The sequence below is a fragment of the Streptococcus gordonii genome (assembly GCF_001553855.1).
Taxonomy (GTDB): domain Bacteria; phylum Bacillota; class Bacilli; order Lactobacillales; family Streptococcaceae; genus Streptococcus; species Streptococcus gordonii.
Window position 1 is genome coordinate 1 of record NZ_LQWV01000039.1, and the last position, 174,322, is coordinate 174,322.

Sequence of the window (174,322 nt, forward strand, 5' to 3'; positions counted from 1 at the left end):
TAGGTTGTTCACCGTCTTCAGTTGGAACTAATGTATTCCCCTTAGTATCTACAAATGAAGTAATTGGACGGACAGTCGGAGTGTATTTTGCAGTTATTTCTGTTCCGTTCTTATCAACTCGTTTGACTGTAACTCCTGAAGCCTTCCCAACAAAGTCTTTTTCTGGTGTGAAAGTTACCACACCATTTTCATCAATGGTATAAGTTCCTTCTCCCGGAACAACTTTCTTAGTTGTCCCATCATCAAAGGTTGGTTTAACATTTTCATCAATTTCAACAGTCTTTTCTACACCGTTTACTTCAACTTTACCACCAGTAAAAGTTGGTGTACCGTTTTGTTTTTGCCCTTTAGGTCCTTCAGATTCATCATCTGTAGAAGTTGGTTTAACAGGTATTACAGTTGGAGTATACGTTGCTGTAGCAGTTGCTGTAATATCAGTATCATTTGCATCTTTTCCTAATTTGGCAGTAAGTGAAACTGTGACAGGTGTAGCTGTACCGGTAAATGTCTTCAATGGAACAAAAGTTACTTCACCTGTTTCATTATTAATTGAGTAGGTACCCTGACCATCAATTGTTAGAGTATCAACAAATCCACCTGTTTTTGGATCTACTAACTTAGCAGGCGAAGAAGCACTTGGTTTTACTGGTGATCCATCTCCAACAGATGTAAAGGTTGGAGTTTCTTTTTGAGTAGCACCTTGAATATCAGTCGAAGTCACATTATGTCCTTCAATCGTATCAGTTACTGTAATATGGTAGGTTGTTGTAGCGGTTGATGAATCAACTCCATGATCAACTCCCGACTCAGTTCCACCGATTGTTGCTTCAGTAATATAATTTCCATTACTATCAATAACATCAATCTTAACTGTATATACTCCTACTTCATTTAAGCTATATCCACTAGCAATATTATAGTTATTTGCATCTTGTTTGGTATCAAATGCTTTTTGAACTCCTGAAGGCGATGTTACTGTGATTCGAGTGATATAGGTAGTTTTTCCATATTTAGTATCTTCAGAGTCTGAGATGCTTACTGCAGCTTTTGCTTCATTACGAAGGTCAACAACTGTACCTTTTGTTGAAGTATAATCTTGTGAAGTTGCTGTTGGTTTTGTATTTACTACAGTTGCCACATCAGTATTTGTTGCAATCGTCCCTCTAATAATACCACCAAATCCTGACTTAGTATGAACTTCCCAAGAGTCATTTTCAAGCTTAGTAGCAGTCACTTCAGTTCCATCAGATGACGCCCAGGTATTTGAATGTTTATTGTAAGTGACAGTTACTGACATTCCATCTCCTACCTGATTAGTATTCCTAGAAACATAAATCGTTTCTGGACGAGTTGGCGTTTCTACACTTGTCACTTTCCCAGTGCTATCAAGCTGTCGAATGTACTCATAGATATAAAATTTCATACCACCGTCTTGCTGAGCTTCTGTGTACACTTGACGTTTAGTCCATCTTGTCGTACCATCACCATTCAGTGTTTTACTTTCAGCATAGTCGCCAGGTAACTCCCAGTGTCCGGTAGCCTTATTAAAAGTCGCAGTATGTTTTTGCCCATCCGTTCCATTTAATTCAACTTGTTCACGTAAGAAAGTTCCCTTAACATTTTCAACAGATGCTTCCACTTTAATATTGTTCACACCAACTTTGGCAGTTGCCTCTGATGTCACAGGAATATTAAATACTGTATCTGAATCAACAGTACCTAATTCTTGATTCTCAGAAACAGCTGTGTTGGTTGAACCACTGTCTACGAGCCATTTGCCGTTAACTGCTTTTAGATTGGTTACAGTACCATCCGGCATTGTTATCTTAGCACTTGATGCACCTTTAGAAATTTTAACTGGTACAACCTTTGAGTAAGTTTCGACGTTTTGAACCTCAACCTTTGGTTTCACAACTAATGTTACAGTAGCATGTGCTTCTTGTCCAGATTGGTTCCAGACATTATTATTAGCCAACTTATCATAATCTTTTGCAAATACGGAGACTGTGTAAATTCCTGCTTCAGTTAATTTTCCAGAAATGATTCCTCTCCCCATATTCGTTTGATCAGCAGCTTGCTCTTCAGAAGTACTATTCGCAACACTATATTTAGTTCCTGGAATTAATACTTTGGAATCATCTAATGCTTCACCAATAGTATTATATCCCGAAACTCCTGTTACTGATTTAGAGAATCTTTGAGGTACTCTTACAACTTTGCCTTCAACCGTCGTATAGTTATAAGTTCCTCGACTATTTGCTGGTGTTGCACTTGCACCTGACTCATCATAAAATTGAATATTTACATTAGCATCGTCACCAACATTACGATCATAACGCTTAGAATCTGATTTTATTTTAGGAGGCGTACTATCTTGCCACCCGACCCAACCAGCACGAAGATTCTGAATTTGGAAAGTTACCGTACGACCATCTGTATTGGTCGCAGTAATATTAAATCGTAAATCATAAACTCCATTTTCAATATCCGCTATAACTTTTCCTTGAATTGTGTCTGTTTCTGAATCGTATGTCAATCCCGGCACAAGGTTAGTTGGAGTTACAGAAGTTAAACTCCAACCAGCTTGCTTGGCATTTTCAGAAACAGCGATACGATCTTTCAAGCCTTTAATTAGTACACGATCAATTCCTTGTTCGTAACCCAATCCATAAATTTCTGTAGCTAGGTATTCATAACCACCATTAGCAGAGTAAATCGATGTTGCAGCGTTTAAAATTCTTGACCCATCCGCACGGAGTTTGTTTCTCCAAAGAGGGGCTTCTTCTGCTAATTTTTTAGCGGCATCAGGGGTTAATGGATAGTCTACACGTCCTTTGTTGTTATGACCAGTCTTTCCACCTTGTTCTGTATGCATCCCATTTCCAGCATTTGTATCATTACCAACCCGCTGATTAGAATAGACTTCAATCTCTAGCCCTGTAGCATCAGTACCCGTAATTAATTTAATTTCTTGTACTGGAATCGTATAGGTATCCTTACCTGTGTGATTTGAAGCATTTATTTCTGAGACACGAGAGACATTTGTTCCTTCTTCAGCATAGAAATCTTGAGCAGCCAAAGCTACTCCAAAATTCCCGTCTTTTCCAACTCCTGCTTTTTTAAGATCATTGTAGACAGCAAGAATGGAATCATTTAAGCGTGATAGTTGGGTGTTAATTTGCTGTGCGGTAACGTTATCAGCTGCTAAAACTTTCTTAGCTTCCGCAATAGCTGCTTTATTGTTGACTACTGCCGCTTCGATGGCTGCTTTGCTTGCGTCTTCAACCTTATTTCTACGAACTGCTTCATCTGCAAGAACATTTGTCACTTCCGCTTCTGACGTGACCTGTTCCAAAACCTTTTTAGATTCTTCTACAGCTTTTTCTGTAGCAGTGGTCGCTACTGGTTTGACTGCTGTAGTTGTTTCTGTTTCCTCAACTTGTTTCCCAGCTTCGTCTGACTCAACTACAACCGTGATCAAAGCTTCAACTTTAGCAAGTTCTGCATCGATATCAGCCTGTTTTGCAGTTTCGTTTGCAAGAACTGCCTTTGCAGCAGTCAATACTTCATTTGCTGTAACTATTGCTGTTGCATCAGCTTTCTTTGCAGACGCAACTTTTGCTTCTAACTCAACTACTTTTTTAGTCAGAGCAGTCTTATCAGCTTTTTTAGCTTCTACTATCTTATCTTCCTTCTCTGCAGTTGCTGGTGTTGCAACTTCAGGTTTCACCGCTGTTGAAGGCGACTCCGGTTTTTCTGCTAATACTGTTGTTGGTGGTGTCACAACTTCAGATCTCACTGTTGCTAAATCTGACTCCAACTTATCCGTCGGTGCTGGTGTTGCTGTTGATTTAGTTACTGTTACTGTAGTATCAGAACCTTGTACCTCCGTAGCAGATACTGCACCATTACCTAGGAACATCAAACCGGCTGCAATTGCCACCGATGCTGCCCCAAAGCTGTACTTCCGAATACTATAACGAAGGTACTTCTCCTTTCTAAAATCCTGTTGTTTTCTCTTCATAAGACACAACCTCCCCCTTTTTTTAAATGTCGATATGAAATACACAGGCAAACAGAGTCTCCTGCACTCACAGAAAATCGTTTTCAAGGAATTATTTATTTCCCGTGTTGTAAAATGAAGTGCAACAGAAAAGACATGTTCGTCATTCATCACATGAAAGAGGTTCAAATGAGAACTTCAACGGGCTCCTCAGAGAGTTTCTCCCTAAAGTCAAATCTCTCAATCCGCTGACTGACGAAGAACTCGCTCAATATCTCTCAGCTATTAAAGAACTAGGCGACTTCATCAGTACAAAACTTCACAATTTCTGTTTGGGCTAGTCCAAACAGCCTAAACAATGGAATCCTAGTCTATCCATGAACTTGTTGCACTTGACTTGACAATGTGCCAATTATTTATTTCAAAAAGTGATCTAACCACTCTCAACATATGTATTATAACATTTCTAAACTTTTATTCAAGTGCGGTTGTAAGATGAAGTATAACACAAAAGTCATATTCTTCTGATATATAAGAATTCTCCAATTCAGTATAAAAGTAGATGAACATACCCACTAATCATTCCAACGAAAAATCAAACTATTCTTAATTATCAGACTCTGAATGTGGTAAAATGAGCGCTATCTCAAGATGGGTGAGAAATCTACAGAGATTGCTCGTCTTATTAGGTAGACATCACTCACGATTACTCATGAAATCAACGGAAAAAAACAGTTTTTCTGCGTTTTTATGGCATACTCAAAATATAGGCTGTTGTATAGCTTACAGTTTTAACACATTTTTCTGACATACTATAAATTTCAAAGAAGTAAAAGAATGTCAATTAAAAATCATTTACAAAGAGAATTCAAAGGTTCAAATTTTGAAATTTGTGAAACACTAATAACAGATACCTACTTCACTAGCTTTTTAGATTACGTGAGTCTACCTGAATCAATCTCTAAATTAATTGAAGAAGGCTATACCGATAAAAGAAATCAATTAGATGAATACATTGATTTTGCACTTCATCATAATTTAATTACTATGCAAAATAATATTATTCAAGCTACTGATCTTGGTTTAGCTTGGGTGTGGTGGGCTTATGCACCAGTTGAAGGCGATGATTGGATTTAGGTTAAAATAGTACTATATTTTCTGCATAAGATAAAACTAACAAAGGAATTATATAGTCTATTTTGTTGTAGAAAAAAATCCCCGCCAAGATCTAACTTGGCGGGGATTTGGTGGGGAATAGCACCCCTATTTAAGATTTAAATCACCTTAAGCAATTCTTAACCTTAATATACTAGGCTTTTGCATTCAATTTGCGTTACTCTATTATTTAAGAGTAACTGAAGCGCCTGCTTCTTCCAATTTAGCTTTGATTTCTTCAGCTTCTGCAGTTGCAACGCCTTCTTTAACAAGTGCTGGTGCACCGTCAACAAGTTCTTTAGCTTCTTTAAGGCCAAGACCAGTGATTTCACGTACAACTTTGATAACGCCAACTTTTTTGTCACCAGCAGAAGTCAATTCTACGTCAAATGAGTCTTTTGCAGCACCTGCATCAGCAGCGCCAGCAGCAGCTACAGCTACAGGAGCAGCTGCAGTTACACCAAATTCTTCTTCGATAGCTTTTACAAGGTCGTTCAATTCAAGGATTGAAGCTTCTTTAATTTCAGCAATAATGTTTTCAATGTTCAATGCCATTGTTATTTCCTCCAAATAAGTTTTTTAATTTTAAATATTTTTTCGTAGCTAGGCTACACTGCGTAGCTTAAGATTAAGCTGCGTCTTCTTTGTTGTCTGCGACTGCTTTGACAGCAAGTGCAACGTTGCGAACTGGCGCTTGAAGTACAGAAAGGAGCATAGAAAGAAGTCCTTCGCGGTTTGGAAGAGTTGCAAGTGCAAGAATCTCTTCTTTAGATGCGACAGCGCCTTCAATAGCACCACCCTTAATCTCAAGTGCTTCCGCGTTTTTAGAAAAGTCGTTCAAGATTTTCGCTGGCGCGATAACATCTTCGTTAGAAAATGCTACTGCAGATGGTCCAACAAAAACTGATGCAAGATCTTCAAGACCAGCTTTTTCAGCTGCACGACGTAAAATTGAGTTTTTGATAACTTTATACTCAACTTCGCTTCCACGAAGCTCACGACGAAGAACTGTATCTTGCTCAACTGTCAAACCACGAGCGTCAACAACGACGATTGATGCAGCAGCTTTCATTTTTTCAGCTACTACGTCAACTAGTTCCGCTTTTTTAGCAATAATTGCTTCACTCATTAGTGTGTTCACCTCCGTAATTATTTTGCTTGGGGATTTTTCCAAAAGAAAAACGCGCCCAAACCTAGACACGAAAGTACAATACGCTTCTTTTTACATGATACGTTTTGTCCTCGGTAGGATTTTTATGAGTCGAGCTCCCCTACTGTCTTAGGCAGTTTTTTCAAACCATTGATAATCATATCATAGATAAAAAAAGATTGCAAGACTTTTATGCAATCTTTTTAAAATATTTTTTTAATCAAACCTCTTATTTATCAAGATAAGGTGCTAAGTCCTGCAAGGCTCGCTCAGCAATTTTATTCTGCTGCTTTTTGAGCCAATCGCAAGTAATCCGTCAAATGCTTGTTTTCTATATCTTCAAGCGTATGTAATTTCAAATGGCGACGGCCTTTACCCTTGCCTTCCAACAAACCGTATGGGTCTGCCATCTCGGCGCCACGACCAAATTCCACAGTTACATGCTGCTTATAAACAAAAATGCCGCAAAACGGTTCGGGGGCGGCAAACAAAATACCGCCATATTTCACTTCTTCGACTACCGTATCTGACAGTTGCCGTATTTTCGTGCGCACACTATTGGCGATTTCATACAAGGCAGGATTATTAATTAGCCAATCATCCAGCAGATTTTTTACTTTTTGGTTCATGGTCTCCTCCTAATTTGAGATTGTAGGTTGGTCATTGATGTCCGATTTCCAAATTTTTTATTTATTATAGCACAAAATCAAGAAAATCCTAACTTTTTTTTAAATTTCTTGATAAAATTGTAAGTCTTTTAATGCTCGCTCGGCGATTTTTTCGTAACGTTCTTTTTTATCACGAATGCGCGGACCTTCCAATTCTTTGATAATCCCAAAATTGACATTCATGGGTTGGAAATGCTTGCTGTCAGCATGAGTAACATAATGAGGCAGACTTCCAATAGCTGTTGTTTCTGGAAAGACAAGTGCTTCTTCTCCCTTGAAGAGTCGAGCAGCGTTAATACCAGCAACTAGACCTGAAGCTGCTGACTCTACGTACCCTTCAACTCCAGTCATTTGACCTGCAAAGAAAAGATTTGGATGTTTCTTAGAGCGGAAAGTCTGTTCCAGCAGATTTGGAGAGTCCATATAGGAGTTTCGATGCATGACACCATAGCGAACAAATTCTGCATTCTCAAGGCCAGGAATCATTTGAAAGACCCGCTTTTGTTCGCCCCATTTGAGATGAGTCTGGAAGCCGACGATATTGTAAAGACTGCCTGCTGCATTGTCCTGACGGAGCTGCACCACAGCATATGGCGTCTTAAAGTCTCCGTCGCGAGGTCCTTGGTAGTCATCTGGATATTCTAAACCAACCGGCTTCATCGGTCCATAAATCATGGTTTTTATACCTCGCTTGGCCATAACTTCAATAGGCATACAGCCTTCAAAGTATTTTTCTTTTTCAAAGGAATTGAGCGGTGCTTCCTCAGCATTGACCAAAGCATCATGGAAATCCATAAATTCTTGTTTGGTCATTGGCGCGTTGAGATAGGCTGCTTCGCCCTTATCATAGCGGGATTTGAGATAGACCTTGGTCATATCAATGGTATTGACATCAATGATTGGCGCTGCTGCGTCGTAGAAATAAAAACCGTCGCCTCCATTGAGCGCGTGGATTTTTTCAGCCAAAGCATCGCTGGTCAAGGGTCCTGTCGCAATGACTGTGATGGCATCCTCCGGAATTTCTGTGATTTCTTCACGAATAACCTCGATCAGTGGATGGTTGGTCACTAGCTCCGTCACCATCTGAGAAAAGCCTTCTCTATCAACTGCTAAAGCACCACCCGCTGGCACCCGAGTTGCTTCTGCTGACTTTAAGATGACCGAGTCCAACCGCCGCATTTCTTCCTTGAGCAGACCGACAGCATTGGTCAGCGAATCTCCTCTCAGAGAGTTAGAGCAGACCAGTTCTGCAAAGTCTGAAGTCTTGTGTTGAGGCGTTGACTTAACACCCCGCATTTCATAGAGTTTGACTGGGATTCCACGCTTAGCAATCTGATAAGCCGCTTCACTACCAGCCAGACCTGCACCGATAACATTGATATAAGATTGAGACACGACACTAATACCTCTTTGGGTGGAACCTGAGTCCATATCAAAACAATCCACTGAACTGTTTGACACCCACAAATCTTTCTAAATTAATACTTGGTCCATTATAACAAAAAGATAGTAAAAAAGACAGACAGGAGAACTCTAGTCTGTCCATCATTTTGTCATTTTTTCCAAATAAGCAATCTTAGCAAAATCCTTATGATTGTTATTATCATTTCGGTAAGAATCTTGGGAAGAAGCACGGTAGATAGCTAAAAATTGCTCTGCTGTCGGCAGTAGAAACTCAACACCTTCTACTTCTCTTCGAGACAGCTTCTCTAGCGGCACACCTGAAAATGCCTCCAAGGTTTCCATAACTCCAAATTCAATAGACAAGCCTTCTTTTTGAAATTCATGCTCGTGCAGATCGACTAAGCGATAGCCCAAGCGCTCCATCATAGGCTCAATCTTGTCCATATCATAAATACGTTCTTCATCTGGTGCTTCCCAGCCACGTTCATCACCATGAACATGAATATCAATATCCCGCGCCTGCCAGTCCTGACCAGTAACTTGCTCCAGACCTAGAGAACCCATCAGCAGTGGCACAATTCCCATCTTATTCAGTTGAGACGCGATTTTTAGAAATTCTGTAAATTTATTATTCATACTATTTCTTTCAAAACTTTACTTTATACCAATCCAGGCTGCAAGCAAGGCTGATAAAATGCTGACCAAGGACCCAATCAAGTAATACTCTGCAAATGCTGGACTTTCCGATATTTTGTTATAGCGGGCAATGGATTTAGCTGTAAACACTAAGCCAATCGAAGCAAACTGTCCATAAAGAAGACAAGCTCCGATAACCAGGCGCTCTAGGAAACCAATCATGGCTCCTGCTCCATCTATCGTATCCAACTCCTGACTCGTTTCTGGTTGAAATTTACCAAATAAAATTCTAAAAGCAATATTGGTTGGCTTTCCTACCAATAAGACAAACAAAACGGTTTTTAAGAAAGTTAATGGAAGGAAACTTGGCAAAAACTCAGTATTCATATTAGAGAGTCCATAGATAATAGCCAAATGAAGGAGTTGATCAAGCACAAAAATGATTGACACTTTTAACTTGAATATCCTTTGTAGGATTGGTTTGAAATAATCAATAAGAGCATGGCTTAAGAAAACAATGAAAGTCTTCCACCACAAACTTGGTATTATAATAGTTAAAACAAATAAAGGTAGTCCTACAAGTAAAATATGAAATGCAAGGACTCGAATGTTTTTGTCCTTTTTGTCAGCCATTTTTTGACTTTGAAAGTAATAATCTGATAACAAATGACAAATCAACAAAAGTACGAAAAGGTGATATGAATCCATACTAGAAAATCCGTTCATTCTGACCTCCTTCTGTAACATCAATGGCTTGGATAGCTGCAAGTGCAGCTGCTCTACTTCGAAGATAGACTCTGATGCTACTACTTTTTAGGCGTTTGGAAAGGGCACTGGGATTTAATGAAAGAGCCTGAGCCAGCTCTTGCTGACTAAAATCCTCACTATAGATGGATAGTTTGAGTAAGCCCCTTAAAAGTTCTTCCTGACTTTCTCGCCAGTCTGATTTGATTGCCTCTCCTGCAGCTAATAAAGCATTTATTTGAAAATCTTCTTCCTTTTTTCCACTAGAAAAATACAACTGAGTATTTCCATAATCATTCTTTTGATGAACGAGATTAATAGCAGCTCGTGCATTCCAATAGGCAGGTCCATCAGCACCGATACTCTGTAAAGGGTCAATGTCAGTCACTATTTTCCCCAAACCAATCCCAAAGCGTAGCTGAGCAGGCTTCAAATCTTGACGTAGGGAGTCAATAATTTGAAAAATTGGTGCATCTAAAGTAAACAAAGCCTGAAATTCATCTCCAAGAGTCAAAGTTAATCGCGAAGCTAAATAAGTTTCAAAGCGATTGTTCATATGAAAGAGAACTGCTTCCAACTTCTTTTGTAAGTCTGATCTCTCTTTAAATAGTTTTGAGTCAATGACGTCTGCAATTAAGGCTATATACACTTCACCACCTCCTTTTGTCTATTATAACAGACAAAACAAAAAATGTCCATTTTAACAGACATTTTTTTGTTTTTGCCGTTAAAATGGACTAAATTGATTGGTAAAAAGACTTATTTGACCTTTTCTTCTTCATAATCACCATTGCTACAAACTACCTGCTTACCGCCACCACGGACTTTCTTTTCAACCAGATAGTGGTCACATTTTGGACAGTTTCGTCCGACTGGCTTATCCCAAGATGTAAAGTCACAGTCTGGATAACGATCACAGCCGTAGAAAATACGATTCCGCTTAGTCTTACGTTCAATAACATGGCCTTTTTGGCACTGCGGGCAGGTCACGCCAATTTCCTTGACAATAGCCTGAGTATGACGACAATCTGGGAAATTACTGCAGGCATAAAATTTCCCAAATCTACCCAATTTGATGACCATCGGACTGCCACAAACCTCGCAGTCGAAACCAGCTGGCTCATCCTTGATTTGGATTTTCTCCATTTCAGACTCAGCTTTAGCTACTTCTTTTTCGAAAGGTCGGTAAAACTCGTCAATAACCTTCTGCCACTGCTCTTTCCCAACTTCTACATCATCCAGTTTTGCTTCCATCTCAGCGGTAAATTTCACATTCACGATACCTGGGAAAAACTCAACAATTAGAGAATTGACGATTTCACCAAGTTCTGTTGGCTCAAAACGCTTGGAAACCAGCTTAACATAATAGCGTTTCTGAATAGTCTCAATGGTCGGTGCATAAGTAGACGGACGGCCAACTCCATTTTCTTCGAGAGTCTTGATAAGAGTGGCTTCAGAATAGCGAGCAGGTGGCTGAGTAAAGTGCTGCTCTGGATTGCTATTGACACGTTTGACGCTATCACCCTTTTCCATATCTGGAAGCATTTTATTTTTATCAGAATCATTATAGATAGCTAGATAACCATCAAACTTGACCTGACTTCCGTTAGCTGTAAATTGAACACCATTTTGTTCAATTTTAACATTCATAGTATCAAAGACTGCAGCTGTCATTTGACTGGCTACAAAGCGGTTCCAGATCAGTGTATAGAGCTTCAGCTGATCTTTATCCAGATACTTTGCAATACTTTCTGGTGTATTAAAGACACTCGAAGGTCGAATAGCTTCGTGGGCATCTTGGGCTCCGGAAGCATTTTTAATCTTACTACCGTGTTTTGAATACTTAGCTCCAAAACGATCAGTAATGTAATTAGCAGCTTCATTTTGAGCAACTGGACTAATACGAGTTGAATCCGTACGCATATAAGTAATAAGACCTTGAACGCCAGAACCGATATTGATACCTTCATAGAGTTGCTGAGCTACCATCATAGTCTTACGAGTCCGGAAATTGATCTTATTAGCAGCATCCTGTTGCATAGAAGAAGTCGTATACGGCAAGGGAGCATTACGGCGACGTTCTTTTCTTTCGACACTTTCAACCTTAAAGTCATCTCCCTTAAGATGTGAAAGAACTTCTTTCACTTCATCGTTATTGGTCAGTTTCATTTTTTTGCCATTTAAGCCATAAAAACTAGCTTGAAATTGTCGACTGCCCTTTTTAAAGGTAGAGTCAATGGTCCAATACTCTTCAGGCTTGAAAGCATTTATTTCATTTTCTCGGTCAATAATTAACTTGAGAGCAACAGACTGAACCCGACCAGCTGACAGACCTTTCTTGACTTTTTTCCATAGAATAGGAGAAATAGAATAACCAACTAAACGGTCTAAAACACGACGAGCTTGTTGGGCATCGACCAAATCCATATTAATCTGACGAGGCTCTTTGAAAGCATTCTTGACTGCGTCTTTAGTAATTTCGTTAAAAACCACACGATTCTTTTCTTTTTCATCCAAGTTAAGAATATGCGCCAAATGCCATGAAATAGCCTCTCCTTCTCGGTCCGGGTCACTTGCCAGAAAGACTTGTTTAGCTTTTTTTGCTTCTTTCCTTAAATCATTGATGAGTGGTCCCTTGCCTCGGATATTGATATATTGTGGTTCATAATTATTTTCAAAATCAATAGACATTGTTGACTTTTTCAAATCACGAATATGCCCAACACTGGCTAAAACTTTATAGTTCCTTCCCAGGTATTTTTCTATTGTTTTTGCCTTGGCAGGCGACTCCACGATAACCAGATTTTTCTTGGTAGTGGACTTTTTACTTGTTTTTGTTACCAATTTTTACACCTTCTATCAGAATAAATCTCATAGAGTGTAAACTATTTTTCTAGGCTTGTCAACTGTTAAATTCTCCTATAGGAAAACTTGTTTTAAAAATCAAACTCAGACAGGACATCAGAGCCCGACATAATGCACTTAGCGCCTTCTTGAATCAAATGATGGCAGCCATCAGATTTTCCATCTAGAATTGATCCAGGTATAGCAAATACATCTCTTCCTTCTTCCATCGCTCGCTCACAAGTAATCAAGCTGCCAGATCTCATCTTAGCTTCAGCAACAATGACGCCTCTGCACAAACCTGCGATAATTCGATTACGTTCAGGAAAATGAAACTTCAAGGGTTGTTCACCAGGACCGTATTCTGATAAAACCAGATGATTTTTGCCAATATAAGCCTGAAGTTTCTTATTGGCCTTAGGATAAAAAACATCTAACCCAGTCCCAATAACAGCTATAGTTCGACCGCCGTTCTGTAAGGCTGCCATATGAGCAACTGTGTCAATCCCACGAGCTAATCCACTCACAATGATTAATTCATTATTCAATTCTTTAATAATTTTCTGAACGGACTGATTTCCAAGCTTACTACTATCACGACTTCCGACTACTGCTACTTTTGGCAATTCAAGTAGATCAATATTTCCCTGATAAAACAAAAGAGCAGGTGGGTTATATATCTCACTCAAATCCCAAGGATAAATTTCATCCAAGATAGAAAAAGAGGGAAATTCCTCAAAGGATTTCTTTAAGAAATCGTCGTCAACTTGCTTATAGCGTTCCATAAACAGGGCAGGATTACGGCACTCTGAAACCACCGCTATATCACGCAAAGAAAGCTCCTTTTCCTTGTTTTCAGCATATCTCAAGACATTGAGAACTTGTCCATTAGTCAGTCCAGCATGTTTCATTTTATAAATATCATAGTTTTTCATTTTTTCACCTCACTATTATATTCGTAAAATATACAAAAAAAGACTGTTTTACAGTCTTATTTTATATCCCGACTAATTTCTTTAAAAAATCATCTCTTCTCATCTAAAGTAAATAGGTGGATGTTAATTAGCTCAGGGCTTTATTTGACTTAGTTTTAGGGATTTCTTTGATAATCCGAGCTGGATTTCCAGCTAAAACAACATTGTCTCCAAAAGACTTGGTCACAACTGATCCTGCTCCTACTACCACATTATCTCCCAAGGATACACCTGGCAAAATGGTTACACCACCACCAGCCCAGAAATTATCGCCAATGGTAATGGGAGCTCCATACTCAATACCAGAATTTCTTTCCACAGGATCCAATGGATGTAATGGCGTTAGCAATTGACAATTGGGACCAAACATGGCATTATCTCCAATCCGAATCGGACAAACATCTAACATTGTCAAATTCCAGTTAGAGTAAAAGTTCTCTCCTATATGGATATTAACACCATAGTCACAGACAAAAATTGGATGAATTGAGAGATTCTCACCAGTAGAACCAAACCATTCTTTGACAATAGCTTTTCGTTTATGACCATCTTGTTCTTGATTAAAAGTATATTGATATTCCCTTGATTTAGTTGCTAATTGCCTTAATTCCTGATCTTGAGGACGGTAAGGTTCGCCAGCAATCATTTTTTCATATTCTGTCTTCATGATAATTCCCTTTTCATACGAGATAAGTGGATGATTAAATAGAGCTGTTCATCTTCTGATGTGGTGTAATTTCGAGTTTTTTCAAGATGGTCAACGATTTTTTGAGCTGTTTCAAAAGCACAAGGGTATTTAGACTTCATCAGTATAAACATCTCGTTGTCTTCTAAGTCTCTATATCCAGAGCCTGTCAAAACTCGCTCGCAAAAAAATTTCAGATGAGTCACAAAGCGTTGTACATAAATATCTTCCTTATCCAGAGAAATCTCTAAACTGTACTTGACAATGGTCATGATTTCTTCCATCAACATGGTCAAATCTCTTGCAGCTGCACCATTCTCTAATTCTGCATTCACAATTGTTAAGGCCATAAAACCGGCCTCATCATCTGGTAAGTCTTTACCAAAATATTGACTTAGAAGCTGATTTGCATATTTTCCAACTTCAAATTCCTCCGGAAAAAATCGCTTGATATCCCACATAAGAAAATTTTTCAAATAGATGTCATCCTTCTCTCGCAAAACGACTCCATGCATGTGGTCAGCCATTGCTATAAAAGCATGATAATTTAACTTTTTAGAAATCTTTTTATGGGCAAATGCAATAACTTCACCAGCCATTTCTATAATTTCAGGATCAATTTCGTTAATCAACTGCTTCCTGTCTGCTGACAAAATAATTTTTTTCTTAAATCAGATCAAGCGAGATCTCCTGACCCACTTTTCTACCAAAAGCCAGCCCTCTTCCCATGAGCACAATTTCTTCTTGGTTTTCTTCAGAAATAACGACATTATTGTTTAAAATTTTAATAATCTGCATTTCCAACCTCTTCATGACTAGTCAAGCATAGACTTAACAGGTTCAAATGTCTTTCGGTGAATCGGACTCACTCCATAGCGTTCCAAGCCATCCAAGTGGCTCTTTGTTCCATAGCCAGCATTTTGCGCAAAATCATAACCAGGAAATTCTTTGTCGTAGTCCGCCATCAGTCTATCCCTAGTAACCTTAGCAACAATGCTAGCCGCTGCGATAGACAGAGAATTGGCATCTCCTTTAATAATAGACTCTTGTGGAATTTCGACATCCAGTCTCATGGCATCAATCAGCAAATAATCTGGCTTGAGAGGAAGCTTTGACAAAGCCTCTTTCATAGCAAGCTTGGTCGCTTCATAGATATTGACTTTATCTATGATATCACTATCCATCAGACCAATACCTACTGCCAAGGCCTTATCCATAACTGCTTGATAGATTTCTTGGTGCTTTTTCTTGGGAATCTTCTTACTGTCGTTGAGTCCCTTGATTTTACATCCTGGAGGTAAGATGACAGCTGCAGCGACAACTGGTCCAGCTAGAGGACCGCGACCAACTTCATCAATTCCAGCAATAGCTTGGTAACCAGCTTGATAAAGTTCTTTTTCATACCGTAGCATCTGATCCAAACGCAAATCTTCATCTAACTCTGCTTGAATAACTTTTTTACGCTTTTCAACGGCCTTTTGAACTCCACTACGCTGATCCTTCGCCACCTCTTCTAAAAAAGAATCAGACAACTCAGTCACCAACTCCAAGCGCTGCTGAATTTCCTTAATCGTTGCCATCTAATTCTCCTACTGTATCCAGGCAGTAACGGCCCAGCTTACCATCACGAACATCTTTGACAAATAAGCTATAAAAACGATCGTAGTCATCACGGAAACCAAGTTTTTGGGTCATATCCATAATTATATCTGGCGCTTCTTGACTTAGATCTAACTGTTTATAGCGACCCACTAGCTCTTCAGGATAATGCTCCTTAAAATAATTGAGTCCAAAAATCGTCACTTCATCCATAGGCAGTAGATTATCCTTGATTGCACCAGTCAGAGCTAACTTGAGAGCAACCATCTCGTCTTCAAACTTAGGCCAAAGGATACCTGGTGTATCCAAGATTTCCAAATCTTTATTTGACTTGAGCCATTGCTGACCTTTTGTCACACCGGGCTTATTTCCTACAACAGCAATTTTCTTACCAGCCAAGCGGTTCATGAGAGTTGATTTTCCAGCATTGGGAATACCGATTATCATGGTACGCAGAGTTTCGATCCGAATTCCCCTCTCCTTCTGACGAGCTAATTTGTCAGCCATCAGTTTCTTAGCAGCGTCTGTCACCTTTTTAACGGCAGACTGTTCTTTAGAATTAAGAGCCAAAGTAAGAATTCCTTGACCTTCAAAATAAGTCTGCCACTCCTTGAGACGGACAGGATCAGCTAAATCCGCTTTATTTAAAATCAAAAGCTTGGGCTTTTCTCCTATAATTTTAGTTAGCATGGGATTTTGACTAGATAAAGGGAGACGGGCATCAACCAAGACAGTCACAAAATCAACAAATTTAATACTTTCTTGAACCTGTCTCCGAGCTTTGGACATATGCCCTGGAAACCATTGAATCGTTGCCATATTTTTTCCTTTCAGCGAATATCTTTTAGAATAATTTCATCTTTATCTATTTTAACATATTTCAAAATTTTAAGAGGCAAGATTAAAAATTCTCAGTGAAACAAAAAAGCCCCAATGGGCTTTATCATTTATCTAACTTGTTCAAAGTGAAGGTGCACTGCAATATGATCTCCATAACCACTACGCTCTAAGTCTCGTTGCAAGCGATAAGAAATATAATGCTCAGCAATGGTAATATAACCAGCACCCAACAAACGACTTTCAACCATAGACTGAATCATACTGATAGTTGCTCGTTCAACTTTAGCTTCTTGCAAATCCAAAACTACTTTTTTTGTAACTTGTGCTAAATTTTGCCGTAAATCATCAGTCAAAACATAGACTGTCTGAGCAGCCTTTAAGACAGCTTGATAGATTTTATCCGGATCAAAATCTACAACTTCACCACTGCGTTTAATTACTTGCATAATAAACTCCTTTATTTATCTATTTCTAATATAATGTGAGTCACTAACATGACTTCTGCCAATCTAGTTATTTACAGCCTACTCAAAAAGAAAACCCAAAGCTTGACTGCACCCTAATATTATATAATTTTTTCCAATATTTTTCAAAGGTAGCTTTCTTTTTTCTTTAGCCTAAAAAGTTCATATAAAAAAGGAATGCGCTAGGCAATCCTTTCTAGATATAATTTGTTTTAATTTCATCAATCAATAATCCGGTCTCAGGACACCTTTAACAGTCTCTTTGGTTGCTTGGTAGTCACCATCAACCACGACCTTAATAATGCGTTTGGCATCTTCTTCAGGTGCAGGCACAAGTGGTAAGCGAGTTGGGCCTGCCGCAAAGCCCAAGTAATTAAGAACAGCCTTGACTGGAGCTGGGCTCGGGTAAGAGAAAAGAGCATTGACTTTGGGAATGAATTTCCGTTGAATAGCTGCTGCTTTTTTGATGTCATTGTGCTCAATTGCGTCCAGCATTTCAAACATTTCATCACCGTTTGTGTGAGAAGCAACAGAGATAACTCCATCAGCCCCCAGATTCATAGCATGAAAGGCATCACCGTCCTCACCAGTATAAATCAGAAACTCCTCTGGACGATGCTCAATCAAATAAGCCATATTAGCAAGACTAGTACATTCTTTAACACCGATAATATTTGGATGTTCTGCCAACCTCAGCATGGTCTCAGGAGTCATCTCAACTACTACCCGTCCAGGTATATTGTAAATAATGATAGGCAAGTTTGAAGCGTCTGCAATTGCTTTAAAGTGCTGGTACATGCCTTCCTGTGAAGGTTTATTATAATAAGGAACAATAGCTAAACCAGCTGCAAAACCACCAAAAGCATCTACTTCTTTGACGAATTCGATAGAGTCACGTGTTTCATTGGTACCGACACCCGCTATTAAAGGGACACGGCCTTTAACAACCTTTTGAACAGCCGCAAATAATTCCAATTCTTCATCGTGAGTAAGAGTGGGACTTTCTGCTGTTGTACCCGCCAATAAAATACCATCCGTGTGGTGAGCCAGAAGATGCTCTATCAAGTCAGGAATAGCTTCAAAATTAATTGATCCATCTTCATGAAAGGGTGTAATGAAAGCAGTGATTATTTTACAATTAAGCAAATCTTTATAAGCCATATGAAAACCTTTCTATATAAGGAAAGGAGGCCTAAAGAATTTCTTCTTAGCCTCTTTTTGTTATAGCAAAACTTGTTTGAGGTTTAATTGACTTAATGAAACTAGTCATTTATCAGTTATCTCATCTAGAATCTGAAAAAACCAGAAACATTAAAATTCAAACTAGCTTTATCCTGTTTTGAAAACTATTAAGTCTTCTAATCAACCTTTTATTTTAGCTCGTAAACAAGCTCTTCAGTCGGACGAACTAAGCCACGCTCATGCAAGCTTTCAGCAATTTGTACTGAATTCCAAGCAGCTCCCTTAAGAAGATTATCAGATACGATCCACATATGAACGCCATTTTCAATATCAAGGTCTTTTCGAATCCGACCAACAAAAGTTTCTTTTCTACCAACTGCGTTGACAGCTTGCGGATAAATTTGATGAGCAACATCATCTTCTAAGACTGTACCCGGAAAGGCTGCAATGGCAGCCTTTATTTCTTCGATAGAGGCAGTTTCTTTAGTTTCAATATAGACAGATTCAGAATGCGCTGACAAGACTGGAATGCGGACGCAGGTAGCAGAAACTTTAACAGAGTCATCTTCTAAAATTTTCTTAGTCTCCTTGGTCATTTTCATTTCTTCATAAGTATAGTCATTGTCCGTGAAAACATCGATTTGTGGCAATGCATTAAACGCAATTGGATAATGCTCCTTGTCCCCACCAGAAGGCAAGATATTAGCAGTCAAATCCTTTGGATCAACACCATCATTTAATACCTGACGCAACTGATCCTGCGTTTCCAAAATTGCACCCATACCAGCACCAGATACAGCCTGATAGGTTGATACAATCACGCGCTCAATTCCCCATTTATCAGCGATTGCTTTCAATGGAAGCATCATTTGGATAGTAGAACAGTTTGGACAAGAAATAATTCCGTTGTGATGGTCCAATGCATGGGCATTAACCTCTGGTACTACTAATGGAGTTTTGCTGTCTTGGCGGAAGTAAGAAGTATTATCAACAACTACTGCCCCAGACTTAACTGCATAAGGAGCATACTTTGCTGAAGTCGAGCCACCAGCAGAAAAAAGAGCAATGTCAACGCCATCAAAAGCAGTTTCAGTAGTTTCTTCAATTACAATATCCTGCCCCTTAAACTGCAAAATCTTTCCAGCTGAACGTGCAGACGCTAAAAAGCGCACTTTATCAATAGGAAGACTTGATTCTTCCAACATTTTAATCATCTGAGCTCCAACGGCTCCAGTAGCACCCACTACAGCAACTGTATATCCCATACAATCTACCTCTGAATTTTCTAAAAATTTTGTATATTTGATAATTATACTATTTTTTTAAAAAAATGTAAATCTAATTTGAGACTATACAGGACTAGTATTGAATTATTTCTGATCTTAAATATGTTTTATTTTTTACATGAAATGTTTTATCCACATCAACAGATACAAAATCCCTTACCTTCTCAAGAAATTTTTATGAGGTTACTGCTTCTTCCCCTCACGAACAAAATTGTATCCATTGCTCTATGACTCAACTTCTTCCTGCGAATTCATTTCATCAAGATCAATAGAACTAACGACATGGTAGGCCGTTTCAGTATCAATGTCTCTAAGATTGGCTTCGACTAATGGTCTTGCCTATCTAAGAGAGGGATCAAAGTTTACAGCTTTTATTCTTACGAACAAAACTGCATCCACTGCTCTACGACTCAACCGCCTTCTTCGAAGTCATTTCATCAAGAGAAATAGCACTCTCAACGCCGACCGTATAAGCATCAATTTCTCTAAGTTCGGCTTCGACTAATCGTCTTGCCTCTCTAAGAGAGGGATCAAAGTTTACAGCTTTTGTTCTTACGAACCAAACTGCATCCATTGCTCTAAGGCTCAACTGCCTTCTTCGAAGACATTTCGTCAAGAGCAATAGAAAATCCCCAATCCGTAGACTGGGGATTCGAGGCATCTTTCGATGAGAACAGCTGGTTCACACAACTGCTCAAGGTCCGCTCCTGCGTTACAATTAAATGTAGACCTCCTCAGCGCAAAAGGCTCTTAAGAGCCAATCGACTCATCGCATGAAGTCTAGTTTACCCTATCTTTCACCACTTTGTCAAGGTATTTAATCTAAAATATAAACAAAGACTTGTCTATCCTTCCACTCTTGACCTTCTTTTTGGAATTTTTTTCGTACTCCTTCAAGATAGAAATCAGCTTGCTCTAGCAATTTTTGTGAAGGGATATTCTGGAGATCCACATGTGCTTCTAAACGATGAAAACCTAGTTTACGACAGACTTTCTTGAGTTCTTCTAGCATTGCTCTGGCGTAGCCCTGACGCCAAAATTGATTATGTATCGTATAACCTATTTCCGCCCATTGAAAATCGTCTCTAGCTAGCACAAATAAATTAACCATACCTACATGTTTTCCGCTTTTTGCATCATAAATTCCCCAAATATACTGCTGGTCTTTCTCTCGGAAATCGCGGTGCTTAGCCACCAAATCTGCAAACCAACTTTCTGTACAAATTGTCATATCTAAAAGCCCGTCATCAAATGACGATTGAGAGGGTAGTCTATTAGAAAAACCTTCCAGCCAAACCGAGTAATCCTTCTCTTCCAGATATTTTAAATAAACTTGTTTCATATATACTTACTTCCCTCTCGAATACTAAGTGCAGCCATTTCAGCTCGATGCCCCTCTATAAAATCCTTGACCCAGTTTGGATTGGTTTTTGAATAGTCTCTAAGCGCCCAGCCGATGGCCTTGTTAATAAAGAATTCTGTTTGGCCCAAATTATTTACTAAAATCTTCTCCAAGAGCTCCGTGTCTGTTTCTTCTTTTCGCAATAGCTGATGATCAATAGCCAAGCGACGCAACCAGATATCCTCATCACAACTCCAGGATAAAATAGTAGCTTTGGTTTCGGGAAATCGGGCAATAATGGATCCGACCAAGCGGTCTAGAAAGTCAACTGTATCCCACCAAGATTTTGTTTGGGCAAGTTTTTTTAAACGTGGAAAGTCAGATGGTGTCAATAGTTTCTTGCGAATCTCCAGATAGTCGAGCGCTACATACTGCAATTCTCGATAAGGATTATTCCAAGCTTCATTTATAAAATTCCAGTCAATAACAGAGTCAGTCTGTTGTTTGAAAAAAGCTTTTACGAGCTTCCGTCTAGCCGGAGTCTTAACTCCTAGAAACTCAAATTTATTTTTCATATAGGCTTTCATAGCCACTGCATCATTAGGGCTAGCTACTCTTTTTAGCTCTTCTAGTAATTCTTTTACATCCATAGCTTACTCCAGCAATTCACGGTCATAAATAGTGTAGTCACATCGGTAAATCACGAGACGTTTGCCATCAATCAACAACTCCGAAGTTTTAGGAGCATCAGATTTATCAAGAGAGACACGGTCGCCAGCATAGGCTGCCAGCGGGGTCCCATTTTGAGAACGAATCAAAATAACCTTTTTCTTTCCAGTAAAGTCATTTTTAAAGGCTGAAATCATGCGATTCAAAACGGGAACAGAATGACTATTCTCCTCAATATCTGCAGTCTTTTGATATTGAGCAAAGACATCTTTCAAGCCTTTTTCTTCTGCAATCAAGGAAGAGCCCACATGGTCAATCTCATACTTACCCAAGGTGATTTTGAGCACAGAAGAATCTTCCTTGGAATTTCCTTCCGCATCAACTGAATCAAACTCCTCGTTACGCGAGATGGATAGGGACTTGCCCGACATCTGGTCAATAAGCTGTGAATTTTCATCATAGGTGCGAACTGTCATCTCTAAACCAACCCATTCCTCTTTGGCATTTTTAAGCCAGTTTTCAATCATCTGACAACCAGATAAGGTAATTAAACCAATGGTTAACAACAAAATAATTAGATATTTCTTTTTCATACTTCCTACTCCTTTTCTTTTAAAAGCTTGATTGGTCTAGCTTCCTTGTCTAAAGACTTTTGTAGCCAAACAATATCGTTCCAACGGTTGAATTTATAGCCAATTTTAGGGAAATGCGCCACCTGCTGATAGCCTCTTTTTCTATGCAAAGCCAGACTAGCCTCGTTTGGCAGAGAAATACAGGCTAGAAAATGGATATAACCCATCTGCTCTAACAAGTCTTCTAGCGCATCATAAAGCTTAGTACCAACTCCCTTTCCTCGAGCTTCTTGACTCACATAGACGGATAATTCTACCGCCCAATCATAGGCTGCACGCGCATAATAAGTCGAAGCGTAAGCATAACCCAAGACTACACCGTCTTCTTCCGCCACCAGGTAAGGATATTTTTCCAATGTTTTCTCAATCCTAATTGCAAAATCCCCAATGGTCGGAACTTCATATTCAAAAGTAATGGCTGTATTCTCGACATAAGGCGCATAAATATCTAACAAGGATCTAGCATCTGATGGCTTAGCTAATCTAATCTCCATAATGACTCCATGTTCTCAGTATTTTCATTATTATACCAAAAAAGACTCGTAACGAGTCTTTTAAACCATGATCAAAATAGACCAATCGCTGTACCGTCTGCTGCCACATCCATATTGAGTGCAGCTGGGCGTTTCGGCAATCCTGGCATGGTCATGACATCTCCTGTCAAAGCCACGATAAAGCCTGCCCCAAGTTTTGGTACCAATTCACGAATGGTGATTTCAAAGTTTTCTGGCGCACCCAGAGCAGCTGGATTGTCTGAGAAGCTATACTGCGTTTTGGCCATACAGATTGGCAGCTTGTCCCAGCCGTTTTTGACAATTTCCCGAATCTGAGTCTGCGCTTTTTTCTCAAAGTTCACTTTGGAACCACGATAGATTTCTGTGACAATCTTCTCTATCTTTTCTTCAATAGAGAGTTCATTGTCATAAAGTCGAGTGTAACGAGCAGGCTCTTCGTCAATGGTTTTGACTACAGTCTCAGCCAAAGATACACCACCTTGAGCGCCGTCAGCCCAAACGCTAGCTAACTCAACCGGTACTCCGATTTCTGCACAAAGTTCCTTCAAGGTTACAATTTCAGCTTCTGTATCAGAAACAAATTCATTAATTGCAACAACTGCTGGAATACCGAACTTACGGATATTTTCAACGTGGCGTTTAAGGTTAGCAAAACCAGCTCGGACCGCCTCAACATTCTCCTCTGTAAGTGCATCCTTAGCCACGCCACCATTCATCTTGAGAGCGCGTAAAGTCGCAACAATTACGACCGCATCAGGAGAGGTTGGCAAGTTCGGAGTTTTAATATCCAAGAATTTCTCAGCACCAAGGTCCGCACCAAATCCTGCTTCTGTCACTGTATAATCAGCCAAGCGAAGCGCTGTGCTAGTCGCCAAAACAGAGTTACAGCCATGGGCGATATTGGCAAACGGTCCACCATGAACAAAGGCTGGTGTCCCGTAAATAGTCTGTACCAGATTTGGCTTAATCGCATCTTTCAAGACCAAAGCCAAGGCACCTTCGACTTCAAGATCACGAACATAAACTGGTGTACGATCATAGCGATAGCCAATAACAATGTTGGCCAAGCGCTTTTTCAAGTCTTCAATATCCGTAGCTAAGCAAAGAATCGCCATAATTTCAGAAGCAACCGTGATATCAAAACCATCTTCGCGCGGAATACCATTCACCGGACTTCCTAGACCAACAGTCACATGGCGAAGAGCTCGGTCATTCAGGTCCACAACACGTTTCCAGATAATACGACGCTGATCGATTCCCAGAGCATTTCCTTGATGTAAATGATTATCAATGAGTGCAGACAAGGCATTGTTAGCCGTTGTGATGGCATGCATGTCTCCAGTAAAATGCAAGTTAATATCTTCCATAGGCAAGACCTGCGCATAGCCACCGCCAGCTGCTCCTCCTTTGATCCCCATTACTGGACCCAAAGACGGTTCGCGGATGGCAATCATCGTTTTCTTGCCAATCTTATTCAAGGCATCTGCAAGACCAATGGTAATAGTTGATTTCCCTTCACCTGCTGGAGTTGGATTAATAGCCGTTACCAAAATCAACTTACCAACTGGATTTTTTCTTACCTCAGAAATCTTATCAAAGCTAAGCTTAGCCTTGTACTTACCATACAGTTCCAAGTCATCATAGTCAATGCCAATTTTTTTCACCACTTCCACTATAGGCTGTAATTCAATACTTTGAGCAATTTCGATATCTGTTTTCATCAAATTCTCCTTCATCCATTTAGTATATAGATTATAACAAAAAAAGAGTAGAATCTACACAATTTAACTCTTTTTAAAAAATATTGTTCGTGTTTTGTTTTACGAAAATTAGAATTCATGAGATAAAATTATGAAATTCACATGAATCTCTATAGTAATCTAAAAATTAAGTTGTAATAGCTTTAATCAAAAAATCCGCTCAAAAGAATCTCAGGATGGTATTTATTTAAAACATCGTAGATATCATACTGATCTTCATCTAATTTATCAATTGAAATTTCGTAATCAGGACCAGCTTGGGTATAGGGGCAAATATAATGCTTTACACTTCTATGTCCTTCAGAACTATATTCGGAACGTTTCTTATAAGAAATTCTTTGAATATCTTTCCATGGAATGCTAATTTGTTCATCATCAATGCGAAAGACGAACTCATCTTTTGTCCCGGCTAGAATTGGTACCTTGCTTTCTTTTTCTTTAAATATATTTTGTATCAGATAGAGTATGATTCCACCAAAGATCGATGCTAGGAATATAATCATTAAGGTAGAGTGCGACAAATCATGCTCTATGCCCTTATCAATATCCATATATATACTTATAAAAGCAACAATTCCAAATCCAAACATGACCAATATAAACATCAAATTTGTGAAATAAAAATTCGAACCAGCGTAATATTCAAACTGATATTTCTCTTTCTCCATACTCTCTCCTTTTTCAAAAAATTACAATCATTCCTATAGATTATTGATAAGAAACAAGTAACTTCAATCTGTTTTCAAAATTTTAATTCTCAGTAGCTTTCTGTAAATATAATTATTTTACTAAATTTACTTTTTTTTGTAAAATAAGGCTATGAATATATTGATTACTTCAGGTGGAACAAGTGAAAAAATCGATCGAGTCCGTTCTATTACCAATCATTCAACTGGACAGTTAGGAAAAATTATAGCTGAAACTTTCCTAAATAAGGGTGACCGAGTGACTTTAGTAACGACTTCCAAGGCTGTCCGTCCTCTACTATATCCCAATCTTACTACAGTAGAAATTGAAAATGTCGCAGAGCTTCATGAAAAGCTGGAGCAACTTGTACACACGCACGATGTACTAATTCATGCTATGGCAGTTTCTGACTACACTCCAGTTTATATGACAGGCTTTGATGAGGTTTTAGCTAGCTCTGACCTTACAGAATTACTGAATAAGTCTAACTCGGAAAGCAAGATTTCTTCTCAGGATGATGTCCAGGTACTTTTCCTTAAAAAAACACCAAAAATCATTTCCTTAGTAAAACAATGGAATCCCGACATTCGCTTGATTGGATTCAAACTCTTGGTTGATGTTTCTAAGGAAAAGTTACTTGAGACAGCGCGAGCCAGTCTCCAAAAAAACAAAGCAGATATTATTGTTGCCAATGATTTAAATAAAATTACTGAGAAAGGGCATGAAGCTTATCTAGTTGAAAAAGATAGGGTGACGCAAGCACATTCCAAGCTTGAGATTGCTCAACTCCTCTACCAACATATCCACAGGGAGGAAAAAACATGACTCAGATTATCTTAGCAGTTAGCGGCAGCATATCAGCCTACAAGGCAGCAGATATTACTAGTCGCCTAAAGAAAGAGAACTTTGATGTAGCTGTCCTCATGACAGAGGCAGCTACAAAATTTATCACTCCATTGACCTTACAAGTATTATCTCAAAAACCAGTAGGACTTGATATCATGCAGGAACCTGATCCTAGTAAGGTTAATCATATTGCCATTGCCAAAGAGTCTGACCTCTTCTTGCTGGCGCCAGCTACAGCCAATACCATCGCTAAATTAGCAAATGGTCTAGCTGATAATATGGTAACAGCCACTGCTCTGGCCTTACCTATTCAAACCAAGAAAATTTTGGCACCAGCTATGAACACAAAAATGTATGAAAACCCGCTAACTCAGCACAATTTGGAGCGTCTGCAACGTTTTGGATGGAAGATTATCCAACCACGCGAAGCTGTTTTAGCCTGTGGTGATCAGGGGACAGGTGCTCTAGCTGAGATTGACACAATTATTGATACAGTAAAGGAACTTATTTATGAAAAAACAGTCTAAAATTGCTCAAATTGCTATCTTCTTTGCCATTATGTTGGTACTGCATCTGCTTAGCTCAGTGATTTTCAACCTTCTGCCAGTACCAATTAAACCAACGATTATTCATATACCTGTTATTATTGCTAGTATTCTATACGGTCCAAAGGTTGGAATGGTCTTAGGTTTCTTAATGGGATGTATTAGTGTGATTACTAACACCATAGTACTTATTCCTAGTAGCTATCTTTTTAGCCCTTTTGTACCAAACGGAAATCTACATTCGCTTATGATCGCTATGGTGCCCCGCATTTTAATCGGTCTCACTCCTTATCTTGTCTACAAAGTCCTACATAACAAACTTGGTTTAGCTTTAGCTGGAGCAGTTGGTTCTGCTACTAATACCATTTTTGTCTTGGGAGGAATCTTCTTCCTATTTTCAAATGTCTATCAAGGTAATATCCAAGCTATGCTTGCTGTTGTTTTATCCGCAAATTCAATTGCAGAGTTACTTATTTCGGTAGTCTTGACAATAACTATCGTTCCTGCACTTGAAAAAGTTAAGCAATAATCTTCTAATCAATAATCTTGTAAGGGCAGTTATCTATCTGTCCTTTTTTGAATTTCTCTATATGATTTATTTGAAATTCTTGAAAAATTTTTTTCAAAAGTATTCCATCATTTTCTATATCTGACCTTTCAAAATAAGTGAAAATATGCTACAATGAAAGCGATTAGATATATTCAAGAGTGGGATGATTTATCATGATTTTCCTCTCTTCATTTTTTAAACAAAGGAGACTTCATCTATGACTTATCAAGATAACTTCCAAAAATGGCTTGATTTTGCTGATTTACCAGACTATCTTCGCCAAGACTTAAACAATATGGACGAAAAAACAAAGGAAGATGCCTTCTATACCAATCTTGAATTTGGTACTGCAGGTATGCGTGGATTGATCGGCGCTGGTACAAACCGTATCAATATCTATGTTGTTCGTCAAGCAACTGAAGGTTTGGCTCGTTTGATTGAGTCAAAAGGTGGAAACGAAAAAGAGCGCGGTGTGGCAATTGCCTACGATAGTCGTCACTTCTCTCCAGAATTTGCCTTTGAATCTGCTGCAGTTCTTGCAAAACATGGAATCAAATCTTACGTATTTGAAAGCCTTCGTCCAACTCCAGAACTGTCATTCGCTGTTCGTCACCTCAACTGTTTCGCAGGTATCATGATTACTGCTAGCCACAACCCTGCACCATTTAACGGTTACAAGGTTTACGGTGAAGACGGTGGGCAAATGCCTCCACACGATGCGGACGCTTTGACTACATACATTCGTGCTATCGAAAATCCATTCGCTGTAGAAGTTGCTGATGTCGAAGCTGAAAAAGCTTCTGGTTTGATTGAAGTCATTGGCGAAGCTGTTGATGCAGAATACCTTAAAGAAGTTAAGGACGTAAACATCAACCCAACCTTGATTGAAGAATTCGGTAAAGACATGAAGATTGTATACACACCACTTCATGGTACTGGTGAAATGTTGGCCCGTCGTGCCCTTGCCCAAGCAGGATTTGACTCTGTTCAAGTTGTTGAAGCGCAAGCAACTCCAGATCCAGACTTCTCAACTGTTAAATCTCCAAATCCCGAAAATCAAGCAGCCTTCGCTCTTGCCGAAGAACTTGGTCGTCAAGTTGGTGCAGATGTTCTTGTCGCAACTGACCCTGACGCTGACCGTGTTGGTGTTGAAGTGCTTCAAAAAGATGGTAGCTACCTTAACCTTTCAGGTAACCAAATCGGCGCTATCATGGCTAAATACATCTTGGAAGCTCATAAGAGCGCTGGAACTCTTCCTGATAATGCTGCTCTCTGCAAATCCATCGTATCAACTGACTTGGTAACGAAGATTGCTGAAAGCTACGGCGCAACAATGTTCAACGTTTTGACTGGTTTCAAATTCATCGCAGAGAAAATCCAAGAATTTGAAGAAAAACACAATCACACTTATATGATGGGATTTGAAGAAAGCTTCGGTTACTTGATTAAGCCATTTGTACGTGATAAAGATGCTATCCAAGCTGTTCTAGTCGTTGCTGAACTTGCTGCCTACTATCGTTCACGTGGTTTGACACTTGCTGACGGTATCGAAGAAATCTACAAAGAATACGGCTACTACGCTGAAAAGACCATCTCTGTGACTCTTTCAGGTGTAGACGGGGCTGAGCAAATCAAAGCGATTATGGCTAAGTTCCGTAACAATGCTCCAAAAGAATGGAACACAACAGCTATCACTGTCGTAGAAGATTTCAAGGCTCAAACTGCTACTGCTGCAGATGGCACTGTAACAACCTTGACAACACCTCCAAGTGATGTTTTGAAATACACACTTGCGGATGGTTCATGGATCGCTGTTCGCCCTTCTGGAACTGAACCAAAAATCAAGTTCTACATTGCAGTTGTAGGTGAAAGCAACGAAGATTCACAAGCTAAGATTGCAAATATCGAAGCGGAAATCAACGCTTTTGTAAAATAAGAAATTATAAAAGATGAGACCAACCAATCTCATCTTTTTTTCGTATCAAATCTAAGCAATTTTAGAAACTTTATGGCATACTAGTTCTATCAAAAGAAATGAGGATGATTTATGGAACAATTTGTTCAAAATATTAAAGACTTGGAAGTCACAACTGTTGACCGAGCTCGTCAAGCGATTGCTGACAAAGAGACTGCAACTTTCTTTGTAGGTCGCAAAACTTGCCCTTACTGCCGTAAATTTGCTGGAACATTGGCTGGTGTTGTGGCTGAAACTAAAGCCCACATCTACTTCATTAACAGTGAAGAAGCTAGCGAATTAGATAAACTGCAAGCCTTCCGCTCTGAATACAGTATTCCGACGGTTCCTGGTTTTGTTCATGTTCAAGACGGCCAAGTAGCAGTTCGTTGTGATTCTTCTATGACTGCAGATGACATTAAAGCTTTTGCAAACTTGTAAAATTGATTCAAAAAAATCTGAGACCAAATTAGTCTCAGATTTTTTATTTATTTCTAACATCTTGAAAAGCCTCCCACATCTTCTGCTGGGGCTTGGCAAAAGGGTACTTCTCAAATTCATCTGGATGTAGCCACATGACCTCCCCATCAGCTGTATAATGACTATCTTTAACTTGACCATAAACCAACTGGATATGCCACTTGCGATGGCTGAAGACATGTTGCACCTTTGGAAAAGACTCCTGCTGCCAATTGACAATCAAATCATAATCCTGCTCAAAGCTTTCTTGAGGAGACAGTTCCAGACTGGGCTGATTTTCAGCGACTTCAAACAGGGACATCTGATTTTCAGTTTGAAATTCCTCAACTTCAATCAAGGGAAAATGCCAAAAACCCGATAACAAGCCAGTAGCCTCATTCTTTTCAAGCAAGAATTGTCCCTGTTCGTTTTCGATAATCAAGCCTTGCAGATAGACTGGAACTGGCTTCTTTTTAGGTGCTTTGATTGGATATTTATCCATAGTTCCGTGCAAATAAGCTGCGCTGAACTCTTTTACTGGACTGTCTTCTGGATGGGGATTAATAGGAGCTTCAATATCTGACCCCAGATCCATCAGCGCTTGATTAAAATCTCCGGGTCTATCTGGATCAATCAGAATCTCCATCATAGCCTGAAAGATCTTACGATTGCTAGGTTGACCAATATCTAAATCAACTTCAAACAAGCGACTCAGCACCCGCATAACATTGCCATCTACCGCAGGCTCAGCTAGTCCAAAGGCAATACTAGCAATGGCACCAGCTGTATAAGGTCCAATCCCTTTGAGGCTAGCAATTCCTTCATAGCTATCAGGAAATTTTCCAGCGAAATCCGTCATTATCTGCTGGGCCGCTTTTTGCATATTTCTCACCCGCGAATAATATCCCAACCCTTCCCAAGCCTTGAGCAGTCTATCTTCTGGTGCCTGTGCTAAGTCAGATACTGTCGGGAACCAGTCAAGAAAACGCTCATAGTAAGGAATCACCGTATCCACCCGAGTCTGCTGCAGCATAATCTCAGAAACCCAGATATGATAAGGATTATTTGTTCTGCGCCAAGGCAGATCTCGTTTGTTTTTATCATACCAAGTTAATAATTTCTCTCTAAAAGAGGCGATTTTATCTGCCTCCCACATCTCAATCCCGTATTCTCTCAAATCTATCATAAATCTAGTATAGCATAAGGATAAAAAATAGGAGAGCCCAAGCTCTCCATATTTAAATATCGCTTAATAATGACCAACTGCCTGGCTTGCTGTAATCAAGGTTAGCTTATAGACATCATCTGCATTACATCCACGAGAAAGGTCATTAACTGGATGATTAAGCCCCTGTAGGATAGGGCCTACTGCAGAAAAGCCACCTAAACGTTCTGCCAGCTTGTAGCCGATATTACCAGCTTCAATGCTAGGGAAGACAAAGACAGTCGCTTGACCAGCCACAGGACTACCAGGTGCTTTTAGTTCTGCTGTTGCAGGTACAAAAGCCGCATCAAACTGCAACTCACCATCAATAGCCAAATCTGGACGCATTTCCTGAGCCAGCTTAGTTGCCTCTACGACCTTATCAACCTTCTCTCCAAAACCAGAACCTTTGGTAGAATAGCTGAGCATGGCAACTTTCGGATCAATATCAAAAATTTGTGCTGTCAAAGCTGAGTTAATAGCAATCTCTGCTAAAACATTGGCGTCTGGATCAATATTGATGGCACAGTCACTAAAAATGTAGCGCTCATCATCACGAACCATTAGAAAGGCACCAGAAGTGCGCGAAACCCATGGCAAAGTCTTGATGATTTGAAGAGCAGGTCTAACAGTCGCTGCTGTAGAGTGAATAGCGCCTGAAACCATTCCTTGAACCTTACCAAGATAGACTAGCATAACACCGAAATAATTGACATCTTCCTTCAACAATTGACGCGCTTCGTCTGCAGTAATTTTTCCTTTACGACGCTCAACAAAAGCTTCCACCATTTCCTCAAAGCAAGAACAGTTTGTAGGGTCAATGACCTGGTACCCTTCTGTTATTCCTTCTATTTCTAAATAAATACGAATTTTTTCAGGATTACCCAAAAGAACTGGAGTAATATTAGTTTCTTTGACAAGGCGCTTAGTTGCTTGAAGAATACGAGGTTCTTCGCCTTCAGGCAGGACAATTTTCACTTCTTTATCCTGCAAGGCCTCACGAATATCATCAAAAATTTTCATATTTAGTTCATCTCCTATTAATTAATTTTTAAATATCTGAATAACTTGTTCAAAATCTGTTGGAAGAGGACTGGCACGTCCAATTTCCTCTCCACTGAATGGATTATAAAATTTCAAAGTATGACAGTGAAGAGCTTGGCGGCTAATACCTTCAGACATGCATCCACCATATAAATCGTCCCCCAAAAGTGGAAAGCCGATATGTGAAAAATGAACTCGAATCTGATGTGTTCTTCCTGTGTGTAGGTGAATATCCACTAGGTAGATGTTGCCAAATTGCTCAATCACCTTGTAACTAGTATGAGCATATTTACCTCCCTTGGCAACTCTTCGTGTAATAATACTATCTTCATCACGCGCAATCGGTGCAATAATTTCCCCTTCTTTTTCTAAAAGGCCATCTCCCTTAACCAGGGCTAAATAACGCTTCTCGATAGCTCTTTTTTGTAATTGCTTATCCAATCGTGCATGGGCATAGCCGTGCTTGGCAAATAGCATAAGTCCGCTAGTATCCTTGTCTAGACGTGTCACGATATGGACTTGATGATTTTCATAACCGGAATCTATATAATAGGCTTTGACATAATTTGCCATGGTATTAGAGTGATTCACGCTAGGAATACTTGCAACACCAGCTGGTTTATCAAGTATTAAAAAATGATCATCCTCAAAAACCACTTCTAGTTTTCTCGAAATCGCGTCTAGACTTTCAAAACCTTCTTCCTTGGGGATATCGATCGTAACTTTATCACCAATGTCTAACAAGTAAATCGCATTTTGTGGTTCGTCATTTACTAAAATACCACCGCCTCTATACTTAATTTTAGCAAGAAGCCCCTTTGAGACATCATGTTTTTTGAGAAAAGTTTTGACTTTGACATGTTCGTCTGCAATAAACTCAAATCTCATCGTCTACTTCTCCAATAAAGGCATCCTTAACTCGGTTCCAAAAACTCGTATGGCTTGGACTGGCAACAAATTGTATTTTATGATTATCTATTTGAAATTCAACCTTGGCAATATGCTTGAAAGTATAAGTTCTATTATCCACCGAAATCGTATGCTGATCATTTCGAGTTGGAAAGATTTCGATCTTGTCTTTTTTAGGAACAATGATCGACGAACCTAAAGTACGATATACACGATTATTAAGGCTTGCCACTTCAGCAATTTGCAAGGCTTCTATTGTCGGATGAAGAACTGCTCCACCTAAGGACTTATTGTAAGCTGTACTGCCGGTCGGAGTAGAAACCGAAATCCCATCCCCACGGAAGCGTTCAAAAGCCACATGGTTAATCATGACATCAGCAACCATAGTCCGATCTGATCGCTTTATCGTAGCTTCATTCAAAGCTAGCTTACTCTTTACAGAACCATCCTCTAGGAAAATTCTAACATTTAAAATCGGATAGGAAACCTGAGCTCCGGTGTCCAATTTTAGATTTTCTATTAACTTGTCGATTTCGAAATCTCGGTAATCAGTATAAAATCCTAAGTGTCCAGTATGAACACCAACAAAACGAACTTTATCTAATTGGTTTTCATACTTGTGAAAAACAGACAGGAGCATACCATCTCCGCCTACAGAAATAACTATATCAGGATTTTTATCAGTTAAAATGAAACGATTCTGCCTTAGTTTCTTAATCAACAATTGGCAGACTTCTTTACTTTGAGGTTTATAATTGCTAAAAACAGCAATTTTTTTATCTGTATTCTTCATCTGTATCGTCACTATTTCCTACGCCATCATTTAACATCCGATAAGGTGGATCGAACAGAACCTGAGCCTCTTGAATATCGTGGCGAATTTCACCCATTGTTTTATCCAATTCATAGGCAATTCGAGCTGTTATTTCCAATCGTTCCTTAATTTCTTGAGGAAATTCTCCCTTATATTTATAATTAAGAGAATGCTCAATTGTTGCCCAAAAGTTCATGGCTAAGGTCCGAATTTGGATTTCAGCCAAGACAACCTTGTTACCGTCAATTGTATCAACAGGATATTCAACTATCACATGATAACTGCGGTAACCACTTGGCTTTTTATAAGTGATATAATCTCGTTCTAGAACAATCTTCATATCTTTTCGCTGATGCAAAACTTTTAGAACCTCAGTGATATCATCCTCAAATTGAACCATAATCCGAAGGCCAGCAATATCGTTCATATCACGGGCTAAGTTTTCTAAACTTATTCCATGCATAACCATCTTTTCTTGGATGCTTTCAATAGACTTGACCCTACCGGTTACAAATTCTATCGGTGAGTGTCGTTGTTGCTTGCGGTATTGTTTTCGAATTCCTCGCAGTTTGACTTTTAACTCACCGACAGCTTGGACATAAGGGTCTAAAAATTGTTCCCACTCCATAAATGCACTCACCTTGTTATTTTTATTATTTTTATATAAAATAAATACGTCTATTATTATAACATAAATCGTTTTCAAGCGAAAGAAAAGGATCAACAATGAATCATTTAGAAATTGAATATAAATCCGGATTAAACAAGGAACAGTTTGAAAGTCTGCTACCACTTTTTAAAGATATTACTCCAGTAAAACAAACAAATTATTATATAGATACCCCTGATTTTTTTATCAGAGACCATAAAATGGCTTTCCGAATCCGTCGTTTTGATGATTCAGCCGAGCTGACTCTAAAGATATCGCAAGAGGTAGGAACAATGGAATATAACCAAGCTTTATCAGCTGATGAAGTTCATTCTATAATTGAGAATATGACTCTACCAGAGGGACAGATTCTTGAAAACTTGAAAAAAACGAAGATTCAACTGAATCAATTAGATATCCTAGGCCACTTAACCACCATTCGCAGAGAAATGAAACATGAGTTTGGACTTCTAGCTCTGGATGAAAATTTTTATTTTGATATTCACGATTATGAAATCGAACTTGAAGTTCAAGATGCTGAAGATGGAAAAGTTAATTTCTTTGACTTTCTACAAGAAAACAATCTCCCATACACACCCCTAAAAAGCAAGATCGCTAGATTTGCTAAAAACTTGCCAAATAGCTGAAAAAATCTTATATTTTTGATAAAATAGTAATCAGAAAATTAAAGGAGTTATCTTTAGGTATGTTTGGTTCAATCAATGACAAAAAGAACATGAAATTATTCTCGCTCAACTCAAATCATGCTATCGCTGAGAAGATTGCAAAAGCTGCTGGAGTACCGCTTGGGAAACTTTCATCACGTCAGTTCTCTGATGGAGAAATCCAAGTCAACATCGAAGAAAGCGTACGTGGCTTTGATGTTTTCATCATTCAATCTACAAGTTTTCCAGTAAACAACCATTTGATGGAACTGCTCATCATGGTAGATGCTTGTAATCGTGCCAGTGCTAACTCAGTTAATGTTGTAATTCCTTACTTTGGTTACGCTCGTCAAGACCGTACAGCAGCGCCTAGGGAGCCAATTACAGCAAAACTAGTAGCAAATATGTTAGTAAAAGCAGGTGTGAATCGAGTACTGACTCTTGATCTACACGCTGTTCAAGTGCAGGGATTCTTCGACATTCCTGTTGACAATCTTTACACTGTTCCTCTTTTTGCAAAACACTATTGCGATAAAGGCTTAACAGGTGATGACGTTGTCGTTGTAAGTCCAAAAAACTCAGGTGTTAAGAGAGCTCGCAGTTTAGCAGAACATCTAGATGCTCCTATCGCTATTATTGACTATGCTCAAGACGATGCTCACCGCAATGAAGGATATATTATTGGTGAGGTAGCTGGTAAGAAAGCGATCTTAATTGATGACATCTTGAATACTGGACGTACCTTTACTGAAGCTGCTAAAATTGTCGATCGAGAAGGAGCAACCGACATCTATGCGGTTTCAAGCCACGGTCTCTTCGTTGACGGTGCCGCTGAAAAATTAGACGCTGTTCCGATCAAAGAAATTTTAGTAACCGATTCTGTAGACACCAAAGAAAAAACTCCAAAAAACATCCAGTATATCACAGCAAGTGAGTTGATTGCTGATGCTATTGTCCGCATCCAAGAGAGAAAACCAGTCAGTCCTCTCTTTGCATATAATAAAAAATAAGGACTGAAAATGATTTATTTTGACAATGCAGCCACGACCCCTCTATCGTCTGTAGCTATCCAAAAGATGACTGACTTAATGGTACAGGTCTATGGAAATCCATCTAGCACTCATCAACATGGACGCGAGGCTAGTAAGATTCTCAGACAAGCCAGGGAGACTATTGCTAAGATATTGCAAACTAATGCAAAAAATATTCTGTTTACTTCTGGTGCTACTGAAAGCAATAATACCATACTAAAAGGCTATTCTCTCAAGCATCAAGATCTAGGAAAACACATTATTACGACAGCAATTGAGCATCATTCTGTTTTAGAACCCTTGCACCATTTAGCTGAAAAATACGGATTTGAGATTTCTTTTATCCAACCAGTCGACGGAAAGATACGAGTAAAAGATATAAAGGATGCACTTCGTCCTGACACCATTCTCGTCTCTACCATGTTTGCTAATAATGAGACCGGATATCTACTACCTATTAAGGAAATTGGAGAAGTTTTAAAAGATCATCCAGCTAAATTTCATGTAGATGCGGTTCAAGCTATGGGAAAGATTCCAATCTATCCAGAAGAGTTAGGAATTGATTTTTTAAGCGCTTCTGCCCATAAATTTCACGGACCTAAAGGAACTGGCTTCTTATATGCAAAAGATTTCCACTTTGATAATCTACTTCACGGTGGAAGTCAGGAAGATAAAAAAAGAGCTGGTACGGAAAACATCATTTCCATTGCTGGAATGGCTACAGCACTAGAAAATAATATTGAACATATAGCCGAAAACTTCAGTCATATTCAAGAGCTTCGATACGAACTTTTGCAAGGACTTGGTACTATCGACTATTATCTCAATGAACAGGAGCCTCATTTACCTCATGTGGTTAACATGGGATTTCCAGGTCAGGCAAACGATATCCTGCTGATGAAGTTAGATATGGCAGGAATTTCTGTCTCCACTGGATCAGCATGTACTGCTGGAGCGATTGAGCCAAGCCACGTTTTGTCAGCTTTTTATGGTGAGACTTCCCCCCGATTAAAAGAATCCTTTAGAATCAGTTTTTCTGATCAAAATACAATTCAAGAAATACACATTTTAACAAAAAAAATAAAAGAAATTTTAGGAGAAACACATGGCCTTTGAAAAGTCAGTAGCATTAAAAGATTGTTTATACAGTTATGAAGTAAATCCAAATGTTAAAAAATTTACATTAAAAGATAATACCTTTGCCGAAACAAAAGTGGGAAACTTTGAACTAACTCGCCTCTTAGAGGAAATTCCAAATAGTGGTCAAGGATTTTTATTAAAAATTATTTTCAATAAAGACTTGTCTGGTTTTAAAATTAATATCACAGATAAATCAGGTCTTCGTCTAGTTAATATTTTTAAATCAGAAGATCAAAAGATTCTCCAGCAGAAATTCTACTTTTTGATGGATAGCTTAGTTGAAAGAGAGATTTTTACAAAGACGGAACAATAATCCAACATTTATTCAAGAATTACAGAGAATATCCATGATTGAACTTAAATACTTAGATTCTTATAAGGTCGAACGAATCGTTCGTTATCTTGATTTTGATGAATTCATGTTAGCTTTTTCAGGCTGTGTCACTATCCCAGATGACTTAACGGTCCTCTCATTGACATATAAGGGGATAGAAGTTCCCTATGTAGGAAAAATAGGCAATCTTTATCGAACCATGTTACAGTTTGATTTATCGGCTTACGAAAGTAAAAAAGAAAACTAAAATCCTTAGTTTTCTTTTTTTATTTTTAGTTCCTTGGATTCTTTTAAAATAGTTGATTTTTTCACAAACTTTCTATAAAATAGAAATGAAAGGACGTGATTTTGTGAAAACCGAAAAAAATTCAACTATTCCGCGTGCGACTGCAAAGCGTTTATCCCTCTACTACCGTATTTTTAAACGCTTTAATGCTGAAAAAATAGAAAAAGCCAGTTCCAAACAAATAGCTGAAGCAATTGGTATTGACTCTGCTACTGTTCGAAGAGATTTTTCTTATTTTGGTGAACTTGGACGCAGAGGTTTTGGCTACGATGTTAAGAAATTAATGAATTTTTTTGCCGATTTGCTTAATGATAACTCAATCACCAATGTCATGCTTGTAGGAGTTGGTAATATGGGGCACGCTCTTCTCCACTACCGCTTCCATGAAAGAAATAAGATGAAAATTGTCATGGCTTTTGATGTTGATAGTCACAAAGAAGTTGGAACAAAAACCCCTGATGGTATTCCAATTTATGGCATTTCTCAAATCAAAGAAAAAATCAAGGATGCAGACATCAAGACAGCAATTTTAACTGTTCCAAGTGTAAAAGCCCAGGAAGTAGCCAATATTCTTGTCGATGCTGGAATAAAAGGGATTATGAGTTTTTCACCTGTGCATCTTCACCTACCGAAAGAAATTGTTGTTCAGTACGTCGACTTGACAAGCGAACTTCAAACTCTCCTCTACTTTATGAAAAAAGAGCATGATTAAGCATTATAGCTAACCGTCCTTAAATGAGGTCTGTTTCCTCTCGATAACTATAATAGCTATCTCCTCCCACAATTAAATGATCCAATAAAACGAAGCCCATCATTTCGCAGGCTTCTTTTATTTTCTCAGTCACCTGATCATCATCCCTACTTGGCCTAGTAGCACCTGAAGGATGATTATGGACCAAGATAATTGATGTCGCCATATGCTTAATCGCATAATGAAGAATCTCCCTAGGTTCGGCTAAACTCCGAGTCAGACTTCCAATGAAAATAGTTTGTTGATGAATAATTTGATTTTGTGTGTTTAAATAAAGTGCAACCAAATGCTCTTGCTTTTTATGACTTAATTCCTGTTGCATTTTTTTTGCAAGTTTTTGACTACTCAGTATACGTTCTCCTTCAAAATTCTCCGCTTTTGAAATACGACTGCCCAACTCAATCATAGCCTGTAGTTCAATAGCCTTTACTTGTCCAATACCAGATATCCCCTGTAGTTCAGACAGAGTCATGTGACGGAGTTCAGTCAAACTTGATACGGATGATAAAATCTTACTAGCTATTTGGAATACATTCTCTTTTTTATTTCCTGTACGAATGAGAATAGACAGCAATTCCTGATTGCTTAACTGCTCTGCTCCTAGTCTTACTAATCGTTCCCGTGGTAATAATGATTCCTCTTGAAATGATATACTGTACATAAAAACCTCCTTACAATTTATTTATTCGCAAAAGAAAAAAGGAAAGCATTAAACTTATGCTTCCTTCCTTTTTATTATAAGATTTATAGTTGCATTTGATTGTATGATTTATTGAAGTAGTTCAAAATCTTCTTCGGTGTTTCTTTATATGGAGTTTCGCTTTCTAAAACACCCTTAACAATTGTACGAGAAGTTGCCGCAGCATCTTCACAGGTTACCAAAGTAACCTCTGCTGTACCATCAGCTGCATCGTCAACAACATCTACCCTTTCAGGCTCCACGTTTTCAACACTAGTAATTGAATATGTATAAACTTTTTCTTTATCAGTTAAATAGATTTTCATACCAGCTTTCGCTCGATCAAGAGGAGAAAAGAGCATTTCATTGGCTCCTGTAATCCCGAAAACATGGTGACTAGCTAAAGCGTAGTTGCCTTTTCCCATTTCCTGAGTCTCTTTCATAGTACCAGCACCATAATAAAGACCTGCATTCTCCAGTCCATTAAAAATTGGTAAATTAAGGGACAATTCAGGAATCGCAATCCCACCGATAACAGGAAGTTGCTGTGCTTTCCATTGGGCATTTAAGACAGCTTCAGTCGATAGAGGCTCAACCTTTTCAAAATTGAAACTACCTTTACTTGCTTTATTCTTCTCAATTTCTTTCTTAGATACTTTAGAAACTTGGTACTTGTTTGTATGCCAAACCATAATCATATTTCTAATTGAAGAATTAAAAATTAGGGCAAGTGCAACTAACAGTAAGATAACCGAAAGAATATTTAATATAATATTACGTCTACTACGTTTCTTCTTGGCTCTTCGTGATCCTCTAGCCATATTTTACTCCTTCTCGTCTTGCAACTCTTCTTTATCATCTGCTTCTACAGTTGTAAAAGTAACAATCTGAGCATTCTGATCAAGACGCATAACCTTAACACCCATTGTAGAGCGACCAGTTTGTGAAATATTTGCAACACTGGTCCGTATGATTACACCAGTATTAGTTATGATCATCAGATCTTCTTGACCATTGACTGTCATCAAACCAGCTAAAGGACCATTTTTTTCTGTGATATTAGCTGTTTTAATCCCTTTACCACCACGGCCTTTTGTCGGATATTCACTAGCAAGAGTTCTCTTACCATAACCTTTTTCAGTAATAACAAGAACTTCATCATTGTCAGACACAACACCTGCACCAACGACCTGGTCACCGTCTCTTAGGTTAACACCACGTACGCCAGTTGCAATACGGCTCATGTTTCTAACAGCTGTCTCATTGAAGCGAACAGAATAACCAAATTTTGTTCCGATAATAACATCAGCAGCTCCATCAGTTAGGAAAACATTAATCAGCTCGTCTTCATCCTTCAAATTCAAAGCCTTGAGTCCATTCTGACGAATATTAGCAAAATCAGCTACGCTAGTACGCTTGACTACCCCTAGACGAGTCGTAAAGAAGAGATAAGAGTCTTGGCTATGATTCTGTTCTACGTTGATAATAGTTTGAATTGTTTCTCCTTCATCCAATTTCAGGAGATTCACAATTGGTAAACCTTTTGCAGTCCGGCCATATTCAGGTATCTCATATCCTTTCAGGCGATAAACTCGTCCCTTATTAGTGAAGAAGAGTAAACGATCATGTGTACTAGTTGAAACAAGTTCCTTGACAAAGTCATCATCCTTGACGCCTGTCCCTTGAACACCACGACCTCCACGTTTTTGAGCTGTAAACTCATCTTGGTTTAAACGTTTGATGTAGCCTTTATTTGACAAGGTAATCAAAACATCCGCTTCTTCAATTAGATCTTCATCTTCTAGAGAGAGAACCTCTCCTACCATAAGCTCCGTTCGACGTTCATCAGCAAATTTCCGCTTCACTTCATCCAATTCTTCTCTAATAATTGTAAGAACTCTTTCAGGCTTAGCCAAGATATCTGCCAAATCAGCTATTAAGGCAATCAATTCATCATATTCTGACTGAATTTTATCGCGTTCCAAACCGGTCAAACGACGCAAACGCATATCGAGAATAGCCTGACTTTGACGCTCAGACAATTCAAACTTAGCCATTAATTCAGCCTGTGCTTCTGCATCCGTCTCACTGTTACGAATAATACGAATAACTTCATCGATGTGGTCAAGAGCAATTAGTAAACCTGCTAAAATATGAGCACGTGCCTCAGCCTTATCTTTATCAAAGGCAGTTCGACGGGTCACAACTTCTTTTTGGTGCTCAATATAAGCCAAAAGAATCTCACGAAGAGAGAGTATTTTAGGAACACCATTTTGGATAGCTAACATATTGAAGCTGAAATTGGTCTGCATTTGTGTCAATTTAAAGAGATTATTTAGAATGACATGAGCAGACGCATCCCGTCTCACCTCAATTACAAAACGAACACCCTCACGATTAGACTCATCACGGACAGCTGTTATACCTTCAATACGTTTTTCTTGTACTAAGCGAACAATGTGCTCATGAACCTTAGTCTTATTAACCATATAAGGAAACTCGGTTACAACAATCCGCTCGCGACCATTTTTCATTTCTTCAATTTCAGTACGAGAACGTAAAACAATCGAGCCTTTCCCCGTTTCATAAGCACGGTGAATACCTGATTTGCCCATAACTAGAGCGCCAGTTGGAAAATCAGGCCCAGGCAAAACTTCCATAATATCACGGGTTGTTGCTGCAGGATTATCCATGACTAGCTTAACTGCATCAATAGACTCCGCTAAATTATGTGGCGGAATATTAGTCGCCATACCAACAGCAATACCAGTTGCACCATTAACCAAAAGATTTGGAAAACGGGCAGGAAGGACTATTGGTTCTCGCTCATTAGCATCATAGTTATCGATAAAGTCAACAGTATTCTTGTTGATATCACGAAGCATCTCAAGAGCAATTTTGCTCATACGTGCTTCTGTATAACGCTGAGCAGCAGCTCCATCTCCATCCATGGAACCAAAGTTCCCATGGCCATCCACAAGCATGTAGCGATAACTCCACCATTGCGCCATCCGAACCATAGCTTCATAAATCGAAGAGTCACCATGCGGATGGTATTTACCCATAACATCACCTGTAATACGGGCTGATTTTTTATGTGGTTTATCAGGAGTAACTCCCAGCTCATTCATCCCATAAAGAATCCGACGATGAACTGGTTTTAATCCATCACGAACATCTGGAAGTGCACGCGAAACGATAACACTCATAGCATAGTCAATAAAACTAGTTTTCATTTCACTCGTTAGATTGACATTTACTAAATTCCTATCTTGCATTAAAAAATGCCTCTTTTCACTTTATATAACTGTACTATTATATCATATTTTAAACATTTTTTCAGTAAATAGCCTTGATCCTAAAAACGTTTACATCTTTTAAAGATGACCATCTGCCGTGACAAAGCATGTTAAAAGTGATAGAATAGACTTGTTTGGGACAAACCCGTAAAAAAATAAAAGGAGATTTTACAGATGACTCTTGAAAAACAACATAAAAAAGTAATCCTTATTGGTGATGGTGCCGTAGGTTCTTCATACGCATTTGCGCTTGTAACCCAAGGAATTGCACAAGAACTTGGTATTATTGAGATTCCACAATTATTTGAAAAAGCTGTTGGGGATGCAGAGGACCTTAGTCATGCGCTTGCATTTACTTCACCTAAGAAAATTTATGCAGCAAAATACGAAGACTGCGCGGATGCTGACCTTGTTGTTATCACAGCTGGTGCTCCACAAAAACCAGGCGAAACTCGTCTTGATCTTGTAGGTAAAAACCTTGCTATCAACAAATCTATCGTTGAGCAAGTTGTTGCTTCTGGTTTCGATGGTATCTTCCTCGTAGCTGCTAACCCAGTTGACGTCTTAACTTACTCTACTTGGAAGTTCTCTGGCTTTCCTAAAGAACGTGTCATTGGTTCTGGTACATCACTTGACTCAGCTCGCTTCCGTCAAGCTTTGGCAGCTAAAATCGGTGTTGATGCTCGTTCAGTCCATGCCTATATCATGGGTGAACATGGTGACTCAGAGTTCGCTGTTTGGTCACACGCTAACGTAGCTGGTGTAAAACTAGAACAATGGTTACAAGCTAACCGTGACTTGAACGAAGCAGATCTTGTAGACCTCTTCATTTCAGTCCGTGACGCCGCTTACTCAATCATCAACAAAAAAGGTGCTACATACTATGGTATCGCAGTTGCCCTTGCTCGTATTACTAGAGCTATCCTTGATGATGAAAATGCCGTTCTACCACTTTCTGTCTTCCAAGAAGGCCAATATGGAGTTGAAAACGTCTTTATCGGTCAACCAGCAATCGTTGGTGCTCACGGTATCGTACGTCCAGTAAATATCCCATTGAACGATGCTGAAACTCAAAAAATGCAAGCTTCTGCTAAAGAGTTACAAGCAATCATTGACGAAGCATGGAAGAATCCAGAATTTCAAGCAGCATCTAAAAACTAATTATAAAAACATCTCCTTATTAAAGGAGATGTTTTTTTGCTTTATATAAATATCAATCAAATAAGGTACGATAAGCTCGCTATCTATGTCTTCTAAAGAAGAAATACAGACAAAATCCGTATGCTCTTCTGGATCCAATATAATATCAGGATGATCCACAATCCTACCCACATAAACTAAGCGTAAAAAATTAGTATCTTTGCTAGCATCAAACTCACTATCTTCTAAGATGTCTAAATATTAGCAAGGCTTCGCTTTATTTTTGAGCGGTTGATAAGCAATACTTCTTATCTTTCTAAACTACAATAAAAGAATTAATTTCTGTATCATGATATTCTCTACAGCAATGAAAAAAGACTCCGAAGAGTCTAATTTAAAGTCATCCACCCTGAGAGAATCGAACTCCCATCTCAAGAACCGGAATCTTACGTGATATCCATTACACTAAGGGTGGCAACTAATTTATTATAACTAATTTTCACTAAAAATACAAGTCAAAAAATAAAAAGAAGTTGAGAAAACTCAACTTCAAAATTATTTTATAATTCGATATCACCGAACAAGTCAGCCATGGAGAATCCAGTTTGAGTTTCTGGAAGTTCAAAGTCACGTTTTTCTTGACGTTTAGGACGACGTGGACGTGATTGGCGTTTTTCTTCTTTCTCTTGTCCTTCTTCTTTTGCAGGACGTTCTTCAAGAGCCTTGATAGAAAGTGATACGCGCTCATTAGCTGGGTTAACTTCAAGAACTTTAACAGTTACTTCTTGGCCAACTGACAAGACATCTTTTGGATTCTCAACACGTTTGTGAGAAATTTGTGAGATGTGAACCAAGCCATCAATACCTGGCAATACTTCAACAAAAGCACCAAAGTCAGTTAAGCGTTTAACAGTACCTTCAATTACATCACCAGCAGCAAGTTTTTGTTCAACACCATCCCATGGTCCAGGTGTTGTAGCTTTAAGTGAAAGTGATACACGACCTTCTTCTTCGTTTAAGTCAAGGACTTTCACTTCAATTTCTTCACCAACTGTTACAACAGATTTAGGTGATACGTTACGCTCATGTGATAACTCAGTTAAGTGAACCAAACCATCAACACCACCAAGATCAATGAAAGCACCAAAGCTAGTGATACGAGCAACTTTACCAGTTACAACATCACCAACATTCAATTTTCCAAATACTTCAGCACGAGCTGCTGCAGCTTCAGCTTCAACTACTTCACGACGTGAAAGGATAAAGCGATTTTCTTTTGGATCAACTTCTTTAATCTTAGCATCAAATTCTTGACCTACGAAACGTTCTGTGTTACGTACAAAACGAGTGTCAAGCATTGAAGCTGGAATGAAACCACGAAGTCCTTCAAACTCAACAGAAAGTCCACCTTTAACTGCGCGAGTTCCTTTAACAGTAACAACTTCTTCTTCACGACCAACCAATTTGTCCCATGCTTTGCGAGCTTCTAAACGTTTTTTAGATACTAGGTAAGTAACTGTATCTGTATCTTTACCCACTACTTGACGAAGAACGAGCAATTCAAGTGTTTCGCCTGTTTTTACAAGGTCGTTAATGTCAGCATCACGATCATTAGTCAGCTCACGAAGAGTTAACACCCCTTCAACACCAGTGCCAGAAATTGCAACATTAGCTTGGTTTGCATCAACTGTCAATACTTCAGCAGTAACAACATCACCTGGCTCGACTTGGCTAACACTGTTTAGCAAATCTTCAAATTCATTCATCTAAAAAATCCTCCAACAATCAAGTTTTCACTTGACATCCATTTTATTTTCCTAAGCGCCCGCAACGACATGTTGATTTATCTTTACCGTTTTTATACCATTTATAAAGAAATAAAATACCCTAAGATATTTTATCGGCCTCGTCTGATATATCACCTAAGAACTGGGGTAGCTGGATTCGAACCAACGCATGAGGGAGTCAAAGTCCCTTGCCTTACCGCTTGGCTATACCCCAAAAAAGAGCGCTGACAATAGTCACTTTATCATCGTCAAAATGAACGCTAATGGAGAGAGAGGGATTCGAACCCCCGAACCCGAAGGAGCGGATTTACAGTCCGCCGCGTTTAGCCTCTTCGCTATCTCTCCGTATACAATCAACGTCATCTATTATAACACGAAAAAAATGGAAAATCAACACCTTATTTACCTAAATTATAGGTTTCTATTAAATTTTCAACAGCTTTTTCAAGTTTTTTATAGAAAGCATCTGCATTTCCGTTTTTGATTATAGCATACTGGCCGTCTAATTCTGCAATTTCACCAATAACTTTTTTACCAATAACGAGTGAATAGCCATCAAATAAATCTGCTCCTACTTTGACCTTACTATCATTAATTTGAATTTCAATCTTTTTATCTTTTTTACTCATTTCTTACCTCTTTCAAAATACTATTTTACACAAAAAGCAAAAGCCTGGCAAGTGATTTCCTACAATTAATAAGAAAAGAGCCTTTTAGGCTCTTCCTATTAATCAACTTTGTAGATCCAACCTTCTGGCGCTTCAACATCACCAAATTGGATACCAGTTAATTCATCATACAGCTTGCGGGTAACTGGACCGACTTCTGTCTCACTATAGAATACATGGAAATCATCACCATGTTGGATACCTCCGATTGGTGAGATAACTGCTGCTGTACCACAAGCTCCGGCTTCAACAAAGCGATCCAAATCATTAATCGGAACATCGCCTTCAACCGGAGTCAAGCCCAAGCGGTGCTCTGCCAAGTAAAGCAAGGAATATTTGGTAATGGACGGTAGAATGGATGGACTCAGCGGTGTTACAAATTCATTATTTGCTGTAATTCCAAAGAAGTTCGCTGATCCGACTTCTTCAATCTTGGTATGAGTTGATGGATCAAGGTAGATGACATCTGAAAAGTTACGAGACTTAGCCATCTTACCTGGTAGGAGACTAGCTGCATAGTTACCACCTACCTTAGCAGCACCTGTACCATGTGGAGCCGCTCGGTCATATTCGTCTTGGATCAAGAAGTTGGTTGGAACCAAACCACCCTTGAAGTAGTTTCCAACTGGCATAGCAAAGATTGTAAAAATATACTCCTCTGCTGGTTTTACCCCGATGATATCTCCGATACCAATCAAAAGTGGACGAAGGTAGAGAGTTCCTCCTGTTCCATATGGAGGTACATATTCTTCATTTGCACGGACAACAGCCTTACAAGCTTCCACAAACATTTCAGTTGAAACTTGTGGCATCAAGAGACGATCGCAAGTGCGTTGCAGGCGCTTAGCATTCTCATCTGGCCGGAAGAGCTGGACACTGCCATCCTTGGTTCGATAGGCCTTAAGTCCTTCAAAAGCCTGCTGACCATAGTGAAGGCTTGGTGAAGACTCAGAAATATGCAGGGTCGCATCTTCAGTCAGTTTGCCTTCCTCCCACTGACCGTTACGGTAATAAGCTAAAAAGCGATAAGGCAATTTCATATATGAGAATCCTAGATTTTCCCAGTCGATATTTACAATCATAATCTTACTCCTCTACTTCCAAACTTCATTTTTTAGATACTCCTTATTTTACACCTTTTTAAGAAATTTTCAAGCATTATTTTCAATTTTCAGAAAATTACGTTATTAAATTTTAGTTTGAAAAAACCAGTTCGTTTGAACTGGTTTGAAAATTACTTAATATAAGCTGAGAAGACTTCTTCGTCTGAAATGGTATCAGAGATAAAGCTGCCGTTACTGGTTCGCTCTGATAAGCCGAGCTCAGTTAGGTTTACATCATAGACAGTTCCTTTATTAGAAATCACCTGCAAAATTTGCTCCTCACTGGCTTCTGCTTCTGTTGTGAAGAGGTCAAAGTCAACTGCTTCGCCAAAGACTGGTCCAGCTGCAAAGACACGATGGGGCTTGGTCTTAAGCTCTCTCAGAACTTGGAGACCACGATTTGCACGACTAGTAACAGGAATATCTGCGACTGCCATACGCTTGAGCGAACCGCGCTGAGTTAGGATGTAAAGCGAGTCTGTGTTGGCGATAAAGGCTGCCGCTAGAACATCGTCCTTCTTAAGATTGATGGCTTTAACCCCAGCTGCCTTAGCACCAATAACAGGTACTTCCTCAATATTGAAACGAAGGGCATAGCCATTCTTGGTCACGAGCATAACATCATCCAGCTTAATCGGCGCCAGAGCAATAACCTGGTCATCTTCATTTTTCAGCTTGGCAAACTTGAGCGACTTAGACTTGTAGGTCCGCCAAGGACTGAACTCCTTGCGCTCCACTCGCTTGATTTGTCCCAGCTTGGTCGCTGCAAAGTAAGTCCCTTCCTCAAAGCTGTCCAGTAATTCTGTATAGATAACCTCTTCCTTGGTATCAAAGTTACTGATGGTCTGGCTGAGGTGTTCTCCAATTTCTTTCCAGCGGATATCTGACAGCTCATGAACAGGCCGGTAAATAACATTTCCAAGACTTGTGAAAATTAGCAAATGCTGGGTCGTCTTGGCCGGGCTGACGAAAATCAGTCGGTCATCATCACGTTTGCCCATTTCTTCTAGGGTCGATGCTGAGAAGGAACGTGGACTGGTCCGTTTGATATAACCAGAACGTGTCACGCTGACATAGGTTTCTTCCTCAACGATGAGACTAGCTGTATCAATCTCGATAGCGTTTGCCGTATCCTGCAGCTCACTGAGACGCGGATTGCCAAACTTCTTCTTGACGTCACGGAGTTCTCGCTTCATAAGATTATACATGGTGCGCTCATCACCGATAATGGCTGCCAGCATGGCAATCTTCTCGCGTAGCTCTGCTTCTTCCTCTTCCAAAACCACGACGTCTGTATTGGTCAAACGGTAGAGTTGGAGAGTGACGATAGCCTCAGCCTGCTCCTCAGTGAAATCATAGCTAACTTTCAGATTTTCCTTGGCGTCTGCTTTGTTTTCGGAAGCACGAATCAGAGCAATCACCTCGTCTAAGATTGAAATAACCCGAATCAGTCCTTCCACGATATGGAGCCGTTTCTCAGCCTTGGCCTTGTCAAATCGGCTGCGAGCCAGAATGATCTCCTTGCGGTGGGCAATATAACTGGTTAAGATTGGCACAATTCCCACCAAACGCGGCGTGAAATTGTCGATCGCCACCATGTTGAAGTTGTAATTAACTTGCAAATCAGTGTACTTGAAAAGATAGTTAAGAATCAGCTCAGTATTAGCATCTTTCTTGAGCTCAATGGCAATGCGAAGACCGTCCCGGTCTGATTCGTCCCGCACCTCAGCAATGCCAGCCACCTTATTATTGACCCTCACATCGTCAATCTTCTTGACCAAGACCGCTTTATTAATCTCGTAAGGAATCTCAGTGATGATGATTTGCTCTTTACCGCCCTTCAACTTTTCAATCTCAGTTCTGGAACGCACCACGACGCGACCTTTACCAGTCTCATAGGCTTTCTTAATCTCATCACGGCCTTGGACAATAGCTCCTGTCGGGAAGTCTGGACCAGGCAGAAACTCCATGAGTTTGTCCACCTTGGCAGATGGATGGTCAATCATATAGATGACCGCGTCAATGACTTCGGCTAGATTATGAGGTGGAATATCAGTCGCATAACCAGCGGAAATCCCAGTTGCTCCATTGACCAAAAGATTAGGAAAGGCTGCCGGCAGAACTGTCGGTTCCTTCTCGGTATCGTCAAAGTTCCAAGCAAAAGGAACGGTATCTTTCTCAATATCCTGCAAAAGATAACCAGCCATCTCAGACAAACGCGCCTCAGTATAACGCATAGCCGCCGGTGGATCACCGTCCATGGAACCATTGTTTCCGTGCATCTCAACGAGAATCTCACGATTTTTCCAGTCTTGAGACATGCGAACCATGGCGTCGTAGATGGAGCTGTCACCGTGGGGGTGAAAATTCCCCATGATGTTCCCGACAGACTTGGCTGACTTGCGGTAGCCCTTGTCAAAAGTATTGCCGTCCTTGTTCATGGAATAAAGAATACGGCGCTGAACAGGCTTCAAGCCATCGCGAATGTCTGGCAAGGCCCGCTCCTGAATGATGTATTTGGAGTAGCGACCAAAGCGCTCTCCCATGATGTCCTCAAGGGACATGTTTTGAATGTTAGACATAATAATTCTCTTTTTAATGTTTTGTTGCAAAGTAAATCTATATTTTATAAATTTAACTGTTTCTTTGTAGGTAGTGAGAAAAGAAGAGCAATCCTACTAATCCTAGAATGAATAAAAGATTAATTTTAATAACAAATAAGCTAAGTAGGGTATTAATTAGGCCGTGAAAAATGGCGCAATAAAGGATCGACTTAGTCTTTTTGAAAACAGCTGCTAGAAGAATACTGAGATAAATTGCAAATAGACTGAATAATATAAAAGGCATCCTACTTTGGGAACTTCCAATCACAAACCATAAAGGTACATGCCATATTGCCCAAATACAACCTGTTATCAAACCAGAAATCCAAAAGGAGAATCTAGTTTCCAAAGTTGGTTGCAAGATGCCTCGCCATCCCAATTCTTCTTCGCCACCATAAACACAGACTGCACTCAAAAAAACAACAAACAAATTTCCTAGTGGAAAAGCTGGATTAAGCTCCTTAGAAGAGAAAGCAATGACACCTGTCTGCACGAAAATTAGTAAAAGAAATAACAAAATATATTTCTTTGAGTCCCCTAAGATAAAAGAGACTATGCTTTTAATGGATTTTTGAGGCAAACAAGAAATGGCTGCAATGGTTGGACCGAAACCTCCTAGTAAATGGAGAAAAACTCCTAGTGGACTTGTTAGACTTAAGAGGCTCATTTGCGTCAGAAAAGCGAGCAATCCCCAACCAAATCCCCAAGAAATGAGAAAACTAATCAGTAAAAATTTTGTTATCTTATTATTTTGTAAATGTTTCATTTGTTTCAAGCCTCTCCTCAGCATATTCAATCATCTTCTCGGCGGTTTCTTTGTCATAGTGGAAGCCGGTTTTGAGAGAGAAAGCTTGGGCTTCTCTGTGGAAAAAGTCCATGGTAGCAAAGAGAGACTTAGTGATTTTTTTCTGGTCAGAAAAATCAAGCAAGGCTGTAAATTCTTTCTCTTTCTCGATAGGCAAATGCTGAAAGAGGTACTTGTAGTTCTTGCCAACATCGACCGTACCCTGATCTGCTGCCACTTGCCAAGCTAAAAGCTTGAGCAATTCTTGCTGGCAGATTCCATACAGATGGTCCGTCGCATAGACCAGGTGGTTCCGATGAATGCCCTTGACTACATAGGCTGATATCCACCAGAATTCATTACAAGATTTGTCAAAGTCAGTCGCACTGGCTGGTGCCGTCCAATAGCGCTTGGGTGTTGGTACATAAGGATCGAAGAGTCCTTGTGGATCATCCAGAACCGTGAAATCCGCTTCGCTATCCACCCACTCTTTGATGTGCTCCTTGGGGCAAAGGGTCAAGTCTATCCGATTGCCATCTTCAAAGAGCATGAGATAGAGGCGACGATGGTCTAGTAGGACATGCTGATCAATCATACGCCTGCCAAACATTTCCAACCAGGCAAGGTCAGCCACCAGAGCATGCAAATCCTCCACGATGTAAACCACATCATAGTCTTGGAACTCGTCCTTGGTAGCATTTGGATTTGTCCGCGAGCCGGACATGGCGACAGCGTCGACCTGTAGTGCTTTTGCGGTTTGCAAAATCACATCAAACATCTCGGTTTCTTTTCTCATGGGAGCACCTATCTTTTCAGTGGAACTTCTTTATATAGAATCAAAGTTGGCAAAGCGGATTCCTGCATGTCTCGAAAGATTAGACCGACCATTTCTAAAATAGTCATCTATTCACTACTCTGATCAGCTAAAAGTAGCTCTACTTATCCTTTTTAAATTTGAAACTTTCTCCATTAGTTGCAGAAATTCCGTCGGATGTAAATGGTTGATATTCAATAGTATTTTCATCAACTTTTTTTATCTGATGACGATTACCATTAGTATCAACAATGGTGAATTGATCCCCTTTTTTATCTTTTACTTCCCCTTTTTCAGCAATTTTTTCCTTACCGTTTAAAATGTTCCATTTACCTTGCTTTTCTTCAAAAACATAGGTGCCTTTTGTTTTTTCACTCTTCCATGTACCGTTTAGCCAAGCTTCCTGCGAAGAGCAAGCAGCTAGGATGAATACTGAAAATACAAGCAATGCCAGTGTATAGATTTTTTTCATAATAAAACTCCTAAATAATGTAATTATCTATAATGATTAGTTAAACAAATTTTAAAAAGCTGTCGCTTCTTCTAGCGTAAACTTGACATTATCCTCAATCCACTTGCGGCGTGGTTCGACCTTGTCACCCATGAGGACATTGACACGGCGTTCGGCGCGAGCTAGATCTTCAATGGTGACACGGATGAGAGTGCGAGTTTCAGGGTTCATAGTGGTCTCCCAGAGTTGATCGGCATTCATTTCACCTAACCCCTTGTAGCGTTGAAGCATAGCTCCTTTGCCAAACTTGCGACGCAGGTCTTCCAGCTCGCCATCAGTCCAGGCATACTCGACAACTTCGCTCTTTCCCTTACCCTTGGACATCTTGTAGAGAGGAGGAAGTGCGATATATACACGGCCAGCTTCAACCAGCGGACGCATATAGCGATAGAAAAAGGTCAGCAACAAGGTTTGAATATGGGCACCGTCAGTATCCGCATCGGTCATGATAATGATCTTGTCATAGTTGGCATCCTCAAGGGTAAAGTCTGACCCAACACCCGCTCCAATCGTGTAGATCATGGTATTGATTTCTTCGTTCTTGAGAATGTCAGCCATCTTAGCCTTGGCGGTATTGATAACCTTACCTCGTAGGGGCAGGATGGCTTGGAACTTACGGTCACGTCCTTGCTTGGCAGAACCACCGGCAGAGTCTCCCTCAACCAGATAGAGTTCGTTCTTGGCTGGATTCTTAGATTGGGCCGGAGTTAGCTTACCAGAGAGTAAGCCCTTGTCTTTCTTATTTTTCTTGCCATTACGGCTTTCGTCACGTGCCTTGCGGGCCGCTTCCCGAGCATCTCTAGCCTTGATAGCCTTGCGGATGAGGTTTGATGCCAACTCACCATTTTCCAAGAGGAAGAAAGTCAGCTTGTCAGAGACAATGGAGTCCACAGCAGGACGAGCCAAGGGACTACCTAACTTGTCCTTAGTCTGGCCTTCAAACTGTAGATGTTCCTCAGGAACTAGGATTGATAAAACGGCAGATAGGCCCTCGCGGTAGTCTGAACCTTCCAGATTCTTATCCTTTTCCTTGAGCAGACCCGTCTTTCTGGCATAGTCGTTCATAGCCTTGGTAATAGCGGTCTTGAGCCCGGTCTCATGAGTACCACCGTCCTTGGTGCGCACATTATTGACAAATGATAAGATATTATCAGAGTAGCCGTCATTATACTGGAGAGCCACTTGAACTTGGAAACCACTTTCCTCTCCTTCAAAATAGAGAACCGGAGTCAGTGTTTCCTTGTCTTCATTGAGATAGCTGACAAAGTCTTCAACACCATTCTCATAATGGAACTCTATTTCTTCGCCAGTGCGAGCATCCGTCAGAGACAGGCGGACATTCTTGAGCAGGAAGGCTGATTCCTTAAGTCGCTCAGCAATAGTGTTGTACTTGAAGTCTGTCGTTGAAAAAATCGTATCGTCCGGCATAAAGGTCACTTTGGTTCCAGACTTGGACTTAGGTGCAGTACCGATTTTCTTGAGCGTAGTGACTGGTTTTCCGCCATTTTCAAAGCGTTGCTTGTAGACTGTACCATCACGGGTAATTTCTACTTCTAACCAGCTAGATAGGGCATTAACGACCGAAGAACCTACACCATGGAGTCCTCCTGAAGTTTTATAACCACCTTGACCAAACTTACCACCAGCATGTAATACTGTAAAAATGACCTCAACAGTAGGAATCCCCATAGCGTGCATACCAACTGGCATCCCGCGTCCATGGTCAGATACTGTTAAGCTCCCATCTTTATTGATGGTGACATCAATCCGATCACCAAAACCTGATAGAGCTTCATCAACTGCATTATCCACGATTTCCCACACTAAATGATGGAGTCCTGTCCCGTCAGTGGATCCGATATACATACCTGGACGTTTACGTACCGCATCCAACCCTTCTAATACTTGAATGGCATCATCATTATAATTATTAATATTGATTTCCTTCTTTGCCACAAGGAACCTCCTGCATTATTCATCCTTACTATCTTACAAGTTTTTATAAAATTTTGCAAAAGTTTTTGTCACAAAAGCCTTGAAATAAACATTTTTATCGGATTAGACAAATAATTTACTAGATTGTTAAATACAAAGCAAAATTCGTGATATAATAAATTTATGATAAATACAATTTTGGGCCTGATTTTGGCATATTTACTGGGTTCAATTCCAACTGGTTTATGGATTGGACAGATTTTCTTTAAAAAGAATTTACGAGAATACGGTAGTGGAAATACCGGCACAACTAATACTTTCCGTATTTTAGGAAAGACAGCTGGAACTGTTACTTTTGCAATCGACTTTCTAAAAGGAACTCTTGCAACCCTACTTCCACTTTTTCTCCATATCAATGGTATATCACCCATGATTTTTGGTCTAATAGCTGTTCTTGGCCACACCTTCCCAATTTTTGCTGAATTTAAGGGAGGCAAGGCCGTTGCTACAAGTGCAGGTGTTGTTCTTGGATTTTCTCCCCTCTTCTTTTCTTATTTGATTATTATTTTTATTGTAACACTTTACTTGGGAAGTATGATTTCTCTGGCTAGTATTGTTGTAGCTGGCTTTGCGATTCTTTCCGTTCTCATATTTCCTTCATTAGGAATTATCCTCCCTAGTTACGATCTTCTTTTTACTCTAATCATTATTCTTCTAGCATCAATTATTCTGATTCGACATAGAGATAACATGGAAAGAATTAAAAATAAATCGGAGAATCTTATCCCTTGGGGAATCAATATCACTAAACAAGTACCAAAAAAATAAGCCCTAGGGCTTATTTTTTAGTCTTCTTGACTCTTCTTGAAACCAAGGATTCCCAAGAAAGCAGTAAACAAGGATACAATAACTAAAGCAGGTGACTCTTTTGTTCCTGTTTCAGGAAGTCTAGCCTTAGATGATGCAAATGTTTTAGCAACATTAACTGTCAAAGGCTTACTGTTTGTAGCAACTTCTTCCTTCTTCTCTTCTTTTGCAGGATCTACTTTGGCTGCTGTCTTATAAGACGGTTGAACTACATTGCCATTTGCAGAGTAATTTGGAAGAGGTTGATAGTTTTGGCCACTTGGATTCTGATTAGACTGGCCATTTGGAACATCTGTTCTGCCAGGATAAGATTTTGGATCAGATGAATCTGTTCCATTTTTGATTTCTTCAATATCAGAAACTCCATCTCCATCACTATCTTTTTTAGAAGAGATAGAAATCGTACGGGAATTTGGATTTATAACCGAATATGCAGTCAAATCTGCTTTAGCTAAATAATCGGCAAAAGCCACGTCCATAGAAGGACCTTCTTCTCGCGCACCACCCAGCATGGTGTAACCATCACCACCGGCTGCTAAGAAATCATTTGTTGTCAAATAGTACTCTTTAGCAGGATCTAAGCTTTCATACTTACCGGTTTCTGGATTTTTAATTTCGATGTGCAAAATACGTTTTTCAGCAGGCAAGGTTGTATCGTAATAAACCTTAGCACCTGAAACCTGTAGGAAGCCTCCGCTTGGCTCAAGAAGGGGTTGGCCATTTTCATCCAAAACAGGCTGACCATTTTTTTCTTGTAAAATAGATCCAAGAGATTTAGCAAACATATCAGCAATGTTTTGTCCCGTTACTTTGATTTGAGAAATAGTGTTTCCGAAAGGAAGGACAGCGATCACATCACCTTTTGTAATTGGCTTATCTTTGGCAATTGTTTCACGCAAACCACCACCGTTTGTCACAGCAAGATCTGTTTTATGGCTAAATCCAGTTTGGCCGTATTCGTAAAGGGCGTCCGCTACCACATTACCAAGGTTTGTCTCACGAACCCGAACATTTTCACGCTGGCCGTTTAGCTCAACTGGGCTATTGGCACGAACAACTTTAGCATTTTCAGCATCATATCTTTCTTTAATTTCTTTGACCATGGCTGCTATTTTAGCATTTGGTACCACATCTTTAGTAGAAGCTGCAGAGATTTGTTGTGGATTTCCCAATAATTGATTAGCCTTATAAGTAATTTTACCAATGTTATTCAAATAACTTCCCGTTTGGTTATAAGTAACATTGTCTCCATAGGTTGTAGATTGAACTGTATGAGAGTGACCATCAATAACTGTTACGCGCTTACCTTTGAGCTTTGGATTATTTGAAAGAGCTTCAGCTAAAGTAGAGCCACGCCACTCTACTGGTGTAGTCGTATCAACACCCAAGTGGGCCAATACCACGTAGTTCTTGTATGATTTACCCTCTGCCGCAGCGCGAGCTTCTACTTCATCAATAACTGAATTAACTTCTGAGATAGGATCTTTAAATGTTACGCCTTGAACATTCTTAGGATGAGTTTTGGTCGCAGTTTCAGGTGTTGTCACACCGATTACTACAAACTCATCACCTACAACATTCTTATCCTTATCTACGATAGTTGATGCTTCAAACAAACGAGCACCATTTACATAGGTGTTAGAGCTTAAAAGAGGAAAATTAAGAATTTCTTTATATTTCTTTGCTTCATCTAGGCCAAAGTCAAACTCGTGATTCCCAACAGCCATAGCATCGTAGCCCATCTCATTAAGTAGTTTAGCACGCTCTTCACCTTTGGAACTATTTGAAATTGGCAAACCTTGAAAGGCATCTCCCGCATCAACTACAAGAGTTGAAGGATTGTTTTTCCTTTCCTCTTCAATAACGGCTGCTAATTTAGCGTCTCCAATAACTCCTTTTTCTTCAACAATACGGCCGTGAACGTCATTTGTATGGATAATATTTGCTTCAGGCAAATCAATTTGTTGTCCGGAAGCGCTTTCTTCACCCTGCGCACTTGTAGCAATAGCTCCATCTGGGACATTCCCTTCTTGAGCTGAAGTTGCTGCTGCAACTTCTTGACTAGGTTCAGAAGCTACTTGTTCATCTGCGTATACTTGATGAGCTAGAAATGCTGGAGCAAGTAATAAAAGCGGTAAAAGAATTTTTTTCTTTTGCATAAACCGTCCTCTTTTTCTTTTTTATTAGTTTTATTATATCGAAAAAGGGAGTAAAAGTGAATTATTTTCTGTACTTTACCTATGTATGTTCGTATCTAAACAAAAAAATCTGAGATTCTAATTATCTCAGATTTCCATAGATTATCCTTCAAAAACTAGTTCACCATCACAGAGGGTATACTTCACTTGACCTTTCAGCTTTTCACCAACAAAAGGTGAATTAGCTGCCTTGGAGGCAAAATGGTCAGTCACAAGTCTATCGGCTTCTGGGTCAAATATTGTCAAATCAGCAGGACCATCCTGAGCGATGAAACCAGCTTCAAAATCATACAGTTGGGCTGGATTAAGAGTCATTTTTTCCAAAAGTTCCATCAAGCTCAGATGACCAGCCTCAACTAGGTAGGTCAGTCCCAGAGAAAGCGAAGTTTCAAGACCAGTCATGCCAGAAGGTGCTTTAGTGATGTCTTCAACATTTTTCTCGTCAGCATGATGTGGAGCATGATCCGTCGCAATGACAGAAATGACACCTGATTTGAGCCCCTCAATAACCGCCAGACGGTCCGATTCTAAGCGCAGAGGCGGATTCATCTTAGCATTGCTGCCCTTGGTCAATAGCAAAGCTTCTGTCTTAGAGAAGTGCTGAGGTGCTGCTTCAGCAGTGACTTGAGCGCCTAGCTTCTGAGCGAATTCCACTACCTTTACACTCTCAGCCTTGGACAAATGCTGAATATGCACATGAGCCTTTGCATCATAAGCAATCATAACATCGCGAGCAATCATGCTGTATTCTGCCACACCTGTCGCGCCACAGATATGAAAATGCTCTTTGGCAATATGCTCATTGAAACCAAGTATGCCGTTGAGATTAGGATCTTCCTCATGTAAGCTTATAAAGGTGTCATTTTTACGTGCTTCTACGAGGGCTTGGCGGACAATGCCAGAGTTGGTCAGCGGAATACCGTCATCAGAAAAACCTACTGCACCTGCTGCCAAGAGACCTTGGAAATCTGTCAGATGCTGCCCATCAAAATTCTCTGTAATCGTTGCGACGGACTTGATATGGATATTTTCACGACTAGCTGAGTCCAGCACTTCCTTCAGGGTTTCAACTGTAGAGATGGTCGGATTGGTATTGGCCATCATAACAACTGTCGTAAAGCCACCTGCTGCTGCTGCCAAAGCCCCCGTATGAATATCTTCCTTATGAGTCTGGCCCGGCTCCCGGAAATGCACATGTATATCCACCAAACCAGGAGCCACAACCAAACCACTGGCATCAATAACTTTTGCTCCTTCTGCCTGCAAATCTTGACCTATTTTAACAATCTTCTTCCCCTCAACCAAGAGGTCAGTAATTTGGTCAAAACCAGTCTTAGGATCCATAACTCGTCCGTTTTTGATTAATAGCATCGTCTTATCTCCTTATTCGTAAAAGTCCACCTGCGTATCCAAGAGCTTATCCCCGTCATAAACAAACTTTGCTGAAAAGAAAGGCTTGTCTTCTAAAAGCCATTCGACAAAGGTATGATCGCCTTCCCAGGTTGGTTTAGACAAAACCTGATCATAGGGCACCCATTCTAGAGTCCCTTCATTGCAGTCAATCAGTTCCCCCTCGAACTCAGTCACCTTAAAAACATAGGTGTACCAGTCCAAGTTGGGAGTAAACTCTGGGAAAGTAATAATGCCCTTGAGGACAGGCTTTGCCTTTAGACCTGTTTCCTCTAGAATCTCGCGCGCAGCACATTCCTGCGGGGTTTCTCCTCGCTCTAGTTTGCCACCGACACCAATCCACTTCCCAGCATGGACATCATTGGGCTTTTTGTTGCGGTGCAGCATGAGAAACTCTCGGCCATTATCAATATAACAAATCGTTGCTAACTGAACCATATTACCTCCTAAGCTAACCAATTGATAGGTTCCAAGCCCTTAGCCACTAAGAAATCATTGGTACGAGAAAAAGGTTTACTACCAAAGAAACCACGATACGCAGACAGCGGACTTGGGTGAGCTGACTCGATGATCAAATGTTGAGGATTGCTTATCAAGGCTCTTTTCTTGCGAGCGTAAGAACCCCAGAGGATAAAGACAACTGGATCAGTCTTCTCATTGACTACCTTGATAATAGCATCTGTAAAAGGCTCCCAGATTAAGCCAGCATGCGCATTGGCCTGGCCAGCAGGCACTGTCAGACCAGCATTGAGTAAGAGAACACCCTGCTGAGCCCAGGAAGTCAAATCATGCGACTCTTTCACTCCGATATCATCAGCCAGTTCTTTGAGAATATTCTGCAAAGAAGGCGGAGCTGGAATGTCATCAGGTACAGAAAAACTCAAGCCCTGTGCCTGTTTTGGTCCGTGGTAGGGGTCCTGCCCTAAAATAACCACCTTAACATCCGCTAAATCTGTTGTCTGAATCGCATTAAACACCTTTTCCCGAGGTGGGTAAATAGTCCCTGAAGCATACACTTCATCTAAAAAATGATTGATTTTTGCAAAATAACCTTCAGGTAGCTGCTCCTTAATCAAAGTGTGCCAAGCTGAATGCTGCATATATGTCTCCTCTCATTTCCTACGATTGGATATTTTATCGAATCCACCTAAATGCTCTTCTTAGTTCTGCTACTCCATTTTCCAGAAAACAAGAACCGTGAGCTAGGATAATTTTTTCTGGTTGCCATGCCAACATCTGCTCTAGACAGTCCTTGGCTTCTTTTTGATGACCGATAAAGGTCATACGGTAGTCAATAGGAGTCTGGCCGTCCGGAGCTGCAACACGAACTAATTTATAAGCCTTGCTACGAAGTGGACTTGCAAAATGCTCTGTTTCAAAATTCTCGATCAAATCTGTCAAGATCAAGGTTTGACTGTCCTTATGAAAAAAGACAACTTCATTAATATAAGCACTCCCCTTGAAAACCAACTGATCTATCTGGTCTTCCCAAGCTCGTGGAGCCTTATCTGTCAGCTTTTCATCAAAAGAGACTGGTATTTTCTGCTTGGCCGCTCTCTCTTCCACTCCTGGGCTAGACCAAGCAATCGCCTCAGGATAACGCTTCTTCCAGTCAGCTATATAAGCATAGTGAATCTTATTAGGTGAAACGAGGTGTGCAACTGGTCCCAAAGCATCCAACTGATCAAACAAGGCTTGATTTGGTTGGATTGGTGAATGGCACCAGAGCTGGCCATTTGCTAACCTTATGACCGTCATGCGGGTAGAAAAAGGCAACTTTGTCAGCACCGCATCCATCTCAATCAAATCACCGTCGACAATCCAGATATTCTCAGCAATGGGCTTCAAGGTATAAAGCGGTTCATAGATAGGAACAGGTCTTTTCATCTTTAATCATTCCTTTTCAAAGACTTTCGTTGGGAAATTTTTAAGTAACAGACGACTTTCTTCAAATCTTGAGAATACTGACTTAAACCAAGAGCAGAAACCAGTAAAATCTGTGGTAAAAATTGGATGAGGTAACGGGTTTTCCCACCTTCAAAAATCTGAAGGAAAAGTAAGCCACCAAAAACAGCAAGATTTAAAAAGTTGACGCGATCATCAGGTCGGTATTTCCACAAAGTCATAACGAGACCTAGACTCATAACAATCCAAACTAGCTGCTTGATCAGAGCGTAATAGACATACTCCTTCTTATCAATGCTTAAAAAGAATGTCCGAACAAACTGAGCAAGTGGATTGTTTTTGGTCATTTCGTATAAAGGATTAATAAATGGTGTCTTTTCATTTTCAACATCACGATAGAGCCAACCCAAGGTCCCTTCTGCCACCGTTAGAGATTGCTTGTAATATAAGTGCCCCCAAAATGTCGCGGGTGTATATTCCTTCAAGCGACGCTTAATTTCCTTAATGACATTTTCCTTAGCAAACATGCCATTATTATAGTCATCTCTCTTGTTGGGTTCAATATATTGGAGCAACCCTTCTTTCATATCTGCTTGATTATGACCTATGTATGTAAGCCCCAAATTGATAAAGAGAAGCGGTCCTTTAGCTAACCCTTCTTTTTGAATAATTGTCACTTCATTCTGGTTCTTAATAGCCGTATGAAGTCCACTATAGGTTATCCCAAAAGCAAGGACAAATATTGATAAAACCAAAAGAAAATTTTTCCACTGCTTCTGCAAAAAGAATGTTACGAAGAAGGCAATCAAGAGAATCATGACTGTCGGGCGAACAAAATATAAGAAGCCTGTTAGCAACCCCAACGAAATACTTAAGGCAGTCAATTTCTTAATACTGTCAGCTTTAAAGATTCCAAAAATTAAGAAAATCTGTAAAGAAATAAAGGGCAGTGGCGGAATATCCGTATACATAGAGAAGAAATAAGGAGAAAATCCAGCCAAAAGCACATAAAGACTAAAAACGACATCAGCCGATTCTTGATTAAAAAATTTTTGACTTCCCTTATACAAAATCCAAGCTGTTAGATTAGCATACACCATGTTAAGCCCCTGCATTATCCAAAGTGCAGACGACTCCCCAAACAGCTTGTAGAAAAAGCGTTCGTAGAGAAAGAGAGGCAGATTATTTGGGTTACGTGTGATATAGCTTGAAATCGATGTTTCTTTGAGCAAACGAAATGCCCCGTTCAGAACAACTGCTGCATCCCGACGCACCAGCAACTCAGCCGCCCAAATCATAATGAGCTGAAAAACTACTACAGCCACCATAATCGCGATCTTATGTCGCATCAAATAGCGGTATACTTTCAAAACTTCTTTACGATAATAATAAGCCCCAAGCAGCAAGATACCAAAAATTGGATAGGCCCAATAACTCATCTCACTGATATAAAAGATTGAAACAAAAAACCAATGTACTACAAGGACTAACATGATTTTTTGTAAAATGGAAAACGATAGACGATAAATCTTTGACATAGGCTTATTATAGCAAAAATCAAGGTTTTTAGCTAAGAAAATACAGCAATCAAGAGACTGCTGCTTTTCTTTTGGCAAAGATAAAGTATCTGTTTCGATATGAAATATCGTTTAAACTCAAGCAGAACAAACTCTTACAGATGCCAATTTTCTTGGTCTTCCTTAAAGCGTTTCAATAAGGCTAATCCTTCAGCATTGATATAGCCTTCTTGCTCAGCTAAGTGAATCAACTCTGTATAGTTAGAAAGGGTCACCAATTTGACACCCGCTTCATTGAAGTTTTTATTTGCTTTTGGCAGCTCATAGGTAAAGATGGCCGCTGCGCCAATCACGTCCGCACCTTCACGTTTAGCAGCAGCGATAGCATCCAAGACAGAACCGCCTGTCGAGATTAAGTCCTCAATGACAACCATCTTCTGCCCAGGCTCTACGCGACCTTCGATTTGATTGCCCGCTCCGTGATCTTTTGGTTTGCTGCGAATGTAGGCAAATGGCAGGTTCATCTTATCAGCGATAATGGCTCCATGAGGAATACCTGCTGTCGCAGTTCCAGCAATGACTTCTACATCTGGAAATTCTGCCAGAATCTTTTCGACGAAACCATCTTCAATCAAGGTCCGAGTCTCTGGATAGGCCAAGGTCACACGGTTGTCTGTGTAAATAGGTGACTTGATACCTGATGCCCATGTAAAAGGCTCTTCTGGCTTCAAATACACAGCTTTGATTTTCAATAAATCACGCGCAATCTCTTTTGCTAAAGTCATTTTTTGCTCCTTATAAATTTGAAATTTTATGATACTGTTAATTTTGTATAACGTTTTAATTCGAATTACTTGTTTTGCTTAGCTATTCCACTGCTTCTTGATTTCATGATAAGCATCCCATGGATTTTCAGCTTGGATAATCGGACGACCGACTACAATATAATCACTACCGATTTGATGTGCTTCTTGCGGAGTCATAACCCGTTTCTGGTCACCAATTTCTGCTCCAGCTGGTCGAATACCCGGCGTCACACAGAGAAAGTCTTCAGCAGTAGCCGCCTTAATCAGTTCAACCTCTTGAGCTGAGCAAACTACGCCATCCAAACCAGCTTCCTTAGCTTTACGAGCGTAATTTACAACAGACTCCTGAACCGTTGTCTGGATGTTTTGACAATCACGCATATCTTCTTCACTGGTCGAGGTCAGCTGAGTCACTGCAACCAGTTTAGCCTTGTCTCCCAAAACCTTCTTAGCTTCGCTCATCATCTCCACACCGCCAGCTGCATGAACCGTCACCATGTCGATGCCAAAAGTTCCTAAGACAGACATAGCTGAGCGTACAGTATTGGGAATGTCGTGCAGTTTCAGATCCAAGAAAATGCTGTGTCCAAGTCCTTTCAAATAATGAACAATTTCTGGACCGATAGCATAGAAGAATTCCATACCGATTTTTACAAATAGTTTTTCATCTTCTGGAAAATGCTCCAAAAAAGCTTTGACATCGTCAAAAGATGGAAAGTCAAGGGCGATAATAGGACGTTCTTCACGCATGTAGGGATAATCTCCTTTTTTAATTATTAGCTTTAAAGAACTCCGGCAGGTACTCCTGTTGTCAACTATATCTTCACACTAGACTCGAAAATATAGAAAAAACCTTGCCTGAGAGCAAGGTTACACGAAAATGTGGCAGAATTTGCCATTCAAACGTATGATCCTTAGTAGCCTCTCTGGACTTCTTTAAAGGTTATATTTAGTTCATTCTATAATTTCACAGCAAGATTGTCAAGCAAAAATGTAACTTTAAAGCAAATTATCTCGAACTTCTTTTCGTAAGCTTTCAAGACTTTCGATGCCGTATTTATCCATCGCCTTAGGCAGATCTTCAATGATGGTCGGACAGGCATAAGGATCCGTGAAATTGGCAGTGCCCACCCCAATGGCTGAGGCGCCCGCTATAAACATCTCCAGAGCAGCCTCCGCCGAATCAACTCCCCCCATACCAATGATAGGAAGTTTGCTTGCCTGCGCCACTTGACGGATCAGCTTGAGCGCTACCGGAAAGACAGCTGGACCCGACATACCACCTGTGCCATTAGCGATAATAGGCTTGCGTGACTTCAAGTCAAATCGCATACCTACCAAGGTGTTAATCATGGTAAATCCAGCAGCTCCAGCATCTTCAACGGCCTTGGCTACCTGAGTAATATCAGCCACACTCGGAGTTAATTTGACATAGACAGGTACATCAGAAGTATCTACTGCTGCCTTGGTTGCTTCGTAAGCCAACTCTGGAACTTGACCAATCAAAAGGCCAGCATTTCCATGGTCAACATTAGGACAGGAGATATTGAGCTCAATGGCCTTGACATTGGGGGCTTGAGAAATTTTCCCAGCTACTGTGGCATATTCTTGATTGGAAAAACCTGCTACATTAGCGATGATTGGAAGGTCGGGATAATGTTTTTCCAGCCAGGGCAATTTTTCAGCTAGAACAACCTCAACACCTGGATTTTGTAGGCCAATGGCATTGAGCATACCAGCTGGCGTTTCTGCCACACGCGGAGTGGGATTGCCAAAGCGAGGGTCCAAAGTCGTAGCCTTTATCATGATAGAACCCAGAAAGTCCAAGTCATAGTACTTGGCATATTCTTGGCCGAAGCCAAAGCATCCAGATGCTGGAATAATTGGATTTTTCAGATCCAAGCCTGGCAAGGAAACTCTTAAACGTTGATTACTCATTCTTTTTCCCTCCTAGACAATAATCGTGCCCGTTTCAAAGACCGGACCGTCTTCACAAACGCGCTTATTGACTGACTCGTCCTGACCTGTCACATGAACGACGCAGGCATAGCAAGCGCCCATACCACAAGCCATACGTGATTCCATGGAGAGATAGGCATGCGGATGGTCCTGAAACTTACGATCGACGTACTGAAGCATAGCTGGCGCTCCACAGGAATAGACAGCCTCATAGTCTTGGATCATCTCATCTACCACCGCTGATACATAGCCCTTGCGACCATAGGAACCATTATCCGTCGTGACAATGACATCAGCGTATTTTTTTATTTCTGCTTCCAAAATAACAGCAGATTTATCAGAAAATCCCAGAACAGCTGTCACTTGAGCACCCTTTGCATGCAATTCTTTAGCAACCTCAAGCAAGGGAGGGACGCCAATCCCACCACCGATAATCAAAGCGTGGTCACCTGCCCTTACAGGACTCAAATCAAAGCCATTTCCCTGAGGCCCCATAACATCAAGATAAGAACCAGCAGGAAGTTGAGAAAAAATAGCCGTCCCGCCACCTTCTATCCGGTAGATGATACGACAAGTCAGATTATCTCGGTCAATCTCAGCAATTGAGATCGGCCGGCGCAAAAGCTTGCTGTCATCAGGTACCCTAATATGTAAAAACTGCCCAGCCTGCATCTGGCTGACCATTTGGCCCTTTAAAATCATGGAAAAAATATTAGGCGCAATCTCTACTTGATTCAGAAGCTCCATCTGCTCCAGCATAATCTTGCCAAATCTCTTTTTGCAACTGTCACTAACCATGACAACCTCACTTTCTACAAGAAAAAACCTCGCCACAGCAAGGTTTCGCAAAAAACAAGGCAGTCAATTGCCTCTTATATCGTTTTTCCTACCTTGCAGCCTCACTGGACTTGATTAAAGGTTTAAATTTATCATATTCTACAACTAAATAGATGTTTTGTCAATCCTATTATGATAAAATAGACCTATGAGAATTCAACAACTACACTATATTATCAAAATCGTCGAAACTGGCAGCATGAATGAGGCTGCCAAGCAACTTTTTATTACCCAGCCAAGCCTTTCTAATGCTGTGAGGGAACTCGAAAACGAGATGGGGATTGATATTTTCATCCGCAATCCGAAGGGAATCACTTTAACAAAAGACGGCATGGAGTTTCTATCTTATGCTCGTCAGGTAGTTGAGCAGACCCAATTATTGGAAGAGCGATACAAGAACCCTGTTGCCCATCGTGAGCTCTTTAGTGTATCTTCTCAGCACTACGCTTTTGTGGTTAATGCTTTTGTCTCCCTTCTTAAAAAAAGTGATATGGAAAAATATGAGCTATTTCTACGGGAAACTCGTACTTGGGAAATCATTGATGATGTCAAAAACTTCCGTAGCGAAATCGGTGTTCTCTTCTTAAACGGGTATAACCGAGATGTTCTATCCAAAATGCTAGATGATAATCATCTGATTGCAACTCATCTCTTCACAGCTCAGCCCCATATCTTTGTCAGCAAGTCCAACCCTCTTGCTAAGAAAAAATTGGTCCAACTGTCAGATTTAGAAAATTTCCCTTACCTCAGCTACGACCAAGGGACACATAATTCCTTCTACTTTTCTGAGGAAATCCTCTCCCAAGAACACCATAAAAAGTCTATCGTAGTCAGTGACCGAGCTACTCTTTTTAACCTCTTGATTGGTCTGGACGGATACACGATTGCTACTGGTATCCTCAACAGCAACCTCAATGGTGACAACATTGTCTCTATTCCACTTGATATCGATGATCCTATTGAGCTAGTCTACATCAAACATGAAAAAGCCAGCCTATCCAAGATGGGAGAACGCTTTATAGAATATCTGATTGAGGAAGTGAAGTTTGATAAATAGATAAACGCTATTAGGAGATTAAATGGAATCAAAACGCCTAGTTAAAATATCTTGGATTTGTATTACCCTTGTTCTTGGAATAATCATTTACTTCAATATACATCCTATCCCTACTTTGATTAAACCTGGGCTAACCATCACTATAAAAAATAGTAACGGTGGTTTTTTTAACACTACGAATCCTGTTAAAAACCTAGAAGACGCTGAAAACAATTTTTATGTAAAATTCAATATAAAAAAAGTTGATTATGTTTCTGAATCAGATTTTAATATTTATGATAATAAAGGAAAGCAAGTCCCAATAATTGACTTTCGTTCTACTTTTGCTGAGTATTCAAGTAATGATATTCAAATTTGGTTCACAGGAAAAGCAAATACTAAATATAGACTTGTATATAATGATGATAACAATACCAACCATAGTGTCAATTTTGATACCCCTTCAAAAAAATCATATATCAAAAAAGATGATCAGATTGTTAAAGCTTATGTAAAAAAATATTTTACAAATGGAATAAAAGACGAATTAACTGAAAATATTATTAAATATAATTCAGATAGTATATATGCTAATATCTCACCATACTATACTCCCTCAGATAAGGAAAACAAAGCTATTGTTCAAGCATACTGGGATGCTTTTATAAAAAACTGGAAAAACTACAGTATCGAAATGACAGAGGCTAGTGATGATAAATATTCATATACTATTAGGTATAGGTGGGGTGAGCCTGATATGGAAGAGTTAAATAGAATGATAGATAAGAGAGAAAACCAACTAAAAAAAGAGCTAGGTAGTGATTATGAAAAACTCTTCAAGAAGATTATTACTGAGATACCAACTATGATTAGAAAGACCCCGCAGAAAGAACCAGAAGAAAAATCTATAAGTTTTTCAATAAATAGAGAGGATATAGAAACACTTAATGGTCGAACCAGTTACGATAATATTTCAACGATTTCAAGTAAATTTAAAATGCCTCTCATGAAATTATATCCTTAAAATGAAAGAATCCAGATATTTTCGAAGCTATCTGGATTCTTTTTTATTTTGATTTAAAACTTCAGCAATGTATTCAGATTTATTTTCATCTGTATAGGTTTTTGAGTTTGATTTGACCTTATAGTCATGATCATTAAGTTGTTCGACAATATAAGAATGCGTAATGGTCATTTTAAACTGACTCCCTGTCGTGCTAACACTTAGAGGTAAGTTAGTAAATTCGTCTGAATAGAAGATTCTGGAGTAAGAGTGATTTGAAGTATGAGTTAATCTATTGTTATAAAAATCATACTTTCTATCCCAGTAGTTACCCCTATGCTGTTTTTGATAATCTTCAAAAAAATCTAATTTATCATCCATAATATTTTTCGAACTAGTAAAAAAAATAGGAGTCAAACTAAAATCAGGTTTATTCCCATATTCAAAATATGTTTGCTTCTCTCCTGTTTTAGGGTTTTTTAATTGGTAAGAAATCTCACTGCTGACTTCTGGAACCTGATAAAGAGTATCGCCCTCATAAAGAAATAATAATATGTCTATAAGATTGATATTTCTCTTGTTATCGGGCAAGTTAAAGTCCGGAAAACGAAAACTTAACTTTTGATAAATAGAATCATTTAACAAATTAGCACTAAATGATGGACCAATTTCAGAAGTCTCTTCTATGGGAATTTCTGACTTGCTACCATCGGTAAAAGTAACATGTAAAATTTGTTTTTCATTATATTCATTCCAATTTGATAATATCTTCTCTGTCAAATCTTGATTTTGGGGTACTTTTTCATTCATTTGATGTACAAATTCAATGTTCAAATTCTTAACTACTTTTTTCTTAGGTTTGATCTCACTTACTTTGTAGTTGTATACTGTATAATATTGATTTTCCCAATCAAACCATTCTGGCTTAAGATAATAACGCAAGCTGATAAATGTAACCAACAAAAAAGATATTACAATTAAGATTACTTGGTGCTTTCTCTTTAATTTTTTCATCTAGACCTCCTAGGCTCTACATTTTATTATAACATAGTCACATGAGTTTATATAGTAACTCCCCAACAGTAGAAAATATAAAACACCCGAAAAAGCATTTTGGGCTATTTTCAGGTGTTCTTTTATTGTCTTAATTGAGAAAATACTTGGCCAATCTTCCCTTCAATGACCAGGTCCGCCTGACTGTCTTGAGGAATACTGGTCTTGTTGATGACGACCAGATGCTTTCCTGAAAAGTACTGGATGAGGCTGGCTGCAGGATAGACGACTAAGGAAGTGCCACCAATTATCAGCAGGTCCGCTTGATGGATAGCTTGAGCAGCCTGCTGAAAAAACTCCATATCTAGAGGTTCTTCATAAAGAGTCACATCTGGTTTGACAATGCCTCCACAGTCAAGACAGTGAGGAATTGTATCGTCCAGAGCCAGAAAACCATCCAAATCATAGAATCGTTGACAATTCAGACAGTAATTTCTATCCGCACTGCCATGAAGTTTAAGAACTTTTTTCGAACCAGCCATTTCATGCAAGCTATCGATATTTTGAGTCACAACAGCCTTGAGCTTGCCTTCCTTCTCCAAATCCGCCAAGTAGACATGAGCTGCATTGGGCATAGCATCCGGATAGAGCAGATACTTCTTGTAAAAGTCAAAAAATTCCTGCGGATAGCGCTCAAACATAGTGTGAGAAACCAGCTGCTCTGCCGTAAAATGCCGTCCTAGCTTGACACTGTATATTCCATCCGAGCTGCGGAAGTCCGGAATATTGGATTCAGTCGAAACACCCGCCCCACCGAAAAAGACGATATTTTGACTTTGGTCTATCAATTCTTGCAGCCTTGCAATTTTATCCATCCTGCTACTCCTTATAAGAGACTTTCTATGACCTCATTAGCTAGGTCGAAGTAAAAAGGTTCTCTCTGATAAATAATACCTGTCTCCTGCGCCAAATCAACCAGAAGCGCCATAAAATGCTGAGATGAGAAACCTGTCGTCCGGTGCAATTCTTCCTCATCAAAAGGCTTGATAAGGTGGGCAAGCGGATTGCGGACTGACTTTTCTAACTCTCTTAGTTGTCCAACTGACTCTTTGACAGATTCTGGGAAATTCAACTGCAAAATTAATTCTGTCAAGCTAGAAGAGTTGACCGTGCTTTCCGTATGGAAATTTTGCAGGACAGGATGATCAGAATTTCGCATCTTTTCAAACTTCCAACGGTCATAGCTAGCCTCTCTAGAATTATGAATATAGCTGTCAATATCAGGCAACTGCATGCGAATCAACCGCATAAAAACCCTATAAATGGCCGGACTAACAGCTCGAACAAAGTCAATCAATTGTTCATTTCTCAATTTTGCATCTAGGTCATAAAGGTAATTGGCCAGCTGCTCGTCTGCTTCATTTTCATGGCAAAAAAGCTGAAAATCAGCTGGATTCATTCCAGTGATTTCCAACTTTAGATTCATGATAGATTGGATGTTGAGCTCTCTTCGCTCTGCTAGTGCCCTAAGAAGGCGAAGCAAGTCAGAATGGGTAGACTTTCCTGCTCGCTCAGCCAGTTTAAGGGCATAAGCATAGTCATAGCGAGAAATCGCAAAGAGAATAGCTTCTTTAGCATCTACTTTCATGCTTCAGCAATCAAGGTTTCCAAACCAACCTTCATCATATCTGTGAAGGTATTTTGACGTTCTTCTGCAGTTGTATCCTCTTCTGGATTGACCAAGCTGTCAGAAATAGTCATAATAGCAAGAGCATCCACATGGTGTTGAGCCGCCAAGTAGTATAGAGCTGCTGCTTCCATTTCAACAGCTTTAACTCCCCATTTTCCAAGCTCGATATTCTTTTCAAAGTAGTTTGAATAAAAGACATCTGAGGACAAAACATTCCCAACATGGGTGGTCATACCGAGATCTTTAGCAATATGGTAAGCCTTGTCTAGTAAATCAAAGCTAGCAATTTGCGGAAAATCATACTGTGGCCAGTCATTACGAATGATATTTGAATTAGTTGCAGCTGCTTGCGCCAAAACCAATTCACGGACATGGACATCCTCATTCAAAGAACCCGCAGTTCCCACGCGGATTAATTTCTTCACTCCGTAGTCAACAATTAACTCACGCGCATAGATAGAAATCGAAGGCATTCCCATCCCAGTTCCCATGACAGATACACGGTGACCTTTATAAGTACCAGTGTAACCAAACATGTTACGCACTTCGTTAAAACAAACAGCATCTTCAAGGAAGTTCTCCGCAATAAATTTAGCACGAAGAGGATCCCCTGGAAGAAGAATTTTATCAGCAATTTCACCCTGCTGAGCAGCAATATGGATAGACATAATTTATGATACAAAGAGCGAGAAGAAAACGACTGAAAATTAGGAATCTGACGAGAAACCCTGATTTCTCAGTCAGATTATCTATTTTCCAAGTTTTCCGCTCGTGTTCAAATCAGAACACTTCACTCTACCTTTCTTTATTCTAAATGTGATAGTCAAAAAGATACCAAACCCGTCAAAAAGCGAAGGGAAAATAGGAGTTGGGTGCAGTGAGCGATGCTCGCTAGACCAACTATCTTTTTCCCACTGCTTTTAGGGTGGGTTCAATTCCTTTCTTTCTTAATTTTAATATTCCAAAGAAAGACTAGCACGGGTTCAATTCAAGCCCGAACTACCCTTCCTTTCTTTATAAATAATATTGGTTAGGCATTAAAGAGTTTCGGTAAAATGCTAAACCTTGACTTTATTATTTTGTTTAATTAATTATACCATAAGAAGACAGGAGTCATCTATCTTATATGGTAAATCAAACACTAGAAAAAATGGTCGACTCTCATCTACTTTCTGGCTTAACTAAATCTCGTCCCATCAAACGATCCAAAGAAATAAGATCTAGCGCTTGGGAAAGTCTATAAGCAAGTAGAGCTGTCACCAAGAGATATGGCATTGATACTAAATCTTGACCAGTAAATGCAAAAACCAGTCCAGTCGCAGATAAAGGGGCCCTCAAGCTAACAGCCAAAAAGCAAACTGCCCCTAGAAGCATCATTGCATTATTTCCCTCTATTCCCATTACCATTGCTAAAACGAATCCTCCGCATATCCCCAATGCAAAAGAAGGTGTTAAGGTCCCTCCATATGCACCTGCCCAGAGAGTCAAAAAGACTAGCAAAGACTTTAGGATGAACAAAATAACAGCACTCCTAATCGATGTCCCTTTAAGTATTTCTTGAGCCATCATCCGACCATTTCCAAGTAAATGTGGCAAAAAATTTGCAAGAATTGCGATAAAGATGAAGGTCAAAGGAAGACTGAAAAAAATTCTCTGATCCTTAATTCTATAATTTATTGCTTTCTTAGTTAAGCAAGAAAATAAATAAGCCATAGGTGTTATGATGACGACTACCACTGGTAGCACCCAAACTAAATGCATGGACCATGATATGGCCGAAACGTGATAAAGAGGCTTACTAGAAATAACTAAACGAGCTGTAAAAGCTGCGACATAGGTCGCCATTCCAAGCAAAACAAAGCGTTTGATGGAAAAAAGCAAGCCCAAGGTTTCAAAGACAAAGAAAACACTGGTCAATGGAACCTGATAAACCGCTGCCAAACCTGCTCCAGCACCACTAGCAATCATAAATAGCCTATCGCTAGCTTTTAAACCGAAATAATTAGCTATCGGCCTTCCTAATAAAGCTCCAATCTCACGCGGTGCCCCTTCTTTCCCAACAGGAGCTCCACCACCAACTACAACAATTTGCCAAACAGAATGGAGCAACTGCTTAATGAAACGACCTTTTGACTCAAGAAATTGATCATCTTCTTTCATCTGACCTTTGATTGAAAGGAGTTTAGTCTTTCTTTGTAAGACAAACCAAATCAAAGCCGAAACAAGACCTATTAGAAGTAAATCAATTGTCATTCTAAGAGGAGAAACTCCATTTGTTAAAAAGGCAACATCGTGTTCTGAATGTCCAAAAACTAACTTCTCAATGATTTCTAAAAGATAATGAAGGAAAATACCCACTAAACCCGAAACTAGCCCTAGCAAAAAGATTGCCAGGACTAATCTTATGTTATAAGGGTATACCTGATGACATCTAACCGATTTTCTCAAAATAATTACAATTCAGCAAGAATCGCTTTAAGCAAGCCTTTGAAGTCGGCTTTGACACGTTCAGTTACTTCTACTACTTCTTCGTGATTGAGTTCTTCTTGGAAACCAGCCGCAAAGTTAGTAATACATGAAATACCAAGGACTTTCAAGCCAGAATGTGCTGCCACAATCACTTCAGGAACTGTAGACATGCCGACTGCATCTGCTCCCAAGGTCTTATAGGCACGGATTTCCGCTGGTGTTTCATAAGTTGGACCAGTTACACCGATATAGACACCTTCATCAAGCTTGATACCAAGTTTTTTAGCCACTTCATGGGCAGTAGCGCGGTATTCTGGTGTGTAGGCTTTTGACATATCAGGGAAACGTGGACCAAAGTCATCCAAGTTTTCACCGATCAATGGGTTCTGACCAGTCATGTTGATATGGTCACTAATTGCCATCAATGTACCAGGTCCAAATCCGATACCACCAGCAGCATTGGTTACAAGAACCCCTTCACATCCCAAAACTTTCATCACACGAACTGGGAAAGTGACAACTTCCAACGGATTTCCTTCGTAGAAGTGGAAACGGCCTTGAAGCGCCAATACTTTGCGACCCGCCAAGTCACCGTAGACTAATTTACCAGCGTGGCCAACGACAGTTGAACGACCCCAGTTTGGAATCTCAGTGTAGTCTACTACTACTGCGTTTTCGATTTCTTCGGCTAATTCTCCAAGACCTGATCCAAGGATCAAACCGAACTCAGGAGCTTCAACTCCTTTGCCTTTCAAATAAGCAGCTGTTTCATTGATTTTTTCTAATAATGACATTAATATTCCTCACCTATCTATTGTTTTATAAAGCAATAAACTAATTTTCAAAGGTATTTCTATTGCCTACTAGCCTATTATTATGATGCTATCTTTATTAGCTTAGTCCTGTCTTCTTACACCAATTTATCTAAGAAGCTTTCACCAATCATTGCCTTGTCCACTCCAAAGTTCTCAGCAACAGTAGCTGAGATATCGGCAAAGTGTCCGACTGGAATATGACCGTGACCGCTTAAAGATTTTCCAAAAATTAAGAGAGGGATATATTCACGAGTATGGTCAGTACCAGCGTAGGTAGGGTCATTACCATGGTCAGCAGTAATCATGAGCAAGTCATCTTCACGCATATTTTCAATGATTTCAGGAATACGAGCATCAAACTCTTCCAAGCAGTCGCGATAGCCATGTGGATTACGACGGTGACCATATAGAGCATCAAAGTCTACTAAGTTAGTAAAGGAGAATCCGTGTTTGAAGTCTGCGTCCTTCAATGCTTTAACTAAATTATCTACCCCATGATTATTGGACTGATTGTGGCCCATGTCATGGTTGATCCCAGCACCGTTGAAGATGTCGTTGATCTTACCAACAGAATAAGTATCGATTCCCGCTTCATTTAGCTTATCAAGTACAGTTGGCTCGAATGGTGATACTGCGTAGTCGTGACGGTTAGCAGTACGGGTGAAGTTTCCTGGTTCACCCACATATGGACGGGCAATGATACGTCCTAGAAGCGCAGGTCTATCCAAAGTAATTGAACGAGCATATTCACAAATGCGATAGAGTTCTTCCAATGGAATCACTTCTTCATGAGCAGCAATCTGCAATACTGGATCCGCAGAAGTATAGATAATTAGCTCGCCCGTTTCCATCTGACGAGGACCAAAGTCATCAATAACTGCTGTTCCTGAATAAGGTTTATTAGCCTCACGAATAACTTTACGTCCAGAAAACTCTTCAATCTGAGTCAAGATTTCTTCTGGGAAACCATTCCAGAAAGTATCAAATGGTTCAGTAATATTTAGTCCCATGATTTCCCAGTGGCCAGTCATCGTGTCTTTTCCAAGTGATACTTCCTCAAGTTTAGTATAATAGCCACTTGGATTTGCTTCCTGAGGAACTGTCTTCAAAGGAACAGGACGTTCGATATTTCCCAGACCAATCTTAGCCATATTAGGGACTGTAAGTCCAACTGTTTTGGAAATATGTCCCAGAGTATCTGAAGCACCGTCTGGCACTCCAGCATTAACAAAGTTGTTAGCATCTGGTGCTGCACCAATACCAACTGAGTCCATAACTACTAAGTGAATACGATTAAATTTTGCCATAAGATCCTCCTTTTATTTATTAGCTTCTAAAACTTGAACACCAGCTTTTCCTGCTACAATAACCTTATCTACCATTTGGTTAAAGAGACCGTGCTCAACTACACCAACGATGTGGTCTAATTCACGGGCAAACTCAATAGGATTTTCAATCACACCCAAATCTAGGTCAATGATAAAATTCTTCATATCTGTAACAAAGCGTTGACCATCTTTCTGACGAAAGGCTGGTTTATAACCTGCACGTTCAAAGCGACGGAAAACTTGCTCTGCACCATACTGGACAACTTCGACCGGAAGCTTAAAAGCTCCTAGCTTCTCAACCAATTTACTCTCATCAACTACCCAAATGTAGCTTTTTGTCGGTGTTGCAACGACCTTCTCCATAAGGAGAGCGCCCCCACCACCTTTAATACCATTAAAGTTTGTATCAACCTCATCTGCCCCATCAACTGTCACATCAACTAAATCAACTTCATCAATGGATTTGAGTGGAATTCCCAAACCTTCTGCTTGCTGACTGGTTACACTTGAAGTTGTTACTGCGATAATCTGCAGTCCTTCTTCTTTGATCCGACGGCCAATCTCTTCGACAAAATAATAAGCGGTCGAACCCGTTCCAAGTCCAACTACCATACCATCTGTCACGAACTCAGCAGCCTTAATCCCTGCCATCTTCTTTAGATTCTCCATTTTGACCTCCTTTGCATTTTTCAGGCGTTTGAACCGTAAAAAAAAGTCCTTTGCCCAGCCAAAAGAATCAATCTATTTATAGTATAGCACTATTTTATAGAACATGAAAGCATTTTCCTAATTTCTAATAATTTTTTGAAAATTGCCATAGTTAAATCAAAACCTTGCCCACTCTATCCCTTTTTGATAGAATTAATTTCGAAAGATTATTGAATGATAAAAGCGGGAGATTAATTGTGGGATTATTTAATTTTGGAAAAAATAAAGATCAAAAAGCTAATAAAAATTTAGTTAAAGAGGAACAAAAGCGCATTGCAGAAATGAAGCACAAGGAAAATCTTGTTCGAAATCAAATTTTTCAGAAAACAGACAAATTTCAATATTTATATCTAGATAATACTAACAGGCTCTTCAAAATAAGAAGGGAAGAAGATTTTTTTGCAGGAAGTATTACAACATTCAGTTTTGATGAATTAATAAACTATGAATTATTCGAGGATGAAGTTACTGTAACTAAAGGTGGCATCTCTATTGGTAGAGCTCTGGTTGGTGCTACTCTTGCTGGTCCAGCTGGTTTAGTTGTTGGAGGATTGACTGGAAGTAAAACATCACGAAACTCCTGTGATAAGTTGTCCGTCAAATTCACTGTTGACGGTTTGCATGCAGGTACATATGAAATTAAATTAATAAAAAAACAAACAAAAAAGAAATCATTATTTTATGAAACAGCTGTTAAAAACGCTAATGAAATTATTCTAGCTTTCGATACTATCATTGCAAGTCAGCAATATCATAAAACCGAAAAAAATGAAACTGAGCAAGTTAATTATTCTCTTTCAGATGAGCTATTAAAATTAAAATCACTGGTTGAATCAGGAATATTAACACAAGAAGAGTTTGAAGTACAAAAAAACAAATTGTTAAATAAATAATACATACATGTTATAAACAAGTGATAATTATAGATTTAGAAAGGATATAGATGATCACAAGAGAATTTGATACAATCGCTGCGATTTCTACGCCTCTTGGGGAAGGAGCTATCGGTATTGTCAGGTTAAGCGGAACTGATAGCTTTGCTATTGCCCAAAAAATCTTCAAAGGAAAAGATCTGAGTAAGGTAGCTAGCCACACGCTCAACTACGGCCATATTGTCGACCCTCAAAACCATGAAGTACTAGATGAAGTTATGGTCGGTGCTATGCGCTCACCCAAGACTTTTACACGCGAGGACATCATTGAAATAAACACTCACGGGGGAATTGCGGTTACTAATGAAATCCTGCAACTAGCTATTCGAGAAGGGGCTAGAATGGCAGAGCCTGGTGAGTTTACCAAGCGGGCCTTTTTGAATGGTCGAGTGGATCTGACTCAAGCCGAGGCCGTTATGGACATCATCCGCGCCAAAACGGATAAAGCCATGAACAACGCTGTCAAACAGCTCGATGGCTCTCTTTCTAACCTCATTAACAACACACGTCAAGAAATCCTCAACACACTGGCTCAGGTAGAGGTCAATATTGACTATCCGGAGTACGATGATGTGGAAGAAATGACGACACAGCTCATGCGAGAGAAAACAGCAGAGTTCGAGGAACTCCTGACATCTCTTCTCAATACTGCTCGACGTGGTAAGATTCTGCGGGAAGGTATTTCCACTGCTATCATCGGCCGGCCTAATGTTGGCAAGTCTAGCCTGCTCAACAATCTCCTGCGTGAGGACAAGGCCATTGTGACAGATATTGCTGGAACCACTCGGGATGTTATTGAGGAGTATGTCAATATCAAGGGTGTACCGCTCAAGCTAATCGATACCGCAGGAATTCGGGAAACCGATGATCTTGTAGAACAAATTGGCGTTGAGCGCTCTAAAAAAGCTCTGCAAGAAGCCGACTTGGTCCTCTTAGTTCTTAATGCCAGTGAGCCTTTGACAGATCAGGACAGACAATTGCTTGAAATCAGCCAGGATAGCAATCGAATTGTCCTGCTTAACAAGACCGACCTTGAGGAAAAGATTGAGCTTGATCAGCTCCCTACTGATATCATTAAGATTTCTGTCCTCCACAATCAAAATATCGATAAAATTGAAGAACGCATCAATCAGCTCTTCTTTGAAAATGCTGGTATCGTCGAACAAGACGCCACCTACCTGTCTAACGCCCGCCATATCTCCTTGATTGAAAAAGCTCTGGAAAGCCTTCAAGCCGTCAACCAAGGATTGGAAATGGGTATGCCGGTAGACCTTCTCCAAGTTGATATGACCCGTACTTGGGAAATCCTCGGTGAAATCACTGGTGATGCTGCTCCAGACGAACTCATCACCCAACTCTTTAGCCAATTCTGCTTGGGTAAATAAGATTTCTATATAGGCATTAAACTCTATTTTAACAACACCTATCTATAATAAAATAAAAGGTATGATTCTTGTGTCCTACAAAGATTCATACCTTTTATTATTTATCGAAAGCTACTTAGAGAGTCTATTATAAGCTCTCCATTTAGTTCTTTATTTTAAAATCTCTTCTAGCTCTTTTTCGAGCGCTGCTTCGTCATGAAAGTTTAATATCACTTTTTTTACTTTTTGATTCTTATCGACTAGGTAAATCCCAGGAATTGATTGAACATGGAGGATATCCGCTGCTTTCTCACCTGCATCATAGTAATACGGGAAGGTATAGCCTTTCTCACTGACATATTGATCCGCTTGTTCCTTTGTTTCCTTATGAAAATCAAGCATATCCAACATGACAAAATTTATTTTGTTTTTATACTTTTCGTAAACTTTTTGAATCTCCGGTAACTGTCGCTGACAATAAGGACACCAGCTAGCCCACTCTACTACCAGCATAGGCTTATCATAAAACTCTGAACTCTTCTTTAAAGCCCCTAGCTGATCTTCCATTTCAAACTCTGGTAATTGCTGCCCTGTCAAAACATGTTCTACAGCTGCACTACCACTTGTCTGTGCAGAACCTTTGTCGTGCTTTTTATTTCCTGAAAAATAAATCATAGTAAAAACTGCCACAACAATGACTCCTACAGTCAGAAAGGGCAACCACCATTTATCTTTTAACATTTCTCACCTCATAATAATCCATCTCAAAATATTTAATAAATATAAGAGATTGCAATCTATACACGCTCATCAAATATTGTTCTAAACTATTGAAAATACTTTTGTCTAACGTGCCAGTTGTAAATTTATTATATCAGTTTCACTTTACTACATCAACAACTTTAACTTAAAAGATATACTAGAGCATTTTACAAACCATTACATCATTATTTGGACTAATTCATCCATTAAAATGCTTGATTTATCAGAGTTTTCTCGCTTATAACTTGGCTAGTCTAAAGATATTGAGTACCATTCCCATACTTCTCTCTATTTATAACTAAAACTGACTTCCATCTTCGTATCCAACTTCTTAAAAGTATTTTACTTTATAACAACTGAAAACAACATTTCAACAAGATAAGAATTTATCAAAAATAAAAAAGAGGTTATCCCTCTTATTTTGCTAAAATGAGTCCAGCAATTAAAGGACTGACAAAAACATACATTAAACCTGTCACTCCAATGGCCAAACCAGCCATAGCTCCCTCAACTTGACCATATTTAAAGGCCGCTCCTGTTCCAACTGCATGCCCAGTTCCCCCAAGTGCTAAGCCAATAGCAACAGGATCTTCAATTTTAAGAAGTTTTAAAATAGTCGGCCCCATAACACTTGTCAAAATCCCTGTCGCTACAACAACTACTAAAGTAATTGTTGTGATCCCCTGCATCTTATCAACAATACCAACTGCCATTGCAGTGGTTACTGACTTTGGAAACAAAGAAATAGCAAGGAAAAAATCCATTCCAAAAAATTTTGCTACAAGTGCTGTAAAACTTGTATTTACCAAAACTGATAAAGAGATACCTAACAAAATACTTCTAGCATGGTGTTTCATTAAATGAAAGGTCTTGTAAAGCGGAATACCTAATGCAACAGTCGAAGGCACAATCAAATTATTCAAATATGATCCTCCGATATAATAATCCTTGTAAGAAATCCCAGTCCAAGATAAAAAGAGAATCACTAAAATTGTTGCCAAAAGTAGAGGCGTTGTCAAAGGATGTGGAAAACGTCTAAAAATCAACATTCCAATAAGATAAGCTAAGATAGACAAAGCCAAGCCAAACAAAGGATTAGTAACTACACTAGTCATGTCTTGCTCCCCTTTCTTCATAATCACCTTCATAACGTCTCTTAATAAACTGCACAGTATAGGCAATGACCACAACGTTCAGTACAATTGCCAAGACAACAATCAAAATGATAGGCAGGAGATAAGGTGCTATAATATGAAATTTATCCATAATACCAACTGCAGCCGGCAAAAAAAGAATAGTCATATTCGCCAGTAAAAAATTACCAACCATATTTACATGACGTAGGCGTAACCATTTGAATTCTAAAGCTAAAAATAACAAAATTAATCCGATGATGCTACCTGGAATTGGTAAATGAAAAATAGTTGAAATTCCCTCTCCAAGCAACGAAATCGAAAAGATAATCATCAGTTGTACGTATAATTTCATGAAGTCCCCTCACTTTTCTAAGTAACAGTCTACTACTTTTCAGAAAAATTTCAATATATTTTACAAAAATAAAAAGATGGAAACGAATCCATCTTTCTTCTGCGTATCATAAAGTCTAAATAGGAGTCCAATTTTAGATTTAGCCACCAAATCAGCAAAAAATTCCAATCCTTTTAAGCCAACAAAAAAACGCCATTGGGCGCCTTAAATACTACGGAAGACATGGGATTCGAACCCACGCACGCTTTTACACGCCTACTGCGTTTCCAACACAGCCTCTTAAGCCTCTTGAGTAATCTTCCATTATTAAATATGGAGCCGGTGGGAGTCGAACCCACGTCCAAACATCTGCCAACACATTTGTCTACAACCATAGGCTATGTATTGCTTTAACTTGATTTTGACACATAACTCAAGCCCAAATCAAGCGAGTCTATCAATCTCTTGTAAAATCCCTAGACAAAATTCTACCGTAGCTTGCTAATAATAAGACCTGTCATCAGACACAAGCAATCCGAATCGGGTCACGCTGGCTGGTTTTTAGGCAGCTAAAGCGTAAGAAGTATTATTTTTTGCAGTTATATTTAACTGGCGTTTTACATCCGCTAGATGAGTCGCAAAATATGCCTCATAATGCCTGTCGAATCCGTAACGACCCCAAGACAATAAAATTATTATATCATATTTCAGCAAAATTGCAATTTTTTCAGATCAGATATCTATGATTTACTTTAGTAAAAAATCTCGAACCCAGTAGGATTCGAGATTAAGTATTATTTGATTCCAAGTGCAATTCTTGCGTAACGGCTCATTTTTTCGACTGTCCAAGCTGGATACCAAACCAGCTTGACTTCCACTTTAGTTACTTCTGGAATTTCTTCAAGAGCATCGTGGATTTGATCCGTTAATAAGTCAGCCAAAGGACATCCCATAGTTGTTAGAGTCATGTCGATTTCTGTCTCACCATTTTCTTCGTTGAAACGAATTTCATAAATGAGTCCCAGATTGACAATATCAATACCCAACTCAGGGTCAATGACTTGTTCCAAACTTTCAAGAATACGGTTTTTAATGCCTTCAATTTCTTCTGCTGTATATTTTTGCTCTGCCATCCTATCATCTCCTATTTAGTTCATATCTATAGAATCTAGATTTCACCATTTTTTAATCTTCAATGAAATCACGGAGTGGCTTACTACGGCTTGGGTGGCGTAATTTGCGTAGAGCTTTAGCTTCAATTTGGCGAATGCGTTCACGTGTCACATTGAAAACTTTACCAACATCTTCCAAGGTCCGCATTTTACCATCATCCAAACCAAAACGAAGACGAAGAACATTTTCTTCACGATCTGTAAGAGTGTCTAAAACTTCATCTAACTGCTCACGAAGAACAACACGAGTTGTGTAATCAACTGGATTTTCAATTACTTCGTCTTCGATAAAGTCACCCAGATGGCTATCATCTTCCTCACCGATAGGTGTTTCTAGCGAAACTGGCTCTTGAGCAATCTTGAGAATCTCACGAACCTTGTCTGGAGTCATATCCATACGCTCAGCAATCTGCTCAGGCGTTGGATCTTGACCCAATTCTTGCAAGAGATTGCGTTGCTCACGAACTAGCTTGTTAATTGTTTCTACCATGTGAACTGGGATTCGGATTGTTCTAGCTTGATCAGCGATCGCACGTGTAATGGCCTGACGGATCCACCAAGTTGCATATGTTGAAAACTTAAATCCTTTGGTGTAGTCAAACTTGTCAACAGCCTTCATCAAGCCCATATTTCCTTCTTGGATCAAGTCAAGGAACTGCATGCCACGTCCAACATAACGCTTAGCAATAGAAACTACCAAACGAAGGTTGGCTTCAGCCAAACGTTGCTTAGCCTCAGTATCGCCCTGCTCAACCAAGATTGCCAATTCTTGCTCTTCTTCGTTTGTCAAAAGTGGAACGACTCCAATTTCTTTCAGATACATACGAACAGGATCATTGACTTTAGCTGAATTGCTACCTAAAAGTTCTTCATCAGTTAGCTCTGCTTCTTCCTCTTCGTTGTGTAAAACACGTGCACTTGGATTCCCTTCTTTATCTGTAATAGAAATCCCTGCATCTTGAATACGTTGCAACAAATCTTCGATACCATCTGCATCTAAGGTAAAAGGAATAATCAATTTATCATTAATTTCATCATCAATTGCCGTACCAGCCTTTTTATGGTTTCGAATAAATTCTGCAACTTGTACGTCAAATGTTGTTACTTCTTTTTGTTTTGTAGCCATTCCTACTCCATTCTTCTTTTCTGAGCGATCAAGCGCTCCAGTTCTTCAATTGCCGTATCAACATCACCATTATGAGATGCTTCTCGGACTCTTTTCCCTATTATTTGATTTTCCTTACGGAGCAATTCCTTATCTCTGATAGATTCAACTTCTGCCAACTCATTGTCCGCAATTTCGCTAGGTAAATCTTCTTCTAAAATACGATACCAGGCTTGTTGGACTCCATCTGATTGCTCAGACAAATCGTGTGATGTCACCTCACCATTTTCGCAAAGTATCTGGTATAGAATCTGTAATTCAGGTGTTGCAAACTGGAAATCTTCTCTCAAACGGTAATCATTCAAAACTATAGGATATTCAATCATTCGATTAAGAAGGTGATTCTCAGCTTTTACTAAACGAGACACTTGCTTAGAAAGCGGAAGATTTGTCTGAAAACGAGGCTGTTGATAAACCTGTTCCTGCTGACTCTTTCGATTACTTAAGCGACTATTGTTAACCGCCTGCTCAACTTGCTGGTAATCAAAGTCTGGTAGAAGCTCTGCCAGCATATAAATATACGAATTCTGCGCCGTAATCGATGAGGTCTGAGCAATAATCGGAGCCATTTTCTCAACGAATTCAATCTGAGCTTGTAGATTCTCAGTATTTTCCGGTTTCAGATAGCGAATTAGAAACTCAACATCACTTATCCGAGTTTTGGTTAGCAAATATTGCAGTTCTTCAGGAGAATTTTTTTGAATAAATTCATCTGGATCCATCTGATCTGGAATAGAGACAATCTCAACAGATAAATCTTTTAATTCATCCAAAGCTTTAACAGTTGCTGCCTGTCCAGCCTTATCACCATCGTAAGATAAGATAACCTTTTTACAATACTTGCTAAGATGCTGAACATGTTCATGTGTCAAGGCCGTCCCCATTGAAGCGACTGCATTTTCGATACCTGCCCGGTAAGCAGCAATGACATCCATGAAACCTTCCATCAGATAGACTTCATGACTTTTCTTTATGGTTGCTTTTGCCTTGTCCAAATGATAGAGTTCATAGCTCTTATTGAAAATAGCTGTGCTTCGACTATTTTTATACTTAGCTTGATGACTATCAGTCGGAGGGGATTCCTCCCAAATCCTTCCGGAAAATGCCACTACTTGGCCATTATCATTGGCCAAAGGAAACATGATACGATTTTGAAAAGCATCATAAACTAGATTACTCTCTGCTAGATTAAACAGTCCCGAGTTCATAATGGTTGCTTCATCAAATTTTTCAACCATACTCTGATAAAGATAGTTGCCTTCACTAGGGGCTAAACCAATCTGAAAATGCTTAACGATCTCATCAGTCAATCCACGTTTGTAAAGATAAGTTCTAGCTTCTTCTCCCATCTTGGTCGTCATCAAGATAGCATGATAAAATTTCGCAGCCTCAGTATGAATATCATAGAGAGCTTGATACGGGTGTTGTCTTTTGGGTTGGGATAGATCATTTTTATCAACTGCAAGTTGAATACCCGATCGTTCAGCAATTATTTGGACGGCTTCCATAAATGAAACGCCACGATATTCTTCGATAAACTTAAAAACATCTCCCGACTTGCCGCAACCAAAACAGTGGTAAAACTGCTTATCTTCAACGACATTAAAGGAAGGTGTCTTTTCTCCATGAAATGGACATAGTCCAAGAAAGTTGCGTCCAGCCTTAGTCAGAGCAACAACTTCTCCTATGACTTCGACGATATTGACGCTGTTTTTAATATCAGAAATGATTTCTTTATCAATCACCCGACAATACCTCCAATTTACCATAGAATACTATGTTATATTTTATAATAAATTGACAAAAAAGTAAAATATCAGCTACAGATTTACAAATAAATAAACTTTAAAAGAAAGACATGAAAATTTAACAATCCTATAAAATCAACCACTTGCAAAAGGTTGTTATTTTCATTATAATAGAGACTGATTAAAAAAAGGAGATATTTCTATGTTAAAAGAGTTAAAAAGCTTTTTACTTCGTGGCAACGTAGTTGACCTAGCTGTTGCTGTTATCATTGGTGCTGCTTTTGGTGCAATTGTTACTTCATTAGTAAATGACATTATCACACCACTTATTTTAAACCCAGCCTTGAGCGCTGCTGGTGTAGATAAAATTGCTGAATTATCTTGGAACGGTATTGCATATGGTAACTTCCTAAGTGCGGTTATTAACTTCCTTGTTATCGGAACAGTTCTTTTCTTCATTGTTAAGGCTGCTGAAAAAGCTCAAAGCTTCGGTAAAAAACAAGAAGAAGTTGTCGAAGAAGAACCAGCTCCAACTGAACTTGAAGTACTTCAAGAAATCAAAGCTTTGCTTGAAAAAAAATAATACAACAAAAAACCTGAAAGTATATGTTCAGGTTTTTTTATTGCATTCCTACAATAACGTAATAGTTCTTTAACAAAAAAACAGCCCTGAGGCTGTTTTTTATTTCAATTAGAATTTCTTGCGCTTACGAGCTGCTTCTGATTTACGTTTACGTTTTACAGAAGGCTTTTCATAGAATTCACGTTTGCGTGTTTCTTGAAGAGTACCAGCTTTAGTAACAGCGCGTTTGAAACGGCGAAGAGCGTCATCAAGAGATTCGTTCTTACGTACTACTGTTTTTGACATGTTTTTCACTCCCTTCAAGTTCAGAATCTAGTTAATGATATCATATTAGGAAATTCATGTCAAGTTTTTATTGAATACTATGTGCCTGTTCTTTTAAGATTTAAAAAAATTACTCTAAGATTCACTTTACAATGTTTTTTTCTTTTTAGCAGCTTTGGAAATAGTCATCGACAAAACCTTATCATAGACGAGAAACTGCTGCATGAGCTTACTATCACTTATCTCCGGCAATAAATCAATAACGTATTCCAACTTGATCAATTGCTTTTCAGCTGCTTCAATTGATGTCATTTCAACACTTTTACAGTTAGCTGAAAAAATAGCTTCAAAGAGTAATTCATAATCAAAATTAGCTGGAACCTTTATTTCCACATATCGTCTTGTCTGGCTAACAGAAGTAAAATTCATTTTTTCAAAAATCAACCAAACAAAGGAAATTGATAGGGTAAAAACGACAGCTAAAGCAACAAATCCCATCCCTGTTGTAATTCCGATGGCTGTTGCCATAAAGACTGCCAAGAGCTCTTTTGATCCTCCTGCAGCAGATCGAAAGCGAATCAAACTAAAAGTTCCCGCTACAGCAACACTGGTACCTAAATTGCCATTCACTAGGAAAATGATAATAGAAATAATAGCAGGTAACAGAGACAAAGTAATCACAAATTCTTTTGTATAAATCGTTTGACGTTTATATACCTTGGCTAAAACAATCCCTAAAATCAAGCTTGTGATCATTGAAAAAATCAGAGCTAAGGGATTAATTTTCACTTCAGCCGAGGAATAAATACTATTAAATAACTGATTGAGCATTGAGATCTCCTTAAGACTTGACTGTGTGGCTTAATCTTTCTTTTGTCTGTAGGTATGCTTTGCCATATTTTGAGAAGGATTGATCCATGAGACCAAATTTATTAAGAATACCAGCCATCCATTGAGGATATTGACCAGGGACCTTAATTTCCATAATGGCTTTTCCATCTTCTAGCAAAGGCCAGCCATAGCGTCCAGAAGTCAACTCAACATCATAATCTCTATATCGAATATTTGAATCAACGGTCACACGCACCTTCTTATCCTCTAATCCCTTCATAGAATAACGATCATAGCTAATCACCATTTTTGGTTTTAAATCTAGATAGCGTTCTTGTAATGCGACTACTTCTGCCTTCACTCGATCATCAGAAATAGTCGCATCAACTAATCCATTTTCAATGAAATTTACAACCGAAACTGGATTAGAGACTAGCCGATACTTAAATCCAACTTCTTCAGACTTTTTCTTAATTTCTAAGAAAACTTGACAATCATCTGTAGGTTGCTCTGCATAAGTTCTCATACGTAACTTTTCACGCCCACCTTTGCGAGCAATCGAATCTTGAATCATCTGAAAATCATCATTATCAAAATAGATATTTGTTATAGTTGATGTTGCATAGTCATCAGCAATAAGATAAGGAGCCATCTCAGCCTCTAAACGCTCTAATGTGGCCCGGTCTAAGATATACTTAGTCTCGATACGCTGAAAGTTTGTTTGAATCTTCTTTTGTTTCATGGGGATTCTCCTTTTTTATTCTACAAATGTAGTTTAATGATTTAAAAGAAAGAGAGCAACTGCTCAAAACCTAAAAATTTTATTTCTACATTTGTCGTTTATAGTTATATTCTACACTTGTAGTTTTTGTTTGTCAAGAGATTTTTTAAAAAATATAAAACTCTATCTATTTAGGTTCATATCAAACCTAAATAGATAGAGTTAATTTTAATCATCATCGTCATCCTTATCATCATCGGCGTCTTTATCGTCATCATCTCGAGAAGATGAAGTCTGACTCTTACTTGGTGATGGAACTGTTGTGACACTTGGACTACTACTATGGGTTGTCACAGCTGGCTGATTAGTATCTGTTGAAGTATGATTCGAACTTGGGACTTCTTTCTCAACTGTTACAGTCTTTTCGACTACAGTGTGTTGTTTAGATTTTAAAACTTTTCCATTCTTTGCATTGATTAGAAGCTCATGGGCAGTTTGACCGTGAGAAAAATAGATTTGGTAATTGTCCTTATCTCGAACAATCTTTAAATTTTTAATATCTTTTTCGCCAAGACCTAAATCTTTCAAGGCAACAGCCAAAGCCTGGTCTTGACTAAATTCTTTAGATACTTTTTTATTGATTACTTTCTGCGTTTTTTGAACATTAATTGCAGAAGTTTCAATAGCAAAGACCGAGCTAGTCAAAAGCAAGAGAACTGAAACGGCTACTACAAAAACGGTTGACAATAACTTCTTAGGTAGACGACTATCCATAATGCTGACAATCCGTCTCTTTAGATTAAATTTTTCAGAGTAAAAGCAGGTCGTCAAAGCAATCGGCGTCTTTTTACTGCGATCAATCATAGTTAAAATTGTCTCTCCATAAAAAGTCCGGTAATGCATATCTTGATCATTTAAGACATCATAATCACAATACATTTCTCCTACTTCTTGAGTTTCACGACAAGCTAGACGAACTATTGGATTAAACCAATGAAGACTTTTAACAAGGATCGCTAAAAGATTAATCAAGACATCATAGTGTTTGTAGTGCGTCAATTCATGTCTGAAAACAAGTTGCAACTCTTCCTCAGTGTAGTCAGACTCTGGTAATACAATCAATATATCTCTGAAGCCAATTAGCATAGGACTTTGTGACATAGGATAGTGAAGCAGGCGAACCTTATTTTTAATTCCCATCTCTTCTTGGATCTTTTGTAATTGGGCCAGAGCTTCTTCATCTTCAACGGGAGTCCCCCATCGTTTTAGCATCTTTCTAAAAAGAATATAGGAATAAGCATATCGAGCGATGCTAAAGACAAAGCCTAGCAACCATATTGCAATAAGAATCTCGAACCAAGGCAAATTTAGAAAACTTTGCCACAGATTGGGCTGAATCGTTTTTTCAGTAACTTGAGAAGCTACTTGTGCTGTTCCTGAAGGAACCTGTGTAGCCACTGTATTGATCGTTGATCCTGCATTCATCCGAATCAAACCTGAACCAAACTGAGGACGAAATGGGAAGAGAAAACTCAGCAAAACCAAAAACCAAATGACATATTTTGCTCGGGCTGAAACCCGCGTCTTAAAAAGCGCAAAAAGTAAACTAAGTAGGATTACTAAAATCGAGGTAGTAAGACTGGTTAACAAAAAAGATAAAAGGAATTGCTTCATGGTGATGACTCCACTTATTTATTCTGATCAAGTAAACTCCTCAACTCGTCTAATTCATTGTCTGACAAAGAATTAGATGAAAAGAGAGTTTTAACAAGGCCCCCCATGGAATGACCACTATAACGCTTTAGAAAATCTGAAGTTTCTACTTCTAGGTATTCATCTTCTGAGATAATGGCCGTATACTGTCTTTCACGTCCCTTACGGACACTTTCTAAAAAGCCTTTTTCCGTTAAGCGAGCTAAGACAGTTAACAGGGTCTGGGGTTTCCAATGGTTATCTTCGCCCAGTTTTTCCATAATTTGGGCAGAAGTTGTTGGGTTTGGCAATTGCCAAATTACTTTTAAAATAGTAAATTCTCCGTCAGGCAAACGTTTAATGGATGTTTTCATAGTCTTCCCGTCTTTCTATATTCTATTCTCATCTTTATTCTACACTTGTCTAATTAAAAAGTCAATCCTTATGCAAAAAAGAGTGAGAAATAAAATACTCCCACTCTTTTTAGAAAAATAAACTGATTAAGGTCAGTATAGCTAACCCTCCCTGCTTAAGCAAGATTTTCGGATCACTAGTCAATGCTCCATAGGCCGCCACTAAGATAATGTAAATCATAAAGATAGCCATCCAAAAAGAATCTTGGGTAAAAACAGCTAGTAAAACCAAGACAGCAATCAAACCATTATAGACTCCTTGGTTTTTAAAAAGAGTGTTAACCGATTCCCTCTCAAGCTCCTCCTGAGTCATGTTAAAGACTCGAGCTGTTATTTTTGAAGCTGTTGCAAATGTCTCCAAATACATGATATAAAAAAATTCTAAAGAAACTAAAATTGCTGAAATAATAGTAAATATAGACATCTTGTCCTCCTTCTTTTAAAACCTAATTTAATCAGTATAACATAGAAATCAACATGAAAGGAAAATATTGCTCAAAACGTATACATATCACTTTTAAATGTCAAATAAAGAGCATAAATAAAATAGGCGTAGCAGAAATCAGCAATTTCTGACTAGATGTGATACAATCTTTTTGAAAAATGGAGGTAAATTATGTTAACTTATGATCTGATTGTTATCGGCTTTGGTAAGGCTGGTAAAACATTGGCTGCTAAAATGGCAACCCAAGGAAAAAAAGTTGCTTTGATTGAGCGAAGCAAGGCTATGTATGGGGGAACCTGTATCAATATCGCCTGCATCCCAACCAAAACTCTCTTAGTCGCAGCTGAAAAGGGCTTAACTTTTGACCAAGTCATAGCTGAAAAGAATGCTGTAACTAGCCGCCTTAATAGTAAAAACTATGCAGGAGTTAGCGGTGCTGGTGTCGACATTATCGATGGGGAAGCTCATTTCCTTTCCAACAAAGTCATCGAAATCACAGCTGGTGATGAAAAAGAGGAACTGACTGCTGAGACTATTGTCATCAATACTGGTGCTGTTTCCAATGTCCTACCGATTCCTGGATTGACTGATACTAAAAATGTTTACGATTCAACAGGTATCCAAAACCTGAAAGAACTTCCTAAACGCTTAGGAGTTCTAGGTGGCGGTAATATCGGCCTAGAATTTGCTGGACTCTACAACAAATTGGGCAGTCAAGTAACTGTACTGGATGCTGCACCTGTCTTTCTCCCTCGAGTAGAACCTTCTATCGCTACTCTAGCTAAGAAGTACATGGAAGAAGACGGAATCCAGCTCTTACAAAATGTTCGTACCACACAGGTCAAAAATGATGGTGATGAAGTTGTCGTTGTGACAGAGGATGGAGAATTCCGCTTTGACGCCCTGCTCTATGCTACTGGACGCAAACCGAATATTGAGCCACTTCACTTGGAAAATACTGACATTGAGCTGACAGAACGCGGAGCTATCAAGGTTGATAAACACTTGGAAACATCTGTACCTGGTGTATTTGCAGCGGGTGATGTCAATGGCGGTCTCCAGTTCACTTATATCTCACTGGATGACTTCCGTATCCTTTATAGCTATCTGGCTGGGGATGGCAGCTACACACTAGAAGACCGTAAAAACGTCCCTACTAGCATGTTCATCACACCGCCTTTGGCTCAAATCGGATTGACTGAAAAGGAAGCGCAAGAGCAAGGACTGCCGATTGCAGTTAAGGAGATTCCAGTCGCAGCAATGCCTCGCGGACATGTCAATGCTGACTTACGCGGTGCCTTCAAGGCTGTTGTCAACACTGAAACCAAGGAAATTGTTGGAGCGACTATCTTCTCAGCTGGAGCTCAGGAAATTATCAATATCCTGACTGTAGCCATGGATAATAAGATTCCTTACACTTACTTGAGAAAGCAAATCTTTACCCACCCGACGCTGGCTGAAAACCTCAATGATTTATTTGCTATCTAATTTCAAGCCCCATCAGGGGCTTTTAATATTAGGTAAACTTACTCACTTACATTTCTCCCCCTTTTTGTGGTACAATAATGCTAGTTTATTTTAAAAAAGATTGAGGAAAATTATGTCTGAACTGTATGATATTACGATTGTCGGCGGTGGTCCAGTTGGCCTATTCGCAGCTTTTTATGCTCATCTGCGCCAAGCCAAGGTTAAAATTATTGATTCCCTGCCTCAGCTGGGCGGTCAGCCAGCCATTCTCTATCCAGAGAAGAAGATTCTGGATGTCCCTGGCTTTACCAATCTAAGTGGCGAAGAGTTGACACAGCGTCTAATTGAGCAGCTGGAGACTTTCCAGACTGAGATTTGTCTCAACGAAACAGTGCTGGATATCGTGAAAGGCGAAGAGGGCTTCACTATTACGACTTCTAAAGCGAAGCATCAGACCAAAACCATTATCATTGCCATGGGAGGTGGCGCCTTTAAACCAAGAGCTTTGGAGCTAGATGATGCTGAAAGCTACAGCAACCTCCACTATCATGTGTCAAATATCAGCCAGTACGCTGGCAAAAAGGTTGTTGTTCTGGGAGGCGGCGACTCGGCTGTTGACTGGGCACTAGCTTTTGAAAAAATCGCAGAAACCAGCCTGGTTCATCGTCGGGACAACTTCCGGGCTTTGGAGCATAGTGTGGAGGAACTCAAGGCTTCCAGCGTTGAGATTAAGACACCATTTGTACCCAGTCGATTGGTCGGTGAAAATGGCAAAATTACCCACTTGGAAATCAGCCAGGTCAAGGGAGAGGAAAGTCAGCTTTTACCTCTAGATCATCTCTTTGTCAATTACGGTTTTAAATCCTCTGTCGGCAATCTCAAAGATTGGGGCTTGGAACTCAACCGTCACAAGATTTTGGTCAATAGCAAGCAAGAAACCTCCGTACCAGGTATCTATGCTACTGGAGATTGTTGCAGCTACGAAGGTAAGATCGACTTAATTGCGACTGGACTCGGTGAGGCACCTACTGCTGTCAACAATGCCATTAACCATATCTACCCTGATCAAAAGGTCCAACCCAAACATTCTACAAGCTTATAATATAAAAACGCAATCAAGGTTGGGATATCCTGTCTCAGCCTTCTTTTCTATTGACTTTCTTAGCTCCTTCTGTTAGACTTAAAGCAGAACTATTTCGGAGGTACACGGAGACATGAAAAATTAAGTCTATTTTTTAAAGGAAACTTTATTTAGTAGATTTTGTCATGTTTCTGCATATCCGCGGGATGTTCATTTTTTGTGCTTTCTAGCTTCTATTTGCTTATCTTTAGATGAATCCTGTCGCTCCTATGACAGTGTAAGCTGGAAGCCTATGAACGAATAATCCTACTTAGACACTCCTGTGTCTGCTTTGTGCAACTAAAAACAGCTCTGCTAAATAAAGCAGGGCTGTATTTTGTGTTATAAAACGAAGGAGACATCTATGCTTCAAATAAGAAATCTAACCATTACCCACCTAAAAGACCTGAAAGAGTTAGTCAAAGATTTGTCACTGACTGTCAATCAAGGAGACAAGGTCGCTATTATCGGTGAGGAGGGCAATGGCAAGTCCACCCTGCTCAAGCTCTTGCTAGACGAGCGACTGGTCACCTCCTATGTCAGCTACAGCGGACAGATTGATAAGTCCTATACTGCTGCAGTCTATCTGCCCCAGCAGCTGCCTTCAGAGGATGCCCAACTGACGCTCAATGATTATTTCTTTGCTGATTTTGAGACCGAGCTGGACTATGCTAAGCTCTACCGCTATGCTGGGGAGCTCAACTTTGACTGCCAGCGTTTTGCCAGTCAGCAGCAGCTCGCCAGCCTATCTGGAGGAGAAAAACTTAAAGTTCAGCTCATCAAGAAACTAGCCAGTGATTGGGACATGCTCTTTCTTGATGAGCCCTCTAATGACCTTGATCTTGAAACTCTGACTTGGCTGGAAAACTTTATCAGCCACAGCCAGAGAACGGTACTTTTCGTCTCTCACGACGAACACTTTCTTGCTCAAGCTGCGACTAAGATTGTTCATCTGGAGCGAATCAAAAAGAAGCAGGAAGCTAGAACCAGCGTCAAGAGTCTGGACTATGAAAATTACCGCCATCAACGTCAGGAGGCCTTTGAAAAACAAGGTCAATTGGCACGGAAAGAGCGGGAAGAACACGCCAAGACCATGGAAAAACACCGACGGGTTAAGCAGAGTGTGGAGCATACTTTACGAAACACCCATGACGCTACTGCAGGTCGACTGGTGGCTAAAAAAATGAAAAACGTCCTCTCACAGGGAAAACGATTTGAAAAGGCAGGCGCTGAAATGACCGAAATTCCGACACAGGAAGATGCTATCAGCCTTCACTTCTCAGACATAGAAGCTCTGCCATTGACCAAAAGAATCCTGAAATTAGAAGGAATGAAACTGGAAACTGACGAACGGCAGTTGGCGGAGAACCTGACTCTGGAAGTCTGCGGTCAGGAAAAAATCGGACTGATTGGTTCTAATGGTGCAGGCAAATCTACTCTGCTTAAGGAAATATGGAAGATCCTGCGTGAGCGGACAGATATGCAGGTCGGCTACATGCCCCAGCATTATGGCGACTTGCTAACTGATGGAAGCAGTCCCTTGGACTTTCTGGCTCCCTCTGGCGACAAGGCTCAGGAAGAGAAAATCCTGACTCATCTAGCTAGTCTTCAGTTCACGCGCGACGAGGCCCGCCACCCGATTGGGCAGCTTTCCGGAGGTCAAAAAGCCAAGCTTCTCCTACTCAAACTTGTACTAGACCGCCCCAATGTCCTCCTTCTGGACGAACCAACCCGCAACTTCTCTCCCACCTCTCAGCCTCAGGTTCGCAAGCTTTTGACGACCTATCCTGGTACCATCATAACAGTCTCCCACGACCGCGTCTTTCTCAAAGAAGTCTGCCAGAAGATTTATAAACTGACAGAGACAGGATTGGAGGAAGTTACACTATAAGCAAAAAGAGTTGGAATTTCCAACTCTTTTAGTTTTGTTTAGCATCAATCTATGAACTTTAATAAAGCTCCCCCTCTACTCCTGCGCCGTCTGCATTTGGTAATAAACACCTCTGGCATCCATGATCTCCTGATGATTACCATGTTCGACGATATCACCATCTACCATGACGAGGATGATGTCAGCATTTTGAATAGTAGACAGGCGGTGAGCGATGATAAAGCTAGTTCGTCCCACCATGAGCTTGTTGAAAGCCTCCTGAATCAAGACTTCTGTCCGAGTATCAATGGAGGAAGTCGCCTCATCCAAGATTAGGATTTTAGGAACGGAAAGGAAGACACGGGCAATGGTCAAGAGCTGCCGCTGACCTTGAGACAGGGAGTCCCCAGCATCCGCCAGATAGGTGTCATACCCCTGAGGCAGCTGCTGGATAAAGAAATGCGCATTGGCCGCCTTGGCAGCTGTAATAACCTCTTCTCGGCTAGCGTCTGGCCGGCCAAAAGCTATGTTGTCGTGAATAGTCGCCGTCTTGAGCCAAGTCTCTTGCAGTACCATACCAAACTGCTGACGATAAGCGGCTCTGGTGTAATGCGTTATGGGAGTACCGTCTAGCGAAATAAGACCACTGTCTACATTGTAAAAGCGCATGAGGAGATTAATCAGGGTTGACTTACCCGCACCAGTTGGCCCGACAATTGCGACCTTGCTAGCTGCTGGAATCCTTATATTCAAATCCTGAATTAGCTCTTTTCCAGGCTCATAGCCAAAAGCCACATGCTCAAAGCTAATCTGTCCTTTGACATCTTCCGACTGGAGGATTTCCTGACCGGGCTCTGCTATTTCTTCTTGGTCCAAAACGCTGTAAATCCGCTCCGCACAAGCTAAAGCGCTCTGCAATTCCGACATGACTGACGAAATATCATTGAAAGGCTTGGTGTACTGGTTGACATAGTTGAGAAAGGTTACCAGCTGCCCAACCGTAAAGCCTGTTCCCTGAATGATTCGGACAGACCCAAAGCCCACAATCAAAGCATAGATTAGGGCATTGATAAAACGAGTCGAAGGATTGACCGTTGAAGAATAGAAAATAGCCGCCTGCGAATAGTCTGCATAGGTTTGGTTGCTGCGAGCAAAAGCTGTATCAAACTGCTCCTGAGCATTAAAAGCCTGTATCAGACTTTCCTGGGTCAGACTTTCCTCAATCAGCTGGGTCTGTGCCCCTCTCGCCTGCGTCTGACGTTGGAAAAAGCTAAAACTCTTTCTGGCAATAAAGCGAGCTAAGAAGAGAGAAAGGGGCGTCAAAAGCAAGACCAAAAACAGGAGGAAAGAGTCCAATCTGGCCATGCTAATGATAGTGACTAAGATGGTTAGCAAACCCACAAAGAATTGATTAAAAACCATAAGCAGGCCATTGCTGAGCTGCTCCAAGTCAGTCGTCACCCGACTAACCAAGTCTCCGGTTCCCTGCCGATCTAGATAGGCCAAGGGCAGATAGTGTACTTTCTTGATGACGCCTTGACGGAGCTGCTGGCTATAGCGATAGACCAGCTGATTATAGACCAAGGGATTAAGCCACTGAATCAGAGTATTGGCTAAGATGACCAACAACATCTGACCCAAAATCGGCATCAAATGCTGCTCCGCTTGAGGAAGTAGAACACTATCGACCGCATTCCCGATTAAAACTGGAAGAAGAACAGTCAGAGCCACTTGAGCCACTGTTCCCAGACTAGCTAGGAGAAAGAGCCAGCGCGCCTGCAGCAAATCTCGAGTCAAACGCCTCAAGCTGCTAGATGATGTCTTATACTTCATGCTTGCTCTCCTCTCCTTGACTATGCTGTGAGTGATGGATTTCTCGGTAAATAGCAGAGCTGACTAAGAGTTCTTCGTGGCTACCAAGAGCCACCTGTTCTCCCTTATCTAGGACTAAAATTTGATCCGCTGAGCGCAAGCTATTGGTCCGCTGAGAGATCAAGACCAGACTGGTTTCAGTCAATTCATTCTTAATAGCCTGCAGGAGTCTGGCCTCTGTCAGATAGTCCAGAGCAGAGGTCGCATCATCTAAAACCAAGAAAGGCGCCCTCCGCAAGACAGCTCTGGCAATGGTTAAACGCTGACGCTGACCGCCAGAAAAATTCCAGCCAAAGGCCTCTACAGTCGCATCCAAGCCACCTTCCTTCTGAGAGACAAAGTCCGCTGCCTGAGCAATCTCTAAAGCCTGCCACAAATCTGCGTCTGTTGGCTTGCTTGACATACCCAAGGTCAGATTGGAGCGAACAGTTCCTTGGAAAAGCTCCGCCTTTTGAGGCACCAGACTGATCCAAGACCGCCATTCGCTCAGATTTTTGGGACTGCGTCCTTGGGAAAAGATGGTCAACTGACCAGCAGCCACAGGATAGAGATGGGCCAGCAGCTGAACCAGAGTAGACTTCCCTGAACCTGTCCCACCAATAACCCCCAAAGTCTGACCTTTTTTCAAATCAAAAGTCAGACCAGTCAAGGCTGGACTAGCTGCATTTGGATAAGAAAAGCTGACCTGCTGGACTTTAATGGCTTGATTTGCCAGAGCTGTTTCCTGCACTAATTCCTGCAGGACATCTTCTTCTGCTTGATCGAAGACTTGACTAATGCGACCTGCACTGATATAGCTTTGATTGAGAGAATTGACTAGCATAGTTAGCTTGAGCAATTCCACCAAAATTTGCAATAAATAATTGACCAAAGCCACTAGCATCCCCTGGGTCAACAAGCCCTTGCCGATAAAGCTATTCCCCTGCCAAATCACAACAATCAGAGTACCATTGACCGTAAGAAAAGTCAGAGGGCTAATCAGACTAGCCAGAGCTCCCGTCCTAATTTGCCAGGTTTTATAGAGCTCGTTACGATTGCGAAAGGTCTGAACCTCACGCTGGGTCTGACCGAAAGCTCTTATAACCCGCATGCCCTGCAGTTGTTCGCGCGTCAGGTTGACCAACTGGTCAGTCAGCTGACGAATTTTGGCATAGAGAGGATTCATCAGACGAGACATGAAAACGATAATAGCCGTTAAAATTGCTACCATGAGCAAAAACCACAAGGTAATGACCGGACTGATAGTAAAGGCCATGATGATAGAGCCAAAAACGATGATAGGCGCCCGCAGAAAGAGACGAAGAAATTGATTGATGCCCGTCTGGATCTGATAGGTGTCGCTCGTCAGCCGAGTCACCAAGCTAGAAGTCGTCAGCTCATCCCGACTAGCCTTAGGCAAACGCAGGATTTTTTGATAGAGGTCGCTTGTCATCTGACGAGTAAAGCCCACTGCCGCCTTTGACGAATAATACTGGGCTACCACTGCTACCACCACGCCCAGCGCAGCCAAGCCCATCAAAAGAAAAACCATCCAGTAGAGATGGGAGCTGTCGTGTCTAGGAATGGTCTCATCCACAATACCCGCAATCAAAAGCGGAACCAAGAGTTCAAAACTGGCCTCCAAGAGCTTAAACAAGGGTCCCAGCAAAGACTCCCTGATATAGCCCTTGAAATATTTCAATAAATCTTTCATACTGCCTACTTCTCCATTAAACTTTATTTATTTTACCATAATTTTCAAAGGCTAAAAAATATTCTCCTTCTGACCAACAGAAAGAGAACATTGATATTAGACTTCTTGTAAGTTCTGGCTTATTTTCTTTAGACCTATATGCAAAAATGGAGTTACAACAAATAAAAAGCCGCCCAAAGCTATAAAAGTCCAATCGAAGCCAAAGTGATCAATCAACCAGCCCGTCATAGGGAAAATGACAATCATACTCAGGCTGAACATCATAGAATAGACACTGAGCATGGTCGCCCGTACTTCACTTGGCAGCTGCTTTTGTAAATCGTTGTCAAAAATTGGCTGGAAAAGAGCATACAAGGCGTTGCTGATTAGATAAATCAAAATATAGATAACTGGCGTTCCAAAATAGGACAGCAGGTAGCTTGCTCCAGTTAGAAAAACTACCGTAGGAAAGAGTTTCAAGGCAGAATACTTCTTTCCAATCATACTCGCCAGATAGACCGCCAAGATATTCAAAGCACTGCCAATTAGCATGACTACCGAAATCTGCCAATCTTTTAAGTCAGGCAATTGATTTTGGTAGTAAAAATAAAACATACACATCATCGTTCCGATGATTTGGGACAGAATCATCCAGATAAAAAGACTAGGATTTCTCTGTAACTCCTCTTTGACCGTCCAGATAATCTTTTTCATAGTCAGACGTTCTGCTTTCTCTGCTTTGACACTAGGCTCTTTCAGCATCCAGGTCAAGAAAAGAACGACGATAGAGGTGCCAATCATGATATAGTAGGTCAGATGCAATTGTCCATGGACAAAAAATCCAGCCCAGACTGTTCCCAAAGACCGGGTCGCCTCGGCCACTCCAGACATGAAGCTGGAGATGGACAGGTAACGTTCCTTGAGTCCGGCCTCCACAGACGAATCATAGACCATGGCTGCGCTTGTCCCCGAATCAAAATTATAGGACCAAGCACTAATCACCATAGCCAGTGCATAAACCCAAAAGTTTGCCTGCCCCACCAACATGAGAACAGAAGACACAATCCCAGCTATCCGGCTCAGATAAAGATTGGTCTTGTAGGAAAAGCGATCCGCCAACATCCCAGAAGGAATTTCACAGATGACACTAGTCGCATGAAAAATACTTTCCAAAAGCCCAATCTGCCAAAGGGACATGCCGTTTTGACTTAGAAATAAAATCCAAAAACTGGTAATGCCTAAAAAGGCAAAAAATTCAACTCCGGCCATCAGGCCGATATTTTTCCGATAACTTCTTTTAAACATATTTTCTCCTTTAACAAGTGTTTTCTAATTTCTATCCTTTGTCACTTGTTAATCTGCTGTTTACATGACTCCTACCTCTTCTTTCTCTAAAATTTTGTATTTGGATTATTTCATAGTTTACTGTTGAAAAAACGCCACATGGGCGTTTGATTCGTTTTATGGTTTAATACGATGCAGCATACGTGGGAATGGGATGGCTTCACGGATATGCTTGGTCCCTGCCACAAAGGTTACCATACGCTCGATACCGATACCGAAGCCACCATGTGGAACTGTTCCATACTTACGAAGATCAAGGTAGAATTCATATTCTGTCGTATCCATACCAAGATCATTCATCTTAGCAACGAGGGCATCGTAGTCTTCCTCACGCATGGAACCACCGATGATTTCACCGTAGCCTTCTGGTGCCAGCAAGTCTGCACAAAGGACACGGTCTGGATTTCCAGGAACTGGCTTCATGTAGAAAGCCTTGATGGCTGCTGGGTAGTTCACGACAAAGGTTGGTACACCAAAGTGGTTGGAAATCCATGTTTCATGTGGAGAACCAAAGTCATCTCCATGTTCAAGATGCTCATAATCTGCATCCTCATCATTTTCATGGGCTTGCAAGAGGTCAATCGCTTCATCATAGCTAACACGCTTGAAAGGCTCTGCAATATAGCGTTTCAAGAGTTCTACATCACGTTCCAGCGTTTCCAAAGCCTGAGGAGCACGGTCAAGAACACCTTGGATCAAGGCTTTAACATAAGCTTCTTGCAAGTCAAGTGACTCATCATGGGTCAAGTATGAATACTCTGCATCCATCATCCAGAACTCAGTCAAATGACGACGGGTTTTTGATTTTTCAGCACGGAATACAGGACCAAAGTCAAAAACGCGACCAAGAGCCATAGCACCTGCTTCCAGATAAAGCTGACCTGACTGACTCAAGTATGCTGGAGTTCCGAAATAGTCTGTTTCAAAGAGCTCAGTTGAGTCTTCTGCAGCATTTCCTGACAAGATTGGGCTGTCAAACTTCATAAATCCATTCTTGTCAAAGAATTCATATGTAGCGTAGATGATGGCATTGCGGATCTGCATCATGGCAACTTGCTTACGAGAACGCAGCCACAGGTGACGGTTGTCCATGAGGAAGTCCGTTCCATGTTCTTTGGGCGTGATCGGATAATCATTTGACTCACCAATTACTTCGATGTCTGTGATATCCAGCTCATAGCCAAATTTTGAACGCTCATCCTCCTTGACGATCCCTGTCACAAAAACAGATGTTTCCTGGCTAAGTCGTTTGATAGTATCAAATTTCTCAAGTCCTACTTCTTCACCAAATTTCTCGATAAAATTAGGCTTGAAGGCTACACCTTGGAAAAAGGCTGAACCATCTCGCAGCTGCAAGAAAGCAATCTTACCCTTACCTGACTTATTTGCAACCCAAGCACCGATGGTCACTTCTTTACCCACATAGTCTTTTACATCAATAATCGTTACATATTTGTTTGACACTTTTTTTCTCTTTTCTATTTTTTATTCTTTGTGACAGACTGCCTCGACATTATTACCATCTGGATCCAAGACAAAGGCTGCATAATAAGGTTGGTGATATTGGGGACGAATGCCTGGGGCACCATTATCTTGACCTCCCGCTGCTAGACCAGCTTGATAAAAAGCATCCACTTGCTCTCTAGTCTCAGCACGAATGGCAAAATGAGAAGCATCTGATTGCCCCTGACTTAACCAAAAATCTCCAGCTGGAGCTGTTTGCGGCTCTGCAAAACTTACCGCCTGAGGAATTTCAAAGGCAATCTTGTAGCCCAACGGCTCTAAAGCTTGCTGATAAAAGAGCTTGCTGGCTTCCAAATCCTTGACTGTAATACCAAAATGATCAATCATATCTGCCTCCTAGATTGGTTGCTAAATGTCACTTTATTTCAAGACAAATCTTTTGGACATCTGTTCTATATTTTACCATAAAGCGATTGCAATAGCTATCCTTGAAGAGACGAAAATTTAAAATTCTTTAAAAAGCTATCTTTTTCCGAAAATACTATTCTATAAGAAATCAGAAAAAGAAAACAGCTCTTTGGAAAATCAGTCTCCTTTCTTATTTTCAAGCTTCTCAGACTTTTCATAAACCATACTACTTTTCTTAGTATTTACCTCTCCCTTATCATTGACTTCAATATGTACCTTAAAATAAGTCCGCTCAATCTGAGGGTTATAACGAGTCTCATAAACCATAGTAAAGTCTGCATACCCCTTCCCAGAAAGTTCCTGCTCTGAAGGTCCACCGACAGAATTTTTCAAATGCTCGCTATTTAAAGTTCGTAACTTTAACTCTAACCCTGGTTGATAATCGTTCAAGTACCAATCCATTCGGGTTGATGCATTTTCTTCAAAAAGGATCCGGTACTGTCTGCCCTTGGCTTGTAAGCTATAAGTGGGTTCGCCAGACTTTGATTCAGAAATAGTTGTCCACCCTTGCTCAGCATTAAGGAAAGAACAAGCCGTCAATAGGACCAAACATATTATTAGGTTTAAAAATATCAAACTAGTTTCATGCTACATTCCTTTCTAATAGAAATCAAAACATATATTAGATACGCTTTAACTGATATTAAGGCTATATTTCATCATTCTAAACTTCTACATAAGGAAGCCCTAGAACAAACGCTTTCAGAATTATTCTATAACTTTAAACAACCTCTTACCAGCTAGAGTCGAAGAAAAGCAAAAAGGACAGGCTTTAAGCCCATCCCTATTTTAAAAATATAATTGCTTTTCATTTATATGTTTACTTAGAATCATCCTTTTCAGTCTTTACTAAGACCATACTGCTTTCCGAATGTTTGATTTGTCCATTCTTATCAGCAGTTATTCCAACTTGATAATAACTTACTTCTTTGTGACTACCTGAATAATGTTCATAAACCAGAGTAAAGTTAGCAGACCCTTGACCAGACAGCTCCCTCTTGGCTGTCGCTCCATCTACACCATTTATCTCTTCTTCATTAAGAGTATGGCACTCAAGATTTTCAAGCGGATTATAATTATCTAGATGCCAGGTTTTTCTAGCTGAACCATTGTCATTGTATAGAATCCGGTACATTTTTCTAGACACTTGTAACTTATAAAAGGGTTCTCCCTCCTTAGACTGGGAAACAGTAGTCCAAACCTGCTCTGGATGAACAAAAGAGCAAGCTGTCAAGCAAAACAGGCTAATTGCCAACATTGCAAAACAGGAGATTTTCCTCATGCTTTAGCGCTCCATAAATTGCTTCAGACGCTGAACAGCTTCATTCAGTGTTTCCAGATCAGTCGCATAGCTGAGACGGACATTTTCTGGAGCACCAAATCCTGCTCCGGTCACCAAGGCCACTCCAACTTCTTCCAAAATAGCTGTGGTAAAGGCTGTCACATCTGTAAAACCTTTCATTTCCATAGCTTTTTTGACATTAGGGAAGAGATAGAAGGCTCCTTGAGGCTTAATGACCTCAAAACCTGGTACTTGAGCTAGAAGTGGATAGATCGTATTGAGACGCTCTTCAAAGGCCTGACGCATAATTTCAACTGTCTCCTGACTGCCAGTTAGAGCTTCAATAGCTGCATATTGAGCAACTGTTGTTGGATTGGAAGTGGTTTGGCCTGCAACCTTGCTCATAGCAGCTATGATTTCCGGTTCACCAACAGCATAGCCAATCCGCCAACCGGTCATGGAATAACTCTTAGAAACGCCATTGATAACCACTGTTTGCTTGCGGATAGCTTCTGATAGACTAGAAATTGGCGTAAATTCATTGCCGTTATATACAAGTCGTCCATAGATGTCATCTGCCAAAATCAGAATATCATGTTCCACGGCCCAGTTTCCAATAGCCAAAAGCTCCTCTGCTGTATAAATCATACCCGTCGGATTGGATGGTGAATTCAGAACCAAGACCTTGGTCTTGTCAGTCCGAACTGCTTCCAATTGATCTACAGTTACCTTAAAGTCATTCTCTTCAGTAGCTTGAACAAAGACAGGGACTCCTTCAGCCATCTGAATCTGATCGCCGTAACTGACCCAATAAGGCGTAGGAATAATTGCTTCATCACCTGGATCAAGAACACTCATAAAGAAGGTGTAGAGGGAGAACTTAGCTCCTGTTGCCACAGTCACTTGATTCGGTTTGATTTCATAACCGTAGTAGTTTGCAAAGTATTGAACAATAGCTTCTTTTAACTCAGGAAGACCACTAGCCACTGTATAGAAACTAGCTTTCCCATCTTCAATAGCTGCCACAGCTACTTGCTGAATATTTTTAGGAGTCGGAAAATCCGGCTCTCCAAGAGTTAGCGACAGAATATCTCTGCCTTCAGCCTTTAAAGCTTTGGCTCTGGCCGCTGCAGCCAAGGTCACACTTTCTTCCATTTTTAAAACTCGATTAGATAATTTCATAGCCCCTCCTTGCTCAGCAATTTCCTTTTTTCAAAATCGACAATATAGTAACTCTTTCCAGATTTGACTTCCCAAATTGGCCGGCCATTCAAATAGCCAAAAGTCACTTTGTCAATCGCATCAGCTCCATTTTTCCTTGCTATCCTTTCAGCCTCCTTTTTGCTAGCTCCATCACTGAGCTCATAAACGAAAATCTTGTCAGAACCCTTCTCAATCAGGACGGCTTTTTTCTTCTCTTGATCAGTTTCGCCTAGCAGGCTGTAGTAGGTCTTGTCCCCATTATAAATGGCAAAGCTATCAACTTTACTGACTCCTGCATACTTGCGAGCCAACTCAATGGAATTAGAACGAGCAGCCCGATAAGGCTCCATTGATAAATTAAATAGATTTAGCAGAGAAAAGGCAAGCACCGTTAAAAGAATACCTATTCCAATGACGTACTGCCAAATAAGGATTTTTTTATTTCTTTTTCTTCTATTTTTCACTCGTCCATTATACTATAATTCTATCTATATTTCTATCTTTTTCACATTGATTTTAATACTATTTATTGATAAAATATGGCTATGAGAACACTAGAAGAATTATTAGAAGAAAATAAACTAGACCTTAAAACTATGATTGTTTTTAGGAAAGCTGAGCGGACCATACGCTCCATTGAACAAAGAGTCATCAAAGAAAATAAGCTAACACCTACTCAGTTTTCTGTTCTGGAAACTCTCTATAGTAAGGGAAGAATGCGAATCCAGGATTTGATAGACCATATGCTTGCGACTTCTGGAAATATGACTGTCGTCATCAAAAATATGGTTCGTGACGGCTTGATTTCTCGGACTAGCGATCCAAATGATCGCCGTTCTTATCTGATTGAGTTGAGCCAAAAAGGTCAAGACTTAATCGAAGAAATTTTCCCTCAACATATCCTGTGTGTAAAAGAAGCGCTAGAAATTTTATCAGACGAAGACAAAGAGACTCTCATTGCTATTTTAAAAAAATATAAGAATCTAAGCTAAATAATTGCTAATTAGTAATATTTGTTGTAACATAATCGGTAACAAGAGGTCTATCCCTCTTTGATTAAAAAATATGGAGGACTCATAATGTCTAAAGTACTATTTATCGTTGGATCCCTTCGTCAAGGTTCTTTTAACAACCAACTGGCACAAGAAGCTGAAAAAGCTTTAGCTGGTAAAGCTGACGTGTCTTACCTCGATTGGTCTCAAGTTCCAATCTTTAGCCAAGATTTGGAACAGTCAACCCCTTCAGCTGTTGCTAAGGTCCGTGAAGAAGTCCAAGCTGCAGACGCTATCTGGATTTTCTCACCAGTTTACAACTTCTCTATTCCTGGTTCAGTGAAAAACCTGTTAGACTGGCTCTCTCGTTCACTTGATCTTTCTGATCCTCGTGGCGCTTCTGCTATTAACGAGAAGATTGTGACTGTCTCTTCAGTTGCGAATGCAGGACAAGAACCAATGTTTGCTATCTATAAAGACTTACTACCATTTATTCGGACAACTGCTGTGGGAGAATTCACCTCAGCTCAAGTCAATGATTCTGCTTGGGTAGACGGTAAATTTATTGCTAGCTCAGAAACTCTTGCGGGACTAAAAGCCCAAGCAGATGCACTTCTTGCAGCTATCGATTAAATCCAAAAACAACCAATAAGACACTAACCCCTCGCAAAATATTGCGAGGGGTTTTAGAATGCACTTCTGACACAGACATATCGACCGTATTCATCATACAAGGTCCGATACGTCTCTTGTTAAATTAGATGTTCAGGGCATTTTAAAGAACTTTCAATAAGCGATTGACTAGTTCTAAAAACGTACTTCAGACCTTCATTAGCTCATAGCTAATAAAGCCTCACTTTTTCAAACCTGCTTAATAAAAACGAGTTCTTGGTCAGTCGATAGATTTTCTTGAAATGCAAAGCCAGCAAAGCTTAATTTCTTGATGTCTTGTATGTTCTGAATTTGGTCTTCTATTAGAGCAGTTAAAAATTGGCCACGCGCCTTTTTGGAGATAGTCGAATGAATTTTCCGTTTTCCATCTTTTTCTTCCATGAATTTGAAGCGAATCATCTTGTCTCTCACCTCTTTAGGAAAGACATCTTCAAACTCACTAGACAAGAGGGAGAGCAGAGTTTCTTGATCTGCAACTGCTTGACCATAGGTTTCTGTCCATAGCTTTTTCAATGATTGTTTTTCGACCTTGAACTTCGTCATAAAGTCCAAACGGTGGGGAGCAATGGGCGCCAAAGCCGGAATCACTCCATACAAGCTAGAGGTAATCAAGAGATTATTTCGGATATACCGTTCTTCTTCCTTGCTCAGATCCTTACGCTTAATGTTTCGGTACATGAGACCGTCAAAAAGATAGAGAGCAGGATAGGTTGGTGCTGTCTCATTTTGAAGTTCCTGAATACGTTGGTATTCTTCTTCTGCTTTCTCTGGCCGAATCTGATATAGCTGGGCTAAGTCAGTCACTGAATACTGACTCAAAGCCTGAATAATTAATTTCGTCTTTTCAGATAAAGTTTTCGGCTCAATCTGAGCGACTTGGGTGTTTAGTTCTTTTGCTGTTGGGATTAAAATTTTCATAGATTTATTATAACAAAACTTGTATTTTCCTGACTATCTTTACGATTTATTCTTGACTAATTATATTTTATATCATATAATCTAGTTATCGATACTAGATTATAGAAAGGTTGATATTTTATGATATCCTTTCCCCTCTGGCAAGAATTACCTGATCTTGATTTATATTTAGACCAGGTCCTATTATACGTTAACTCTGTCAATCAAAAGGCTTTTCCAGGACAGGAAAAAGTCTTAACAGCAGCGATGATTAATAATTATGTCAAGCATGCACACATTCAAAAACCAATCAAGAAGAAATACAATCGCACACAAATTGCTCGGCTAATTATTCTCACAACTCTAAAACCAGTATTTCCTATTCAGGATATTATTGAGACAGTGGAGTATCTAGTGAAAAACCAAGAAAGTTCCGAACTCTTTTACAATCAATTTGTTAGCTATATGAAAGAAGAGACGGATATGGAAATTCATCCACTTGTTTCATCTGCTTGTCAGACAGTCAAACTCTACCATCAAACCAGACAATTATCTCTAGAATTGAAAGGAGCACATCCAAATGAATCTAACCATGAAATTAAGTAAACGTTTGAGTTTTGGCGAGGAAGTGGCAAATGCTGTTACCCATGCAGTAGGTTCTGTCCTTACTCTTATCCTACTCCCCTTATCAGCTATTTATAGCTATGAAGTCCATGGCTTACTATCAGCTATTGGCGTCTCCATTTTTGTCATCAGTCTCTTTCTCATGTTTCTTTCATCAACAATCTACCACTCCATGTCTTATGGCTCAACTCATAAATATATCCTACGTATCATAGATCATAGTATGATTTATATTGCCATTGCGGGTAGCTATACTCCAGTTGTCTTGGCTTTGATGAATAACTGGTTGGGTTATTTGATTATTCTAATCCAGTGGGGTACGACAATCTTTGGTATTCTCTACAAGATATTTGCCAAAAAGGTCAATGAGAAGTTTAGTCTCGCTCTTTATCTTATGATGGGCTGGCTGGTTGTCTTTATTATCCCACCAATTATTAGCCAAACAAGCCCGCTTTTCTGGGGATTGATGCTGGCTGGAGGCCTTTGCTATACCATTGGAGCAGGATTTTATGCCAAGAAAAAACCCTATTTTCATATGATTTGGCATCTCTTTATTCTTGCCGCCTCTGCCTTTCAATACATCGCTATTGTCTTTACCATGTAACCATTTCACGTCTTAAATGATTACTTTAAACTTATATACTAATCATAGTAAAAGCTCTCTGAGAATTTTTCTCAGAGAGCTTTTTAGTCAAATATAGTTAAAAATACAATAAGTTCCAAACTTCTTAACTATCCATATATCACTTCGGTTGAATTATTCTTTATTCTTTTCTTTTTTAAGCTTTTCATTTTTAGGCTTTTCTTTTTTAAAAGCAAAATACAATAATAAGACCGGAAGTAACACATTAGCTGTGAGAGCCCCCATCCTATAAGAAACATCTGAATCAGCAGGTAATGGAGTTACAAAAGCATGATAAACAGCAAAAACTGCTAAAATTAAAAATATAACTCTTTTAAAAGACATATCGACTCCTTCAAAATTTGTATTTTACCTCTTTAAAAGGCTAAAATTCATTATTTAACAATAAATAGAATAACATACATTCATTTTTAATGCTTGATTCTTCCCTTTTTTTCTAGCATTTTCTTAACAAAATAGGGCATTTTTACGTTTTCAATTCCCTTTTTTTCAATTAGTTTTTTTACAAATTCAGGCATCTGAGGCTCATCTATTTCTTTTAATATCTTAGAACTTATCTCAGAAGGAGCCAATTCATCAAAGGTCGTTTCTTCTGGATAAAGATACTGAAATTCATCTCCTTCATGCTTACGAATGGTCGCCACGATTGCAGCAATCAAACGGGGATCTGCATTGGGCATTGGTGGACGATGATAAGCTACACCAAGCTCTTGACACAGTTCTCGACATTCCACATCATTATCAAAAAGAACTTCTATATGCTCACTGATAAAACTAATCGGAACAAAAATATAGTGTTTAGGATGCACTGTCTGATCACGAAGATACTCTAAGACATCTGGTTTGATCCAAGGAAGGCCGATATCACTTTCACTTTGCCAAGTATTAGTATATTCTGAAGAAGATAGTCCCAAGCGTTCTGCAATCATCTGTGCATTGTCAACAATTTGATCAATATAAGGATCTTCAAAATCTAAAGCTAATAGTGGTACACTATGTGCTGAAAAAATAACTTTGAAGCTTTCACCCTTGACTTGTTTATCGATAATCTTCCTAATTTCATCTACCCAAAAGTTTAACAAATCTTCTGAACGGTACCAGTCCTTGATGATATTAAAACGGATTTTCTCACTATGGATGAACTTTTCATATCCCATAACCGAGTAAAAAGAATAATGTGGTTCCAAAATCAGACAGATACATTCTTCAATGCCATCCAACTCCATTTGACGAATAAGGTCTGGAATGAAGGGGGATGAGAATTTATTTGCAAAATATACTGCATATTCGTTTGATAAAACTTGTCCGACCAGCTCGACTTCTTCTCTCGTAATTTCCTGTAAAGGACTTCCACCAATTAACTGATAGTTATCGTAAAGATGCTGAATTTCTTGGTCTTTTGGACGAACACCTCGACGGATATTAGTAAAAAATGCAGCAACGTCTTCAAAAGTATAACCTTCTGGCGAACCAAAGGTCATCATCAAAATAGCTTTTTTAGTCATATTTCCCTCTTTTTCTAAAGCTCTCTGCTATTATAACATGATATCAGTCAAAATAAGTATGACTTTTCTATTCTTTTCTACTTTGTCAGAAACATATCAATATGCTAAAATAGATTTAAATCAAAATGAAAGAAGAGATTTTATGAAATATCCTAATCTTTTAGAGCGTTTCCTGACATATGTCAAGGTCAACACGCGCTCAGACGAGACATCTACTACTACACCCAGTACCCAGAGTCAGGTGGACTTTGCCAAAAATGTCCTCATTCCTGAAATGAAGCGGGTTGGCTTGGAAAATGTCTACTACCTGCCCAACGGCTTTGCGATTGGAACTCTGCCTGCCAACGACCCCAGCTTTACCCGCAAGATTGGCTTTATTTCCCACATGGATACGGCGGACTTCAACGCAGAAAACATCCAGCCACAGGTCATTGAGAATTATGATGGCGGAGTGATTCCGCTGGGGCAATCTGGCTTCAACTTAGATCCTGCGGACTTTGCCAGCCTCCATAAATACAAGGGCCAAACCTTAATTACTACTGACGGAACCACCCTTTTGGGAGCAGATGATAAGTCTGGTATTGCTGAAATCATGACTGCTATCGAATACCTGTCTGCCCATCCAGAAATCAAGCATGGAGAAATCCGAGTGGGATTTGGCCCAGACGAAGAAATCGGCGTCGGAGCTGATAAGTTTGACGCTGAAGACTTCGATGTGGACTTTGCCTACACAGTGGACGGCGGACCACTAGGCGAGCTCCAGTACGAAACCTTTAGCGCTGCTGGAGCTGAACTGACCTTCCAAGGCCGCAATGTCCATCCAGGAACTGCCAAAGACCAAATGATCAATGCTCTCCAGCTGGCTATTGACTTCCACAACCAGCTACCAGAAGCTGATCGACCAGAGAAGACTGAGGGCTACCAAGGCTTCTACCACCTGATGAATCTGACTGGTGCAGTCGAAGAAGCCCAAGCAAGCTACATTATCCGTGACTTTGAGACAGATGCGTTTGAAAATCGCAAAGCTACTTTGCAGGCCATTGCTGATAAGATGAACCAAGAGCTGGGCAGCGAGCGTATCAACTTGACCCTCAAAGACCAGTATTATAATATGAAGCAGGTCATTGAAAAAGACATGACCCCTATCATTATCGCTAAGGCGGTTATGGAAAGTCTTGACATCCAGCCTATTATCGAGCCTATCCGTGGCGGAACTGACGGCTCAAAAATTTCCTTTATGGGCATCCCGACACCGAACCTCTTTGCCGGCGGTGAGAACATGCACGGACGCTTTGAGTATGTCAGCCTAGAAACCATGGAACGCGCTGTCGATACCATTATCGGTATCGTCTCTTATCAAGAAAAATAAACCTCTCTTGAACATAAAAAAACGAACAAGCTNNAGCTTGTTCGTTTTTTTATTCTTCTAATTTGATTAGGCTTTTATGAATGAGATTTCGTCTGATAAATCCTAGGTAATCTTATTAAAATTTTCACAGAATAAATCTTTTCTTTATTAGTTGCTTACTTCATTTGTCGTGGATGCCTGTTCAGAAGACTGAGCTGGCTCTTCTTGAGTAGCCTCGCTTCCTTGATCTTTTAGCTCTGAAGCAGGACTAACCGCTTCTATTGGACTGGAACTTTCACTTGATGGACCAGCAGAATCATTAGGCTCACTAGATGCCTGATTGGATGAACTATCGGTTGGAGTTTCCGTAGGTTTTGCAGTCTCAGATTCTTTTTCCTCTGATTTAGCTGTATCAGAAACTGGTTTTTCTACCTTCCCTTGATTTTGAAGCCCTTCAACAAACGATTGAACTTCGGCAAGCAACTCTTCTTTATTGACTTTGCTATCTGCAAGCTTATCAAATAAAGTATCTACTTTAGTAAATAATTCATCTGACGCATTTTGCTCTTCAAGTAGCTTATGGGCCGCCATCAGTAAAGCATAAATTTTCTTATACAGTTCTTGATCTTTTGGATTTGTTTCTTCTTGCTGATTTTTAATAGTATCAACCATTTGAGATAAGAGTAACTTAAGCTCTTCCAAGATGGTCTCCCGATCTTTACGTCCTTCTTTAAGATCAGCTTGAAGAGCCAATAATTGATTCTTGTAGTTTTCTTGACTAGTAGAATCTTTAACCTTATCTAAAAGTGTTTGTCCTTGCAGGAAGAGTGCTTGGAAGGTTGCATCAGGAATTTCTACTTTTGGCTGTGGCGCAAATTCACCATAAAGTTCTTTTAAGAAACCGTAAATGGCTGTTTTGTAGTTCTGATCATCCGTTTTTTCGGTATCTAGAATAGTTTTATCTTTAGCTCGACTTGCCTCTCCACTAGCAAGAGCCTTATCAACTTCTAGTTTGGTTTGATAGAGATCCAAGAATAAAGCTTTCAAATCCACAGCCTCGATAAAGGCTTGCGACTTATAAAGTTTCATAGCTAAATCGGCAACTTTTTTACGTAGTTCCGGTTGCAGGCGAGCATCATCTACAGCAAGGTAGAAGGTCTTAAGATATTCGACAGAGGTCATACCTGTCCGGTCTTGATAATCTTGAAGACTGGTCAGAAGCTGATCAATTTCTTTCATCTTATCTTCATTTTTTGCAACCTTTGCCATTTGCAAGTCGCTTAGTAAGGAAGCTTTATTAACATTGTAGCTATCTGTTTCCAAGCGTTTGATCTTATCAACTAATTCCTGATACTTCTTATCTACTTCTGTCAGTTGCTCAGTCTGGGCATTTTTATCCACATGGATATAATGCTTATCAAACTGCTCTAAACTTGCTAAATAACCAGCCGTTGAGTTGCTCGGTAACTGCTTCATGGTTTCTACAAAATTCCCTAAAGCAAGCTCAATTCGACGTTGCATCAAGAGATCATTTTCGTAGATTGTTCGACTAGCAGCTAGCAGTGAGTCTACTTTCTCTAAAACTGCCTTTTCACTATAAGCTCCGGCCTGATATGCTGATTGTAAAGCAGGCAATTTATTCTTCAAGCCTAAGTTAACCCCTTTAGATTGAACTCGGATGTAATGATTGTGATCTCCATGAGGAATGACAAACTGACCGTTTTCGACTTGAATGCTGTATGGTGACAAACCTGAACGAAGAGCCGTTGTGTAGAGTTCGTTTAAGAAGTCTAACTCAGGATTTCCAGTTTCTAAAGGAATACGGACATGTTCTTTTCTAACAGCATATGGATGGATATGGGTTGGATCATAAGCTTGATCCGGATTATTAAAGACGAAGAAACCTTTAGAAATCTTAATGGCTTCACGAGGAACTCCATATGTTTTAGAGATATAGGCCATCTTTTCTTCATCGCTCGCATCACGAGAAAAACGATCATAATCAGAGTTCTCTTGACTTGCTTGCGCTGAATGTTGATGCTTTGTCAACTGTGCTTCAGCTGCAGCAATCTGATCTGCTGTCAAATCCTTTTTAAAGAAGTAATGCGCATGACCACCATGTTGAACAACGTATCCTTCCTCATCTTTTGAGATGACATTTTCAGCATGGAAACCGTGGTCATCTTTTTCAACTGGTTTTGTTGATTCACTTGGTTTAGAAGGCTGAGTAGGTGTACTTGTAGCTGACTTAGGGTAAGTCTTTTGACCAGCTATTGGAATATTTCTTGCAATCTCTTCTTCTAGAGATGACAAGCTACTATATGGGATAAAGTGATAATGGTTCCCGTGAGGAATAGCCACTCCCTCAGCTGTCCTATGGGCAATTTTTGCAGGATCAAAAATCAATCCATCTTTTTCAGCATAACGTTTTTCTTTCGGCATGCCGTAAAGCTTCTGCAATTCATCCTGATAGTTTTTGCTAACCTCAGTTCCTTGACCACTCGGTTTAGTGACTAATCCTACTCCTCCAGTTTGATTGGGCTTGGAAGGCTGACTTGGAACAGGAGCTGGATCATGATTTGCTTGATGATTAGAATTTGCTATATGGCCAGTGTTCTGGTCTTGAGAAGGATTGTTTGCAAGATTCGAATTTTCTTCTCCAGATGGTTTATCAGTCGAAGAAGCCTGTTGATTTCTGCCTTGCAAATAGTTCCAATAAGCTTGAGCAGCAGCTAATTCACCAGCTGATAAGTCTCCCTTTGGAATATAATGAATGTGACCAGCATGAGGAACCAAATAACCATCACCTGTGTCCGATATAATGTCAGAAGGACTAAAAACATAACCATCGTCCGTCGTATAAGCGCCTCCCCTATTCTGTGATGCAGTATTCACAGGTGAAGTACTTCTTTTCCCAGCAGCAAACGAAGCACTTGGACGACTAAAGTCCTGCGTCTTTCTGGATTGATTTTGACTTGATTTACCATCCGTTTCGACTCCAGCTTCGTCTTCCTTACCAGGATGAAGCTGACGTTGTCGAGCAATTTCATCGACTGACCGAACATTAGTTGTTTCTTTAGCATTCGTCAAGTATAGATAATACTTCCCAGCTACTTTAATAATATAACCGTCTTTTACCTGATTGACTATATCAGCTTCTTGCAACTGATAATTGGGATCACGCATAATCAATTCTTCACTAAGAATCGCATCAAATGGGACTTTCCCGTTATAGTAATGATAGTGATCACCGTGAGAAGTAACATAGCCCTCTGCAGTGATTTTAACGACAATCTGCTCTGCTGCAATACCTTCTTTAGCACTAACCTGGTCAGGTTTTAGGTTTTCAGCCTTTCTGGCTTTGCTATTTTGTTTACTATTTGCTTTTTTCTCTACATAAGCGACCTTATTTTTTGATTCTGTCTGTTCTGATTGATGTTGCATAATAGCATATCCACATATTGTTAGAGTCGCTAAGGCCGCAACTGAACCAATGATATATTTCTTTTTCATTCTAAACCTCAATTTTTTAATTCTTTAGCTAATATTTTAAAGTTATCTTCCAAATTCTCCAGATAGGACTTATCGTTTTCAGGGTCGGCTTCCAAAGGATTTAATACCTTAAGATTGACACCTGTCGCCTTCTTGAGGGTTTCTGCCAATTTAGAAGAAGCATTGCTTTCTACAAAAATGGTCTTGACTTGATAAGTCTTAATAAAATCCTGAATTTCAGTTAATTGTCTTGGACTGGGCTCTTGGTCAGGAGAAATACCAGAAATCCCAAGCTGCTTCAAACCAAAACGCTTGGCCAGATAAGAAAAGGCTGTGTGTTGCGTAACAAAAGTCTTATTCTTAATTCCATTAAAAACTCCTTGATACTTATTACTAAGTTCTTTAGCCTTTTCAGCAAACTTCAAGGCATTTTTCTCATATTTTGTAGCATTCTTACTGTCTAACTTAGATAAGTGTCGAGCAATTAATTGTGCCTCTTCAGCTACTTTGTCAGGATCTAACCAAGTATGAGGATCATAAAGAGTCTTTTCATCAATTCCCTTATCAGCAGAAACATCTTCTAGGCCAGCTACCTTTTCTAACTGCATACCTTCACTAGCTTCAACCACTTGAACCTTAGACTTTTCAAGACTTGGATCCAGACTACCCGCCCAAGATTCTAAAGTTCTTGAATGGTAAACAAAAATATCGGCATCATAAATAGCTGCCACATCACTGGCAGATGGTTCGAATTCATGAATCCCAGAACTTGATTGGATCATTCGGACATCATTCAAGTCACCCGAGACTTCCTTCACCATAGAATAGATAGGATAAAAACTTGTAACAATTTTGAGCCCCTTATGACTCTGAGGTGGACTCGATTCCTTTTTTGTGCAAGCTACAAGTGAGACCCCTACTATCACAAGAGCTATTAAACGAAGTATTCTTTTAATTTTCATAAAACTCCTTAACCAGTTCAATAATTAGTCAAATGAACAGCTATTTCTAAAACACTAAAACATGTCTTAAAAACAGCTTTTTCCATTTTTTTCTTAACCAGTTTATTAACCAGTTAACATATTACGCTTTTTGGGCTATCCTGTCAAGTATTTTTTTCATATTTTTAAAGATATTCGTCTTTTCTCAGAAACCTTATGACAACAAAAAAGCCACCAATGGTGACTTTTGGGGAGATTATTATGAAAAAGATTAGGATACTATCAAATAAAATTAGGAGTTTTTATTTGATGGTTACAGTATAGAACAGGCGTCTTAAACTATTCTTAAAAATTTTCTCTTTCTAAAGATTCTTTTATTTGATCCAAAAATGCTGTTTCTTCTTCTGTGAAATCATAATCTTCCAAGAGATCAGGCCGTCTTAAATAGGTCTTTTTCAGACTTTCATAGAGACGCCACTTGCGGATGTTTTCATGATGGCCGCTCATGAGGACTTCCGGAACGACCATACCCCGATATTCATAGGGTCGAGTGTACTGAGGATACTCTAAGAGGCCAGACGAAAAACTGTCATCTGTATGACTGGCTTCCTTACCAATAACCTCTGGAATCAGGCGAACTGTAGCGTCAATCATGGTCATAGCTGCTAACTCTCCTCCAGTAAGGACATAATCACCAAGTGAAATCTCATCAGTCACTAAAGTCTTGATCCGCTCATCATAGCCTTCGTAATGGCCACAAATGAAGATGAGTTCCTCTTCCTTAGCCAGCTCCTCAGCATAGGCTTGGTCAAAAGTCCGACCAGCAGGATCCAGCAAAATCACACGCGGCTGCTTCTTTTCAATGGCATCATAGGCATCAAAAATAGGCTGGGCCCGAAGCAACATCCCTTGACCACCACCGTATGGCTCATCGTCCACATGACGAGACTTCTCTGCCTTTTCTCGGAAATTGTGGTAATTGATTTCTAAGAGTCCTTTTTCCCGCGCTTTACCTACAATTGAGTGCTCTAAAGGAGCAAACATCTCCGGAAAGAGGGTCAAAATATCAATTTTCATCGTCCAATCCTTCCGGTATCTCTACGTCAACCCGACCTTGCTCAATGTCAATGCCCAGAACCACTGGCGGAATGTAAGGTAACAGCAAATCACGCTTGCCCTTGCGTTTGACAACCCAGACATCATTGGCTCCTGGTTGCAGAATTTCCTTAATCGTACCAAGAAGAAGGTCATTTTCATAAACTTCAAGTCCGATGATTTCGTGGTAGTAAAATTCACCATCTTCTAAGTCCGTCAAATCCTCTTCAGCCACTTTCAGACTAAAATCACGGTATTTCTCAATGTCATTGATATGATACATGCCCTTAAACTTGATAATATCAAAGTTCTTAACCTTGCGATGGCTGGCAATCTCCACATCCATGACAAACTGATCCTTCTTGTCAAACAGGGCTAATCTATTGCCTTTTTTAAAACGTTCTTCTGCAAAATCGGTCACTGACAAAACCCGCATCTCACCTTGTAGACCTTGGGTATTGACAATTTTTCCAACATTAAAATAATTCATCTCGACTCCAACATATTATACTCTGCCTAGTATTTTATCATGATATAGGGGAATGTACAAGGGAGATAATCTTCTCTCAGAACTTGTCATTCCTAAAAATCTATGCTAAGGTAATGGAAAAAATATAAGAGGGAGGATCTGCTAAAATGAGAAGTGGGCATCTTATTTACAAGGTTAAAAATTTGCAAGGAGCAGTCAAGGAATGGGAAGCAAAGGGATTTGTCGTTGAATACGGCAGAAAGAAAAAGCCCAACAATGCCTTGATATACTTTAGTCAAGGCCCCTATATTGAGCTACTGGAAAATACGGGCATTCCTGTAATAGCCAAAATCATAGCTAAACTATTTGGCAGACCTAAAAATCTGGAGCGCTTTTTCTACTGGGATGAGTGTGAGGAAGGCTGGCAGGGACTTTGTATTGAAAAAGATTCTGGCGACTTGGATGAGGAGGTTAAATTTCTTGCTAAGATAGGCATCAAGGGCTTGCTTCTCAACAACCTCAAACGGATAGATACTAAAAATCGCGAGCTAAGATACCGCTGCTTCTTTCCACATGGAACAAGCTTTCCTTTTCTTATGACTTATTTCAATATTGACCCCAAACCTCAAAACTTCACCCACCCAAATGGCATCAAGGGGATTAAGAAGATTGTTTTTAAGATTGCCCCAGCTCAGGCTAAGATACTAAAAGAGCTGGTTCAGGACCAGACTCTTGAGATTCTTGAAGACGAAAATGAAAATGGCATCGTAGAGGTTATTTTCAATTGACAGGATTAGAGGTATCGGCGCTATCTTCAAAAACCCGCTCAGCAAAGTCCTCCACCAAAGCATTAAATTTAGCTGGTTGGCATAGATTTGACGGATCAAAAGAATCAGCAATGACAAGATCCTGAGCAAGCCTCAGATGTTCTTTAGTTGTTTTCATCATTTGGCTAATTTCCCTGAAAAATCTCCCGCCAACAAAAGTGTAGGAATCTTGCACTTATCCAAGGCAGTACGATAATCAATGGCTTCAATTGCCCTGCGCTGCAAAACAGACTCGTCAGGTCGCATCCGGTCAAATAAGTCAACAAAATAAGAGCGAGCTAAAGGCCATCGTTTATAAATCGGGAAGGTTGATAGCTTCATAAACCATGAGTATTTCACCAAAGGAGCCGTAAGTTGAGCCAGTCTATTCATCATTGGTGACAAATCTGTCGCACAAAAAGTATCGCACAAGAAAGCTCCCTTAAAGATTTCCGGATTTTGTGTCATGAGATGCATGGTTAAGATACCGCCATAGGAAGTCCCTCCGATAATGGCTTGGCGGATGCCTTCTTTTTCCAAAATCGCCAGCACATCTGCTGCCTGGATATCTAGAACCTGGTCCACCTGACAAGTCAGCTGGCTTGATTGCCCATTTCCTCGTAAATCAGGCGCAATAACCTGATAGCGATCCTTAAAAAAATCTATTTGAGGCTGAAACATGCCCGAGTCAGCACTCAGACCATGCAGGAGGACGAGCGTTTCTTCATGACCTCGCCCTTCTATGCGATAGTATACCCTACCATCAGTTCTTTCAATATGATCCATCCCATTACCTCCATTCTAGATTTCATTTATACATTTCTGCCACTTTGTAGCTAAGCCTATCTGCTTTTCTCTTTCTTTTCTAACTGCTTCTGTATCATCTGGACTCTGCAGATTCAGAACTTTGACAGCATAATCCGCTGAGACAATGGCATGCCCTCGCATATGGGCTGTTGCAACCGCTTGGGCAAAGACACGCGCGGCATACTTACTGACTTGTGATTTGGCTTGCTGCGACAGCTGCTGAGCCAAGAATCCAGCCTTCCTTAATTCATAGGCAGAAACTTTTCCTGCAAGGCGCGCTTCAAACACTTCCTGAACTTGAGTCAAGATTTGCTGTTTTTCAAGATCGTCACCAATATCTATCATAGCTATAAAGCGAGTGGCATGTTCCATTGCCCATTGGGCAAGCTGCTTCTGAGGAAGCTGAACCAAGATTTGCTCCAGTTCCAATCTTTTTTGACCGTCATCAAGAATCTTTAGCTTGTACGGACTAGGTAGACTCACTTGTCCATTCTCATAAATTTCTCTTTCATGGGTATTCCAAACATAATCTTCTGGCTTCATCCCTCACTCCTATTACTAAGCATCTGTTTGGCAGACCATCCTATAGATTACATACTTGCTCATTTTTAATAAATAGAAAACAGCAGGACACAAGTGTCCCACTGTCTCATTTTATTTTTCGTCAATTACGATTCGTACTTTTTTATCTTCGGTTGGGACAGAGTAGACAATCGTTCTTATGGCAGAGATAGTACGACCTTTACGACCGATAACACGTCCAACGTCAGTTTGATCAAGATCGAGATGATATTCCATAAACTCTGGAGTATCTTCGATTCGGATAGTTAAGGCATCTGGTTGTGAAATCAAAGGTTTCACTATTGCAATAATTAGATTTTCAATCGTGTCCATAATCAACCTACAATTCTATTATTTAGAGTATTTTGAATCGTGGAATTTCTTCAATACACCTTCTTTTGAAAGGATGTTGCGAACTGTATCAGATGGTTGCGCACCATTTTCCAACCATGCAAGTACACGGTCTTCTTTCAAAGTCACTTGGTTTTCAGCAACAAGTGGGTTGTAAGTTCCAACTGTTTCGATGAAACGTCCATCACGTGGTGAACGTGAATCTGCTACGTTGATACGGTAGTAAGGTTTCTTTTTAGAACCCATACGAGTCAAACGGATTTTAACTGCCATTTTTAAATTTCTCTTTTCTGTTTTATATTTTAGTAAATAACAAAGCTATTTACTGACAGATATTATCTTACCATAGTTTTATGAAGGTGTCAAGAAAAAAACTTGACAGGATTGATTTTTGTTTCACTGGGAAACTGCAACATTCTTTTCGGTTGTCTGAGTTAATAACCCAGCTTGATCCATTTCACGAATCAATTGTTTTATTTGAGATTCTTTACCGGGTTTTACAGTGATCGTATCGATGTGCCTTATGGCTGAATTATCCTGAATATCAACCAAGGTTAAAGCCTTCTCATAATATTCAATCCCTTTTTTTAGTCTTTCCTGATTGTTCCATTGTAGAATTGAGTAATTTACAGACTGATCTTTCCCAATCTCTTTATAGTAGTCCCTACCTTTTTCTTCTAAAAACTGATATAAACCAGTATTTAATAAATTTTCCCCGACCTCAGCATAAGAAATATCCTCTAGCTGTACAACATATACCTCAATTCGGTTGTTTGTTCGTTTGGGACTTTCTTTTAGTACAGGGTGACGCTGAATCATTTCTTCTGAAAAATGAACAGTAAATGTAAGTCCTCCACCTTCATAATGATAGCTTCCATCAGATTCGACTTTTTCTGGCTTCAAACCTAGAGAAGTAAAAATTTTTTCGATTTTTGTATTACCTTCCCTTATATCGCTAGGGGATGCCTTAAAAAGATTAAAAGTTAAGGGATTAAAAGTTGAAAAAAGTATCAAAAGTCCAATAGTTAGAAAAACCGCAAAAGCAATCAAAATTGCTTTTAGGAGTTCAGCTACTTTATCATTCATTTTTTACTCCTTTGAATCTACGATGAACCTCCAACTCGCTCCTATGCAAGAACTCAGACCGTAAAATTGTCAAGATTTGGATTTCCCAGAAGGTCTTCTCAGACTATTAAAGAAATAGCATATATATTGCATTTCCAATCATGAAAATCGTAAAGAGCCAAAACCAGACAGACATAAAAGCTGAACGAAAGCTTCCTCTCTCAGGTTTATTTGTCTTGATATAGGCAGAAATCTCTTTACGAAGACTGTAAAGGAAATAAAGGGCTAGACCACTTCCACCATAGAGTAAGATAACGTGCACAAGTCCAACTAAAACTCCCGGTAAGTGGCTATAAAGCAATGCTAAGCCATCTCCAAGGACAAGATTGTTGAAAATGTGAAGTCCTATAGCCCAGAATACAGAATATTCTAGAGTGACGTAAGAGAAAATGAAACCAACAAAGGTAGCGAAAATGATCTGAGGTAAATTGCCATGAAAAATTCCAAATAAAAGGGAAGAGAAACTGATGGCAAATACTTTTCCATATTTTTCAAAAGTCCTTAGTCCAGCAACTCGGAAAATCAACTCTTCTGATATAGGACCGACAATAGCACTGTATAAAAACATCGTCCAGGTTGTCGAATCTGCAGAAGCAGCCTCAACTGAAGACATTAATGAGAGGCCAAAAATATTCAAAAAGGATTCAAATACCTGACTAAACAAGTTAAAAAATGTCTGGGCAAGTAAAAGCAAGCTAGTCAGAATAAGAAATGCTTTGGATGTCATTGATCTTTTTTTATATTTAAGATCAGTGCTAAAAAGTTGCTTCTTACGATATAACCAGAAAATCAAGAGGCCAACTGGTACCGCACAAAGATACATACCCCCATCATTTGCTAGAAATTGTGATGCAGCTTCCTTTGCAGCTTGCAAATCTCCCCCTCTATGCTGATAAATAAAAATCATCAGGGTAACAATTGAATAAACAGTCACGACTGCCGACATAGCTAAAGTATACAAGAGACACAAGCCTGAAAAACGAGCAACATCCTTGCGGATTTCTTGATTAGTTTTACTTGTCATAAATATTTCCTTAATTAAGTTAGTCATTTAACCTTTCTGCTCAGGAAATACAAGGTCGAAAAAATTCCCTCATACAGCAAAGCAAAAAGAATAAAAGCGTGCATGAAAAATTCTTCAGGTAGAATCCAAATGACTGGATCCTTGGCTGGATCAAACAACCAGGTGCTATCACCAACAAAAAGAACTTGATGAAAGAGCGTAAAAAAATTGTTAAAACCAATCATGAAGACCAGTCCTGTTAGAACAAGTGGCAAAAGACTAATCATTAGAAAAGCCCGTCTGTAGAGACCTAAAAATCCCTTTTTGACTACTTTTTTGATAAAGAAAAACAAAGCAGGCAGAGTAACTAGAAAAATAGCTTGCGCCAAGTGAAAAAGATACTTGACTGCCTGAAAATGATGCAGACCTGCTGCCGACGAACGGAAATCCGGCATCGCCAATTTTTGACTAAAAGGATTGGTCAGGTAATTCATCAAAATATTAAAATTATACTGAATGGTCTCTGATTTTAAATATACTTTATCTGGCAGGTTGAAATAAGAAATCTCTATTGGGTATAAGAGCCAAGCCAGATAAATGGTTAACATGATAGCTGTTGCCAGCAAGCACAAGACGCTGGCTGAAAATCTTACCTTATCACGCATCGAAGTCCCACTCCGCTAGGCTAGACAAGACATATGTCGGTTGGATCGGCAGATTTGGCACCTCTTCTGGCAGTGTAAATCCTGTTGTAACTAAGAGGGTCGGAATGCCGTTATCGATTCCCGCTCGAATATCTGTCAGATAGTTATCACCCACCATGACCACTTCTTCACGCGCCAGTCCTAGATGCTCTATGGCTTTTTCCATGATAATTGCGTTAGGCTTGCCGATAAAGGTTGGCTCAACCCGAGTAGCGGCTTCCAAGAGGGCATTGATAGCACCCGCTCCTGGCTGCAGTCCTCGCTCAGTCGGAATATTGAGATCAGGATTGGTTCCGATAAAGTGAGCACCCTTTTGAATGGCCAGAGTCGCTATTGTTAGCTTCTCATAGTCCACTTCCCAATCCAACCCCACTACTACATAGTCAGGATTTTCTGTATCTTCTATATAGCCAGCTTCTTCAATGGCATGTTTAAGCCCGACATCTCCGATAACATAGACTTTCTTGCCCAGATTTTTCTCCTGCATATAGTCAATGGTAGCCAGAGTTGCTGTGTAAATGGTATCAAGTGGTGTCTCAATGTTGAAATTCTCAGCTAACATGGTTTGAACCATTTCTGGCGTGCGTGTAGTATTATTGGTCACAAAAAGATAGGGAATTTTGCGTTTCTGCAAGTCATGCACAAAGGCTTCACCAGCCGGAATTCGGCTCTTGCCCTTATAAATCGTACCGTCTAAATCAATCAAATATCCTTTATAAGTCATTTCTACTCTTCCTAACTTTCCTGATTAAACTCTTGCCAGGTAACCAAAGCCTGAGCATTCACTTCACCTTCACTGGAAATCTGGTGATTACTTTGTAGACCATCTAAGTCGTAGCTTGAAGCAATCATGCCGCCTGGTCGAACTTCTTTGACATACTTGAGATGGATTTTCTTAGGAATATACTTCATGAGGAAATCCGCTCCCATGACCTCAAAAATCCAGTCCAGATACTTGCTATTATTGACATGACCGTTCATATCTAAGTCGTAAAAGCGCACATGATAATCCTTGCTGACAGGATTTTCTAAAGCTGGATACTTGGGGCCACGCAGTAATTTCTTGGAAAAATCGGACTGATAAGGAGCGACAATCTCAGGTTCAACTGCATGAACCTTGCGACTATCCCGATCCATAAGGACAAAGGTTGCCATCATCTGTATAATGGCTTCACCCGCTTCATCAAAAATCGTAAAGCGACGGTAGCAAAAAAGCCGGTTGTAGCTCAAGGCTTCAGTCTCGATAGTAATCTCCTCTGCAAAGCGAGGCAGACGTGTCACATCGATATCGTAGTCCGTGATAATCCAGACTAGGTTATATTGATCTAACATATCCTTATCGCTGACGCCAAGCTCGATTGACTGCATCCCCGATACCTGCAAGGACAGCAGGATGACATCTGGAAGCTTGATATGGCCATTCATATCTGCCATATCAAAAGGAATTTTCATTTTCATTTGATAAGTTAAGCCCATGATTTACTCCAATATAAATTTCTCAGCAACCGTATCGCCCAAAAAGAGGCCTTTCTTGGTCATACGCACGATGTCTCTGTCCGGCACTAGCAAGCCCTGCTCAGTCAGTTCAGCCACAACTGCTCCGTATTGACCTTCAAAGGAAAGGCCGAATTTTTCCTCAAAGCGCTTTTTAGAAACACCTGATTTCTTCCGCAGTCCTAGAAACATCTCTTCTTCTATCTTTTCTTTCAGCGTCAGCACTTCTTCCTGCACGCGGGTATTGCCTGCTTCCACCGCCTGCAGATAATGACGAATTGGCCCGTGGTTTTTATAGCGAACACCATTGACATAGCCAGACGCTCCCGCTCCGATACCATAATATTCAGCATTGTCCCAGTACATGAGATTGTGACGACTCTCAAAGCCTGGCTTAGAAAAGTTTGAAATCTCATAATGCTCAAAACCTGCTTTTCCCAGCTCAGCTATAATGTATTCAAACATCTCCGCTTCCAAGTCTTCCTTGGGCAGAGGCAACTTCCCTCGTCGCATCCGATTCATGAAGACCGTATGATTTTCCAAAATCAAGCTGTACAGACTCATGTGGGGAATGTCCAGGGCAATAGCCTTGGCAACATTGATTTTCACATCTTCCATAGTCTGCTTGGGCAGGGCATAAATCAAATCGATCGAGATATTGTCAAAACCAGCTTTTTTGAGATTGGCAATATTCTCATAGATGTCCCCTTCCGAGTGACTGCGGCCAATCTGCTTGAGCATGCGGTCATTGAAGGTCTGTACGCCCAACGAAACCCGATTGACAAGCGAGTCTTTAAGTACAGCAATCTTCTCCTGATCCAAGTCCCCAGGATTGGCTTCAATAGTCAGCTCTTCTAGATAAGACAAGTCAAGCTTGTCAGTCAGCTTTTCCAGTAAAAAAGCCAATTGAGGAGCAGATAGAGCGGTCGGAGTTCCGCCACCGATATAGAGGGTACGGAGCTTTTTGATGTCGTAAGAATCATACTCCTCAATCAAATGCTCCAGATAACTATCTACTGGCTGATTTTTGATAAAAACCTTGGAAAAATCGCAGTAATAACAAATCTGAGTACAAAAAGGAATGTGTACATAAGCAGAGGTTGGTTTGGTTTGCATAGTACTTATTATACCATATATAGACAGTCAAGAGAGAAAGTTATCTTATATCTTACATTTTATATTAGAAAAGTAGCAAACAAATAGCTTGCTACTTTTCTTATTACGATGTGAATTTCCTGTTAGCTAAGATAATTCTTTAACTTTCCGTATCTATCCGCCAGCTGGCGGCTGTTTTTCTTTCTTGGATAAACTTACTGTAGATACCTTGTTTAGCTAGTAAGTCTTGGTGTTTACCCTGCTCGACAATGCGGCCTTGATCCAGCACCAAAATCTGGTCTGCATGCTCAACCGTCTTGAGTCGGTGGGCAATCATGATAATGGTCTTATCGCGAGTCAAAGCTTGAATAGCCTGCATGAGGGCTTCTTCGTTTTCTGGGTCAACATTGGCTGTTGCTTCATCCAGAATGATAATAGGTGCATCCTTGATAATAGCCCGTGCAATGGAAATGCGCTGACGCTCACCTCCAGAAAGACTAGCACCTCCTTCACCAATCTTGGTGTCATAGCCATCAGGCAGCGATAGGATAAAGTCATGACAGGACGCTTTCTTAGCAGCCTCTATCACTTCTTCCTGACTGGCCTCCGGCTTGCCAAAACGAATGTTATTGGCAATGGTATCCTCAAAGAGATAGACACTTTGGAAGACAAAGCTGAAATTACGAATCAGGCTGTCATAGCTGTAATCCCTGACATCATGCCCGTCCAGACTGATACTTCCCTGGTCCACATCCCAGAAGCGGGCAATGAGGTTGCAGAGCGTTGTTTTGCCTGATCCAGAAGGTCCGACCAGAGCAGTTGTCGTCTTTTCGGGAATGGTAAGGGAAACCCGGTCAATGATTTTCTTATTTCCATAAGAGAAGCTAACATCTCTCAGCTCAATCCTGCTGCTCTTAGGCTCAATATCCTGACCGCTGATGTCCATCGGCTGGATAGCCAAGACTTGATTGACCATATCAACCGACAAATCAACAATGCGCAGGAGAGAAGAGAAAGAGCCAACGCCGTCTAGATTTTCATAAATCATAAAACCACTGACAATCATCATAATGGTTACCAGCAGCTCCATACTGCCATTGAGATAAAAGTAGATAGAGAAAAGCCCCATAAAGAGACCGGTCAGCTTGGTCACCATACCCTGGAGGGCAATGTAAGGTGAGGTCACGAGTGTCATTTTGGTATCTAGCTGACTCTTGCCTTCAATAGCCTTGGACAGCTTCTTGGCAGAACGGTTGACCAGATTGTAGTTCTTAACTTCAGCAATCCCTTGGCTGTACTCCAAAACAACGGCTACTAGGTCCATATCCGCCTGATACTTGTCATCAGAAACCTTGCCAACTTGCCAACGCATGAGGGTATTTGGCAGGAGAAAGAGGACGAGACCCACCAAGAGAACCAGTCCAACACGCCAGTCATAGAGAAAGACCAAAACAGTGATGAGACCAGTAGTTAGAAAGCCCTGCACAGTCATCATAACCACTCGCGTAGCTACATCAGACAACCCTTCCAGCGTATTAGTCGTAACACTGGTAATCTTGCCCAAGCTATTTTGATTAAAGTAACCCATGGGTAGATAGCGCATGTGCTCGGCAATTTCAATCCGCTTCTGAGCACAGGTATGATAGCCTGCTTCCGTCTGCAGCATGGTAATTTTCAGGGTAATCCAGACGTTTAGGACAGTTGATACCAACATGATACCCAGAGCCAGCCAGAAGGTCTGCATAGAGAGATTCTTCTCAATCAGTCCCATAACGACTAGGCCGATTGCTGGAATACGCAGAGCAATGATAAAGGACTTGATGACGCCCAGATAAATAGATTGATAAAATTTCCTACGGTCCTCTGCCGTACAGAAATCAAAGAATTTCTTCAATATGTTAAGCATGAGTCAGCCCTCCTTCCATTTCACCACTATCCCTAGTAGCAATATGGGCTTGCCACATGGAAGCATAAAGCGGACTTGCTGTCAGCAATTCTTCATGCCGACCTCTAGCTTCAATCCGACCATCATTGACCAGGACTATCTGGTCAGCACTCATGATTGTAGACAGTCTGTGGGCAATGACAATCAAGGTCCGTCCTTCAATCAGACGAGCTAGACTGAACTGAATCCGTGCTTCATTTTCCGGATCTGTATAAGCAGTCGCTTCATCTAAGATAAGAATTGGCGCATCCTTAAGCATAGCACGGGCTATGGCAATCCGCTGACGCTCCCCGCCAGATAGATGACCGCCGCCAGAGCCTACTTGAGTTTCAAAGCCGTCTTCCAAGTTCATGATAAAGTCATAACAGCCACAGCGACAGGCAATTTCGATGACCTCTTCATCAGATGCTGCTGGATTTCCCATCCGGATATTTTCCATAATAGTCTCATCAAAGAGATAGTTATCCTGGGTCACGTAAGCAATCTGCCGACTGTAATAGTCTAGCGGAAGCTGACGAATATCCAAGCCACCATAGGTAATCTGACCAGAACTGACATCCCAGAAAGAAGCTAGAAGCTTGGCAATTGTAGACTTACCTGAGCCTGATGGCCCAACCAAAGCATTGATGCTGCCAGCCTTAATATCTAGCGAAATACCGTGCAGCACTTCCTCTTCATCCGTATAGCCAAAGCTGACATCCGTCATGACCAGATCCCTTCCTTTTGGAAGTTCTCTCAGCTCCTGAGGCCTTTTCAAATCAGGCTTTTCCAAAATATCAATGACTTGACCAAAAATAGTCCCGATTTTCCGTAAATCGTCCATGTAGCTAGCTACTAAAATCAGAGGAGTCAGAAGACTGAGCGACAGAATAATCATTAGAATGAAATTGCCGGCAGTCAAGCTACCTTGCAGATAGAAATAACAGCCAGCCGGTAGTAGAAAGAGCAAGCCTGATGGCAGAAAAGCAGTCACAATCCCCATCTCCAGATTGAACTTGCGCATCCACTCAATAAAGCAGTCTGCTCCTTCTCTAGCAGCCGTCACAAACTTATCGTATGAAAATTTTTCCTTGCCAAAGACCTTGATGACCTCAATCCCATTGATGTATTCCACCGCTGTATCATTGAGTTTTTTGGTCTTGACCAGAGTATTTTGATAGTCCGCTTCGCTATTGGCAGCCATCCGAACATAGGCCAGCACCACAATAGGAATAGTCAGGAGAGACAGCAAGGTCAGCCGCCAATCAATGACCAGCATGGCAATGAGGACAATAATCGGACCAAAAATTCCAGCAGTAAACTCTGGAATCAGGTGAGCCAAGGTCGTTTCGGTCGCATCCACCCGCTCAACGATAATGTTCTTATAACTGCCTGATGACTGACTAAGCACTATACCTAGAGGCAGCCTAGCTAGCTTGTCTGTCAGGCGGCGCCGCATTTCCGCTAGAATCTTAAAAGTAGCCGTATGCGACAGCATGGTGGAAATACCGTGAAATCCCCAGTAGCCAATCCAGGCCAGACCTGCCCAAGCTGACTGCTGCAGGTAGAAGTCCCAGTTTTTATTGCCCGCTAAGAGCTGATTAATCATTCCACCAATAAAGAAATAAGGCAGAAATCCTGAAATCACAGAAGCAAAGGCAAAGATCAGACTGAGCACAAAATATATCTTATGAAGGGAAACAAAGTCCCAGATCCAAGCAAGGACAGATTTTTTCTTCATAGAATTTCCTTCTTTCTATCAAAAACCTAGCAAACCTCCCCAGTCAAACAAGTCCATGATGGAATGGCAAAATTCCAGCGCCTGCTCTTGGGGCCAGTCTTGAGCCAAAGGCTCAAATACAGCTGTATAATAAGCTGTCATGCACGATCGCAGAAACTCGTATTTGACCAAATGATTAATTCTCTCCTCTTTGTAAGCCAGCTCCAAATAGCGATAAGTCTCGTCTGCAGCCAAATGAGGCAGACGCGTCCTGAAGTCCGCTTGCGAAGAACCCTGAGATTTAAAGAGCATGAGTTGCATAATATCCTTATGCTCATAGAGAATCTGCATCAGGGACTGGAGATCCTCCAAGCGATGGGCCCACATATCAGACAGGTGTCCCTCTTCTAGGAAAGCATAGTCACGTCGCTTCTGCTCTTGTCCATACTGGTCTAAGGCTGTCATAGTAGGCTCAAGCAGGGTAGCAAAGAGACTGTCCTTACCCTCATAGCGCTTATAAAGAGCACCAGTCGTCAAGCCAGCAGCGCGACAAATTCTTCGCAATGAAGCATCCTGATAGCCATAAGCCAAGAACTCACTCCTCGCGCTTTCCAAGATTTTTTCGTTTAGCTCATCTGTTTCTTTTTTCATGATTTTAAATTGATAACACTGTTATCGCCTTTCTTCTTTTATTATAAATTCTGACAATTTAACTGTCAAGGAAAAACAAAAAAGACCGAGAAATATTTTCATCGGTCCAGTACTATTACTTTTCCTCTTGTAAACATGACAAAAGGAGCTTATTAACAAGCTCCTCTAGAATTTTACTTTTTATTAGGTGCATAAATCATGCCAGTACAGTCGAAATCTTCCTGTCGGCGAAAGCCGAGTTCTCGATAAAAAGCTAGATTTTTATCTGACTGCTCCGTTGCCAGCTGAATTTGGTAAACATCTTTAAATCTTCCCAACGTCTGCTGAAGAAGGCTCCGGCCAATCCCCTGACGCTGGTACTGCGGATATACCAACAAATCCTGAATGAAGACAATGGTAAGCCCATCTCCGACCACTCGGATCAAACCAACCAACCTGTGTTCGTCATAGGCCGCCATCACAAGCAAAGACTGATGGTATGCCTGCTCTAACCGCCGAGGGCGATTGGTGTAATTGCTCCAACCCACCGAAGCATAGAGATCTAGTACTGCCGCAAAATCTAGCTGTGGATTGCAAACATAACGGATCACACCAAACACCTCCTTCAAACTATGATTGACCTATTCTTATAATTGATCCAAGGCTATTCTTAAATCCTCTATCAAGTCATCCACATTCTCCAAACCGATAGAGAGACGGATTTGGTTTGGTGTAATGCCTGCTGCCAGCTGAGCATCTGGCGACATCTGACCGTGAGTCGTTGTAGCTGGATGGACAACCAGAGACTTAGCATCTGCTACATTGGCCAAGTCAGAGAAAATCTCTAGGCTGTCAATAACCTTACGAGCTTCTTTCTCCCCACCTTTGACATTAAAGGTGAAGATAGAGCCCACTCCTTTAGGGAAATATTTTTCTGCCAGAGCATGATAAGGACTGTCAGCAAGTTTGGGATAATTGACCTGCTCGACCTTAGGATGCCCTGCTAGGAAATCAACAATCTTCTCGGCATTGGACACATGGCGCTCTACACGCAAAGAGAGAGTTTCTAATCCTTGCAGGAAGAGAAAGGCGTTAAAGGGAGACATGGCTGCGCCCGTATCGCGCAAGAGCTGGGTCCGCACAGCAGTGACAAAGGCTGCTGCTCCGACATCGCGCGTATAACTGATATCATGATAGCTCGGGTCCGGGTCCACAAACTGCGGAAACTTACCAGAAGCTTCCCAGTCAAAACGACCACTGTCCACAATCACACCACCGATACTAGTTCCGTGACCGCCGATAAACTTGGTCGCAGAATGCACCGCGATGTCCACTCCATGAGAAAAGACATTGATCAGATAAGGCGTGGCAAAAGTATTGTCGGAAATCAGCGGAATTTTATGAGCATGAACCAGATCTGCCAAAGAATCAAAGTCAGGGATATTAATCAGCGGATTGCCCAAACTTTCAATCAGAACCAACTTTGTATTGTCCTGAATGGCTGCTTCTACTTCAGCCAGATTTTCAATATCCACAAAAGTCGTGGTAATGCCATAGCGAGGCAGGGTTTCCTTGAGCAGATTAAAGGTACCACCGTAGATGGTAGAGGCTGCTACTACATGGTCGCCAGCATGGGCCAAAGCTAGAATGGTATAGGTAACAGCTGCCATACCAGAAGCTGTTGCTAGAGCTCCGACTCCACCTTCCAAAGCCGCAATCCGCTCCTCAAAAGCAGACAGAGTCGGATTGGTAATCCGAGTGTAGATATTGCCCGGCTTACGTAGGGCAAAAAGATCTTCTCCCTCCTGAGTATCATCAAAAACATAGGAAGTTGTCTGGTAAATAGGCAGAGCCCGTGACTTGGTTGTCGGGTCAACTGTCTGTCCGGCATGAAGCTGCAGGGTTTCAAATTTAAATTCACGTGTCATAAGGTCACCTCACTATAGTTATGTGATAAGTCTACCACTAAACGCCTCGCTTGACTAATAGAATTTCCTTATCAAAAGAAATAAAGAGAAGCTATATCTTATAGCTTCTCTTTTATAATCTCAAAAGTCGCTTGATTGCTGGGCCAGTACAACTGCGACGAAACTTTTTCTAAAGCTATCCACTGAGCTCCCACATGCTCATCAGAAATCTGGATGTCCTTCTGCTCTGTCAGAGCTAGAAAAAGATTCTTGTGGATGGTCAGATTTTCATCAATCTTTACTGTAAAATCTCCAAGACTAGTCAGATTTGAACAAGCTAAGAGCAAGCCGGTCTCCTCTTTTATTTCACGAAGGCAGGCCTCTTCTGGACTCTCACCGCTCTCAATCCCACCAGTAATGGGCTGCCAAAAGGAAACAGGATCATCCTCAACTTTCAAGAGCAAGATTTCTCGTTCCTCTGGATGATAGATCCAGGCTTCAATCGACTGCCTCATCATGATTTTTTCTCAATCGGTGCTATGCTGGCCAGTACTTTCTTCAGACCGACTTCTGGGAAATTAATCTTGAGCTCTTGACTATTTCCACTGCCAGAGACTGCCAGAACAGTCCCATCGCCCCATTTCTTATGGTGGGCAATATCTCCGATAGCCCAAGCAACTTCCGGCTTAGATGGCTGGCTCTGACTGCTTTTTCCAAAAGGCAGACCGCCTGTAGAAATGGAACTTGGTGCCGCCTGACGCTTCCGCTCTTGTAGAGCCTGGGCCAGACTCATGCCCTGGCCGAATTTGCTTGTATCGCTATTGGTATTACTGACCTTAAAGGAGCTGTTTGCTGGCCTAGCTAGTCCCTGATAGTCTAGCAGGTCTGAGCTGATTTCTCTCAAGAAGCGAGTAGGTTGATTATAGTTGGTTTTACCATAAAGCATACGGGAATTGGCGTTGGTCAGATAAAGAATCTTCTCTGCTCGGGTGATACCGACATAGGCCAGACGCCGCTCCTCCTCCAGCTCATCCTCATCTTCAGACGCCCGACTTAGAGGGAAGACATTTTCCTCCATACCAACCAGAAAGACGACCGGAAATTCCAATCCCTTGGCCGCGTGAAGGGTCATCAGAGTCACTTCGGAACTCTCCATATCTCCGTCATCTGTGTCCGCAATCAAGGCTAAGTCATTGAGAAAACGGCTGAGCTTATCTAGGCCAGACTCCTCAGCAGGATTATCTGGACTTTCATCAAAGTTCTTGGTTACAGATAGGAATTCTTCGATATTTTCAATCCGTGCTTGGCTTTCCAGCGTTGCCTGAGCAGCCAAGGCTGCAGCATAGCCTGTCTTTTCCAACACGGCCTCTACCAGCCCCGTCACTGTATAATCATCCAAGCGCTCCCGTAAATCCAGAAGCATATTGGCAAAATCATAGACCGCCTGAGCAGCCTTACCCTTGACTGGTGACAGCAGGATATTGGCCGATGCATCCAGTAAAGAGATTTCCTGACTGGACGCAAAATCTCGAATTTTCTCCACCGTTCCTGGTCCAACACCACGCTTAGGCTCATTGACCACGCGCTCATAGCTGATATTATCGCTAGGATTGGCGATGAGATTGAGATAAGAAATAACATCGCGGATTTCCTTACGGCTGTAGAACTTGGTTCCACCGACCATGGTATAGGGAATATTGGACTTGAGCAGGGCTTCTTCCACTGTACGTGACTGGGCATTGGTCCGGTAAAGAACTGCAAAATCCTTATGACTGTATCCTTCTCGGCTCAGCTGATCAATAGTTCGGGCGACAAAAAAAGCCTCGTCCTGCTCGTCATTAGCCCGATAGTAGACAATTTCCTCACCGTCTTCGTTTTGAGTCCAGAGATTTTTGGGACGGCGGTTGCGGTTGTTTCGGATGACTTCATTAGCCGCTTGAAGGATGGTCTTAGTAGAGCGATAATTTTCCTCAAGCAGGACTACCTTAGCTTCCGGATAATCCTTTTCAAAGTCCAGGATATTCTGCATATCGGCTCCCCGCCAGCCGTAGATAGACTGGTCAGCGTCTCCGACCACACAGATATTCTTAAAGCGGGAAGCCAAGAGCTTGACCAGCTGGTACTGGGCATGGTTGGTATCTTGATATTCGTCCACATGTATATACTGGTAGCGTTGCTGGTAGTAGGTCAAGACATCAGGATTTTGATCAAAAAGGCGCAGGGTCAGCATAATCAAATCATCAAAGTCCATGGCCTCAGACTGGCGTAATTCCTTTTGATAGGCCGTGTAACACTTGGCCACAATCTCTGTATACATATCACCAGCTAGATTTGCATAGGCCACCTCATCAATCAGGTCATTCTTAGCATTGGAAATAGTACCCAGAATGGCGCGCTCATTCCATTTTTTAGGATCTAGATTGAGATTTTTGAGAATCCGTTTCATCAGAGTCCGCTGCTCGCCCGGATCAACGATCGTAAAGTTGCGGTTGTATCCAATATGGTCTGCTTCTCGCCGCAGGATGCGTACACACATGGAGTGGAAGGTAGCGATTAAGCAATCTTGGGCCTCCGTTTTAAGTTTTTCAGCCCTTTCTCTCATCTCCCGCGCCGCCTTATTGGTAAAGGTAATGGCGAGGATATTCCAAGGATTGACCATCTTCTCATCAATCAAATAGGCAATGCGATGGGTCAGGACACGGGTCTTACCCGAACCAGCCCCAGCCATTATCAGTAAAGGCCCTTCTGTTGTTTGAACCGCCTCAGCCTGACGGTCATTCATACCGTTTAATAAAGGATGCATTTTTCTTCCTCTTTCAAAGTCAATGCTATTATTATACCAAAAAATACCTTCAAAGGGTGTACCGAGTCAACAGAATCAAAAGATAAAAAGCAAGAAAGTTGCAACAATCTCCTAGCTCTTTATATAAGCTACCCCTACCAATGTTTATTTGAAAAAAAAGCAAAAAAAGGCTATAATGTACTATCTGAAAGGAGTAAGCATGAACAATCCCTCAAAAAACCTCAAACTGGCAGAACAGGGTGCCTTACTAGCTATTGTCACCTATATCCTTCTTTCTACCGCCAAGCTGATTGCAGGCTCTATGCTCCACTCTTCTAGTTTGACTGCTGATGGTTTCAATAACATTTCTGACATCGTCGCTAATATTGCAGTTCTTATTGGTCTACGAATGGCTCGAAAACCAGCTGATATGGACCATAAGTTTGGTCACTGGAAGATTGAAGATCTGGCAAGTCTAATCACTTCCCTAATCATGTTTTTTGTTGGACTGGACGTCTTATTTGAAACCGTTCAAAAGATTATTTCCAAACAAGTCACAGCCATCGATCCTCTAGGTGCAATCGTAGGTTTTATTTCAGCCATCATCATGACTGGGGTTTATCTCTTTAATAAAAAACTTGCAAAAAGAGCCAACTCTAAAGCCCTAGAAGCAGCAGCAAAAGACAACTTATCAGATGCTATCACTTCCCTTGGTACTTCAATTGCTATTATAGCGAGCGCCTTGAACTATCCCCTAGTTGACCAGCTGGTAGCCATTATTATTACTTTCTTCATCTTAAAAACTGCTTATGATATTTTTATGGAATCCTCCTTCAGTCTTTCTGATGGATTCGATGAAAGCCTCTTGCAAGATTATAAGCAAGCCATCCTTGAAATTCCTAAAATCACACAAGTTAAGTCCCAGCGAGGCCGCACTTATGGAAGCAATATCTATCTAGATATTATTCTTGAAATGAATCCAGACCTTTCAGTCTATGAAAGTCACGAAATTGCCGATCAAGTTGAAGAGATGCTAATGGAACGCTTTGGGATTTTCGATATTGATATTCACATTGAGCCCGCTCCCATACCAGAAGATGAAATTCTTGATAATGTCTATAAAAAACTCCTAATGCGTGAACAACTAGTTGACCAAGGAAGCCAGTTAGACAACCTACTATCTGAAGATTTTTTCTATATTTCCCAAGATGGTCGTCAGCTAAATAAGGCTGAATTTCAGGCTGAAAAATCCTCAGAAAAAAAGATCAAAAATTTTGAACTGATTTCTATCAGCCACAAAACCAAGCTTATCCGTTATCAAATTGACGACATTCTTCACACAAGCATCTGGCGATGCCATGAAAACTGGCAAAATATCTTCCATCAAGAAACCAGAAAAGGAGATTAAAGATTTCCTAAGTGACATAATCTTAGGCTTTAACTCAGATTGGCTTGAATAAGATCTAAATACCCAAAAAAGAAGAGACTTAGGCCTCTTCTTTTTTGTTTTCTACTTATTCTCAATAAAACCAAACTTCTTTAATGGGGAAATTCTGAATGAAATGACTCCCTGAATCTGCTTGCTTGAAATTAGACCAAACTCTCGACTATCTCTTGTATTTTGTCGATTATCATTTAATATCAAGTAGGAATCCTTCGGAATCTTACGAGTTTTTGAATCAGTCAGCATCTGCAGGCTAAAATCGTGCGTAAAATAACCTGAGTTACCTGGTGTTGCCAGGTATTTTTCCTTTATACTAGATAAGTAATTCTCAGTTTTAATCTTATTATTCAGATATAGGACGTCATCCATATAGATGAATGAATCATTTCCTTTGGCAATCACTCGTCCTACATATTCCTTACCATCTACTTCGTAAAGAACAAAATCTTCCCTCTGAATCTTTTCTCCTCTAATCGCTAAAACAAAATCATTCTCAGTAAGATAGCGGTTTGAATCTTGTGATTTTATTGTATAGGGAGTAAAAACTAATAGACGCAAGGCAACAAAAATGAAAATTGCTATCACAAGGATCAGCAAATTACGAATCAAATCTCTCTTAACCATCATCTCTCCTTTTTCACCCTATTATAACATTTTTTACTGAATAAAAAAAGCCAATGATTCTCTTGTAATCATTGGTTTCATGTATTTGTTTAGCGAACAGTACGAATACGCATTGTATTTGTACGAACAGCTTCTCCAACTGGTACACCAGCAACGATAACGATATCATCACCAGATTCTACAAGACCTGCTTCAACTGCTTTACGTTCAGCAATTTCAAACATGTCATCAGTTGATGATGGAGTGTCTGTCAACATTGGGATGACACCCCAGTTCAACATCAATCCACGCTCTGTCAATTCGTCAAATGTCAATGCCAAGATATCAGCATTTGGACGGTATTTAGAAATCAAACGTGCAGTGTGACCAGTCTTAGTCAAAGTTACAATCAATTTAATATCCATTGAGCTTGCTGCATCTTTAACAGCTGAAGCCATAACTTCTGTCTTAGAGTTACGTTCAAAAGTATCTGAGTTCAAACGTCCGTATTCGTTAAGAAGAGTTTGAGCGTTCTTGTCGATTGTTGCCATTGTAGTTACTGACTCAAGCGGGTATTTACCGTTTGCAGACTCACCTGAAAGCATAGTTGCGTCAGTTCCATCGATAACAGCGTTAAATACGTCTGATACTTCTGAACGAGTTGCACGTGGTTTTTCAGTCATTGTTTCAAGCATGTTTGTTGCTGTGATAACAACTTTACCAGCTGCATTTACTTTAGTGATGATCATCTTTTGGTAAACTGGAACCATTTCAAATGGTACTTCAATACCCATGTCACCACGAGCGATCATGATACCGTCAGCAGCTTCAATGATTTCGTCCAAGTTATCGATACCTTGTTGGTTTTCGATTTTAGCGAACAATTGAACGTGACCATTACCTGTTTCTTCACAGATAGCGCGGACTTCATTAACATCTTTTGCAGTACGTACGAATGAAATCGCGATGAAGTTGATTCCTTGCTCAAGACCGAAGCGGATGTCAGCATTGTCGCGTTCAGCAAGTGCTGGGAAAGGAATCTTAGTGTTAGGGATGTTTACACCTTTTTGCTTAGCGATAATTCCGTCGTTTTCAACTTCAACTTCAAATTCACGAGTTGCATCGTCTTTTGCAACAACGCGAAGACCAAGTTTACCATCGTCAACCAATACTTGACGACCAACTTCAACATCATCATAGATATCCAATCCACCAGCAACGTTCAAAGCAATCACTTCGCGAGTTGATTTGATTCCTTGTTTAGTTGCAACACGAATTTTTTCACCAGTTTTGTATGAAAATTCTTTTGCGTCACCTTCAAACAATTCTGTACGGATTTCAGGTCCTTTAGTATCAAGAAGGAAACCAACTTTTTGACCAGCAATTTCTTCAGCAAGTTTAACAGTTGCCATGCGTTCACCTTGCTCTTGGTGGTCACCGTGTGAGAAGTTGAAACGGAAAGTGTTTGCTCCTGCTTCAATCAATTTAGCAATGTTTTTAGCTGAAGCTTCAACGTCAAGTTTTTCACCCCAGTATCCGTCTTCACCGAATTTTTTACCACCACGGATTTCAACCGCTGGACCTAGTGTTGCAACAATTTTTACGCGTTTGTTCATGATCTTATGAAACTCCTTTTATATATTTGGCCATTCTGACCTTTATAACAAATTAAATAGAAATACTACGATTTAGACTAGACAAAGCAAGATCTGCCTTGTGCGGATTGTTGACGATAATCTTACCATCTTCCGCCAAGCTAAAGAGTGCTCCCTCTTCTGCTGTTCCAAGAATTGGATTTTCAACCATTTTCTCATTGCGGATACCAACGGCTACACCACCGATCCCTTTTTTAAGCAATTCAACAGCATGTGCTCCCATGCGAGAAGCAAGAACACGGTCACGAGCGGTTGGAGAACCACCACGTTGAATGTGACCAAGCTCAGTTACACGAAGGTCACTTGTATCACCAGCAGCTTTTAATTTTTCACCAAATTCATCCGCTGACATAACACCTTCTGCAAGAACAATGATATTGTGCTTCTTACCTTCCTCATATCCATGCTTGATGCTAGCCACAATCTCTTCAAATTTGAAACCTTCTTCAGGAACAATAATCTCATCTGCACCAGTAGCAATACCTGCCCATAGCGCGATATCTCCAGCATTACGTCCCATTACTTCAACAACAAAAGTACGGCGGTGACTAGATGAAGTATCACGAATCTTGTCAATCGCATCCATTGCTGTTGTTACTGCTGTATCAAAACCAATTGTAAAATCAGTACCAACGATGTCATTATCGATTGTACCTGGTACACCAACAGCCGGGAAGCCATGCTCTGTCAAACGCATAGCACCGTGGTAAGAACCGTCACCACCAATAACCACGACACCTTCAATTCCATGTTTTTTCAATTGCTCAATTCCCTTAAGTTGGCCTTCTTTTTGCGCAAATTCAGGGTAACGTGCAGAATGAAGGAAAGTACCGCCTCGAGAAATGATATCACCTACTGATGCAGCTGTTAATGGTTGAATTGAACCCGCAACCATACCAGCGTATCCATCATAGATACCAAATACTTCCATTCCTTCAGAAATTGCTTTACGAACTACTGCACGGATGGCAGCATTCATTCCAGGGGCATCTCCACCACTGGTCAAAACAGCAATACGTTTCATTCTTTTATGCTCCTTTTTATTTTAACATTCTTACTGATTATACCACAATCTTAGGGAAAATTCTTCCTTTTTTAGCGATAAATCGTTTTCATTGTAAATTTTTGTAAATCCTCTTGTAATTCCTTTGATTTTTCCACTTGGAAATGCGGTGCAGAGATTGTTTTACCATCAATTTCGTAGTGTAAAACAACTGGAATCGATCCCGGAAATCGTTGGAGGATTTCTGCAATCTGAATATCATGTTCATGGTTTTCTAACTGAATCCAAAACCGTTCTGAACTGGCTTCTATGGCCTCAGATAAAACCATTTGCAAACGACCGTCTCTTTCCTGAATTCGACCCGTTAAAAAATAAATACCTTTTTCTTTTATGCGATTCGCTAGCAACTTATAAGTTTCTGGAAACAGCGTCACATCCAGTTTCTTTTTGGTGTCAGTGACCTGCAAAAAGGCCATATTCTCACCATTTTTCGTTCGAATAACCTTGATAGACTGGACTTGAGCAAGAATTTTCGCCCTACTGTTTTCCGCTAGATCTCCAATCCAAGAAAAGGATTCTGTAGTTGCTTTGGCAATGGTCATTAAAGGATGATCAGATAAACCAACGCCAAGAATGGATTGCTCCAGCTCAAACTTTTCAGCCTGACTATAATCCTCAGCCTCTGTCCATGAATAACTGCTATCAGCAAAAAGACTTCCCAATTCTTCCACAAAAATGAAGAGGTTTGTTAGATTGTAGATTATCTTTTGACGGTTAGGTTCAAAACTATCAAAAAGGCCAATCTGAATCAGAGGAATCAAAGAAGACTCTTTCCGATACTGGGATGGTAAGCGTAGCAGAAAATCCTCAATTCCAGTAAAAGGTCGCTCTTCAATAATCCAGTAAGCTAGATCACGAGGAAGTCCCTTAATATTTTTCAGACCTAGAAAGATTTGATTCTCCTCGAATTTATCGCGATAAGGGACTGTATTAATGGTCAAGGGAGCAAGCTTAAATCCAAAGCTAAGTGCGTCCGTAACATAGTCACTGCTAGAGTAATTTAAAAGAACATCAAAGAAAACTTCTGGATAATGAGCCTTGAAATAAGCCAACTGAAAGGCTAAAGCTGAATAAGCGTAAGCATGACTGCGGTTAAAGCCATAGCCAGCAAATTTCTCCATGATGGCAAAGACTTCTTTAGCTTTCTTTTCTGAGTGTCCAAGCTTCATTGCGCCTGAAACAAACTCTTCCTCCATCTTATGCATTTCTACGGCATTTTTCTTCCCCATGGCTCGGCGTAAGATATCAGCTTTTCCTAGACTGAAGCCCCCAAAGCGCTGGGCAACTTGCATGACCTGCTCCTGATAAAGCATAATACCATAGGTTGGAGCCAGGATATCGTCTAAGCTTTCATCAATTGAAACAACAGCTTCACGGCCATGCTTTCTCTTGACAAAATTGTCAATATAATCACTGGCACCAGGTCGATTCAAAGAGGTTGTAGCGACTACTTCTTCAAAACAAACTGGTTGAACTCGCCAGAGTAAACTGATGGCCCCTGGCTGTTCAAATTGAAAGATTCCCTTGGTATCACCTGCAGCGAAAAGTTGTAAGGTTTTTTTATCCTCCAGATCAATGGACTCAATTTGGATGTCTATCTCGTATTTTTTTAGGACAGCTTCTTTCATTCGCTGGACAAAGGTTAAATTGCGCAAACCTAGAAAGTCCATCTTGAGAAGCCCATTACTCTCAACTCCGTGGGCGTCATACTGAGTAATGTACATATCCTCACCATATTTGAGTGGTATCTGATCCGTCAAATCATTGTCACTCATTACAACACCCGCCGCATGAATAGAGGTCTGGCGAGGGTTCCCTTCGATTTTTTTAGCGATGTCAAAGGCCTTTTGATACTCTAACTTACTATTGATAATCTGTCGGAATGCAATATTCTTTTCATAGGCCGTATTCAAACTATCACCAAAGCGAATTTTCTTAGTGATATTGGTCAACTCATACTCTGCAACTCCAAAGCGTTTGAAAACATCACGAATGGCCTGCTTAGCTCCAAAGGTTGAATAAGTCACGATTTGGGCAGCATGAAGTGTACCATAACGATCACGGACATAACGAATAAATTCAGGTCGGTATACATCTGGAATATCGATATCAATATCAGGCATAGTAAAGCGTTCCAGATTTAGAAATCGTTCAAAAAGCAAATTGTTCTTGACTGGATCAATCCCTGTGATTTCTAAGGCATAAGCCACCAGACTTCCTACTGCAGAACCTCGCCCCATTCCCATGTAATAGCCTTGGCTACGTCCAAAGCGCAACAAATCCCATACGATGAGGAAATAATCATCAAAGCCCATCTGATGAATAACAGCAAGCTCTTGGTCAAGGCGTTCCTGATAGAGAGAGCTTGTTAAGCCTCGTTTTTTCAGGCCAGCTTCTGAGCGCTCACGTAGTTCTTCCACTGCTGGACGTTCTGGATTAAAACGTGGCAATTTTAACTCTGTATCGATATCATAATGGACATCCTGAACCAGCCTTTCAAGATTTTCTAAACTCTCAGGAAAGGTCTGCTCAAAAGCGTCCCTAAGTTGCTCGGGTCGCAAAAAATGCTGACCGCTTGGCAAGTCCCCTACTTCTCTCAAACTAACATTCTCTCGAATAGCCCTCAGCATCTGTAGAGTTTCCAAGTCTCCTGTATCAAAATAGCGAACAGTATAAAGAGGTAGCGTAGGCTTTGAGAAATATTGGAGAGGAGTCGTTGGAGAAACCCCAATGTAATAATCTCTTCCCAGATCTAAATCATCAATTCCAGGATAAGCAGGAACAATCAGAGCCAAACCTTGCATCAAATGCTGAATATCTGACCACTCTTTTTTGTCAAGCATGATGAGAGTTGAAACCTTCATCAAATTCCGATAACCTTGGCTATTTATTGCCAACAATCGTAAGGACAAAGGCTGTCCATCTTTGACTAAATTCAAATCCAGACCTAAAAGCCCCTGAATTCCAGCTGCTTTCGTTTCTTCTAAAAAATGATAGGCTCCGTAGAGATTGTCCATATCCATAATCCCTAAGTGACTATAACCAAATTCTTTTGCCTTTTCCACATATTTTTTAATTGAGACTAGGCTGTCCATAAAACTGTATACTGTTTTAGTATCTAACTGTGCAATCACTGGCCTCTCCTTCGCTTGTAATCTTTAGTTTCTATTATACTAGAATTTAAAAAAAGAAGAAACCAATGACAAAAAAAGCCTTAGAGAATCTATGGAATCTCTGAACAAATTTGATTTTTTTTTTAACAAACTATATAATATCTTAAAAGCATATTGATTTTTAGCCCAAATAATACTAATTATATTGGCAACTAAGAATCAAATCTAATATCAATACCGCATGATGCTGTCTTGTTAGCTTTGTATCTTTTAGGAGGTTTATATGTCAACTTCATCTTTGCTTCGTTTGGAGCATGTTCAAAAGAATTATGGAAAGACTGAAGCTCTTTCTGGTGTTAACTTGGATATCCAACCTGGACGTATTGTTGGTTTGCTAGGACCAAATGGTAGTGGAAAAACAACTATCATCAAACTTATCAATGGTCTTCTGCAACCGACTTCTGGACAGGTTCTTATCAATGGAGAAAAACCTTCTCCTAAAACGAAAAAGGTTGTCTCTTATCTACCAGATACAACTTATCTTGGTGATAATATGAAAATTAAAGAAGTATTTGCTATGTTCAAAGACTTCTATTCTGACTTTGACGAAGAAAAGGCCAACCACCTTTTAGAAGATCTCAATTTAGACGAAAAAAGTCGTTTGAAGAATCTTTCAAAAGGTAATAAAGAAAAGGTTCAATTGATCCTAGTTATGAGTCGAAAGGCTGATCTCTACGTTCTTGATGAACCAATTGGTGGTGTGGATCCGGCAGCCAGAGACTATATTTTGAAGACAATTATTCAAAACCGTTCAGAGAATTCTTCTGTGTTGATCTCTACCCACTTGATTTCCGATATCGAAGATATTCTTGATGATGTCATCTTTATCAAAGATGGGGAAATCTTGTTGCAGGAAGATGCTAATGAGCTTCGCAGAAAACATGACAACACTATTGACCATATCTTCCGTGATCAGTTTAGAATTTAAAGGAGAGATTTATGTTTGGGAAATTATTAAAATATGAATTTAAAGCAGCCGGAAAATTATATGGCGTCTTGTTCTTAATTCTGGCTATTGTCTCATCAATATTTGGTCTGATGCTGTCTAACAGTATATCTAGTGGAATTACGTCAGATGATGCTGTCTCAGCAGTCTATTCATTCTTTACTATTGTATTCTTTTCAACCTGTACAGCACTTGTTATTTCTAACCTAGTCATTACCATTAGACGTTTCTATCAAAATATTTTTGGTCGTGAAGCATACTTGACTTGGACACTGCCCGCAAATGCCCATCAAGTCATCCTTTCAAAAATGACAATGGCAACTATTTGGTATATTGCGAGTGTCTTGGGAATTTTCCTAAGCATCATCTGGATGGCTTTTCTTGTAGCTCTTGGTTCAGGGGTTGATGTCCTCAATAAAATTGGTCTTCTTCTTTCCTACATCCCATTGATTCCTACTCTTCAAATAGCCTTCTATTTGCTTCTAGGTTCGATTTCTTTTGTATTATTCCTATACTTGTCTATTTCTATTGGACAGCTTTTCCAAAATCATCGCATTTTAATGTCCTTTGTAGCTGCCTTTGTTCTATGGATTATAATAGGAGTACTGAATCGTCAGCTTTATTTCACAAATCCTTTCATCTACGCGATTACCTATGCACAATATGTTGGTTCTTATTCCCAACCGCCTATTCAGTTTTCATTCCTGTCTGCTTATACTTATGAGATTATAAAACTTCTTCTTTTCTATTTTGGGGTTTACTATATTACTCGCACTAAGCTAAACCTTGAATAAAAATCTTAAATCATCAAAAAAACAATCAGAAATTTCTGATTGTTTTTTTACTCTAGTTTTCAAGGGCGCTTATTCGTGTTACAATAAGACTGTATATTATTTTATTTAAAGGAGTTGCTTTCATGCAAAAAGAAATCAAAGCTTCTGTTACGTCTTCACTAATCTGGGTAATTTTGGGGAGTCTTGGCCTGCTATTTCTTCTTTTTAATCTCCCATCTTCTCTCCAAAAGAATGACACTGTTGGACTTGTTTTCTCAGGAATCTTTGGAATTATTCTTTTGGGGATCGTTATTGCTTTTGGCCACTTGGCTATAAAAGCTCCTCAAAATATCCGAGAAAAATATCAAAGCATTTACGAACGCTATCCTGAGCTTGCAGACCAGCACCAGCTCATCCAAGAAAAGGCACTCGTTAAAGATGATTTTAACTCTCTTTATCTCTACCGAGACGCTCTCTTTCTCGTTAAAAAGAGACTTATTATGCCTGTTTACTTAGATGAAATTGAGTCCATCACTTTAAAGATCGAGTGGGTTCATGCTGGCAATGTAAAAACAAAAAATTTCTTCCTTTATACAAAAAATGGGAAAGAGCAACAAAAGATTGGTTTGGGAATCATCGATCCCAACAAATACCAACACTTGATGGCTTTTTTTGAAAAGTTACTAGAATTGAAACCTGACCTAGTTTTCCAAAACGAGGTTGAAAGTAAATAATATAAAACAAGTGACCGCATCTTTTATTGATGCCGTCACTTGTTTTTTTTGTATGCAAGTATTAAGTCAAACTTTTTTCAGACCAGCTTGAAATTCGCTTACTTAATCTTATGTTTATTCATCTTTTCTTCAAAAATGCTTGTCATAATGGCGCGCAATTCTTCTCTTTCCTTGTCAGGAAGTTCGCCTTGCTGCTTAGCGACAGCGTATAGTTCAAGATATTGCTTAGCAACTCGCTCAACAGTCTTGGTAGTCGCATGCCCTCTAACAAAGAAAGGAATTCTCTTAATCCATTCCTCAGGCACGAGTGCAAGAATCTTTTTAGCAGCTTCCTTATCGGAAATTTCTGCAGTGCTGAGCCCTTGATTAATCTGCTCCTGCTCTTTTTCTGTAAAATCTTTTAATTCCATACGCTAAATCTCCCTCTTCTATTTTCTTAATACTAACTGAAGCACACTACTTACCCTCTACCCACTTATCATTGTCCATGATAAAGGGCTTGGCCAAACCTTCCCCTGTGTAGTCTTTATATTTGGTCTGCAAGTATTTGTAGACATCTTCCTTGGTCGCAAATTTGATTGCCTGATAAGGCTCTTCAAAGGTCAGTTTTTCGATAAATAAATATCCGTCTTTATCTGGAACCAAGACACCGACATGACCTACAAAGAGAGAATCACCGTCAAGATTGTCGTGAACTATGACAGAAAGCATTCGAGCCTTTTCATTAAACTTGAACTGTTTGAAGTATTCCTCCATCTTCTTAGCATGGACTTTGACATCTTGAGTCGCTTCTGTCTTGACCCTTGAGAATAGAATATTGAACTCTTCCTTATCCTTGGCATCTAAGAGCTTGCCCTTGTCAATCGAGTCATTATCAATAAACAAAAGTTCGTCATCTTTTTCTATTTGAGGGATTTTGATGCTATTTTTCAGCAAAGTATAGGTATTGATCCGACAATTTGTCCCGATAAAGTCGCCCTTATTTGCCTGCCACAGAGGATTGATTTTTTCTACATCATATTCCGTTTTGGTAAACTTAGTGAAGTCACCCTTTAAGCCGGTTGATCCGACAAGTCCATTGTAGTCATTGACTAGATTGACAAAGTTATCGACACTGTCTTTATCCAAATGAGCTGATAACAAACTCCTCACTTCCTCGACACTCTTTTTATTGTTTAGATTTGAATAAGTCGATGTAGTTTGACTTGTTTGATTATTTTTCTGCGAACTAGCACAGGCCGCCAACCCAAAAGCAATAGCCAGGCAGGCGCAGGACATGATTATTTTGCTGTATTTTTTCATTCTGATTTCTCTCTCATTTCTTGTCTTCTACAGACTATTTTGCCTTACAATTTTTCTGATGAGCTTTCAATTTTTTCAGAGCCCAGTCATAATGGCTGGAAGTAGCACTTACAAAATAGGAACCTAGTACAGTCCCTCCGACCCATTTATAGACATTTTTTGAAAACAATTCTTCATTTGTAAATGTGTCAGCTAAGTCCAAAACATCTTGATGGGACTGATGAAAGATTTCAGTTGCCTTTTTTAGAGAAGTCTTTTGATGATTCTTCCAAAATTCCAGATTCAACCCTCCATAAGTCCTCCAGTTATAAGGTTCAGGAAGAAAGGGCTGCTCTTGGCCCTTTTGATTGGAATGCACCCAATTCAACAAGAGCTGATGCCATTCATAGAGATGAATCAAAACATCTCTTAGATTTTTATCTCGTCTCCAATGGGCCTCTTTCTTCTTTGCATCCCGAGAAAAATCAAAGGGCGTATTTAACTCTTGATCAGACAATTTGGAAATGAGAGTTTGTAACTTCTCAAAGTTTTCCTTAGCAGCTAGCATCAAATCTTCTTTAGTTTTCGGTCTTGGCATGAGATTGCACTCCTTTGTGTCTTTCAGCTCTTGGAAATCATTTTGCAAATCATCAGCATTATAAGATTTTCTCAATTTCCTTTGCTATTTTACTCTTTTTCAATTTCCTATATCTGATGTATCTACATAAAACAGCAGGATTCAAGCTGTAGGACAATTGCAATAGATAGTAATTTACCCACTCTATAAGAGCAAATATCCAAATCGAAAAAGAAATAATGAACGTGGAAACTTCTCCGTGATTCAATAATATCACAAAAATTCCAGTAGCTAGTAAAATAAAATCCAATTTCTTCAATATCTTGTAAATCTTTCCAGTATACTTTTCAGCAAATCTCGGATTGGAAATCCTATTGATTAAAATCCACCAAAAAATGGAACCTTGTATCAAGATAAAAGTTAGCAGAAATAAAGAGAAAGAAATAGAAATGAAGGCTTTAGTAGTGAGAATCCACTTTTTAAGCAGGAAAAAATTCATCCAAAATACTAAAACAGCTGCCAATTCCCCGCTAGCTAGATTAATCAACTTTTTCTTCAGAAGCTCTTTTGATTTCATCTTACACCACCATGAAAAAATTTTAACACTTTTAAAGAAGGAATTTTTAAGACCTTGTTTGTCCGAATTCCTTTGTTTCTACTCCATTACCTTCTAGACGCATCACAATAAACTACAAATCCCTTTGGTAAGATGACAAGTTGCTGGTCATCAGTTTGGCAATGACTCACCAAATCAGCTGAATCACTAGCTAACAGATAATTCTCATTCGACTGATTAAAAATGGCTCGGATTGCTTGATGATCATGTTGCCATTCTAAAGCTAGCACATCAGGCTTGATTTCTTCTAGACTATATCTTCCATACTGAATAATGTCCGCAGTTTCCTTGCGAAGCTGAATCAAGTTCTTCATAAAATTGAGCATGTCATTGTCATTGGAAACCCGGTCCCAAGGCATAACCCGTCTACAATCCGGATCCATACCTCCGCCCAATTCTAGCTCAGTCCCATAATAAATACAAGGCGCCCCTCTTTGTAAAAAGAGAAAGGCGAGTGCTAATTTGACAAGCTGGATATCCCCTTGAGCTGTCGTCAAGATGCGTTCCGTATCATGCGAATCCAAGAGATTAAACATAACTTCAGAAATCTGTTGCTTGTAGTACATGGACTGGCAGTTAATTTCAGATATGAATTGACTGGTCTTCTTGCTCCTGCTCAAAAAGTAGTCCTTGATACTATCGGATAGGGGATAATTCATGACAGCGTGAAACTCATCGCCATTTAGCCAAGGCTGAGACGTATGCCAAACCTCTCCAAGAATGTAAAGGTCAGGCTTTTTGGCCAAAACAGCCTTGCGGAAATCTCGCCAGAATTGGTGATCAACCTCATTAGCCACGTCCAGCCGCCAAGCATCAATATCAAAATGTTCAATCCAATAGGTCGCTACGCTTAAGAGATAGTCTTTCACATCAGGATTTGCCGTATTCAACTTAGGCATATAGCTGGCAAAGGCAAAGGTATGATAAGGCAGTTCTTTGGGATTCACAAGCTTGTCATTCGTCACTGGGAACTCTTGAATGTGGAACCAGTCTCTATAAACAGACTTTTCACCATGTTTGAGAACATCCTGCCATTGAGCAGATTGATCGCCTATATGATTGAAAACCGCATCCAGCATCACCTTCATGCCACGCAGATGAGCTTGATCTACCAGTTGACGGAAAGTCTCCTTGTCCCCAAAGTGTCGATCAATTTCAAAGTAATCCGTCGTATTGTACTTGTGATTGCTTGGCGATTCAAAGATGGGGCAAAGATAAAGTCCTGTAATCCCTAGGTCTTGCAAATAATCCAGATGGTCAATAATCCCCTGTAAATCTCCACCAAAGAAATCCGTAGTTTTAGGTGTGATTGACGAATCCCAATCTAGAGCTTCTTCTGGTGAAAGCTCAGCATTTCCATTAGCAAATCGTTCTGGAAAAATCTGATACCAGACCGTTTTTGAAACCCATTCAGGAACCTGGCAACCATCAATCTCATGAATATAAGGAAGTTTAAAGCCATTGCCTTCGTAATGAAGATTTTCTGGACTATTGTCTGTGAAACCTTTGTCTCCATACAAGACGCTTTGCCCCTCTTTATCCTCAAGCTCAAAAAGATACTGGAGCCTAGCAAAGCGCACAGAGATAGCTACTTGCCAATAATCAAATAAGGCTTCAGAGGTCACTTTGACCATCTCTTTCACATATTCATAAGAATCCTCAATAAAGATAAAGGGATCCCCATAGTGCAAAAGGATTTTCTTTATATCCTCTTTCTTAGTCCTTATTCTGATATGCACCAGACCTTCTTTATAAAGATAAGCATACTCCGACTCCGGTCTATGGTAAATGGCTGTTAATTCCATACTTTGTCTCCTAAACTTTCTCTTTTAACTTTTAAAGCAAACGTTTTCATAACGTGACTCTAGTATACTATTTTAAAAAAATGATTGCAAGCTATTGTCCAAGTTTGGGAATAGGAGGTAAAGTAGGGAATATTAAAAAGCCTTGGAGACTAGGCTTTTAGTTATTCAAGTTTTTAGAAAGATTCCTTACTTTTCTGAATCAAGTCATCTAGCCCACTTTTACTGATAGTGACCATTACCGTCCTAAAATGAAAATTCTTTATTAGCTAGATGACTTTAAAATCTTTCTAGATATACATCATTAGCAAAAGAATTCCTGTAGTATTTCCTAGAATATGAGAAAGTGCAGAAATCAAACAATTCCCAGACTTTTTATAAATCATTGCATAGATGATACTATCAACAAAAATCATAAAAATATCATAGCTTACAAGTCCAACACTTCCACTAGAAATATGGGCTATCGCAAACAATAAAGAAGATAGAATGGCACAAAGCCAAAATGGTAGAATTCTCATTGACTTACCAAGAAAGAAGCCTCTCCATGCAATTTCTTCCCCCAAGGCTGCGATTACTATTTGAACCATAAGGAGTGGTATTTTATCAAAGGATAACATACCATTCGTTCTTCCCAAAACATGACTAGTAAAAGCGCCCTTAAATACAATATCGCCAATAAGCAATGTTGCCACAGCGGATCCTACAGGAAACAAGACCAAAAGAATTACTCCTTGTTTTTTAAGATCATCGAAAAATGATTTAAAGCGCAAGCCCGATTCTATATGTGATTTTTTCTCCAAATATTCAAGAACAAAGAAAAAGAGAATACCAATCAGTACGGTGAGACCTGATAAAGAAAGTTCAGGTATTATCTTTGTCAAAGACAATACTGCCATTAGAAACAAACCAATGATAGTAGTATAAAAATACTTTTTACCTATTTTATCAGAATCAGTCATAACAATATTGCTCCTTGATTTAGTAAGACGACATCAATATTTTTATCGAACAATATAAATTCCAATTTCCTAATCAGGATCAATAGCTGTGAACCTTATTTTATAACCATTATTTGTATATAGAAATTCTATTTGAAGTGTCATATCAAGTAATTCAGAATAACAATTCATTTGATAGCTATCGGCAACCTTTTATTGATTAGGATCACTAGACTTATAATCCTCAATCCTGATTATATCATCATAATTATCTTCTGTAAATTTATGAGCAATTTCTATAATAGTACAATTTTGGGAATAAATCAGTGCACGAATTTCTTGAGCATTCATATCATCCAATGAAGCAGTCACTTCATCAACAAGTAAGATCGGCTTAAGTCTGAGCAAGCATCTTGCAATCTCTAATTTCATCATTTGACCACCAGATAAGTTTTGACCATTAAGTTTAGTCTCAAGATTATTCCCCATCTCTTCTAGAAGGTTTACTTTCTGCAAAACATCACGTAAATTACTATCAGAAATTTCCTGAAATAACGTTAAATTATCTCTTAAACTACCATTAAATATATACGGTTTTTGATGTATTAGAGACACCTTGTTATAGGATAGTTCATAACAAGTTCCTTTTTCATTTTCAAAATATAAATTTCCGGAAAATTCAGTATCTTCACCACTTAAAATTTTAAACAAGGTTGATTTTCCACTACCACTTGCTCCTGACAGTAAAATCTTTTTTCCAAAAGGAATGTCCAAAGATAATCGTTCAAAAATGAGCTTATCTTCAAATGACTTACTAAGATTTCTACCATAAATCCTCAATTTTTCCTTTGAAGTTTTAATTTCTATTTCTTCATCATCATTATTTCTCATATTTAAAATGAAAACCATCTTATCCCTAATAAACTTAGCTGACTGCAAGCTAGAGGTTCCTTCTAAAAGTTGTTGTAATGGAGAAATTAAATTCATTGACGCAGTCATCATGGCTAGTAAAGTTGTAAGTGTGATAGAAGTTGACTTAATAAAAAACAAACCTATCATTAGTGGAACCACTAAGCCAATTCCTTTTAGAGGGCCCGTCCAAAACATGACCAGATTATGACTAGTAAAATATCGGTATTGTTTTTTCTCCGTATTCCTGATTTCGTCCAAAACATGGGATGAAAACTGTTTACTTGCTTGATTACTACGAATTGTATCTATTCCTTTTGTAAAATCTGTAATAGATGTCATACTATTTACTCTCGCTGTACTTAGCTCCTCTCCTCTCTTCTGCAACATTTTATTAAATATAAACTGAGGTATAATCATTAAAAATCCCCCGATTGTAAATAGCAGACCTACTTGGATATTTTGTAGGAGGAGATATGACACTGAAGTAAGAATAGATAATACGTAGATGGGATAAACTATCAAAGGAACTAAGTATTCCTGCCAAAACATTGGAATATCCTGTGTTAAAAAGGAGTTTAGCTCCTCAGAGGTATAATTTATTCTTTTTTGATAAAAATTTTCAATAGCCTTTTTAGAAATTAGGACATTAAAATCTTCAATTATTGTACGTACTAAGATGTTATTTATATACATACAAGCATAAACAAATATAAATAGTAGCACTCCACCCAGTCCAAATGTTAGAACCATCTGAGTATTATTCACGTCAATTTCCCCTGCAATCTGTATGAGAAAAGACGTAAGTAAGCCTTGTAAAGAATATAGCATAGAAAATAGTATATAGACAAATAATTTTAATTTTGATATATTCTCTAGAATTGTCTTCATATCATTCAACCTTTAATTCTTAGTTTACTTTATTAGATAAGATAGCGAGTTCAAAATTTTGTATAATATTTTGTTGCATTCTTTTACACTTTTCATCAAAGTTACGTTCGTTAAAAATATCACGCTTTGGACAAGCGCGTATTAATAATTTCATTTACAACCATGCTTCTTCTCCTTTCATTTTTAATGCTTCTATTATATAATGTTAGAAACTTAAGAAGGAGAAATTTCGGAAATCCGAACATGAATAATCGAGAAAAATTTAAAGCTATTCGAAAGCAAAGAAAACTTTCCCTAAAAACACTCGGAAAAATTGCTGGCTCTGCAACAAGTATTTCTGACTTTGAAAATGGCCATACTAACCTTTCTAAAGATGTACTCTTTAAACTGTTAGGATTCATGATAGTTGAAATTAATGAATTTTTTGAGTGGAAGGATTTTCAGGATGATGATTTTTACAAAATAATACAACAAATAGAGGATGCTTTGAGTAATAACGGTATTCAGACACTCTCTAAAGTAAAAAAAGAGCTTTTGGAGTTATCTTCGAAAAAAGAGCAATATATTTATCTTATTATCTCACTCGTTCTTGAGGTTATGATCTGTGAACTACAACAGGAGACAGTTAAACAAGAGGCCATACTTCAGTTGACAGACTACTTTTTTTCATTAGAATATTGGACGAACCTTGACGTAGGATTATTTGGAAATCTCGTCCCATATTTCACAACTGAAGCTCTGGTGGTATTCACTAATACTATTCTAGATAGTATTCCTCAATCACTAAAAAATAACCTTGATCGAATCAAGATTGATACAGTCCTAAACTGTCTTTCTGCTTTTATTGAACGAAAAGAGCAAGGAGCAAGTCAAAAACTTCTATGCTTACTGTTCCAAAAGAAATATCCAAACTACTTTTTATTTGAAAAGCTTTATCTACATGAACTTCAGGCCATGTCTGACTATCTATGGGGAAATAGGGAAAAAGCCATAAAAACACATAGTACAATCCTAGAAACAGTTAATATCATTCTCAGTCCTGAAACGATGAATGAATGGGATGATTACTTTAAAAAAATTACTAAGCAAAATTCTAATTTGGGTTAGTGAAGAAATCTTTTTAATTTCCAGCAATTATACTAGTTTTCAAGTTGCAATCTCCTCTGATCTATTCATAATCAGCATAAAATAAATAGGCTACACTAAACTATACTCCATATAGAAAATGTTTTCCACTAGAATGGAAATTCTATGTCTAATAAAGTGTAGCCTATTCACCAACTTGCAAAAAGGAGTGGCCTCTGCCACCCCTTTTTGTAAACTATGTATCATTTTATTTATCCAGTTTTATCACCTTATCATAGCGCTTCAAGTCCTCTTCGCTGTATTGATGAATCACTTCTACGAGTGCTTGTGGGAGAGAGAATAGAAGCTGATTGATTTTCTCTTGGTTTTTTAGATCCAGATTGGCTTTGACCTCGTCAGCCAGGATAAATTGACGATTGTGATAGAGAGCACGGGCAATTTCTAGCCGCTGCTTCTCACCGCCCGACAGAGTTTGGTTGCTAGGTGTTTTGCCTTGGAGACCTTTCAAACCGGTTTGCTGCAGGATTTCCTCCATCCTTCTGGAATCCAATTCTTGTCCCAAAGCAATGTTTTCCTCTAGACTCAATCCATCAAAGACATGACTGGACTGGAGAATGTAGGCTCCTGCCTGATAGAGTTCATCTGAGCTTAGCTCTTGTCCATGGTAACGAATCCGACCTTGACTAGGCTTGATTTCTCCATAGATGAGGTTAAGTAAGGTTGTTTTCCCAGATCCACTTTCTCCGATAATGGCAATCTTTTCCCCTTCCTCAATGGTAAGGTCGCAAGGGGCTAGGATTTCTTGACCATCACGCTCTACGCTGACTTGCTCCAGCTGGATAGGAAAGACGGAACTTTCAAGAACAGAAGGCATTTTCCACTCCTCTCCCAGCAAGTTTTGATATTTATCGCAGAGAGACTTGGCTGATTTTCTAGTATTGATAAAGTAAGATAGCTCCTGAAATTGGTAGCCGATATTGTGCGATACTAGGTAAATCCCAACAAAGCTGGCTGCAGATAGGTAGTTATAATAAGTCATGAAACCACCAATGACAATAGGCGCAACCGAGCAAAAGGCATCAATTCCATTGATAAAGAGGCTGTTTAGCATCCGCTGCTTTTCATAGGCAATTTCTTGCTCTAAAGCCTTGTGTAAATCTTTGGTAAACCGTTTGTAAAACAAGCTTTGTCCCCGATAATGCCGTATGGAACGAGCACCCACAATCATATTGGTCACTTGAGAGACGTAGCCTTGGTTAGCTAGGGATTTCTGTTTAGTAATCGTATCCAGGCGTTTGGAACCTATGCTACTACAAAGAACTGGTATCGAATAAAAAATGATAAAGAGCAAGCCGAGATAAAAATTAGTCCAGAGAGCATAACAGATAGAGACCGTTGTAAATCCCAAAGAAGAAATGATAATGACAGTCGGCTCAATATAGTTATCTTCTAGCTGTTTCACATCATTTTCCAGGTCGGACAAAACCTCTTCATCCGCTATCCGACGGCTATATAAAAAAGTCTGAAAGATGGCCTGCTTAATGCCCGACTTAAAGTCCGTCAGCACTCGTGCATAGTAATAGCGTTTCCCAGCCAAACCCAGCAAGAGAATCAAATTTCCCACAATCCCCCAAATCAAGACCTGCCACAGCAAATGCAACTGGTGATTGGTAAAACTAGAGACAATATACTGAATCAAAGCTGGTGTAATGACAGCCTCCAGCCAGGTAATCATAATCGCCACAAAATAGAAGAATAAATACTTTTTAGTTACATAAGATCTAAGCATAACGCATAAACCTCCTGAAGTTATTTACCAACTTAGATGGTCGTTTTTTATCTAGATGGGGATATAAGGGCTTAATATTTTGTATAAAATGTGTATGTAACACCAAAAGCCTCTATTATCCTCCTAGAATGAACTTTTTCCATCGGCTAATTACATCCTTTAACGGCTCATCTAGATAGGAATAGGCCTTTTCCTTGATCCAGTCCGGAATGCCATATGCCGCCTCAGCTATACTCCCCGTTATTGCAGCAAGTGTATCACTATCGCCACCAAGAGAGATGGCATTTCTAATAGCATCTTCGAAGTCTCTACTTTCCAGAAAGGCAATAATGGCCTGAGGGACAGTTTCTTGACATGTTTCATTGAAACGATAGTTAGGACGAATTTCATCTAGAGTTTGAGATAGATTGTAGCCATACTCCTGCTCAATATGATCCTTGATCCGTCTTTTGCACTCTGTAGGATTGTTATTGATTGGTTGCTCATAATCCCCGCAATAACCTCCAAAGTAATAACGACACAGAAAGATAGCATCAGTTGTCGCCATGGCTCCCTTGATACCTTCTGGATGATTATGGGTGACTTCTGCAGAGAGTCGTGCAAGCTCTCTAGTTGATGGCGTCATACCAGTTCTCGCACAAAAACCACAGTCCATAAGCCAAGCACAGGGAGAAACACGCATAGCAGATCCATTTCCAAAGCTATTATAAGGCTCACGATTATCACTATTGATCTAACTACTAAACCGAGCACCGTAGCCCGCATCGGGATACATTTTTCCATATTTCTTCATGGCGTCGATAAAGTTATCTTTCTGACCACCCTTCATAATAGCCTCAGCAACAGCGCAGGTCATAACAGTGTCATCTGTGAAAAAGCTGTCTTCACGAAATAAAGGGAAATCCTTTGTCTTAATATTATCCCACTCATAGACAGAACCTACAATGTCTCCAATAATTGCTCCTAGCATGGTATTCCTCCTTACGAACTATTGGTTTAGACTGACATTTCTACTTGCCATACTCTTTTATTTTATCAGCATATTCGGTTAAAAGATTCTTTGAGTAAATTTTTTCATTTTTTGAATTTCTAACTTCTTTCCAAAGAATAGAAGCAACTTTTAACTTGTTGGAGTAGTTGCGACTATTTTCGTCTGCACAGAAATCCTTTAAAAATTGATTCCATTGACAAACCGAATGATCATACTTGGCATAGTCTGAATTTCCATAATAAACTTTTAGCATATCTTGAATGGTAAAACTTAAATCATGTTCTCTTTTTACTTTTCTCCAAGCAGTAGCCATATCAGCAGTAAATTTGAATGGTGAAACATCTGTTAAAGTTGAGAAATATTCTCTAAAGTGTGCGTTAAAGGAGAATCCGCATTCAAGTAAGGGCGTATCTAAGTTAACGACTTCTACTCGTTTCTTATTTCTTTTTGTTGATGATTTTTTAATCAAATTTCCCTTAAAGTACTGCTCAATAATATCATTGAGTTCTTGTTTTGTACCTCTATTTTCAAGCCCTAATGACTTGCATATCTGTGAAAGTTCATCACGATACCAATAGTATTTATTAAATTCATCAAAGGATGTGATTTTATCAAACTCAGGTCTGATCTCTATCAATATAACACCTCCTTAAAGTCAATTTAGGTTTTCATCTCAAAATAATGGAGTTTTAGTTTCTTTATTCTGAGGATTAGCTACGTTTCACTAACAAACTCACACACTCAGCGGTTCGGACTTGCCGTATCATCTGTGAAAAAGCAGTCTTTCCGAAATAAAGGAAAATCCTTCGTTTTGATATTGTTCCATTCGTAAACTGAACCTACAATATCTCCAATAATTGCTCCTAGCATCCGTTTCCTCCTTATGGCATATCAGATTCGTTACACATTTCTAATGAATCACTCTTTAAAAATGGCACCACCAAATCAATCCACTCTTGAGGTAGATAAGCCGATAAATAGCCGTGATTATAACCCTTTGCTTCATACAAAATTGTATTTGCATGTAGCTGATGAAATAATTTCGCTGATTCTTTCACACAGTTCAATTCTTTTTCACCATAGATATACAGAACCTGAGCCTTGCTAGCAGAAATCATATCTTTCAGCTTGTAAGATCCCATATAGGTTTTGTGAATGGTCACCAATGTTTTGACAGGCGTCCTTGGCAGATCCTCCAAATAATAAGCTTTTATTTCCTCTGGATAAGCGAGTTTAGGATAAATTTTGTTCATCATGCCTAATTGGATTTTACAAGAGAATTTACTAAACATCAGTTTGCCAAATAGAGACACTAGAAAAATGCTGATTTTAGCTAACCTTGGTTGAGGAATACAGAGGCTTCCATCTATGATGGCTTTCTCAGCAATTTCACTGTCTAAAGACAAAAGCTCCATGACAATTTGACCACCAAGTGAAACACCACCGATTGCAAACAATTTCCCACCACAGTTTGCTTTGATATAGTCTAGAATCTCCAAAGCAGAATCTTCAGTAGAAACATAATCAAGTTGATATTCCTCGCCGTGGCCATTCAAAGTGGGTAGAATAATACGGTATTCTTTTGACAAGATTCGTGCTTGACGAAGATAATTCCACCAAGAACTGCCACCACCATGTATCAGTAAAATAGGAGGCAAATTCTTATTACCAAATTCATGGAATTTCATGTTTAAACTCCTTACTGTAGGAATTTCACTAGCTAATTTTCCTTGTTCAATCAGCTCTTAAAAGCAGTACCACACACTCGACATAAGACGAGTGAACATGTATGTATGTGGGAACATGTCTATAAACCTTTTTCGATAGCATAAGGTTATCATTAAAAGGTATTATCCCGACAAACTGTGATTTACTCATTTCATTAAATCAGATATTTCTTTCTCCCCATACGCCTTTACATTTTGAATTACATCCTGTTTCCTCTTGATTGACTCAAACAATGATATATCTAGTACATTTGCGAATTCTTCAAACTGAACCTGCCCGATTTTTCTTATTTTTTTAAGTTTCTCAGCATCTCTTACCTTTCTATCTGCCTCACTTTTGGGGTATCCTTGCCCAAATGGCTCCGAGAAAAGAGCTTCTATTGTTCTTTCAAGATTTTCAGTACCTGACCATGTATAATCTTCACCTAATGGTAATGATATCGCATTTCCATTATTAATCTGAGCAAATAAATAGGCATCATTCGGTGTAGGTGCATATCCGCAAATGACATCAGGCATACTATTACAAGCAAGCATCATTCCTTGTCCGGAAGAACAGCCCGTAACAACGAAATCAACTGTCCTACTTGCCAACAAGATACCTATAAGAATAGAAATTTCTATATACGAGTATTTTTCATTTTCTTCCATCGTACAGCCAAAATTTATAACCTCAGATTTCTTTGGAGCATACTTTAATACAGCATCATAGATTATTTGATTTTTAGTCGCTTGCGAACTTGCTTGAATAACTCCGATTCTCATCATTTCACCTACTACTTCTAATTTAATTATTTCTTTTTCTTTGGTATAGTTCCCTTTTTTCAACTTTATAGCTGATAATTGTCACTTAATAAATTTACTTGCTAACTTGTAAACCTTTTGAATCTCTTTACTTTTAACGTCCCAACTATCAAGTTCTTCTTTGATCAACTCTGGAAATTTTTTGCTAATATCCCTCAAAGCATTACCAACTGATTTTCTAACATATTCACTAGAATCTTCTTTTAATGTTGCGATTCGTTTAATAGCTTCATCTGGATTATCCTTGAAATATGGTCTACTCGTCCATATTCTCAAACCTTCTGTAACAGCCCTTCTGACATTTGGATTATTATTTTGTAGCCAGTCGTCAATAACCGGAAGAGATTTTTCATAACCTGTTTGCTTACAAAATTCATCAAATGCTTTCGCCAATACTTCCTGAACTCTCCAATTATCATCTTTTGAAACTTTATCTCGCAGAAATGCTAAAATATCATCTTGTTCTGATAAGTATCCAAAAAGAAATACACTGTACATTCTAACTTGATATACATTGGATTTAAAGGCTAGAAATGCTAATTCTTTGATATACGCAATATCGTTTGATTGATAGTCAGAAAGAGCTCTCTTCTCTTCTTCTTTGAACCCATTTTCTATTAAAGAAAATTCTTTTTCCAAATTTAAAATATATTCTTTCATGTAACTTGACCCCGAAACAACATTCAAAGTTTCAAGATAATTCTCGATAGGTATTAATAAAGAATTGAATTCGTTATAATATGAGCAAATAATCTTGATATTTTTTCAAATTAATATTTAAACTCTTTTATTCTTCAGTCTTTTTATCAATCAAATACCAACTAGGAATGATTTGTTTCATATCATCATACCATTCCAAAATTTTCTTAGCTTGATTTTGCATTACTGATACTTCTTCTTCTCCATAAGGAATAGCCCATGGAAGAGCTCCAATTAAGTTACTTAGAATTTAAACAGCAAGAAGTTTCCAAAATAAATCTGGGACCTTATCATCAAAGTATCCATCTATCATACCAGATGCGAAAGCGGGAGATACTTGAGCTGACCACACAATACGATTGAACTCCTCCCAAGGATCTCCAACATCAAAACGATCAAAGTCAATCACATAAATCTCTCGATCTTCTCCAATCATGAAATTTCCAATATGATAATCACCATGTTGCAAAACTTGGGGTCTATTCTTTAGTAGTTCACGGTTTTCATTCAAAAAATCAATAAAGACATGACCGCTTTTATATTGGACAGGACATTCTTTGTATTTGGAGATTTTATCATCAATTTTTCGATTAAAAAAGATTTCCCAGTCTTCATAAACTTCTGTAGCAGGAATTGTATGAATTTTTCTAAGTAACCTTCCTGTTTCTATCCCGTAAGTGTATTGTTGGTTTTCAGAATAAGTTAAAATGGTTTCTCTTGCATCTCTAACGTCTATCCATTCGTGTAAAGAATGTACTTCGTCATCGCAGAGTTCAATACTAATTGGTTTACACATCGAAACTCCAAGAGAAGCTACTTTCTCCATCATATCAAATTCAAATTTTTTAGAATCTAACTTCTCCTTATCAGAAATACGTAAGAAGTATTTTTGCTGGTTCTGGTCTGTAACACAATATTTTTTATCATCTGACCAGCCTTTACTTATGGCTATCTTACTAATAAACTCCATCAATAACTCCTCGATTAACTTTACAACATTACTATATTCTTAACTAATGAAAAGTAATTCGTAGTCCGTCCATTTTTTCACACTTCCTAAAGATACATAAATTTTGACCACGTTCTGAAATTATAATTTCTTCTTAAAATGAATAATTCTATTTGCCTCCTGAAATCCAATATTGAGATGAAATCTTATAGAATCCGTATTCGTTAAAGTACAGTCACTTGCAAATTCCTTACATCCTTTATTTTTCGCCCATTCCTCACATTTTGTACAGAGATTTTTAGCAATATCCTTTAAACGATATTCCTCGTCGACAATAATCCCTTCTAAGAATCCAACAGGACTATATTTACAACCTTCAACATAATCAAATCTGAGTGAACATAGTGCTAGACCTACAATTGTGTCACCTTCAACTTCAGTAAAGATTGCAGTATTTTTGCCATTCGTATATTTTTTTACTTCATCAATAGCTTCTTTATAGGTCAATTGGGGCCATAATTGTTTCATTAGTTTAGCCGTTTTTATAGACTCTTTTGTTATTCCATCCATATTGATGTTCCTCCGCAAATTACAAGCAAATGTTTCGAATCATGCTGTTACTTTGTTACTCATTGATTGATACCAATACCATCCCCTTCTACTTTTCGACTGTCTCAGATCGGACGAGCAGTGATACCGCCTCCACATGATGCGTCTGTGGGAATAAATCCACCGGCTGGACTTTCTTCAATTCATATCCCAATTCTCGGTAGAGTTTGATATCACGCGCCATAGTTGCGACATTACATGAAATATAAGCGATGCGGTCTGCTCCTGTTTGACTGCTTGCCTTGATAAAGCTTTCGGTCAAGCCTTTGCGTGGAGGATCAACCAAGATAACGGTTGGTTGGATACCTTCCTTGAGCCAGTTCTTCATGGCATTTTCAGCTGTATCGCAGACATAGTGGGCGTTGGTAATCCCGTTGATTGCAGCATTCTTCTTGCTATTCTCGACTGCTTCTGGAATCACTTCAACACCGTAGACTTCTTTGACATGCTTAGCGACAGATAAACCAATCGTTCCGATACCTGAATAGGCATCGATAACCACGTCATCTTCTTTTAACTCTGCAAAGTCAATGGCCGTTTGATAAAGCTTTTCAGCCATTTGAGTATTGACCTGGTAGAAGGATGGCCCAGCGATTTGGAAATCATTTCCCAACATTTGGTCAGTAATGTAATCTTGACCATACAGTGTCCGCCACTCCTTACCAAAAATCGCATTGGTATTTTGGTCGTTGATATTTTGCATGACAGACACAATTTCTGGGAACTGCTTGATGACTTGCTCAATCAATTGCTCCACTCGGAAAATTTTAGGACGTGTAGTCACTAAGATAACCATGATTTGTCCTGAATAGTGAGCACGACGCACCACAAGATTTCGAATCAAACCAGACTGTTCCTTTTCATCATAAGGTTTCAAATCAAAACGACGGAGCAGATCTCGAAGAGCTACTACGACTTGGTCAATGACAGGATCCTGGATAAAGAAATCTTCAAGGGGCATGAGATCATGCGAATTCTTACGGAAAAAGCCAGTTTCCAAGACACCATTCACTCGACGAACAGGCACCTGCGCCTTATTTCGATACTTGACTGGATTCACCATACCAAGCGTTTCAGCAACTTCTACATCTGTAATGCCAGCTATCTTGTAGAGACTATCCTTGACTTGCTTGCTTTTAAACTTGAGCTGCTCTGGATAGGCAAGATGCCCCAAGTCAGCAATCCCAGTACGTAGATATGCGAGATCTAGGTCTTGATTGCGGTGTGGGGATTGAGTAAGATAGTCCTCAACTTTCCCGTAACCAATCTTTTTATTGACTTTGAGAACCCGCATAAGGATTTTTTCAGTTGGAAGAGCATTTTCTACAAAGAAAACCAGGCCATCAACCTTGGCAACCCCAGCACCTTCATGAGTCAAATCAACAATTTCAACTTCTACAATATCATTTTTCTTTAACATATTTTTCTCTTTCTGCTTTATCACTCTGCCATTTCCAAAAAGAAAAGGTAGAAACTTGTCCTACCTTCCATTATATCATAGATATCTATCTCAAGCCCATTTGCTGTAATTTGGCTTTATAGGCTTCAAAGTCGATCAAGAGACCTTGGCCACCGTACATGTCATACGCATCTTGCCAGTCACCTAAGTCAGGAATGGTGACACGTTCAACTCCACCAGCTGCCCCACTCAAGAGAGACCAGCTATTGGTCAAAGGGAAAGTGTAAGGTAGATTTGTAGAGGTCATTGCATAGACCTTACCCAAAGCCTCTGAGCCTGAAAAGAGTTTCATTGGATTTTTGGATTGCTGAATCACTGCTGTCAATACTTCCTGCTGGCGACGAGTCCGACCAAAGTCACCTTCGTCGTCCTTACGAAAACGCGCATAGTTAAGCAAGGTTCTGCCATCCATCCGTTGCGGACCGACTTTAATCGTTTGATTGGGAACCACGCCATCCTTCATATTGAGATCATCTGGGACTTCTACTTCCGTTACAGGCTGGCCATCAATCGTTGAAAATTTTGCATTCATCTCAACGCCTTCTGGAAAGAGCGTGTCAATAGCTGTCGCAAAGGTTGAAAAGTCTACCAAGGCATAATATTTGATATTGATATCAAAATTATCCTTGAGCATTTCACGCACCAATTCTGCCCCCTGGTGATTATTTTGCTCACCAATGGTATAGGCTGAGTTGAGCTTCTGATCATACTCGCCAGGCTGACTGACACCTTCAATATTAACAAGAGTATCCCGCATGAAGCTGACTAATTTCAGTTTCTTGTCTTTGCCACCAACATTGAGAACCATGATGGTATCAGTTCTCGTTTCATCAGAAGTCTGTCCAACACGCCCATCCGTCCCTAAAATAAGGATATTGGTTCCATTTGGACTATCTTCGCCATGAAAGACTTCAGCTGTTGGTTTATTTTCAGCTGGTACTGACCAGACTCCTTTGATAAACATGACAAGCATTCCAGCCAATACTAGAACGATAAAAGTAAGTACCCATTTCAAGACACGACCAAAGGTCCATTTTTTCTTGCGTTTTTTGGGTTTCTTTTCCTCTCCCTCGGGACCTGAGTCAGTCTGACTTGGCTTTTCTATTCGCCGTTTTTTAGGCCTCTCAGCTTTTTCAGTCTGTTGCCGATCCTTTCTTCGGTTTGTTCTATTTGGGTAAACAGGTAAAGATTCTTCCAACTTGTCAGAAACAGGCTTTTCCTCTTCTCTGTAGCTAGGCTCAAAAATCTCTCCCTGAGCCTTACGCATCAGATAGTTATATTCTTCCTGTTCCCGCTCGTTTAAGTAATGAAAGTTTTTATATAAATAATCTAAACGTAATTGTTCATGATGGCTCAGATTGTCTTGTTGTTTCGCCATATTTCCCCCGACATTTATGCAATAAGATAGACATTGTATTGTCCTAAAATTTTATAAGTAATTCCGATGGCTGTTAATTCTTCCAGAGCAAATTGGAGCAGAGACTCCTGTTCACCATTGACATCAATGATAAAGAAATATTCTCCCAGTGCTGTCTTTAGAGGTCGACTTTCAATCTTGGTCAAATCGATTCCCCGCCAAGCAAAGACAGACAAAGCCTTATAGAGGGCACCTGGTAGATTGTCCGGCAAAGTCAATCCCAAAGTCTTTTTGGGAGCAAGTTTTTCTAAAGCGAACTCCGGTCTCTTACAGCCTAAAACCCAAAAACGTGTGAAATTTTCACTCATTTCTTGGATATCTCTTGCCACAAGTTGCAAGCCATACTCCTCAGCAGCCGTTTCTGGTGCAATAGCAGCATAAGGCTTCTCTGGATGTTTTGCTACTAGACGCGCTGCTGCAGCTGTACTAGCAGTTACTTCCAACTTAGCGTATGGATAATGCTCCTGAATATAAGTCTTAGACTGAGCAAGAGCTTGTGGGTGAGAAAAGATTGTCTCTATCGGCCCATCAGTCTGACAGGCTAGGAGCTGCTGCTTAATTGGTTGAATCAACTCTGCTACAGCTTGAATCTGCGCCTGATGAAAAAGATAATCCAAAGTCTCGTGAACACTGCCCTCAATCGAATTTTCAACTGGAACAATTGATAGGTCTACCTGACCTCTTTCATAAGCCTTGATGACTTCTGTGATGTTTGGATAGGACTCTAAATGTGCTTCTGGAAAAGCCTTCTGAGCCACTTGATGAGAAAAAGAGCCCTTGGGCCCAAGGTAGCCTACAAGCATCGAATAATCTCCGCAATTTCTTCTGGTGTTTTTCCTGCTACATCAATGATATGCGTAGCAATTTTCTCATAAAGAGGTAAGCGAGCTTCAAAAATTTTCTTAAATTCTTCTCTCGTGTTGTTCAAATAGAGTGGACGTTGCATGGCAAGATCATTCTCAATGCGCTGATACAGAGTATCAAAATCCACTCGTAGATAAATATTATATGGATTCTTGTCAAGCAGATCTCGGTTATGCGGATTGACCACAATTCCTCCACCTGGAGATATGATTTCCGCCTGATCTGCTAATAAACTCTCCAAGGTAGCAGTCTCGATCTTTCGGAACGCCTCTTCACCTTCCTGAGCAAAGAAGTCATTAATTGACATCCCAATCTGATTAACAATCAGCTCATCCATATCATGAAAATTGGGATCCAGAAGGCGACCGACAGTAGTCTTGCCTGCCCCCATAAATCCTAATAAAATTTTAGACATTCACTAAGTCCTCCAAATGAGCAAAAAAGTCTGGATAGCTGGTATTGATTGCTTCTGCCCTCTCAAGCTCCACGTTTCCATCTTTTACTAAAAGTGCTGCAATGGCGGTCATCATACCGATACGATGGTCTCCATATGTATGAACAGAAGCTCCTTTTAAAGACGTTTTTCCTTGGATAATCATTCCATCAGCTGTTGGCTGGATGTCCGCTCCCATACTATTGAGTGCATCAGCTACAACCTGAATCCGGTCAGTCTCTTTAACTTTCAACTCCTCAGCGTCTCGGATCAGGGTTTGTCCCTCAGCTTGAGTCGCTAGCAGAGCAATGATAGGCAACTCATCGATTAAGCGAGGAATTAGTTCCCCACTGATTTCTGTTCCATGCAGGTCCGAGCTTTCAACAGTGATGGTTGCCGACTTGGCTACTTCATCAAGCTCAGACACTGATAACTTGCCTCCCATGGCTTGGATCACATCTAAGATGCCTGTCCGAGTCTCATTGATACCGACATTGGTTAGAGTGATTTTAGAGTTTGGAACAATCAGACCGGCTACCAGCCAGAAAGCTGCACTAGAAATATCTCCAGGAACAACAACTTCCTGAGCTTGCAGTTCTTGTTTACCAACTACTCGGATCTCTTTGCCGTCAACTTTTAGCTGACCGCCAAATTGTAAGAGCATATCTTCCGTATGGTTTCGTGTCAAATCTTTTTCAATAATCAGTGACTCGCCCTGCGCTTGCAGAGCTGCAAAAATGAGGGCTGACTTCACCTGAGCCGAAGCAATAGGCAATTGATATTGAATGGGTTTTAATTTTGGATTGCCATGAATAGTCAAAGGAGGTAAATCCCGCTCTGTTTGACCAGCAATCTCAACTCCCATCTGTCGCAAAGGTAGGCTGATACGATCCATGGGTCTCTTAGACAAGCTGTCATCTCCTACCATCTGAGCAGAAAAGTTATGACCAGCTAAAACGCCAGCAATCAAGCGCATAGAGGTTCCCGAGTTTCCCATATCTAGTGGATGTTGGGGTTCCTGTAAACCATCAAAGCCACAGCCATGGATTTCAACAAGATCTCCCTTATCCTCAATTCGAACTCCCATATCTCGGAAAACCTGCATAGTTGAGAGGACATCCTCTCCACGCAAAATATCATGAACTTTGGTGACACCCTTAGCCAAGCTCCCAAAAATAATGGAGCGATGGCTGATAGACTTATCACCAGGCACACGCAAACTTCCTCTTAAACCTTTTGCATTGGTCCTTAATTTCATGTGATACCTCGCACAATTGTTTCCTTACATTTTAACACAAATAGCTTTTGAAAACAAATGAAGATCAGCCTTTTCTAAAGACAAAAAACACTCTAAATCTATTAGAGTGTTATAGGATTATGTCCTTTTTTGACTGATTAAATATGCTCTGCAAACTTTTCTTGAATAAATTGGGCCGAACGAGCTAATTTAGCTTCTTCCTCTTCTGTCAAGGTCAATTGCAATTGTTCAATAATGCCTGAACGACCAACAAGAGCAGGATAGCTTAAATAGGTATCAAGCGGTGCATAGTAATTTGTCACAGGCAGTTCTTCATGGGCATCCGAAATGACAGCCAAGGCCAGACGGATAGCTGCACTAGCAATCCCATAAGAAGTATATTTTTTCCCGTAAAAGACGGTGTGACCACCCCTCATAGCTTCCGTGCCAATTTCTTCTAAAACTTCTTCTGAAGTCAGCTTGCTAATAGGCTGCCCCTTAACTCGAACTTGGCTCCAAGCGGTAAACTGGGAATTTCCATGCTCACCCAGATTATAGCCGTAAACACTACGAGGATCGACTTCAAAACGAACTCCAACAGCCCGCTTCATTCTGGCAGTATCCAGCAAAGTACCAGTCCCAATCACTCTTTCTTTCGGAAGGCCTGTATAGTGCTGGTATAGGCTGGTCACAACATCAACTGGGTTTGTGATGGCAATCAAAATCCCTTTAAAGCCTACTTCCTTGATTTTTTTGGAAACTTCAATCACCTCTTTTGATGTGAAAGGCAATTCTACAAATCGGTCAGCATTTGGATTGTCTTGTAATTTAATATTTCCTAAGGCTGAAATAATAACATCAGCATCCGCTAAAGCTTCATAAGAATTAACTGTGATATTAGCATGATGATTGAGATTGGCTGCAGCATCTTGAAAGTCTAATGCATCAGCCTTGACCTTAGCTTCATTGGTATCAATCAACACATAATCATCAAAAGCTCCTTTTGCAATCAAACCATGAGCGACCGTAGCTCCAACATTTCCCATCCCAATAATAGCAACTTTTCGTGACATAGAAATTCCTCTCATTTCCTTTTCGTTATGATTCATTATACTCAGAAAGCATCAAAAATCAAGTTTTTGAAGCAAAAAGCCTGTTGACTCAAAAGAGAAAACAGACTGTCAGCTTTTATTTCATCAAATCTTGAATTGGCTCAAAGACAATACGTTCAATATCAGACAAGTAAACAGAAAGTTGTTGCTGCTTCGTGAAAAACTCAGTCACAATTGCATTGGCTTGGATTTTTTCTCCGAATGACTTCATTTCTTCTTGCAACTCTGGTGTCGGCATTTGTCCTGTCTGCATTAATTGCTGGATTTTTCCTTGAAAAGCAATATAATCGTCAAAAAGTGACTTGGCTTCACTGTCTGCATCAATGGCTACCTTGCTCTCCAAAACTGCCTTGTACTCAGGTAGTTCACGGAAAGTACGGTTGAGTTCATTGGCTAAATCATAAATATTGGACATTTTATTTCTCCATTTCTTTAATTTAAAAATACCTGATATCTTGTATTTTCTCTTACTATTTTAGCAGATTTTTCTAAATCTTGACGATTTTTAAAGGTGATTTGTAGAATACCATGGGTATCCTCCCGATTTTCCTCATTAATTCGGATATTGACCACAGAAATCCCTCTCAACAATTCTAGGACGCTAAGAATGGCTCCTTCTTCATCAGGCACCTCAATAAAGAGGTCGTAAAAGCTGTCAACACCGGCTCGCTTATGAATTTCCATCTGTTTGCGACTCTGCCGGCCTCGGTCGAAAAATTCCCAGATAGCTGTCTCGTCCTTGTCCTCAATCGCTGCAGCAACCTTGTCTAGCTGTTTTTTAAAATCTTCCAGCCGCTCCAAAATGGCTTGAGGATTGGTCAAGAGGATAGAGGTCCACATACCCGGCTCGCTCTCCGCAATCCGTGTCATATCACGAAAACCACCGGCCGCAAAAGACTGAGTCAGCTCATGCTCCTGGCTATAAGCTGCCGTTTGCTCCATAAGACTGGAGGCTAAAATATGCGGAAAATGACTGATTTGACTGGTCACTCGGTCGTGCTCGGCAGCGTCCACCTGGATAAAGCGAGCCTGGAGACCACTCAGTAAGTCTTTCATTTCTTCAAGAGTACCTGGCTTGGTCAGGCTTGAGGGCGTAAAGATATAATAGGCATTTTCAAAGAGAGTGACATGGGCTGCCTTGGCTCCGGTCTTGTGACTTCCGGCCATAGGATGAGCTCCGACAAAGCGGACGGGCTTATTCTGCAGATACTTTTCTGCAGCTGCCACAATCTCTGCTTTGGTTGATCCAGCATCAGAGATGATAACATTTTCTTTCAGGTCCAGCTCCGCTAGATCCTTGATAAATGCTATGGTCTGCTTGATGGGCACAGCCAGAATAATCACATCAGCCAGTGGGGAAAAGACCGCAAAATCATCCGTTACCCGGTCTACCATTCCACGTTCCAAGGCAACTCTGCGCGATTCCTCACTGCGATTGTAGCCGAGAATTTCAATCTCAGGATGAGCTCGCCTGATGCCCAGAGCCAAGGAAGCTCCAATCAGTCCCAGACCTGCGATATAGACTGTTTTTCTCTCCATGCCCTTCTCCTTACTTCTAAAAGTTCTTGACAAATTCCCGATGGCGGGCTACCGCGTCCTTGAGTTCTTCCAGATTGTCCGAAGAGAATTTCTCCAGAACTTCGGTGGCTAAAACTGTTGCCACTACGCTTTCCATGACTACACCCGCTGCAGGCAGAGCCGTAGGATCGCTCCGCTCCACTGTCGCCTTATAAGGCTCGTGGGTCTCAATATCCACACTCATCAGTGGCTTGTAAAGGGTTGGAATGGGCTTCATAACACCGCGCACCACGATTGGCTGACCATTGGTCATACCACCCTCAAAGCCACCAAGATTATTGGTCCTGCGAGTGAAGCCATCCTCCTCGGACCAGAGGATTTCATCCATGACTTGACTACCTTTGAGACGGCCAGCTTCAAAGCCCACACCAAACTCGACTCCCTTAAAAGCGTTGATGGACACGACTCCTTGAGCAATCTTGGCATCCAGCTTCTTGTCCCATTGGACATAGGAACCCAGACCAACCGGCACACCGCCAACAACAGTCTCAACGACACCACCGATGGTATCACCGTCTTTCTTAATCTGGTCAATGTAGGCCTTGATTTCTTCTTCGCGCTCAGGATTGACAATGGAAACCTCTGACTGGGCGGCTCTTTCTTTAATTTCTGTTACAGTCAGATTGTTCGGCACATCAATATCAATGCCACCGAAGGTTACGATATGGCTGGCTACCTCTACACCGATTTCTTCCAGCAAGCGCTTGGCTACTGCTCCGACTGCTACTCGCATAGTCGTCTCGCGGGCAGAAGAACGCTCAAGGGAATTTCGCAAATCGTCAAAGCGGTATTTCATACCACCGACCAAGTCCGCATGACCAGGGCGTGGTTTGGTAATCTTACGCAGCCCTTTTTTCTTTTCATCCACATCAGCCACACTCATAATCTCCAACCACTTCTGATGATCGAGATTTGTGACATTGAGGGTAATCGGGCCGCCCATGGTCAAGCCATGACGAACCCCAGACGTAATCTCGACTTGGTCGCTTTCAATCTTCATGCGGGCTCCACGGCCGTACCCACCCTGACGGCGCTTGAGTTCAGCATTGATGTATTCAGCGGTCAGAGGAAGACCAGCCGGCACTCCCTCAATAATAGCTGTCAGACGCGGTCCGTGGGATTCTCCTGCTGTTAAGTATCTCATACATTTTCTCCTATTCTGGGATGGAAAAGCTGGGTAGCCCGTTTGTCTTCATCTAGACTCCCCAATTGTCTCAGGTTCCATCTGGCACTTATTTCTTCAGAAATTCTTTCATCTCTTCCAGCGGAATCTGGTGAATGCTTGCTGAACCTAGCTCGGGCACCAGTACTAGCTTGATAGAGTTGCCTCTAGCCTTCTTATCATGGGTCAGTGCCTGATAGAGAGCATTCTCATTCCATGGCTGGTAATCCACCGGCAAGCCAAACTTCTGACACATATGGATGATGTCTTCAGTAATCCCAGCTGGCATAAGGCCTTGCTTTTCAGCGACACGAGAAACCTGTACCATGCCAATTGCAACAGCTTCACCGTGCATGACCTGACCATAGCCCGCTGTCGCTTCAATAGCGTGCCCAATGGTATGACCGAAGTTCAGATAGAGGCGGACGCCATTATCCAGCTCGTCCTCAACCACAATCTTACGCTTGACATCGCAGGAATGGTAAATGATGCTCTCCGCATGCTCCAAAATCGACTCTGGACTGCCATCCATTTCTGACAGCTCATCCCAGAGTTCCTTATCCTCAATCAAGCCGTACTTGACCACCTCGCCCATACCTTCGATCAATTCACGTTTCCCCAAAGTCTGCAAAACTTGAGGGTCAATCAGAACTCCATCAGGCTGGGTAAAAGTCCCAACCATATTCTTGGCCCAAGGCGTATTGACACCTGTCTTACCACCGATAGAGGAGTCCACTTGAGCTGTCAGACTGGTCGGAATCTGAACGAAATGAATGCCTCGCATGTAGGTCGAAGCAACAAAGCCTGCCAAATCACCAACAACTCCACCACCCAAGGCCACGATACCGTCGCTACGAGTTAGACCGACCTTTGCCAAAAATTCATAGGCTTTATTAACAGTTGTTAGATTTTTACTAGCTTCACCTTCAAGAAAATCAAAGGTAAAGACCTTAAAGCCAGCAGCTTCCAAACTCAATTTAACCTTCTCTGCGTAAAGTCTAGCCACCCGATTATCTGTGATAATTACTAGTTTCTGAGGCTGCCAAAGCTGACTCAGCCAATTTCCAGCCTGAGATAATGCCCCATTTTCGATGATGATATCATAGGGATGATGAGGAAGATTTACATTTAGTTTCATAAGCGCCTCCTTTATATATGAAAATGGACACCCAAAGCCTACAAAGTCCAAGAATGTCCCACACTATCTACTATAAACTATATTTCCAATTTTTCTAACAAGGCTTTTTTGATTTCTTCAGATGGCATCTTTTTACCTGTCATTAGTTCAAATGCTTTTTCTGCTTGATAGAGCAACATACCCAGACCATTTACAGTCTGCAGGCCTTGTTCTCTAGCCAAGCGCAGAAATGGTGTCTCAGCCGGACAATAGGTCATATCGGCTACTAGCAGTCCCTTTGGAAAAGCAAAATCGCTTGGAATAGGTAGTGATTTTCCATCCATTCCCAGACCTGTCGCATTGATAAATAAATCTGATTGATTGACTGCATCAGAAAGAGCTACTAGATCTTCAACAGCTAGTAATTGAATAGGATGACCCAGACGACGAGACAGCTGTTCTATTTTCTCTTGATGTCCTGCCAATCTATCTCTGAGGTCAAAGACACAGACCTTTTCTACACCATCCAGCACAGCCTGACCAATAATAGCAGAAGCCGCACCTCCAGCGCCAAGAATTGTCAGATTTTTTCCCTTGATATGAAAGTTAGACAAACTTCTGAAAAAACCAAGCCCATCTGTATTATATCCGATAAGTCGACCATTTTGATTGACTACTGTATTGACCGCGCCAATAAGCAAGGCTGACTCATCAAGCTCATCTAGATAAGTAATCACCTCTTGCTTATAGGGCATAGAAATATTGGCTCCCAACATCTGATGAAGCCGAATATTTTCAACAGCCTGTTCCAGATTTTCCCTGTCCACCTCAAAAGCCAGATAAACCGCATTGGTATCTGTAAGGTCATAAGCCATATTATGAATAAAGGGCGAAATACTGTGCTTGATTGGCTTAGCTATGACAGCAGCCAAACGAGTGTGTCCATCAATTTTCATTTAAAATATCCCGAATTTTTTTCATGCTGCTCAAAGAAATCTGACCTGGCGCTGTTGCTTCATCTAAACTAGCAAAAGACCAAGAAGAACCCGTCAAATCAGATGCAATTCGTGAGATGCGTCCAACCCTTCCCATAGAAATGGTTACATATTCCTGCTCAGGATTTAAGGTCTTAAAGCCACGAGTATAGTTCATCAAGTCCAAAACATCCTGACCACTATTAGCCATCACTGATACTTTGACAGCCTTAGGCGTTAAGCTAGTCAGCTCGGACAAGATTTCCATCATATTTTCAGGAGTTTCCTCAAAGTTATGATAACTCAAGACCAAGTTTGGAAATTCCAGCATTTCATCGATTTTGTCCTTGTGGGAGAAATACTCAAAATCCACATAATCTGGTTGATAGAGCTGGGCTACCTTTTTTATCATTTCCACATATTCGTCATCAGATAGCTGAATATGACCACCTTCATCCTTGGTCCGAAGTGTAAAAATCAGTTCACGGCCAGCAAATTTTTCAAAAATAGCTGGTGCAACCTTTAAGATTTCTTCTTTTTCCAAGAAATCTGCTCTCCACTCGATCAAATCCGCATCTACAAAACGTTGCGCGTCGATCTGTTGAGCTTCTTCTAAATTTCTAGGGGTGACAGAGACAACTAACTTCATTCTTCTACCTTAATCGTAAAAACTTTTAAGTAATTACTACTTTCGTCTTTCTTATTATAACTAAAGTCTGCTGGCAAACCATATTCTTTGATATAACGATGGTGCTTTCCTGCAAAACCTTTTTCAATTTCTTTTTTAAATTTAGCACGCGTCACATTGGACGCATTGGTACTGGCAATCAGCACTCCCTTTGGATTTAAAATTTCCAGTGATTCTTTGATAAGCTTATGGTAATCTTTCGCGACAGAAAAAGTCTGCTTTTTATTACGGGCAAAGCTTGGTGGATCTAGCACAATAACATCATAGCTGAGGCCATGTCGCTTGGCGTATTTGAAATAATCAAAAACATCCATAACCACAAACCTATGATTGTCCAAAGTCAACCCATTGGCTTGAAAATGTGCTTCGGACAGTTCCCGACTACGTTTTGCCAAATCAACTGAGGTCGTCTGGCTAGCACCTCCCATAGCAGCTGCAACAGAAAAAGCAGCTGTGTAGGAAAACATATTTAACAAGCTTTTCCCAAGGGCTAAGCCGTCAACAAGACTGGCCCGAACCTCATGCTGATCTAGAAAAATCCCAGTCATGAGACCATCATTTAGAAATACTTGATAAGCCACACCATTTTCTAAAACCGTAAAGACCTCTGGTGCTTCAGCTCCATAGACATTGGCTGATTCATAGTCCAGCCCCTTAAAACGAATTTTTTCATAAGCTCCCATTAATTCTGGAAAGACTTCTTGAAAAGCTTGAAGGATTTCTTCCTTTAAAGAAAAGACAAAAGGATTGTACCAAGAAAAGAGAGCATAGTCCCCGTACTGGTCAACAGTCAATCCTGCAAAACCATCACCCTCTTGATTAAAGAGGCGGTATGCAGTAATATCCTCCGCCTGACGGTAAAAACGACGTTTTTCCTTGGCTTTCTCAAATAAGGAAATAAAAAAATCTTTATCAAAATCTACTTTTTGCTTAGAAACAAGCCAGCCAAGTCCCTTGTTCTGCTTTGAAATATAACCGCAGCCCAGAAACTTTCCTTGGCTTGATACCAGCTCCACAGCTTGATGATCAAAAGATAGCTCTGGAAAGTCTTCTTTTTCTAAAAGCAGGGCACCCTGCCGAATCTTTTCTTCCTTATAACGAGAAACCGTAAGCTTTTTCATATTCTAAATTATATCAAATATTGAGAAATATTTCAAAAAAATTACGTAAAGCAAGCCCGTAGTAACATTAGCTCCCTCTATTTTATCCTTCTACGCCCTCTTAGCCATCTTCCTCAGCAAATTCTGCTTGATTGTTAATTTAGACAAAGCATATACTTTTCGTTCACCCTATAAAACAAAATGTGATATACTTAATACGATACAGAAAAATTTAGGAAATAAGACAAGGAAGTACTTTTGTGAAAAAAATGACTAGGAAATTACTCAATTTCATGAGTACCAGACTAGGTTTTGTCTTGACCTTGCTTTGCTTCTACTGGTTAAAAACCATGTGGGCATACACTGTCGACTTTAATTTGGATATCCAAGGATTTTATCAGGCCTTCTTAGCCTTTGTAAATCCTATCCCCTTAGGCTTATTATTTATTGGCTTAGCGCTTTATTTCAAAAGAAGCACCATATTCTATGGATTTTCAATTTTTGTTTATATTTTGCTCTTTATCTGGCTGTTTTCAAATGCCGTATACTACCGCGAATTCAGTGACTTTGTAACCGTCAATACTATGATGGCTTCCAGCAGTGTTTCTGCTGGCTTGGGTGAAGCTGCCCTCGGCCTATTTAGACCATGGGATATCATCTATCTGATTGATTTTCCGATCCTGGGCTACCTCATGTATAAAAAGCTCATCAGGGTTGACCATCGTCCATTTAATAAGAGAGCTAGCTTTGCCATCACAGCACTTTCTACTATGCTCTTTACAGCCAATCTCTTTTTGGCGGAAATTGACCGTCCTCAGCTCCTGACCCGTGGTTTCTCAAACTACTATGTCGTTCGGGCATTAGGACTTCCAGCCTTTCTAGGCTACAGCGGAAATCAAACCTATCAAGCCAACAAAGAGCGCTCTAAAGCCTCTGCTGAAGATTTGAAGCCTGTAGAAGAATACATTCAGAATCACTATGCAGAACCTAACAAGGATTACTTTGGTATTGCCAAAGGTCGCAATGTTATCTATGTCCATCTGGAAAGCTTCCAGCAATTCCTGATCGACTATAAGCTACAGGCAGATGGAAAATCGTACGAGGTGACACCTTTTCTCAACTCCCTCTACCACTCCAATTCGACTCTAGCTTTCTCAAATGTCTTCAACCAGGTTAAGGCTGGTAAGACTTCTGATGCTGAAACCATGATTGAAACTGGGCTCTTCGGTCTCAACCAAGGCTCCTTCATGGTTAACTACGGTGGTACTAATACCCAGCAAGCTGCACCTTTTATTCTTTCCAAAAACGGCGACTATACTTCTGCTGTTTTCCATGGTAATGCTGGAAGCTTCTGGAACCGCAATACAGCCTATAAACAATGGGGTTATAACTATTTCTTCGACGCGTCTTACTTTACTAAGCAGGACGACACTAACTCCTTCCAGTACGGCTTAAATGACAAGATTATGCTGAAAGATTCCATCAAATACCTGGAGCGCCTACAGCAGCCTTTCTATGTTAAATATATCACGGTTTCCAACCACTATCCTTACACGACTAGCTTGATTGGTGACGAGATTGGATTCCCGCTGGCTAAGACCAAGGATGAGACTATCAATGGCTACTTTGCTACTGCCAACTATTTAGATTCTTCTGTCAAGGCCTTGTTTGATTATCTCAAAAAATCCGGCCTCTATGACAACTCTATTATCGTTCTCTATGGAGACCATTTTGGAATTTCCCAAACCCGTAATCCTAACTTGGCCCCTCTTGTAGGAAAGACTTCTGAGACTTGGTCCAACTACGACAATGCCATGATGCAACGCGTCCCTTACATGGTCGTAATTCCTGGCATGGACAAAGGAAAGATAATAGATACATACGGTGGTCAAGTAGATATGCTGCCAACATTGGAGCATTTGCTGGGTATTGACTCTAAAAACTACCTTCAGGTCGGCCAGGATATGCTATCAACTCAGCATCAGCAAATTACAGCTTTCCGATCCAGCAATAACTTTGTCACACCAAAATACACTAGCTTCAATGGACGGACTTACTACACTCAAACCGGTGAGGAAATTACCAATCCAGACGAAACCATCAAAAAAGAACTGGATGACATTCGTAATGCTGCCAATACTCAGCTGAAGATTAGTGACGCTATTCAAACCGGTGACTTGATTCGCTTCTACGAGGGTAATGACTTGGGCAAGGTAGATGTCAAGAAATACTCTTACAACCACTCTTTCAAAGCATTGAAGAAAATCGAGGAAGAAAAAGGAGACCAATCAACCAGTCTCTATAGCCAACGTAAGGGCGAATCGACCATTGACCTCTTTGATGCTCCAAGCTATCGAGCGCTCCACCCAGAACAATTTGAAAGCACCAGCTCCTCAGAAGACAGTTCTGAATCCAGCAGCGACAGCTCAAGCAGCTCAAGTTCTTCTTCTAGTAAGCAGTGATAGATACTGAAAAAACCACCTAAATAGGTGGTTGTTTTTGGATAGATTAATTGTAAAACTCATCGTCCTTTTCCGCTTCTAATTCTTCCGCAAAATCATTTAATTTCTCGGCTGTAAGCAGGGCCATTTTATCGATACTGGTTTTCCCTTTTCTAAGGTCCGCTACTGTAGACCAAGGAACACCTGCTCCTTTAGCGATTGCGCTTGTGCTTATATCGCTGTTTAATAACTTTTCTATCTGCTTTCTCATTTGAACTCCCCACCAACCTCTAGCTAATATGGTTGAATTGAATTAAATCTTAATATTATTTTGGAACCATTCGAAACAACACAGCTCTAAAACACCTTGATTTCAATAGTTTTCTGGGTTATAGTTTTGGAACCATTCGAAACAACACAGCTCTAAAACATTTCATTACCGAAACTTAACACTAAATTTGTTTTGGAACCATTCGAAACAACACA

General features: G+C 40.0%; 166 protein-coding genes, 4 tRNA genes, 1 other RNA gene, 6 pseudogenes and 1 other annotated feature. Of the genes and pseudogenes, 35 read left to right on the plus strand and 142 right to left on the minus strand.

The features are described 5' to 3' along the window. On the minus strand, window positions 1–4,024 hold a 4,024-nt coding region (locus tag AWH02_RS08505), incomplete at its 3' end, for a YSIRK-type signal peptide-containing protein (RefSeq protein ID WP_060954924.1). Window positions 4,025–4,167: 143 nt separating this feature from the next. Here AWH02_RS08505 and AWH02_RS11210 point away from each other — a divergent pair. Continuing rightward, window positions 4,168–4,358, plus strand: a pseudogene (locus AWH02_RS11210) (IS30 family transposase); the annotation flags it as partial. 482 nt (window positions 4,359–4,840) lie between these two features. Next, window positions 4,841–5,140, plus strand: a complete 300-nt coding sequence (locus AWH02_RS08510) for a hypothetical protein (RefSeq protein ID WP_045503110.1) — start codon at window positions 4,841–4,843, stop codon at window positions 5,138–5,140. A 204-nt stretch (window positions 5,141–5,344) separates the two neighbouring features. On the opposite strand, the gene rplL is transcribed toward AWH02_RS08510, so the two are convergent. The 22 genes and pseudogenes from rplL to AWH02_RS08620 form a co-directional block, all read right to left on the minus strand. Beyond that, complete coding sequence (gene rplL / locus AWH02_RS08515) at window positions 5,345–5,713, minus strand: 50S ribosomal protein L7/L12 (protein WP_001196965.1); 369 nt, start codon at window positions 5,711–5,713, stop codon at window positions 5,345–5,347. A gap of 73 nt (window positions 5,714–5,786) precedes the next feature. Then, on the minus strand, window positions 5,787–6,287 hold the full coding sequence (rplJ, locus tag AWH02_RS08520; RefSeq protein ID WP_001287277.1) for a 50S ribosomal protein L10: 501 nt from the start codon (window positions 6,285–6,287) through the stop codon (window positions 5,787–5,789). Window positions 6,288–6,324: 37 nt separating this feature from the next. Continuing rightward, window positions 6,325–6,460 (minus strand) — a sequence feature (ribosomal protein L10 leader region). Between the two features lie 126 nt (window positions 6,461–6,586). Beyond that, window positions 6,587–6,937 carry a DUF1801 domain-containing protein gene (locus tag AWH02_RS08525; protein ID WP_002906562.1) on the minus strand — a complete coding sequence of 117 codons (351 nt, stop codon included), beginning with the start codon at window positions 6,935–6,937 and terminating at the stop codon, window positions 6,587–6,589. Window positions 6,938–7,036: 99 nt separating this feature from the next. Continuing rightward, window positions 7,037–8,371 (minus strand): methylenetetrahydrofolate--tRNA-(uracil(54)-C(5))-methyltransferase (FADH(2)-oxidizing) TrmFO, encoded by a 1,335-nt coding sequence (trmFO, locus tag AWH02_RS08530; RefSeq protein ID WP_045503118.1) that lies wholly within the window; start codon window positions 8,369–8,371, stop codon window positions 7,037–7,039. A 150-nt stretch (window positions 8,372–8,521) separates the two neighbouring features. Continuing rightward, window positions 8,522–9,016, minus strand: coding sequence for a phosphoribosylanthranilate isomerase (locus AWH02_RS08535; protein ID WP_045503121.1), 495 nt, complete (start codon window positions 9,014–9,016; stop codon window positions 8,522–8,524). 18 nt (window positions 9,017–9,034) lie between these two features. Continuing rightward, window positions 9,035–9,742: a DUF3307 domain-containing protein gene (locus AWH02_RS08540; protein ID WP_045503124.1), complete on the minus strand. Its 708-nt coding sequence runs from the start codon at window positions 9,740–9,742 to the stop codon at window positions 9,035–9,037. Further along, window positions 9,726–10,409, minus strand: a complete 684-nt coding sequence (locus AWH02_RS08545; protein ID WP_045635330.1) for a SatD family protein — start codon at window positions 10,407–10,409, stop codon at window positions 9,726–9,728. The genes AWH02_RS08540 and AWH02_RS08545 overlap by 17 nt, the downstream gene beginning before the upstream one ends. Window positions 10,410–10,519: 110 nt before the next feature. After that, window positions 10,520–12,604 carry a type I DNA topoisomerase gene (gene topA, locus AWH02_RS08550; RefSeq protein ID WP_060553558.1) on the minus strand — a complete coding sequence of 695 codons (2,085 nt, stop codon included), beginning with the start codon at window positions 12,602–12,604 and terminating at the stop codon, window positions 10,520–10,522. A gap of 92 nt (window positions 12,605–12,696) precedes the next feature. Then, the gene (gene dprA, locus AWH02_RS08555) at window positions 12,697–13,539 is read right to left on the minus strand and encodes a DNA-processing protein DprA (protein ID WP_060553557.1); all 843 of its coding nucleotides are present in this window, start codon (window positions 13,537–13,539) and stop codon (window positions 12,697–12,699) included. A 127-nt stretch (window positions 13,540–13,666) separates the two neighbouring features. Continuing rightward, a complete protein-coding gene (locus AWH02_RS08560) occupies window positions 13,667–14,245 on the minus strand; it encodes a sugar O-acetyltransferase (protein ID WP_060553556.1) in 579 nt (192 codons plus the stop codon). Further along, window positions 14,242–15,061 (minus strand): annotated as a pseudogene (locus tag AWH02_RS08565) (PRD domain-containing protein). Before AWH02_RS08565 ends, AWH02_RS08560 begins: the two are co-directional and overlap by 4 nt. 17 nt (window positions 15,062–15,078) lie before the next feature. Continuing rightward, a complete protein-coding gene (locus AWH02_RS08570; protein ID WP_060553555.1) occupies window positions 15,079–15,843 on the minus strand; it encodes a ribonuclease HII in 765 nt (254 codons plus the stop codon). Beyond that, window positions 15,830–16,681 carry a ribosome biogenesis GTPase YlqF gene (gene ylqF, locus AWH02_RS08575; RefSeq protein WP_060553554.1) on the minus strand — a complete coding sequence of 284 codons (852 nt, stop codon included), beginning with the start codon at window positions 16,679–16,681 and terminating at the stop codon, window positions 15,830–15,832. The genes AWH02_RS08570 and ylqF overlap by 14 nt, the downstream gene beginning before the upstream one ends. Window positions 16,682–16,809: 128 nt before the next feature. Beyond that, entirely contained in the window at window positions 16,810–17,148 is a 339-nt protein-coding gene (locus AWH02_RS08580) for an ATP cone domain-containing protein (protein ID WP_008808609.1), read from the minus strand. Window positions 17,149–17,391: 243 nt separating this feature from the next. Beyond that, the gene (gene dapA, locus AWH02_RS08585) at window positions 17,392–18,327 is read right to left on the minus strand and encodes a 4-hydroxy-tetrahydrodipicolinate synthase (protein ID WP_060553553.1); all 936 of its coding nucleotides are present in this window, start codon (window positions 18,325–18,327) and stop codon (window positions 17,392–17,394) included. A gap of 209 nt (window positions 18,328–18,536) precedes the next feature. Then, window positions 18,537–19,613: an aspartate-semialdehyde dehydrogenase gene (locus AWH02_RS08590; protein ID WP_060553552.1), complete on the minus strand. Its 1,077-nt coding sequence runs from the start codon at window positions 19,611–19,613 to the stop codon at window positions 18,537–18,539. A gap of 838 nt (window positions 19,614–20,451) precedes the next feature. Beyond that, a complete protein-coding gene (locus AWH02_RS08595) occupies window positions 20,452–20,976 on the minus strand; it encodes a GNAT family N-acetyltransferase (RefSeq protein WP_060553551.1) in 525 nt (174 codons plus the stop codon). Continuing rightward, window positions 20,973–21,626, minus strand: coding sequence for a DNA alkylation repair protein (locus tag AWH02_RS08600; protein ID WP_060553550.1), 654 nt, complete (start codon window positions 21,624–21,626; stop codon window positions 20,973–20,975). The genes AWH02_RS08595 and AWH02_RS08600 overlap by 4 nt, the downstream gene beginning before the upstream one ends. 3 nt (window positions 21,627–21,629) lie before the next feature. After that, window positions 21,630–22,238 (minus strand): DUF5052 family protein, encoded by a 609-nt coding sequence (locus AWH02_RS08605; protein WP_045773373.1) that lies wholly within the window; start codon window positions 22,236–22,238, stop codon window positions 21,630–21,632. 5 nt (window positions 22,239–22,243) lie between these two features. Next, a complete protein-coding gene (locus AWH02_RS08610) occupies window positions 22,244–22,771 on the minus strand; it encodes a GNAT family N-acetyltransferase (protein ID WP_045773372.1) in 528 nt (175 codons plus the stop codon). Window positions 22,772–22,842: 71 nt separating this feature from the next. Continuing rightward, window positions 22,843–24,513 (minus strand): formate--tetrahydrofolate ligase, encoded by a 1,671-nt coding sequence (locus AWH02_RS08615; RefSeq protein WP_060553549.1) that lies wholly within the window; start codon window positions 24,511–24,513, stop codon window positions 22,843–22,845. Window positions 24,514–24,695: 182 nt separating this feature from the next. Further along, window positions 24,696–25,220, minus strand: coding sequence for a hypothetical protein (locus AWH02_RS08620; RefSeq protein ID WP_048780077.1), 525 nt, complete (start codon window positions 25,218–25,220; stop codon window positions 24,696–24,698). A gap of 151 nt (window positions 25,221–25,371) precedes the next feature. On the opposite strand from AWH02_RS08620, the gene AWH02_RS08625 reads away from it, so the two are divergent. The 5 genes from AWH02_RS08625 (at window position 25,372) to AWH02_RS08645 (ending at window position 29,575) form a co-directional block, all read left to right on the plus strand. Beyond that, a complete protein-coding gene (locus tag AWH02_RS08625; protein ID WP_045773369.1) occupies window positions 25,372–26,064 on the plus strand; it encodes a phosphopantothenate--cysteine ligase in 693 nt (230 codons plus the stop codon). Then, the gene (coaC, locus tag AWH02_RS08630; RefSeq protein WP_060553548.1) at window positions 26,061–26,612 is read left to right on the plus strand and encodes a phosphopantothenoylcysteine decarboxylase; all 552 of its coding nucleotides are present in this window, start codon (window positions 26,061–26,063) and stop codon (window positions 26,610–26,612) included. Before AWH02_RS08625 ends, coaC begins: the two co-directional genes overlap by 4 nt. Beyond that, the gene (locus AWH02_RS08635) at window positions 26,596–27,159 is read left to right on the plus strand and encodes an ECF transporter S component (RefSeq protein ID WP_045773368.1); all 564 of its coding nucleotides are present in this window, start codon (window positions 26,596–26,598) and stop codon (window positions 27,157–27,159) included. Before coaC ends, AWH02_RS08635 begins: the two co-directional genes overlap by 17 nt. Window positions 27,160–27,397: 238 nt before the next feature. Continuing rightward, window positions 27,398–29,116, plus strand: coding sequence for a phospho-sugar mutase (locus tag AWH02_RS08640; protein WP_060553547.1), 1,719 nt, complete (start codon window positions 27,398–27,400; stop codon window positions 29,114–29,116). Between the two features lie 111 nt (window positions 29,117–29,227). After that, window positions 29,228–29,575, plus strand: coding sequence for a thioredoxin domain-containing protein (locus tag AWH02_RS08645; RefSeq protein WP_045773366.1), 348 nt, complete (start codon window positions 29,228–29,230; stop codon window positions 29,573–29,575). 43 nt (window positions 29,576–29,618) lie between these two features. On the opposite strand, the gene mutY is transcribed toward AWH02_RS08645, so the two are convergent. The 5 genes from mutY to AWH02_RS08670 all read right to left on the minus strand — a co-directional run bounded on the left by mutY (window position 29,619) and on the right by AWH02_RS08670 (window position 34,192). Beyond that, window positions 29,619–30,779: an A/G-specific adenine glycosylase gene (mutY, locus tag AWH02_RS08650; protein WP_045773365.1), complete on the minus strand. Its 1,161-nt coding sequence runs from the start codon at window positions 30,777–30,779 to the stop codon at window positions 29,619–29,621. A 63-nt stretch (window positions 30,780–30,842) separates the two neighbouring features. Next, window positions 30,843–31,820, minus strand: a complete 978-nt coding sequence (pta, locus tag AWH02_RS08655; protein ID WP_045503184.1) for a phosphate acetyltransferase — start codon at window positions 31,818–31,820, stop codon at window positions 30,843–30,845. A gap of 21 nt (window positions 31,821–31,841) precedes the next feature. Continuing rightward, entirely contained in the window at window positions 31,842–32,729 is an 888-nt protein-coding gene (locus AWH02_RS08660) for an RluA family pseudouridine synthase (RefSeq protein WP_060553546.1), read from the minus strand. Next, window positions 32,719–33,543 carry an NAD kinase gene (locus AWH02_RS08665; RefSeq protein ID WP_045635307.1) on the minus strand — a complete coding sequence of 275 codons (825 nt, stop codon included), beginning with the start codon at window positions 33,541–33,543 and terminating at the stop codon, window positions 32,719–32,721. The genes AWH02_RS08660 and AWH02_RS08665 overlap by 11 nt, the downstream gene beginning before the upstream one ends. Then, entirely contained in the window at window positions 33,527–34,192 is a 666-nt protein-coding gene (locus AWH02_RS08670) for a GTP pyrophosphokinase (protein ID WP_012000623.1), read from the minus strand. The genes AWH02_RS08665 and AWH02_RS08670 overlap by 17 nt, the downstream gene beginning before the upstream one ends. Before the next feature lie 98 nt (window positions 34,193–34,290). Between AWH02_RS08670 and AWH02_RS08675 the strand changes: the two genes are divergently transcribed. The 6 genes from AWH02_RS08675 (at window position 34,291) to AWH02_RS08700 (ending at window position 38,381) form a co-directional block, all read left to right on the plus strand. Next, complete coding sequence (locus tag AWH02_RS08675) at window positions 34,291–34,860, plus strand: CYTH domain-containing protein (protein WP_060553545.1); 570 nt, start codon at window positions 34,291–34,293, stop codon at window positions 34,858–34,860. Window positions 34,861–34,931: 71 nt separating this feature from the next. Then, window positions 34,932–35,888 (plus strand): ribose-phosphate diphosphokinase, encoded by a 957-nt coding sequence (locus AWH02_RS08680; protein WP_111705924.1) that lies wholly within the window; start codon window positions 34,932–34,934, stop codon window positions 35,886–35,888. A 9-nt stretch (window positions 35,889–35,897) separates the two neighbouring features. Further along, window positions 35,898–37,025 carry a cysteine desulfurase family protein gene (locus AWH02_RS08685; protein WP_060553543.1) on the plus strand — a complete coding sequence of 376 codons (1,128 nt, stop codon included), beginning with the start codon at window positions 35,898–35,900 and terminating at the stop codon, window positions 37,023–37,025. After that, a complete protein-coding gene (locus AWH02_RS08690; protein WP_045503199.1) occupies window positions 37,015–37,362 on the plus strand; it encodes a DUF1831 domain-containing protein in 348 nt (115 codons plus the stop codon). The genes AWH02_RS08685 and AWH02_RS08690 overlap by 11 nt, the downstream gene beginning before the upstream one ends. A 34-nt stretch (window positions 37,363–37,396) precedes the next feature. Continuing rightward, window positions 37,397–37,630, plus strand: coding sequence for a DUF4649 family protein (locus tag AWH02_RS08695; RefSeq protein WP_060553542.1), 234 nt, complete (start codon window positions 37,397–37,399; stop codon window positions 37,628–37,630). 85 nt (window positions 37,631–37,715) lie between these two features. Next, entirely contained in the window at window positions 37,716–38,381 is a 666-nt protein-coding gene (locus AWH02_RS08700) for a redox-sensing transcriptional repressor Rex (protein WP_041789693.1), read from the plus strand. Window positions 38,382–38,400: 19 nt separating this feature from the next. Here AWH02_RS08700 and radC read toward each other — a convergent pair whose 3' ends face one another. The 3 genes from radC to gyrA form a co-directional block, all read right to left on the minus strand. Beyond that, the gene (radC, locus tag AWH02_RS08705) at window positions 38,401–39,081 is read right to left on the minus strand and encodes a RadC family protein (protein ID WP_045503208.1); all 681 of its coding nucleotides are present in this window, start codon (window positions 39,079–39,081) and stop codon (window positions 38,401–38,403) included. Between the two features lie 83 nt (window positions 39,082–39,164). Further along, entirely contained in the window at window positions 39,165–39,920 is a 756-nt protein-coding gene (locus tag AWH02_RS08710) for a class A sortase (protein ID WP_012000630.1), read from the minus strand. Between the two features lie 3 nt (window positions 39,921–39,923). Next, complete coding sequence (gene gyrA, locus AWH02_RS08715; RefSeq protein WP_060553541.1) at window positions 39,924–42,377, minus strand: DNA gyrase subunit A; 2,454 nt, start codon at window positions 42,375–42,377, stop codon at window positions 39,924–39,926. Between the two features lie 195 nt (window positions 42,378–42,572). Between gyrA and AWH02_RS08720 the strand changes: the two genes are divergently transcribed. After that, window positions 42,573–43,559, plus strand: coding sequence for an L-lactate dehydrogenase (locus AWH02_RS08720; protein ID WP_045503217.1), 987 nt, complete (start codon window positions 42,573–42,575; stop codon window positions 43,557–43,559). Here the strand turns inward: AWH02_RS08720 and AWH02_RS11215 are convergent. The 12 genes and pseudogenes from AWH02_RS11215 to parE all read right to left on the minus strand — a co-directional run. Beyond that, window positions 43,560–43,790 (minus strand): annotated as a pseudogene (locus AWH02_RS11215) (hypothetical protein); the annotation flags it as partial. Window positions 43,791–43,941: 151 nt separating this feature from the next. Continuing rightward, window positions 43,942–44,013, minus strand: a tRNA-Arg gene (locus tag AWH02_RS08725). A gap of 85 nt (window positions 44,014–44,098) precedes the next feature. After that, window positions 44,099–45,304 (minus strand): 30S ribosomal protein S1, encoded by a 1,206-nt coding sequence (gene rpsA, locus AWH02_RS08730; RefSeq protein WP_060553540.1) that lies wholly within the window; start codon window positions 45,302–45,304, stop codon window positions 44,099–44,101. 163 nt (window positions 45,305–45,467) lie between these two features. Further along, window positions 45,468–45,539 (minus strand) — tRNA-Gln (locus AWH02_RS08735). A gap of 50 nt (window positions 45,540–45,589) precedes the next feature. Beyond that, window positions 45,590–45,670: transfer RNA gene (locus AWH02_RS08740), tRNA-Tyr, on the minus strand. 53 nt (window positions 45,671–45,723) lie between these two features. After that, the gene (locus tag AWH02_RS08745; RefSeq protein ID WP_008809182.1) at window positions 45,724–45,954 is read right to left on the minus strand and encodes a DUF2969 domain-containing protein; all 231 of its coding nucleotides are present in this window, start codon (window positions 45,952–45,954) and stop codon (window positions 45,724–45,726) included. 98 nt (window positions 45,955–46,052) lie between these two features. After that, window positions 46,053–47,075, minus strand: a complete 1,023-nt coding sequence (locus AWH02_RS08750) for a branched-chain amino acid aminotransferase (protein WP_060553539.1) — start codon at window positions 47,073–47,075, stop codon at window positions 46,053–46,055. Window positions 47,076–47,227: 152 nt separating this feature from the next. Next, window positions 47,228–49,678 carry a DNA topoisomerase IV subunit A gene (parC, locus tag AWH02_RS08755; protein WP_060553538.1) on the minus strand — a complete coding sequence of 817 codons (2,451 nt, stop codon included), beginning with the start codon at window positions 49,676–49,678 and terminating at the stop codon, window positions 47,228–47,230. Window positions 49,679–49,730: 52 nt separating this feature from the next. Continuing rightward, complete coding sequence (locus AWH02_RS08760) at window positions 49,731–50,465, minus strand: CPBP family intramembrane glutamic endopeptidase (RefSeq protein WP_060553537.1); 735 nt, start codon at window positions 50,463–50,465, stop codon at window positions 49,731–49,733. Then, entirely contained in the window at window positions 50,446–51,279 is an 834-nt protein-coding gene (locus AWH02_RS08765) for an aminoglycoside 6-adenylyltransferase (protein ID WP_060553536.1), read from the minus strand. The genes AWH02_RS08760 and AWH02_RS08765 overlap by 20 nt, the downstream gene beginning before the upstream one ends. A gap of 139 nt (window positions 51,280–51,418) precedes the next feature. Continuing rightward, on the minus strand, window positions 51,419–51,769 hold the full coding sequence (locus AWH02_RS08770; protein ID WP_060553535.1) for a hypothetical protein: 351 nt from the start codon (window positions 51,767–51,769) through the stop codon (window positions 51,419–51,421). Between the two features lie 51 nt (window positions 51,770–51,820). Further along, on the minus strand, window positions 51,821–53,764 hold the full coding sequence (gene parE, locus AWH02_RS08775; RefSeq protein WP_060553534.1) for a DNA topoisomerase IV subunit B: 1,944 nt from the start codon (window positions 53,762–53,764) through the stop codon (window positions 51,821–51,823). Between the two features lie 162 nt (window positions 53,765–53,926). Here parE and plsY point away from each other — a divergent pair, with 162 nt between their 5' ends. Then, a complete protein-coding gene (gene plsY, locus AWH02_RS08780; RefSeq protein ID WP_060553533.1) occupies window positions 53,927–54,571 on the plus strand; it encodes a glycerol-3-phosphate 1-O-acyltransferase PlsY in 645 nt (214 codons plus the stop codon). Between the two features lie 17 nt (window positions 54,572–54,588). Here plsY and nt5e read toward each other — a convergent pair whose 3' ends face one another. The 10 genes from nt5e to AWH02_RS08830 all read right to left on the minus strand — a co-directional run bounded on the left by nt5e (window position 54,589) and on the right by AWH02_RS08830 (window position 65,203). Further along, window positions 54,589–56,769 (minus strand): cell surface ecto-5'-nucleotidase Nt5e, encoded by a 2,181-nt coding sequence (nt5e, locus tag AWH02_RS08785; RefSeq protein ID WP_060553532.1) that lies wholly within the window; start codon window positions 56,767–56,769, stop codon window positions 54,589–54,591. Window positions 56,770–56,910: 141 nt separating this feature from the next. Continuing rightward, window positions 56,911–58,179, minus strand: a complete 1,269-nt coding sequence (locus AWH02_RS08790) for a dihydroorotase (RefSeq protein WP_060553531.1) — start codon at window positions 58,177–58,179, stop codon at window positions 56,911–56,913. Window positions 58,180–58,191: 12 nt separating this feature from the next. Beyond that, a complete protein-coding gene (locus AWH02_RS08795) occupies window positions 58,192–58,656 on the minus strand; it encodes an NUDIX hydrolase (RefSeq protein ID WP_048774629.1) in 465 nt (154 codons plus the stop codon). Between the two features lie 8 nt (window positions 58,657–58,664). Then, on the minus strand, window positions 58,665–59,318 hold the full coding sequence (locus AWH02_RS08800) for a uracil-DNA glycosylase (protein ID WP_060553530.1): 654 nt from the start codon (window positions 59,316–59,318) through the stop codon (window positions 58,665–58,667). A gap of 34 nt (window positions 59,319–59,352) precedes the next feature. Continuing rightward, window positions 59,353–60,105, minus strand: a complete 753-nt coding sequence (locus tag AWH02_RS08805) for a DUF4336 domain-containing protein (RefSeq protein ID WP_060553529.1) — start codon at window positions 60,103–60,105, stop codon at window positions 59,353–59,355. Between the two features lie 2 nt (window positions 60,106–60,107). Further along, window positions 60,108–61,661 (minus strand): glycosyltransferase family protein, encoded by a 1,554-nt coding sequence (locus AWH02_RS08810; RefSeq protein ID WP_060553597.1) that lies wholly within the window; start codon window positions 61,659–61,661, stop codon window positions 60,108–60,110. Window positions 61,662–61,795: 134 nt separating this feature from the next. Beyond that, window positions 61,796–62,425 carry an orotate phosphoribosyltransferase gene (gene pyrE / locus AWH02_RS08815; RefSeq protein WP_060553528.1) on the minus strand — a complete coding sequence of 210 codons (630 nt, stop codon included), beginning with the start codon at window positions 62,423–62,425 and terminating at the stop codon, window positions 61,796–61,798. 78 nt (window positions 62,426–62,503) lie between these two features. Next, window positions 62,504–63,196, minus strand: a complete 693-nt coding sequence (gene pyrF / locus AWH02_RS08820) for an orotidine-5'-phosphate decarboxylase (protein WP_045503251.1) — start codon at window positions 63,194–63,196, stop codon at window positions 62,504–62,506. A gap of 249 nt (window positions 63,197–63,445) precedes the next feature. Then, a complete protein-coding gene (locus tag AWH02_RS08825) occupies window positions 63,446–64,384 on the minus strand; it encodes a dihydroorotate dehydrogenase (RefSeq protein WP_060553527.1) in 939 nt (312 codons plus the stop codon). 12 nt (window positions 64,385–64,396) lie between these two features. Next, entirely contained in the window at window positions 64,397–65,203 is an 807-nt protein-coding gene (locus AWH02_RS08830; RefSeq protein ID WP_060553596.1) for a dihydroorotate dehydrogenase electron transfer subunit, read from the minus strand. A 187-nt stretch (window positions 65,204–65,390) separates the two neighbouring features. On the opposite strand from AWH02_RS08830, the gene AWH02_RS08835 reads away from it, so the two are divergent. Then, window positions 65,391–66,299, plus strand: a complete 909-nt coding sequence (locus AWH02_RS08835; protein WP_060553526.1) for a LysR family transcriptional regulator — start codon at window positions 65,391–65,393, stop codon at window positions 66,297–66,299. Between the two features lie 22 nt (window positions 66,300–66,321). Continuing rightward, on the plus strand, window positions 66,322–67,302 hold the full coding sequence (locus tag AWH02_RS08840; RefSeq protein WP_060553525.1) for a hypothetical protein: 981 nt from the start codon (window positions 66,322–66,324) through the stop codon (window positions 67,300–67,302). Window positions 67,303–67,329: 27 nt separating this feature from the next. On the opposite strand, the gene AWH02_RS08845 is transcribed toward AWH02_RS08840, so the two are convergent. The 8 genes from AWH02_RS08845 to rpiA all read right to left on the minus strand — a co-directional run bounded on the left by AWH02_RS08845 (window position 67,330) and on the right by rpiA (window position 75,245). Next, complete coding sequence (locus tag AWH02_RS08845) at window positions 67,330–68,295, minus strand: hypothetical protein (protein WP_060553524.1); 966 nt, start codon at window positions 68,293–68,295, stop codon at window positions 67,330–67,332. A 122-nt stretch (window positions 68,296–68,417) separates the two neighbouring features. Next, window positions 68,418–69,149, minus strand: a complete 732-nt coding sequence (locus tag AWH02_RS08850; protein ID WP_048780143.1) for an NAD-dependent protein deacylase — start codon at window positions 69,147–69,149, stop codon at window positions 68,418–68,420. Between the two features lie 11 nt (window positions 69,150–69,160). After that, a complete protein-coding gene (locus tag AWH02_RS08855) occupies window positions 69,161–69,922 on the minus strand; it encodes a hypothetical protein (RefSeq protein ID WP_053092497.1) in 762 nt (253 codons plus the stop codon). After that, entirely contained in the window at window positions 69,919–70,632 is a 714-nt protein-coding gene (deoD, locus tag AWH02_RS08860; RefSeq protein ID WP_012000655.1) for a purine-nucleoside phosphorylase, read from the minus strand. Before deoD ends, AWH02_RS08855 begins: the two co-directional genes overlap by 4 nt. 493 nt (window positions 70,633–71,125) lie before the next feature. After that, a complete protein-coding gene (locus tag AWH02_RS08865; protein ID WP_398576975.1) occupies window positions 71,126–72,415 on the minus strand; it encodes a chloride channel protein in 1,290 nt (429 codons plus the stop codon). 2 nt (window positions 72,416–72,417) lie between these two features. Continuing rightward, complete coding sequence (locus tag AWH02_RS08870; RefSeq protein WP_060553523.1) at window positions 72,418–73,227, minus strand: purine-nucleoside phosphorylase; 810 nt, start codon at window positions 73,225–73,227, stop codon at window positions 72,418–72,420. Window positions 73,228–73,343: 116 nt separating this feature from the next. Then, entirely contained in the window at window positions 73,344–74,555 is a 1,212-nt protein-coding gene (locus tag AWH02_RS10940; RefSeq protein WP_060553522.1) for a phosphopentomutase, read from the minus strand. Between the two features lie 12 nt (window positions 74,556–74,567). Next, entirely contained in the window at window positions 74,568–75,245 is a 678-nt protein-coding gene (rpiA, locus tag AWH02_RS10945; RefSeq protein WP_060553521.1) for a ribose-5-phosphate isomerase RpiA, read from the minus strand. Between the two features lie 236 nt (window positions 75,246–75,481). On the opposite strand from rpiA, the gene AWH02_RS08885 reads away from it, so the two are divergent. Together AWH02_RS08885 and mnmE are read left to right on the plus strand one after the other, a co-directional pair. Further along, window positions 75,482–76,177, plus strand: coding sequence for an SHOCT domain-containing protein (locus AWH02_RS08885; RefSeq protein WP_060553520.1), 696 nt, complete (start codon window positions 75,482–75,484; stop codon window positions 76,175–76,177). 50 nt (window positions 76,178–76,227) lie between these two features. Next, window positions 76,228–77,601: a tRNA uridine-5-carboxymethylaminomethyl(34) synthesis GTPase MnmE gene (gene mnmE / locus AWH02_RS08890; RefSeq protein ID WP_060553519.1), complete on the plus strand. Its 1,374-nt coding sequence runs from the start codon at window positions 76,228–76,230 to the stop codon at window positions 77,599–77,601. 150 nt (window positions 77,602–77,751) lie between these two features. Here mnmE and AWH02_RS08895 read toward each other — a convergent pair whose 3' ends face one another. The 8 genes from AWH02_RS08895 to dnaG form a co-directional block, all read right to left on the minus strand. Next, window positions 77,752–78,321 (minus strand): TlpA family protein disulfide reductase, encoded by a 570-nt coding sequence (locus tag AWH02_RS08895; RefSeq protein ID WP_060553518.1) that lies wholly within the window; start codon window positions 78,319–78,321, stop codon window positions 77,752–77,754. Window positions 78,322–78,758: 437 nt separating this feature from the next. Then, window positions 78,759–79,457: an LrgB family protein gene (locus AWH02_RS08900; protein ID WP_060553517.1), complete on the minus strand. Its 699-nt coding sequence runs from the start codon at window positions 79,455–79,457 to the stop codon at window positions 78,759–78,761. Beyond that, the gene (locus AWH02_RS08905) at window positions 79,450–79,830 is read right to left on the minus strand and encodes a CidA/LrgA family protein (protein WP_008809214.1); all 381 of its coding nucleotides are present in this window, start codon (window positions 79,828–79,830) and stop codon (window positions 79,450–79,452) included. Before AWH02_RS08905 ends, AWH02_RS08900 begins: the two co-directional genes overlap by 8 nt. 214 nt (window positions 79,831–80,044) lie before the next feature. Next, window positions 80,045–80,132 (minus strand) — tRNA-Ser (locus AWH02_RS08910). An 8-nt stretch (window positions 80,133–80,140) separates the two neighbouring features. Next, window positions 80,141–80,489: a transfer-messenger RNA gene (gene ssrA, locus AWH02_RS08915) on the minus strand. A gap of 114 nt (window positions 80,490–80,603) precedes the next feature. Further along, window positions 80,604–80,942 carry a metal-sulfur cluster assembly factor gene (locus AWH02_RS08920; protein WP_045503289.1) on the minus strand — a complete coding sequence of 113 codons (339 nt, stop codon included), beginning with the start codon at window positions 80,940–80,942 and terminating at the stop codon, window positions 80,604–80,606. A gap of 52 nt (window positions 80,943–80,994) precedes the next feature. Then, window positions 80,995–82,107, minus strand: a complete 1,113-nt coding sequence (gene rpoD, locus AWH02_RS08925) for an RNA polymerase sigma factor RpoD (RefSeq protein ID WP_045773332.1) — start codon at window positions 82,105–82,107, stop codon at window positions 80,995–80,997. A gap of 2 nt (window positions 82,108–82,109) precedes the next feature. Next, the gene (dnaG, locus tag AWH02_RS08930) at window positions 82,110–83,891 is read right to left on the minus strand and encodes a DNA primase (protein ID WP_282954018.1); all 1,782 of its coding nucleotides are present in this window, start codon (window positions 83,889–83,891) and stop codon (window positions 82,110–82,112) included. A gap of 205 nt (window positions 83,892–84,096) precedes the next feature. Between dnaG and mscL the strand changes: the two genes are divergently transcribed. Beyond that, complete coding sequence (mscL, locus tag AWH02_RS08935; protein WP_045503293.1) at window positions 84,097–84,477, plus strand: large conductance mechanosensitive channel protein MscL; 381 nt, start codon at window positions 84,097–84,099, stop codon at window positions 84,475–84,477. Between the two features lie 108 nt (window positions 84,478–84,585). Here mscL and rpsU read toward each other — a convergent pair whose 3' ends face one another. From rpsU to AWH02_RS08965, 6 genes are all read right to left on the minus strand, one after another. After that, window positions 84,586–84,762, minus strand: a complete 177-nt coding sequence (gene rpsU / locus AWH02_RS08940) for a 30S ribosomal protein S21 (protein WP_000048054.1) — start codon at window positions 84,760–84,762, stop codon at window positions 84,586–84,588. A 126-nt stretch (window positions 84,763–84,888) separates the two neighbouring features. Further along, window positions 84,889–85,572 (minus strand): DUF4956 domain-containing protein, encoded by a 684-nt coding sequence (locus AWH02_RS08945; RefSeq protein WP_048780162.1) that lies wholly within the window; start codon window positions 85,570–85,572, stop codon window positions 84,889–84,891. Between the two features lie 10 nt (window positions 85,573–85,582). After that, window positions 85,583–86,314: a polyphosphate polymerase domain-containing protein gene (locus AWH02_RS08950; RefSeq protein WP_060553515.1), complete on the minus strand. Its 732-nt coding sequence runs from the start codon at window positions 86,312–86,314 to the stop codon at window positions 85,583–85,585. A gap of 207 nt (window positions 86,315–86,521) precedes the next feature. Further along, complete coding sequence (locus tag AWH02_RS08955) at window positions 86,522–87,967, minus strand: M56 family metallopeptidase (protein WP_048780167.1); 1,446 nt, start codon at window positions 87,965–87,967, stop codon at window positions 86,522–86,524. 14 nt (window positions 87,968–87,981) lie between these two features. Then, window positions 87,982–88,359: a BlaI/MecI/CopY family transcriptional regulator gene (locus AWH02_RS08960; RefSeq protein WP_008809223.1), complete on the minus strand. Its 378-nt coding sequence runs from the start codon at window positions 88,357–88,359 to the stop codon at window positions 87,982–87,984. A 109-nt stretch (window positions 88,360–88,468) separates the two neighbouring features. Continuing rightward, the gene (locus tag AWH02_RS08965) at window positions 88,469–88,822 is read right to left on the minus strand and encodes a DUF1304 domain-containing protein (RefSeq protein WP_045773326.1); all 354 of its coding nucleotides are present in this window, start codon (window positions 88,820–88,822) and stop codon (window positions 88,469–88,471) included. Window positions 88,823–89,014: 192 nt separating this feature from the next. Between AWH02_RS08965 and AWH02_RS08970 the strand changes: the two genes are divergently transcribed. The 3 genes from AWH02_RS08970 (at window position 89,015) to AWH02_RS08980 (ending at window position 93,321) form a co-directional block, all read left to right on the plus strand. Beyond that, window positions 89,015–90,331: an FAD-containing oxidoreductase gene (locus AWH02_RS08970; protein WP_060553514.1), complete on the plus strand. Its 1,317-nt coding sequence runs from the start codon at window positions 89,015–89,017 to the stop codon at window positions 90,329–90,331. A gap of 112 nt (window positions 90,332–90,443) precedes the next feature. Continuing rightward, window positions 90,444–91,412 carry an NAD(P)/FAD-dependent oxidoreductase gene (locus AWH02_RS08975; protein WP_060553513.1) on the plus strand — a complete coding sequence of 323 codons (969 nt, stop codon included), beginning with the start codon at window positions 90,444–90,446 and terminating at the stop codon, window positions 91,410–91,412. A gap of 382 nt (window positions 91,413–91,794) precedes the next feature. Further along, window positions 91,795–93,321: an ATP-binding cassette domain-containing protein gene (locus tag AWH02_RS08980; RefSeq protein ID WP_060553512.1), complete on the plus strand. Its 1,527-nt coding sequence runs from the start codon at window positions 91,795–91,797 to the stop codon at window positions 93,319–93,321. A gap of 75 nt (window positions 93,322–93,396) precedes the next feature. On the opposite strand, the gene AWH02_RS08985 is transcribed toward AWH02_RS08980, so the two are convergent. The 9 genes from AWH02_RS08985 to AWH02_RS09025 form a co-directional block, all read right to left on the minus strand. After that, on the minus strand, window positions 93,397–95,133 hold the full coding sequence (locus tag AWH02_RS08985) for an ABC transporter ATP-binding protein (protein ID WP_060553511.1): 1,737 nt from the start codon (window positions 95,131–95,133) through the stop codon (window positions 93,397–93,399). Then, a complete protein-coding gene (locus tag AWH02_RS08990; protein WP_048780179.1) occupies window positions 95,123–96,865 on the minus strand; it encodes an ABC transporter ATP-binding protein in 1,743 nt (580 codons plus the stop codon). The genes AWH02_RS08985 and AWH02_RS08990 overlap by 11 nt, the downstream gene beginning before the upstream one ends. Window positions 96,866–96,961: 96 nt before the next feature. Further along, window positions 96,962–98,149 (minus strand): MFS transporter, encoded by a 1,188-nt coding sequence (locus AWH02_RS08995; protein ID WP_060553510.1) that lies wholly within the window; start codon window positions 98,147–98,149, stop codon window positions 96,962–96,964. Between the two features lie 156 nt (window positions 98,150–98,305). Beyond that, complete coding sequence (gene asnS / locus AWH02_RS09000) at window positions 98,306–99,652, minus strand: asparagine--tRNA ligase (RefSeq protein WP_045503330.1); 1,347 nt, start codon at window positions 99,650–99,652, stop codon at window positions 98,306–98,308. A gap of 21 nt (window positions 99,653–99,673) precedes the next feature. Then, entirely contained in the window at window positions 99,674–100,039 is a 366-nt protein-coding gene (locus AWH02_RS09005) for a VOC family protein (protein ID WP_060553509.1), read from the minus strand. Between the two features lie 198 nt (window positions 100,040–100,237). Next, on the minus strand, window positions 100,238–100,669 hold the full coding sequence (locus AWH02_RS09010; protein WP_223358667.1) for a hypothetical protein: 432 nt from the start codon (window positions 100,667–100,669) through the stop codon (window positions 100,238–100,240). 271 nt (window positions 100,670–100,940) lie between these two features. Then, window positions 100,941–101,402, minus strand: a complete 462-nt coding sequence (locus AWH02_RS09015) for a hypothetical protein (protein WP_060553507.1) — start codon at window positions 101,400–101,402, stop codon at window positions 100,941–100,943. A gap of 3 nt (window positions 101,403–101,405) precedes the next feature. Then, the gene (locus AWH02_RS09020; protein ID WP_060553506.1) at window positions 101,406–102,584 is read right to left on the minus strand and encodes a pyridoxal phosphate-dependent aminotransferase; all 1,179 of its coding nucleotides are present in this window, start codon (window positions 102,582–102,584) and stop codon (window positions 101,406–101,408) included. After that, the gene (locus tag AWH02_RS09025) at window positions 102,581–103,069 is read right to left on the minus strand and encodes a cell wall elongation regulator TseB-like domain-containing protein (protein WP_048780190.1); all 489 of its coding nucleotides are present in this window, start codon (window positions 103,067–103,069) and stop codon (window positions 102,581–102,583) included. The genes AWH02_RS09020 and AWH02_RS09025 overlap by 4 nt, the downstream gene beginning before the upstream one ends. A gap of 81 nt (window positions 103,070–103,150) precedes the next feature. Here AWH02_RS09025 and AWH02_RS09030 point away from each other — a divergent pair, with 81 nt between their 5' ends. Beyond that, window positions 103,151–103,597, plus strand: coding sequence for a MarR family winged helix-turn-helix transcriptional regulator (locus AWH02_RS09030; protein ID WP_045504806.1), 447 nt, complete (start codon window positions 103,151–103,153; stop codon window positions 103,595–103,597). Between the two features lie 84 nt (window positions 103,598–103,681). Next, window positions 103,682–104,230 carry an NADPH-dependent FMN reductase gene (locus AWH02_RS09035; protein ID WP_111705923.1) on the plus strand — a complete coding sequence of 183 codons (549 nt, stop codon included), beginning with the start codon at window positions 103,682–103,684 and terminating at the stop codon, window positions 104,228–104,230. A 228-nt stretch (window positions 104,231–104,458) separates the two neighbouring features. Here AWH02_RS09035 and yaaA read toward each other — a convergent pair whose 3' ends face one another. Next, complete coding sequence (gene yaaA, locus AWH02_RS09040) at window positions 104,459–105,187, minus strand: peroxide stress protein YaaA (RefSeq protein WP_060553504.1); 729 nt, start codon at window positions 105,185–105,187, stop codon at window positions 104,459–104,461. A 120-nt stretch (window positions 105,188–105,307) separates the two neighbouring features. Here yaaA and AWH02_RS09045 point away from each other — a divergent pair, with 120 nt between their 5' ends. Together AWH02_RS09045 and trhA are read left to right on the plus strand one after the other, a co-directional pair. Further along, window positions 105,308–105,772 (plus strand): DUF1836 domain-containing protein, encoded by a 465-nt coding sequence (locus tag AWH02_RS09045; RefSeq protein ID WP_060553503.1) that lies wholly within the window; start codon window positions 105,308–105,310, stop codon window positions 105,770–105,772. Then, window positions 105,747–106,394, plus strand: a complete 648-nt coding sequence (gene trhA / locus AWH02_RS09050; RefSeq protein WP_012000697.1) for a PAQR family membrane homeostasis protein TrhA — start codon at window positions 105,747–105,749, stop codon at window positions 106,392–106,394. The genes AWH02_RS09045 and trhA overlap by 26 nt, the downstream gene beginning before the upstream one ends. 153 nt (window positions 106,395–106,547) lie before the next feature. Here the strand turns inward: trhA and AWH02_RS09055 are convergent, their stop codons facing one another. Then, entirely contained in the window at window positions 106,548–106,757 is a 210-nt protein-coding gene (locus tag AWH02_RS09055; protein ID WP_060954925.1) for a hypothetical protein, read from the minus strand. Window positions 106,758–106,843: 86 nt separating this feature from the next. Beyond that, the gene (hemH, locus tag AWH02_RS09060) at window positions 106,844–107,938 is read right to left on the minus strand and encodes a ferrochelatase (protein WP_060553501.1); all 1,095 of its coding nucleotides are present in this window, start codon (window positions 107,936–107,938) and stop codon (window positions 106,844–106,846) included. A gap of 142 nt (window positions 107,939–108,080) precedes the next feature. Here hemH and pepT point away from each other — a divergent pair, with 142 nt between their 5' ends. Next, window positions 108,081–109,307, plus strand: coding sequence for a peptidase T (pepT, locus tag AWH02_RS09065; RefSeq protein WP_060553500.1), 1,227 nt, complete (start codon window positions 108,081–108,083; stop codon window positions 109,305–109,307). 147 nt (window positions 109,308–109,454) lie between these two features. On the opposite strand, the gene AWH02_RS09070 is transcribed toward pepT, so the two are convergent. The 4 genes from AWH02_RS09070 to rimM form a co-directional block, all read right to left on the minus strand. Beyond that, entirely contained in the window at window positions 109,455–112,799 is a 3,345-nt protein-coding gene (locus AWH02_RS09070; RefSeq protein WP_060553499.1) for a pneumococcal-type histidine triad protein, read from the minus strand. Window positions 112,800–112,807: 8 nt separating this feature from the next. Then, complete coding sequence (locus AWH02_RS09075; protein WP_060553498.1) at window positions 112,808–113,740, minus strand: metal ABC transporter solute-binding protein, Zn/Mn family; 933 nt, start codon at window positions 113,738–113,740, stop codon at window positions 112,808–112,810. Window positions 113,741–114,064: 324 nt separating this feature from the next. Continuing rightward, a complete protein-coding gene (trmD, locus tag AWH02_RS09080) occupies window positions 114,065–114,796 on the minus strand; it encodes a tRNA (guanosine(37)-N1)-methyltransferase TrmD (RefSeq protein ID WP_045635248.1) in 732 nt (243 codons plus the stop codon). Next, window positions 114,786–115,304: a ribosome maturation factor RimM gene (gene rimM, locus AWH02_RS09085; protein ID WP_060553497.1), complete on the minus strand. Its 519-nt coding sequence runs from the start codon at window positions 115,302–115,304 to the stop codon at window positions 114,786–114,788. Before rimM ends, trmD begins: the two co-directional genes overlap by 11 nt. A 146-nt stretch (window positions 115,305–115,450) precedes the next feature. Here rimM and AWH02_RS09090 point away from each other — a divergent pair, with 146 nt between their 5' ends. After that, the gene (locus AWH02_RS09090) at window positions 115,451–116,071 is read left to right on the plus strand and encodes a VOC family protein (protein WP_060553496.1); all 621 of its coding nucleotides are present in this window, start codon (window positions 115,451–115,453) and stop codon (window positions 116,069–116,071) included. Here the strand turns inward: AWH02_RS09090 and AWH02_RS09095 are convergent. The 17 genes and pseudogenes from AWH02_RS09095 to pcrA all read right to left on the minus strand — a co-directional run bounded on the left by AWH02_RS09095 (window position 116,064) and on the right by pcrA (window position 132,213). Continuing rightward, window positions 116,064–116,875 (minus strand): annotated as a pseudogene (locus AWH02_RS09095) (alpha/beta fold hydrolase). The gene AWH02_RS09090 and the pseudogene AWH02_RS09095 overlap by 8 nt on opposite strands. 15 nt (window positions 116,876–116,890) lie before the next feature. Next, a complete protein-coding gene (locus tag AWH02_RS09100; RefSeq protein WP_060553495.1) occupies window positions 116,891–117,439 on the minus strand; it encodes a putative immunity protein in 549 nt (182 codons plus the stop codon). Between the two features lie 111 nt (window positions 117,440–117,550). Continuing rightward, window positions 117,551–117,790: a KH domain-containing protein gene (locus AWH02_RS09105; protein ID WP_008809259.1), complete on the minus strand. Its 240-nt coding sequence runs from the start codon at window positions 117,788–117,790 to the stop codon at window positions 117,551–117,553. Between the two features lie 18 nt (window positions 117,791–117,808). Beyond that, entirely contained in the window at window positions 117,809–118,081 is a 273-nt protein-coding gene (rpsP, locus tag AWH02_RS09110; protein WP_008809260.1) for a 30S ribosomal protein S16, read from the minus strand. A gap of 123 nt (window positions 118,082–118,204) precedes the next feature. Further along, complete coding sequence (locus AWH02_RS09115; protein WP_060553494.1) at window positions 118,205–118,894, minus strand: hypothetical protein; 690 nt, start codon at window positions 118,892–118,894, stop codon at window positions 118,205–118,207. A gap of 106 nt (window positions 118,895–119,000) precedes the next feature. Beyond that, window positions 119,001–119,957, minus strand: coding sequence for a CPBP family intramembrane glutamic endopeptidase (locus AWH02_RS09120; RefSeq protein ID WP_060553493.1), 957 nt, complete (start codon window positions 119,955–119,957; stop codon window positions 119,001–119,003). Window positions 119,958–119,980: 23 nt separating this feature from the next. Continuing rightward, window positions 119,981–120,601 carry a TIGR01906 family membrane protein gene (locus AWH02_RS09125; RefSeq protein ID WP_060553492.1) on the minus strand — a complete coding sequence of 207 codons (621 nt, stop codon included), beginning with the start codon at window positions 120,599–120,601 and terminating at the stop codon, window positions 119,981–119,983. Next, a complete protein-coding gene (locus tag AWH02_RS09130; protein WP_060553491.1) occupies window positions 120,594–121,364 on the minus strand; it encodes a TIGR01457 family HAD-type hydrolase in 771 nt (256 codons plus the stop codon). Before AWH02_RS09130 ends, AWH02_RS09125 begins: the two co-directional genes overlap by 8 nt. Window positions 121,365–121,375: 11 nt before the next feature. Then, window positions 121,376–122,116 carry an acyl-[acyl-carrier-protein] thioesterase gene (locus AWH02_RS09135; protein WP_060553490.1) on the minus strand — a complete coding sequence of 247 codons (741 nt, stop codon included), beginning with the start codon at window positions 122,114–122,116 and terminating at the stop codon, window positions 121,376–121,378. Between the two features lie 3 nt (window positions 122,117–122,119). After that, on the minus strand, window positions 122,120–123,250 hold the full coding sequence (gene hemW / locus AWH02_RS09140) for a radical SAM family heme chaperone HemW (RefSeq protein ID WP_060553489.1): 1,131 nt from the start codon (window positions 123,248–123,250) through the stop codon (window positions 122,120–122,122). A gap of 139 nt (window positions 123,251–123,389) precedes the next feature. Beyond that, entirely contained in the window at window positions 123,390–125,135 is a 1,746-nt protein-coding gene (locus tag AWH02_RS09145) for an ABC transporter ATP-binding protein (protein WP_060553488.1), read from the minus strand. After that, window positions 125,128–126,894 carry an ABC transporter ATP-binding protein gene (locus AWH02_RS09150; protein ID WP_060553487.1) on the minus strand — a complete coding sequence of 589 codons (1,767 nt, stop codon included), beginning with the start codon at window positions 126,892–126,894 and terminating at the stop codon, window positions 125,128–125,130. Before AWH02_RS09150 ends, AWH02_RS09145 begins: the two co-directional genes overlap by 8 nt. 18 nt (window positions 126,895–126,912) lie before the next feature. Then, window positions 126,913–127,524, minus strand: a complete 612-nt coding sequence (locus AWH02_RS09155) for a TetR/AcrR family transcriptional regulator (protein ID WP_060553486.1) — start codon at window positions 127,522–127,524, stop codon at window positions 126,913–126,915. A gap of 173 nt (window positions 127,525–127,697) precedes the next feature. Beyond that, window positions 127,698–128,114, minus strand: coding sequence for a GNAT family N-acetyltransferase (locus AWH02_RS09160; RefSeq protein WP_060553485.1), 417 nt, complete (start codon window positions 128,112–128,114; stop codon window positions 127,698–127,700). Between the two features lie 36 nt (window positions 128,115–128,150). Beyond that, a complete protein-coding gene (locus tag AWH02_RS09165; RefSeq protein WP_060553484.1) occupies window positions 128,151–129,431 on the minus strand; it encodes an O-acetylhomoserine aminocarboxypropyltransferase/cysteine synthase family protein in 1,281 nt (426 codons plus the stop codon). A gap of 98 nt (window positions 129,432–129,529) precedes the next feature. After that, window positions 129,530–129,928, minus strand: coding sequence for an NUDIX hydrolase (locus AWH02_RS09170; protein ID WP_060553483.1), 399 nt, complete (start codon window positions 129,926–129,928; stop codon window positions 129,530–129,532). Next, window positions 129,925–132,213 carry a DNA helicase PcrA gene (gene pcrA, locus AWH02_RS09175; RefSeq protein WP_060553482.1) on the minus strand — a complete coding sequence of 763 codons (2,289 nt, stop codon included), beginning with the start codon at window positions 132,211–132,213 and terminating at the stop codon, window positions 129,925–129,927. The genes AWH02_RS09170 and pcrA overlap by 4 nt, the downstream gene beginning before the upstream one ends. 199 nt (window positions 132,214–132,412) lie before the next feature. On the opposite strand from pcrA, the gene AWH02_RS09180 reads away from it, so the two are divergent. Further along, entirely contained in the window at window positions 132,413–133,600 is a 1,188-nt protein-coding gene (locus tag AWH02_RS09180) for a cation diffusion facilitator family transporter (protein ID WP_060553481.1), read from the plus strand. A 102-nt stretch (window positions 133,601–133,702) separates the two neighbouring features. Here the strand turns inward: AWH02_RS09180 and lepB are convergent, their stop codons facing one another. From lepB to AWH02_RS09200, 4 genes are all read right to left on the minus strand, one after another. Then, window positions 133,703–134,260, minus strand: a complete 558-nt coding sequence (gene lepB, locus AWH02_RS09185; protein WP_045503418.1) for a signal peptidase I — start codon at window positions 134,258–134,260, stop codon at window positions 133,703–133,705. A gap of 89 nt (window positions 134,261–134,349) precedes the next feature. Then, window positions 134,350–135,855: a pyruvate kinase gene (gene pyk, locus AWH02_RS09190; protein WP_060553480.1), complete on the minus strand. Its 1,506-nt coding sequence runs from the start codon at window positions 135,853–135,855 to the stop codon at window positions 134,350–134,352. Between the two features lie 52 nt (window positions 135,856–135,907). Beyond that, window positions 135,908–136,918 (minus strand): 6-phosphofructokinase, encoded by a 1,011-nt coding sequence (pfkA, locus tag AWH02_RS09195; protein ID WP_008809277.1) that lies wholly within the window; start codon window positions 136,916–136,918, stop codon window positions 135,908–135,910. A gap of 71 nt (window positions 136,919–136,989) precedes the next feature. Continuing rightward, the gene (locus AWH02_RS09200) at window positions 136,990–140,091 is read right to left on the minus strand and encodes a DNA polymerase III subunit alpha (RefSeq protein WP_060553479.1); all 3,102 of its coding nucleotides are present in this window, start codon (window positions 140,089–140,091) and stop codon (window positions 136,990–136,992) included. Between the two features lie 262 nt (window positions 140,092–140,353). On the opposite strand from AWH02_RS09200, the gene AWH02_RS09205 reads away from it, so the two are divergent. The 3 genes from AWH02_RS09205 (at window position 140,354) to AWH02_RS09215 (ending at window position 142,583) form a co-directional block, all read left to right on the plus strand. Beyond that, window positions 140,354–141,058, plus strand: coding sequence for an ABC transporter ATP-binding protein (locus tag AWH02_RS09205; RefSeq protein ID WP_060553478.1), 705 nt, complete (start codon window positions 140,354–140,356; stop codon window positions 141,056–141,058). 11 nt (window positions 141,059–141,069) lie between these two features. Then, window positions 141,070–141,870 carry a hypothetical protein gene (locus AWH02_RS09210; RefSeq protein ID WP_060553477.1) on the plus strand — a complete coding sequence of 267 codons (801 nt, stop codon included), beginning with the start codon at window positions 141,070–141,072 and terminating at the stop codon, window positions 141,868–141,870. Between the two features lie 122 nt (window positions 141,871–141,992). Next, window positions 141,993–142,583 carry a hypothetical protein gene (locus tag AWH02_RS09215; RefSeq protein ID WP_060954926.1) on the plus strand — a complete coding sequence of 197 codons (591 nt, stop codon included), beginning with the start codon at window positions 141,993–141,995 and terminating at the stop codon, window positions 142,581–142,583. A gap of 98 nt (window positions 142,584–142,681) precedes the next feature. On the opposite strand, the gene AWH02_RS09220 is transcribed toward AWH02_RS09215, so the two are convergent. From AWH02_RS09220 to AWH02_RS09250, 7 genes are all read right to left on the minus strand, one after another. Continuing rightward, window positions 142,682–142,993: a hypothetical protein gene (locus tag AWH02_RS09220; RefSeq protein WP_060553473.1), complete on the minus strand. Its 312-nt coding sequence runs from the start codon at window positions 142,991–142,993 to the stop codon at window positions 142,682–142,684. 46 nt (window positions 142,994–143,039) lie between these two features. After that, window positions 143,040–143,885: a DUF4300 family protein gene (locus tag AWH02_RS09225; protein WP_060553471.1), complete on the minus strand. Its 846-nt coding sequence runs from the start codon at window positions 143,883–143,885 to the stop codon at window positions 143,040–143,042. A gap of 34 nt (window positions 143,886–143,919) precedes the next feature. Continuing rightward, on the minus strand, window positions 143,920–144,462 hold the full coding sequence (locus tag AWH02_RS09230) for a ClbS/DfsB family four-helix bundle protein (protein WP_060553595.1): 543 nt from the start codon (window positions 144,460–144,462) through the stop codon (window positions 143,920–143,922). A gap of 58 nt (window positions 144,463–144,520) precedes the next feature. Then, the gene (locus tag AWH02_RS09235) at window positions 144,521–145,018 is read right to left on the minus strand and encodes a hypothetical protein (protein WP_060553469.1); all 498 of its coding nucleotides are present in this window, start codon (window positions 145,016–145,018) and stop codon (window positions 144,521–144,523) included. Window positions 145,019–145,104: 86 nt separating this feature from the next. Then, window positions 145,105–146,862, minus strand: a complete 1,758-nt coding sequence (locus tag AWH02_RS09240; protein ID WP_060553467.1) for a glycoside hydrolase family 13 protein — start codon at window positions 146,860–146,862, stop codon at window positions 145,105–145,107. Between the two features lie 287 nt (window positions 146,863–147,149). Further along, window positions 147,150–147,821 carry a CPBP family intramembrane glutamic endopeptidase gene (locus AWH02_RS09245; protein ID WP_060553466.1) on the minus strand — a complete coding sequence of 224 codons (672 nt, stop codon included), beginning with the start codon at window positions 147,819–147,821 and terminating at the stop codon, window positions 147,150–147,152. A gap of 192 nt (window positions 147,822–148,013) precedes the next feature. Then, entirely contained in the window at window positions 148,014–149,600 is a 1,587-nt protein-coding gene (locus AWH02_RS09250; RefSeq protein ID WP_060553464.1) for an ATP-binding cassette domain-containing protein, read from the minus strand. Between the two features lie 243 nt (window positions 149,601–149,843). On the opposite strand from AWH02_RS09250, the gene AWH02_RS09255 reads away from it, so the two are divergent. After that, complete coding sequence (locus AWH02_RS09255) at window positions 149,844–150,707, plus strand: Rgg/GadR/MutR family transcriptional regulator (RefSeq protein ID WP_060553463.1); 864 nt, start codon at window positions 149,844–149,846, stop codon at window positions 150,705–150,707. A 226-nt stretch (window positions 150,708–150,933) separates the two neighbouring features. Here AWH02_RS09255 and gggC read toward each other — a convergent pair whose 3' ends face one another. The 22 genes and pseudogenes from gggC to AWH02_RS09360 all read right to left on the minus strand — a co-directional run bounded on the left by gggC (window position 150,934) and on the right by AWH02_RS09360 (window position 171,416). After that, entirely contained in the window at window positions 150,934–152,475 is a 1,542-nt protein-coding gene (gene gggC / locus AWH02_RS09260; protein WP_060553461.1) for a streptosactin export ABC transporter GggC, read from the minus strand. A 115-nt stretch (window positions 152,476–152,590) separates the two neighbouring features. Further along, window positions 152,591–153,445: pseudogene (locus AWH02_RS09265) on the minus strand (ADP-ribosylglycohydrolase family protein). 40 nt (window positions 153,446–153,485) lie between these two features. Continuing rightward, a complete protein-coding gene (locus AWH02_RS09270) occupies window positions 153,486–154,103 on the minus strand; it encodes an SAP domain-containing protein (RefSeq protein ID WP_060553459.1) in 618 nt (205 codons plus the stop codon). Between the two features lie 104 nt (window positions 154,104–154,207). Next, on the minus strand, window positions 154,208–154,336 hold the full coding sequence (locus AWH02_RS10790; protein ID WP_081041928.1) for an ADP-ribosylglycohydrolase: 129 nt from the start codon (window positions 154,334–154,336) through the stop codon (window positions 154,208–154,210). Between the two features lie 11 nt (window positions 154,337–154,347). Next, entirely contained in the window at window positions 154,348–155,154 is an 807-nt protein-coding gene (locus AWH02_RS09275) for an alpha/beta hydrolase (RefSeq protein WP_060553457.1), read from the minus strand. Window positions 155,155–155,340: 186 nt separating this feature from the next. Beyond that, on the minus strand, window positions 155,341–156,021 hold the full coding sequence (locus AWH02_RS09280) for an RpiB/LacA/LacB family sugar-phosphate isomerase (RefSeq protein WP_223358675.1): 681 nt from the start codon (window positions 156,019–156,021) through the stop codon (window positions 155,341–155,343). An 18-nt stretch (window positions 156,022–156,039) separates the two neighbouring features. Then, window positions 156,040–156,657 carry a DNA alkylation repair protein gene (locus AWH02_RS09285; RefSeq protein ID WP_060553454.1) on the minus strand — a complete coding sequence of 206 codons (618 nt, stop codon included), beginning with the start codon at window positions 156,655–156,657 and terminating at the stop codon, window positions 156,040–156,042. A gap of 127 nt (window positions 156,658–156,784) precedes the next feature. After that, window positions 156,785–157,666 (minus strand): annotated as a pseudogene (locus AWH02_RS09290) (aminoglycoside phosphotransferase family protein). A 120-nt stretch (window positions 157,667–157,786) separates the two neighbouring features. Then, window positions 157,787–158,215 carry an aminoglycoside 6'-N-acetyltransferase gene (gene aac(6') / locus AWH02_RS09295; protein ID WP_060553453.1) on the minus strand — a complete coding sequence of 143 codons (429 nt, stop codon included), beginning with the start codon at window positions 158,213–158,215 and terminating at the stop codon, window positions 157,787–157,789. An 88-nt stretch (window positions 158,216–158,303) separates the two neighbouring features. Beyond that, complete coding sequence (gene rlmD, locus AWH02_RS09300; protein ID WP_060553452.1) at window positions 158,304–159,674, minus strand: 23S rRNA (uracil(1939)-C(5))-methyltransferase RlmD; 1,371 nt, start codon at window positions 159,672–159,674, stop codon at window positions 158,304–158,306. An 85-nt stretch (window positions 159,675–159,759) separates the two neighbouring features. Continuing rightward, window positions 159,760–161,091: an LCP family protein gene (locus AWH02_RS09305; protein WP_060553451.1), complete on the minus strand. Its 1,332-nt coding sequence runs from the start codon at window positions 161,089–161,091 to the stop codon at window positions 159,760–159,762. 14 nt (window positions 161,092–161,105) lie between these two features. Beyond that, window positions 161,106–161,933, minus strand: coding sequence for a prephenate dehydratase (pheA, locus tag AWH02_RS09310; RefSeq protein WP_060553449.1), 828 nt, complete (start codon window positions 161,931–161,933; stop codon window positions 161,106–161,108). Next, complete coding sequence (locus AWH02_RS09315) at window positions 161,924–162,409, minus strand: shikimate kinase (protein ID WP_060553447.1); 486 nt, start codon at window positions 162,407–162,409, stop codon at window positions 161,924–161,926. Before AWH02_RS09315 ends, pheA begins: the two co-directional genes overlap by 10 nt. Beyond that, window positions 162,402–163,685, minus strand: coding sequence for a 3-phosphoshikimate 1-carboxyvinyltransferase (gene aroA, locus AWH02_RS09320; protein WP_060553446.1), 1,284 nt, complete (start codon window positions 163,683–163,685; stop codon window positions 162,402–162,404). The genes AWH02_RS09315 and aroA overlap by 8 nt, the downstream gene beginning before the upstream one ends. Window positions 163,686–163,822: 137 nt before the next feature. Further along, window positions 163,823–164,737, minus strand: coding sequence for an L-lactate dehydrogenase (locus AWH02_RS09325; protein ID WP_060553444.1), 915 nt, complete (start codon window positions 164,735–164,737; stop codon window positions 163,823–163,825). Between the two features lie 115 nt (window positions 164,738–164,852). Next, complete coding sequence (locus AWH02_RS09330; protein ID WP_060553442.1) at window positions 164,853–165,191, minus strand: YlbF/YmcA family competence regulator; 339 nt, start codon at window positions 165,189–165,191, stop codon at window positions 164,853–164,855. A 17-nt stretch (window positions 165,192–165,208) separates the two neighbouring features. After that, window positions 165,209–166,315, minus strand: a complete 1,107-nt coding sequence (locus AWH02_RS09335; protein ID WP_060553440.1) for a prephenate dehydrogenase — start codon at window positions 166,313–166,315, stop codon at window positions 165,209–165,211. 16 nt (window positions 166,316–166,331) lie between these two features. Beyond that, complete coding sequence (gene aroC, locus AWH02_RS09340; RefSeq protein WP_060553438.1) at window positions 166,332–167,498, minus strand: chorismate synthase; 1,167 nt, start codon at window positions 167,496–167,498, stop codon at window positions 166,332–166,334. Window positions 167,499–167,586: 88 nt separating this feature from the next. After that, window positions 167,587–168,654 (minus strand): 3-dehydroquinate synthase, encoded by a 1,068-nt coding sequence (gene aroB / locus AWH02_RS09345; protein WP_060553436.1) that lies wholly within the window; start codon window positions 168,652–168,654, stop codon window positions 167,587–167,589. Between the two features lie 77 nt (window positions 168,655–168,731). After that, complete coding sequence (locus AWH02_RS09350) at window positions 168,732–169,589, minus strand: shikimate dehydrogenase (protein ID WP_060553434.1); 858 nt, start codon at window positions 169,587–169,589, stop codon at window positions 168,732–168,734. Further along, window positions 169,579–170,256, minus strand: coding sequence for a type I 3-dehydroquinate dehydratase (gene aroD / locus AWH02_RS09355; RefSeq protein ID WP_012130463.1), 678 nt, complete (start codon window positions 170,254–170,256; stop codon window positions 169,579–169,581). Before aroD ends, AWH02_RS09350 begins: the two co-directional genes overlap by 11 nt. Beyond that, window positions 170,253–171,416 carry a class I SAM-dependent rRNA methyltransferase gene (locus AWH02_RS09360; RefSeq protein WP_060553432.1) on the minus strand — a complete coding sequence of 388 codons (1,164 nt, stop codon included), beginning with the start codon at window positions 171,414–171,416 and terminating at the stop codon, window positions 170,253–170,255. Before AWH02_RS09360 ends, aroD begins: the two co-directional genes overlap by 4 nt. Window positions 171,417–171,655: 239 nt before the next feature. On the opposite strand from AWH02_RS09360, the gene AWH02_RS09365 reads away from it, so the two are divergent. Then, window positions 171,656–173,857 (plus strand): LTA synthase family protein, encoded by a 2,202-nt coding sequence (locus AWH02_RS09365; RefSeq protein WP_060553431.1) that lies wholly within the window; start codon window positions 171,656–171,658, stop codon window positions 173,855–173,857. Window positions 173,858–173,903: 46 nt separating this feature from the next. On the opposite strand, the gene AWH02_RS09370 is transcribed toward AWH02_RS09365, so the two are convergent. After that, window positions 173,904–174,107 carry a hypothetical protein gene (locus tag AWH02_RS09370; RefSeq protein WP_008809313.1) on the minus strand — a complete coding sequence of 68 codons (204 nt, stop codon included), beginning with the start codon at window positions 174,105–174,107 and terminating at the stop codon, window positions 173,904–173,906. Window positions 174,108–174,322: the final 215 nt, after the last annotated feature.

Excerpts from the sequence above, each read along its gene's own strand:
- AWH02_RS08710 (WP_012000630.1), bottom strand. The coding sequence starts at position 39,920 with ATGGCTAGAGGATCACGAAGAGCCAAGAAGAAACGTAGTAGACGTAAT.
- pcrA (WP_060553482.1), bottom strand. The coding sequence starts at position 132,213 with ATGCATCCTTTATTAAACGGTATGAATGACCGTCAGGCTGAGGCGGTT.
- AWH02_RS08670 (WP_012000623.1), bottom strand. The coding sequence starts at position 34,192 with ATGGAGTGGGAACAATTTTTAGACCCTTATGTCCAAGCTGTCGGTGAG.
- radC (WP_045503208.1), bottom strand. The coding sequence starts at position 39,081 with ATGTACAGTATATCATTTCAAGAGGAATCATTATTACCACGGGAACGA.
- AWH02_RS09325 (WP_060553444.1), bottom strand. The coding sequence starts at position 164,737 with ATGTCACGAAAAGTTGCTATTATTGGGATGGGAAATGTTGGAGCTACG.
- AWH02_RS09100 (WP_060553495.1), bottom strand. The coding sequence starts at position 117,439 with ATGAAGCCAGAAGATTATGTTTGGAATACCCATGAAAGAGAAATTTAT.
- AWH02_RS08640 (WP_060553547.1), top strand. The coding sequence starts at position 27,398 with ATGACTTATCAAGATAACTTCCAAAAATGGCTTGATTTTGCTGATTTA.
- AWH02_RS08995 (WP_060553510.1), bottom strand. The coding sequence starts at position 98,149 with ATGTTTAAAAGAAGTTATCGGAAAAATATCGGCCTGATGGCCGGAGTT.
- AWH02_RS09255 (WP_060553463.1), top strand. The coding sequence starts at position 149,844 with ATGAATAATCGAGAAAAATTTAAAGCTATTCGAAAGCAAAGAAAACTT.
- AWH02_RS08830 (WP_060553596.1), bottom strand. The coding sequence starts at position 65,203 with ATGGTTAGTGACAGTTGCAAAAAGAGATTTGGCAAGATTATGCTGGAG.
- AWH02_RS09370 (WP_008809313.1), bottom strand. The coding sequence starts at position 174,107 with ATGAGAAAGCAGATAGAAAAGTTATTAAACAGCGATATAAGCACAAGC.
- AWH02_RS08645 (WP_045773366.1), top strand. The coding sequence starts at position 29,228 with ATGGAACAATTTGTTCAAAATATTAAAGACTTGGAAGTCACAACTGTT.
- AWH02_RS08905 (WP_008809214.1), bottom strand. The coding sequence starts at position 79,830 with ATGAAATTATACGTACAACTGATGATTATCTTTTCGATTTCGTTGCTT.
- AWH02_RS08750 (WP_060553539.1), bottom strand. The coding sequence starts at position 47,075 with ATGATTGTAAATATCGACTGGGAAAATCTAGGATTCTCATATATGAAA.
- AWH02_RS09285 (WP_060553454.1), bottom strand. The coding sequence starts at position 156,657 with ATGAAAGAATATATTTTAAATTTGGAAAAAGAATTTTCTTTAATAGAA.
- AWH02_RS10790 (WP_081041928.1), bottom strand. The coding sequence starts at position 154,336 with ATGCTAGGAGCAATTATTGGAGATATTGTAGGTTCAGTTTACGAATGG.
- mutY (WP_045773365.1), bottom strand. The coding sequence starts at position 30,779 with ATGATAGATTTGAGAGAATACGGGATTGAGATGTGGGAGGCAGATAAA.
- pfkA (WP_008809277.1), bottom strand. The coding sequence starts at position 136,918 with ATGAAACGTATTGCTGTTTTGACCAGTGGTGGAGATGCCCCTGGAATG.
- AWH02_RS08765 (WP_060553536.1), bottom strand. The coding sequence starts at position 51,279 with ATGAGAAAAGAAACCGAGATGTTTGATGTGATTTTGCAAACCGCAAAA.
- gggC (WP_060553461.1), bottom strand. The coding sequence starts at position 152,475 with ATGCTTAGATCTTATGTAACTAAAAAGTATTTATTCTTCTATTTTGTG.
- AWH02_RS08620 (WP_048780077.1), bottom strand. The coding sequence starts at position 25,220 with ATGGAGAAAGAGAAATATCAGTTTGAATATTACGCTGGTTCGAATTTT.
- AWH02_RS08965 (WP_045773326.1), bottom strand. The coding sequence starts at position 88,822 with ATGTCTATATTTACTATTATTTCAGCAATTTTAGTTTCTTTAGAATTT.
- rpsP (WP_008809260.1), bottom strand. The coding sequence starts at position 118,081 with ATGGCAGTTAAAATCCGTTTGACTCGTATGGGTTCTAAAAAGAAACCT.
- pepT (WP_060553500.1), top strand. The coding sequence starts at position 108,081 with ATGAAATATCCTAATCTTTTAGAGCGTTTCCTGACATATGTCAAGGTC.
- AWH02_RS08895 (WP_060553518.1), bottom strand. The coding sequence starts at position 78,321 with ATGTTAAAAGATAAATGGTGGTTGCCCTTTCTGACTGTAGGAGTCATT.
- AWH02_RS08625 (WP_045773369.1), top strand. The coding sequence starts at position 25,372 with ATGAATATATTGATTACTTCAGGTGGAACAAGTGAAAAAATCGATCGA.
- pyrF (WP_045503251.1), bottom strand. The coding sequence starts at position 63,196 with ATGCGTGAAGAACGTCCTATTATCGCCCTTGACTTTCCATCTTTTGAC.
- AWH02_RS08850 (WP_048780143.1), bottom strand. The coding sequence starts at position 69,149 with ATGGATAAAATTGCAAGGCTGCAAGAATTGATAGACCAAAGTCAAAAT.
- AWH02_RS09055 (WP_060954925.1), bottom strand. The coding sequence starts at position 106,757 with ATGTCTTTTAAAAGAGTTATATTTTTAATTTTAGCAGTTTTTGCTGTT.
- mnmE (WP_060553519.1), top strand. The coding sequence starts at position 76,228 with ATGATCACAAGAGAATTTGATACAATCGCTGCGATTTCTACGCCTCTT.
- AWH02_RS08870 (WP_060553523.1), bottom strand. The coding sequence starts at position 73,227 with ATGTCATTATTAGAAAAAATCAATGAAACAGCTGCTTATTTGAAAGGC.
- AWH02_RS08825 (WP_060553527.1), bottom strand. The coding sequence starts at position 64,384 with ATGAGTAATCAACGTTTAAGAGTTTCCTTGCCAGGCTTGGATCTGAAA.
- AWH02_RS09215 (WP_060954926.1), top strand. The coding sequence starts at position 141,993 with ATGCAAAAAGAAATCAAAGCTTCTGTTACGTCTTCACTAATCTGGGTA.
- AWH02_RS08960 (WP_008809223.1), bottom strand. The coding sequence starts at position 88,359 with ATGAAAACATCCATTAAACGTTTGCCTGACGGAGAATTTACTATTTTA.
- AWH02_RS08580 (WP_008808609.1), bottom strand. The coding sequence starts at position 17,148 with ATGCAAGTAATTAAACGCAGTGGTGAAGTTGTAGATTTTGATCCGGAT.
- aroC (WP_060553438.1), bottom strand. The coding sequence starts at position 167,498 with ATGAGATACTTAACAGCAGGAGAATCCCACGGACCGCGTCTGACAGCT.
- AWH02_RS08760 (WP_060553537.1), bottom strand. The coding sequence starts at position 50,465 with ATGAAACATTTACAAAATAATAAGATAACAAAATTTTTACTGATTAGT.
- AWH02_RS08560 (WP_060553556.1), bottom strand. The coding sequence starts at position 14,245 with ATGAAGACAGAATATGAAAAAATGATTGCTGGCGAACCTTACCGTCCT.
- yaaA (WP_060553504.1), bottom strand. The coding sequence starts at position 105,187 with ATGAAAATTTTAATCCCAACAGCAAAAGAACTAAACACCCAAGTCGCT.
- AWH02_RS09170 (WP_060553483.1), bottom strand. The coding sequence starts at position 129,928 with ATGATGAGGCAGTCGATTGAAGCCTGGATCTATCATCCAGAGGAACGA.
- AWH02_RS08510 (WP_045503110.1), top strand. The coding sequence starts at position 4,841 with ATGTCAATTAAAAATCATTTACAAAGAGAATTCAAAGGTTCAAATTTT.
- AWH02_RS09305 (WP_060553451.1), bottom strand. The coding sequence starts at position 161,091 with ATGGCGAAACAACAAGACAATCTGAGCCATCATGAACAATTACGTTTA.
- AWH02_RS08840 (WP_060553525.1), top strand. The coding sequence starts at position 66,322 with ATGGAATCAAAACGCCTAGTTAAAATATCTTGGATTTGTATTACCCTT.
- AWH02_RS08985 (WP_060553511.1), bottom strand. The coding sequence starts at position 95,133 with ATGAAGTATAAGACATCATCTAGCAGCTTGAGGCGTTTGACTCGAGAT.
- AWH02_RS08540 (WP_045503124.1), bottom strand. The coding sequence starts at position 9,742 with ATGAACGGATTTTCTAGTATGGATTCATATCACCTTTTCGTACTTTTG.
- coaC (WP_060553548.1), top strand. The coding sequence starts at position 26,061 with ATGACTCAGATTATCTTAGCAGTTAGCGGCAGCATATCAGCCTACAAG.
- rpsU (WP_000048054.1), bottom strand. The coding sequence starts at position 84,762 with ATGTCAAAAACAGTAGTACGTAAGAACGAATCTCTTGATGACGCTCTT.
- AWH02_RS09230 (WP_060553595.1), bottom strand. The coding sequence starts at position 144,462 with ATGCCAAGACCGAAAACTAAAGAAGATTTGATGCTAGCTGCTAAGGAA.
- AWH02_RS08745 (WP_008809182.1), bottom strand. The coding sequence starts at position 45,954 with ATGAGTAAAAAAGATAAAAAGATTGAAATTCAAATTAATGATAGTAAG.
- aroB (WP_060553436.1), bottom strand. The coding sequence starts at position 168,654 with ATGAAACTAAATGTAAATCTTCCTCATCATCCCTATGATATCATCATC.
- AWH02_RS09135 (WP_060553490.1), bottom strand. The coding sequence starts at position 122,116 with ATGGGCTTAACTTATCAAATGAAAATGAAAATTCCTTTTGATATGGCA.
- AWH02_RS09105 (WP_008809259.1), bottom strand. The coding sequence starts at position 117,790 with ATGGACACGATTGAAAATCTAATTATTGCAATAGTGAAACCTTTGATT.
- AWH02_RS08980 (WP_060553512.1), top strand. The coding sequence starts at position 91,795 with ATGCTTCAAATAAGAAATCTAACCATTACCCACCTAAAAGACCTGAAA.
- AWH02_RS09130 (WP_060553491.1), bottom strand. The coding sequence starts at position 121,364 with ATGACTTATAAAGGATATTTGATTGATTTAGACGGTACGATTTATAAG.
- AWH02_RS08595 (WP_060553551.1), bottom strand. The coding sequence starts at position 20,976 with ATGAAACAAGTTTATTTAAAATATCTGGAAGAGAAGGATTACTCGGTT.
- rplJ (WP_001287277.1), bottom strand. The coding sequence starts at position 6,287 with ATGAGTGAAGCAATTATTGCTAAAAAAGCGGAACTAGTTGACGTAGTA.
- AWH02_RS09120 (WP_060553493.1), bottom strand. The coding sequence starts at position 119,957 with ATGACAAGTAAAACTAATCAAGAAATCCGCAAGGATGTTGCTCGTTTT.
- AWH02_RS08900 (WP_060553517.1), bottom strand. The coding sequence starts at position 79,457 with ATGACTAGTGTAGTTACTAATCCTTTGTTTGGCTTGGCTTTGTCTATC.
- AWH02_RS08805 (WP_060553529.1), bottom strand. The coding sequence starts at position 60,105 with ATGAAAAGACCTGTTCCTATCTATGAACCGCTTTATACCTTGAAGCCC.
- mscL (WP_045503293.1), top strand. The coding sequence starts at position 84,097 with ATGTTAAAAGAGTTAAAAAGCTTTTTACTTCGTGGCAACGTAGTTGAC.
- rplL (WP_001196965.1), bottom strand. The coding sequence starts at position 5,713 with ATGGCATTGAACATTGAAAACATTATTGCTGAAATTAAAGAAGCTTCA.
- AWH02_RS08700 (WP_041789693.1), top strand. The coding sequence starts at position 37,716 with ATGAAAGGACGTGATTTTGTGAAAACCGAAAAAAATTCAACTATTCCG.
- AWH02_RS08695 (WP_060553542.1), top strand. The coding sequence starts at position 37,397 with ATGATTGAACTTAAATACTTAGATTCTTATAAGGTCGAACGAATCGTT.
- AWH02_RS08570 (WP_060553555.1), bottom strand. The coding sequence starts at position 15,843 with ATGGCAACGATTAAGGAAATTCAGCAGCGCTTGGAGTTGGTGACTGAG.
- AWH02_RS08990 (WP_048780179.1), bottom strand. The coding sequence starts at position 96,865 with ATGAAAGATTTATTGAAATATTTCAAGGGCTATATCAGGGAGTCTTTG.
- AWH02_RS09090 (WP_060553496.1), top strand. The coding sequence starts at position 115,451 with ATGAGAAGTGGGCATCTTATTTACAAGGTTAAAAATTTGCAAGGAGCA.
- lepB (WP_045503418.1), bottom strand. The coding sequence starts at position 134,260 with ATGGTTAAGAGAGATTTGATTCGTAATTTGCTGATCCTTGTGATAGCA.
- AWH02_RS08835 (WP_060553526.1), top strand. The coding sequence starts at position 65,391 with ATGAGAATTCAACAACTACACTATATTATCAAAATCGTCGAAACTGGC.
- AWH02_RS09335 (WP_060553440.1), bottom strand. The coding sequence starts at position 166,315 with ATGGAGAGAAAAACAGTCTATATCGCAGGTCTGGGACTGATTGGAGCT.
- AWH02_RS08950 (WP_060553515.1), bottom strand. The coding sequence starts at position 86,314 with ATGAAACAAAAGAAGATTCAAACAAACTTTCAGCGTATCGAGACTAAG.
- AWH02_RS08525 (WP_002906562.1), bottom strand. The coding sequence starts at position 6,937 with ATGAACCAAAAAGTAAAAAATCTGCTGGATGATTGGCTAATTAATAAT.
- ylqF (WP_060553554.1), bottom strand. The coding sequence starts at position 16,681 with ATGGCAACGATTCAATGGTTTCCAGGGCATATGTCCAAAGCTCGGAGA.
- AWH02_RS08975 (WP_060553513.1), top strand. The coding sequence starts at position 90,444 with ATGTCTGAACTGTATGATATTACGATTGTCGGCGGTGGTCCAGTTGGC.
- gyrA (WP_060553541.1), bottom strand. The coding sequence starts at position 42,377 with ATGCAAGATAGGAATTTAGTAAATGTCAATCTAACGAGTGAAATGAAA.
- AWH02_RS09075 (WP_060553498.1), bottom strand. The coding sequence starts at position 113,740 with ATGAAAATTAAAAGAATACTTCGTTTAATAGCTCTTGTGATAGTAGGG.
- AWH02_RS09045 (WP_060553503.1), top strand. The coding sequence starts at position 105,308 with ATGATATCCTTTCCCCTCTGGCAAGAATTACCTGATCTTGATTTATAT.
- pyrE (WP_060553528.1), bottom strand. The coding sequence starts at position 62,425 with ATGACTTTAGCAAAAGAGATTGCGCGTGATTTATTGAAAATCAAAGCT.
- rlmD (WP_060553452.1), bottom strand. The coding sequence starts at position 159,674 with ATGTTAAAGAAAAATGATATTGTAGAAGTTGAAATTGTTGATTTGACT.
- AWH02_RS09235 (WP_060553469.1), bottom strand. The coding sequence starts at position 145,018 with ATGAAATCAAAAGAGCTTCTGAAGAAAAAGTTGATTAATCTAGCTAGC.
- AWH02_RS08970 (WP_060553514.1), top strand. The coding sequence starts at position 89,015 with ATGTTAACTTATGATCTGATTGTTATCGGCTTTGGTAAGGCTGGTAAA.
- deoD (WP_012000655.1), bottom strand. The coding sequence starts at position 70,632 with ATGTCTATCCATATTGCTGCTCAGCAGGGTGAAATTGCTGATAAAATT.
- AWH02_RS08855 (WP_053092497.1), bottom strand. The coding sequence starts at position 69,922 with ATGAAAGTAGATGCTAAAGAAGCTATTCTCTTTGCGATTTCTCGCTAT.
- AWH02_RS08770 (WP_060553535.1), bottom strand. The coding sequence starts at position 51,769 with ATGAAAAAAATCTATACACTGGCATTGCTTGTATTTTCAGTATTCATC.
- hemW (WP_060553489.1), bottom strand. The coding sequence starts at position 123,250 with ATGCAAACCAAACCAACCTCTGCTTATGTACACATTCCTTTTTGTACT.
- AWH02_RS09180 (WP_060553481.1), top strand. The coding sequence starts at position 132,413 with ATGAACAATCCCTCAAAAAACCTCAAACTGGCAGAACAGGGTGCCTTA.
- AWH02_RS08590 (WP_060553552.1), bottom strand. The coding sequence starts at position 19,613 with ATGGGATATACAGTTGCTGTAGTGGGTGCTACTGGAGCCGTTGGAGCT.
- trmD (WP_045635248.1), bottom strand. The coding sequence starts at position 114,796 with ATGAAAATTGATATTTTGACCCTCTTTCCGGAGATGTTTGCTCCTTTA.
- AWH02_RS10940 (WP_060553522.1), bottom strand. The coding sequence starts at position 74,555 with ATGGCAAAATTTAATCGTATTCACTTAGTAGTTATGGACTCAGTTGGT.
- AWH02_RS08800 (WP_060553530.1), bottom strand. The coding sequence starts at position 59,318 with ATGCAGCATTCAGCTTGGCACACTTTGATTAAGGAGCAGCTACCTGAA.
- AWH02_RS09155 (WP_060553486.1), bottom strand. The coding sequence starts at position 127,524 with ATGAAAAAAGAAACAGATGAGCTAAACGAAAAAATCTTGGAAAGCGCG.
- AWH02_RS08610 (WP_045773372.1), bottom strand. The coding sequence starts at position 22,771 with ATGGAGATTAGATTAGCTAAGCCATCAGATGCTAGATCCTTGTTAGAT.
- AWH02_RS09115 (WP_060553494.1), bottom strand. The coding sequence starts at position 118,894 with ATGAATGATAAAGTAGCTGAACTCCTAAAAGCAATTTTGATTGCTTTT.
- AWH02_RS08690 (WP_045503199.1), top strand. The coding sequence starts at position 37,015 with ATGGCCTTTGAAAAGTCAGTAGCATTAAAAGATTGTTTATACAGTTAT.
- plsY (WP_060553533.1), top strand. The coding sequence starts at position 53,927 with ATGATAAATACAATTTTGGGCCTGATTTTGGCATATTTACTGGGTTCA.
- AWH02_RS09020 (WP_060553506.1), bottom strand. The coding sequence starts at position 102,584 with ATGAAATTATCTAATCGAGTTTTAAAAATGGAAGAAAGTGTGACCTTG.
- AWH02_RS08845 (WP_060553524.1), bottom strand. The coding sequence starts at position 68,295 with ATGAAAAAATTAAAGAGAAAGCACCAAGTAATCTTAATTGTAATATCT.
- AWH02_RS09315 (WP_060553447.1), bottom strand. The coding sequence starts at position 162,409 with ATGTCTAAAATTTTATTAGGATTTATGGGGGCAGGCAAGACTACTGTC.
- AWH02_RS09070 (WP_060553499.1), bottom strand. The coding sequence starts at position 112,799 with ATGAAAAAGAAATATATCATTGGTTCAGTTGCGGCCTTAGCGACTCTA.
- AWH02_RS09030 (WP_045504806.1), top strand. The coding sequence starts at position 103,151 with ATGAGAACACTAGAAGAATTATTAGAAGAAAATAAACTAGACCTTAAA.
- pyk (WP_060553480.1), bottom strand. The coding sequence starts at position 135,855 with ATGAACAAACGCGTAAAAATTGTTGCAACACTAGGTCCAGCGGTTGAA.
- aroA (WP_060553446.1), bottom strand. The coding sequence starts at position 163,685 with ATGAAATTAAGGACCAATGCAAAAGGTTTAAGAGGAAGTTTGCGTGTG.
- nt5e (WP_060553532.1), bottom strand. The coding sequence starts at position 56,769 with ATGCAAAAGAAAAAAATTCTTTTACCGCTTTTATTACTTGCTCCAGCA.
- AWH02_RS08790 (WP_060553531.1), bottom strand. The coding sequence starts at position 58,179 with ATGCTATTAATCAAAAACGGACGAGTTATGGATCCTAAGACTGGTTTT.
- AWH02_RS09225 (WP_060553471.1), bottom strand. The coding sequence starts at position 143,885 with ATGAAAAAATACAGCAAAATAATCATGTCCTGCGCCTGCCTGGCTATT.
- AWH02_RS08920 (WP_045503289.1), bottom strand. The coding sequence starts at position 80,942 with ATGGCAGAGCAAAAATATACAGCAGAAGAAATTGAAGGCATTAAAAAC.
- AWH02_RS08535 (WP_045503121.1), bottom strand. The coding sequence starts at position 9,016 with ATGAATAATAAATTTACAGAATTTCTAAAAATCGCGTCTCAACTGAAT.
- parC (WP_060553538.1), bottom strand. The coding sequence starts at position 49,678 with ATGTCTAACATTCAAAACATGTCCCTTGAGGACATCATGGGAGAGCGC.
- AWH02_RS09220 (WP_060553473.1), bottom strand. The coding sequence starts at position 142,993 with ATGGAATTAAAAGATTTTACAGAAAAAGAGCAGGAGCAGATTAATCAA.
- AWH02_RS09240 (WP_060553467.1), bottom strand. The coding sequence starts at position 146,862 with ATGGAATTAACAGCCATTTACCATAGACCGGAGTCGGAGTATGCTTAT.
- AWH02_RS09350 (WP_060553434.1), bottom strand. The coding sequence starts at position 169,589 with ATGAAAATTGATGGACACACTCGTTTGGCTGCTGTCATAGCTAAGCCA.
- AWH02_RS08720 (WP_045503217.1), top strand. The coding sequence starts at position 42,573 with ATGACTCTTGAAAAACAACATAAAAAAGTAATCCTTATTGGTGATGGT.
- rpsA (WP_060553540.1), bottom strand. The coding sequence starts at position 45,304 with ATGAATGAATTTGAAGATTTGCTAAACAGTGTTAGCCAAGTCGAGCCA.
- rpiA (WP_060553521.1), bottom strand. The coding sequence starts at position 75,245 with ATGGAGAATCTAAAGAAGATGGCAGGGATTAAGGCTGCTGAGTTCGTG.
- AWH02_RS08665 (WP_045635307.1), bottom strand. The coding sequence starts at position 33,543 with ATGAAGAATACAGATAAAAAAATTGCTGTTTTTAGCAATTATAAACCT.
- AWH02_RS09005 (WP_060553509.1), bottom strand. The coding sequence starts at position 100,039 with ATGATTGATCATTTTGGTATTACAGTCAAGGATTTGGAAGCCAGCAAG.
- AWH02_RS09250 (WP_060553464.1), bottom strand. The coding sequence starts at position 149,600 with ATGAAGACAATTCTAGAGAATATATCAAAATTAAAATTATTTGTCTAT.
- AWH02_RS08675 (WP_060553545.1), top strand. The coding sequence starts at position 34,291 with ATGAATCATTTAGAAATTGAATATAAATCCGGATTAAACAAGGAACAG.
- AWH02_RS09125 (WP_060553492.1), bottom strand. The coding sequence starts at position 120,601 with ATGCGTGATAAGGTAAGATTTTCAGCCAGCGTCTTGTGCTTGCTGGCA.
- AWH02_RS08685 (WP_060553543.1), top strand. The coding sequence starts at position 35,898 with ATGATTTATTTTGACAATGCAGCCACGACCCCTCTATCGTCTGTAGCT.
- AWH02_RS08795 (WP_048774629.1), bottom strand. The coding sequence starts at position 58,656 with ATGGTTCAGTTAGCAACGATTTGTTATATTGATAATGGCCGAGAGTTT.
- AWH02_RS09245 (WP_060553466.1), bottom strand. The coding sequence starts at position 147,821 with ATGACTGATTCTGATAAAATAGGTAAAAAGTATTTTTATACTACTATC.
- AWH02_RS08615 (WP_060553549.1), bottom strand. The coding sequence starts at position 24,513 with ATGAAAACAGATATCGAAATTGCTCAAAGTATTGAATTACAGCCTATA.
- AWH02_RS09275 (WP_060553457.1), bottom strand. The coding sequence starts at position 155,154 with ATGAAATTCCATGAATTTGGTAATAAGAATTTGCCTCCTATTTTACTG.
- AWH02_RS08810 (WP_060553597.1), bottom strand. The coding sequence starts at position 61,661 with ATGTCAAAGATTTATCGTCTATCGTTTTCCATTTTACAAAAAATCATG.
- AWH02_RS09165 (WP_060553484.1), bottom strand. The coding sequence starts at position 129,431 with ATGACACGTGAATTTAAATTTGAAACCCTGCAGCTTCATGCCGGACAG.
- AWH02_RS08955 (WP_048780167.1), bottom strand. The coding sequence starts at position 87,967 with ATGAAGCAATTCCTTTTATCTTTTTTGTTAACCAGTCTTACTACCTCG.
- pheA (WP_060553449.1), bottom strand. The coding sequence starts at position 161,933 with ATGCTTGTAGGCTACCTTGGGCCCAAGGGCTCTTTTTCTCATCAAGTG.
- AWH02_RS08945 (WP_048780162.1), bottom strand. The coding sequence starts at position 85,572 with ATGCTCAATCAGTTATTTAATAGTATTTATTCCTCGGCTGAAGTGAAA.
- aroD (WP_012130463.1), bottom strand. The coding sequence starts at position 170,256 with ATGAAGTTAGTTGTCTCTGTCACCCCTAGAAATTTAGAAGAAGCTCAA.
- trhA (WP_012000697.1), top strand. The coding sequence starts at position 105,747 with ATGAATCTAACCATGAAATTAAGTAAACGTTTGAGTTTTGGCGAGGAA.
- AWH02_RS09150 (WP_060553487.1), bottom strand. The coding sequence starts at position 126,894 with ATGAAGAAAAAATCTGTCCTTGCTTGGATCTGGGACTTTGTTTCCCTT.
- AWH02_RS09145 (WP_060553488.1), bottom strand. The coding sequence starts at position 125,135 with ATGCTTAACATATTGAAGAAATTCTTTGATTTCTGTACGGCAGAGGAC.
- AWH02_RS09015 (WP_060553507.1), bottom strand. The coding sequence starts at position 101,402 with ATGAGGAAAATCTCCTGTTTTGCAATGTTGGCAATTAGCCTGTTTTGC.
- AWH02_RS08660 (WP_060553546.1), bottom strand. The coding sequence starts at position 32,729 with ATGAGATTTGAGTTTATTGCAGACGAACATGTCAAAGTCAAAACTTTT.
- pta (WP_045503184.1), bottom strand. The coding sequence starts at position 31,820 with ATGAAAATTTTTGATGATATTCGTGAGGCCTTGCAGGATAAAGAAGTG.
- dapA (WP_060553553.1), bottom strand. The coding sequence starts at position 18,327 with ATGGCTTATAAAGATTTGCTTAATTGTAAAATAATCACTGCTTTCATT.
- AWH02_RS09210 (WP_060553477.1), top strand. The coding sequence starts at position 141,070 with ATGTTTGGGAAATTATTAAAATATGAATTTAAAGCAGCCGGAAAATTA.
- AWH02_RS09205 (WP_060553478.1), top strand. The coding sequence starts at position 140,354 with ATGTCAACTTCATCTTTGCTTCGTTTGGAGCATGTTCAAAAGAATTAT.
- AWH02_RS08600 (WP_060553550.1), bottom strand. The coding sequence starts at position 21,626 with ATGGATGTAAAAGAATTACTAGAAGAGCTAAAAAGAGTAGCTAGCCCT.
- AWH02_RS08635 (WP_045773368.1), top strand. The coding sequence starts at position 26,596 with ATGAAAAAACAGTCTAAAATTGCTCAAATTGCTATCTTCTTTGCCATT.
- hemH (WP_060553501.1), bottom strand. The coding sequence starts at position 107,938 with ATGACTAAAAAAGCTATTTTGATGATGACCTTTGGTTCGCCAGAAGGT.
- rpoD (WP_045773332.1), bottom strand. The coding sequence starts at position 82,107 with ATGGCTACAAAACAAAAAGAAGTAACAACATTTGACGTACAAGTTGCA.
- AWH02_RS08605 (WP_045773373.1), bottom strand. The coding sequence starts at position 22,238 with ATGAAAAAGAAATATCTAATTATTTTGTTGTTAACCATTGGTTTAATT.
- rimM (WP_060553497.1), bottom strand. The coding sequence starts at position 115,304 with ATGAATTATTTTAATGTTGGAAAAATTGTCAATACCCAAGGTCTACAA.
- AWH02_RS09360 (WP_060553432.1), bottom strand. The coding sequence starts at position 171,416 with ATGAAAAAGCTTACGGTTTCTCGTTATAAGGAAGAAAAGATTCGGCAG.
- dprA (WP_060553557.1), bottom strand. The coding sequence starts at position 13,539 with ATGAAAAACTATGATATTTATAAAATGAAACATGCTGGACTGACTAAT.
- AWH02_RS09330 (WP_060553442.1), bottom strand. The coding sequence starts at position 165,191 with ATGTCCAATATTTATGATTTAGCCAATGAACTCAACCGTACTTTCCGT.